Source organism: Bacillus sp. AR4-2 (genome assembly GCF_008274865.1).
In the GTDB taxonomy this organism is placed as follows: Bacteria; Bacillota; Bacilli; order Bacillales; family Bacillaceae_G; genus Bacillus_A; species Bacillus_A cereus.
The window spans coordinates 2,514,788-2,745,473 of the sequence record NZ_CP031062.1; the positions used below are offsets into that span (position 1 = coordinate 2,514,788).

Consider the following 230,686-nt stretch of genomic DNA (forward strand, 5'->3'; position numbering starts at 1 on the left):
ATGTTTGTTTTTTGAACAGATTTTAAACGCAATTGCAACTATTATAGAGAAAAACAAATGAGTTCCTAAGGTCATTAATTGCTGAGGAGCAAAAGCATTTAAAAGGTTTGTTCCCATCCCCATCATTATAGGCATGATTACAAGAGGACCCACTATCCAAATTCCAACCCCAAAAACAATTGTGAGAAGTGAGAACAAGACGATTTTTAATAACGGATGTTAACAATCCGAATGTAATGCCAAAAATAATACTTATCATCATATGAATAATCCAGCCACTAAGTAAGCTGCTGCTTCCCATTATCCCTGCAATCATGGCTATCTTACCCATCATTTGCATGATTATTCCGAAAATAATCCCACCAATGATGCCACCTATAATTCCAATTTTAATTGTTTTATTAACCGAAATTTGCACGTATATCACTCCTTTTTTGTTTGCATTGTTATCGTAACAGAGTGAAAAAAACAATTCTGTAATGCTAATTACAAAAATCAGAATTAGGCAATTTCCTATCCTCTATTGAATTCAAACTAGTTGTTAGTTAAGCTTAAAAATTAACTGGTTATTAAAAAATCATTAAAAAGAGCAAGCATACAGCTTGCTCTTTTCTTATAAATAGATTTATTTAGACTTTAGATTTTTACCTATATATTGAACAATCTTTCTAAGCTCTGTCGATGTTGGACGACCAAATGGACTGGTTTGCCTCTGCTGATATAGTAGTTGTCCATTTTCATCCACAAGAAAGTACGCAGGTTCTCCATGAGTACCGTGGTCTTCATAAGGTGCATCATCACCATGATAGAAAACATCGTAAGCTTTTAAAGCAACCAGGGATTCATCTGATAAAATTGGGAACGATAAGTTGTTCTCCAATGCCATCTTCTTTAAATTTTCTAACTTGTCAGTAGACACAGTAATAAGATGTACATTTTTCCCTTCAAAGAAACCTTTACTCTCTTCAAGATCCTTCAGATCATGGACGCAAACTGGGCACCAAGCTCCTCTAAAAAAAATAATTAATTTCCAACCCTTAGATTCTTTAAGATAGGTTTCTAAAGAAAATTCCTGTCCAGTTATTTCAGGGAGTGTAAAGTTTGGAACCTTTTTACCTAATGTAAAAATAGTCATTTTGTCTCCTCCTTTTCATAAATGAATGATTCCTAAATCTTCTAATGCTAAATTACACACATTATATTATCTTAATTAGCACTTAAAATATGTAAGCATCATTACATTGCTTGAGAATATCAAAAATCACACAAATTCCAGCTGTTCATAATAATTAATGGGGGCAATCCCCCTTCTATAAAGATAACCAGAATTTAGAAATCATATTTCTAGTAGAAAATAGCTATTCTAAGTAGGAAATTCATAATTATAAGGAGGGATTTGATTATGACAGTAATTACTAAGCTTAAGCAAACTATTTCTGGATTAAAAAGTGCTCAAGCATGTTTAGAAGGATTTGCTCTTGATACTGACAATCAGCAAGCAAAACAACTGTATCAAAATGCTGCTCAGCAAGCGCAGACAATTATTGATTCTTTAGAACCACGTGTTCAGGAGGTTCAACAAGATGAGCCTCAATATAAGCAATAAAAAGCTGTCATCTTCAGATTTTTTCCAGAAGTCTTATTATAGTTAGATTTATATATCTGATGGGGTTCGCTGTATGCCCATCAAGTTAAGAAATTTGTTGTTCCTCAAAACGAAAAAATCGATCTAACTCCTCATATATAGCTGTAAAACAATAAAATTTTCGTTTTGGGGGCATTTACTTTTTTTAAGTTGATAACGATGTGGTGCTACCCCATCGCCATCAACTTAAAAAATTGATTTTCCTCCAAAACGAAAAAATGAGTTGAATTCTCATAAATAACTGTAAAAAGGTAAATTTCTCGTAATGGAGATGTCTCAAAATCTTAGCTTGATAGGTATGTGGTGGTATCCCTATACAGTTACTCATAAATTTCGTACTGTGTAACTCAAAGGAAAAAGTTAAATGAAATTACTGATAGCAAGGGATTCAGTGATAGACTCAGTTACATACAATATAAGATATGGGTAAGTGGTGTGATATAGTAAATGAAAATATATCAATATAAAATGAGTTGCAAGTGATGTGATATAAACTTAAAGAATAGGAAGATCGTTATCAGCAGTACGGGTTTTACAAATAAACCTATTAAACGAAAAGCTTTAAATATAGAGCGCACAACTTTCATGAAGATGCCCCCTAAATCAAATAATATATCAAGTATGTATCGTTATAAGTTACTCTATCACTTTGCATGTTCTTCCATTTTCTTATCAAGTGCTTTAGCATAAGCATCTTTAGTTTCCTGATTTAATTCATAAATTGCCTTATCCCACTGTTCACCTTCTACACCTGACATATGTGGAGTGCTTTTAAGTATAGCTAATTCAATCTCTTTTCCATCTTCTTTATTAGCGTCTAGTATTATCTTTGTTCCTTTTCTTGCATTTGTTACGCCTTCTAACACAAGTTTGTTAATGTCCTTGTACTTATCAGGTACTTTTATATTCTCCATACGGTCTAAAGCTTCATCCATAGCGTCTGCTGTTTTGAATACCTCTTTATATCCTTAACATTGAATTCATTTATAAACAGTATATTAAGAAGGAATGTGTGAATCATCTAAACAAAAAAGTGCTAACAAGTTTGCAAACGAACTTGCTAACACTCATACAAAATAGACATAGATTATCGCTGATATGTCTTCCTTAATAATAGTCATAATCAATTAGAACATACTAATATGAAATGCTCATACAATCATTCTTGATATACATGATAATAGTATAAACTCTATATTTCTTTTAATAATTTAGGGTTATATCTTTTCTGCATTAGCCGCTTTTAACCACGCTTCGTAGAATTCTGTAACTGATGCATACCGTTCTGCTCGATTGTTATTTACAGCACGATACGCTACCTCATATAATTCCTTACTTGCTTCCCATTTTATAAAAGAACGATCTTTTTCGCCGCCTAAAAGTGAGAAAGCCATTGCTCCCATATTAAATACATTTGTTCTTTCATCAATTATAGCGTTTAGTTCAAATTCCTCTGGTGACATAAAACGGGAGGAACCCCATAGCCGGCCCATTTTATTTATGTAAGGTTTCTTACTGTATAAATCTATATCACAAATTTTTGTCTCGTTTGTATTAAAATTATATAAAATACTACCGTCATAAAAATCTATCGCTACATATTTTTTCTTTTCTACATAAGTATGGAAAGAAAAAATACAATGTAAGGAATGAATTCGTTCTATAGCAGATAAATGTCTAAATTTATAAAATGGAGAGTTTGGATTTTTATATTTTTCAGGAGGTGAGAAACGCCAATGCGAATGAAGACATTCACCATCAAACCAATCGAAAATTAATACATACCCAGATTGAACTGGAAAATGATCAATTAGTCTTATGAGCGAGTCATGCTTTAAATCTTCATAGATAGTAACTGAATTTTTTAGCCTTTCAATAGCATCACCCGTTGTTCCTTCATATGTAATTGTTTGTGCTCCTGCGTATTTAATAAATTTCTTATGACCATCTTTTTCTACACCAAAACTTATATTACCTGAATCTTGTTGGTCAAAAACTGCGAATACGGTCCCTAATTTAATAAGCCAATCAAAATTATGATATTCTTTTAATTGGAATGTTACGTTATTTAACTGAATTTCCACGGAATTATCTTTCATAGATTACCTCACATTTAATATAATTAAGTTGTACATTCCACTATTCGACATATTTCACGGAAATCCTATGCTAATAATATAAAATTTTATAAATATAATGATAAACACTTATAAAGAGGTGAATACAATGGATCAACAAATTGTTATTAAAGCATATCAAAAAGACTGGGTTGAAGAGTATATAAAAGAAAAAGAGAAATTCTGTTCCTTGTTAGGACAAGAAATAATTGCTGTTGAACATATAGGAAGCACAGCAGTAGAAGGATTAGGAGCTAAACCTCTTATTGATATGATGATTGGCGTAACAGACTTACAAATTACTGAAAACTGGATTGAAGTTCTATCGGAAATTGGATATGAGTATGTTCCAAAAGATGCAACGAATTGGCGTTTTTTTAGAAAGGGAAAATGGAGAGCGGGTACTCATCATTTGCATATTTATATTTATAATAGTGAAGAGTGGAGAAACAATATTTTATTTCGTGACTTTCTAATAAGCCATGAATGGGCACGTAAAGAATATAGAGAATTAAAAGAGAGGCTTGCTATTACATATGCTTTTGATCGTGTTTCATATACAAAGGCAAAAGCGCCGTTTATTCAAAACATAATAAAGTTAGCTGAAAAAAATCAATAATAGTTGCCAGTGATATTGAAATTCTCATTTTATTTTAATCTTTCTCTCATTTTATTTTCTTTTTTATTTGATAGACTGCTTGTTACAAAGCCTTTATTAGTAAGGAGATTAAATAAAATGGAGAAGATATTAAGAAATAAATATTTCCATGTGTGTGTTAAAATTATAGGTATTACTATTATTATTTGTAGTGTAGAGATGCTATTCATTAATGTTATGTACGGCAATGTTCTGAATGTAAAATGGTTAAATAAAAAATTAGGCTCTTTTGGTGAATATGGGGCTATTATGGCTGCTTCATTATGGTTTTTACGCCATATATGGGTGTTTTTAAAGAAGAAAAATATACAAGGATTTAAAAAAGTTAAAGAAGTGTATCTATTTGCAAAAAAGTTTCATGTATTAATTGGATACGCTATAATAGCTGTTGCAATTACTCATGGTGTTTACTTTTTTATAAAAGGGAGTCGTCATATTTTACTCATATACAGTGGCATATTTTCTCTATTAGCCTTAATTGTACTAGGGATTGTTGGGTTTTATTTACAACAAATAAATAAGAAAGAAAAATTTATGATGTATAGAAAAGTGCATCAAATCATTGCAATTATATTTGGAATAGGATTATTTATTCATTTAATTGTCTAGGAGGAACTACCGTTGCAACACATTTTAATTATTGAGGATGAGGAAAGTTTAGCAGATTTTCTAGAATTAGAACTAAAATATGAAGGGTATAAAGTAGATATACAACTAGATGGAAGAAAAGGGTTAAGCGCAGCACTTGAAAAGAATTACGATCTCATTTTGCTTGATTTAATGCTGCCTGGATTAAATGGACTAGAGGTATGTCGTCGACTAAGAGCGACTAAAAATACACCCATTATTATGCTGACTGCTCGTGATAGTATTATGGACCGTGTGACAGGTTTAGATAGTGGAGCGGATGATTATCTTCCGAAACCATTTGCAATTGAAGAACTGTTAGCACGTATGAGAGTGATATTTAGAAGAGAAGAACATATTGAAAACAAGCAGGTTTCATTTCTTACATTCAAAGATTTGCAGCTTCAGATTGAATCTCGAACTATAACTAAAGGAAATGAAGAAATTGAACTTACAAATAAAGAATTCGAGTTATTGCTTATGTTTATGAAAAATATTAATCGCGTACTTACTCGTGATGTTTTACTGGATCAAGTATGGGGATATGATGCAATTGTTGAGACAAATATTGTTGATGTATATGTTCGTTATTTGCGAAATAAGTTACATAGTGTAGATAAGGAGGAGTATATCCAAACAGTGCGTGGTGCGGGATATATAATGAAATGATAAAAAATATAATGTTTCGAATTCGAAATCTACCTATAAAGTGGAAACTAACACTTTGGTCCACTACACTAGTATTTATTTTATTCATCTTATATAGTGCTTTGCAGTTTATTGTAATTAATAAGTGGACTATAGATTATGAACAGAAACAAATAAATAGGCAAGTGACGGAAATAGCGGCATATTTCCAAGATAAAAATGATACCCTTTCGAGTAAAACATTTAAAAACAGTAAAGATTTTCTAAACAATATGATTGATAAGCATCAAATGATTCGTATTATTGACATGGATGGGGAGCCGATTATTACTGTTTCACGAGATTTTAATGAAACGTGGATAAAGCCGAAACAGGTTATAAAAGATGAGGCATTTATAAAAAGGCATTTAGAAGATCGAATATTAGTTAAGCGCATACCAATTAAAACGAAAGAGTTTACTGGAACTATTGAACTTACGAAAAACCTAGAGACATTTGATTATTTATTAAAAGTTATTTTAGTGGTAATGCTTATTGCTGGAATATTTGGATTGATATTTAGTTTTTTAGGTGGGATTCTTATAACGAAGAAACTATTATCAAGTGTTCAAAATATAACAGATACGATGAAACGTATTAAAAAGAATGGACTAAATGAACGGGTTCCAGTACGAGAAAATAATGATGAGCTTGCAAAATTATCATTTCTCTTTAACGAGATGATGGATGAAGTAGAAACTTCTTTTACACAACAGAAACAGTTTGTCGAAGACGCATCTCATGAACTAAGAACACCGTTAACAATTATTCATGGTCACTTAGCGATGTTAAACCGATGGGGGAAAAATGATCCAGCAGTATTAGATAAATCTCTTCAATCTAGTTTAAAGGAAGTAGATCGTTTAAATAAATTAGTTTCAGAATTGCTAGAACTATCAAGAGCTGAATCTGAACAATTGCATCCAATAGCAGCTGAGCCAGTCCATGTAAATAGCGTATTAAAACATGTTACACAAAACTTTGTAGTACTCCAAAGTGATTTTCAATTTGATATGAAATTCGGGGATGACGAGGCTTATGTGTCAATGCCATCATCTTACTTAGAACAAATTATTATTATCATAATGGATAATGCAGTTAAGTATACAAAAGAGGTTAATAAATATATTTGCATAGAATCCAGTTTACAATCAGGGAAAGTTAAAATTCGTGTAATAGATCATGGAGCGGGAATACCTGAATCCGATTTACCATTTGTTCTTAATCGGTTTTACCGAGTTGATAAAGCGAGAAGTCGAAAACAAGGTGGAAACGGACTAGGTTTGTCTATTGCAAAACGACTTGTAGAAAAATATAACGGAGCTATTAAAATAGAGAGTAAAGAAAATGAAGGAACAATCGTTACGATTACATTACCATGTATAATAAAATAAGCCTTCAAAGAAGGGGTGCTTCTTGCATTCCTTCTTTTTTTACGATCAAATCATTTTGTTTATTTCGAAATTTCTAGTACATTAAAATTATTAAGGGGGAATAATAATGAAAGCTATCGTACATCAATATAAAACTGGATTTGACGGTGTAGAATATAAAATATCACCTGAGAGAGCACTTAATGATGGGGAAGTTAAAGTGAAGTTAAAATCAGCAGGCTTAAATCATCGGGATTTATTTATTATGAATAATAGAAAAGAAATGCAATTACCTTTAATCTTAGGATCAGATGGTGCAGGTATTGTTACGGAAATTGGAAACGGTGTTTCTGATAACATATTACATACAGAAGTTATTATTAATCCTAGTATTGGATGGGAACATGCTACTGAAGTACCGGAGTTACCGGAAGTGCTAGGTGGACCGAAAGATGGAACGTTTGCTGAATATGTAATTGTACCAGCTGAAAATGTAGTAGAAAAGCCGTCATATCTTACTTGGGAAGAATCAGGTGTTTTATCTTTATCCGCATTAACTGCATATAGGGCGCTTTTTACAAAAGGGAGATTGAAGTGCGGCGAACACGTTTTAATTCCGGGAATAGGCGGTGGTGTTGCTACATTTGCCATGTTATTCGCGAAAGCAATTGGCGCAAAAGTGAGTGTTACTTCAAGGGTAGAGAATAAAAGGGAACTTGCTGCAAAATATGGTGCAGATATTTCTTTTCATAGTGCCGGAAATTGGGAAGAGAGCTTACAAGGTGAAAAAGTTGATTTAATAATAGATAGTATAGGTCCGGCAACTTTTTTGAAATATTTTGATGTATTAAAACCAAATGGAAGAATCGTGAATTTTGGTGCAAGCTCAGGAGATAAAATAGAATTACCATTACGCGCGCTATTTTACAATCAAATTGATATTATGGGAACATCCATGGGTAGCCGTGAGGAATTTAATGAGATGATAAAGTTTATAGAAAAACATCAAATTAAACCAATTATTGATAAAGTTTACTCGTTAGAAGAAGTAATTCGAGCACTAAGCCGTATGGAACATGGAGAACAATTCGGAAATATTGTTCTTCAAATGAATTAAAAAATATGATTTTGCAATTAGTATATTTAAATGAACATGTTCTGTATTCCAAACATGAAAAAAATACGAAACACCTTATTATAAAGGTTTACCGGCTTTATACATAAATAGCGTATAAAATTTGTTTTATAATTGTCACATGAGTAATAGTAAAATGAGAATTATATGAGAAAAGTTTAAGCCCATTTTCATAATGGTATTGTATACTGTGTAAATCAAGAACACTTGTAAGTAGGGAGAGAGTATTATGAATTACACAGTATTTCAGTGGTTTAATAATTTTGCTGATTCATCTAAACTATTAGATACGTTAATGGTTGCTATTACAAATAGCGCTGCATACGTAGCCATTTTATTTATGCTTATCTTATGGTTTAACAATGGCAAGAAAGAGAAGGCAATTAGAAAACAATATACAGTTTTATATACGACGCTTTCGGTTATTATTGCATTAGTAGTAAATGTTCTTATACACGCGGTATATTACCATCCGCGTCCGTTTGTATCACATGATGTACATCAATTAGTACCACACGCAGCAGATTCATCATTCGTTAGTGATCATTCTGTACTTGTATTTTCAATTGCCTTTGTATTTATTCTTAGAGGAGAAAAACTGAAATATATCGCGCTCTTATGGGCAGTGTTAGTCGGTATATCACGTATGTATGTAGGTGTTCATTATCCTTTAGATATACTTGGTGCAGCTTTCATAACACTTGTTACGAGCGGTTTAGTAATGCAAAGTACACGTATGTTTGAACCAATAGCGAAATTCGTATTCAAAATGTATGCATTAGTAGCGAATCGAATTCCTTTCTTAGCAAAATATAACCATATCGCATAATTTTCTTATAAAAAGTTCCCCTTTGGAAATCCAGAGGGGAACTTTTTATAGTAAATAAGAAAAGAGTTTAGAGTGCTATGCAATCAAGTTTTGGTGAAGTTAATATTCAGAAATTTCACGCACCGTATTTTAATGAAATAAAATAAAAACAAAAAATAACAATAGTTAGTTTCGCATTGTTTTAAAGGAATTAAAAAGAAAACTTCGAAACATATAGTATCGTAAACAAAAACTACAAATTTTAAAACGGATCTTCGTACGAATCCATTCCAAAAGAGAGGAGATAAGTATGCAAAAACTCCAAACGAATAAAGGCGCTCGATATATGATGATTGCTTTTATTGTTTTGTTTCTTATTATGATTTTGCGTATATTCTATATTCAGGCAGTAGGAGTCGTGCATAATGTGAATGTAAAGGATCTAGCGGATGAACAACATAATAAAAAAGGTATTTTAGAAGCGAATCGTGGTACTATCTATGACCAAACCGGAAAGGTGTTAGTACAAGATTCTACAACATATCGAGTTGTTGTTAATTTAAAAGGAAAAGATAAAGTGAAAAATAAAGATGAAACCGCACAACAATTAGCCGATGCGCTTGAAATTGATAAAGAAGAAGTATTAAAAAACTTTCATGAAGGGCGTACGCAAGTTGAAATTGGGAAAATTGGTCGGAACTTATCTAGGGAAAAGAAGGAAAAAATTAATGATTTAAAAATACCAGGTGTATCTTTTATGTCGGAAAAAGCAAGAGTGTATCCGAATGAAGATTTTGCATCCTATATACTGGGTTTTGCTAGACCAGATGATAAAGGGAATACGGAAGGAAAGTTTGGGCTTGAAAAGAGTTTGGATAAATATTTGCGCTCGACAAACGGGAATATAGAATATGTGGGTACACGAAGGGGGATTCCGCTTACAAATGATATAGGTAAAGTAGAACCTGCTAAAAATGGGAATAACGTGTATTTAACGCTTGATAAACAAATTAATAGCTTTTTAGAAGAAGCGATGAACAAAGCACAAGAGCATTATGATCCTTCTATGTTAATTGGCATTATTGCTGATCCAAAAACAGGAAAGGTTTTAGCGATGTCTAGTAAACCTAGTTACAATCCTAATGTAGGTGATATCGAATACTTTTTAAATGATCCGATTGCAAATGCATATGAACCAGGTTCAACAATGAAAGTTTTTACGTTAGCAGCTGCCATTAATGAAGGTGTATATAACGGAAAAGAATATTTTCAATCTGGAAAATATTCCGTTGGTTCCTCTGATATAAAAGATCATAATGGTGGATTTGGATGGGGATCAATTACATTTGATGAAGGTTTTGAAAGATCATCAAACGTAGCTTTTTCTATTTTAGAAGATCAGTTACTGAAACCAAATAAATTTAAGCAATATATGAATAAATTTGGATTCAATCAAAAAACAGGAATAGATTTACCTGGAGAAAGTAAAAATACTTTATTATTAAATACGCAAATTCAACAGGTTACAACTTCTTTCGGTCAAGGTTCTACAGTAACTCCGATTCAATTAATCCAAGCGGCTACTGCTATAGCAAATGACGGGAAAATGATGCAACCATATATCGTTGATAAAGTTGTAAATCCAACAAACAAAGAAGTTATTATGGAAAATCAACCGAAAGAAATTGGGAATCCGATAAAAAAAGAAACAGCGGACAAGGTTAGAAGCTTAATGGAGCGTGTTATAACATCTTCAAAAGGAACTGGTACAATGTATAAAGTGGATGGTTATCCAATTGGAGGTAAGACAGGAACAGCACAAATCCCGAATCCTGAAAATGGCCGATATATGGAAGGGAAAGAGAATTACATTTTCTCCTTTTTAGGAATGGCTCCAATTGACGATCCGGAGTTAATCGTATACTTAGCTATTAAGCAGCCAAAGTTAAAAGGAGATGAGTATGGAGCTCAGCCTCTTGCTGAAATATTTAAACCTGTTATAAAAAACAGCCTTGAATATTTAAAGGTGAAACCGTATACAGAAAAACAAATAGCTGATGCAGCGAAACAATCTCAATTAAAAGTACAAAATTATGTAAATCAATCGATGGATACAATAGAGAAAAGTGTAGAAAAAGAGAAGCTACAGCCGGTAATTTTAGGAGAAGGAAAAATAATAAAACAATATCCACAGTCTGGCGAGGTAATGAGTGAAGGTGATCGTATATTTTTATTAGGGAATAACGCACAAATGCCAAATGTAAAAGGGTGGTCCATGCGTGATGTTATGCATTTCTCTAAACTTTTGAAATTAGATTTGAAAACTTCTGGTACGGGTTATGTAACGAGTCAAAGTATTGAAAAAGGACAAGATTTACAAGAAGGAGATACACTAGAACTAGAATTAGAACCGCCGTTACAACCGTTAACAGAGGCGAATACGAATTAATCCAGGCATTTGGAAAGAGCTATATGCAAATAGCTCTTTCTTTAGAGTTGCGAGTAATTTCACGCACCTTAATTTTTAGAAAAAATAATAAATAAAAGAACTAACAGTGACACGTTATTAAATATCTGATTATTGTTTATTTACAGTTAAATTTATATGTGATAATATGGAAAAAATAAATGCAGTGAAGAGAAGAGTAAATAAAATGAATTTTTCACAGAGAGCTCCATGTAGCTGAAAAGGAGTAAAAATTCTTTATTGAACCAAGCCTCTGAGCAGCACATCGGAACCTATTATTAGGGGATGGTGTGACGGGAGCTCCCGTTATAGAGCTATGGTATAAGCATGAATTAGAATGCAGTACCTGATAAGGTTAGTATGGTGACATATTAACAAACTAGGGTGGCACCGCGATGATAAATCTCGTCCCTAAGATTAAAAGTCTTGGGGGTGGGATTTTTTTATTGTTGTAAAACAATTTTGAAAGCGGGGACCAAAAATGAAAAATTTACTTAAAGATTGGAAATATCCTTTATTACTATTGTCCGGAGTTGGTATTGCGAATTTAGGGGCATGGATTTACTTAATAGCATTGAATGTACTTGTCTATAATATGGGTGGCTCAGCCTTAGCTGTTGCTACTTTATATGTAATAAAACCATTAGCCACTTTATTTACAAACGCTTGGTCTGGGAGTATGATTGATCGTTTAAATAAACGGAAATTAATGATTCACCTCGATATATATCGTGCGTTATTTATCGCTATTTTACCTTTACTTCCGTCACTTTGGATTGTTTATGTATTCGTATTCTTTATAAGTATGGCCAGTGCAATTTATGAGCCAACTGCTATGACGTATATGACGAAATTAATTCCAGTAGAGCAAAGACAACGTTTCAACTCATTACGTACTTTAATAGGATCTGGTGCATCATTAATTGGACCAGCAGTAGCGGGGGGATTATTAATTGCAGGTACACCAGAGTTTGCTATATATATGAATGCTATAGCATTTCTCTTATCAGGATTCATTACATTACTTTTACCGAATCTTGATAAGAAAGAAGATTCGGATACAACTAGTAATACATTATCACTTACAGTATTAAAAAAAGATTGGAACACTGTTATAAATTTTAGTAGAAAACATGTGTATGTCGTATGTGTGTATTTCTTATTTCAAAGTATGTTCGTATTAGCAACTGCTACTGATTCACTTGAACTATCGTTTGCGAAAGAGGTATTACTACTAACAGATAGTGAATACGGTTTTCTAGTTAGTATAGCTGGTGCAGGATTTATTTTAGGTGCCATAACAAATACAATTTTATCAAAGAAATTAGCACCTTCATTTCTAATTGGAATAGGATCACTATTCATCGCAATTGGTTATTTAATTTATGCTTTTTCAAATGTATTTTTAATAGCTGCTATTGGATTCTTTATTTTATCTTTCTCTATGGCATATGCAAATACAGGATTTTATACATTTTACCAAAATAACGTTCCCGTTCATATAATGGGACGGATCGGGAGTATATATGGACTTGTTATTGCGTTAGTAACAATCTTTATTACAATATTATCTGGTGTTGCGACTCAGTTCATTTCTATACAACTTGTAGTTATTGTAGGTTCATTGATCATGTTATTTATTACTATCGTCTTGTGTGTGTTTACTTTATTCCCATCACAATCTAAGTTGTATTCTACTGAATCAATAAAGTGAAACTTTAATCAGGGGGGCATCCTCCGCTGATTATTAGCCCTCACCAATCGGGCTTTTACGGGCAGCAGGGTCCCCACCTCATTTCTTTGCTTCTACTGAATTTTGAGATGGGGGTCTTACTGCTCATAAATAGCGGGATAACTTCGAAATGAACTTTGTGTTCTCATTAACAATTTATCGTATTTAATAAGAGGGTTCTTTCCTCTTTATATGGAAAAATTAATAAGAGGAAAGAACAATACCGAAAGATAAGGGTGGTTGTCGTGATAAAAACAAAAGATGAAATTGATAAAATTGTAAAAGAAATACAAAAGAAAATAGATTTCTCTGGAGTAGTTTTAGTAAAAAAAGAAAAAGATTTAGTCTATGAAACAGCATTGGGTTACGCAAACCAAAGTGAATGTATAAACAATACGATACAAACAAGATTTGGCATTGCCTCAGGATGTAAAATCTTCACTGCAATTGGCATCTGTCAACTTGTTGAAAAAGGTGTTATTTCTTTTCATACAAAATTAAAAGATTGTCTAGAGATAAAATTTCCAAACTTCGATGAAGATATTACAATACATCAACTACTAACGCATAGTGCTGGTATACCAGATTATTTTGATGAAAGTATTATGGATAACTTCGAAGACCTTTGGAAACAAACACCTATGTATCTATTAAAGAGCGTAAAAGACTTTTTACCATTATTTCAAAACAATAATATGATGTTTGCACCTGGAAATAAGTTTCACTACAACAACGCAGGTTTTATTATACTTGGATTAATAATAGAAGAACAGACGGGACTTAAATTCACGGAGTATATAGAAACAAACATTTTTAATTCGATTGGTATGAATGATTCTGGCTATTTTTCGTTAGATAGATTACCAAGACATACAGCTCTAGGATATATAAAGGACGAAACCAACCAAAATTGGAGAACAAACGTCTACTCTATACCAATAAAAGGAGGAGCTGATGGAGGTGCATATGTTACTGCACCAGACATGTTGAAATTTTGGGCGGCACTATTTAATAATGAAATTTTAGGAAAGGAATATACAAAGTTACTTTTAACTCCCCACATTCATGTAAATGATAAACAGTCTTACGGATATGGAATATGGATTGAAACACGAGAAAACAAGGTATTCAAATATCATGTAATGGGATATGATCCAGGCGTCAGTTTTCGCTCGGCCATATATCCAGAATTAGGAATCACTTTAGTTATTCCATCGAATAAAGGGGCAGGACCCGAAAAATTAATGACAGAAATAGAAAGAGCTTTTTAATTATATGGATATAAAAGAAGAGATACGAAAATAATTTAAACGGGTTCATGCTTGTTTCTGTTTTGAAAAATATTTTAGTTAACGAGGAACCCTATATTCATTTAATAAGGGTTTTTTGTAATTCCGCACAATTATATATAAATATATGGATTTTTAAATAAAAAAACATTACTATATAGTTGTAAATTTTAATTATTACTTCATATGAAAGGATGTGTTAACAATTTGTATATGATCAACGGTAGTTTGTTTATTATTTTAGGGGTTATTTGTTATTTAATTGTACGTGGAATATTAATTGGTACCAAAAATAAAAAATATGTGATTTGGTGGAAAGAACTAGTAAGTTTTTTATTCGTGGTCTACATTTGTATGGTTGTTGCAGTAACTTTATTCCCTTTACCAATCGGTTTTCCTTCTAATATTGAAAATCTGAATCGCTCGGTCAATATAATACCATTTGCATCAATTATTAAAGACATCAATCAAATTGGTAGTGCTTATGATGGAGATGCCCTATTTATGATTGGTCTAATTGTAAGAAATGTAGGCGGGAATATTTTATTATTAATGCCTTTAGGATTTTTAGCACCTATCCTATGGGATAAATATAAGAAATTCAAAAATACAATTTTATTAGGATTTTCTATATCAGCTAGTATTGAATTGCTACAATTAATTGAGTCGTTATTTAGTGGAGTGGGACGTATTACTGATATTGATGATGTGATCTGTAATGTTCTAGGTTCTATTTTTGGATATTGTATTTATAATATCTTTTTAAAAGCCATTAATAAATTTAACATTCGAGTGTTGGGTAAAACTAATTCTAAAGGTATGGAATTAGTTGATAAATAGGAGTTTAAACGAGTTATTAAAGGCGTACGAGTAAAAAGTACGTCTTTTTATTTTTATAAATAATGCTTAAGGCTGATGAGAAGGGGAGAATATAAGCTTTAAAGATAAACAAGTTTATAGGAGGATTCTAAATGGATATTTTACTTGTTGTTCTTATTATTGTTTTGATGCAAAGTAAAGAACGAAAAGTGAAAATAAACCGTATTTGGCTCATTTCGGCTTTGTTGTGGTTTGTAACAATCCAGTCCATTATTCATATGGGACAAGTAACACCCCTTGTTTAACATTGCTAAGAACGGTAATACTAATTAACATTGAACTTTTACAACAAGGGATGATAATATGATATACATTTACACAGATTTTGGTGGAACACATACTACCTCACTAGCTGCAGCGTATCATTTAAATAAACTACCAACGGATCGTAAGTTAACGAAAGAAGAAATTTTGAATGTAGATTACTTTAATAAATTGAAAACAGAAGATATGGGAAAAATTATTTTTCATGGAATCGATGAACATGGTCATCCTGTATATACGATTGGATGTGGCGCATCAAAAGTTGTTGTACCAGCGATGAAGCATTTAGGAGAAATCTTGCAAAAACATTATCAAAGCCATGAAAAGATTATATTTTCTAATACATCACCAACAGTGCCTTTACCGATGACTTTCGGTGGGCTGTTTTCTAGAAGGTTCCATATTGATTTTATTGGCGTACCGTTACTCGTATGGGGAGCAAAAATTTGCTGTGATAATATACAAAGGCTTGTTAGTTATACAAAAGAAGCTGGACGATTAACGAATGATTATGTAGTAATTTTAGATAATGAAACTTTTAAATAGTATATGATAAGAAGAAAATCGAGCAAATTCCTTGATTTTCTTTTTTATTTGTGAAATAGACAAGAAATAGTCACATTTAATATGCATCTACTATAGCCAAAACAATAAAGTCCTGTTACTATTACAGGGATATTCTCTTTTCATAACATAAATATATAGAAAAATTAGAAAAGAGGAATTGAATTAAGGGAGGAACAACATGAATCGTGTTGCTTGGATTACTGATAGTACAACTGCGAGTTTTAAAACAGAAGGAGATAACTTTGTTATCCCAATTGAAGTTATTATTGATGGTGTGTCGTACAAAGATTGTGAAGAAGGTGTGCGTGAGCGCGTTTATAATGCTTTGAACGAAGGTAAAACTGTCACTACATCACAGCCTAACATAGGGGAAATGGTAGAGTTATTTTCGAAATGCAAAGAAGAATATGAAGAAGGATTTGCAGTTGCTATTAGCGGAAAAGTAAGTGGAACCTATCAAAATATGAAGTTAGCTGCAGAAATGGCAGGTTTTCCATTAACGGTATTAGACAGTGAAACAACAAGTTATCCAATGGATGAACTAATTAGAAAAGCGAAATCGTTATACAATGATGGTATGACTTTACAAGATATACACAAAACATTAGTAGAGGAAAAAAGAAGACCTTTCCACGTATTCCCGAAAAGTTTAAAAGGCCTTTATGCAAGTGGGCGTGTAAAGGGAGTTCAATTTTTACTTGGAAGTTTATTAAGTGTCAACTTAATATTAGAAGTAAAAGGTGGAGAGCTTTTACTTGAAAAGAAAGTTCGTAAAATCCAAAAATGTCGAGAATATATTAAAAATGAACTTGAAAAAGAATTACCAAAAGTACTTCACATGTTCCATGCTAACGATAAAGCTGGAGCTGAAGAATGGATTGCAGATATTAGACAAGCATTCCCTGAAATGGATTTCAAATTATATCCATTACCAATTTCATTTGCGGTTCATGCAGGTGAAGGTACAATTGCAATTAGTTATTAAAGTAAAACCCGTGAATAGTTCACGGGTTTTTTATTTATAAATGGTGCACGCCATCATCAAGTTGAATTTTTATAGCACTCTAGAACGAAATTTGTGTTAACTTGAAACAAAAATCTTATTTTATCGTTTTGGGGAGCAACCACAATTCCTTGACTTGATTTGAGATTAAAAATATAAACCTTTTCCTACTGGCTGAACAGTTTCTAGTACAATATCAACCATTTCTTCATTAAGTAGGGTCCTTATAATCCAGGCTGAGAGTTCTTGAGCAGCAAAACAACCCGCAGCAGTCGAGATATTTCCTTCGTTTACGAAACTTTGCTCAATAACGTCTACATCAAATTGTTTTAGCTGTTCTACTGCGGATGGATATGTTGTAGCTTTTTTACCAGTTAGTAATTTTTTAGCTCCTAATAGTAGTGAACCAGAGCACATAGATCCTATTAATTGTCTTTGAGGATCTACATGAATGCTATTAATATATTGTTGGTTTTTATATAAATCCTTTACACCTTTACCACTTGCAAATATTACAGCGTCGGCAAAAGGGATATCAGATATGCTTCCTGTCATGGGAATACGCAAGCCAGACATAGATATATGAGTTTCTTCCGTTCCTAAAAGCTGTACATCCCAATCAGAAAGACCACCGACTAAACGTACACGATTTAATAAATCCCATGGTAGAAAAACATCTATATCAGTAAAGTTATCGAAGCAGACTATTGCAATTTTCATTTTCTAACCCTCCACTTATATATATCATTTTATTTATAATATAAACATCTCCTTTTTATGTTCTATATCAAGTTATAAATCCCTGTATATTACACGTATATGAAGGGGGTGTAGTGATTTTTTAATTCCTCTAAACATAAAAAGATATAAAATCATTTTCTTGGTTTCTATCGATTTTTTGTACAAAACCAAGACCCGTAGCAACAACTCGTATGGTATTGGGGATGAGGATTTTTAAAATTCTCAGGGAAATAGGTGTAATTTATCACACATACAAATAGAAATAAAAACGTCATCCTTTCTTATAAACTCACAGATAGAAACACGTTTTTCGCTTTTAGGGGGCATTATTTCAGTAGTTTACTAATCTATATATAATATGATTTTTATAATTTCCGTAAAATAATTTTGACGTATTTATTTTTTCAATATAAAATAATATTCATCCATCCAAATTTAACCAATAGTATATAAAAGATATATCTTTAGTTTCAAGGGGAAAGGTTAATATAAAAGTAAGGAAACTAGTTACGCTTGCAGTACCATTTATGCTATTATACGTGTCAGTTCAATTAACCAGAATTCTTCAAGGCAATTTCAGCAACTGAACGAAATCAGAATGGATATTATTTTTGAAGAAAAAGTTTAAGGAACAATTGATGAGTTATACCGAAAATCGGAAATTTATAATAGAAAATAAGTTTCATATAGAGGTGAAATTATATGCCTAAAATTGACAGTATGTTAGCAATTCTTTGGATGCTTCGTTCAGGTGAAAAAATTACTGCGAAACAAATTTCAGAAAAGTTAGAGATGAATATAAGGACTGTGTATCGTTATATTGATACAATTTCAACTAGTGGAGTACCTATAATTTCAGAACCAGGACATAACGGCGGATACACTTTATTGAACAATTTTATTGAAGCCCCTCTTTTTTTTGATTTTGAGGAGCAAACTTCACTATTTCATGCTGCTGTTTTTGCAGAAGAAGCCGGGTATTATGGAGGTGAAGCATTAAATAGGGCCATTTCAAAACTAAGTAAATACTCAAATCAAGAGCAGGAAACAAAGATAAATCAACATTTAACTAGTCTTGAAGTAATAAGTCGATTAAGTCCGCTCTCTATAGAAACTTTTTTGAAGGAGTTGGAGCAGGCCGTAGCTGACGGGTACTCAGTAAAAATTCTTTACCATAAAAATGGGGAAAAGAAATTAAATTATAGATTGGTCGATCCATACAGAATTATCTATTGGAATAATAAATGGTATGTGATTGGATTTTGTCATCTTAGGAATGATATCCGTAGTTTTAGAGTAGATCGAATTGAAAGTTTAATGTTAACGGAAAATAAGTTTAACCGGCCAGAAAATTTTTCGGCACGGGACTTTTTTATAAAAAGTCTTCTTCCAACTATAGAAGATAAGAAAGATATTATTTCTTTGGTTATTAATGGGGATAAAAATGTATTAGCTGATATTTGCCAACATTGGTTTTTAGGACATTATTTACAAGAACGGACTTCAAATCAAGCTGTTTTTCTTCTTGAAAAAGATATGATACATACCTATGTACCTTATTTACTTTTACCGTACAATAAATCTATTAAAGTTATTGAGCCAATAAGTCTTAAGAAAAGACTTATTGAAGTTCTGTCGGAATTAATAAAATTTCATCAAGTATGATAACTTCCCTGACGTTAACTGTCAGGGAAGTTATATTATAATAGCTATATAAATTGTGATTGGAGTGTTATTGGATGCAAACAAAAAAAGTTTTTCTATATGTATTTAATACAATGTCGGACTGGGAATATGGATATTTAATTGCTGAACTAAACTCAGGAAGATATTTCAAAAAAGATTTAGCACCTTTAAAAGTAATTACAGTAGGAGCTAATAAAGAAATGATTACTACTATGGGAGGACTGAGCATAAAACCAGATATTTCCCTTGATGAATGTACTCTTGAGAGTAAAGATCTTTTAATTTTACCAGGAGGGACTACTTGGAGCGAAGAAATTCATCAACCTATCTTGGAAAGAATTGGCCAAGCTCTAAAGATTGGCACTATTGTTGCTGCAATTTGTGGTGCAACTGATGCCCTAGCGAATATGGGATACTTGGATACTAGAAAGCATACAAGTAATAACTTAGAATATACTAAAATGGTATGTCCTAACTATAAAGGAGAAAAGTTTTATGAGTTGGGATCTGCGGTATCTGATGCGAATTTAGTTACTGCATCAGGAATAGCTCCTCTGGAATTTTCAAGGGAGGTACTGAAAAAAATAGATGTATTTACACCAGATGCATTACATTCATGGTATAACCTAAATAAGACTCATAAACCTGAATACTTCTTCCAGTTAATGAATTCAATAAAAAAATGAAATAATTAAAAAGCGCAATTTCTCTGTTTTGATTTGCAGAGAAATTGCGCTTTTTAATTTGGAATTCCCTTATCATTGTAAATCGGCATTTTCCTGACGCTCCCCCTATGTAACCTTCTACACTAATCCTACGTGTTGAACGTAATTAAATAATATCGAAAAAGCGCAGGATTAGCATCCTGCGCTTTTCTATCGTAATTCAGCTGTTTTTCTAATAACAATCTTATCAATATCATCTTCTTCATCACCAATAAATAATCCGCGTTCTTTTAAATATGCTTCAAAATATAAATCTGCTTCAGCGCGTTCGTCATATGGCTTTACAGAGAGAACGAAACCTAATTTGTTTTGTTCTTCTAAGTGAGAAGTGGAGATGTAAGCCGGTACATTATGGCGTAAAAAGAGTTCTTTAACCGGAATAATCATATCTTTCATTAATTTCGTTAGCATACCCATTTCAAACTCGAAATTAAAGCGATCTATACTAGATAAATCAGCGAATACTACACCGATAAAACCTGTATTAAATACTTCTTGATATTCTACATCTTCGTCATGGCCGCCGTAAAAATTCTTTTCGATTAAATAATTTACAAAATAAGCAATGCCATCATTTTGTTCAAATGGTTTCGTTGAAAGAACAAAGCCAATTTTCTTTTGTTTATGTAAATATACACATGACATGTATGCTGAAATGTTATGTTCTTTAAACAAAGCGCTTGTTGCTCCAGAGAGACCATCTAATACGTGATGAACAATTTGAAGTTTTTTACGAGCGAAATAATAGGATTTCTTTTGTAACTCCAATGTATCAATAAAGACAGAGCCGATAAAGCCTGTATTTGAAATAATAGGTGCTTGCTTTTTTCTTCCTCTGCGCTTTAATGGAGCCATTGTTAAAATCATCCCTTCATGTACGTTTAAAATAGAAAAGAACGTTTGTTCGTATAATTATATTTTACTATTAAAATGCTATAAAGTAAAGGGTTTTTGATGAAAATATAACAAAAAAGACACCTTATAAAAGGTGCCTTAAACGCTGTAGGGAATAGGGTTTACCCTAACTATTTATATTATGATACAGAAACAATCTCTTCTGTATCTTCTACATCTAAATGACAGTCCATAGTACGAACATCTTGATCTTCATGACTTCCGAAATAAATAGTAATTTTCATATGTATCGCTCCTTTATTCTAGGAATACCTAAAATAATTACTAGTAATGTTAATATTTATTATATACCACTTTTTTCATTCCGACAACGTTATATCATTTTTAATTATTTTAAACTATAGAGCACAATTTAAAGAGGTACTTTTTATAAAAAAAGGTAAATTTCTAATATGTTATATTTAATATAGAGAGATTCGATTATTACTTTTTATGAAAAGGAGAACTATTGATGAATTATAAACAACTACTACTAGAAAACTTTGCATTTAAAACTTCATATGTTGCACAATTTGTGCCCGGAATGAGTATAAAAAAAACGAAAGATTATATTGCTGTTGATTGTGGATTACCTGCCGATACATTTAATATCATCACTCTACTAAACAATAATTTAACGGAAGGGATCGAGAAATTATATAAAGAGGTAGAATACTATTATCAAAGAAATTTTCCAATGAGTGTTTGGTTATGGGATGAGGAGCAAGAGCGGGATATAAAAAGTGAGTTAATTAAAATCGGTTTAAAAGAAGTGGAACAGAATATTGCGATGGTAGCAGACTTAAAAACAATTTCCCCAACAATAAACATGCCAGTAAGTTTTACTATTCAACAAGCATCTTCACCTGGACAAATAAATAAATTTGGAGAAACGTTAGCTGATCTATTCGGTACATCAGAAGAAGGTATACATGTACAAGCATTCTATAATCAAATTTCTAATCTTGATATATGTAACAGTGAGAATCTGAAATTATTTTTAGGGTTATATGAAGGTGAAGTCGTAACTGTTGGTTCATTGATATGTTCAAAAGATAGTATTGGTATTTATGACATAGCAACGAAAGAAGGAATGAGAGGACGAGGATTCGGATCTGCTATGTTCAATTTCCTGCTGCAAGAAGCACATAAATTTAAAAATACGTATTGTGTATTACAAGCTTCACCCGATGGAATCAATATTTATAAAAAATTGGGATTTCAAGATATCGGCAAAATGACTGTATTGGAAAATCGACATTTAATTGAGTAAATCATTCAAGTTAAATCGTCTTTATATAGGAGCTTATAAATCGTTATGAAAAAGATATATCTCGTTACAATAATTTGTGCATTTATAGTAATAAGTATCTTTGTTTTTCAGAAAATAAATGAACATAAGTATACTAAAGCTATTAATCAATCAAATCATATAAAAAATATCGCACATAGAGGTGCTTCTGCATATGCGCCTGAACATACAATAGCAGCATATAAATTAGGACAAAAAATGAATGGAGATTATATAGAAATTGATCTCCAAATGACAAAAGATGGGCATTTAGTGGCAATGCATGACGAAACCTTAAACCGTACAACAAATGGTACTGGGCTAGTGAAAGAGCATACATTAGAAGAAATAAAGCAACTAAATGCAGATTCTTTTTTCAACGAAAAATATCCGAACTTAGCAAAGAAAGAATTTGAAAATGCTAAAGTCCCAACATTAACAGAAATTATTGAAACGTTTGGGCATAACGCAAACTATTATATTGAAACAAAATCACCTAATGAATATCCAGGAATGGAAGAAAAATTATTAGAAATTATTAATCACTATGAAATACAGGATAAAGTTATTATTCAATCGTTTAGTGAAGAAAGTCTGCAAAAGATTCATAGCTTAAATAGTAATATATCTTTAGTACAATTATTACCTTATAAAAAAGCAGTTCAATTAACAGAATTAGAGATAGAAAAGTATAAAACGTACTGCATAGGTCTTGGTATGAATTACAAATATATTGATTCAGATTATGTAAATAAAATAAAGAAAAACGGATTAGAAGTTCATCCATTTACAGTAGATAATGAAAAAGATATGAAAAAGTTACTTTCATGGGGAGTCGACGGGATGTTTACTAATTATCCGGATCGTTTACATTCAATATTGGATTTGAAAAGTCATGAATAAGAAGTGTTATTCATAAAGGGAAAATTTACACAACCTATATATTAGGATTAATAATGCAAGGTGGCATGTTGCATATAAAAAGAAAATACCAAAAACCGCAACTAGAAGACCTGGGTTGCGGTTTTTTTATTGCTTCGATTTCAGTTTACAAAGTTTGAAGCTAGAAATGTAAATCTATTTAGATGAATTGGCTTCTTATGTATTTGTACTTCGGATCGTTCTAGGTATATGTACAACCCATGAGACGAGTTTTGCATAGGATAATAGAAAAGGAGATGTTGCATATTGAAATACCACAATAGAAATGTAAGTAATCTGAATAAATTAGCGGATAATACGAAAGCTGCAGCTTTTAAGTGGTATCAGTACTGTATCGACAATGGAATTGAAGTATTAATTTATGAAACAATCCGTACGGTCGAGCAACAACGTGAATATGTTCGTAAAGGAGCATCACAAACGATGCGCTCATATCACTTAGTAGGACAGGCATTAGATTTTGTTCCAATTCAGTCGAATGGTACAGAAGATTGGAATGGCTATAATAAAGAACCGTGGGCATCAGCAATTCGTTATGCTAAACAAATTGGCTTTGAATGGGGCGGTGACTGGAAAGGATTTGTGGATAGCCCGCATTTGCAATATAACTACAAAGGATATGGAACGGATACTTTTGGAAAAGGTGCTCAAAACGTAGTGACTCCTCCCCCGTCGAATGATAGTGTAGGGATTGCTTATATTAACGGTAGTAATGTAAATTTACGAAAAGGACCTGGTACTGGATATGGCGTTATTCGTCAATTAGGGAAAGGAGAGTCCTACAAAGTATTTGGACAATCAAATGGCTGGTTAAATCTCGGTGGCGATCAGTGGATTTATAACGATCCATCATATATTCGTTATACGGGAGGAAATGTACCAACACCTTCACAATCATCAAACGAGGGTGTAGGTGTAGTTACTATAATCGCTGATGTATTGCGTGTTCGTACCGGCCCAGGAACAAATTACGGCATTGTGAAAAACGTGTATCAAGGTGAAAAATATCAATCATTTGGATATAAAGATGGTTGGTATAATGTTGGTGGAAATCAATGGGTTTCTGGTGAATATGTTACGTTTGTAAAGTAAAAATAAGAGCCGTCCTGTTGGGCGGCATTTTATTTTAAATATTCATAGGGCGAGCACTCATGATATCATTCGTGATACATAGAGTATAATTTTTCATTCTAATAATCAGAAAGTAATCAAAATGTAATTAATTTCAACTACGCTTTTTATATTTTTTTGATACACTGGCTACGAGGGGGATACCAATTAAGGTGGGTAAAAACCAAAACCATATTGGCGGAAGTAAATTTATAATAGGAATATGGATGCCGACATTTACTAAAAGTGCGGTGACTGCCCCTATATAAGAACCTAACATACCTCTAATGTGGTGATGGAGCCAATTTTTCCAACGTTTTTTTCGTGCAAGGTATCCATAAATCGCAAATGAATAAGAGAAGATTGCTACATAAAATAAATATGCAATTTTATCCCAGTTGATAATGGATAATAGTATTGCCGTAAGGGTAATGACAACATAGGATGCATGATATATTTCGCCCCATTCGGTATGTTTTCCTTTCTTCTTTTGGGCAACCATCGCTACAATACCAGTGATTAAGCATATTGTTCCAAATAGGATGTGTACGGTTAAAAGAATGTTAAAAATGCTCATAATAATTCCTCCTTTTTTATTTTTATAGTATTGCAGTATAGGAGAAAAGTTGAAAAATATAGTTAGTTCGGCTTAATATATTGAAATAAAGGTACTCCTAGAACAAAATCCAATGATTGAACTATTTTCTCAAATTTAGTGAGCTGATTATTATGTTAAATGAAGGAGAGACTTCTATGTTTACATCTATTACATATTTACAATCGGGCAATGACAAGCAACAAAAAATATATGATGTTTTGAATAGCCTAAACATAATGGAAGATTTAGCTTTATATAATCCCGTTCTTTGCGGGACAATCCCGATAAGAATTGATACTCCTCAATCTGACTTAGATATTGTAATGGAAGTATATAACTTTGATGTTTTTGAGCAGGAAATGAGATCTTTATATGGTTCTTATGGAGGGTTCAACATTAAAAAGAAAAAAATTAAAGGTACTGAATCGATAAAGGTGAATTTTGAATTCGAAGGTTTTGAATTTGAATTATTTGCTCAACCTAAGCCAGTGCGTAATCAAAATGCATATAGACATATGATAGTGGAGCACATGTTATTAATGCAGCATCCCCATATAAGGGAAGAAGTTATTCACTTAAAGGAACAAGGTTTAAAAACAGAACCTGCTTTTGCTCAAGTATTAAATATTGACGGAGATCCTTATGAAGAACTTATTTTATTAGGGCAGGAAATGAAATTGTGGTAAATAAGATACATAAAAAAATCCTCCAAAAACAAAAGAGGATTTTTTTTATGCCGTTAACTTCCGAATTAATTCACTGAGCAATTTAATTCCGTTAGTCATTTGTTCTGGAGTAGCATATCCATATGATAAACGAATGTACTGATCTGATTCTTCTTCATAAATACGTCCCGGATTTAAAAGAATTCCTTTTGATAGTGCCTCTGAAAATAGTTTTTTCATCGGAATGTTATGTACAACCTTTAGCCATATAAAAAATCCACCACTAGGAATATCCCATGATGCAATATCTGCACAATATTTATTTAAAGCTCGTATCATTATTTGTCTTCGTTCTTTCAGGTGCATTCTTACGTTTGCTACATGTGCTTCATAAAAACCTTCATTTATCCATTCAGCAGCTACTCTTTGAGATAAAGAGCTGGATCCATAGTCTGTTTGCATTTTTATATCTGACAATCTATCAATAACAGGTTCTGGTCCGATTATCCATCCAATTCTAAGTCCTGGGCTAAGTGTTTTAGAGAGACTACCAATATATAATACATGTCCATGTTTATCCATCGACTTTAAAGGAGCTGGAGGTGATTCATCAAGCCATAACTCTCGGTAAATATCATCCTCGATGATAGGCAATTGCTCTTTTTTACATATTTTTAATATTTCTTTTCTTCGCTCTTTGGACATCAATATCCCCGTTGGATTTTGAAAACAAGGGATTGAATATAAAATATTATTCTTTTGACTATATTTAATTCGCTTTAATAAGTCGTTAGGTAAAATACCGTGATGATCCATTGATATACCGGATAAATTTATATTTGCTGATTGAAAAACATGAAGTGAATATAAGTAAGAAGGTTGTTCAAGTAAAACAGTTGATTTTCTATGTAAAAGACCAATTGATATTAATTGTAATGCTTGGAGTGCACCCGAGACTATTAATATAGAACCCGGTGATGCATGTATTCCAAATGATTTTACGTATTTACTTATTGCTTCCCGTAACGGATAAAAACCTTTTTGTTCTTCGTATCCAAAATAATCTAATTCCTCACTGACGTTTTTAATTATAGATTGCATAGTTTCGAGCGGAAAAAGATGAGGTGCAAGTTCACCTTTACTAAGATGGATAAGCGTTTTATTTGCTTCTGCTTCATTTATTTCTCGCACCATTAACTTACTTGGTTTATGAATACCGGCCTTTACATATTCACTCCAATCGGGCGGGGGATTAGTTGCTAATAATGACCATGTATTATTTGTTACAATTGTTCCTGCTCCGATTTGTCCTTGAATTAAACCATCTGCCATAAGTTCATCTAGCGCATTTATTACAGTACTTCGATTTACATGAAATAATTTTGCTAACTGCCGCTGACTAGGGATTTTACTTCCAATTGGCCATTCTCCGTTTTCAATTTTTTCTTTCATATAGTCTATTATCTGCCGATATTTGGGCACTTTTTTATCGGTTGTCATATAAAAAACTCCTTCGTTTATTTAAAAGATTCAAAGTGGTTGGTTTTTCCGATAAATAACTGGTTGAAGACATTGTATCAACTATTAAATATGATGAAAAGAAATAATTGGTAATTTAAAAATGGTTGGTTTTTTAGGGAAGGAGAGAAAATATGCATAATAAAAAATGGGATTTACGCATTATATGTGCTCACGCTTTTACAATTCTTATATGGGGAACTGCTTTTCCAGCAATTCGTATGGGGCTTGAATCTTATACGCCTGAACACCTTACTTTACTACGCTTATTAATCGCTTCATTTATACTTTTGTTATTTTCATTTATATACAAACTACGACTACCGGATTTAAAGGATATCCCAGCAATTTTTATATTTGGTGCTTTAGGGTTTACTATTTATCACATCGCATTAAATTACGGCGAAAAAACAGTAAATGCTGGATCTGCAAGTTTAATTATTTCAGTCACCCCAATAGTGACGGCAATTCTTGCTTCTGTTTTTTTGAATGACAAAATGAAATTAAATGGTTGGCTTGGTGGTGTAATTAGTTTTACAGGAATTGCCTTAATTTCATTTAGCCAGGGCGATGCTATTCAATTGAATAGCGGGGGATTATTTATATTATTAGCGGCGATTTCAGAAAGTCTATTTTTCGTTTTCCAAACATCTTACTTAAAAAAATACGGCTTCTTACCATTTACCATATATACAATTTTGTCTAGTACTGTATGTATGCTTATTTTCTTACCCGGAGTTTATCAAGAAATACTAGCAGCTCCTCTTGAAGTTAACTTGAGCGTTATATATTTAGGTGTCTTTCCAACAGTACTCCCGTATATTGCATTGGCCTATATTATATCTCGTGCTGGTGCTTCTGAAGCAACAAGTTCTCTATATTTAACGCCAATAACTGCGTGTTTCATTGCTTGGATATGGTTAGGAGAAGTGCCAACTTTAGTTTCGATAATTGGCGGAGGGATTACTATACTTGGAATTGTGATTGCTCATATACCGGTATTAAGAAAAGAAAAACATAGGAATTTAGCAAATAATCAATCCGTATAATGTAATTCAATAATAATTTTATGATACTTTTTTATATAGTTTCTTTCTTATGTTGATAAATATAATATTTTGTATTTCAGTTAAATATTGTATGTTACATTTTATGTAGTAAGCATTTTAAAAGGAGCTGACAACATAATGAATGGAAAAAGAAAAATTTTCACATGTATTTCTATTGTAGGAATCGGACTAGCTAGTTTTTCTAATTCTAGTTTCGCAGCAAGTGTAACGGACAATTCAATACAAAATTCTATTCCCGTAGTTAATCAACAAGTAGCTGCTGCAAAGGAGATGAAACCATTTCCCCAGCAAGTTAATTATGCAGGTGTTATAAAACCGAATCATGTTACACAGGAAAGTTTAAATGCTTCTGTAAGAAGTTACTACGATAATTGGAAAAAGAAATATTTGAAAAATGATTTATCTTCTTTACCTGGTGGTTATTATGTAAAAGGAGAGATTACAGGTGATGCTGATGGGTTTAAGCCACTTGGAACTTCAGAAGGTCAAGGGTATGGGATGATAATTACAGTATTAATGGCTGGTTATGATTCGAATGCTCAAAAAATCTATGACGGTTTATTTAAAACAGCAAGAACTTTTAAAAGTTCTCAAAATCCTAATTTAATGGGATGGGTTGTCGCAGATAGTAAAAAAGCACAAGGTCATTTTGATTCTGCTACTGATGGAGATTTAGATATTGCGTATTCTCTTCTTCTTGCTCATAAGCAGTGGGGATCTAATGGAACAGTTAATTATTTGAAAGAAGCACAAGACATGATTACAAAAGGTATTAAAGCTAGTAATGTTACAAATAATAACCGACTAAATTTAGGAGATTGGGATTCTAAAAGTTCACTTGATACGAGACCATCTGATTGGATGATGTCACACCTTAGAGCATTTTATGAATTTACAGGTGATAAAACTTGGCTTACTGTTATTAATAATTTGTACGATGTTTATACGCAATTTAGTAATAAGTACTCTCCAAATACAGGACTTATTTCAGATTTCGTTGTAAAAAACCCACCACAACCCGCACCTAAAGACTTCTTAGATGAGTCAGAATATACAAATGCATATTATTATAATGCTAGTCGAGTACCTTTAAGAATTGTAATGGACTATGCGATGTACGGCGAGAAGCGAAGTAAAGTCATTTCTGATAAAGTCTCTTCATGGATTCAAAATAAAACGAATGGAAATCCTTCTAAAATTGTGGATGGTTATCAATTAAATGGATCCAATATTGGTAGTTATCCAACTGCTGTATTTGTTTCACCGTTTATTGCTGCAAGTATAACGAGTAGCAATAATCAAAAGTGGGTAAATAGTGGTTGGGATTGGATGAAGAATAAGAGAGAAAGTTATTTTAGTGATAGTTATAATTTATTAACTATGTTATTTATTACAGGAAATTGGTGGAAGCCTGTACCTGATGATAAAAAAACACAAAATCTAATAAATGATGCAATTTATGAAGGATACGATAATTAATTAAATTTGAGAATGGTTACTGAAGAAAGGAATTAGCATTCGCTAGTTCCTTTTTAATGTTTTGTAAAACATTATCCATTCTAAAATTCGCATAGATATACTTGCTTTTTTCATATACATAGTTATTGATGACTCTATGTTTTTATGAAGGGAGAGTATTTCTTGGAAAAAGTATTATTTTTCGGAGACCCAGGTATTGATGACTCATTTGCCATTATGTATGGTTTACTGCATCCCGAAATTGAAATTGTCGGTATTGTAACCGGATATGGAAATGTTGAGCATATACATGCTGCACATAATGCAGCGTATATTTTACAGTTAGCAAATAGACAAGACATTCCTGTCATTAGTGGTGCAACAAAACCACTGACAGAAGAAATCACTACGTACTATCCTGAAATTCACGGAGCAGAAGGATTAGGGCCCATCCATGTTCCAGAAAGCGTATTATCTATTCCAATATACAATTTTGGTAGTATCGCTGCGATTCTTGTAAAGTACGGAAAAGATTTAACGATTGTTGATGTAGGAAGATCTACCTCGTTAGCAATTGCTTTTAATTTATGGAGTGACTTAATGCTAAATGTAAAAGGAATCTATTTCATGGGTGGCGTCTTTTTAGAAGTAGGAAATGTAACACCATTAGCGGAGGCAAACGTGTATGGAGATCCTATAGCAAGTAAAATTGTTTTCCATCAAGCAAAAAATTTATTCATATTCCCTTTAAATGTAACAAACAAAGCTGTGTTAACACCAAATGTATTTAACTATATTCAAGCTAATGCAAAGAATCCATTTCATATGATAATGAAACCAATGTATGACTACTATCTATCCGCATACCAAAAACTTAATCCATCTATGGAAGGACCTTTGCTACATGATGTGGTTGCAATAAGTGGATTAGTAAATCCAAGTTTTTTTGAATTTGTGCATCGTACAGTAAATGTAGATACATACGGAGATACGAAAGGACAAACATTTGCTGATTTTCGCCATAGCTCTATATCTGAAGGAGCCCGTATAGCACTAGAAATAGATGAACAAAAATTCATTCAAGATTTTATAAAAATCATGTTATAAGTTGTTGTCGAAAAAGGGAATTATTTCACTACGTTGAATATAAACATACATCCTCTATATAAGGGAGCTTACAATATTGAATGTCCAGTTAAAGGTTGTTACGAGAGAAAATTGGGAAGAAGCATTAAAGCTACAAGTTAAAGAAGATCAAAGAAAATTTGTCCCCGCTGTAGCAGTTTCACTTGCTAAAGTATATATAAAACCAGATGGTGACAATGTAGAGTACATACCATTCGCTATATACGATGGTGACCTTATGGTTGGTTTTGTTATGCATGCTGTTGTAATAGAGACATCGGATATGTATTGGATTAACGGATTTATTATTGATCAATCGCAACAAGGTAATGGTTATGGAAAAGCAGCATTACAAGAAAGTATTGATATAATAAAAAATACTTTTAAATCGTGTAAAGAAATAAGATTAACCGTACATAAAGATAATCTCTCTGCAAAGAAATTATATGAACGATATGGTTTCATATCATTAGGACAGGAGTATGATGGTGAGCAAGTATACCGTTTATTTGTTTAACTATTAAGAAGTAAAGGTGTGAAATGAAATATGCAATTTACTGAAGTGAAAATTGAAGTGTTCATTCCTGAAGAATATATTGAAACATTAAGGGATGAATTAAATAAAATTGGAGCATGTAAAACTGGCGAATATGACCATTGTCTTTCCTATAGTTCAGTGAAAGGATATTGGAGACCTTTAGAAGAGGCATCTCCTTTTAATGGAGAAATTGGTCAAATATGCGAAGGACAAGAATGTAAAGTTGAAATAAAGTGTAAACGAGAACTTGTAAAAGATGCTCTTGAAGTTATTAATGATATTCATCCGTATGAAACACCTATGATTTATATTATACCAATACTAAATGACTATTTTGAGAAACTATACATTAAATAACTAGGAGGAATATCAATTGAAAAGTAAATTTCATCATATTGTACGAGCAGTCATGATAAAAGATGAAAAATTATTAGTTGCTGAATATATTGGCCATCATTATTTTTTACCTGGTGGCCATATTGAAATTGGAGAATCAGCAGAGAATGCATTAATAAGAGAGTTAAGAGAAGAACTTGGAGTAAACTGTAGTATACAACAATTTTTAGGAGTCATAGAAAATCAATGGCAAGATAAAGAAGTGCTTCATCATGAAATTAACCACATTTTTGAAGTAGAGTCACAAGATTTACATACGGATTTACATACGGACTTAACACCGAAATCTAGCGAGTCTCATTTAGCATTTCACTGGATAGATTATAATAAAGAAGCCTTAAATCATTATGAAATCATGCCAATGCCTTTAGTGAAGGAATTACTAGAAAGAAAGTTAAGTGATGAACTACTAAATTGTTGGATTAGTAATTTTTAAATCACTTTATTTATAGTAAATATGTCCATCAAATGAATATAAAGAAAATAGGCTAAAAAACAAGGTACATTACCTAGTGTAAGTTCATATTTTGTTGATGTACGTATTTAGTCTATAGTCTTGTTTCTACTTTGTTTACAAGAATTTATTAACTTTAATATTTGGACGGAATTTACATTTATAAATGGAGGGTTTCATAATGAATCAGTTTCAACAAGAACTACAATCATTAAACCTTAATGATTATCAAACTGGCAATGTTGTGTATTGGGATCAACAACAAAATCAATATCCATATTATTACATTCAAGGCGATGTACGTCGTTGCGGCGGATGCGGAGGTTGTGGTGGACGCTGCGGTGGTTGCGGCGGCAGATGTGGCGGATGTGTAGGCTGCGCTGGATGTTTTGGTTGCTTTAATTGCTGGAACTGGTGGATTATTTAAGTATAGAACATCAAAGCTATTTTACTTGAAAGAAAGGTGTGAAAATTATTTTGCACTTTTCTTTCATGCTGTAATTTTGATGTGTATTAAGGGGGATTTATTTGTATACATATGATAAGTTGATTTCTTGGGTAGAGGATATAAAAGAAAAAAATCATAGTTCTGCTACAGCACTTTGTATTATAAAAGATAATAAAATCGTACTAGAGCATTATAGTGGTTATCACTCAAATACATCTACAAGCAAGAAAGTAACAGCATCTTCACAATTTAACGTTGCTTCTGCTAGAAAAAGTTATTTAGGATTAATGATAGCGTATGCGCTTTATGAGGGGAAAATAAACTCTATTGATGATGAAGCGATAAAATATTTTAAAGACTTTGATCCTGCATTGCTTAGTAAAACGACGATAAGACATTTAGTAACACATTCGCACGGATTAGAAGAAACGAATGACAGGACAATTTTTCGTGAATTTGCACCGGGACAATCATGGGCGTATAGAGATATTAATGTAAGAATGATGACACGTCTTATTTATCAGCTATATAACAAAAGTTTTCCTGAATTGTTAAAGGAGCGTGTGTTTAAACCTGCTAATTTTCAAGAAACAGGTTGGAGAGTTCAGCGAGATGAAAATTTAGTTGACGTTGTTAATAATCCAAATGAAGACGCAATTAGTGAAATTGGTACGGTAGATGACGGTACTGAAAAAAATTTGTTTGTCTCAGCTAGAGAATTTGCGCAGTGGGGCAATCTTCATTTAAATCAAGGTGGGATAGATGGTAAACAAATTGTTCCAAAAGAAGTTATAAAAATCGCTACGAGTTTGCAGAGTCCAACATATATAAACAAAGAGCTACCACAAAATGGATTGTTTTGGTTCATCCAAAATGAGCCTGCGCAATTAAGCGAACTTGGTGAACGTGTTCCAAAAGGGTCGTATCAAATATTAGGGATTACTGGACCGACCATTTTAGTAATACCTGAATATAATGTAGTTGTTGCAAAAATGTATAATAAAAGATATAACTACGGTGGTGATAATTACTTATATTATTTACGTGAATTTAGTAATTTAGTCGCAGATACATTTAGTAACGGTAATAGGGCATAATTACTCCTATAACGAAAAGGAGTGATTGAAAATGAAAGATAAAGTGAACAAAAATAAAAAGCAAAATATAAAAGATGTAAATATAGAGCAAAATGCAATTTATAGCGATCCTAAAGATGCAGCTAATATGCAAACTGTACCGCAGCCGAAAGATTTTGATGAAATCGAATATTAATTTTTCATCCGACTATATGATGAATGAAAAATACGTCTTAAGTCTCATCACATATAAGAAATTATTTGATAACATATATACATAAGCATTTGAAAATGGCTTATCTTAACAAAGCTTTCTTTAGAAACATCTGATATAACCTGCAAAAGGCACTTCTTTATGAAGTGTCTTTTTGTGTATATGAACTTAATTACCATTTTCCGTACAGTATCTTGCAATTTATGATGGATATACTAACTGTGAAAATTCATGTCAAGATAAAAGAAGGGGACAGTTAGTATGAAACAAACTTCTATAAATCCGTTACTAATTGTTCTAGGTACAATCATTGTTCAAATTGGCCTTGGAACAATTTATACATGGAGTTTATTTAATCAACCCCTTGTAAGTAAGTTTGGATGGAATCTTAATTCAGTAGCGATAACTTTCTCCATAACAAGTTTTTCTTTATCATTCTCAACTTTATTTGCAGCCAAGTTGCAGAAAAAATTAGGACTTCGAAAACTTATTGCTACTGCAGGAATTGTTTTAGGACTCGGCTTAATACTTAGTTCACAAGTTTCTTCTTTACCACTATTATATTTATTAGCTGGTGTCGTTGTTGGTTATGCGGATGGAACAGCTTATATTACATCACTATCTAATTTAATTAAATGGTTTCCAAATCGGAAAGGGCTTATTTCAGGTATATCTGTATCAGCGTATGGAATGGGCAGCTTAATCTTTAGATATATAAACGGAAATCTTATCGATAACCTTGGTGTATCACAAGCATTTTTATATTGGGGTATTATCGTGTTACTTTTAGTGTTAATCGGATCGTTCTTCTTACGTGAGGCAATTGTAAGTAATGCTGTAACTGAAACATTACACAATGACTATACTCCGCGTGAAATGATGCGAACGAAACAAGTATATCTGCTATTTTTTATGTTATTCACCTCGTGTATGGGTGGTTTGTATTTAATCAGTATGGTAAAAGATATCGGCGTACAACTTGTTGGACTTAGCGCAGCAACCGCTGCAAACGCCGTTGCTATGATTGCAATCTTTAATACAGTAGGTAGAATCATTCTTGGGACGTTATCAGATAAAATCGGGCGAATGAAAATTGTCTCTGCAACGTTTATTATTATAGGTTTGTCAGTCTTTACTTTAAGTTTTATTCCGCTAAATTACGGAATCTATTTTGCTTGTGTAGCAAGTGTCGCCTTTTGCTTCGGCGGTAATATAACTATATTCCCAGCTATTGTCGGAGATTTTTTTGGATTAAAAAACCATAGTACAAATTACGGGATTGTCTACCAAGGTTTTGGATTTGGTGCGCTTGCAGGATCATTTATTGGAGCGATACTTGGGGGATTTCAACCAACTTTCATTATAATCGGTATTTTAAGTGTTATTTCCTTCATTATTTCAATATTAATCCGTCCACCAAATGCAGAGAAGAAAAAGGAACTAAAACATTTACATCGGAAAGTGGCTTAATTTTAAAAAGAGTCCTCATGTTAGGGCTCTTTTTTATTCCATTAACTTTGCTTCTTTACGAACTTATTAAAGACAGGACAATTTCATTATAAAATTGAATAGATAAGTAAAAAGGAGCGTGACACTTAAAATGAAAATAGTACAGCAGTGGGTACAAGAAGATAGTGATTACATAAGAGAGAAAGTAATTGAATACAATCAAAAATATCTTGCAGATGAAGAAAAAACACCTTCAGAAAAGGTTAGTTTCATAGTAAGAAATGAAAAAGAAGAAATAGTAGGTGGGGTAACAGCAATAACTTTTTGGCACCATGTACACGTTGACTTTCTATGGGTTTCTGAAGAATATAGGCATGAAGGTTACGGAAGCAAGTTAATAAAGCTTATTGAAGAATTTGCAATTGAAAAAGGGTGTAGGTTAATTAATTTAGATACTTTTAGTTTCCAAGCACCTGATTTTTATAAGAAACATGGATATAAAGTAATTGGAGTAAGTGAAGATCATCCGAAAGGACATAATCATTATTATTTAGAAAAACGGTTAAAAAGTATATAGAATTTGTTAACGTTAGTATTTGAAATACAAATGCAATAAGGGCGAGGTTATTATTAATTTCAGTATTAATTGAATCAATTTTTATACTAAAACTGCAAGAACGTACTTTGGATAATCTTCCTAAGGTACGTTCTTTTTTTATATCAGTAGCCTATTCTTATTAACTCCACCAATAGTGGTAAAGGCAAGACTTAACTAACTTATATATATTAAAAGGAGTTAATGGTAGAATGAATAGAAGACAGAAAATTCCTTTTATTAAAAATAGAGGAGGTACATATGAAAAAAGTTAATGTTACATACGCGATTTTGTACGATAAAACTAATGAAAAGATTTTAATGGTAAAAAACAAAGGGGAAAATGGTTCTTATTATACATTACCAGGTGGCGCAGTTAAATTAGGAGAAACATTGGAAGAAGCAGTAATTCGAGAAGTAAAAGAAGAAACAGGGTTACATATAAACGTAAAAGGGATTTGTTCTATCAGTGAAGCCTTTTTCGAGGAAAGAGATCATCATGCAATTTTCTTTAATTTTCTAGGCGAAATAATCGGCGGGGAGACATATATATCAAGGCCAAAAGAAATCGAAGAGATTACTTGGATGGAATTACATATAGCAGCACCGTATTTACGCATACCAGAACATTTACTATATTTATTACAAAAGAAAGAAACAGTACCTTATTTTTTTAACGGAACAATCGTTCATCAATCTTCATAAAAATATTATCTCATGTAAGGCGGGGGAAACATGGAGTTTATCGTTAATCACAAACAATTCACTCAAGCACTTTCAGAAGTCAACAAAGCAATATCAACAAAATCTTTAATTCCTATATTATCTGGTATAAAAATAACTGCAGATCAATCTGGAATTACTTTAATTGCAAGTAACTCAAATATTTTTATTGAAAAATTCATTCCTGTTTCAATTGAAGACGAAAAGATTGCAACTATTTTAAAGGTAGGAACTATTGTTGTACCTGCAAAGTATTTCATTGAAATAATAAAGAAAATGCCAAGTGATATCGCAATAAAAAGTAAGAATGAGCAAACTATTAAGATACAATCAGAAGAAATCACATTAAGTTTAAATGGATTTCCTGCAGATGAGTTTCCGAATGTACCGCTTATAGACAATCATGCAGAAATCAAGGTAGAGACAGAGCAATTGATTGAAGTATTTAAACAAACAGTCTTTGCGGTAGCAAAAAATGAATCTAGACCTGTTCTTACTGGGGTGCATATAGAGTTATCTAATAATAAGTTAATTTGCGCTGCAACTGACTCACATAGACTAGCGATACGCGAAACATTACTTTCCTCAGATGTAAAAGCAAATTGTATTGTACCAAGCACAACCATTAGTGAACTTCTAAAATTAATGAACAGCAATTCGGAATTCGTATATATCTACCTTTCAGAGAGTCATATTATATTTACGCTCGGAACAACTACATTATATTCAAGACTAATTGAAGGGAAATATCCTAATATTTCTAACCTTATTCCAAATGATTTTAAAACGATTATTAACGTAGATAGAAAAAAGATATTACAAGGTGTAGACCGATCAAGTTTATTAGCAAGTGAATGGGCTAATAACAATGTTAACTTAGAAATCATAAACGAATCCACAATTAAAATTTCTTCAAACGCTTCTCAAATTGGGAAAATATCTGAAACGCAACAAATAGATGCGATTCAAGGTGAAAAACAATTAAATATATCTTTCGATGGGCGTTTTATGGTTGATGCTTTAAGAGCAATAAAAGAAGAAACGATTACTTTAAGTTTTGGAGGTTCTATGCGACCGATATTGATTGAAGCAGGAGAGCAATCTGCAGCAGTACATCTTATATCGCCAGTAAGAGCTTATTAAGGATAGAGGAAGGGATTAATAGACAAAGCAGCAATGGTAATCTGAAATACAAAGCAAAATAATAATAACCTCAATATAAAAGCCATAGATTAATTGATATGGGGTGAGTATGATGAAGAAAATAATTGTTTTACTCATTGGTATAGTTTTAATTACTTTTGCTTTTTATCAATACAATAAAAAAGACTATGCAGCTAAAAGTACTAACTTGTATGTAGAAAACTTTAAAGGGGGAAATGATTCAATAAAAATACAATCTGCTATTAATAAAGCAGAATCTAGTAAAATTAAAACGGTATTACTTGATGATAAGAAGTATAAAATTACGTCACCAATCATTGTTAAAAAAGGTGTGAAATTATTATTTGGTTATGGATCCCAATTTGTAGTTGAGGGAAACTTTAGAGTTCTAGAACTGGAGAACAACGCATCCATTGAAGGAGCGTATATAGCTATTGACGACCCTAAATTTAACTCTGAAGTTATTTATTTAGACGGTAAAAATAAATATTATAACACTTGGAACAAAACACAAATAAAAGATATAAATATTATTAATTGGACGGAAACGAATAAAGGTACCGGAATTTCTTTATACTCTGCTGGAAAAGAAAATGAAATTTCGTTTGTTAACTTCGAAAACATTAAAATTGTAGGAATGGAAACCGGACTAAAATTAGTAGCAAAAAAACCGAGCACCGGACAAGCTTGGATAAATGCCAATCGTTTTATGAACTTTTCTTTAGAAGACTGTGTAAATATGATTTATATGGATAGTCAAGTAACTACGCCAAATGAAATTAGTGGGAATCAATTTACAAATCTTCAAATACAGCCTTCAAATAAAACAAAAAGCATTATACAGGTAAGTGGTCAGCATAATGAATTTCATGGGATGGTGTGGGATTTAAATAAAATAAAACATGAAACCGAACTCATTGAACTGACTGATAAGAGTATGAATACAGTGGTTGAAATGTCCAGTGTACCAGCAAATAGAGTTTTAGATAGTGGGAAATCCAATATTGTGAAATAAGTTTAAATACAGAAAAAAGAGCGAATTCTTTATAAGAGGATTCGCTCTTTTTATATTTTAAAATTAAATTTCCTTCCACCAAGCGGATGAAGGATAATTTGTAGATTTTAACGTAATAGATTCACCAATTTGAGGCGTTGTAATTTTAACTCCTAAACGGTTAGCTTCTTTCGTAACACGTTCTATCGGGTCACTCCATTCGTGTAATGCTAATGTAAAAGCACCCCAATGAATCGGAAGAAGTAATTCTCCTTGTACATCAATATGAGCTTGTACAGTTTCTTCAGGCAACATATGAATCGCAGACCACCTCGGATCATATTGTCCGCATTCCATCAATGTAAGATCGAATGGACCATATTTATCACCAATTTCCTTAAAGTGAGGGGCATAACCGCTATCGCCACTAAAGAAAATTTTAGTCTTTTGACCAAGGATAAGCCATGAACACCATAATGAACAATCTCTATCTGTCATACTTCGTCCAGAGAAATGCCTTGCAGGAGCACAAACTAACTTAATATTATCAAATGTAATTTCGTCCCACCAATTATGTTCACTAATTTTACTAGGCGAAACACCCCATTTAATAAGATATTGTGCAACTCCAGTTGGAACATAAAAGTGCTTTGCGCGATCTTTTAACTGCATAATACTTTTGTAATTCAAATGATCATAGTGATTATGAGAAATGATAATCGCATCAATTTCTTGAAGGTCATCACGTTCTAAAGAAAAAGTACCACTATAGCGTTTACTATTAAACAAAGGAAATGGGGAAGAGGCATCTCCAAACATAGGGTCTAATAATAGTTTTTTACCTTCTATTTTCAAAAGAGAAGCAGAATGGCCAAACCATGTAACACTCTCTAACGATTCATTATTTTTATTTGATAAAACGATAGGCAAATCCTTTATAGGACGCAGCTTTGATTTTATTTTAAAGTAATCCGTCATTAAACTTATAATATCTTTCGGTTTAAAACTCATATCAGTATGAATTTGATTTGTATATTTCTTATTCATTCGTTCTCCTTTTTACGATTAACAATTTACGTATGTTGTTATTGTAGCTATTTGTAGTTTAAACTATATTATTTTACCTTTCATCTAAATTGCCTTGTATTTCATAAATTCGTCAAATTCATTATTTGTATCTATAAAGTACAAATTGCACAGTGGCAGCTAAAACAAATATTAAGTACATGTAAATTGTTTTTATTTAGTAAATTCCTTCTTATACGCAACAAAGAACATACGTTTCGTTGTATGTTATAGAAGAAAATATGTCTCTAATAAAAGAAAGGAAGGAGAGGATGTAAGTGCACATAGAGCGAAAAAAGAAATCAAAATGTAAACTATCAAAATCTGAAATCATGCATTTGTATACTGAAGGGAAGAGCACCTCAGAAATCGCCATGCTCGCTAATGTGTCTGCAAGGTATATTCGTATGGTTTTATCAGACAATAACGTACCAAGACGCGCTATAGGGAGTTGGAAGAGAAAGTATGACATAACAGAAGATTATTTTAAAACGTAGTCAAACAATATGGCTTATATTTTAGGGTTTATAGCAGCAGATGGTGTTATACAGAAAGAAAATCAATGTGTCAGTATATCTCAAAAAGAAAGTTATATTTTAGAAGATATAAAAAAAGAACTAAAAACAAACCAGCCACTTTATCAAAACAAAAAAACAGGCGTATATATGCTAAATATTAATAGCAAAACAATAAAAGACGACCTTATGAACATACACGGAATTATGCCATGTAAATCATTTAACATCGAATTTCCTTTTGTACCAGAAGAATATTTGCATCATTTTGTTCGTGGGTATTTTGATGGGGATGGTCATGTTAACTCTCACAAATACTTTGTTAGTTTTGTTGGTGGATCATATAATTTTATGAATTCTTTTAAAGATATCCTTGAGAATAATAAATTCCAATTAAGTTTTGTTGACAAAGAAAAACAATATCGTATTTACCTAAGTGGTAAAAATAATGTTAATAAATTTTCACGGTGGATTTATAAAGATAAAGGTTTACATTTAAAGCGTAAATACAATATTTTTCAAGAAAAAGAATAATTGTAATGATAATCGAATAATTCACAAATAAGTTCAATTATAAAATTAAAATTCACGATGAATTATTAATTGAGATCAAAGTAATTGCTAAAGCAAACAAATTATAAATATAGTTTAGTCAAATTCAAAGCAACTTGTTTAAATTTAATAATTAAACAAGTTGCTTTTTATTATGTTTTATTAATGATTATTTACGCTAATCCTGCATCAACGAACTATTCACTAATAAATAAAGAAAAGGGAAGTATACAAAATGAAACTAACCTATAATAAGTTTATTACTTTTTTCTAGTAGACATAATATATATTATAGGCAGTTATAGAAACAAAGTAATATCAGGTATCAAAAACCAAGTAAACTATACTTAATGAGACGAAACAGAGATTTTTAGTGAGATTCACATGAAATCTTATCTAAACAAATTTCTTCAGTTTTTATCGTTTTTATTTGTTATAAATTCATCACAGCAAATCTTAATCAATAATCGCTTAAGATTTAACGAATTAAAAACATTTTTGATTGGCAAGAAATTTTTATACAGACAAATTATTTCTATACAAAATCTAAATTAGTAATTTTATTTTATGTTTTACTTAATGAATTTATTGCTATTTGCACATGTTTTACAACTTTACATTATTTGTTGTTATTTCTGTTATTTAGACTTGACTTTCATTACACTCATTGTTTTTTATCCTAGTTAACATAACGCTTATTTTTAACATAAAAAAATCCTCCTCACCTTCAGGAAGATTTTTTGTTTGCTATTATTTTATTTATATCTTCTAGTAACAATCCCAATTGTAAATGACATTGGAAAAATCTAGATTTAACAAATCTTCCTTACGTATAAAGAAATTAGCAACCCCAGAATCGCCCCACATAATATTTAATGAATCGTCTGTATCGATTTGCAGCAATAATATGTCATGTTGCTGGTATTTTTCTTCCCATTCCCTTGGATCTGTCTGTGTGAAAAATGGATAACCACCAATTTTATGTCCTTGATCCTTACATAAATCATCATACAGTTCGCCTAATTCTGTATTATTTTCTTCATCAACAATTTCTTCCCAATCAATGTTATCACTAAAAATCATTTCAAATCGATAATCTCTTGGTGTTACTGGTTGATATGCCAACTCAAACTTTAGTTTTGCTGCTTCGGGTATGATAAAATTCTCTAAATCTAAAGTGTTTAAATAACTAAAATCAGTAATAACCTTATTTAAATCTTCTATAATTGTAGAATGATAAATAATTCGAAAGTCTTTTTGGACTGTTGGATGATCAAAATCTGCTCCAAAAAGATCTTCTTCAGCACTTATGAAAAACTGTAACATTCCATGTTGAGGCATATGTTCAATATTTGGTATTTCTTCAAGGTTTAACTGCGCAAGTAGCATCATAGGTTGTCCGTTTGAGTCTTTAGGATGCTCTTGATCTATAGGTAAATACGGATATCCACCAAACTTACTTTCAAAAAGCGTTGTCTCTGCTTGCGTTCCAGACACTTTAACATACGGTTTCACACTTTCTTCTAAAATACTACGATACTGTTCTAGTTCTTTCGGAATTTGAAGTTGATACGTATTCTTCACTACATTTGCCTCCCTTTAGTAATGAATTGAAAATGCCTAACTTAATTATATAGTAAGCGATAGCTCAATTGAAAATCGTTAAAAATCCATTTTCACCCTCATTTTTTGCGCGCTTGGTGGACAAAGTAGATTATGTTCTAATACCTTTTTATTAATAGTTCGAATTAAATCCGCTGTTTCTGCAGTATTTGTATTTTCTTTTAGCTTTTCTTTTAAATCGTCAATTTCTTTTGAAAGCTCAATTCACCTAGGTAAAACATGATTATTTGCTAAAGTTCTATAAAGTTGCTTTTCAGGATTGTACGAAAGATCTTTATCAAGATTAAGAGGTTTCCCTTTACCAGGTAAATGATCAAAAGACCCTTTCTTTTCTGCTTCTTTAACGATAGAACTAATATGATCTTCATACGTATAGGACCAAACTTTCTCATCTTTTACTAAAATCTCTTGCTTTTTTAGTTTTTTATCTAGTTCTTCTTGATTCATAGATTCTCTCTCCTTTTTATTTTCTAATGCCCTTAACCCATCGAATAGCTTTTCTCGCCACCATACGCTATCATGTCCGCCTTGAAACTCTTCGTAAGTGGTTTTGGTGTTTCATTTCTTCTAAAGCTTTATATAGCCGTCTATTAGCCGTTAAAAGAGGTTCGTTTTCAAGTTCACCTACTGCTATGTAAGTATTGAGGTGAGTTGCATTAGAATCTATTAATGAAATTTGATTTTCAATCCAAGGAATTGCATTTTCATAATCGTCCTTTTTCCAATGTACGGATCCAGACATTGACAACACATTTCCGAAAATATGTGGATTTTGAAGTGCTGCATAAAAAGCTGCTAAGCCACCAAGACTGAAACCAGCAATTGTTGTATGATTCCTTTCTTGATAAACGTGATACTTAGATTGAATCCACGGAAGTAATTCCTTTGTTAAAAATGTATTCATTTTATCGTTATAAGTTAGCTCTTCTAATCGATCAACAGGATCTATAGTAACAGCAATACACGATGGGATTTCTTTTTCGTAAATTAAATAATTAAGTGTTTTTGTGATTGAAAGGTCATTAATGAATGAATTCCCATCAAATACAATGAGAAGTTCTTGAATATGTGAAGTGTGAGAATAATCATGAGGCGTATAAATATGAATTTTGCGTGTGTTATTTAAAATCGAACTATAAAAAGAATATGTTTCAATCTTTCCGGATGGATAATCATTTGAAGGAAAACGACTGCTATATTGCACCTCCATTCCTATGTTTAACACAGACGCTTTATTGGTACCTTCTCCAAATGTATTTCGATTAAATTGGTCTATTTCGTACTGTTCACTACGCTTTATCCAATCATTTTCGAAAACATCGTTTACTGAAAAATAGTACGTTGAAATAAAACTCTTATCCGTCCTAAACGTTACATACCAAATATCTGTCTGTAACAATCGTTGTAATTGATTTACAGACAGATCCCAACCAGGAAAACTACCGAATACATAAACATTTTCAGTATTTTGATCGCCTAACCATATATACGTTATAAGTTTATACTGATTATCTGCAGGGCATTGTTCTATTAGTGGCGTGTGATTTGACTTGATTTCATGCAAAAAAGTATAAAGAGCTTTTTTGTTTCCATTCTTTAATTGATTTTTAAGCTTCTCTAACTTAGGACTGATTATTGTAGTCACCTCTCTTTCTCCTTTGTAGTATTTATTCTATATGTAGTTTTTTTCATTAGAATCCCTATATAAAAGTAGTCGTAAGTTATTTGTTTAGCGAAGTTATTTATTAGAAAAATAATCAATTGCCTGAATAGAAAGTTCTAATGATTTTATTCTTCTTTCTAAAAGCGTTCTTTGAGGACTCCCAAGCTTTGACTTAACGTAAATCTTTTCAATTGATGGAAGCAAACCAATTAGAACATTACGAGCTTCTGCTAAATCTTCCTGAGTATAATGATGAGTTTCTTGCTTCCAAACACTTTCTAACATAGCTAAGCCGATACTAGCTGCTTTGAGTCTTTTTTCACTAAAGTAGTATTTGATCCTTTTTGAGTCATCTGTGATAAGGCATTTTCAAGTTTACTAATTGTTGACTGTAAAGATTTTATTGATTCTACTTTATCTATATTTGATACGTTTTTCATGTTAATGTTATCCCTTCTATGTTGCTAACTTGTTTTGTTTAATGTTTAATGAAATCCTTAAAAGCTTGATTTCACTCGAAATATTTTAACATAAATAACTAACTGTATTCGAGTTGGACAATAACTTAAAGTAAAACAGCTATTCCTCTCTCCTCCCCTGTATCATTCTATTATATGTACTTCTTTCTTCTCATTAGAATTCCTATATAAACTAGTTGTTAATATTGAATGTTTTATGAACAAAAAAACGTACAAGTAATGTAACCTGTACGTTTTCGCTTTTATTCAGTAAGGTAATAAAGTAATAGCTTTCTGGTCTTCTCATAACTTATGAAATCTCTATACAAAATGGGATAATTCACAATTTCTGTTTCTAGAAAACGATATTGCGGAAACCACTCGAAAAACGATTTTCTTAACCACTTTATTTGTTGAAACGTAATGTTCTGTTCGTTTCCATTTAGTACAGAATTTAAAGTAGCTGCTGTATGCATCCAATAATGATTAAAATCAGCGTTTATACAGTCATCTTCGGTAAATTTACTTTTTAAATCTCGCTGCAATTTTGCTGTAGCACGATAAGGAAACGGTTTATGAAGTGGACTATGCATTTTCTGCAATTCCTTAAAAATAATTCGTTTTCCTAACTTCAACTTTCCACCCCTTTATTTCTCTATCCAATTTAATAAGTTTTCATAATGATATTGAGCATCGATATACCCAAGATTATATAGATTAACGAGCTTTTCCTTATTTCTTTCTATTCCGCTTATAGGAAGCTGTACACTTGGTTGAATTACATAAAAATTATCTTTTTGTTCTGCTCGATTCATATAAGATATCGTCTCATTATAAAAACGATAATGGTCTACTAAATTCTCTGCGATTTTCGGATATTTTCTATATAAAATTTTAGCCAGGCCTGAAAATTTATTTCGCTGCTTCTCATATCCTTCTGGCTTTGTCATAATTACAACGTTCTTTTCATAACCATCCTTTTGGGCTTTCAAAACAGGTATAGGGTCTATAATCCCTCCATCTAATAATTTTCGATTATTATATTCTACAGCAGGTGCTATAAACGGCACAGAGCTAGATGCACGAATGATTTTTAAAATATCATTTCCGTGTTCTGCTTTATTATAATAAATGGCTTGTCCTGATTCGCAATCAGTTGTCCCTATAACAAACTGTTCATTACAGTTTAAGAAAGTTTGAAAATCAAATGGTACAATTTTATTAGGTACTTCATCAAATAAAAAATCCATTCCGAATAATTCACGTTTTCGAATTAAGTTTCGATAAGATATATACCTGTAATCTGATACTAGCTCTGTATTTACTTTCTTATTTCTACCTTTTTGACGTGACAAATAGGTTGCTCCCATACAGGCTCCAGCTGATACGCCGACTACATATGGAAAGAATAAGTTCTTTTCCATGAAATATTCGAGTACACCTGCAGTATATAAACCTTTCATTCCTCCGCCCTCTAATACTAAACCAATATTCTTCATGCTATATCCCTCTGCTTCTTTTTTCTTAATTTCATATTAGCATAAGATTTTAAGATGAGGTTATATAAACTAATTACAACAATAACCAGAAACTACTAAAGTAATGTCATAATATCTTTGTGAGTAACATGTTACAATATAAGTAATTCATTCCACATATATTAAAGGAGGAATTTAATATGGGTTTATTTAGCGGTATTTTAGGAAATGCATCAAATACGAGTTCTGAAAGTGTAGAACGTGATTTAGAGAAGATTATGCTAGACGATGAAAAAGTAGAGCATGCTTATAAATTAATTCGTGATCTAATCGTATTTACAAATCGTCGTCTTATATTAGTAGATAAACAAGGAGTAACTGGCAAAAAAACAGAATACCATTCTATTCCTTATAAAAGTATTACACAATATAGCATCGAAACGGCTGGGCATTTTGATTTAGATGCAGAACTTAAAATTTGGGTGTCTAGTATGGAGGAACCAATTACGAAAGAATTTAAAGGTGACGATAGTATTTTAAGCATTCAAAAAGCGCTAGTAACCTTTACGACAAAGTAGTGGGTTTTGTATCTTTATTCATTTTCAAAATTACTAACCCGAGTATTTTGGAAGAACATACATTATTTTTGTATATTTAATCTGAAATAACATAAAAAGGTAAAGCGTATTTTAAATGCTTTACCTTTCTTTTTTGTAATAAACAAGTGTAGTTTTATCATTTAATTTCTTTATTACTTCTGTTCTTTTATACCCCATTTTCTCGTATAGAAAACAATTTCTTTCTTCTTCTAAAATCGTAGCAAGTTCAAAACTTCGTGCTTCTGGAAACATTTCTTCAATTAAAATAAGTACCTTCTGAGCAATTCCTTTCCCTTGATAGATTGGATGAATAAACATTGGACTAATCCAAAATTTATAAGGTAGTTCTTTTGCGGATATACATATTGCTCCAACAAGTTTCGAATCTATTATCACCTTATAAAAATTACTGCTGGGATTATTTATTCTAAAAATAGTTTTTTCAATAGTTTCATTTGCTGGATTTGTTTCATAGTCTTTATATTTATGTAATAAAGGGCTAAATGAGTCTATTTGCATTTGAAATAAATCTGTTGCATCACTTTCTGTCGCCTTCTCTAATGTAATCTCCATGTTACCAATTTAGTCGCCTTCTTAATGAAGTTATATGAGCTGTATGATGCCGTCCGTGCCATGCGTATAGTCCTATTGCAACAGCAAGTTCTGTTTCACCAGTTTCAGGATGGTTAAATGTCTTTTCTAAATCTTCAATTTCTAGAGAATATAAAAGGTTAACCCATCTTTTATGTAATGAATCTAGCATTACTAGTGAAACATCTACCGGTAATTTTGAATCGGGTAACTCTGCCCACTTCTCTTCTTTATACGGTTTGATAGTTGGATTCTTTTCTGTAAGTGCTAATTTGAAGCGTATGTAGCTATTCATATGGCTATCAACAACGTGATGAACAACTTGACGGACAGTCCACCCTCCAACGCGATATGGTGTATCTAACTGCTTCTGATCTAAATCTTTAATTGCCTTTGTTAGTTCATTAGGTAAATCTTCAATTTCTTGAATCCATGTATCAATCATTTCTTCAGTTATAGGACGTTTGTATGTAAATTGGCCAATTGGATAACGTAAATCATTCATGAATAAGTCCTCCTTATTATAAGCGCGAAGTATTTCTCCAAATATAGTGTACAAACTTCACATGTTCTCCATGTAATTCTACAGATGTTATATCTGATTCATTTTGATAAGAAGAAAATCCGCTTTTTTCTAGTACAATTTGTGATGCGAGATTATTAGTCGTTGTTTTAGCATGAACTTCAGTAATTTCATTATTTTTCGCTACATCTAAAATTAATTTTACGGCTGCTGTTGCAACTCCTTTTTTAGTAAATTTTTCTCCGACCCGATACCCGAGGGAACTAATTCGAGTTTCCGTATCTATATCTACTAAATTAATTCGCCCTACAATTTCTTTTTCTTCATTACGAATTAAATAAAAATAAGAATCTCCATCCGCTTGTTCTATTAATAAATCGTTTAGTAGTTTTTGGAAATATTCAAATTCAAAATATTTTGAGCCACGATTTGGTACCATTGTTTCAAAAAAAGATTTATTCGTAAGTTCAAACATAAATAAATCCTTAGCATCTTGTTCCTTTAGTTGCTCTATGTATATTTCCATCCCGTATTCTCCTTCTTGATTTACTAACTGTTATACATTCTTTTTTAATCAATTATATTCCTGCTATTTCTTTCGATTAAGTAATATAGATAGTAACACTTTCGGATGAAAAAGATGAAATGGATTACGAATTAAGTTCATCACTCGTACTAACCGAATATAAACATCAGAATTACTTGCAGATAGTCGATATATTTGTTTCGTATACCATAGCTGAAATTTTTGTTTTGTAGTTAATTCTCTCTTTAGTTGCGGGTGACGTGATATTTCTGTTGTTGTCATATCCCAAGGGGTTTCTATTATAGTAGCTGCCTTTTTATAAAATTGTTGTGTAAATGTTTTATCAAGATGTTTTCTATCTTGCAAAAGTAATTGCAATTGGTGAGCCTCCATAGCAGCAACTGATACGCCTTGGCCGAAAACGGGATCAAAACGACATTGCGCATCTCCAACAACTAATAATCCTTCTGGTACATTATTCACTAAATCAAATCGCCGGCGTACTTGATAAGGAATTTTGTATGTCTTTATATCAGTAATTCCCTCGGCCTTGTTTAAGAAATCTGTAACATTAGAAATTGATAGGTTTTCAGCAAAATCATAAAACTCATCATCTGTTTGTGGTGCTTTCTCGTTTGCGTATCCACTGAAAGTAACAAAATAACGATTATCTTCTATCGTTTGAATAAGAACGCCATAAGGGTTATCAGGGAAACTCGGAGACATTAGCACATTGCAACAGTCTAATTTCTCATTTTCTTTAAGTTTGAACATTTTCGTTGCGTAAAATAAATCAATACGAACTTTCTCTTCTTGTACTTCAATTTCGTATTCTCGTAGCCACTCTATACTTTTTGAGCCAAATCCACTCGCATCAACTACAAGATCCGCATGAACTTCTTCTTGTGTGTTTGTCTCTAGATATTTAACTTTTACTCCACACACTTTGTTAAGCTTTGCATCTACCAATAACCCTTTAACCAATGTTTCATATTTAATAGTAATATTTGAAATTTGATGTATTCGTTTTTGAATATGCCATTCTAGCAAAGGACGACTTTGTTGAATCATATGTACTTCCCCTATGAATGGCTGTTTCCATAAACCAAATTGATGCCATTTCAAATCACGCGTAAAGTTGTTTATAATACTACCCGCTTCTATTAATTCGTTCGTAATATTAGGAAACAATTCTTCAATTGCGTTTTCTCCACCTTTTAATAACACGTGAGGATGATTACTTTGTGGAACTCTTTTTCTCAAAGACTTTCCATCCCATCTTTCACCAGTTTCTATAATGATTACTTCTTTAAAAGAAGTTGATAATGCTTTTGCTGCAAACTTTCCTGCCATACTTCCACCAATAACGATAGCCTTATTAAACATATTTTCCCCCTTAATAAAAAGAGATCCTGCCTTGTATGAATGAAACAGGATCTTAAACTAATTAACTTCTTTATCATTATACTTAAAATACATCAGTAAATTGCAACATTAAAATTAAAATACCTAATCCCCATACGTAATACGCGAATACTTTTAAGGAGTGACGTTTTAAATATTGAATCATCCATGAAACAGCTATGTATCCAAAAAACGCTGCTGATAACGTTCCGATAATTAAAGATGTACTAGAAATAGATTCTGCTTTCCCTTGAAAAACGTCTATAAATTGCAAAATGATAGCTCCAACAATGGCTGGTGTCGATAGTAAAAAAGAAAAGTAAGCAGCAGTTTCACGGTCTAATTTTCTCCATAATGCAGCGACAATTGTCATTCCAGAACGGGAAATGGCTGGAAAAATAGCAGCAGCTTGAAATGAACCGATAATTAATGCGTCTTTATATGTTATGTCATCCATTTTTTTACGACCATTCTTTTGTTTATCTGCCGTGTAGAGAAAGAATCCGGTCACTAAAAACTCCCAACCGATCGTGATTCCTGTTTTTGAAATATCTTCAAAGAAATCTTTAAACAATAAACCAATTACAACTGCGGGTATTGTCCCAACGATAAGTAATAACATGAGCTTTGAAAATGGGTTTTTAATTAAATATATAAATTCTTTTTTGTAATAAATAAAAACCGCAAGTAAAGTCCCAATATGCAGCATCGTATCTAAAAATAAGCCAGCCTCATCTAATCGGAACAAATGCCTTCCTAAATAAAGATGTCCGGTACTACTGATTGGTAAAAATTCTGTTAAACCTTGAATTATACCTAGTATGAAAGCTTCTAACCAATTCATGATGGTCTCCTTTCTCTTTTGCTTGTACCAATATATGAGGGTTAAATTTTCGATATGAAAAAAACTATATTTCTCTATGAATTTACTTTTCATTTATGGATATATATGTAAAGAGGGTTAAGGAGGGTTATTATGTGGAAGCACACAAAATTCGGTAATGTATTACTTTGGGTGGGCCCTATCCTTGTATTTTTAGGACTATGTATGACAAATGTTATTTCAGATATTCCTTTCTTTGAGGGAAAACATAAAACGGTTGGTATTGTACTTATATTTATAGGTGTAATCTGTTTTGTTGCTGCTAATCATTTGAAAAAAGGAGAAAGATATGAAGAATAAATCTAAATAAAAAACAATCCTGGCATATTAGCTAGGATTGCTTTTTATTAATGTTGATTATTTGTAGAATACTTTATCAACGTTATATTTCGCTTTGTATTCATTAATGATATATGTTTCGTAAATTTCTCTTTCTGTTGGATCTTCTACGATACATGCATCAATGCGGTATACTTCATCACGGTGATTTTTAATTGGTGAAACATTATCTTCAAAATGCTTCTTAATACGTTGTCTAATTTTACGAGCTTTACCTACGAAAAGAAGTTCGTCATTAATATTGTAAAACATAAAAATGCCGCCTTTATCTCTAGGGAACAAGTGGAAATCGATAAATCCATTAATTGGAGTAATGATTGGCTCGTCTCCTTTAATAACTTGTTTACGTTCAGTAATTGAAACATCAGCTTCAGGAATATTAATTTTAATCAAGTTCATTCACGTCCTCTTTTATTATAAAGATAAATAATAGCATACATAAGTAAGAAAAGCTATGTTCAGAGGCATATTTCATTTTATAATTCAAATATTATAGGTGTATCATGTAAACTTTTCTTCCAAATCATATGATCACTGGATTCTCCCCAGTAATTTTTCAATACATAGCTAGGTTTTCCAAACTTTTTCATCCATATACTTTGCGCATTTTTATATCCACTATCTAAACAATATTCTGTTATCCCTCTGCTAAGTAATGTAAGAAACATTGTATGTAGTAATAAACTCCCTATTCCCTTTCTCTGATACTCCGGAAGTATGAATACAGTTCCTATTTCATACAAATTTTTAAGTACACCACCTGTACAACTATTAATCAATGTACTTGCTGGACCGATTTCGATTGTTCCAATGATTTTATCGTTACTTGTATCAATTGCTAATAAAAAGTAACGACTTTCTCCGTTACTATCAAAATCACTTTTCAAATACTGCTTTTTTGAGTTAATTTCATTTTCTATGTCATCTAATAATTGTGACAATCCTTCATTTTTGTATGTATTCGTAATAACTATACGGAAAAATAAATATAGTTCATCTATATCATTCAAATTCGGTCTTCTAACTGCAACGTTAGTCATGAATTCAATCTCCAATCCTCATTATGCCATTGTCAATACAACACTTTATATAATCTATTCATCATTATTCTGCAAAAACCTGCATAAATCCAACAGTATAGAAAGCTCATTATAAATATTGATAAAATAATTTTTATATCCATAGTTGTATGAACAGCAGGACCAAGTACCGGAAAACGGAAAACATCGAGAACGATCATAATACCAATAAGTAGACAAGTTGCTGAAAAGGAAACAATCCAAATTCTCCTCTTTAATTTTAAAAAAGATACTCCTAAGGCTAGACCTAATAAGCCTGTAGTAAAAGGAAAGACAATTAGTTCACTGGGCTCAATAATAAATAATAGAAAAATAGTAAGAATATAAGAAAGTATTCCCTCACGAATAGAATAGAAAATAGCAAAAAAAATCGGTAATGTCGAAAATGGACTAATGAGCAAACCTATACCAGGAACTAAGTTCCCAGCTGCTTGAAACATGGTGGCCAATGCACTCATCAAAGCTGTAAGTACTAACTTATTCGCAAGGGACAATTTTCTTTTATGAACAAAGCTCGTATCATGTTCTATCATCAGTTGATACCAATAACGTACAAACCAATTCATCAATATCTCCCCCTAAAGATGCCTCATTCATTACTTTCCATATTATTCATACACTAGTGGTTTATGAGCTGCTTTCTACTTGTTATGAATTACTATATAATAAAAGGCTTTTAGGGGGATAAATTGTGCGTTTTGAAACAAAATAAATTCCTTGGATTATTAAACTACGAGTGTATATCGTATCAGGGAATAATTTCAAAAATGGTACCTTTGTTAAAATCAGTTACTTTCATAGAACTGTAAACTCCTAAATATAATTTAGTTTGATCCGAATTTGTTCCTAAACTCATATAATAAGCTGGTTGCGTACCAAAATCATAATTGGTTTCAATAACATGAAAGTCAGCATGTTTACCGTCTGTACCTGCTCTAGTATAGGCTAAAACACCCTTAATTGGAGACTGAGATTCTCCTTTCTTGGCAAGGTCAGTAAAAACAACGCTACCTGTTAAATTTGGAATTGCATTTCCCATATATGGCTGAACTCCTGTAAGTGAAGTTCCTCCAAACTTATCTGTTCTAGAATCTTTATGAAAATAACTAAGTAGAGGCAGAATACGCTTCACTGAAGTTTGTATTGTTTCATCATAATAAACCATTGTTCTCTCATCCAAAGTCTGATTCTCAGAACAATGTCGTATAAAAGAAGTAGGTAAATCCCCTTCCCATCCTCGCCACCCAAAATTGATAACCCCATCTTGATTGGGAGTTAACCTCATAAAATGCATTTGAACAAGTTCTGTAACCGGTATAGGTTTATATTGAATAAATGAAAAAATAGACTCTACAATATCTTGTCCGACATTTCCGGCGTATTTGATATATTGATTATAAAACCTTTGAAATGAAATGCCGGTTATATTACGTACTCCTTTTGCAATTACTGTAAGTGTTTCTTGTATAGATAAAGGAAGTTCATTAAAGCGTGTAACTATAGGAAGGTTATTTATGAATGTATTTTTACTTACATCGATTTCAATAATTTTACCTGCTATTTCTAAATCATCTTGGCTTAAATTGAACGGATCATAACCCGAGCCACCATCTCCATTTGTAAAAACAAGTTTCCCCGTCTCTGGAGAAAAGTTTAAAGTATTTACTCCATTATGATTAAAAAATGGGCGTTTTATATTAAGTAATGTTCTACGTTTTTGAGGGTGCCCGTTTGATTGTAAAATCCATTCTTCAATTGTATCGATATGATCATATTGCGTATCTCTATTTAGCCATTTTAAATTTAAAGTTTTCGGGTCACAAGGATTCGGTTTAAATTGTTCAGAAAGTGCACCTGGCCCTTGAGTTCCAGCGACGGAATAATGAAGATAAAATAAACCGTTTTGGTAAAATTGTGGATGGAACGCAAGTCCAAGCAATCCTCGTTCATCATAACCGCTACTAGAAACACCTTCTTCAAATGTACCTAATTTAATAATTAGGTGACGAATATCTAAAAATGTCTTTATAACCCCGTCCCCTATGTAAAAAATCTCCCCTAATTGAGTTGCGATAAATAGTCTTTCGGTCGATTCACCTGGAAGTATCGTTGTTTTCAATACAGTTGGTAAATTTACGTTATGAACAATGGGTCGTAAACCAACTTTAACTTTTGTCAATTAACTGTACACCCCTTTTTCTTCTTTTTTATAGAAGAATATGATTAGAGTAGTTCTGTTAGTATCAAATAAGTTATATTCCTTTTTATTACAATTTTGTATATAATATGATTATAAATAATCCGGGGGACGAACTATGATAATCGTACTACAAATCATCTTACCACTAATTTTCGCAGTCTATTTATTTACCCTCTATCGTAAAGGGACGTATGGATCAGCTTCATTCATTTTAGCAGTCATGATAGGAATTTTCGGTTTAGAGAATATCTTTCAATATGCTAGTCTAACAGATCATGCTATTTATCCATATTGAGGCAGTTTGAAGGCTGTTGTTATCGTTTTATCAGTCGTATTTCTATTTAAAAAAGGTGGTTTAACAGGAAAATATTGATTTTTAATGCGTTACATATTTTCTTGTTAAATTGCTTTTATTTTATAAAAGAAGAAATATTTATGTAAAAACACGAAGAGATGTGTTACATATGTCTATAAATATTATTTCAATAGTATCTATCATAATATGGATTGTGTTAATTACAGAACTTATAAAACCTTCAAAAGAACAGAATGGACGAAAAATAGTAACTTTAGTAACTGCTGGTTCCGCATCAACACTTATTTTGACGGTTTCATTTATTCAAAATATCCCGTTTTGGAATTGATAGTGATATAACTAACAAAAATATGTATAAATAAAAAGATTAGGATTCACTCCTAATCTTTTTATTTTTTGAGGTAACACCACATGCCCAGCAAGCTAAGGTCTTGGAGTAGCCCCTAAACAAAATTTGAAATTTTTCTAAAGTTATTTATGTGAATTTAACTCGTTTTCAGGAACATATGTGATCCTTTTACAATTTGAATTTCTTTTTAAGCTTCTTATATTTTCTATACGAACGTCTAACAATGTTTAACATAAAATACGGTACTTTAATAGGGAAAGGCAATTTATATATGAAAGGAAAATAAAAGGTGAAATATGCCTTTTCTAGGTCTCTCCACTTACTATCTTCTTTTGTTTTTAAGAAATCAGATACATCGACTACATATCCCCTTCCTTTTTCCATCATCACATTTTTCCCGTGAACATCACAAGGAGTTAATCCCTGTTCCCTCGCATACTCTAAAGCCTTATTGATATCAAGTATTACCTGCTTAGGAATTTTAATCCCCTTATGAATAGCATCGTATAAGGTAATTTCTTTTAAACGTTTCAATACTATGAAATTTTCTCCTTTATATATAAGCTTTGAATAAGAAGGATGATTTCCGATTCTTCGGTATACTTCTGACTCTTTTTCAATTCCTTCTCCTTCTCGCACGTAAACTTTCACTACCCAATCTTTGTATTCTTTGTGCATGAATACTGCGGCATAATTACCTGTTCCTAAACACTTCCAAAGTCTAGGAATATCTTTAACTACTACAGGCTCGAATTCATCCTCACTTCTGATACTTACCTCTTTTAATAATTCGTTATTTATCAATCCCACAAAACTATTTATACTCATCATTCCCACTCCGGTTTTGCTAAAAGGGGGCCCACCCACATTTTAACGAAAATATACACTAAGCGAATTTTAGCATAAAACGAGTCATCTTTCTTCCTAAAATAAAAAGCTAACTCGTTTTATTTGAACTGTTGAATACTTAATATTTATTCCGTTATTCATAGCCAAAAACCGTACGATATAAAAATATTTCTAACTATTTTCATTTTTTCAGAGGCAAGTGTATAGGGCTTTTCTTAGTACAAGTTCTGTTCGTTCATTACCCATGCCAAATCTATAAAACATTGTTTAGAAGTGTAGCAAGGGTTTGTTAATGGTTCAATTCTTCTTCCACAACTATTTTTGTTAGCAAAAACTTTTATTGTTTTAATAGTCTTTTGTTTAATTCCCACAATGCTGTTTTGTTGCTATCCCATTTCAAAAGCGTTACTGCTTCCTCAAAGCATAACCATTTATAATTAAAGTGTTCTTTAGATAATGATATGTTTTTTGTAGGGACTTTAACTCCAAAAGAAAATTCTTTTATTACATAAACCTCTTCTCCCCAAAGGAATCCTCCAACTACATCCTCTACTGGTAGTGAAGACACAGAATCTAATTGTATATATGGACATTCTCTTGTAATACCAGCCTCTTCAAACGCTTCCCGTTTTGCTGATTCAATAGGAATCTCACCGTCTTCTCCGCCACCAGCTATTCCTTGCCAATAACCATAATCACTTCGGTTAAAAATGGCATATTGAATAGAATCGGCAGTTTTTATATAAGGAAATATCAATACTTGATATGACGCCCTCATTACTTAACCTCCTCTCGAAAATAAGTTTTAAATCAATATGAATAAAGAGCCGCCATCACAATTCTACATTATTAATGCAGGTTTATAATGTCGGCCCTCTATTTTTAAATAATTTTATTTTTCATAAACAGGCTTACTCTTAACAGAGGAAAAACTGATTATTTCTTGTCGAATTTATTTAACATGGTTTTTCCTAAATGTTAGCAGTACCCTATATTATTCAATTGCACCAGCAACATCATAATCATTTAAATCTAATTCAATCGTTTTTCCGAGCGCTAGTTTAGCAAGTTCCGCTCCTAGATATGGACCAGCTGTTAAACCCGAAGCCCCTAATCCATTCGCAACGAGAATTCCTTCAAAGTTAGGTAGCGGTCCGATAACAGGTAAGAATCCTGGTGTGAATGGTCTGAATCCTACTCTCGTTTCAAGCATTGTAGCATTTTCTAAGCCAGGTGCAACTGATAATGCCTTATGGAATACTTCATGTAAACCACCTGCTGTTACACGATGATCGAAACCAGTATCATTCTCATGTGTTGCACCAATTACGACATGACCATTGTCAAACGTTAAAATATATTGATCGTTTGGTGGCATAACAACTGGCATATTTTCTGTTACTGTATTTTCAATTTGTAGATGAACAATTTGTCCTTTTTGGAATGTAACTAAGAAATTAATTCCTAATGGGTTCAAGATTTCATTCGCCCATGCGCCTGCAGTTACAATAACCTTTTCTGCTAAAATTGTTTCATCGTTTACTGTAACTCCAGTAATATGATTTCCTTCACGGACTAATATGGCATCGCCTTTTATAAAAGTTGCACCATGTTTTTTCGCAGCACTTATTAATGCATTGCGTAATAATCTTCCATTTACTCGTGCAGCACCACTAATATGAACAGAACTATATTCGTCTGATAATGCTGGGAATAATTTTTTTGTTTCTTCAGCTGATAAGCGAGTTATTTCACCAATCTCTGGGGCATCTTCACGTCGTTTATAAGCTCGTTCTTCCATTTGATCTAACTTTTTCTCGTCAGTATGTAAACTAATTGCACCTACACGATTATATCCTGTGTCAGTTTCACCGTCTTCTTCTAATTGCTGAATTAACGAAGAATAGTAACGTGCACCGCCTTTAACGATTTTATACCATGCTTTATTACGACGCTGTGATAGCCATGGACATACAATACCTGCTCCTGCATCAGTTGCTTGCCCTAATTGTTGGCGATCCACGATAGTAACATTCGCACCTGTCTTAGCAAGATGATAAGCAGTAGACGCTCCTAAAATTCCAGATCCAACTACAATATACGATTTCATTTCAAACACCTTTTCTCTTTTGCTAATTATATAAATATACGAACATTCCTTAGTATAATGGAAGGAATGCTTTTTTCAATGTACTCATCACAATTAATTGTTGCAGCATTGTGACTTTCTTAATCATTATTTTTTCTTCTTACGGAATAATTCAATTGTTTTATAGCCTTGTGAAAGGATTTCTATCATTTTCTCTAGACGTTTTTCACGTGTTTTTTCTTGTTTTACAGAAAAAAGATTACGTGCCCAATCTTTCTGATATCCAGGCGTTAAACTTTGATAAAACTTAAGTTCATTCGGGTGATTTGTTAATAATGCTTCAACATCTTTAATTCGATCTGCATAATCGGCAACACATTGACTCATAGCAGATGTTTTCGTTGTTTTTTTCTTTTCACGTTTTAAACCTACAACAGTAAAGACTTCATCCATACTTACCATTCGTGCAAATTTAATATCGCTTTCTCCCACATAACCATCTTCTCCAACGTTTAATGCCGGAAACATCTCATCACGGTGAATAAACGTACTATAACGAGCATTACCTTTTTTCGGATATGCGAAGAATACGTAACCTTTTTCAATTAGTAATTCTTCATTACTAATAATAAAATTCGTTTGTTTCACCATTTCATCAAGCGTTTCTACAAATATAAAGATAGCATCGTGTTCTTTTGAGAATCCATTTTCTTTACCTGTAAAAATGTCATAATCACTTGGTTCGTTAATAACGACCATATTTGTATACTTATTAAGTTTCAATTTATCAATAACTGACATAATAATCTTCCTTTACATTCAAAATTCATTGTACATACTTTTTCGTACTGTTCTAGTGTATTATATGTATTAAGAAAATCAAACTTTAAATCGTGTTATTCTGCTGCAAAAGAACAGAATTCTTTAATAGATGGGGTGGTTTTATGCCATATGTAATCCGGGATGAAGGGCTAGTTTTACAAGGGGATGATGGAAAAGAACCAATTTTTCATACATATGAAGAAGCTGAGGAAACATTAAAAACATTAACTATATCGCAGTTTCCGAAACGTATTAGAAGAAAACCATTTACACCAAAAATAATAAAAATAGCCGCTTCTGAATAAGAACCGGCTATTTGTTTATTCATAACTTAATAGAAAATAAAGTATATAAAAACTCTCTATATTGATCTTCTGTAATTTCAAGCTTAGTTTTTTCCCCATGAATAATTTCAGTTAAACTTGTATTCGTTAATGAAATATGACCGGAGTTCGTCAACTTTACTGCAATTGGTCCTTTATTAAAAATAGACTTCTCATCTTCTATCACTCTTCTTTGAACGTCGTTTACTACTATCTCATCAATATTATGTTTATAAAAAGCATGACAAACTTTCCATTCTCCATCAGTATCTATTCTTTCTAAAACATAATTTCCTTTACTCGTATCTTTTCGTCTCACCCGGTACGAACCATTTTTTGAAGAGACAGACTTACCAGTAAAAGGTACAGGAACAAGAGGTACTAACGAAGCTATACCTACATCAATTAAATACTGTACATTATCATAAGTTAAAATAATTGTTATATGGCCATCCTCAAGTGCCCATGCATTTATATCGTTTTTATAAACCGTACCTAATGCCAGTTGTACATCATAGCCACAGTCTCTTAAGAAATAGTAAAAAAGAGTATTTAATTCGTAGCAAAGTCCACCACGGGAACTAGTTAAAATTTTCTCTCGTAAGTTTTCCAGAGAGATTTGATTCGTATTTCGTGCTATAACATCTAAATTCTCAAATGGTATAGTATGCGCAAACGAAAAGAGTATGGTAGGTAATTCTTCAAACGTTACTTCATTACGTTTTTTAAGATTTAATCTTGTGAAAAGCTGATCTTGTAAACTTGTCATATTTAGCACCCCTTAAAAATTTATAAGTTTAAATAATATATGCTGATTGTAAATTTTAAGGGGCACTGTAACAACGTACATTTCATTAAACTGTACCGGTACAAAAATTACGATTCACATAGGAGGTGTCATTACACATGTTTTTTGTAATCACTTCTTTTTGTGGCAAACCAAAAGCTACGAATATAAATTTAATAGTTTATCTATAGGCAAACTATTACTATCACTTAAATCAACAAAATATTGAAGTTGCCATGCTTGGCTCTTTTTAGCTTGATTACTAACAGTGGTATCCCAAACAGGATAAATTCTCATTGCCATTTTCCCTGTTTGACTTTGTGTTCTCAATATTTTTTCTTTAAGAAGAATCTCTTTAGGAAAAATAAATTGCCCTAGTTTATTATCAGCAATACAAGTGATTACTAATAAATCAGGAGCAGCTTCATAAGAGAAAGCTCTATTTCGCATATTTTCATCTTTCGCCCAAAAAGAAACGAATTGACCAATTTTATTAGGTGTAACTTTTGATTTTCTAAAACGAATGGTTTTGTTATTTAAGTGGAATAAACATCCGGCATATTCTGCGTTTTGCTTTTCTTCTTTTAGATTCGTAATCATTAAGTTGTTAGGTTTGTAAACTATATTATTTAAATCTTGGATTATATTATTAAAATTGTTCAAAAAAACTCCCCCTTTATTCATCTCTTAGTTTACCACAAACATCAGTTCTTCTATATCGTATATAATTATGAACTAAGTGAAATGGGGGAATTTAGCAGGATATAATTATTACTTTAATGTACTTAGTTTTTTAATTGCTTGTTGTTCAGTTGCTAAGTAAAAAATGTCATTCCCTTTATTACATTCATAAATAAAATCCTTTAAGCTTTTACTAGTATACATAGTGAAATCTCCAACAATAGCAATCTTTACCTTGTAGTTTATAAACTTTTGAAGGATATCGCCCGCAAGCCGTGTTTTTAGATCAAAGAAATCTTCACTTATTAAAGATTTATGGATAATAATATGTTTCGCATCTACCTCATATTGAACTGTTGCCATAGTATCTAATGCAGACTGAACATCCGATATTAATACCTTATCGTTTCTAATGAGCGCAATATTGATTCCATCGATTACTACTTTCTTTATTTCCATAGTCCCACCTGTACAGAGATAATAAAGTTGTTTAATTTACAATAAAGTCATTTAAAAAATAATATAGTAGTTTAAAAATCCTTCTTCTACTAACGAGGCAGGTTAGTGGAAGAAATAGCAAGTGGTTTTAACTAGGAGAAGTGTCGATGACATTAAAGAAGACACCGAGGTGTCTTCTGTTTTTTAAATTAAGGATATCGATAAATTAAGATTTATTTACTTAACATTATACTTATTTTCGGACCGAAGCACCTAATCGATGAGTATATACAAACCAAGTAATGCTTGCTGTTAATAATGTTGACGAAATTAAAGCTGTAAGAACACTATATGTTTGCCAAATAAGTATCGTTGACCAATCGAAGGCAAAAAACATTATACACTGGGCAATCGTAGCGATTAGGAAAATAATTGTTACGATTGTTCTCTTTTTTGTCATTGGCTGCTGCTCATTCATTTTCCTTTTTCTTAATCCTAAGAAAAATAACAGAACGGCTAATAGGCAAAGAATAATTGTGGTAGACGACAAAATGATGTCCAAAAGCTGTGTGCCGCTTATCTCATATGACTGAGTTAGATTGCCGTTTAATATATTATTAACTTGTAGTACCAGGTTTATATTGGTATTTGCGCCGTTGCTCAGTAAGCAGATGGCTGTTCTTTCATTTGGCAGTATGGCTACTTTGGTACTAAAATTTGGATTACGCCCAGTGTGTTCTATAAACGTTTGTTCGGCGTTTACCGACCAACCTGCCGCATAATACATATCATTGACAGCCGAAACAGACATATCACCTCTATGTGATTTTTCGATGGCCCTGTGAAATATTTCGGGTATGTCCTGCACGATACCCATCTGTATGCCCATCCAACGCACCATATCTTTTGTATTAGAAATGATATAGCCGGCAGGTTTATTCCCAGCATAATCCGGAGCGTTAAATGGAGTTGTTATAAAAAAGGAAGAACGGTAGCCCTGTGCTAACTGTCCAGTGGCTTGAGCATCTTCTTTATAAACATACGTCTGGTGAAGACCTAAGGGTAGAAATACCTGTTCCTTCATAAAGTCTTCATAGCTTTGTCGTGATACAATCTCAATAACCAAACCCAATACGTCATAATTAACGGTTCCATAGTTATATTGTTCACCGGGAGAGAACGCCAATTCTGCATCTACCAGCGTTTCCACAGTCTTTTGCAACATATCAGGCGTATTACCTTGTGGAATATTTTGAAGATGTCTAATATTTGTTAGGCCGCTGGTATGGTGAAGAAAGTTATTTAGTGTAAGGTTTTGCATATCAACAGGTTTACCTTTACCTTGATACTTTAACGTAAACCAAGGTAAATATTTTTGGATAGGGTCAGTCATTGATAGCAGCCCTTGCTCTTCCAATAGCAAAATCCCCATACCAGTAAAAGCTTTACTCACCGAGGCCAACTCATAGAGTGTATTTTCACTTGCAGACAGTCCCTTTTCAAGATCTGCATACCCAGAAGAAAAGTAGAACACTTCACCATCAGCAAGTATTGAGAGTGACATTCCAGGCACACCTGACGTACGACAGGCATCATCTAGCAATGCTTGTATTGCCACAGATTTCGAATCTGACAACGCATAACTTTGTGTTGCGAATCCTGAGAATAATATAAATATCGTTAATACAAAAACAATAGTCTTTTTCATACACTCTCCTTTCTGAAGAATTATAAGGGTATAAATAACTTATTTTTATAACTATAAACTAAATTCTGATTTATATTTCTATTTATCTATATAATATCAAATAATTGTGAAGAGTTACACTTAAAAACGGGGGCGTTAGTTTAATAAGAAGTAAACAACTTTATTATTCATTTTTTAAGCATTACATAAGCAGATGGATATAATTTGAAACAACTTTAAAGAGCCTTGCTGCATATAGAATGTAGTAAGGCTCTTATCTTTTTTAATCAAAATTCAATAACTTTATTATCACTATACACCACCCCTTTATAATTTACACAGTATGAGTAAAATTGTTTTACAAGACTTCGTATTAATCATAGATTAAATTAGCCACAGCTATTAAAATCGCCTCTATTTTTTATTGTAAGTATATATTTTTTATTACTAATACGGTCAATGAAATTAATGATAGTTTCTCTTTTTTATATTATTTAATATATATATGCGGAATTACTTTTACTTGTTATAAAAATATTGTGGAGTAACATAACTTAACAAATTATCCAAAGTGTTAATCTCGGCATATGGTTGTATTTTGGTAGTATTATTGATTTTCTGAGGGTTAAACCACACCCCTTTTATATTTACATTTTGAGGACCAGCAATATCCTTTTCTAAGTCATCCCCAACAAATAAAGTATGTTCCGGTTGTAAATTTAGCTTATTTAATGCTAGTTCGAATATACGTTTATCAGGTTTACTAAATCCTACTTCTTCAGAAATAATGATTGTTTCAAAATACCTATTTAAATTCGTGTTAAATATTTTAGCTTTTTGCCTCTGAGTTGAGCCATTTGTTATAATTCCAACTTTACAGTGCTTCTTTATTTGATTTAAGAAATGAATAGTATTTTTGTCTATTGAAAAACATCTAGGGAAATTATTATTCCAAAAATCTTGGATGTAATTGCGTGGCAATCTATACCTTGGCGTGAATTCATCAAACAATGATTCTAAAACTGTCGTTTTATTACTTATGCCATATTCTCTTTTATCGTATTCTTTGAATTTCTGTAACATGTTGCTTTTAGCCGCACCATCTACATTTTCATAACACTTTTCTAAAACAATTAAAAATAATGCCTCTACTGCTTTATCCCTATCAAGTAATGTATCATCTAAATCAAACAGCATCGCTTTATAACCCATCAAATCATTTCACAACCTTTCTAGCATTATATAAATCTCTCCAAGTTTGTACCTTTAAACTTTTGGTTTAGCAAGAACATTATTATGTAGTGATTAACGATTAAATAGAAACTAGATGAAAGAAATCCAAAGTTCTTGGCACACACTCTAGTATTACGGTAGTTTCTTCTATATTGAAATTCCTTTTCCTCTTTTGGTAAAGAAGCAAAAGTATATTTTTACAAATTTTAAGAAACTACATACAATTCACATTATTATACATTAGTTTTTCGTAAATATTAATCGTACACCAATTCATACAATAAGTTTTTTTAAGCAATTATTTCTCCATAAAAAAGTAATAAAGTTAATAATACTTTTTGGTAGTAAGCGTTCTATGAAGTTTACTACTGTATCTCCACATAAACTCCAGATTGTACGGCTATAATGACTACCAGAGGTGATATTATGAAAAACTATCATATCCTCGTGGTAGAGGACGATCAAGAAATTCAGGAATTAATTAAACAATTTTTAATGACACAGCATTATACAGTGGTAGTCGCTTCAGATGGACTAGAGGGTATGACACAATTTAATAAGCAATCCTTTGATTTAATTCTTCTAGATGTCATGATGCCCAATCTTAATGGATTTGAAGTTTCTAAAATGATTCGAAGTCAGTCAAACGTACCAATTATTATGCTAACTGCGTTGGAAGAAGAAGAAGATCAAATGAAAGGATTCGATCTTGGGATCGATGATTATATAACAAAACCCTTTTCATTTCATGTTTTGATTAGACGAGTCGAAGCTGTACTTAGAAGAAGTTATGATAAAAATGTAAATAATCATTTGATATTTAAAGAAGTTCGTATCGATGTGGATGCATATAGAGTCTATGTAAATGATGTTGAAATTATATTAACGACAAAAGAGTTTGAAATTCTACAACTACTATTTCAAAATGAGAGAAAAGTACTTACAAGAGAAAATATCGTAGAGAAAGTTTGGGGTTACGATTATTTTGGAGAAACACGAATAATTGATACACATATTAAAAACCTACGCAAAAAATTAGCTATCCCTTATATTAAAACAATAAAGGGTATTGGTTATAAAATTGATGAATAGTATTGTGAAACTCATGAAAATGAAGCAAATCACTTATAAACTCTTTATGACTACATCTCTCATTTTGTTATCCTTTGCAGTATTGATTTATTTAACTTTATACTTCTTTCTCCCTACATTTTATGAGCAATATAAAACAGATCAACTTCAAACAGGGATAAACGAAATCATTGATAAGTCTAAAAATCTTACGTTTCAAGATGCGATACCACTTTTTGATGAATACGCAAAAAAAAATAATGCGATGCTTTATCTTCAAAATAAAGAAGGAGTAATTATTTACTCTCCTTCGTTTTCTTTTATTCAAAGTGGTACGCAAAAAACAGTAGTTACTAAAGCAACACGATTCGAGAATGCAAGTACCCTTAGCAATTCATATAACGTTACGAAACCAATTCAATTCCAAGATGGTAGTTTAACGCTTATAGTCTTTGCTACATTTCAACCGATTGATGAAGCTTCACAGGTTTTAGTCCGCTTTCTCCCCTATATTAGTATCATTGTACTCGTAATTGGTATAGGGAGTGCTTATTTTTATTCCAGGTTTATTACAAAGCCACTTATTTATATTAATGAAGGTGCACAAAAGATGGCAAATTTAGATTTCTCCGAAAAAATTGAGGTTCGCTCTACAGATGAGTTAGGAGAATTGTCTAATAGTTTGAATGACATGTCTATTAACTTACAACAAGCTATGTTTGATTTAAAAAAAGCAAATGAACAATTAAAAAATGATATTGAAAAAGAAAGAGAAATAGAAACAAAACGCAGAGAGTTTTTTGCGATTGTAGCACATGAATTAAAGTCCCCTCTTACTGTAATGAAAGGCTACTTAGAAGGGATGATTTACAATATTGGCCCTTATCAAAATCGCGATCAATATTTAAAGAAAAATCATCAAATTATTGAAAGTATGGAACAATTAGTTCGTGAAATTTTAAGCGTATCGAAATTAGAACAACACACCTTCAAACTAAAAGTAGAGGAAGTTAATCCTTCAAAGTTAATAGGTACAATCACAAAAGATCTCGAATTTTTTGCTTCTCAAAAAAGCATCGAAATAATAAAAGAAATTGATTCTGACCTTTTTATTTATACAGATTGTGCTCTTTTAGAAAAAGCATGTAAAAATATTATTCACAATGCGGTTATGTATTCACCACATAATGAAAAAGTCTATATAAAGTTAAGTGAGGATTCGAAACAAGGTCAAATCGAAATGCAAATTATAAATACAGGTGTCAATATTAAAGACGAAGATTTACAACAAATTTTCAAACCATTTTATCGAATTGAAAAATCAAGAAATCGAAATACTGGAGGAAGTGGTTTGGGGTTATATATTGTTAAACAAATTCTTGAAACGCTAGATATAAAGTATTCAATAAAAAATATGGAACATAGTGTACAATTTCGCATGAGCATTCCATTATCTAAACACAAAAACAAACAAACTCTCCTTTAAATAGGACGAGTTTGTTTGTTTTTGTAGTAAATATAAACTTATTAACAGGTTTTTCACTTAATGGACAAATGCTGCTTCTTAAATGGCGATTATCATAAGTAGTGACAAACTGTATTCAATTTACATATTTATCTTCTACTATAACAGCAAAAAAACGAAATTCCGCATAGCGCAAATTAGATTCTCTTATTTGAGATGCATTTCATCTATGAAACTAAAAAGGAGGATGAAAAATGCATATTTGCCTCCATTTTTCAGATTAATTTGGAATTCTTTTATGATAAGCTATATGTAAAGATTAAACATAAAGGATGATTCGTATGCAAATAAGACCACAAGTAAGTGAATATAGCTCCTATTATGCAACGTATACCAACTTGGTATCAGACGGAAATATCATACATATTCTAGAACAACAAATGAAGGAAACGAATCTCTTATTAAAGGAAATTTCTGATAGTGAGGGACTTTTCCGGTATGCTCCTACTAAATGGAGTATAAAAGAAGTAATGGGTCATATAGCAGATACAGAACGGATTATGGCGTATCGATTGCTATCTATCGCTCGAGGCGAGACAGCAGAACTTCCAGGCTATAATGATGATATGTATGTTCTTAGAGCTGCTTTTGATAAGCAATCTATGCAAAATCTTCTTGAGAATTTAATTGTTGTTCGCCAATCTACCCTGTGTTTACTTAGAAGCTTAGATAAAGAAGCTTGGTCACAAAGAGGAAATGCGAATAATTCTGAAGTTACAGTTCGTGCATTAGCATACATCATTGCTGGTCATGAGCTTCATCATCTTCAAATTATAAAAGAACGTTACCTTGGTTCTGATGTATATCCAGCAACTTAATATTTGAAGAAAAAGATTCCTATTTATGTAGGGCTCTTTTTCAGAATTTATAACGGATTAGCGCTTAGAACCATGGCAATTAAATGTCTTTATTTATAAAATTCACCACATAATATATATGTTATCCCCTCTTATTCTGTACATAATTTTCTTTAGGCTGATATACTATAAACACAATAGTTCTGGAAAGGTGATGATATTATGTATGAACAACAAAATAATAGAGATAGAGATCAAAAAATGATGTTTTCTATGCAAGGAGTTCCCACAAATAAAATTAACATGAATCAATTACCTAAATGGATTAGAATTTTTGGCTATTGCGCGTTTGGTTGGATGATAGTATTTAGTTTAATTATGATTGTAGGTTTAATTCTGCAATAACTATACAGATACATAGGGAAACGGGACAGCATTTAGATTATATATCTAGGTATTGTCCCGTTTTTTATGTGTAATTATCCCATGATAGGTAACCAATTATAATAAAAAGAACTTGTAGAATATCCTACAAGTTCTTTTAAAAATATTATTAAAACGGGAACGACAAACTATTTTAACATTCAGTACAGGGAGACCATTTTGATTATGGCTTGATTTTATTATAAATCAAATATAAGCTTTTGAAAGGTCTAGTTTTTGAAAAATATGTGAATTAAACAGCTACGATGTTTATATTAGATTTCATTTATGACTAACTTCTTCTTACTTAAATACACTGCACGATCTGATTTTTTAGCAACCTCCTGTGAGTGAGTCACAACAATAATGCATTTATTCTCTTTATGTGCAAGTTCTTGAAACAGTTCTATTATATCCATTGCGGTTTCCTCGTCGAGGTTTCCTGTCGGCTCATCTGCAATCAGTAAATCAACATTACAAGATAGTGCTCGAGCAATTGCTACACGCTGTTGTTGCCCGCCACTTAGTTGCAGGACGTTTCGTTTCGCTTCAGCTTCTGAGAGTCCTACCCTCTCTAATAATTCTAATGCTCTTGCTGTTTTATTTTGCACTTTAACACCTGTAATTTCCATTGCTGTTAAGACATTTTGAAGAGCGGTCATATAGGTAATTAAGTTATAAGATTGGAAAATTACAGATACATTTTGATTACGGTATCGATCCAAACCAATTTTTCTAATATCTTTGCCATTATACAGTACATAACCATTTTTAGGGACATCCAGTCCACAACCTAAGCTCAGAGTTGTGGTTTTACCAGATCCAGATGGCCCTAAAATCGTGTAGAAATGTCCTTTTTGAAAAGAAAAGTTAACATTATCTAGTATCACTACATTTTTCCCATTACTTTCATAATAATAATCCAAATTTTTAAACTGTAAAATCGTCTCCATATCGAGCCTCCTCATTCATCTTTTAAAAGAATTTGTTTTGGGTTTAAACGTAGAATAGATAATGCTGGAAGAAGCGTTGCTATTATAGCAATAGCTAGTCCAATTCCACCCATTTTTCCTACATCTTCTCCTGTTACACTTACATCAATTTTATCAATTGGATCTTCTTTTTGATTTTGTAGAGTACCACCGGGTCCAGCCATCATTACAGTACCATGTTGCGAAGTATCTGTTTCTTCGCTTGCAGTAGCAATTTCATTCGAAAGTAAATTATCCCCGATATATTGAGAAACTTTAGCTCCTGTTGTTATGGATAATCCAAATGCTAAAATAGCGACACACACTACTTCTACTACGAATTGCGCCATCAGTTTCCACTTTTTCTCTCCAATAGACAATAGAATTCCCATTTCTTTACGACGCCCTTTAATTGATAGCATAATGATTAATCCTAAAATGATCGCACCTGCAATCGATACAATATAAATAATCATTTGAGAAGTCGAAGAGATATTTTCGATAGGACCAATCATTTGCTTGTACAATGAATCATGCGCATCTAATTTATAATAATTAAAATCAATGTTAGATTTTTTTGCTTCTTTTTTAAATGCATCAATATATTGTGGATCATTCAAGAAATACACGACTTGACCACTACTTATACCTTGGTCTACTTCTAATTTTTTCATAGTTGAATGCGGCATATATAGTTTATTAGCTGGATCCATAATAGGAGGAGCCTGTTGACCCATTGCTTGCTCATTTGTTTCGTAAATGCCGATAATTTCAACCTCAAGAGTTTCCTTCTTATCCCCTGATTGTACTTTAACTTTGTCTCCTACTTTCAAATTGTTTAATTCCGCTAATCGTTTTTCCATTAAAGCTACATTCTGATCTTTCATTTGCTCTGTTATTGGTTTTCCATCAATGATTTTACTTTTTCCGTTTTTAAAGCTTTCTTGTAATGCAGTCTTGCGAACTCCCTCAATCATAAAAGAAGCATTCATATCTATTTCTGTACCAGAGCTTGAACCGCCTCGCGCAGCCGTCATTCCCACTTTACCTTTTCCTTCTTCTTCTCCTTCTGAAGCTCCTACTAGTTTAAGCCCATCAGAAATACCGAAAGTGTTAGCTATGTAATTATAATCTTTTACATACTTGGACTTCGCTAATTGATCTGTTTCTTTTGCATCGAGCTGCGGCGGATTTGGCATTTCTCCAGTTTCCTTAGCTTTTTGACCTATTTTGTCGAAATCAAGACCTAAAGTAACATCTGCACCAAGTTTTTTTCTTGCAGCATCCGCTGCTTTTTTTGATGCATTTTGGATTGTGAAACCTGAAAGAACCAAATTTGTAACAATCAGAAAAACTGCCATCAAAATTAATGATGTTCCTATCCTTTTTTTCATACTGAGAATTGCTCGTTTCATAAAATTCATTTTTCTTACCTCCTTGATAACTTGTATTCTATATAGGTTATCTAGAGTTTATATGGAGCTAATCGGTAGTTTAACTAGAGATATAAGGAGTTTATGTGTAGTTATTTACCTGTTCCAGAAAAGCTAGAACACAAATTCAAAAACACAGTCGTTTTTGAATTTCGGTAAGGAGTTAGTCAATTTAAGAGACTTATAGAAAAGAGAGGTTAAGCTTGATTTAATGTATGTAACATAAAAAATATATTTATTGTATAATTTCTATACAATAAATATAGAGAACCAATTTGTGAATATCTATATGGGAATTGTAAGTTGTTCTTCATAGAAATTACAGCTTTTAATAAGAAAAGAAGCAAGTTAACATTCTTTTATAAGGATAATAATATTAACTTACTTCTTAAATTTTAGTATAAATTATTTATTGTAAGCTTTATAATATAATATGAAAATTTATCACCTATTTTTATAATTCAAGCACCTACTATTAGGAAAAGAGAATATTTCCTAATTAATTTAAAACATAAATTTTGTCTATGTTTTAAACAATATGTATTTTGGAGGAGGTTAATTTGATTTTTTCAAAACTCATTGATCGGTACGCCTTATATGATTTACACAAAAAAAGAAGTGTAGCGTTTCAGTTTACTTCCCTTTCTAACACTTCATTAAATATAAAGAACATAGAATCTTTTTATAAAGTAAAACCATCACATTTTCATTTTGACATTAAGCATTCAAAGCAGGAAAATGAATACATGGTTGGGCAATTCAACTATAAAAGTTCGATTCAATCCGGTGATTCACACAACGACTCTGTAACTGGGGAATTATTCTTACATAAAAATGAAAATGCACCTCATGTTATCTTTGTTCACGGTTGGAGAATGGATTCTAACGAACGTGTGAAAAAAATATTCCACGATCATATGACCAGCCTGAAGTGGAATATGTATTATTTCACTCTACCCTATCATTTTGAAAGAAAACCCGATCAATCCTTATTCAGTGGAGAGTATATGGTAAGTGCAAATATTGAACGAACATTACAAGCAACTAGACAAGCGGTAGCTGATTTACAAGCTTTGATTAAATGGATTAAAGCAAATAAAAAGGGGCCCCTGATTCTAATAGGAATTAGTTTAGGCGGATTTATTACTAACTTAACCTCTCTTGTTGAAGAAGAAATTGATGTGTTAGCATCCATTTTCTATGCAAATCGACTTTCTTATTCGATTTGGAATACAACTCCAGGTAAATTTATTAGAGAAGACTTGGAACATCATGGTGTTACGTATGATGATTTAATAGATTATTGGAAAATCACTGAACCGAGTCAAGCATTGCCAAAAGTAAAAAAAGAAAATATTTTATTAATTTCAGGTAAGCATGATCTATATGTGCATTCTGAGGATACAGACTACTTGTGGGAATCTTGGGAAAGACCTCCACGATATATTTATACATGCGGGCATGCCGGGATCGTTCTTAAACGTAAAAAAATTGCAACTGATACTATTGATTTTATTCAAAATCGATTAAACTCCCCACACTTATCCAATGTCATGCCTTAAATCGCGAGATTACTAAGTACAAAATCTTATACTTGTATTGTTATATTTTTTACTAGTCACCTTTGTAAATCTTAGCCCCAAGCCTTCCACGATTGAAAATGAAATAAAATAAATAACTAAGGAACTAATTTACCATATGGAAAAACATTGCTCAGCATTTTCACCAGTGGTCCCTGTATATGAAATATTACATACAAAAATCTTTATGTATTACGTTATTAATTTAAAAATAAATTATTCATCCATTAATCTATACCATCCGTATTTACAGTTATGGATACCCTAATTACATATGAAAAAGAGAGAAGAACATTGGTTAGTTCTTCTCTCTTTGTTTATTTTTAAGATAACCATCTATAAAATTTTGCTTTTCATAATTCTTCATGAGTCTAGAAAAGAAATTTTTCTAATGTACATAATTACAACGACATTAAACCTCTTTGCTCTTAAATCCACTACTTGTATTATTGATTGCATGAAACTCCTTCTTGAGAAAGGTTTTAATTTCCGAATATTCTGTTGACCGTTATAACATATCCAATTTACAATTTAATTGTGGTGTTCTTTCACAATTAAACTACTTAGAATACACTTCATTTATTTGAAAACAATTACAAATAGAGGTGCTAAAATGAAAACTAGAGTAAATCCAGAATTATTACAAGGGTTAGAGATGTTTCCGGATCTCGATTTACGCCCAGAAAATTTGCAATCAATCAGAGAAGGAATAGCTCAAATGAGACCACCTACCGTTGTTGATGACTCTCTTTCTTTAACAGATAAAATCATTGTTGGGCCTGATGATAATCCGTTACCATTACGAATTTATCGTCCAAAATCAAATCATGAATCTTTACCTGTCTTATTATGGATACATGGTGGAGGTTATATCTTAGGGTCTATAGATGATAACGATGATACTTGTATGAGGTTTGCAAAAGAAGCTAGCTGTGTGGTCGTGTCTGTAGACTACCGCTTAGCACCTGAACACCCTTACCCAGCACCAATTGAGGATTGTTATTCAGCTTTAAAATGGATTGCTGATAATGCAAAGTCATTAAACATTGATTCGAATCGAATTGGGGTTGCAGGAGTAAGCGCTGGCGGTGGACTAACAGCAGCATTATCATTATTAGCACGAGATCGAAAATATCCTTCAATTTGTTTACAAATGCCACTATATCCAATGATTGATGACAGAAATGATACACCTTCAGCGAATGAAATTAAAGAGGGATTTGTTTGGAACCAAAAGGCAAATGAAGCTGGCTGGAAAATGTATTTAGGAGAAATGTATGGAACGGATCAAATCCCTGCCTATGCAGCACCTTCTCGAGCTGAGGATTATAGTGACTTACCGTATACTTACACATTTGTTGGTCAATTAGATCCATTCCGCAGCGAAACATTAACCTATGTAAGCAAACTAGCACAAGCTGGTGTTGATGTGGAGTTTCATTTATATCCAAATGCCTATCACTGGTTTGAAGGGTTAAATCCAAATGCCGATGTATCTATTTATGCTGTGAACGAAATAGTACAAGCAATAAAGACTGGTTTCAAACGAGTATCCAAGGTTGAGGCTTAATCCCATTACAAGAGAAACACTTATAAATAGTATATATGTATTTATCATTTAAATATAATAGCCGATTCTAAATAAGAATCGGCTATTAATATGTAAAATCCGCCTAATATATCAAGGTTGAGAAACAGATATAAGATGTTTAGGCGATGTGTTTATTTCCTCTGCTAATGCTTTTATGTTCATCATGATTTGAAGTATTTCTTCTTTTGTTGTTCTTGGGTTGATAGAGCAAAGTCGAATTACTACTTTTTCTTTTAATTTAGTCGTACTTAGCATAGCAAATCCTCTTTGATTAATTTCTTCCACCAATTTTTTGTTTATTTCATGAATTGTATCTGTAGATGTTAGCTCACATGGAATATAACGAAAAGTAACAATTCCTAATTGGGCAGGTGTTACTACTTCCCAATCTTTTTCTTTCCTTAAAAACTCTTCAACTTGTTCAGCTAGCATAATGCCATGATCAATTGCCTCACGAAAAGCTGTAACTCCGAATGCTTTAAAAGAAAGCCATACCTTTAATGCTCTAAATCTACGAGAAAGTTCAATTCCACGCTCCCCAAAATTCACTTTTTCTTCTATATTAGTTTCTGTATCCTTAATATACTCTGGGATCATACGGAATGTTTCACTTAAATATTGGCTATTTCGAATAAGTACACAACCAACATCATAAGGCTGAAAAAGCCATTTATGCGGGTCTAACGTTAAAGAATCGGCACGATGAATTCCACTTAATAACTCCCTTCCTTTTTCACTGAGAATTGCTGCAGCCCCATAAGCCCCATCCACGTGTAGCCATATATCTTCATCACCACATACATCAGCCAATTCATCGAGGGAGTCCACCGCTCCGCAATTCGTTGTCCCTGCATTAGCAATAACACAGAATGGTTTTTTCCCTTTTAATCGATCTTCTTTTATTTGTTTTCTTAAAGTACTAACTGAAATTTTTAAGTCTTCATCTGTCTCAATTCGGCAAATTTGATGCTGTTTAAAACCTAATACTTTAAGTGCTCGATCTACAGAAAAATGAGTTTGGTTAGAAAAATAAACAATCGCATTTTCTATGTCATTATTCAGCTTGACCTGTCTCGCTACAGTAAGTGCAGTCAAATTAGCCATGGAACCACCACTGACAAATAATCCTTCAGCTGAATCAGGGAATCCTAGCATTGATTTTAACCAGTTAATTGTCGTTAATTCAATTTGTTCGGCACCTGCACCTACTATCCAAGCTGTAGGAAATACATTAAACCCACTTGCTAAAAAATCTGCTAATACACCAACATAATTATTAGGACCTGGCACAAAAGCCATAAAATGAGGATGATCCACATGAGTAATTTGATTAAACACATTGTTATTAAGAAAATGAAGTAATTCTTTTGGATTAGATCCGTTTTCCGGAATCGTTTCAATTAGCTTGTCTCTAAAAATATTACTATCAATCGTTTCTGAAACTGGTTTACTTTTTAAATGATTCATATGATCAACAATTAAGTCAACCGCTTGATATCCTAACTGACGCATTTCTTCGGCTGATAACTGTAATTTTTTTGTCATTTGATTTACTCCTATTCTATTTAAAAAGGCGAGTTTTTGCTCGCCTTTTCATTTTTTATAATTTGTAATCACAAATTGTTTGTATTGGATTTTGAAGAATCGTGTTGATTAACCCCTGGATGTGATTTAATATTTCCTGTATTTTCTCTGTTTCATATACCGTTTGATCATATCCAAACTTTATTGTAAGTCTTTCTTCAGGGAAGCACATAATTCCATACTTTACATGTGGCTCATCAACAACTTCGTAATCCGTGATAGCAAAATGTCTGTTTTCATTTGAAGAAAAGATTGCTGGATTAGTTGGATAGTTTTCAAAAACCCAAAGATGGTCAGTCAACTCAGTTTTTAATTCACTTTGCTTTTGTATATCAACAAATGAATAGTATGCATACTCATTACATTTCAATGTCTCTAGTTGTACCTTTTGCAGGAAGTCCACAAAAGATTGCGTTTCTGTCCATGCTAATCGGATAGGCAAAACATTTGTGAACAGACCGAACATATTTTCAATTCCTTCTACTTCGGGGGGTCTGACTGATACTAGGTTAGGCAATACTACTTCTCTCGTTCCGTTGAATTTGCCAAGCAATATTCCCCATACAGCTAGTAATGCCGTATTCATAGTTATATTATTTTTAGTTACAAATGTCTGTAACTGATCAGTCAAATCCTTGTCTAATGTTAAATCCATAAAAGTGAAGTTTAACCCTTCACTTTTAGATGGGACTTTCTTTTTAGGAATACTAATTTTCTGATTGTATCCTGATAAATAATCTCGCCAAAAATGACGTGCTTTCTCATGATCTTGTGCCAAAGTCCAATCTATAAATGTTTCAAAAGGTTTTACCATGGGTAACCCCGCCGTAGTTCCGGCATTTGTAGTTTCGTAGAGCTGGAATAATTCGTCTATCAAAATGCTGACGCTCCAACCATCACATAATAGATGATGGGAACTCCAAATTACTTTATGCTCGTTATTACCTAGTTGGAATATACAGAGACGTGTCATAAGTTCATCATTTTTAAATCCTCGACTTAAATTTTCATTCATCCACTGTTTTAGGAATTCTTGCTGTTCTTGTTTCGTCATCTCAATCAAGTTTTTTATTTCTGAATTTATTTGAACATCATATAGAACAGCTTGCCAAGGTTTTGCTTGTTCATCTTGCACAATTATTGTTCTTAAAGCATCATGACGATCAACTAATTGTTGGAAACACTGAATAAAGAGTTTAATATCCAGCTCCCCCTCAAGTGCCCAAATTGTTTGTTCAAAATATGCATTTGTATCAGGTTCATTCGTAGCATGCTCATAAATAACTTCCTGGAAAGGTGCTAACGGGTAAATACGTTCTATTTTTATATCCGGCATTTTTTCTTGTATTTTGTTAAGTGTATGTTGATTAAGTTGTTTATCTTTAACATTTAGTAATGTAGCTTTATTATCGTTCATTATGTTTACATCATTTGTTTGTGAACTTGAAAACTGGTCTAGCTTTTTAACAAATTGAACCATGTCCCTTAATATAGGAAATGAAAATATATTTTTTGGTTCAAGCTCGAATCCTTGTCGATACAGTCTGACGGACACTTGAATCGCTTTTATCGAATCTCCACCTAAGGCGAAGAAATGATCATTTACTCCAACTTGATCTATTTTGAGTACTTCTTGCCAAATACTAGTTAATATTTTTTCCATTTCAGTTTTTGGGGCAATAAATACTTCATTTTTTTGTTTCTCCGGAGTAGGGAGCGCTTTTCTATCTAATTTACCGTTTGGAGTCAGGGGTAATTGGTCCAAATAAACAAAATAAGAAGGAATCATATAATCTGGCAAGTGATCTTGCAAATGCTTTCGTAGTTCTGTTGTACTAATATTTTGCTCAGTTACCACATATGCAACTAAAAATTTTATTCCGTTCTCATCTGTTTGATCAATTACGACAGCATGTTCGACTTGTTTATAAGTTAGAAGACAATGAGAGATTTCTTCTAACTCTACTCGATATCCCTGAATTTTCACTTGGTAATCTTGGCGGCCTAAAAATTCAATATATCCCTCAGAATGCATTTTTCCACAATCCCCTGTTTTATATATAAGACCAAAATCAGGATGTGACACAAACGCTTCATTTGTTTTCTTTTCATCATTTAAATATCCTTTAGCAAGGCCCACTCCCCCGATATATAAATCTCCAATTACACCAACAGGGCACATTTTCTTTTCATAGTTCAACACATAATACGTTTGGTTTGCCAAGGGCATCCCGTATGGAATACTATTCCAATGTGATTCCACCTGTTTGACCGGATAATAAATTGACCAAATCGATGCTTCTGTTGCCCCTCCTAGTGAGACTACTTCTGCAATCGGAAAATGTCGTTTTATTTTTTCTGGTAAAGAAAGCGGAATCCAATCTCCACTATGTAAAACTAAACGTAAAGAAGGATATTCAAAATGAGAACCTACTTGCTCCAATGCCAAATCCATGATTGCAGGCACTGTATTCCAAATTGTAATCCCTCTACGTTCGACAGTGCGGATTAATTCTTGCATGTCTCTCGGATCACGAATCATTACTAACATTGCACCTGTGCTTAAAGCTCCGAAAATATCGTATACAGATAGGTCAAAACACATGGAAGAGATACCAATAATACGATCATCTTCATTCACCTCATATTTTTGATTTATGTCTTGAATAGTATTTGTAACCGCTTGGTGAGTAATAATTACTCCTTTTGGTTTTCCTGTACTTCCTGAAGTGTATATAATATAGGCAATATCTTCTGGACCAGCAATAGTGGGCATATCTTCTGTTGTATAAAATGACAAATGATTTTCTTCATAAAGACTAGGTTCTAATAAAAGCTTGCATGAGCTATTTTTTAAAATATATGTTTGGCGATCTAAAGGATGATCGGGATCAATCGGAACATAAGCGGCACCTGATTTTAAAATACCTAACATATTAACAATTGTGTCAACTCGCCTTTTTGCTAAAAGACCCACTTTGTCACCTAGACCAATACCTTGCTCTTTTAAGAAGTGGGCAATTTGATTAGAACGTTTATGAAGTTCCGAGTATGTTAACCATTCTTGTTCAAATACCACTGCTACTTCATCCGGTGTACGTTTTACTTGGTCTGTAAATAATTGATACAGAGTAGTTGAAGGTTTTTTTTCTGTTGTTTCATTGTATTGCTTAATTAAAGTTTGATCCGATTCTTTCATCTGTAAAGATGTTATATCGCTTTGTTTCACCAATTGTTCCAATAAGTCAACAAATTGGGAAAACATTGCTTCTATTACATCAACATCAAACAACTCTTCAACATAGTTCCAGCTAATTAATAACTCTCCATTTTTTTCAATTACTACATTATCCAAATACACTTGTGGAGTCCGAGCATGAATATAGCGAAGAGAACCAAGTTGTTCCCAAGAGAAAGCACCTGCACCCGCTAACATCGAGGTGAAAACGATTGGCATAACTGCTTTTGGCGTCATTTGATGATATCGAGTAAAATCTCGAATAAAGTTAACTCCATCGTAATGACGATGTTCAAGGCCATCTAATAAAGTAGCTTGCGTTTCTTTTACTCTAGTAAAGAAAGTTTGCTCTGGTTTTACATCAACATCCAATAAAATAAGTGATGTGAAATCTCCAACAATCTGTTCTACTTCATCATGAACAGGATAACGGTTAAATACAGTCAAGTTAATTGCTAATCGACGTTGATTACTCCAATATGCCAACACATCACCATATATTGTACAAAGTAGAGCGGAAGGCGTTACCTCTTTCTCTTGTGCTAACTTTCGTAGCTTTGTCCATTTTTTATTATCCAGGATTTTTGTAAGTGATTGGAATTTAGGAGTAGCAATCTCTGCTGGATCCTTTTTTAACAGCAAAGAAGGTGCAAACGGAAAGTCAGGAAGCTTACTTGTCCAATAATCTTTTGCTGTTTTATATTCTTCGCTTTGTTCCATTTCATCATAGATAAACATATAATCTTGAAAATCAAAAGATAAAGATTCTAATTTTTGATTTGGTTTATAATAATAATGCAACAAATCCTGTCCAACAATGTTCATGCTTGCTCCGTCCATTAATAAAGCATCGTATCGAAAACATAATAAATACGTGTCTTCTTTTAAAAGAAAAGCTTTCAATTCAAACAAAGGCCATTGCCCCAAAGGGAATACATGGTTAGTCATTCGAGAACGCTCTTCTTGTAAGCGAGCATGTTGATTCCTATCATCTAAATCTATGAGACTCACTATTTCAATCTCGTAATCAGGAACGCTTTGTAATATTTGCTGTTTTCCCTCTGGTAAAATTACAGCTCGCAACATTGGATGACGATGAATTACCTTTTGAAAACTTTTTGAAAGACGATTGATATCCAAAGCTGTTTCATATTCAAAATATGTTTGAGGGGAAATACCACTTAATTCAAACTGTGAATTCCGTCCTATCATATACGCTGTCTGAACTTCTGTTAAGGAAAATGGCTTAGACAAATCTTTAACATGAGTTGGTCTACTTTCAAGGTTTTCCTCTTTATGCTCTAGCTTTACACAAGAACTCAGTTGAGCGATTGTGGGGTGCTTAAAAAAATCTGTTGTACTTATTTTTAAGCCGTCTTTTCTTAATAAATTAATTACCTGAAGTGCTTTAATAGATTCTCCTTTTAATGCAAAAAAATTATCATGAATACCGATTCCCTCGATCTCCATAACTTTTTCCCATGCACGCACTAATTTTTGTTCAATTTCATTGCGCGGAGCAACGTATGGAATTGATACATAATCCGTTTGTGTTATATCCAACAATCTTTTTCTATCCACTTTTCCATTTGGATTCAATGGAATCTCTTCTACCTGAATCATTTTTTCAGGAATCATAAACTCAGGTAATTTATCACTTAAATATTTTCTGATTTCATCAAAAGACACCTTGTTATCCGATACATAGTAGGCAGCTAATAATTTCCTATTTCCATACACTTGATCAACAACGATAGCCTGGTTTATTTCTGGATATTCCCTTAATTGAGTTTCGATTTCTCTTAATTCAATCCGATACCCCCGAATTTTCACTTGATGATCCATTCTACCTAAATATTCAAGTTCTCCATTAGGCAACCAACGAACGAGATCACCTGTATGATACATCATTTCCCCTGCCGCAAAAGGACTCGGTACAAACTTTTCATCTGTCAGTTTATTTTTACCAAGATACCCTCGTGCTACCGCTACGCCAGCAATGCAGAGTTCACCGGGAATTCCAAATGGTTTTAATTGGCCATACTTATTCAATATATAGGAATGATAATTCGGGTTAGGTTTGCCAATCGTAACTTCTTTGGAAGTGCTCAAGTCTTTTACTGTTGCGCAAATGGTTGTTTCTGTGGGACCATAAATATTTAAAATTGTTGCTTCACTGATACAACGAATTTTTTCAACCAAATCAATGGAAAATGATTCTCCTGCTAATAAAATAGATTTTAAATCTTTTAGAAAAATCGCCCCTTCTGGATCACTCAAAATCACTTCCATTCGCGATGGCGTTGATTCCCATAAATCCACCTTATGTTTTTTGACCAAATGAGCCAATTCTTTTGTTGCAAACTGGTCCTCTGTAGCAATTACTACTTTTGAACCTTGCGTTAAAGGAAGACATATTTCTAACAAGGAAATATCAAAAGATACACTAGCAAGAAACAAGAATGATTGATTAGCTTTTACTTTTTCTCTCATTACATTTAAAAAATGAACTAGCGATTTTTGTTCTATCATTACCCCTTTTGGATTTCCTGTCGATCCTGATGTGTAAATAACATAAGCTAAATCATTAGGATTATGTTCTCGTACTAAATTACTTTCTTCACCTTGAAAAAGATATTCTTTATCAAGATACAGTACTTCACCTGCAAATTGTGGCAATACTTCCTCTGTTCGCTTACTAAGTAAATATTTTGCTTGACTATCTTGTAACATATATTCAATTCGTTCAGTTGGGTAGTTAGGGTCGATTGGTAAATACGCTGCTCCTGCTTTTAAAATCCCCATCATACCAATAATCATTTCTAATGACCGATCTACCATAACGCCAATAATACTTTCTTTTGAAACACCTTTACTTTGAAGAATAGAAGCCAATTGATTCGCTTTCTTATTCAATTCTCTATATGTCAAAGATTGATCATTACAAACAACAGCAATTTGATCTGGAGTTTTTAATACTTGCGCTTCAAACAAATCTTGAAATGATTGAAACAAGTCTATGCCCGTTTGAAAAGTATTCAATCCTTCTAACAACTCTTTTTCTTCTTCTGCAATAATACAAATATCTTTCAATGCCAAATTCGGATTTTGTGAAACTTGCTTTAAAACATAACAATACGAATTGGCAAACTGTTGCAAAGAAGAGAATGAACGGGACTTGCAAGAAATTTGAAATTCAAATTCATTATGTATTTCATTCCATTTTCTTCGTATCCATAGGGCTAAATTATTCTCTGCGTATTCTTCTAGCGAATTTTCATTATGTAATCCTTCCATCCCGATTACAATTTGAAAAGGAGTTAAATTGTGTTTAACTAATAATTCAGAGAGCGGATACTCCTGATTTTCATACCCGAATAAAGTCGTTTGTTCAATCTCATTTACTAATTGTTTAAAGGTGTGATGCGGCTGGATTTCACTTCCTAAAGGAATCAATTTATTAAGATTCTCACTTTGTTCAAGATTCTTTTCAATTATAGGAATACCAATAGTAATTCTTTCTTGATCTGTATAATGTGCCAAACAAACCCTTAAAGCGGCTTGAAACCAGCTAAATAATAATAAATCTTGAGACTTACTTATTTTTTGTATACTTTTACTAAATTCTACATTCACTATGACTTGAACGTATTCACAAGGTGTTTCTTTATTTAGTTGGTAATCGTTATTAAATTTAAATACAGAAAAATCGAGAATCTCGGAAGATAATTGCTCCTTCCAAAACGCTTCTACTTCTTTATTTTCATGAATCGAACTTCGATCTTTAATGTGCATTTTTATCTTTATCCCCCTAATATTCATTTCTTCTACTCGTTAATTTTCAAGCCAACTTCAAGCCCATGAAGAAACACTTGATGATTATCCAAACATAAAAATTGCTGAATCTCTTCAAATTTCATATGACCGACTGAACAAACCCCTAAATTTAATGTCTCAGCAACCATATTTAAGGTAGCAGTGATAATGCCTGACTCAATACAAGCAAATAAATATCCATCTGAACCGTATTTCGGGATGGAAGCGTTCGCATTATAAACCAAATAAACTGAGAAGGCAGATTGAGTAAATAAATCCTGATTAATTAACTCATGATCACTTTTGATTACTTGATCAATGTTGTTTACAATCACAAGACTATTTTTTGATGGGTTATAATAATAAAATCCAGCTTTCATATCCTCTATACGTTTTGGTTTTACATAAACAAAGATATCAATGGGATAGAGCCCGCCTGCACTTGCGTAATGATAGTATATTTTTTCTTCCCTAACCTGTTTTAGAGTTGATAAGAATCGGGAAAATTCCGAAAAACTAATATGTTTTTCCATATCAAATTGACGACAAGACCTACGTTCCTTGATTATAGTAGGTAGCTCATTTGTTGTTTCAAGTTGAATTTCGGTCGACCGTGCAGCAACGTGCGTGCGATTTAATTGTTTACTCATATATTTATCTAACTTTTCTTTAGAAAAGCGAATCTGGTTGCTATATGGATTTGAAAAAATCTTTTCTTGTGAAGAAAATACTTCTCTTGGGTGTAATATATTACTTACTAACACACGATTTTTTATCATGAGCTCTATGTTTTTTTTTGTCTCTTCTACATTTCCTAACGAAAAGCGCTCTACTAGTTCACTAATTTTCACACCTTTTTGAGCCATAAAATAAAAATCTGGAAACCACTCAGACAGAATACCTGTAAATCTCATTTCCCCTATCAAAACTTCATTATGCAACTTCTCCCAATGCTTAATCGGAGACCAGTAATAAATTTTCTCGCTCATATAACCCTCCATAAACATTTAACTTATTTTTGAAATGCAATTTTCTAATTTACAAAAATTTTTTCGGATTCTGCTCCTTGTCTCATAGTGATTATAAATACATGCACTTTAACGAAACTTGAAAATAATGAAATAACTTTTTCTTCATTAAAATTTTTTATTTCATCATAAAAAATGATTTCTTTTTGGATATTTCACATCCTTTCCCATAGTAATCCTATAAGGTATAAACCATTTGTAACATTGAGAATATTCATGTATTTCCAATGTGAAATTATTGTAATGGATTGGAGAGCGGTTGAATATAGTTATTAAATCAAATAATGTTGAGAAAGTTTTATTTATTATATCGATAAAATTTTATGATGTAATTTATTACAAATAGATTAAGAAAAGAGTTTTAAATTTTTCTTAATCAGTTAGTGTGAAAATATCACATACTATTACATACAATCGAGTTACTTACATTTCATATTCAAAATAGAGAAAAGACACCTTGAATGGTGTCTTTTCTCTATTTTAATTCCATATACTTTTTACGCCTTTGTTATTTTTAAACGATTTGTAGGAGTTAATACAACTCGAACATCTAGTTCGTTATATGTTCGAATATATAATAAACATTATATGAATTACGAATGTATTTCAGGTAATTTTATAAATAAACTCAAAGATATCTTCTCCTCCTACTGTCATAAAAGAAATAATCTATTGCTTATTTCTTTTATTAAATTGTAATATAATTACAGTATGTGAAATTATATTACATTAACTTTAAAAGCGAAGTGAGAATAATCTTCACTTCGCTTTTTTCATTTGCAATCCTTGTTAAATTTGCTCAATGCAGTATTTATTTCCACATTCTTCGCTTTTATTTAATCGGTTTCTCTGTTTTTAAGACAAATGAACTTAATGCAGGAACTTTAATTTTATTGTCATGGACAACATAAAGTAGTTTACTTCCCGCCTGCTTGCCATCTACTAGTACTTTCCAAGGCCCTTTCGATGGAAGTGTTATTTCAACAGCTTCTCTATTTGCATTGTGAGCCACTGTAAAGTATTCATGTTTATTCCCCTCTATTATATAAGCTACAGTATTTTTTGGAGCATCAATAAATGATACGTGTGTTTTTATTTGCTCTGCAGATGTCATTCGAAAAGCTGAGTACTTTTTGCGTAATTCTATTAAACCCTTCATATAATCTACTTCATTATTAAACGTTGCACGGCGCAGCCAATCCATCTGGTTAATTGAGTCTGGAGATTTGTAACTATTATGATCACCGTATTTCGTCCGCATAAACTCTTGCCCTGCATGTAAAAATGGAATTCCTTGTGATGTTAATAAAATCGAAGAAGACAATTTGTGCATTTGTGTTCGCACTTCATCGCTGTCACCTGGATTAGTTAACTCAAGTTTATCCCATAATGTATGATTGTCATGTGCTTCCACATAAGTTAGCACCTGCTCTGGATCTTGATAGGTAGACGAATTTGTATCGTAGTCAATACCTGCCGTAATACCTTTTTTAATACGATCTTCCATGTTTTCCTTTCCATTTATAAAACCATTTTCTTTTTCCTCAAATACACTACCTTTTAACCCATCACGTATATTATCGTTAAAATGAGCAATCCCTTTCATTTTCTCTGCATTTTTTTGATTTGCTTTCAGCTCAGCTGCAAGAGGTGTATTTAAATCCCATCCTTCTCCGTGTAGTATAATAGAAGGGTCAATTTGATTAACAGCTTTACGTATTTCATTCATCGTTTCATAATCATGAATACCCATTAAATCAAAACGGAATCCATCTAAATTGTATTCTTTTGCCCAATATGTGACGGAATCTATCATAAATTTCCTCATCATTTTTCTTTCTGAAGCAGTATCATTTCCTACTCCAGTTCCATTTGCAAATGTTCCATCTTCATTGTAACGATAATAATAACCTGGAACTAACTTATGGAAATTAGATTCAGCAGCGTTATACATATGGTTATATACTACATCCATCACCACTCGAAGATTATTATCATGTAGTGTTTGAACCATTTGCTTTAATTCAGTTATTCGCACAGTCGGCTCATAAGGATTTGTAGAATAGGAGCCTTCTGGAACATTGAAATTTTTAGGATCATATCCCCAGTTATATTGCGGTTCATTTAAAGTCTCTTCATTTACAGAAGCATAATCAAATATCGGTAAAAACTGAACGTGAGTAACACCAAGATCCTTTATATGATCAAGTCCTGTTTTTACACCTTCTGGCCCGTTTGTTCCTTTTTCTGTTACACCTAAATACTTCCCTTTCTGTTTAATACCACTTTCAGATTGAATGGAAAGATCGCGTACATGTAACTCATAAATAATAGCATCTTCCGGATTTTTAAATTTTGGCTTTTTGTTTGCTTTCCATTTTTTCGGATTTGTTTCTTCTAAATTAACGACTGCACCTTTATCCCCATTTACAGAAGCAGCACGCACATATGGATCAACCGCTTCAGTCCACTTATCACCAATTTTGACCTTATACGTATAAAAGAGCCCTTTTTGGTTCCCCTTTAGTTCTGCTGTCCAAGTTCCCTTTTCACCTTGTTGCATGTTTATTTCAGCACCTATTTTATCGTTCCAGTTTTTATATGTAACTAACTTCGCTTCGCTTGCAGTAGGAGCCCATAAACGGAACTTTGTATGTTGCGGAGTATATGTATTTCCTAAATCGTTACCACCATAATAAAATAAATTATCAAATTCTTCGCTACGAATGACTTTACCAATTTCAGTATTCGTATCAGCTAAGTTTTCTATTTTAACTTTGTATGTTTGTTTTAAATCAATTTTCTGTTCCGTAATTATTTTGACCTTATTAGTAATATCTCCACTGTTTATATCATAAGGAGTAATATTCTTAATTTTAATGCCTTCAATTTCAATTTTCTTTTCCTTAATATGAAACGGGACATTAGTCGTTACAGTAATTTCATGGAAACTATCAATAGTTGCTTTTTGAATTGAGAGATCCGATGATGGCTTAGAGTTATATACTTTTTCATCACCCGAAAGAATCCATACTTCAGCACGACCGTCCTTTATATTTTCAATCCAACGATCCCCACCATCTTTTTCCCATTCATTTGTTCGAACTATAAATCCTACACGATTATAGTCACCGTCTATTTTTATCTTAGCGTATTTTCCAAATTCATCTTCACCAGTAAATTCATAAGATGTACCATTTGCATTTTCTCCCCATAACCAAAGATTCCAGTCTTTTGTATTTCCAAGCTTTTCTTTGTAATGAATGATAATTTCAGTTGTTTTCGAATTTGAAACTGCCTTCACACTCTGAAAGGAGAAAACAGATGATAACATAACGATTAAAGTAAGTAATAAAACTGTTTTGTTAATTAATCTTTTTATAATTTGCACCACATACACCCTTTCTTCAAATATTACTAACGATTTATTATGCTTTCACTACATAACACTGCTTAAATTAATCTAGAAATCTCTTTTACTTCACCTCCATATTGGCTATTTTCACGTATGTATTTCAATGACCTTTTAATACGAAAACGTTTGCATTAGTGCATAAAAAAATAGATTTTTTTATGCCTTCATATATTTGTAAATACTAAAAGATCAGGGAAAACATTTTAAAGCAATCGTTTGTTATCGCTTTCATTTTATAGACTTTCTATCAAGAGGTCAATATATTATTAATTTTCTGTTTTTATATATTTTAAACCTTATTTATTTGTCACAACTTCTTACAGATAAAGTGCCTCATTATTGCTTAGTCAGTTTATTTTCAATAATACATTGCTACGTAAAAAACAGCTAATATCCTTAAAATGACATTAGCTGTTTTTCATAATGTATTAATATATGAATGATAACTATATTTCTAAATTACTTAATTTTTGCTGCATCAAATGCTTTTTGAACTGCTTGAACTTCAGCTGTATTCGCACCATATTTATTAGTTGCCACTCGAATACATGCTGATCTCAATTCTTTGAAATTAGAAGTCATGTTTAACTCATCTGTATTTGCATAATAGAAAATATCAAACATTTTATCTTCACCAATTCCTTTAACAGTTACTCCGTTATGAGTTCCGCCTTTTGCAATCAGATACGCAACTTTATTAATAATACTTGAATTAAAATGAACACCGCCTTGATCCCATCCATTAAAATCGTTAAATTCACTGTAATCATCTGGATAAGGCACTCCAAGTGAAGATGGAACAGAAGCTGGGTTTTCCATATCACGGAAAACAGATCCCGTTTGTTCTCCCATTGTCCAGTTAAAGTTTCCATTATTTACGTATTTCTCAATAGATGTTCCCATAATATCAGATAGCGCCTCATTAATCGCACCGGATTCCCCGTAATATTCAAGATTAGATTCGCTAGAAGTAACAGCATGTGTAAATTCATGTCCAGCTACGTCATATGCTTTAACAATAGGATCGCCATATACAAGCATACTTCCATTATTAGCACTTAATGCATTCTGCCAATTTTTCGGATCATTCGTCTCTTCAGAATCCCAAGCGTGTACAACTGAAACTACCTTTTGTCCCTTATTATCAAAGCTATTACGCTTGTATTTATCTTTATAAAAATCAAATACTTTTGTTGCTAAGTAATGAGCACTTACTGCTTTTGGATCGTTAAATGTTGCCGAAGTACTTGTCGCTAATGTACCAGGATAATAGCTTTCTTCTTTAGTAATATCTCTGTAATTCACATCATATGTTTCAATGCCTTGCCCTCTTGTATAATCAGCAAGAGCATATTTGCCATTACTTTGTTTAGAGATACCAAATGAACGATTAATACCTAAATCATCTTTTCCTGTTCCCGTTAATGATGTAAGGCTGCTTTGTTTACTTTTCTTTAAGGCTCCAACTAGTTTTTCACTTGCTTTTAAGTTAGATTCTTTTACCATATTTTTTAACATATCACCATTTTGTGCATTTACTAAATAAGTACCAGAAACATAGTTTGGTGTTGCAGCTTCGAAGGTAACTTGGTATGCATTGCTAGCTTGTCCATTATTTTCATCAACAAAAATAACCTCTTTAACTTCTGGCTCAGAAATAAATTTGATATCGTTCCCGTATTTCGTATAAATATATTGTTTTGCTTCATCTTTTGATAGATTAATAGTTTTTTTCAATTCTTCTTGTTTTAAATTTTGCGCGCTATCGCCTGAAACACTTTTAATAACACCCTTATTATCTACGTGTGCAGTTAATTGATGTCCATATACTTCTTTTCCTTCGTATGTTTGCTGCATACGCACAAGTGTAGTTCCATCATACGAACCACGTTTTTGAAGGACTTTATAATCTACTCCTGCTTCTCCATTGACTTGTTTTTGGGACAGAGCTTGTTCTGTTTTCTCCTTAAGTGCATCCTTTACTACATTTTCTGGTGCCTTTTGTGACGGCTGTGTAAGTTCACCCGAACGGAACGATTCCTCCTGAATTTGAACTTGTAGTTGATCTGTTTCCTCTGCATGACCTACCCCATATGGTGCCACAGCTGTTAAAGCTAATCCTGTTGTTAATGCTACCTTAGTTAATGTCTTTTTGTTTTTCATTATTTCACCTCGTATAATTTTTGAAATAGAAAGCTTGTACAAAGTATACTGTCTATTAATGTCTAAAAAAAGAGAAAATACACAATTTATGTAACATTATGCAAAATTACATAAATTAAGGATGATGCTACAATTAAAGAACAACTCATATAAATGCATTAATTTCAATAAAAAAGAGCTCCCTAAGACGCTCATCCAATTGGTTAGTTATTAATTATCTATATTCATTCTAATAAAAGTATACTTACATCTAAATAACAACATAAAAACCCACTCTTAACTATTTTAAGAGTGGGTTTCATGCTATTAAAATAACAATTACTATAAGAAATTTTATAATTTATATTTTTTTAGTAATCCTACTAAGTTTTTTGTAAAATTCACCTTTTGTCTTTACATGATTAAACTGATTTGGATTAATATTTGCTTTTTGTGAGAGTAATATAATCTCTTCTTTTGAAATTGAGTCTTTCGTATTTATAGATGCTATATTTGTGTATTTTCCGTCTTCTGTTTTTGGAATTTCTAAAATCCCTTTATTCACAAGATCAACTACCGCCTTATGCTCTGAAGAATGTAAATCTACACCAGTAATTTTCCAATTACGCATAACTTTTGGCGTGTATACACCGTTCTTTACCTCTTTTAAATATGTAATAGCAAGGTTACGAATGGTCCCACCTGTTTCTCCAAATGCATTCTCTTGTTTAGATGACCAAATTTGTTCAAACTTACGCCCCTCTAAAGCTCCTCCTTTTGCCTGAAGAGCCTCCATTCTATATGCATTCATTCCCAGCGTCATAGCATCGCTCATTTTGATTGGTTTGTTTGTACGAATAGAGCGTAAATTTGTAATTCTACTTCCATATGGTTTTGTTAAGTCAATTTCGTATTTTACGCCTCCAAAGAAATCGTTCGTACTGTATTTAGAGGCACGGCGGGTTTTATCAAAGCTAACGGTTACATCTCCGGCACGAGATGAGTTAAAATATCCTGCTGCCCATTCCATATAGTCTTTTAAATCTTTTCCAGAAATCTTATATACTGTAATTTCTCCCAAGGCATATTGGTAATTGTACGCAATATCTTTTTTCTTAATAGGACCTATATCTAAACGGGCATAATCATTATCAATTTGATGGGCTACTACATCTGCTTTACTGTAGTAGAGCATGACTTCATGAAAGAAATCTGATAAAGGTGTTTCTTGAATCTGAACACTTGGAATACCCTTTATTTCATTTTCAGGAACAAGATTTCTACCCTTTAATTGAGCGACTACAACATTTGCATCTCCTCTCGCATATTCGTGAAAAGGTGTTAATGTTTCTTCAAGTGTAGGATCAGATAATATTGTTGTTCCATCAGCATTTTTTACAGGTATAGCGGTAGCAGTTTTATTTTTTAAAGCCAACTTCCCATCTTGCTTTGTAAAAGTAAGGTCAATACGTGAAATATGTGTTCCATATTTATCTGGTTCTGTAATAATTACGCCATTTACAACTTCTTTTTTTACAAGTTTATGCATGTGAGCCGCAAAAATAGCGCTTAGTTCCGGACAAGCATTTGCAATATCTTGAACACCAGTACCAGGGATACCATTCTCATTTTCTAATCCCATATGCATAACTCCTACCATTACATCTACTTTACCTTCTAATTCCTTAATTGCCTTTTTCGTCTCTTCTACCGGATTTTTCACCACTAAACCATTTAAGTGATCTGTCCCTTTTTCAAAATCACTAATCATTGGTGTATTCATACCAATAATCCCAACTTTAATTCCACCTTTTTCTACAATTGTATATGCAGGAAGAAAGCGCTCTCCATTTTCCTTATAAATATTTCCTGCTAACGTTTTTCCCTTATATTGCTCACTAACTTTTTTCAATGTATCTAATCCAAAGTTGAATTCATGATTTCCAAATGCCCAGGCGTCATATCCCATTGTATTCATCGCTACCATCATTGGCGATTGTGGCTTATCGTTGAATAATTCTACTGAGTTTCCTTGAATTGTATCCCCGGCATCTACTAATATGGTATTTGGATTTTCTTGACGGACCTTCTTTATAACCGTATAAAGCTGTGTCAAACTTCCACTCATATTTGCTCCATCAAGCGCATAATCCCAAGGCATAAATCTACCATGAATATCTGCAGTACCTAACAATGTGATATTAACTTCAGATTCCTCAGCCTTAGAGATAGGTGGTTTGACTATTACTGCTGTTCCAAGCAGTAATAGAATTACAAAGTAACATACAAAGTTCTTCCATTTCATTTTTTGCATAATAATAATATTTCTCCCCTTTTTGTAATTTCATAAAGTTGCTTGAACTTTAAAAATGTAACTTATTATTCAGGAAACTTCAACTACAAAAGATAATTTTGAAGGTGGTTCTGTTGCAAAAATAAAGAGAATAAATTGCATACATCCTCTAACAGAATTGTATTTTATCATTTCCTGACAGAATACCCCTTTCTTAAGAGTGTGAAGTGTACTTTCAAAATAAGGACATATCATTTATCATCATAAAAATCATCATTTCAATTTATTAAAACGGGCATATACAATATGTTATGATGATTAATTTTTTGAATTTCGTTACTGATTTATCTCCTTCTAAATAAAAACACTTTCAAAAAAATAACCCCGCTCTTCATTTAAGACGGGGGTTACACTTATACAGAAAATCGGATAGTTTCATATTTTCTTAAGCTTATTGGTTACTTTCAACTAATTTCATTCTATTTTTGGTTTCTTCTGAATCAATAAGAATCAACCGTTTTCCCCTGTTTATAATACGTATCGATAATAAATAGGGAATAATTTTTACTTTTCAATTTCACAAAGCAATTTTATCTCTTTGATTTGTAACATATGACGCTGTTCATGCAAATAGATCAGTTCTATCCACTGATCAAGGGGCAATTCTCCAAGAGCTGGATGCATCACTGATTTTTTCGCTAATACAGACTCATCTTCTATTGTACTCAGGAAACGCATCAATTCTTTTCTTGATTTGCTTAGCATATTGAGCATTTGCTGCACTTCAAATGGTTCTATACTTGGTTCAATCATTTCTGGAGCTATAAACTTTTTCGTTCTATCTAATAAAATAGTGTGAATTTCTTTACGCTCATTTTGGGTACTATCTAACTTTTTTAATCCTGACGAAATAACTGTTATCACTCTCTCATCTAATAAAACTAAATGATGACAAACTTGTGCAATACTCCATTTATCCTTATCTGGTTTCCTATTAAATTGAGCATTACTCAACAAAGTAATTTCCTCAACTAATTGATTTCTCGTTTCATAAAACTTGTCATTTACAATTGTATCCATGTGGATTCTCCTTTCATTGCAGCCTACATACCTAAATTTCTACGCTAGAAATATTATCTTCGAAAAAAGATTTTCTTTCACTACTATTCCAATTTCATTTTAAAACCACAAATGAAGTTATTTGTTTTTTATATATTTTTAATTGGCACAAATAAATCAACCTTTAACTTTCCTTCTAGATCTTCAGCAACATTATTTAAGCAAAACTCTAAATTATCTCTATCATAATCTGCATCATACTCACTATTTGGTAGCCACTCTGCATACATGTATTGATACACTTCACTTAATTTATGAGGTTCATCATAGAACTGGCATAGACCATATGTACCTCCATCTAATCTTTTAAATTGCACAGTATGATACTTTTCTTTATCGAAGTTTTCAGGAATCGTAATACATGCATCATGCCGGCACTTATGACTTGCAACAAGTTCAGGATTATCCAATGATATTCCGATAAATGATTGCTCTGGTGGATACAGTTTATTTTCAATTGACCAATTCAGTAACTTTCCCCAGTGATCTTGCGGTTCAAAGTAGCTACCAGTTCGTCTTATATACGCTACTTCTAATGGTGGTAATTTTTTTATAACAACTTTCATTTATATCTTCTCCCCTATAAATATGTACACTGTTTAATTAGCTTTCTTTAACATTTATTCCTTCTTAAATAAAAAGAATTCTCTAATCATATAAAGTGAAACTTTAATCAGCGGGAGATGAATTTGAATTGAAATATAATTGATTACTATTACTACTAAAGTAGTATGTACTTTCATACTTTTATTTGATTTTACATTCTTTTTAAAAGGTGGAGGATTTTAATTGATTAAAGGAATATACGAAGCGCATTTACCAGTATAATGTCCTATCAATTTATCATTAAATAAATGTAAAAAATGACCCTATTTATTCATTTTTAATGCGTATGTATGTACATTTGTTAATTTATTCGATATATTATGGGTATTGAATGATTACGTGAAGTGTATAGGTCGCTTATATAACACCTTATATTTTTATATCCGTGAAAACTACAAAGTGTATGAAAATCCATTTGTCAAATGAATTTAGTGCGGAAGGAGGTTTGTGGTTACTTCATAGGGTATAATAATCAGTTTTTTACTGATAAAAATATAGGAGGCGACATAATGTTTCGTACGATTTCAAATTTCATGAGAGTAGCTGAGATAAGAAGGAAAATCCTTTTTACACTAGCGATGTTAATCGTTTTTCGAATTGGCACGTTTATTCCAGTTCCTCATACTAACGCAGAGGTATTAAAAGTACAAGATCAAGCTAACGTTCTAGGTATGTTAAACGTATTTGGCGGAGGAGCATTGCAACACTTCTCAATCTTTGCTGTAGGTATTACACCATATATTACAGCTTCCATCATAGTACAGTTACTACAAATGGATGTTATACCTAAATTTTCGGAATGGGCAAAGCAAGGAGAAATGGGCCGTAAGAAATCAGCTCAATTCACTCGATACTTTACAATCATTCTCGCATTCATACAGGCCATCGGAATGTCTTATGGCTTTAATAATATAGCAGGTGGACAATTAATAACAGATCAAAGCTGGACTACATACTTATTTATTGCGACAGTTTTAACTGCAGGTACTGCATTTTTACTTTGGTTAGGCGAACAAATTACCGCTAACGGAGTTGGTAATGGTATTTCGATGATTATCTTCGCAGGTCTTGTTGCTGCGATTCCAAATGTTGCAAATCAAATTTATTTACAACAATTCCAAAATGCTGGCGATCAGCTATTTATGCACATAATAAAAATTGTTTTAATTGGACTCGTAATTTTAGCGATAGTTGTTGGTGTTATTTACATTCAACAAGCTGTACGTAAAATACCGATCCAATATGCAAAAGCTGTTTCAGGAAACAATCAATATCAAGGAGCAAAAAACACTCATTTACCGCTTAAAGTAAATAGTGCTGGTGTTATACCAGTTATCTTTGCTTCTGCATTTTTAATGACGCCGCGTACAATTGCGCAGCTCTTCCCTGATTCAAGCGTATCAAAATGGTTAGTTGCAAATCTTGATTTCGCACATCCAATTGGAATGACACTTTATGTCGGTCTTATTGTTGCTTTCACATACTTCTACGCATTTATTCAAGTAAATCCTGAACAAATGGCTGAGAATTTGAAAAAGCAAAATGGATATGTTCCTGGTATTCGTCCTGGTAAAGCAACTGAACAATATGTAACTAAAATTCTATACCGTTTAACATTTATCGGTGCAATTTTCTTAGGTGCTATTTCTATATTACCGCTCGTATTCACGAAAATTGCTACGTTACCACCTTCTGCTCAAATTGGTGGTACAAGCTTACTTATCATTGTCGGTGTAGCACTAGAAACTATGAAGACGTTAGAAAGCCAGCTTGTAAAACGTCATTATAAAGGCTTTATTAAAAAAGTGAATTAATTATCAAAAACACAGTTGGTTATTTTTTCAACTGTGTTTTTGATTTTATCAGTCCTGTAATATACAGGGCTGTTGCTTTATTAAACTACATCTCCTTCTCTAATAACCGCCCTTTTTTGAAATAAGTCCGTAGTGTTGAACGATTGGCCAAAAATACACCAATCAATATAAGACAAGCCCCCATTCCCATTGTAGGATTTAAAGGTTCTCCTAAAATGATATATCCCACAATTATTGCAATTAATGGTGATACATATAACCACGTCGATGGAAATACTGGATTTGTTTTTGATAAGAGCCAGTAATATAATCCGTGTCCACCAATCGATCCGATAAATATGAGATATAAAATAGGCCATTGCACACTCCATGAAGTTAATACGGTTACATTTGGTTGTTCTACAATAATAGATGCGATTAGTAGTAAAATCCCTCCATAAAACATTTGAATACCGTTAATAAGAAATGGTGATACATTTGATAAATCTGACAGTATTTCTTTCGAACGAATAGAGCCTATTCCGTAAAATAACTCCCCTATAACTAAAACAATACAAGCAATACTCCATATGAAACTTACTTGTTGATGCATTCCTGGTAAAGAAACAAATATAACACCTATTAGTGCAATAACTAAAGCAACGAGTTGTTCCTTTTGTAATTTCTCCCTATTCCTCTTTGCTTGTATTAATAAAATCATCATTGGTCCCGTAGCAGAAAGAACAGCAGCTAATCCCGAAGAAATATATTGTTCTGACCAATATAAACTTGCGAATGTCATAAATGTTAAACAAAATCCAGCATACATAATGCGTTTTGAAAATATATGTGGCATAATTTCTTTTCGCTTTAATTTAAAAATAATCATAAGGATTATGCCCGCTAAAAAGAAGCGAATTCCTGCTGAAAACAACGGTGGCGCCCCTGCTTCAATTCCAATTTTTATCGTTAAAAATGTTGTCCCGAAAATAATACATACTAAAATGTAATTAAAAATGACCATTTTGCTTCCTCCTTTTTACTCTTAGAATGAGTATAGAGGCTATGGTGTATAACAGTGTATCGGTACATATAACAGTTACTTCAAGTTGTAGTTGATTCCCTATATATTTTTCGCTTTAATTAAGTTAAAAAGAAAAATAGGTGAACCTATGAAAATTGTATTGCGTAAAGAAACAAACATACCGTATTACAAGCAAATATATATGCAAATTGTTGACAGAATACAAAGTGGTATGCTTTCACATGGTGAATCTCTTCCTTCTTTACGTTGTATGGCCACAGATTTACAAATCAATGTATTAACAGTTCGTAAAGCGTATAAACAGTTAGAAACGAAAGGGTATATACGCATCGAACAAGGAAAAGGTGCTTACATATATAAACGGGTAAAGAAAGATTTCAAACCAATTCCGTATAAATGGCAACAAACGAAAACGATTAATGTTATGCGTTCTCAATATGCAATGAATAAGCACCGTAAATATTATAATTTTTCACAAGCAATTCTGTATCCTCGTCTGTTACCAAATCCATTTTTGGCAGATGAAATGCATAAATTGCTGGATAAAAATCCGATGTTGTTAGCAACTTATGGGCCAGTTCAAGGCGATTATGAATTGCGAGTTGAAATAGCAAATTACTTACATGAACACCAGAAATTAGTGACAGACCCATCTCAATTATTAATTACAAGCGGCGCACAACAAGGAATTGATTTAATTGCTCAAACATTATTAAAACCTGGAGATATTGTATTGGTAGAAAGTCCATGTTACAGTGCTGCGCTTGATATTTTCATCAATAAAGGTGTTCAAATCATTCCCGTTTCTCTTGATAATCATGGAGTTCGCTCCGACTTAATTGATGATATTTGTCAAAGTAAAAATCCCGTTTTATTGTATACGAATCCCACCTTCCAGAATCCGACAGGTACAGTAATGAGTAAAGAACGAAGAATGGAACTTATAGAACTATCGGAGCTATATCAATTTTTTATTATTGAAGATGATTCTTTCGGAGAAATATATTTTGAGGATGCTATAATCCCGCCCCCAATCAAAAGTTTTGATAAGGATGGCCACGTAATATATATAAAAGGATTTAGTAAAACGTTAGCACCAGGACTGCGTATTGCAGCACTTATTGCCGATGGTCCTATTTTTGAATGGCTATATGCAGTAAAAGGTTCAATGGATATCGGTAGTCCTTTATTAACACAAAAGGCACTTCTACCGTTTTTACGTGCAGAACGTATGAAAAACCATTTAGAAAAATTACGTACAGCTTTACAAATGAGACGTGATTTAACAATTGATATATTATCGCCATTAAAAGAACTACACTTTGAAATACCAAATGGAGGTTTTAATTTATGGGTGACACTACCTGATTCGATAGATCCCTTTACCTTATTACAAAAAGCAAATGAAGTAGATGTCTCTTTTTTACCAGGAACAGCTTGTCTATTAAACTACGAAACAAATGATAACCAATTAAGAATTAGCTATTCAATGTTAAACGAGAAAGATATGGAAATTGGATTAGAGAAATTACATGATACAATACGAAAAAGTATTTGTTAGAAGCAATATCACATTAGCCAACAATAAATAATACCCGCAAATGAAAATGTATAGTATGGGATATTATCTATTGTTGAGCTTTTTCGTTATTCTTAACAACCGGTTTTAAAACTTGTCTTTCTTTTAATTCTTCAACACTGCCATATCGATCAATAACGATTGCTTTCATTTCCTCTCCTCCTTGCTGTTTATTTTAATAACATACAATTATTTCTCAAAATTTTTTGCCTTGAATTACCATATACTTATTTTTGGGGGTAATTATGCAAAAAGCATTATAAAGTAAAACTTTAATCATTCCTCACCAATCGGGCTCTTACTGCCCGGCAAATAGCGGGATGAATTTCAAAAAGAATCTTACACACATCTTAGAATTATTCAAAACTGTATTATTAATTAAATTCAAAAGAAATGGGGCTAACTTTATGAGTGAAAAGATATTTAAAATAAACGGTATTGATATATGTACAGAAAGCTTCGGTAACTCTAATGATCCCGCTATTTTATTAATTATGGGAGCTACTTGTTCAATGATATATTGGGATGAAGAATTTTGTGAACAGTTGGCGAACACAGGAAAATTTGTTATTCGCTTTGATAATCGCGATGTTGGACGCTCTGTTACATATGAACCTGGCACTTCAAATTATTCAGTAACAGATATGGCTGAAGATGCAATCGGGGTATTAGACGCTTATCATATTGATAAAGCCCATCTTTTTGGTATGTCATTAGGTGGTATGATTGCTCAAATTGCCGCTGTAAAACATCCCGAAAGAATTTTGACGCTAACTTTACTAGCGACTAGTGTAATAGGATCTGATAATAATACTCGCGATTTACCCCCAATGGATGAAAGGATTTTAACACATCATGTAAAGAGCGCAAGTATTGATTGGACAAATAAAAATGATGTGGCAGAGTATTTAGTTTCAGGATCTCGTCTATTATGTGGATCAGAACGAATATTTGATGAAAATAGAGTTTATACACAAGTAAAACAAGAAATAGAACGCGCAAACAATTTATTAAGTATGTTTAATCACGCTTTACTTCAAGGTGATGATGCATATGAAGGTGTACTTCACTCCATACAAGCACCAACATTGGTTATTCATGGAACAGACGATACAGCACTCCCATTTGAACATGGCCTCGCACTAATTGATGAAATTCCAAGCTCAGTACTATTAACTCTTAAAGGGGCAGGTCATGAAAATCATCCAAATGATTGGGAAAGCATAATTACTGCGGTTTCTAAACATACATCTGAAATTTAGACAAACAAATAATTAACAGAAGGGGCACAAATTGTATTGTGCCCCCTTCCATTTACAAACAAAAACCCATCACTGTATTCGTATGTATAGTGATGGGACTTCTTATATTTTTCTATGTTTAAAAAAATGGACAATCTAATTGATCAACAGATTCCCATAATTTTTTTTTTGCATTTTCGGTGGATGTATTTGCTTCTAGTGTCATGTTTTTAAAAGGGTTTACTTCGACTTTTAATAAGGATGAAGGCTCCACATATAATGAGAAAACATGGCTGCTTGGTAAAGCTTTTGAAACGTCAATATCTCCTACTTGTTTAAATAATTGCTGCGCAGCAAAAAAGAAGAAATTAGTTGGATTTGATTGTTTATTCAGCCACGCAAGCATTTCAGGTGATACCGATTTATGAATATTGATTTTTACTCGATCACCACGTTTATATCGCCTAGATCGCATACTTCCACCAACTAACTTATCGTTAAGTTTGTAAATCCTAACTCTTTTTGCTTATGCTCTCTATATTTTGGCGAACAAGTATATACTAATAATCCTCGTGCATTTGTAAATAACGGATTATCTACAAAGATTACATTTTTGAGTCGTCCTTTTTGCTTTAAAATCATTTTTAAACTATTTTTAATAATTACTGCACCCCCGCCATAAATAAACACGTATGGATCGTCTTTCATATCATCAATTTTATTTATAATATCTGTTGCGACACGCGCTGCTAAACCTAATAGTGCCGGCTGTGATTCCTCAACTAATAAGGTATTTCTCGGATGCGTATCATTTAAATAAATTTGATTGAATTCTGTAATACTATCAATCGTCTTAGTTGGATACTTCCGGTTCCATCTCGTAATGATTTGTAGTAACGTCTCTTTTACACCATAAGATAAACCTTTACTTAGTTGCGGACGGAAATTTACCCCTAATGAAACAACTTCTTCTGTCGTCCCTGCACCAATATCAAAAGAGAGTAGAGTTTTATCTACAAAATCAATTTCAGAAACTTGATTTTGCTCACATTCTATTTTATGTTTCACAACATTTCCTTCTTCATCGTATACAATGCCCCACGTCCCAGAAGCACCCTCAGGCAGGCATTTACAATACTCAATTGAAACATTAATTGTCACATCGCGTCCGTTCGGATAATGGAAAATAACCTTATGATTTCCCATATAACGTTTTGCATTTTCAGCAGCTATTTCTTGTGTAATAAGCTGCATAGGAAGAGCGACAGATAAATCATAACGAATATTAATATGGCTAGAAGTTGGACTTTGACGCATAGCGCTTACCGCCAAACCTGATAGTATTGTAATAACCATTAACTCATCCGTTGACTTATTTGATTTCTTCTCTACCTCAGTACCTTTTAATTGATCTTGAATAACTTTTTCTCCAACGATGTATCGTACATTATTTAGCATTAACGATGGCGAACTTATAGTCACATCAATGTGGTTTTCTAATTCAGATAATGAAACATCTACCTCATCTAAGAGTCCTGTAGGCTCACCTATATATAAAGAATAAATACTCGGAATAAAAATAGGGTCTTGCCCTTTCACCATTAACTTCAAACCGTTGTTTCCTGCATCTGCACCAGCTTTTAAAAGTATAGACATAACTACCCCCTAAATTAATCTGACATCCCTTCCAAATATATGCGAGCCCATTCTTTTACATTCAAATGTATTGTAATTTTTTATTTATCATAAAACCAAAATATTGCATACTTACATATTTCGTGTAAAAAGTATTTGACATGATACTTTTCCAATTTTATACTTATATTTGTAAAAAGTTTTTTACAATCGAGGGGGCAATTATTTATTGAATACTAAAAAAACTATTTTTATAATCATTGTTTTAGCATTAATTGCAATACTAGTACATGGCACATATAAATACATAACTGAAGGTTCTATTTTAGGTGGTACGATTTTTGCTATTTCGTTAATACTTAGTAATTTAATTAATCACATTACTTGGGGAGATCCCCACGGTGTGTCAGAAGAAAGTCAAGATGAGATGGGACAACAAATTACATATAAAAGCTTTAAAATTGCGTATTTTGTGCTTGTAGTTGTAATGTTCCTTTTATTAATCTTCTCCGAAGGATTTTCTATGGGGGCTAATTTAGATGGAGTAAAAAACCTCCCCCTGTTCATCGCAATTTGCTCTTCATTCTTTATTTATCCTATTGTCGAACTCATAGTTGCAAAACAATATAAGTAAAAAGATGAGGTTTTCTACATGTAGAAAACCTCATCTTTTTATATTTACATACTCTCTACAATTGCTTTTAATTTATTCACAGTCCGCCAATTCCTAACTGTAGCTGGTGTATGTGACTTCTGAAACTGGTTCATTAATTTAGAATTTCGAATGCTATTTTTGAAAAATAAATAAACGACCTTCTCATCTATATAGCAATCTTCAAGTTCACTTTTAAATGTAAGCAATTGACTACTCTCTTCTTCAGAAAGTACATTAGCTAAAAAAGCAATATGAACACTTTCTCCTTCTAACAATGAATGAACTTCATATGGACATTGTTTAATAATATTTATAAATTCATCATGTGTTCTTAGCATGACTGGAACATCGAAATCAAATTCTTTTTTTATTTCAGATTGTATTCGGTCCTTTAGAAAGTTTATACCTTCCTCAGATTCGAACACAATATTACCACTTTGTATATATGTTTTCACTTGTTTTAACCCTATTGATTCAAAAACTCGTTTTAAATCAGCCATTTTGATTACTTTATGGCCACCGACATTGATTCCTCTTAGTAATGCAATATAAAGTGTCATATTATCCCCCCCCACAGTAAAATGAACTTATCGATTGAATCGGTTTTCCCACTCATATTTCTCGGATATTTGTTTTAATTCTTCTAACATATCATGAATAGATAATACCTCAAATAAAATAATAGATTCACTTGAAAAATGGTGATGATAATGATTTGGTTTATAATCTTTTAAATCATTTTTATAACTCCAAGTTGGGATGTTAAAAAAATCACAAACTAACACTGTAAGAAAAACTGCAATCCCAGTTTTAATCACTCTTCCTCCAACGATATTCCATTTTCTATCTTGATTCATTTTTTATATCCTTCATTCCTGTTTCATTTTATATACATATATTATATATTGTTAAAATAAAAAAACCTACTACTTGAATATTCAAGAGTAAGTTTTCTATTTCATTATAGGTAAATGCATTATTATTTGTTGGCCAATTGGCCCCATTCTTCTAAAACCTTTATCTTGGAAACCAACTTTTGCATATAAATTTTGTGCAGGAATATTTCTTTCATTCACAGCAAGTACAACTTCATTTTTTATTGGAAAATAACGTTTTACAAACTCTTGTAATAGTGACAGTGATTTTTTAGCATATCCCTTCCCTTGTCTATTGTGATTTATAGAAAATGAAGTTAAAAGTAAAGCATCCTCATTATCTGTGAACTCCTTTACTCTATCTCCCGTTTCCAATGCGAAAAGACCCACCGGTACCCCATTGCGATCTAAAATAACAATCACATTTTTTGTATGATCACTTTTTGCTTTCTCCAGTAATGCGCTTGGATCTGATGTAAACTGAACTTGTTCACTTGGTAAAGTAAATGTTTGTATAACTTCTTTATATTTCTCCTTATACGGAGCTAATTGAATTTCCCCTGTGTGTATGTTCATGCTAAACTCTCCCATTTTTTAGCTTATTAACTTATACCTTGCTGTGCTTTTGAATGCACTCTTCCATCTAAAAAGGTAATTTCAACAAATGAATTTGGATCGTTCCCTTTCCAAGCAAAAATTTGTTTAATTTGTGTAGAATGCTCTACCCCTTCTTCTATAAGTAAATCTCCTTCAAAACCAATTAAATCTTTTACTTCTGTATAAGTCATTCCTTCATTTATACTCGAGAAATGATTTATATTGATAGACTCTTTCTGTTGCCTTTCCATCACAGTAGAAGAAGTTGCTGTTTGGTTTTTCACTTCTTTTCTCTGTTCACACGCTGTCATACTGAAACCTAAGCATAAACTAAACAATATACATGCGCTTTTTTTCATCATAACAGTTGTCCCTCCCATCATAATTAAACCATATATTCCCTTAAAAATAAACTGAATATTTAATATTATATTTAAAAACCTCGTACAATTAAGTACGAGGCTAATTTCATTTATTCAAATGATTATTTGATTGATCATCCTGTTCTTTTCTTAACTCTTGTTCTTCATCTTTTGGTAATTGTTTATCATTATCTTTAATTGGATTCGTTTCTCTATTTTCTATCATATCATTTGGAACTTGTGGCATTACTCGGCCCACAATAGCGGCTAATTCATCTAGTATACCTTCACCTGTTTTTCCTTTTTTAATTTGCTTTCCGATTTGTTTGAGGCGTTCATACGTATCAACATCTGCTACAACGACTGCATTAGCACCGTCAGGGTCATTTTTTAAACTTTCTGCAACAGAGTATTTAATTGATTCAACTCGAGTTCGATCAAGTTTTGCTTTTACATCAATACCTACAATAGCATATTTTCCAACAACGACCGCTGTTGCATCATTCACACCTGGCACACTTGCTGCTAAAGATGCTAAATGATCTGCTGCTTTTTCATTTGGCTTATTTGATTTATTCGTATAATTAACATTTTTCATTGAAACATTTTTTTGTTCCGGCTTTTCGTTTGGATTGTCTTTTTTTCCAATACTGCATCCAGTTATAACGAAGCAAAGCATCAATATATATATTAGAGTTTTCATTATTTTCACCACTTCACTATTAAGGTTTAATCATAAATTTTTTCAACAGCTTGCATTTTCTTTACCTTTTCCTCAGCCCCGCTATTAGCATTAATGAATATTTGGTACGTATCTTTTCCTAAAGTGCCTACAAATTCATAGCAAAGTACTTCATTATGCAAATCATTGACTACTAAAGCTTTACGTTCTTCCATAACTTTTACATCCGGATTGATTTTCTTTCTTGCTTCTGCTGCAGTTAGCTTTGCCGATGGAACTGTTCGCTTTTGATGTGACGCTAAGTATTCTTTTGCGGAGAACCCAACGATAGAACCATCATCTAAAGCAATTTTCATTTGGATTGCTTCTGGATAAATTCGTACTCCATTTTCATTTACTACATACGTAAATACACCAACATTATCATATTGAGAGCTATCATAAAGCTCCATATTATTAAACTTATGGTCCTTTAAAAATTTCAAACCTTTACTACCTGCATCGTTTAAACTAACTTTCTGTTCTTTAATTTCGCGGTTATTCATAACCCAAATTGGATATCCGCCTTTTCCGGTAATATCCATATAGAACTCATTGTTCGTTGCTTCATCTTTAATTTTCACACTATAGAAGGATTCTTTCGCACCTTTTCCGCTTTTCTCAACATCTACTTTTTCATTTCCTTTTAAATTCAAAAACGATTTGGCAATTTTCGCCGCTTCATCTTTAGAAATTGCCTTTCCTTCCGCTTCAAATCCACCTTTTTTATTTTTTTGCGCACTTGTAAAGGTCGGTCCGAAGTTTGTAGAAGAATATGATGTTACGTTTTTCTCTACAGTTTTCAATCCATCAATAATTGTGTTATCTGCTGGATCGCGATTTGATGCAAGTGCCATTTCTACATCCATCCAGCGTAAATTATTTTTCAAAACAAGATGTTGTACTTTTCTTAGTTCATCTTGTATATTTCCTGCATTTGAATATAAAGTTTGTAGCGTTTTATATTCTTGCTCATTTAACGGCTCTTTTTCTAAATCACGAATGGCTGCACGGTAACTGAAATCACCGATATTCGCTAAAAATTCTTCCGTTTTATTAAATGGCATTAATGTTAAAGGTAGTTGTCCTACATCTGAGCGAGCTTCAGATGTTAAACGCCATACATCCGCTAATGCAGGTGATAAAGATGATCGTGAATTCATCGCAAGTGTTGTGCCAATTTTATCGTGTAATAAATCGACTTCGTATGCTAAATCATGGAATGCACGTTGATAGCTATTTTCCGCTCGAATTAAAACTGCATTTTTCTCTTGGTGCTCTTTATAGCCCCAATAGCCTGTTCCTACTACACCGACTGTTAATAATACAATGATAATACCTCGTAACATTGTCCCACCTCCGCTCTATTTACAGAAAATATGTTTACCGATTTTTTTAATTTGTGGACGAGTCCAAATCCATTTACTAGTCGCAGTATCTGGATTGAAATAATATAAAGCATTTCCTGTTGGATCCCATCCGTTAATCGCATCTAAAACTGCTTTTTTTGCTGTTTCATTTGGTGTTAAATATATTTGTCCATCGGCTACCGCTGTAAATGCTCTAGGTTCAAAGATTACACCTGAAACAGTATTTGGGAATGATGCACTTGTAACACGGTTCAAAATAACAGCAGCTACTGCAACTTGTCCTAAATACGGTTCACCACGTGATTCTCCGTATACTGCGTTTGCCATAAGCTGAATATCATTTTGAGAATAACCGTTCGGAACATTTGTCCCTTTATTTTGAGGTGGTTTATTCTCTTGTGCAGTTCCGCCGCTATTTCCTTTATTTGTTGTCGTCCCTTTATTAGCAGTTGACTTGTCATACTTCGTTGCCTTCACGAGCATTTGCTTCGTTTTAGCTCCAGCTAAACCATCAACGGGTAATCCGAATTTCTCTTGAAAATTCCGAAGTGCCCAATATGTACCCCATCCGAAAACACCATCCACTTTTCCCGTATAAAACCCGTTATATTTCAAACGAGATTGCAGTTCAATGACATCTTCGCCAGATGCTCCTCTTTGAATAACTTGATTAGAAAAAGCTTCTACATTCTTTAGTTGTATACTACTGACCATTAAAGACAGTCCTATGAACGCAAGTAAAACTGCTATTTTAAAAATAGCTTTTTGGCGCATAATTTTCCCTCCTTAATTACGGAAATGATTTCTTGGTTATGTTTTGTAAAAGCCTCGCTTTTATGTAAAGAAGACAAAAAAATCCAAACTAATATCGTTGAAAAAATATGTAAACAATATAAAAAAAGGATAAAAGGAGTTCATCATGAAGAAATCTTTAAAACACATCGCACTCGTCATTCTGTTCCTAACAACATGTTCAAATATATATACAGGCTCATCAATTGTTCATGCGCAGCCACCGTATGCCAAATGGGGTAAACTTGCCGTAGAAAAGACGAAAGAACAATACCCAAAAGCAGAAATTATTGACTATCTTCATATAGGTAGAAAACCAAAAACAGTTCAAATAACTGTTGAAAAATTTAAATTGTGGTTACGTGAGAACGGAAAAGAATACGGTGTTTTTGTTGATGTAGAATTTGAAACGAAGACGGAGAAATTTATAAAGCTGTCGTTTCAGAAGACGAGTAGATAAAGTGAAACTTTAATCAGTGGGGGTTTTGTTCATCTCCCACTGATTATCAGCCCTCACCAATCGGACTTTTACGGGCAGCCCGACAAATAGCTGGATAAAGTGAAACCCCCACTGTTAAAAACAGACACAGTGGGGGTTCTTGCATTTCTAAAATTCTTTTCTAAAGTTTCGATTCCCTAAAAATCTTACCAATATACAAATAGCACCAATTACAACTGCTATCCCTATACTGTATAAAAGTACTTTACCATATCCACCTATTCTCGGATCTAAAAACGGATATGGATACCAATTCACGATTGGACCACGTATTAAGCTATATACAACGTAAAAAAATGGGAATAAAAGCCAACTTGCAGCTTGTTTCCAAGTGATTTTCTTAATAGGTGGATTTAAAATCCAATCTAAAAGCATTGTAATCGGCATGATATAATGTAGCACAGTATTTACCCATGGTATTGCCGTTTGAAGTGACTCTTCTAACCCTCTTAGTAACAAAAAATAAACGAGTCCTGTCGTAAGTATATATACCGTCGCCGCACCACGAAGTATACTAAACTGTTCTGAGCGACCAAATGTAGCTGTTCCGATACTGCTTAAAAGGAGAATACATGCAACTAAAATGTTACTTTCAATGGTGAAGAAACAAAAAAAGTTAACTGGATTAAACGGCTTCACTTGTGCCCTAATTATGAATTGCGTAATAATGGCGCTACACACTAGAAGACTTAAACATAATCTAAATAAAGATAAAATTTTTTCATCCTTCATACATTCCCTCCTTTTCTTATATATAATTAGAATTTCCCTGTACATGCTCAATAAATAATTTTAACGGAACGAGCCCACGTTTTGGCATATGACTACTTATAATAGCTACTACTTCTAATTGAGGAATGATAACGATGTATTGTCCGCCGTATCCCATAGCAAAATATATACAATACGGTATGTGAAATCTTTCGTTATGTAATACCCACCAGTGATACCCATATGCGCCGACATGTTCATATGTTTCAAATAGAGCCCTACTTGACTCTTCTAACCATTTCGCTGATACAATTTCTTTTTCATTCCAATATCCATTTTGTAAACATAATTTTCCTAATTTTAACAAATCGGTAGATTTCATTTTCATACCGAAGCCACCTACATATATACCCTGCGGATCTTGTTGCCACTCGTATTCGTTAATTTTTAATGGATCAAATAAATATTTCTTTGCAAACCGCTCTGTCGACATTCCAGTAGCTTCTTGAATAATATAGCTCAGTAAATGAGAAGAACCTGAATTATAATTCATTTTTGTAGCAGGTTCTTCAATTATTGGCTTCTCTAATATGTACTGTACCCAGTTCTCTGATTCTACAAAGTCATTTGGGAATACTACTCCATTCCCAAACTCTTTCCAGCCCTCACCAGTAGTCATTGTTAATAAGTGATATAGCGTTAAATCATGTTTTTCCCCAGGTACATTTTCAATCCACTCTGTAATTGATGTATGTATATCATTTATATAGCCCTTATCAATTGCAATACCAATTAATAAAGATACGATACTTTTTGTAATCGAATTTATTTTATATAAATTATTTGCACATTCGGGTGTTTTATAATACTCAGTTGTTAATTCCCCTTTTTGATAAACAAGAAATGTATTCACTTTTTTCTTTTCGAATTTATTTTCTAGTTGCTTGAAATCCAAAAACTTTACCTCCATTTAAATAGTTACTCCATTTATTATATCTTGTTCCTTCATTTTAAACATAATTGTGCTCAAATAAAAATAAACCTGTCAGCCATAATGAACTGACAGGTTTATTTTTATAATTTTGTACGAACATTCCAAAGCTCCGGGAAGAATTGTTGATCAAGTACTCGCTTTAAATAAGAAACACCGGAGGATCCACCTGTACCCATTTTATGTCCAATAATTCTTTCTACTGTTTTCATATGACGGAAACGCCATTGTTGTAGCCAGTCTTCAATATCAATCAATTTTTCAGCAAGCTGATATAAATTCCAATATTTTTTCACATCCGCATACACTTCCAACCATGCTGCTTCTACTGTTGCATCTTCTTCATAAGGCTGCGTAATATCACGGTTTAACACATCTTTATGAATAGGGAATCCTTCTTTTACTAATGCTTGAATCGCGACATCATATAGACTTGGTGCATGTAGCGCTTTATGAAGTCGTGCATGTAATTCTGGATCCTTTTCATAAATTTTTAATGCGTGTGGCGTTTTATAGCCAAGTGCATACTCAATCATACGATATTGATACGATTGAAAACCTGAAGCTTGACCGAGTGAGTCACGAAACTCAATATATTCTGATGGTGTTAATGTCGCAAGAATATCCCAAGATTGAATAATTTGAGACTGAATTTTTGATACACGTGCTAACATTTTAAAAGCTGGTTGTAATTTATCTTGTTTAATAGATTCAATCGCCGCATTTAGCTCATGTAAAATGAGCTTCATCCAAAGCTCACTTGCTTGGTGAATAACGATAAATAACATTTCATCATGATGGTCCGATAATCTTTTTTGAGAAGATAGTAAACTATCTAATTGTAAATACTCCCCATACGTCATATTCTCTTTAAAATCCGTATGAATCCCTTTTTCCATAATTACTTTTTCATTTTCTTTCATATTAGCCAAACGCCCCTTTTATATGATTCTACTTATATTGGTCTAATAACGGCTCGAACTGGACTTCCATCTGCATCAGTTAATGCAAGTGGTAATGCAATAAGTTCATAATCACCGTCTGCTACATGATCTAGTACGACATTTTCTAAAATATGAATTCCATGTTTAAATAATTGATGATGCGCTGCTAATTCTTTATCATCTAGCGGATCAACTGATGGTACATCTACTCCGATTAAACGAATACCTTTCTCTGAAAGAAACGACGCTATGTCTGCACGTAAATGAGGGATCACCTCTGGAAATTCTTCAGCTTTTCCATGTGAAGATGTACGTAATAATAATCGTTCTACACCTTCTAAATGAAAGCTTTCTAATTCCTTTTTCCCGATGCTTTCAAGATTAGAAACGTCAATAATCCGTGCTGGGCCAACATAAACTTGAACATCTAAATCCAATACTTTCTTTCCATCATTATCAAAATGAAATGGTGCATCAATATGAGTGCCTGTATGAATACTCATCGTTAACTTTCCGACATTTACTGAGCCACTTTCTTCTTTTGACCATGAAACTTCATACGAGAACGGTGTGTCTCCTGGCCACGTTGCAATATTATTATTTAGCGGTTGTGAAATATCAATCCACTCTGATGTTTTCATATTTATGCCACAACCTCTCGCTTATTTTCAAACTGCTTATACTCTTCATTTTTCATAATTTTCTTTAATATTTGTACAGATTTCCACACTTCTTCGTATGTGTTATATAAAGCGACCGGCGCAAGTCTCACCCCATTTGGCGCTCTAAAATCTGGGATTACTCCATTTGCTTTTAGTGCTTTACATATACGTGCTGCTTCTGCATGCTCTAAATAAATGTGCCCGCCTCGTTTTTCATCCTCTAATGGATTTCCAATTGTAAATTCGAAATCTTTTAATTCATGTCCAATTAAATTCAGCATGTATCTCGTAATATGTAAAGATTTCTCACGTAAACGTTCAATACCAGCATCTTTGAAAATTTCAAGTGAACCAATTAATGGTGCTGTACTTAATACGTGCGGTGTACCAATTTGATAAGCACCTGCATGATCAGCAGCTGTTAATGTATGCTCCATATCAAACTGTTTATCTTTTCTAGAACTAAACCATCCAGACAATCCTGGCAGTCTATTAAAATGTTTACTATTTACATAAAGGCCTGCAACACTACCCGGTCCTGCATTTAAATATTTATAATTGCACCAAACAGCAAAATCGACATCCCAATCTTTGAAATGATGCGGAATAGATCCTATTGAATGGCATAAATCAAATCCAATGTGAATGCCGCGTTTATGAGCTTCCGTTGTTAAACGTTTCATATCAAGAATTTGACCACTTCTATATAAAACAGAAGGTAATAAAATTAAAGCGATATCATCTTCCATCGCATGGATAATATCTTCTTCAGAAAGTGTTCTACCATCTCGGCTTTTCACTCTTACTAAATGCTCCTCTGGATCTAATCCTTTTAAACGAATTTGACTTTGAAGTGCATAAATATCTGATGGGAAAGTTAATTCATCCGCAAGTATTTTTGTACGTATTCCTTTTGGTTCGTAAAACGTCGCAATAACTTGGTGTATATTTGTAGTTGTAGAACCGGTTACAATAGTTTCTTCCGGTAAAGCACCAATAAGAGGGGCTGTAAGTTTACCTAATTTCTCTGAAAGGAAAAACCACGGGTGCTCACCTTCTGTCCAGCCGTCAATGCCATACTCTTTCCACGAATCTAGCAACGTAAGTAATGATTTCTCTGCTCTTTTTGAAAGTAGCCCTAATGAGTTTCCATCTAAATATATAGTACCTTCTTTTTTATAGAATTCAGTTTGAAAATCTTTCAGTTCATCATGTTTATCACATTCAAGCGCATACTCATAAGTTGGTTGAAATGGTTCTTTATACATGGTGTCACCTTCTCTTAATTTTCTTTTTATTCTAACTAGTTGAAATATATCACCTTAATTGATACAACGTCAATGATATTATGTCAGTTGACTTTATATATGAACTTCTTTTACAATACAGTTATATTTTCAGATATTTCAGTATAAAGAGGTGATTCTTTGAAAAACTCTACTCTTTCATCAAGAAAACACCGCTCCTTAGAAACGAAGAAGAAACTATTACACTCTGGTTACACTATTTTTATAAATAATGGATTTCAAAAAACGACAATTACACAAATTATTAAACATGCAGAAACTGGTTACGGAACAGCATATGTATACTTCAAAAACAAAGATGATCTCCTAATTAGTTTAATGGAAGATGTTATGAATCGTTTTTATAATATCGCTGAACGCTCTTTTTCTCCACAAACAAAAGAGGAAGCACGTATAATGATCCAAAATCAAGTTAGAGCATTCCTGCAATTAGCAAATGAAGAACGCGCTATTTTGCAAGTTGTAGAGGAAGCGATAGGATTATCAAGAGAAATACGGCAAAAATGGGATGAGATTCGGGAACGTTTTATAACAAGCATTAAACAGGATATTACTTACTCTCAAGAAAGTGGATTAGCACAACCTAATTTAAATAAAGAGATTGTAGCACGCGGTTGGTTCTCGATGAATGAATCGTTTCTTTGGACTATTACGCAAAATGACAAAAAGATTAACTTAGAGGAAATTGTGTATACGTTAACGGAGATGTATACGACCGGGTTATATAAATAGCACACCTTCAATAAGTAAGGTGTGTTATTTTACATCTATAAAAATATATTATCTGGGTATGGTAGTGCTAAAATTCAGATTTTCGGTTATATCGATGGCATTCCGACTTCTATAAATGATAATGTTTTAAAACAATATTTCCAAGGTAAGAAAAGAGAACAAATCATTACATCTTCTGAACTTAATTATTGGATAACAGAAAGATTTTGTGTTGATAAAGAAATATATGAAAGAGCTATTGAGATTTTCAATGAAAAATCTTCAAACAGTAAAAGCGTTACTCATGAGATTGAGTAACGCTTTTACCTTAATATATTTTTAATATTAATCTTCTTTATGATAAGCAGCTTCTACACATTCTGCTAGACGCTCCATTTGTTCCATAGTTAAACCTCGTGATATCCAGCCTGTTAACTTATACATCATTTTATAATAAAAATTACTAGGTTCATATTCTGAAATTAATGTTAGTGCTGTACCTTCCTCATCTTCTTCTAACATATAAGTCATTGCTGAATATCCTTGCTTCATTTCACTACCAAGTGAAATAATATGCGGTGCATCGTATTCAAGGATTTCTACTTCAGCCTCGAATATTTTCTTACCGACTTTTTGAACAGTAATATATTTATCTCCTACACGTGGATTCTCTTTATCCATATTTGAAGGATAGCGATTTTCTATTATAAACGTATTCCATTCTTTTATTTTTTCATCTTCTATTATATAGTCACATACAATATCCATTGGTGCTTTTATTACTATTTCAATTGCAAAACTCATTATACTGCCCCTCTCAAATACCCTATCCATTTCTATTTAACTAAATCATTATGCCATATTTTATATAGTGAAATACAAGTGGAATTTTAACTTTTATTGCGAGAATGTTTTTCGTAATAAGAAAATCATGAATAAATAATTTAAATACTTATTCATGCAAAATGTTTTACTAACAATACAACAATTAAATATAACGCAACGAGTAGTCAAGCGATGCCCATACTTTTATTTTCTTTATTTTTAAAATTTTGCACTCCTAAACTAACTAACATAATCCCTATAAGCGTTTGTAAAATTAGCATACTCTGTTCCGAAACATCATTCCAACTATAAATGGAATACCTCATTACAATAATTGCAAGTACAATCGTTAAGATCCTATTCATATGAAAATCCTTCCTATAAAAAAAGAAGCCACTAAGTTTCCTTAGTGGTTTTATTAACAATTTATATTTAGTAAAATTACTTTTTATGAGTTTGATATAAGTCAATAGAATTTCCTGGCCAATATAACTATGTATGTTAGCACACTTTTTCTTTATTCAGTCTACTTACAATTCCAACTATAAATTTATATTCAATCCTCTTCTTCTTAATCTTTTTAAATCCTTCTTTCGTATCAAAAATTAAACACGTTTTCCGAAACCACATTCGTACATATAGTGACTCAAAATAAATAGGTTTTATAATTCCTCGTTCTTCAAATTCAGTTCCATCTTTATTTTCGGTTTCTGTTCGAACGAACCACCTATTTCCGAAGCCAATTTCAATATACTTCACATAAGTCCCCCTTCCGGGAATTATTTTCTAACAATTCTATTATTTCCCCGGTAAGCGCACATTCCGACAGAACATGAGTCCACAAAGAAAAAGTAGATTACAAAAATCTACTTTATAGCTTATATTTCTGCATTCGTTTATAAAATGTACTTCGAGGAACATTTAACAGTTTTGCGGCTAACGAAACATTTCCGTTCGTCTTTTCTAACGCTTCAATCATGCTATCACGCTGTATTTTTTCGCGAAAATTCAATGTATGTTCTGTTTTATTTTCAACTTGTAACTCAAGTTGTTGTTGATTTCCCGTCATTGTTTGTATCAAAAAAGCGACTTGCTTTTCGCATATTTCCCGTCCTTGCGACAAAATGTAAATGCGTTCTAATACATTTACTAGTTCCCGAATATTTCCGGGCCATGTATGTTGTAAAAATTGATTGTATATACTCTTTGGAAATACAACATTCCAATTCTTCCGTTCGCAAAAGTGTTGTATAAAATATGGGATATCCTCTTTTCTTTCTATTAACGATGGAACATATAACGGATAAACGTGCAAACGATAATATAAATCTTGACGGAATTTCCCTTCTTCTACTAACCTTAGTAAATCTTTATGTGTGGCAGTAATAATACGAATATTTACTGGTACCTCTTTTGAACTTCCTATTGGAGTTATTGTGCGTTCTTGTAAAACACGCAATAAGGCTACTTGCATCTCTGGTGGTACTTCGCCAATTTCATCTAAAAACAGTGTTCCTCCATTCGCTTGTTCAAATTTCCCTTTATATCCTTGACGTCGCGCACCTGTAAACGCACCTTCAGCATAACCGAACAATTCACTTTCCATTAATTCTTTAGGCAAAGAACCGCAGTTAACAGCTATAAAGGGTCCGTCTTTTCTTGGACTATTTTCATGAATCGCTCTCGCGACATATTCCTTTCCTACTCCTGTCTCACCACATACATACACACTAGCATCAGTCGGTGAAACAAGCTTAATTTCTTCTAGTGTGTGTTGAAATGCTTTACTTGTCCCGGTAACTCCTGGAAAAGTAATTCCTTTTATAAATGTGAAAGCAGAATATGTATTCATTTGTTTGTTTTCCTTTAAATACATACATTTCCCGATCATTCTTTCATTACTATATACCGGTATCTCTAATTTAGTTTCCAATCCATGGTGCACTAAATCTTCAAGTTTCATTCTTGACCAATTAGTTACTCGTTCCCGAACGCTCTTACTCGCAGAAACGATAACATCACGATGATTACAAATAACTACTTGTTCATCACTATCAATGACATCTAAAAAACGATGGATTAAGTGTAATTCATTTTGATGAACTCTTATGCTACATTCACGTTCAATCGCATGTGCAATTGAAGTTACCATACCGAGCATATATGGATGCGAAAATTCAATTGGACAGGAGAAATCTAGAATACCAATTAATTTCCCGTCATCGTTATGAATGGGAGCAGCCGCACAACTCCAGCTATGAGATACCACGGAGTAATGTTCAGTACCACTTATCATAATAGCTTCTTCAATTTCTAGCGCTGTTCCTATTGCGTTTGTCCCCACAGCTGCTTCCGTCCATTTTACACCTTCAATAAAATTAATATGTTTCGCTCGCTTTAACGTTCGTTTATTTCCACTTAAGGATAGGACATAACCATCTGGATCGATTAATAATGCCATCATTTGTAGTTCATCAATGGTTTTTCTCATATTTTGTATTTGGGGTAATGCTATATCAAGGAAAATTTCACTCTTTTTCTTTTGTTCTCGAAAAATATTAGAAGACAAAACTTTCTGACCTTTATTCATATGAGGATTAACATTAGCCTGTTTACATCGATGCCACGATTCTGAAATTCTTTGATTTATGCGATTTGAATCAAGAACACCTTCATTAACAAACTTTTTCCATGTATGTAAGTAAAACGGTGAAGCTAACATTGTATCATCTCCCTTTTAATTGTTTTGGAGATTTATAAAACATACTTTTATTATAAAACTGAATAAAAGCGTTTTCAATACAACTAGCAATACGACACAAATATGTTAATAATTTGAATATCCTAATGCACTTCTTTATTCTTTTTTAGTAGCACTATATTTTGTATAATGGACGCAAAGAAAATACATAACCAAAACCACTTTTGTGGATTACCATTTATAAAGAAAACAATCACGGCTATTGCAAATAAAATAGCGGATGCTAAACTAAAATATAATTTTGTTTTAATTTCTATTATCCCTCACCCCTCTGTTACTTTACAGTACATACTAACTCTTCATTTTTCATCTCTACTATGTACTCCTGTAAAACATATTCTTTCCCGCCATGGTTTTCATACCATTCATGCATTCTTTTAATATGCCTCTCGTCACTTCTAATTTTCAATTCTATTTCATTATACTGTTCATAACTATCATATTCCCATATGGCAAATACTTCATACGTACCATTCTTATTATCTTTCATCCAGCGTCCTATTAGCCTAGAACCATGCTTTAATTGATTAGGTAAGTTCGTATTATTGAAATGATCATTAAATACTTCTATAAATTCATTTTTCACTACATAGTACTTCCTTCTGTAAAACATACTTCTTCACCTCTTTCATGAAAAGTATTAGTAAATCTTCCCATCACTACCGTATTATAATACTTTCCATCCGATAGTCTTTTGTCATTTTTCAAAATGCCTTCTACTTCAAAACCTAATTTTTTATAAAGATGAATAGCTTTCTCGTTTGTCTCTAATACTTGTAAAGATATTTTATTCACTGCATTTTCGTCAGCCCATTTAATAGATTGTTGTAATAGGCTCTTCCCCATTCTATATCCCCAAAACTCTTTTAAAATGCAAACGCCAAACTCCACTTTATGAGATAATCTCTTAAAATTTGATCCTTCACATCTTGAAAATCCAACGATTCGATTGTGCACTTCTGCAACTAAAAAGAGATTCTTAGTCTCTTCACTATCTGTTTTTATTATTTTTTGAAATCCTAGATTATCTATAAATCCCTCTCCAGCATCTCTATCCATATTTTCAGTTTCTCCATCAATCTGAACTCTAATTTTCGATAACTGCTCAGCATCTTTCTCAGCTGCAGAACGAATTGTATAAGTTAATCCATTTATATAAAACTCTTGCTCTTTTACAATCATGTCAAACTCCTTTCAAATGAATATAATGGCACTATTACAACTTGTTTACCTTGTTTCTCAAAGTCCTGAACAGTTTCTTTACTAGCCTCTTCGTCAGTTATAATAATGTCAATTTCTTTTAGAGACTCTCCTCTTATAAAACAATCTATTCCAAGTTTATTATGCGGAACTAAACAAATATTTCTTCTAGCAATTTCACTTACTCTTTTACTAAAATAAGCAACTTCAGGTGTTGCAGTACTAATACCTTGTAATGAAATGCCTCCACCTGTAGAGAAATAAAGATCAATAGAAAATCTACTTATCAATTCAGAGGCAAGTGTATCAGTAATATTCCCTGAAGGTTTTACTTTTCCGCCAATTAAATACGTATCAATATTCTTATATTCTCGTAGATAACCAGCTATTTCTATAGAATTCGTAATAACCGTAAATGATACTTCTGGTAAATATTTCAGCATCGCATTATGAACGGAAGCCCCACCAATAAAAATTGAATCACCTTCTTGTATATAAGATACCGCAACTCTTGCAATTGTGTCCTCATATATTGAGCTATCACTATAACGTTTAGCTGGTTCCGCAGCTAAGTTTCTCACTCGCGTAAGTTCAATTGCACCTCCGTGCGTTCTTTTTAATAAACCATCCTTTTCCATAATAGACAAATCTCTTCTTATAGAATCAATAGACATATCAAATCTTTCCGCAAGATCCTTTGCGATTACTCTTCCATCTGTATTAAGTAGCTCTAAAATTTTCTCTCGACGCTCTTCAGTAAACATGTCATCACCACCGTTATTGAAGATTCAGAAACTTAAACTTTATTTTAATTATATGCATGCCTCTTCCATTTTACAATATTTTCAATTCTTATTTATTCCGTTTTATACAGTCTTCTCCCTCTTTCTATCCTGTTAACTTGACAACCGAATAAATATATATCTGTATATTACGAAAAAATACTTCCATTCACCTTCCTATTGATGTAAAATTATTCCTATGTTTTACTTTTTAATACAGAAAGGGATTACTATGAAACCATTAATCAAAACGACATGTACAGCATTATTATTTACTGGAATATTAACAGGATGTAATAGCAATACTACATCAAAACAAGAAAAGAGCGCTCTCGAAAAGAATGCAATGCACTATGGAGAAATAGTTAAAAACGAATACTATAGAGCGACAGTTGAAAATGCAAAGTTTGAAAAAATAGACAAAGAGCGGCGCCTTACTACTCGTGTTATGATTAATAATGTTCGGGACGATGGACAAACTATTGATCTTTCGGAAATGAAATATTTCATACAAGATGAAAAAACTGGTCAGAAATATGAAGGTGAAGCTCATCCGATAGATGACGAGCACTATAAAAATGTTCCACACGAATTCTCTTTAACTACTGACGTTGTGTTTGAACTGAAAACTTCACCAAAAGATTTAAATAATATGTATTTATACATAGATAGCAAAGCAGCGCCGTTAACAGATACATATTGGAAGCTTGATAATTTAGTATCTAAATAGAAAGACCAGTCTTACATGACTGGTCTTTTACATTCATACATTTAACTTTCATTAACACTTATAATAATTTTCTAATAACAACTTGAATAACATCAGCTAAACCAGTGTGCCCTTTCCCTTCAATTCGCTCTTGTTCGCCATTAAAGAAATGAATTACCTTATGTTCTTCACACCAAGTAAGGATATCAATTGGATCATACAGCATATCAACATCTTTTGGTCCACCAGTACCATAGTTTATTTGTTTTTTTGAGTAAACTTCAAACATAATTAAACCACCAGGCTTTATCGTTTGTATCATTTTACCTAATATCATTTTTTTATAATCATCATGAAAATGTCCAAATACCATAATTGCTGCATCATATTCATTTTCTGGCAAACTATCAGCTAATAAATCTACTTTTTTTGTATGCACGTTTACGTTATGCTTCTCTGCCAATTTTTTTGTCTTCTCTAATCCATCTTCCGAATAATCAATAGCTGTTACTTCGTTCCCTTGTCTTGCTAGAAATACAGCATTTCTACCTTCTCCCTCCGCAAAAGCTATTACTTTATTGTGATTTGCTAAACGAAATGCTTGTTCTTTAATAAATGTATTAGGTTCTTCCCCGTAAAAATATTCATCTGATTTATATCGATCATTCCAAAATTTAGTCATCATCTTCTCTCCTTCTTCATATCATTTTCTAACTACAATTAAAGATATCAAAGAGTCTTTTTATCCTTAATTAATTTAAAAATAAAAGCAGATTAAAAATCCACTTTTATTTTTTTCGCAAGATCTACGATTTTTTGATTTCGTAACTCTTCTTCCATTTTCTCTTCTGCTGCAAGCATTACTTCATTAATTAAACATCCAGGTTTGTCATGTAAACAACATTCAAACAATGATGTTTTACCTTCAATTGCATGTATAATATCTAAAAATGAAATATCTTCCCAATTCTTACTAAGCGAGTAACCGCCCTTTGGACCAGATGATGAATGTATCATCCCTTCCTTCGTCAACTTAGTTAGTATTTTAGACAAGTACGTTGGTGAAACATTTTGCATTTCTGCTAATTGGTGAACACTAACTAACTTATTTGGTGTAGCCTTTGCCAGAAAAAGCATTGTATGAAGAGCATAATTTGTAGCTTTAGAATATTTCATAGTACAGCCCCTATTGTAGACTTCATGTATCTACAATAACTTTATTTTTTTATTATGTCAAACGTTTGTAATGCTCCATAAAAAATTATTTCTTCACAAGTAATACATCTGTCGCACAAATCGTCACTTCTCTAAATGGACAGTCGAATAAAACACCTAGTTCAAAACCATCTTCAGTAAGAGCTATTTCATGATATAACCACCAAGCATTTTCAAAGTTTTCCGGCATAGAACACTTTGCTACTCCTATAAAGGTTACTTCAAATTTATCAAATTCACTAAAAGTACCACTGCAATCTAATACGATAGACAAAGTATCTTCTGACTTTCTCTTTACTACTTTAATTACACTGTCGTGTAATGATGTCTTGTGTAACTGAACGACATTTGACGGAAGTTTTTTCTCAATGGAATTAAAATATTCTACGTATGATTGATCTAATTGTGCCACTCTTTTCTCATAATCTGTTGACCACTTTCGCATACGTTTTTTCAGTTCACCTGATGGGTATTCTGAATTAGTTGTGATGTTTTGTATAATTGAGTATATCGATTCAGGAAGGAACTTTAATAAATCTATTTTCCTTTTCTCAATTTCCTCCTTTAAACTTTCTATATCCATTTCCGACCATTCTTTTATAGAATCTATAAAACTTACAAATTCTAAAACTTGCATTTCTTTATACCAATCTCTTGTAAAATATTTCAATGACACCTCTCCTAAAACATCTTTACATCCAGTAAAAACAATATATCCACTTATTATATCATTCCAATAACCATTCTTTCTAAAGAAAAAATGTAAAACTGTAAATATTCCGCCTATTATTTCTAAAACTTCAGAATATTTACAAAAGTATAAAATTAGAATACATTTTAGCTGTACAAGATTCACCTGTACAAAAATTCAAACAAAAAGGGATGGTTATATGTTGAAGAAATTAGTAGCAGGGACATTAGTAGCGGGTTTTGCACTAACTGGAGGACTAGGTGCGGTAAGTGCTGAAGAAAAAAGTAACACAATTAAGTCATTTGATTATTTAAAAGTGGATGAACAAAATGTTAATTCATTTGCAAAATTAAGTGAGCAGGATAAGAAAGATATCCAAATTACTATGGTATTACCAGAGCAAAATGAAAATGGAGATTGGCTAGCTTATGGTTTTACTAGCCGTGAAACATTAGATGCGTATATTGAAAAGGATAAAAAAGCAATTAAAAATAAAATTAATCCTTTAGGTAGCGGTGCTGGTAGTACTGATTTTTATGAACATAAAGATAAAGGTGGACAATATATTTACTGGAGTAGCGGCTTTAAAAACTTACCATCTAGCTGGAATGACAGAATTTCTTCTGTAAGTACAGCGTCACCTTCTGCAAGTTATTCAACTACACTTTGGGAGCACACTTCAACACAAGGATATGGAAAAGGCGTTTTATTTAAACATGCTGATTGGTACGGTAAAACTGCTAATTTAGCTGCTGATTGGAACGATATTACTTCAGCGATTGAAATTAAATAGTAATAAGATATTTAATTTCTTCTATAAAAATTCAAACCACTATTCTCTCTTTCATTTAGAGAATAGTGGTTTATCATATTTCTATTTAAGCATGTACAGCATGTCCTACTGCTTGCATTAACGCTTCATGAATCGCCTCAGATAAAGTTGGATGTGCTGCAATATAATCTCTCATTATATCAGCGGTAACTTCTGTATGAATCATTACGGTTCCTTGACCAATAAGTTCAGTTGCATAAGGACCGATAATAGAAATCCCTACAATTTCTTGGTATTTAGGTTCTACAATGACTTTTACTTTACCTACTTGTTCTCCTAAAATAAGAGCTTTTCCGTTCGCTGTAAAAGGAAATTCTCCGATGAGAATATCACCATATTGTTCTCTTGCACCTTTTTCACTTAACCCTACACTAGCTATTTCTGGAGCTGTGTATATACAACGGGGCACAGCGTGATAATTTACTTTCACGTCTTCTCCGCTTGCGTGTAATGCTGCTGTCGTTCCTTCATGGAAGGCAACGTGAGCAAGCTGAATTCCACCGATTACATCACCAGCTGCGTAAATATGCGATACGTTCGTTTGCATATGTTCATTCACAGAAATCCCTTTATTTGAAAACTGAACCCCTGCCTTTTCTAATCCTAATTGTTGCACTCGTGGTTTTCTTCCTACAGAAACAAGAACAAATTCTGGAGTTACTTCGTGAGTAATTCCCTCGTACTCAAATGAAGCTTGCTTCTTATAGTTATTTAATCCTTTTAAAACTGCTCCCGTAAAAATTTTCACACCATCTTTTTCTAATTTCTCTCTTAAAATATTCGCGATATCTTCATCTTCACCAGGTAGTAATTGCGGTGCCATTTCAACTATCGATACTTTTGTGCCAAGTCTACTATAAATACTTGCAAACTCACATCCTATTACACCACCGCCAACGATTAACAATGAAGATGGTACACTCTCAAGAGACATGGCATGGCTACTATTTAAAATCCATTTTCCATCGAACGGAGCGAATGGTAATTCTGTAGGTTCGGAACCAGATGCGATAATAAAACTCTCTCCATCAACTACTTCTTCTTTATTTCCTTGTACAACTCGCACACGATGATCCGTTTCGAATTTCGCTTTTCCTTTTACAACTTTAATTTTATTTTTCTTCATTAAATATTGTATTCCTTGGACGAGTTGCATTACGATTTGTGATTTTCTCGCCTGTATTTGATTCCAATCAATTGATATACTTCCTGTATTAAGCGTAACTCCATAATCATTCGCTTTTCTCACAATGTCATGTATTTCAGCACTTTCTAATAGTGATTTCGTAGGCATACAACCAACATTTAAACACGTTCCGCCAAGTTCAGCTTCATCAATAAGAGTGACACCTTTGCCATTTTGAGCCGCGGTAATTGCCGCTACATATCCAGCTGGTCCGCCTCCAATTACAACTAGTTTACTCATTCTCTCACCTTCTCTTTATAAAAGAATTGTTATAGGTTCTTCTAAATAATGTTTAATTGTGCGTAAAAATGCAGCTGCTGGTGCACCGTCTAGTACACGATGATCGAATGTTAAACTTAAAGGTAACATACTACCTTTTTTTAATTTTTTCCCTTTATATACAGGAACATGTTCAATTGCGCCAATACCTAAAATGCCAGTCTCAGGTGTATTTAATACAGGTGTGAAATATTCAATACCAAAGCTACCTAAATTACTAATTGTAAATGTCGTTCCGTGCATATCATCACTACTTAAGCTACCTGCTCGCGCCTTTTGTGCCACATTCTTAATCTCTTTAGACAATTCTACTAAAGATAAATTATTTGCAAAGCGAATAGCTGGAACGATTAACCCTTTTTCTAATGCGACTGCCATGCCTAAATGCACATGTTCAAATTGATGAATTGCATCATCTATATAAGCGCTGTTCATTTCTTTATGCTCTCCAAGTGCTAATACAGCAGCACGCGAGACGAAATCCGTAATGGTTAATTTATTATCATATCTTTTTTGTACAACTTTCGCTATTTCTTTATGTAAAGCAACTAAATCTGTTACATCTACTTTCATCGTTAACGTTAATTGTGCGCTATTTTGTAAGCTTGCGTGCATACGATTTGCGATCGCTTTACGCATACCAGTAACAGGAATCACGTTACTTTCTTCTTGTTCAGATATTTCCGGAACGATTCCTCTTACCTCAAGTGCTTTTAATACATCTGCCTTTGTAATCCTTCCGCCAGGACCTGTACCAACTAATACCTTGATATCCAAATTTTCAGACTTTGCAATTTTCTTCGCTACAGGTGAAATTTTAATTCTTTGCTTGGCTACTTCTTTCCCATTTGGTTCTTGATTTTGTACATTTTGTACTTCTATATTAAATGTTTTTTCTTCTACCACATGTGTGCTTTCCTGCATTTCTACTTTTTCATTCGGTTTACCGATGTAGCAAATTACAGTACCAGGCGGCACCCCTTCATCTTCACTTACAGCTATATCAAGCACCGTACCATCAGCTGGCGCTTCAATTTCCGTTTCAATTTTTTCTGAATTAATACTAGCAATTAGTTCTCCTTTTGCTACATTATCGCCTGCTTTAATATTCCAGTTCGTAATAATACCTTCTTTCATCGCCATACCTAACTTTGGCATTACAACTTCTACAGCCATACCGCTCTCTCCCTTCTCATCGTTTCATTACACATGTAATAAAGATTGGTCTCCGATCATTTCTGATATAGTTTCAATTACTTTTTCTGGCGTTGGCAAATACAACTTTTCAAGTGGTGGCGAAAACGGAACAGGTGTATGTGGTGCTGTAATTCGTTTAATAGGTGCATCTAGCAAATCAAATCCTTTATCCGCTACAATTGCCGCGATATCTGTTGCGATACTACATCTTGGGTTTGCTTCGTCAATGACGATAAGACGATTTGTTTTTTCAACAGATGCTAAAATCGTATCTTCATCAAGCGGTGATAAAGATCGTGGATCGATTACTTCTACTTCAAGCCCCTTTTTCGATAATTGCTCAGCAGCTGCAAGCGCCGTATGAACTTGTTTTCCAATTGCGACGATTGTTACATCAGAACCTTCACGTTTCATATCGGCTTTCCCTAATGGAATTGTATAGTATCCTTCTGGCACTTCACCTTTCATGTTGTAAAGTGTTTTATCTTCAAAGAAGATTACTGGGTCATCATCTTCAATTGCTGCTAATAATAAGCCTTTTGCATCATACGGCGTGGAAGGAACAACAACTTTAATACCTGGTATGCTCGTAAATAATGCGTACAAACTTTGTGAATGCTGAGCTGCTGCACTAAAACCAGCGCCATGCATCGTACGTACTGTAACAGGTACTTTTGCTTTACCTCCAAACATATAACGGAATTTCGCACCTTGGTTTAATACTTGGTCAAGACAACTACCGATAAAATCATTAAACATTAACTCAGCTATCGGACGTAACCCAGTTGCAGCAGCTGCCATCGCGGCTCCCATATAACCCGCTTCAGAAATTGGTGTATCCAATATACGATTTCGGCCAAACTCTTGTACAAGTCCTTTCGTAACACCAAGAACACCGCCCCATGCTTCATCATCTTGCAAATGATCAACTTGTGCACCACCTGCAACGTCTTCTCCTATTAAAATTACATTTTCATCACGGCGCATCGATATTTTCATCGCTTCATTGATTGCAGTTGACATACTTACTGTTCTAGTCATAATTTTTCACCCTCCTCTTATTTATAAGAAACATAAACATCTTTTAATAATTCTTCATCATCTGGATACGGACTATTTTCACTAAACTCAATTGATCTTTGTACTGCCTCATCTACTGCCTTTTCCATATCCACAAGTTCAGACTCAGTTAATAAAGCTTCATGAATTAAATGCTTACGAAAATTCACAATTGCATCTTTTTCATTTAAATGTTCTTCTTTTTCTTCTGATGTTTTATATGTTTGCGCTTCACCTTCGAAATGACCGTAATTACGATATGTCATACATTCAATAATTGTTGGACCATCCCCATTACGCGCACGTTCCACTGCTTCTGCAGCAGCTTTATATACAGCTAGAAGATCTTTTCCATCTACTTGAACACCTGGAATATTATAAGCTTTTGCACGATCAGCAATAGAATCACAACTTGAAGCATATTCAAATGTAGTTGCTTCACCGTAACCGTTATTTTCTGCGATAAAAATAACTGGTAACTTCCAAATCGCCGCTAAATTAACCCCTTCATGAAATGTCCCTTCATTATTTGCTCCGTCACCGAAGAAGCAAACACTTACATCTTTTGTTCCTTTATATTTAGCTGTTAATGCTGAACCGCAAGCAAGTGGGAAACCGCCGCCTACAATGCCATTCGCACCTAGCATTCCTTTATCTAAATCGGCAATATGCATGGAACCACCTTTTCCTTTACATAATCCTGTCGCTTTCCCGAAAAGTTCAGCCATCATACCATTTAAATCACAACCTTTTGCAATACAATGTCCATGACCTCTATGTGTACTTGTAATACTGTCACTATCCGTTAAGTGGGCACATACACCAACTGCTACTGCTTCTTCACCTGCGTATAAATGAACGAAACCTGGCAAAACGCCTTGCGCGAACAATTCATGCACCTTATCTTCAAACTTACGAATCTCTAACATTTTTTCGTACATCCAACGAGCTTGTTCTTTCGTAATTTCATTCCCTTTACTTTCAGTTGTTTTTAACATGTCCAGCCCTCCTATTTTCTTGTTCGTCTTTTATATTGCAAGTACCGTGCCAAATTCTAATCCTTGCTTTAATAGGTTTTCGCTTTTCTTTCATAATAAAAAGTGGACAAAATGAGACATTTGTCTCGTTTTGTCCACTTTTGTTCACCTAATTTGAGAACTATTATCTTATTCATTATCAAAGCTCTGCTGTAATTTTCGGATGTAAATAATTTGCCCAATATGATATGCATTATGAGTTGTTACATTCGCTAACACTTCCCACCATTTTGCAGAAACAGGAAATCCCACTACATCACTTTCAACCTTTTCTTCATTTATGAGAGTTTGCCATTGTAGCAGTTTTTCTAGTAGTTTTTCCCGTAATTCATCGAAAGTTTGATTATCTGAAAGCATAAAACTTTTATTATTATCTCCTATAGCGGGTACTGCATTAACATGTGATTCTTTATACCTAGTTTGCCACGTAGAGTTCCAATACAGTAAATGTTGTACGATTTCGGCTATACTATTACACTCTTCATTCGGTTTCCAGAAAGCTTCCCTCTCAGATAAATCCTTAACTGCATCTGAAAATGGCATATACCAACTGGGATCATTCGCATTTGCTAATAACTGATCTGCTAATACATCTTTCACATGGACCATTTTTCTTCCCTCATTTCATTATCATATTAATATACACTACTCTATATACGCTCATTCCCTATAATCCCCTTCTTTGCATACAAATTGATTTCATACTGAATGTAAGAATAATAGATTTTCTTATCATAACTCGTTATGATAAAAGAAAAAGAAAGCTGGCGAAAAATGAATAAAAAAATCGCAATAATTACAGGAGCCTCAAGTGGATTTGGACTATTAACTACACTCGAACTCGCAAAAAAAAATTATTTAGTTATCGCTACAATGCGAAACCTTGAAAAACAAGTGCGCTTAATATCTCAAGTTACTCAACTTAACTTACAGCAAAATATAAAAGTTCAACAATTAGATGTAACCGATCAAAATTCTATACATAACTTCCAATTATTTTTAAAAGAAATACAAAAAGTAGACCTTCTTGTTAATAATGCAGGATATGCAAATGGCGGCTTTGTAGAAGAAATTCCAGTAGAGGAATACCGTAAACAATTTGAAACGAACCTATTTGGAGCTATATCAATTACCCAGCTTGTCTTACCGTATATGAGAAAACAAAGAAGTGGAAAAATCATTAATATAAGCAGCATTAGCGGTCAAGTTGGATTCCCTGGTTTATCTCCTTATGTATCTTCAAAATATGCATTAGAAGGCTGGAGTGAATCGCTTCGCTTAGAAGTAAAACCTTTCGGAATAGATGTTGCTTTAATTGAACCAGGTTCTTATAACACAAACATATGGGAGGTTGGGAAACAACTAGCTGAAAACCAATCTGATACAACATCTCCTTACAAAGAGTATATGGATAAAATACAAAAACATATTAATAGCGGTAGTAATACATTTGGTAATCCGATAGATGTTGCTAATAAAATTGTTGAAATTGCTGAATCTAAGCGTACAAATTTACGATATCCAATCGGTAAAGGTGTGAAATTTATGATTTTTGCGAAGAAGATTCTTCCTTGGAAATTGTGGGAATACCTTGTTTTGAGAAGCTTTAAGAAGATGTAAATATAAAGAGTAACTATCAAGATAAATAATGGTAGCTACTCTTTTTAAATATTCATCATGAAAAACCAAAACGACATTAGTATGTAGAAAGAGGATCAAAATAAAGTAACATTGAAACCATAAAAACAAATGCAAAGAATCCAATTATAGAAAGAATATATTCCTTTGTCTCTCTGTTATACTTCCATTCCATCCATACGCGTAATAAGGAAATTGCTCCGAAATAAGTAAGTACAGCAATTCCTATATTAGCATTTTCTACTTTGAACAGATAAATAAAACTTACTATAAGATATACGATAAAAAGACCTATTTCTAATTTTACATGTAAACTATTTACATGCTTATATATCCAAGCATTGCCCTTTGGCATATTTAGTTTTTTTCTTAAAAACTTTTCTAAAAAATATCCTCCAATTATCATAATAATAACTATAATCCAAATAGTAGAGTTGCCCATTGCATTCCCTCCTATTAAATTAATTATGTTTTCGTAACAAAGTGGATTATATATTTTTTAATATGTAGATAATGTATTCATTTTCTTTATCTTCTTTAGTAGTAGTTTTATCAAAACATGTTTTATGTATTGTATAACAACAATCTATTTCCCATCCCTTTTGTTTCGGGATGTTTATCCTTTTTCTTTCTATTTTTTCAAAAACGAATATAGATAGTACCGATAAAATTAATAGAGTTATTTTTATAATTGACAGAAAACCCTATCCTTTTATTTTCTTACTTGCATTTTCTCCGGCTGATCACTCGGATACGTAGCATTCCTTTTATTTTCTACGTCCCAACTAATAATTGTCGCACTATCACGTCCCAACTGATGATGCACGTGTTCTAAAACATTGTGAATATTTTCTTTAAGTGTTTTATCATTTCTATTCATAGCATTATACAAATTTACAGGTGTTTCATATCGGCGTTCCCCGCATTCTAATACTCCATCTGTCACTATTACAATTCGGTTCTTTCCAGTACGTAATTCACGAATACCTGATGAATAACAAGGAACAGGTAAATCGAATGTGTTTACATTCCCAATCCATTGGTAAAAATGACGTTGATTTAATGCATATTGCCCTAACTTATGTAACTCTTCATGAAATACATACACTAAACAATCACCGATAGAAAGCCACCATATATAATTTTCTTTCCTTACACATAGTAAGCAAGCTGTTTCACCTTTAATTTTTTTGCACTTTTCCTTAAATGAAGATGACTGAAAAATTGTCAGTATATGATTTTCAATAGATTGAAACACTGTATTAATTGGTTCATTCAAAATTACTTTTATATTTTCATATTCTTTTTCGATTGTGTTTACTACTAAATCAACACTTTCTGCACTATTATGTCCATCTAATATAGCTGCAAATTCCCAATCACCATTTGACCAAACTAACGCACCATCTTCGTTCTTTTTTGCTCTGGCACTAATATTCCCACCATATGCACCGAGCACGATATCACCATATTGCTTTACCGAAATTTCGTCTAAACACATTTCTCTACTTCCAACCCATGAATGTTGTCTATTATTTGTTGTATGCATATTCACTCACCATATACTCTCGTATTCTTTCGCATAGTTTTTTGATTTTCGCTGCGTCACCATATGGTGCGCCAGTCCATTTCGCTATCTCGGTTGGTGACCAAAACTCTTTTGGTGTATTTGCATAACGCGGTATGATATGCATATGCATATGTGGTACACCATTCCCTGAAACAAAAGTGTAAATATGCTCTGCACCTTCGCTTTCTTTTAGCGCTTTACTTACTCTACTTGTTATAAGTCCGAACGCTTTCGCTTCTTCATCTGTTAGTTCAGCGAGGCCAGGTACATGCCTTTTTATATCTATCATTACATAACCCAAGTATGTTTCTTCACTATCCCAGTGGACATGTCCAACGTAAACGAGTTCATCTTCGTAAATAGCTCCACCTGGAACTATAATATTTCCTTTATGCTTTTCACAAATAAAACAGTTTAGTTTTACTTGATCGTTCGTTGACATATTCATCACCATCCTTTTCATATATAATATCATAAAAAAAGGAAAAACAGGATTTATATTCCGAAGATTCACTCTTTTGATACAGCAATTTTTGAAATGAATTTAAACCTCATTATTTCTTCAAAAACGCAATCCCAATTACGATCCCAATCACAATTCCGATTACTAAATTATTTGTAAAATAACCTTGGAATACACCGATTACAACTCCTATACCAATACCTATTGCCAAAGCATCATTTCTTTTTTTATTTTTAGCCAAAATTGCATCTCCTCCCATCATTTCTCGCTAAACAACATACGCTTACTTGAATGTATTAATATATTCACTATCTCACTTGAACATTTCAAAAAAATGTACTTTAACTTCACATATAATATTTTCCATTTTCTGTACATACTCCTTTTATATTGAAAAATTTTCAAGTAACTATTGATTATACATAGGCATTTACTATAAGAAAGCTTCGTAATTTATTGAAGGAGGAACAATTCAAATGTATCCTCATTGGAATCCAAATATAAATCAACAGTATGTTTATTCCCCCCATCCCGCAAGGAATACATTGCATCATGATTCACAATATATGATGCATCATATCGCAAGTCTTGAAAGTCAATTAACTAAATTAATCTCATTAATCGAGGAAAATAATCAATTCATCAAATCAATGGAACAACAACAAAACCAAGTTTGTGCACCAGCTGGAGGTTCTGTTATCGTTCATATGTAATCTAGATACAATAAAAAACACACTTTGTATTATAAAAGTGTGTTTTTTGGTCATTATTTTCTTTTCGTATGGAACCCTTGTGTAATTCGATCTAATATGATTGCGATTACTACGATAGCTAATCCAGCTTCAAATCCCATTCCGATATTAACTTGTGTTACAGAGCGATATACATCAACTCCAAGCCCTGGAGCTCCTACAAGTGATGCTGTTACAACCATCGATAACGAAAGCATAATGCTTTGGTTCACACCAGCCATAATCGTTCCGGTTGCAAGTGGTAATTGTACTTTAAATAGTTTTTGTGATGCTGTGGATCCAAACGCATTCGCTGCTTCAATTAAATCTTCTGGAACTTGTCTAATTCCTAAGTCAGTAAAACGAATTGTCGGTGGCATTGCAAAGATTACCGATGCAATAATTCCAGGTACTACACCAACTCCGAAAAATGTAATCGCTGGAATGAGGTATACGAATGCCGGCATTGTTTGCATAAAATCTAATGTTGGCTTTAAAAATTTTGAGAACCGCTCATTTTGAGATGCTAATATACCAATTGGAATTCCGACAATAATTGAAATAATAACAGACGTAAGTACGAGTGCTAATGTTTGCATCGTTTGTGCCCAGTAGTTAATATTCAAAATGAATAATAATCCAATAAGCGTAAAAATGACTAAAGATAATTTCCTCGTTGTGTACCAAATGAAGAAACACAAGATAATAATCATCAATATGGCAGGTATTATTGTTAAAAAATTAGTGAGTAAATCAACGAATCCACCAATAATATAAGAGAATCCTCGGAATAAGCCTTCAAAGTGCTCATATAAACTTGCAACAAATGAGTCGACCCATTCCCCTAATGGAATACGTGGTATACTATTCATCGTCTTTCACCTCTTCCTCAATGTTTCCTGCAAGAGCTTGAATGACACTTTCACGTTTAATAATTCCTCTTAGCCTTTTCTTCTCATCGATTACTGGTAACGGATATTTCATCTCTGCCATTTTTGCATATGTCTCTTCCAGTAAAGTATCCAAATACACATGCGGAATATCATTAAGTAATAAATCAGCAATCGGCCACTGTTTTTGTACTGCTTTACTCGCATCATCCGCAGTTAATATACCTAAAAACTCATACTTTTTGTTTACAACATATACAGTTGAGACGCCTGCATTCCTCATAATTTGAAGGGCCACACGAGGTCCACGATCAATCAATAAAGTTTCTGGTCGTTTTAAAATAGACTCAGCCGTAATTACTTTTCCTAAATTCACGTCCGCAACAAACTTTTCTACAAATTCATTTGCGGGGCTCATCATAATTTCTTCTGGCGTTCCAATTTGGACGATTTCTCCATCTTTCATTAATGCGATACGATCTCCAATTCGAAGCGCTTCATCTAAATCATGCGTAATAAATATAATCGTTTTTTCCATTTTATCTTGTAACTCTAACAATTCATCTTGCATTTCTTTTCGAATAAGTGGATCTAATGCACTAAATGACTCGTCCATTAGTAATACATCTGGATTATTCGTTAGTGCCCTTGCGATTCCAACGCGCTGCTGCATACCACCACTAAGTTGACTTGGATAATTATCTTTATGATGATCGAGTCCTACTAACTGTAGCGATTCTAACGCTTTTTTCTCTCGCTCTTCAACCGGAACTCCTTGTATTTCTAAACCATATGCAACATTTTGTATAACTGTACGATGCGGAAATAGAGCGAATTTCTGAAATACCATACTCATTTTCGTTCTTCTTACTCTCCGTAACTCTTCTTTTCCCATCGTTGCGATGTCTTCACCATCTATGTATATATGACCTGCAGTTGGTTTAATCAATTGATTTAACATACGAACTAGCGTAGATTTCCCGCTACCAGACAAACCCATAATAACGAAAATCTCTCCAGAGTAAACTTCAAACGTTGCTTTTTTCACCCCAACGTTCATTCCTGTCTCTTTTAAAATTTCCGATTTACTTTTTCCTTCTTTTAATAAGGAAAGGGCTCTTTGCGGATGTTTCCCGAATACTTTTGTTACGTTTTCAACACGCACCTTTGTATTATCCATGTCACTACTCCTTTTCTACCCATCTATTCACATAGTGTTGCGATTTTACAAAGAAATATTACATAAAAATGACATTCATAAGATTTCTTTAAAATTCTCGTTTCCGTTCATAATAAGAATGCTTACTTATACATTTATTTTATAAGGCAAACGTTACTTAGGAGGTTTTCGATGCGAAAGAAAATTTGGTTTATATGCCTTGCATTATTTATTACTATGATTTTCACTTCATGTAATGCAACAAATGCAAATTCGAAAGGAAAAATTAAACTTGGTGTAACAAGTTGGAAAGAAAATATTGCAACTGCAAACATGTGGAAAGTTTTATTAGAAGAAAAAGGCTACAAAGTTGAGCTCATGTATTTAGAAAAAGCCGCAATTTGGACTGGTGTCGCTCGTGGCGATGTTGATGCGAATTTAGAAGTATGGCTACCAGTTACAGATAAACCGCTAAACGATCGTTATAAAGATGATATTGTCTTAAAATCAAAATGGTACGAAGGTACTGGACTAGGTTTAGTCGTCCCTTCTTATATGAAAAACATAAACAGTATCGAAGATTTAAATGCTCATAAAGATGAACTAGATAATAAAATTGTCGGTATCGAACCCGGTAGTAGTCTTATGAATTTAACGAATAAAGCAATGAAAGAATATGATATAAAACTAAAACTTGTCCAATCTTCTGAAGCTGCGATGATGAGTGAACTAAAGAAAGCATATACAAAAAAGAAACCAATCGCTGTTACGCTTTGGAATCCGCATTGGGGTTTTTCAGAATTTGACTTAAAATATTTAAAAGACCCTAAGAAAGTATATGGTGAAAAAGATGACATTTATTACTCCGTTCGTAAAGGTTTCGAAAAAGATCACCCAGATGTTATAAAATACTTTGATAAATGGAAAATGAACGATGAACAGCTCGGTACGTTAATGGTCATGTTAAATAAAACAAAAGATCCTGAAGAGGCTGCGCGAAAATGGATTAAAAAAAATCAAGCATTAGTTGATGAATGGGTAAAGGATTAATAAAAAGGCTAGAGAATTAACATATCCTCTAGCCTTTTTCATCTTATTTTTTCGTAACAACGTCATCTACAATCCCATATGCCTTCGCTTCTTCTGCAGTCATAAAATAATCTCTTTCTGTATCATGTGCTACTCTTTCAATCGGTTGGCCTGTTTTTTCTGCAATCATTTTATTAATATCATGCTTTAACTTTAATATTCTTTTCGCAGTTATTTCAATTTCTGTTGCTTGCCCTTGTGCACCACCAAGCGGCTGATGAATCATAATTTCACTGTTAGGGAGCGCAAACCGTTTTCCTTTTGCTCCTGATAATAATAACAATGCACCGAATGATGCCGCAAAGCCCATGCATAGCGTTTGCACATCTGGTTTAATTAAATTCATCGTATCTAATATTGCAAAACCTGCTGTCGTTGAACCTCCTGGGCTATTGATGTATAAATATATATCTTTTTCTGCATCTTCTGCTTCTAAAAATAATAATTGCGCTACGACACTACTCGCTACTTGATCGTTAATTTCTGAGCCGATAATAATAATGCGGTCTTTTAATAACCTTGAATATATATCATAGGAACGTTCTCCTAATTTTGTTTGTTCTACTACATATGGAATTGCATTCATTTTAAATCCCTCCAATACTTGTTATGCTGCGCAAAGCATACAACTGTAGGAAGAAGGTTTTTTCACATTAAATAATAACACTGGCTGTTTAGATGGTAACTTAGTAAAATCTATTGTCGGAAGAAGTTTCGTTAACAATTCTGGTCTTTCCTCACGAATAGATGTTACAACAACTTCAATATCCTCTGTGAATTCGACTATCTCAATCCCTTCTTCACTTACAGTTTTCAGCCTATTTCTACTTCGAAATAAAGAAGCCTTTACTGCACCTTCTGATACAAAACACACTTTAGCAATATCAGCGATACTATATTGAAAAACATCTTTTAATAATAAAATTGCGGATTGCTGTACATTTAATGAAGACAATACTTTCCCTACCATTTCATGCAAATCTGCAATGTTCTCATGTGGTTCTTCAAAAGTGATTTGTTCTCTTATTTTTTCATGAACAGACTTAGACTTTATCTGATCTAACCAACGATTTCTTGCTATTTTATAGACGAGTGTCATACAAATATCTTTATTTCTATATTTTTGAAGCACTTTACACACTGTTTCTTGGGCGAGATCTTCCCCATCCCATTTGTTTTTCGTTAAAAAAGTACAGTATCTTTTTAACTCTCCATATTGTTCAATTAAAAAGTTTATATTTGAATGATTCATATCGATATGGTTCTTTAAAACATGAGTTACTTTTGTGCACAAAATAACCACTCCTTTTCAGCGCTTACTTAATAAACGATTCAACATTAAAAAAAGTTACGGGGATATAAAAAAATAATGTTTATGTTCAATAATTCGCGGTCATAAATATGTTATGTACAATTTTACGTGAGGAGGAACAAATTTGCCAAAATTAACAATTGAAGGTGCGGGAACTTTTGATGTGAAAGAAGGAACAAAGTTAGTATTAGCAATTGAAGATAGCGGTGTCAACATTCTTCATCGTTGCGGCGGGAATGCACGTTGCACAACTTGTAGAGTAGAAATACTAGCAGGTGATTTCTGTGAAGCGAGTGCGAATGAGAAACATGCAATGACGGAAAAAGGAATTGAAGATCATTTACGATTATCTTGTCAAATGCGTGTACATAAAGATATAGTCGTTCGTCCGGTACTTACAGTTGAAAATTCAGGTCTTGATGCTGGGCCACGTCCGGCGGAGTAAAGCGATGAATTTAAAACAGCTCGCTGGCGAATATGCTGCTAACTTTGTAAACGATGGCATGAAAATTGGGCTTGGTACAGGTTCTACTGTATATTGGACAATACAAAAATTAGGTGAGCGTGTAAAAGAAGGATTATCATTTCAAGCTGTACCAACATCAAAGGAAACTGAAGCATTAGCACAGCAACTAAACATCCCCCTAATTTCGTTAAACGACGTACAAAGTCTTGATCTTACAATTGATGGAGCGGATGAAATTGATTCAAATTTACAACTTATAAAAGGCGGTGGCGGTGCATTACTTCGTGAAAAAATCGTTGCCTCTTCCTCTAAAAAACTAATTATCATTGCTGATGAATCGAAACTTGTAACACATTTAGGTACTTTTCCATTACCTATTGAAATCATCCCTTTTTCATGGAAACAAACCGAAAATAAAATTCAGTCTTTAGGATGTCAAACAACATTACGTTTGAAAAACAATAAAACCTATATAACCGATAACAATAACATGATTATCGATTGTATATTCCCTAATCATATTTCTAATCCTGCCCATTTACACACTCAATTAAAAATGATTACTGGTGTAGTTGAAACAGGGTTATTTATAAGTATGACGAGTAAAGTAATTATCGGCGCTAAAAATGGGATAAAGGAATTGTAATAAAAGCTAACTTTTTAAAGTTGGCTTTTTAGTATGTTCTTCTCTTTATAGCGCTTTATTATGATATACTATGAAAACACAAGCTGATTACATTAGAAAGGACTGAACATTTTGCAATCCAAACTTATAACAGAACTTGCTGATTTAGAAACTGCCTTTCATATTCGAAAAGAAGTATTTGTAAAAGAACAAGGTGTCCCTCTTGCAGATGAATTTGATACATTCGATGAAATCGGAGAGCAATGTAAACATATTTTAGTTTATTATCATGAGCTTCCTGTAGGCACAGGGCGTATACGATTTGTTGATGGTGTCGGAAAATTAGAACGTATTTGTATTTTAAAAGATTATCGTACATACGGATTAGGTAAAGTCATCATTCAAACGTTAGAAGAACTTGCTCGTAACAAACAAGTTACAAAAGTGAAACTACACGGTCAAACACAAGCTGAAGGATTTTATACAAAACTAGGTTATCAAACTTCTTCTGATATATTTATGGAAGATGGCATTCCACATATACTTATGACGAAAGTATTATCATAATAAAAAGGTAGTGTATGAATCTTATGTATTCATACACTACCTTTTTTTATTAATAGAAAAGTGAATTCTCAAGATTCCCTTTTGCATCAAAGCCCATCATCTCTTAGTTCATACCTAAGTAAAGCTTACACTGTTTTCCATAATGATAATGCATAAATCCAGTTTGGATCACCATTTCCTTGATAACTCTGGACTGCTTCATATACTTTTCCTTCGTGCAGAACTCTATCTCCCTTTTTATATGCTTTTTTTGCATCCCACGCTTCATATGAAGCGTTTTCAGTTTTTGTAGTAATTGTGAATATATCACTCTGTACGGATTCATTTCCAGCTACATCAACAGCTTTCACTACATATTTATAAGTAGTATTAGCGAGCAGATTTTTATCCAAATAAGAAGTTGTATTGGATGTTGCAATCTTTTTCATTGCCCCTTCTGTTTCTCTATAAATATCATAATGGTCTACACCAATATTATCGTCAGATGGACTCCACATTAAATCCACACTTGACGCTGTCGTTCCCATACTATGTAATCCTTTTGGTTGTGTTGGTGCTTCTGTATCAGGAGTCTCAACTGTCGTTTTTACTGTAAGCGCTGCACTTTCTTTCGATACATTTCCAGCTGCGTCAATTGCTTTTACAGTATAAGAGTATTCTGTACTTGGTTGTAATTTCTTATCAATAAAATGAGTGCCTAGTACTGTATCAATCATCTCTCCGTTACGGAAGATTTGATATCCTTTTACCCCTACATTATCCGTAGAAGCGTTCCATGTTAGTTCTACACTATTCGCTGTTACTTTTTGCGTCTGAAGTCCATTTGGAATACTTGGCGCTTCTATGTCTGGTTTCACATCATTAATAAGATTAACATCAATTACATTATAGAATGCATTTGCTGTATCAGCTACATCCCATACTGCTAAAATCACATGATATCCACTACGATCAGTAGGTACATTGATTTTATGAGTTAAATTATTTGAAGCTGCAGAACCATCATGTTGTACTGTTCCAATTGGTTCAAAATCTGCTCTTGTTAGCGCTTTATTTGGATTCCATCCTTTTTTAGTAATATAGTAATGCCACTTACTCGTTAAGTGAGGCGCAGTATACTTCCAAGTAAATGTATTTTCCCCACCAGTGATTGTATTTTTAAACCAACGATTTGCTGTTTGTTGATCTAAAATACCACCAAATTTTCCGCCTGCTGAAGCAATTTGTCCATCTACTGGACCACCTTGTGGGAACCCTTTTGGAGCTTCTAAACTTTGTGGTTCATACATAACACTTCCACAGTTTACATTTAGCGCACCATAAGTTGGACTACATAAAGCAGATCGGCTACCAGGCTTTTCAACAAAACCGTGCGCATAAGCATTTTGAGGAATAAGTGTCGTACTAATAATTCCAGCTGTTAATGCTACAGCTCCTAAACTTTTTTTGTTCATTTTCATATTTTGTAGTTGTTTTAAAAATCGATTATTCATGTTCATGTCTCCTTCTTGTTATACTTTGTAGTGGAATGTGGGCTTTGATGTAAAAGAATAACAAGAGACAAACTTGTACCGATGTATGTGTTAATTATGCATACACCGCAGTGAAATTATATTTTTCTTGTGAAATATTTCACTTTATGAATATATCATGACATAGAAATTACCTGAGTATGTGCAGAAGTTGTGCAGAAACAGTGAAATTATTACTAACATGTAAAACTAAGTCCTAACATTTTAAAATAAAATTTGAATATATTTATCTATCATCTTTACTTCATAATTGACAATACATTTAACTAGTTAACTTTTATTCTTATACTTATATCTCTCAGTGCCTTAGTTTTAACCATACTAAATATTAAAAATAAGAATTATAAAGTTAAATAAAAAGCATCCTATTTAGATGCTTTTCTAATGTATAATTTCATTTTTTCACTGACCTACAAATATAAAAATTTCATCAACAGCTTCCTTATATCCACCTGATTTTTGGAAAGATTTCTTCAAATTCAAAGCGACTTCTTTAAATGACGGATTATTTAATACCATTTCTACACTTTCACTTAGTTGATCCGCAGTTAATCCTTGCATTTGTAATTTTATTCCTGCTCCAAGACTCTCCACTTGCTTTGCGACTACTGGCTGATCTGCACTTTGCGGTATTACAACGAGCGGAATCCCGTTATACAGTCCTTCATGCGCACTGTTCATCCCGCCGTGTGTAATAAATAGTTTCGTATATGTAAGCAGCTCAGTTTGGGGTACATAGTTTTTCACAATGAAGTTTTTAGGAATTTCGCCTAGATCACTTATTTTTGTTTTACTACCAATAGACATAACAATTGTATGCTCACTATTCTCAAAGGCCTTCATACACAGTTTATAAAAGTCAATCGCTTCATTAAAAACAGTACCTAATGAAATATAAATCGGACTTTTTTCTTCAATTGAAGTAAAATCAACGTCTCTGTTTTTCATTTGTGCAGAGATAGATGGTCCTACAAATTTATATGTTTCATCAAACGTATCACCAAAAGGCTGGAACTCCTTAATTGTATATACAATAGTAAGGGGTGCAGGATTACAGAAAACTTCATACGATGATTTTATTTCAACACCATATTTTTCAGCAATTCCCTTCGTTAAGTTTTGAAAATCATTCTGTATTTTATCATAAATTTCTACTGAGATATTTTTTGATAGATGACCTAACATTTGCTCAAAGGATTTTTCATCCTGCGCAAAAGATGTGCATGAATTTATGGCTGGAAGTTTAAGGATTTGAGCAATTAAATGGCCACAGCCAAACATAGAATCATGAATTATGTAATCAAAATGTTCACCTTCAATTTGTTCTAGAACGCTAGGTATGACAATATCCGCTGTATGTAGAAGGCCATTTATTCTCTCCTGTAAATAATTTCTGCCTCCAGATAGAAACGCTTTTATAAATTTTTGATCATCAATCGTTCGTACAGTAGCACCTGTCTTCTCAATCCGCTCCCTGAAAGCTTCTATTGAAAAATAAACGATCTCTTCACCACGAGAAATCAATTCTTCTACAACTTGTAAAGTTGGATTTATATGTCCTTCTGATCCAGCGTTAATAAATAAAACACGCGCCATAATAAACACTCCTTACGTTAAATCGTTTCTATGTTGGCAAGAGTACGGATTCTCTCCATACTCTTTTCCTAGCTGTTCGTAACATGTTCCTACTAAATTGACCTAGCAAGTCTAAAACCGAGATCATCTATATGAAATGTAGGATGGCTTCGACGACGACAAGTAGCGCCGCATCCTCTCGCTGTTTCAGCCCAACTACCACCACGAAAAATGCGGTATGATCCGTACACTGTTTCATCATACAAATCATAACACCATTCCCAAACGTTCCCTAGCATATCATAAAGCCCCCATGCATTCGGTTCTTTTTGGCCAACTTCATGAATCTCTCCATTTGAATTTTCATTATACCACGCTATATCATGGAGTTTCCCGTATGTATATCCGGTTGTACTTGCTTTACATGCATATTGCCACTCTGCCTCAGATGGTAATCGGTAGCCATTTGAATCTAAATTACATTTCACAATTTGACTATCATCACTAATAGAATAATATTCTTTTAATCCCGCTTTTTTTGAAAGTACATTACAAAACGCAATGGCATCGTTCCATGAAATATTGACAACTGGTTTATGATTTTTATCAAAATTATTTAATGTACTATTTGTAATAGCATCATATAGTTCCATTGTTACAGCATACTTTGCAAGAAAAAATGGTTGAATTTGCACTATCCATTCTTTTTTTATTCGATCATCTCTTAATACTACCTCTCCAACTGGAATATTTACCATTAATGAATCGATTGTTTGAATTAAATCATTAGTCATTTTCTATTCCTCCAAACGTTCATTTTATATGAACTTATAGTCATATACTCATTACAAAATACAATTTTCAAAAAGCGTTAAATTTTTCATAATAAAAAACGATTAGTTTAATTAAACTAATCGGTAAGATCCAAAAAGAATTGTTGTGTCACATTCTATTATTATATGTGCTCTAAAAATTTCCGAACCTCATTTGGAGATTTTAAAACAATAACCTTTTTCTCTTCGGACAATTGCTCTAACCCTTTTAAAATTGTAGGTCGTTTAGTATTAGGATATTCCCATATCCATTTAAAGAATTGCAAATCAAATCTTTCTTCACATCCCGCGCCCATATCTGGTCTTGTTTTATTCCGGTATTTTACAATTCTTTTAAAAGCACGATAAATACAAATTGTTCTATGCATATCAAGGAAGATAATTGTATCAGCTGCATTCAGTCTGATACCCATCGTCCCGCCATAATTCCCATCAATAATCCACTTCTCATCTTTAATTAAGTTATTTTGAACTGCTATTTGTTCTTCTCTCGGAACACCTTCCCAATTCGGTTTCCAAAATAATGCATCAAGATGATGCACCTTAATATTTAATTTATTTCCTAACTGCCTTGCTAATGTGGATTTTCCTGAACCGCCAGAACCAATTAATATTATTTTTTTGATACCTTTACGATACCTTCTATAATTTCTTCAATATCTTCCTTCTTAGCAAAAATCCAGAAGAACATTTCTTCATTTAACTTTAATAAATTTGGTAACTGGACAAAATAAGCAATAAAGATAATTTGAATTGAAAGCATAACATACCAAATAGCTTTTAGTTCTTCTTTCGTTAAATCATTTTGTTTATAATAACCTTCAAAGACTTTGCTAACGATATGTAACCATTTTTCTCTTAATCTTCCATCACTAAATAGCTCGCTTAATACACTTGTACAGCAATAACATAAATCAAATATTTTTACATTATTTTCTAAAATCTCGAAATCTATAAACCCTTCCAGTTTATCATCTTTAAAGATTACATTTGATAGATGCATATCACGATGAATAATTTGTCTCGGTAATGGATGGACCGTTTCCTTGAAAGCTGTGTGCATTCGCTCCATCTTTTGAATTACCTCTCGATGAGCATGCTCGTTCTTTTCTAAAATCGGTATAGCCCATTCAAATACTATCTTATATAAATCTCTTTTTATTAACTCATGGTCACTATTCACCGAATGTAATGCTTTGTGCAGATTAGCTATTTCTTCTCCAATTGTACTTGCTAGCCTTTCCAGCTTATTCGTATCTTTTATTTCTAAAACACTTCCGGCAACATACTCATATAAGCAATAATATTTTTCTTTATATAATACATATTGTTCATCATTTTCTGTCTTTACTACTTTCTGTACTTTAATTCCCTTTTCATACAGTTGCTTCAAAACATCGAATTCAACTAGAAGTTGCTTTATCGATCCCGTTCTCTTTAAAATGTACTCTTTATTCTTGCATAAAACCTTCGCTACTTTTGGTTGCATTACAGTAGCTGTGACATGTTCATTTCGAAACCAAAGCTTTGCAATTTCCATTGCTTGTTCCATTTACAAATACCCCTTTTACAATTCTTATTTCTTCCGAAAAATAACCTCACACAGTATTCCCACTCCAACACCAATTGTATAAGCCACTACATCACTCCACAAAAAAACGTATCCCAACACGAGTCCGCCCAAAGTCGTTGCACGAATGCTATCTATCCATTCCGCATGATACAATTGGCTCGCTTCAATCCCGTAGCAAAACATTAAACTAGTAAAAGCCAACTTCTTCGTCTCTGTTTTAGGAAACAAAAATCCAAAGCCAGTGAAAATCATTAATGCCCATAATGCATCACCTAAATAATCATTTAATAGATGTGGTAGTGCAAAAGCAAACTTTCTTGAGCTAAGACCTAAAATAATAACAACTATAGTAAATAGTGCATATACTACTCTATTTCGTTTCGTATTCATTTTAAAGTCTCCTAATATGTAATGTAAAACTGTAAATAGCTAGTAAAACAAAGTTATTTTACTAGCTATTTATTGATTGCTTTTATGATAAGAAAATGTGGATTCATATTTAAATAATGATATGATTTTTCGCTTACTTCTTTCATTTTTTCAATTGCCTTCGGTTCCACTATCTCTTCTAATACAAAATAATTTGTAGTTTCATTTAGTATGTCTTGTAATGATCTTCTAAAAAACTTGACTTCAATAGTAATATTCGGTTTAACCCAAGTATCTATTAATAACTGTTTTTCAAAATAATTTTCACATGGAAACTTTGTGAAATCCATAAAAGGATGATGAATAGAATAAATAAGTTCTCCACCTGGCTTCAATACACGACGAAATTCTTGAAATACTTGATTCCAATTTTCTATATAATGAAGAGTTAATGAACTTACAATCACATCATACGTATTATCTTCAAATGGCAATGTTTCTTGCAGATCATGACAAAGGAACGTCGCTTCTTCTCCTATATTTTCTTTTGCTGCTTTTACCATTTCAGGACTTACATCAATTGCTGTAACATTTGCTCCTCTTCCTATGAATTGAGAAGTATACCATCCAGCTGCACATCCAGCATCTAATATCTTTTTTCCTTCTAGTTCCTTTGGAATAAGCTCCATCATCGCCGGTCTTTCATAATAACAGTTATATGGATTTGCGAAATCTAGATTTTCTTTATATGTACTCGCTAATTTATCATACGTATCTTTAATCGAATCTTTCATTATACACACTCCTAATACATATTAATCCATTAACTCCTGCTGCTTTTTCTTTGAAAATGATTGTAGTACTAGATCATATGACCAATCAATCATTTTATTAATTTGCTCCTGCTCTATACCCTTATGAATATAAACGGTATTCCAATGTTTTTTATTCATATGATACCCTGGAATAATTGTTTCTGGATAATCTTCTCTTATTCTTAATGCGACTTCTGGATCACACTTCAATGTAATCGCAGCTTTTTCGCCTTCTTCATGATTTACTATCGCAAATATTTTATTATTAAGCCTCATACATGTTGCACTCCAGCCATCTGGAGAATCTTCTGTCGCTTTTCTTTTCGATAAACAGTACGCTCTTGTTGCATTCATTTTAATTGGCACCTCTTATTCTTTCCCTGTTTGATTACGATGCATCACAATTTGCTTCGTTGCTTGAAATTGCTGCTCACCGTAAAACTTTATTAGCTTCTCACCGCAAAATAGACTAACAATATCAATATGAGATATTTCTCGAAGTAATATTGTAAGCATTTTCTCTCCAATACCTTTATTTCTTACACTCTCATGTACGACAACATCTTCAATGTATGCTCGAAAAACACCATCAGAAACGACTCTAGCAAATCCAACTAATTCATTTTCTTCCCATACTCCAATGGCTATACTATTCTTTAACATTTTTTCAATATCGACTTCTTTTCTTTCTGGCCACCAACCGACAGAATCATAAAGCTTCTTTATTTTTTCTGCACAGATTGGTTGTTCTTGTTGCAATTTATACGTGTACATATGCTTTCTCCCATCAACCAGTATACATAATACTATTATAATCTCTTTTCAAAAAAGTGCTGACTATGACCTTTCGGATGATCTTCAACGACACCATACTCCCTGTAACCGTGCTTTTTATAAAATTCTGGCGCTTGAAAACTAAATGAATCTAGCAATATTAATCTGCACTCTTTTTCCTTCGCAATTTCTTCAATTTTATGTAAAAGTTGGCTACCATAACCGTCATGACGAACTGATTTATCAACCCATAAAAAGTCGATATGAAGATGATAAAAATACATCGTACCTGTTACACCACCAAATATTTTTCCTTCTTCATTTTTTACTACGAGGCTTACTTCTTCCATCGGCTGTTTTACTTCATCTGTTAAGATGGACATATTATATTGAATAACTTTATTTTTAATGTATTCTCCTTCAATACGTGTACCGTTCTCTATATGTTTCATATACATTGCTTCCTTTCAACTTAGTAAGCTACATTTTGTTTTTCCCCTTTAAAATACTAATCAAAACGAATCCACCATATGTAACAAAGCATGAAAAGCCAATTATCCCTGGTACAGAGACATAGCCTACCCTTATGTAACTTATAACTGCAAAACAAGCGATAGACAATAAAATAGATGGCCAAAATATAACAGCTATTTTTCTTCGTCCTCGTTTCGATGTACTTTCTTTCTCTTCAGAAACACGTGTGCCAAAAAGCAATACAATACAAATAAGGATCGCTGCAAAGTAAATTGTATCTAATGACAAATTGTGATCATATAGTGCGATTCCAACTTCAAGAACAATAATCGTTAAAATTAAAATAATGATTGTTGAAGTCTTTAAGTTTCTTTTCAATCGCTCACTCCTAGCATGCTTTCACTATATTCTTTGTATATGTACTTTAAAACTGCTGCAAAAGCTTCATCTACCTCTTTATTTTCACGTCGATTCGGTAAATCTTTTCCCCCCATCACATAAAGAAGCGGAAATTCGTTAAACATTCCTATAATACCAATATTTATTGTAGCTGTGAGTAATCCACCTGTCATATGAGCTAAATGATAATATGGGATTTCTTCATACTCTCCTTGCTGTCTTACCATGCCGCTAATAATTGGTTCCCATAATTCTGGTTCTGATTTATAACCTTGAAAGGTTTGTATGAAAAGGGCAAGAACTTCACTTAATTCTCCAACATTTTTCTCATCTCTAGCATTCTCTTGTATATAAATTTTTGAAAAGTACGTTTGTGCGTACATTTTCACAGCATCCCATCCACCACAGTGCATTACAACTGACTGTGCAACGCAACTATCATGACAAGCAATCATTACCTCTACCGCTTGACTAAGTGTTAAAGAAGTTCTTCCTTGTAAATGCGGATATAACTGCGCACTATCTTCATGCGGATTAAATTTAATGTGATGAAGTATATCATTCCAATTATGTTTATTTTCCTTCACCATTTGCGTTACCACAAATCCAATGACTAATTTTGCTGCTGATGCTAACGGAATATTTAATTCATTATTATATGAAGCAACTATCCGATTATCTTTTGTAGAATAAATTGCCATTCCCACATAATTAGATTGTACCTCTTTTATTTTATTTATAACAGTTTCCATTTCCATCCCTCTTTTTATATCGTTATATTAACTTCTAATATTTCAACATTGAATGTAAAAAACCTTTTCATTAGCTATTTAAATAAGAAAAAGGTAGCATGAGTTTTTTCTTGCTACCGAAAAATATTTATTCTTCTATAGGATTTTCAGGACCGTTAAGTTCCAGCTGATAAAAAGCTAAATCTAGCCATTTATTAAACTTATAACCAGCTTTTTTTATTGTTCCTGCATGAACAAATCCATAGTTTTGATGCAAGGCAATACTTTTCTCATTCTCTGCATCAATTCCAGCAATTAAGGTCATATACTCTCTTTCCTTTGCAATTTCGATTAATGTTTTCATTAAAGACGTCCCAATCCCATTTTTTCTATAATCCTTATCAACATACACCGAATGCTCAATTGAATATTTATAAGCAGGCCACGCTCTAAATGGTCCAAATGTCGCAAATCCTACTACTTTATTATCTAATTCGTATACGAAAATGGGATAACCGTCAGCCTTTTTTTGTTCATACCAATCTATTCTATTTTCAAGGGTTACAGGTTTATACGCATATACAGCTGTTGTATAAAGTATCGCATCGTTATAAATATCTAAAATGTATGCTAAATCTCTTTTCGTTGCTTCCCTTATCATTGTTTTCTTCCTTTCATCATGTTCATCTTATTTCACTATCTTTTTAATAGTTTTATTTTATCGAAATTTCCGATTTTTATCTACATACGAATACTAGCTTTTCGGAAACCATCAAATATATTTATTGCAGCAGATAATGTGTAGAAGAAAATTCCTCCCCCAATGAGCCACGTTTTAAATCCCTCTGGGGAAATAGTAAATGCATTTGCCAAATACGTAATAAACCCTGCGTTAAATACATGTGGATTTACTACAATTACAATGAATACTATCGTCCCAGCTATTTGAAGAATAGCATTCCCAATCGCCAATCTTTGAGTCCATTGTCCCTGCACCAATTTATAAAGGGATATACATATTTCAAAAACGATCATAATTATAACGATTGGCCAGTACTGCAATAAAACATCTTGATTAAAAGTTGGCGAAACAAACTTCAGTCCATTTGCCGTACCGTTATATACGCCAACAAGATGATTCGCATAAAAGTAAAGTGTAGCCCAAACTGCTGTCCACATTAAACCTGCAAAAACTTCAAACTTCGAGATTGCTTTTTTCTTTGGGATATACGAGATGTTTTTCAAATCATCTGGTGTCCATTTTTTTAAACTTGTCGTCAACGGCTCGATACCTTTGTCTTTATCTGTTCTTTCTAAAATAACGAACACAAGTGTCAACCAGAAAAATACATGGAGGCCCACTTCAAAAATTTCCCCAATGCCTTTACCTATCAATTGCAAAATAACATTTAATATCGCTTGATCACCACTATAGCCTATAAAATTTTCTGCAACCATTGATATGAGTGCAATGACAGCTGCGATTGGTATAATCATTTTTAACAACGTTGTATATACATCAAAATAACGTGGTCCAATTAAATGCATCGGTCTATCCAAATAACCATTAGCCAATGAAACCGGACTCCCCAATTTTTTGAGAACGCTCTTTACATCCTCCTCACTATAATCTTCAGGTAACATATCCTCTATAGTTGACCTTAGTTCAAGTGTAATATCTTCACTATTTTTTTCAGGTAATCTCTTCGCAACCTCTTGGATATAGAGATCAATTAAATTCATTCTCTTCCTCCTTTAATAAGTTATAAAGTTCTTTCGAATCCTTTATCCATTCTTTTTTTAACTGCAAAAATATTTCTAATCCATAATCACTTAAAACATAATACTTACGAGGTCTACTCTCCGTTTTATCCCAACTACTCGTCACTAATTCCTGTTTTTCTAATCGGCGAAGTAGCGGATATAAAGTACTTTGATCAATTGTAATCCCTGATTGCTCCAATAACTGGACAAGTGAATATCCGTACTGCGGCGTTCTTAATTGACTTAAAACGGCTAACGTTAATGTCCCTCTTCTTAACTCAGTAATTAACGAGTTTAATAAAGTATCCATTTACTCACCTCATTTCCATTACTATATGTCATACAGTATGTGTTTTATACTATGTATCGTACAGTATTAATGTGACAAAAACTATATTTTTTACCGAAAAACGGATAATGAAAAGCACAAATTATATGATTTGTACTTTTTTAGCTAAGTTATATATATAACACTCTAAAAGATAGCAACCTTAACTACTAATTTTGAAGTTGCAGTAATGCTATATTAAGTGACAACTATCGTATACATATGATGTGAACATAACATCTCACTATAGGAAGCTAATAAAACGGAAAATTATCATGGTTGAATGATTCCTGTTTTATTCTTTAGGCACTGTTGATTTCACACCGTTTTCAGCACCTAATCAACGTTATTTCCTTCATAAACTTCATCTTGTTCAAAATCTTTATTTTTGTTTGGTTTATTAGAGAAAAAAAACAATTAAATTAGGTTAATTGTTTTTCAAATGCAAAATCTTTATTTTTTTAAATAATCTATGATATTCGAAAAGACAAACTCTCCAAATGCAAGTGGTATATAAATAAACCATAACTTTAATATTGCCTTTGTTTCTTTGTGATCAGAATCCCCCATTAAAACCAACCCTATCCTTTTTCTTCAAATATTTTCTTTTTAATTCCAATAACAAGGAAATTATACCATTTATTAATGTTATAGTCTATTTTTTCTAAAAATTAAATAAATAAAACCCTTGTATTCCCTTAATATTCAGATAAATATAATAACTTTTTTACGTTTCATCTTCAAAGTCAATAATGAGTCCTGTTAGAACCGCTACATTACCAATCGATTGGATCCCGTGACCAATAAAATCCACCTTAAATTCTTCCCACTTTAATTTATGTAATGATATAATAACACTAAATTTTCAACACGTGCTTAATAGATTGGGGACTTATAATGGATAAACCTCTCACTGCATTACAAACTATTATTATACATATGAATACAACTGAGCATTGGCATGATTTTATTTGTTACTGTCAGCATCGCGAAGCGGGACTTCGAAAATTAGCTTATAAACATTTAGAGACATTTATTACAAATGCAAAGAAATGGGAATCAAAAGATCAAGAGGAGTTTGCCATTTCACTGTTTACTATTTTAGATGCATCAAACGAAAAAGATGAGGTGTTAACTTTCTCACTAAATAGTTTTCTAATTGACATTCTATATAGATGGACAGAAAACACCCCATTTGATTCAAGACCTTTTAGATGGATAGGAATTTATATGGACTCTAGCAATAAAGAAGACGATTTAGAAAAATCCCTTCGAAAAGCGATTGAATTAGGTGGTGATACCGAACAAGAAGCCATGATATACCTAGTTTCTAATTACATCAATACTTTAGATTTTGGTACACATGAATTACCGTCAGGTTATTGCGGGGATTTAGGCGAATGTATAGAAAAACTTCCCTATATGCTGCAATTAATTAATAGAATTCAGAATAAGAACATAAAGGAGCAAAACATTGGGCAAATACAAGAACAACTACACTTAATTCTAGATTGGTTAAAACATACACAAATTCCAGTAGATGCTGTTCGTATATGGGAAAAAGAACAAACTAAGGAATTAGAAAAAAGCATCGTATATCATTTAAACAACAGCTCAAGTCGTTAATTCATCGTGTACAGAGATAATAAAGTTGTTTAAAAAACGCCAGTCATGTTATTCAACAATCGGGCTATATAACGGAATAAATCCTTGTAAAAATTAAAAATATTTGAAATAATCGTCATTAAGTTGAAGTAGAGCGATTGCAGAAAAAGGTGATACGACTTTTTCTTACTTAATAATTGCACGATAGTTAAAAAATTCAACTAATTATATTCCGAAAGGGTGTGTGTAGTATCTTATCAACTAATGTTTTTACTTATAAATCTAAGGATGGAAAAACAATAATAATTAGAGAAGCTAAAGAACGGGATGCAGAAAGAATACTAGATTCTGCTTCAAAAGCTTTAATAAACGCTCCATACATGCTAAGTACGGTTGAGGATGTAAAAAAGGTGCGTATCGATGCTATTCAAAAAACGTTAAAAGCTTATCATGAAAATCCAAATTATGTACAGTTTATTGCTGAAGTTGATGGTAAGTTAGTCGGTACAATAGATTTTAAGAATGGAAACAAAGAAAAAATTAGTCATCAAGGGGCTTTTGCGATGACCATACTACCCGAATATCGAAATTATGGTATTGGAAGAGCTCTTCTAGAAACGTTAATCAATTGGGCTAAAAATAACAGTAAGATTGAAAAAGTTTGTCTTGAGGTAATGGAAGATAATCTAGGTGCAATCCAGTTATATAAGAATCTAGGCTTCTTTGAAGAGGGTAAAAAAGCAAAGGGTGTAAAATTGGATGGTGGCTATCAAGATTTAATATTAATGGCTTTATTCGTTTAAAATTGAACATTAATTTCAATATAAAAAGAGGATCTTCATGGTCATCTCCCTGTTAAGTAGACAGTAATAGAAATCCTCTTTTTATATTTATCCCACATTAGCTTGCAGTAAAATTCCTCACTGATTATAGTTTTACTTTATTTTAATCCTTTAATTAAAGGTGACGCTTCCCCACTATGGAAAATCCATAAGTCATGAAGTGATCTCGTACATCCGACATATAGTAACTTTGCATCATGTTTTGTGTTTTTGTAATGTTCTTCATCCACATCAATTAAAAGCACCGCATCAAATTCTAAACCTTTCGCTAAATAGACAGGTACTACTGATATACCACCTTCATATTTACTTTGGTTTGCTTCAATTACGTTTACCGTTAATCCTGCATTTGTTAATTTCACATATATATCACGGCATTCATCTTCTGTTCTTCCGATTACCGCAATTGTTTTCACATCTGCATTTTGCAAATGTTTTACCGTCTTCACAATTTCAGTAAATTGATTTTCTGCATGAATTACTTTCACATCTTCTCCACTGCGGAAGACTGGTGTTGCGAGTCCTACTGGGATTTCTGCATTTTTAATTATTTCATTTGCAAATTCAATAATTTCTTTTGTAGAACGATAACTTCTTGTCAATTCATAATAACCGGTTTCTTGGAATACTTCCTTAAAAGCATTCCAATCTTCAATTCCTTGGTAATCATAAATCGCTTGCGATAAATCACCTAATATAGTGAAAGAATTACCTAATGTAATTTCTTTTAATACATAAACTTGGAAAGGCGAAAAATCTTGCGCTTCATCAATAACAACGTGATGAAACTTCTGCCCGATTTCGATCCCTGTTATACGATGATGTATGTATATTAAAGCTGGTAAATCTTCTACACACACTTCTTTTTTACGACAACTCTTTTCTGTTTCTTTAACAAGTTCTTCAGGTAATACCTCAAGTATTTCTTTACTTTTTACTATTGAACTATACAGTGAAAGAGCACTCATTTTCGGCCAAAACTTCATATATGCGTTCAGTCTCTTAGTCGCTTCTTTTTTTAGTAATTTTTTCTCGTTTGTTTCCCCGAATTTTTTAAGTTCAATTTCAATCCAGCGCTTCATTCGTCCTACTAATCGTTCTCTTCTTTTCTGTAAAGGATAATGTTTATATTCAATTTGCATCCATTTTTTAACATCTTCTAATGGAATAATCGCTCTATCCCACGCCTCAAAATCTTTTGTCGGAACTAACTCATTTTCAAATTGGATCATTCTCTCTTCAATAAACGTCTTAAATTCCAACGTACCCTTTAATTTACCTAGCATTACCTTCTTTTCATCACGATTAATTGAAAATGCTTCTTTCAATTTTTTTTCTGTCTGCTTTAGTTTCACTGAATCATCTAACGTACGTAATGCCCAATCTGGAAACGTTGTTTGACTAATATTCCCTACACCTAATTCAGGAAGTACACTCGAAATATAGTCTAAAAACAGACTATTCGGTGCAAATACGATCATTCTTTCTGCTTCTAGTTGTTCACGATATTCATAAATTAAAAAAGCAAGGCGATGTAAAGCAATTGTTGTCTTTCCACTCCCTGCAACCCCTTGAATAAGTAATGGTAAATTTCTTTCCGCTCGAATAATATCATTTTGTTCCGATTGAATCGTTGAAACAATATCCTTTAGCTTATTATCTTTATTCTCACCTAATCGATATAGAAGAAAATCATCGGCATGTGATACATCTTCATTTCCTTTTACATATGTATCAACAACACGTTCAAGTTCTCTTTTTCGAATGGAAATGTTTCGTTTTAAATACACATCACCTTCTACTAACCCATCTGGTGATTGATAAAATGCTAATTCTTCTCCACCGGTAAATGAATAAAACATACTTGCGACAGGCGCTCGCCAATCAATAATGATTGGCTTCATCGTGTCCATATCCGAAACCCCTACTTTTCCGATATAAATCGGCATAACTTCTTCTTTTCCATCTTCCTGAAAATCTAACCTTCCAAAGTACGGCTCTTGCACACCAATACGTAAGTTTTGTCTATTAGACTCCCTCATACTTTCAAGAATTTGCTCTTTAAAATCTTCTCCATAATAAACCGGGATTTTTTCAAGCCTATCCAATTGCTCATCCATCGTATGTAAAGTATCCTTCATTTTTTGTAACTCATCTTCAAATATGTTGCTCATTTCGACGATTCCCTCCTGTCCGTTCTAATTTTTCAGTCGAAGTATCATTGTATTAAAAATCCAATCATAAAGTCAATAGTTTCCATTTAAATTTTCCGAAAAAACTTACTTTTCATCTTTCTAATTTAAAAAGAATATGCAACATCTAAATCACACACATACACATATAGTATAGTGATGCATGTAAAAGATACTTCTTTCTATTTGTCTCCTATTTAATTTATCTATTAAAAAACATTGTAAAAATTAAAGACTTTAATCAATGGGCGTTTTACTGCCCATAAATAGTAGGATAAATAAAAGTAAAGGAGGCTCTTCAAATGAATATTTTGAATCTATCTCAAGATTAAATATGCTTCTATCTGGCTGTATCCTTATGGTTTGTTGGTCAATTATGTATGTTGAAATATATAGACTTACAAAATCCGTCTGGCCATGTGTTATCATGCATGCGATCGAGGATGCTGTTCCTACTGTTTTAGTTACAATAACAGGGATTATTACTCTTACAAACAGTAGTGATTTTTGGTTAAATCCTACTAGCGGGGTCACTGCTACTGTTTTATTTCTCGGAATTGGAACCGTACTAAGAACTATAAGAATAAAAAGAGAACGACAATTATTCACACAATAAAAAGCAGATAATGAATTCGTCATTATCTGCTTTCCAATTTTTAAAACTACCTTATTATATTTTTTGATACATAAGCCAGTCACCAGAGTCTATCACTTTCTTTAACATCTTTTTATCCTGAGCGATATACACATATGCCTCAATTTCCCCATCAGCAACATATACTGTTTGCGTGATTCGATCATATAAATCAGTCTCCGCATTGCCTCTATATTCTTCTAGTTCATCTAACTTACACAATATCTCATCATTTACTACATAAACTTCTCCATACACCTGTTCTTCAATCGAATAAGTCATGGCCGGATATCCTTCGTTCGTATCAAATAATTTTCCATATGTCCAAGCTCTGTCTGCGATACATGTTGCACCTAGCATATAATGAGCATTCGTTTGTCCTCTTCTTAACGTGCCATAAACGAAAACATGATACATAAATTCTTATCCCCTTTATATGCCTCTACTTTCTTATTTGTAAATAAGCACGAATCATAAAGTAACTCACTTCATTCGGAAGCTGTTCTTTAATAGATTTCAGACCACCATCTGCATTTTGAACGGCAGTTTCAATAAGAGATTCATACTCTGCTGGAACAAAGCTGTGCCAATCTACTTCCATTCCATCCTCATAGCAGCGAATTAAATGGTTTTCGATTGTTTGTCTTGATAAGTTACGTTCTTTTGCAATCTCATTCAAATCAATACCTTGTTTATACATTTCATACGTTTCTAAATGAGAATTTGCGGACGCTTTTCCTGACTTTTTACGCTCTGAAACTACTTCTGTCTTAATCGTTTCAGCATAATTTGGATTTTCCTCAATAAAATGCTGAACTGCTTGTAAGAAGTGCGAACCATATTTCACAAGTTTGTGTTCTCCGATACCTTTTACCGTCAACAATTCGGAATCACTTTGCGGCATTTTCACACACATATCTTTTAATGTTTGGTCAGAGAAAATAACGAACGGAGGTACACCTTCTCCTTGTGCAATTTCTTTACGTACTTCACGAAGCACTTCAAATAAAGGATGGTCTTGAACAATTTGTCTTGTCTCTACTCGTTCTTTTCGTAAAACATTCTCTTTACCAAGTAATACTTCTTTCCCTTTTTCAGTTACTTTTAACGTCGGATAAGTGCCATGTTCAACTGCAATTAACTCTTCTGAAATTAAAAACTCGATAAACTCACTGACCTCTTTTACACTACGGTTCGATAAAAGCCCATACGTTGGTAAAGTATGAAAATTAAATTCAATAACTTTCTTATTCTTCGACCCAGTTAATACTTGCGCTATCATTTGCTTTCCAAAGCGTTGGTTCGTTCTAATCATGCATGATAAAACCATTTGTGATTCCCTTGTCACATCGATGCTCTCGCGATTGTCTGTACAATTACCACAGCGTCCACAATCTTCTTTCGGTTCTTCTCCAAAGTATTGCAAAATGAATGATTGTAAACATTGTTCTGTATGACAGTAATCGGTCATATTTTGCAATTTTTCAAGTTCATTTGAAAAACGTGATTCTCCAGTTGATTGATCAATTAAAAAACGCTGTACTTGTACATCTTGAGAAGAATATAACAATATACATGTACTATCTAATCCGTCACGACCAGCACGTCCTGCTTCTTGATAGTAACTTTCCATATTTTTTGGAAGCTGATAATGAATTACGTAACGAATATTCGATTTATCAATACCCATCCCGAATGCAGATGTTGCTACCATTACACTTACTTCATCTCGTAAAAAGAGTTCTTGTTGCTCATTTCGATCAATATCACTCATACCAGCGTGATATTTTGATACAGAAACTCCTGCCTTCATTAAATCTTCATATAAATGATCGACTACTTTTCTAGTAGCTGCATATATAATCCCAGATTCCTTTTGATTTTGACGAATATAATCCGCCAAATATGCATTTCGATCTTGCCCTTTAATAACAGAAAACAATAAGTTCTCACGCTCAAACGTTGTCATAATTGTATTTTCTTGATTAATTTCAAGTGTATTACAAATATCATCACGTACTTGCGGTGTTGCTGTTGCTGTTAATGCTAATACAAGCGGCTTTTCTGGAAGATAATCTAATATGCGATGTATATGTAAATAACTTGGACGGAAATCATGTCCCCACTGTGAAATACAGTGTGCTTCATCAATCGCAATCATAGGGATTTTCATATCGATAAGTTGGTCAACAAACTCCATCGAATCAAGACGCTCAGGCGCGACATAAAGTAATTTGTAATGTCCTTGTTTCGCTAATTGAATTCGCTGATTTGCTTCAGCAATAGAAATAGAACTATTAATATATGTAGCTGAAATGCCATTCTGTACCAATGTATCTACTTGATCCTTCATAAGTGATATTAAAGGTGATATAACCAACGTCGTTCCTTCAAATACTAATGCCGGAATTTGATAACAAATCGACTTACCGCCACCCGTTGGCATAATACAAACCGTATCTTTCCCATCTAATACGTTTTTAATTGTTTCATCTTGTCCTCTTCGAAACGAAGAATAACCAAAGTAGGACGCTAAAAGTTCTTGTGCTTTAGTAAACAAAAAAGAGTCACCTGCTTTTCTTTATCTTTCATCTACTTCTATTATATCAATCACTTATGCGACTTGAAAGGGATGATTAGATGCTTATTGTTTTTTCATTATTCTATGTTTCTCCACTTATTTAATACTAACTAGCATCATTATTTTATATGTTTTACAACATTTATAATATAAATCCAGTACACAAGAAGAAAGAGTTTCAATTTAAACGTTCATTTTATTTCCCTTTCTTGAATACTACTAATCGTATACATATAAATTCAGGAGGTTACTATATGAAGCATCGTAATATGAGTTCCATCACGGCGAAAACGAAAACACAAAAACTCCAATTCTCTAATAATGATGCGTGGAAATATGAATCATACTATAAGTATCAGCCATTATTCTCTTATAAAAAGCTTTTTAATTTTCTTTCTCAACTTTTTAGACGTTAATATATGCGCAAAAAATATATCATTCACAAAATTTTTCTCAATATTAAATGTATAGACTTACTACAATTCAGTTGTTACCATATATAATAATCTGTTGGATAAACCCCTTAAGTTGACCTGCTTATATTAGCAGGTCTTTTTCATGATTACATACTTCTGTGTACCTCGATCTCACTTCCAAGTCTTTTCTCCATTTTATAACCATATTTAACTCCCAACAATTCATGATTATCATGAATTGTTGGGAGTTAAATTGTTCACATATAATTATGCAATTTTTCTTTCTCAATACACAAAAGACATTTTACTTGTTACTATAAAAGTACTCCAGATGAGTTTTTTGCTCATCGACATTATCTAGTTATTGGGGCCTGCCGCGGGAAGCAGGTCCCTTTGACTGTATGAAGGTCCTAATTTCATTTGGACACATTTACCAGGTTTTTTCAAAAGAATTTTATGATAACATTACGTAGTCGAGTCCGACATCTCGGCAATACCCTTTTGAGGGTCTGCAACTTCCCTTGCAGACCCTCTTTTACTTTATATTCAATTTATTCGTATATACCACAACATCATTCACCTAATTTCTCCATTTCAAATTCCCTAAAAATAATCTAGGACACGTAACTAAAAATAAATCTTCATCATACTTTGAGTTATACATGTTCAAAGGAGTGTTACTATTTATGTATTCTTATTGGCAATCGTATTACTCCCCCTACCATAACCCTTATGTAAACTATGATTTATCCGTACGGAACTACCGAATTAGTAAAAATGAGAATTTTTTAAAAGGGTATATGCGTTCTTTATGGGAACAACACGTCGCTTGGACGAGATTGGCTATTATAAGTATAGTCTTTAATTTACCAGATGTTAACGTTACTGTTGGACGACTTCTACAAAACGCAACACATATGGGACTATCACTTGAACCATTTTACGGTGAGGATGCAGTGAAAAAATATAGTGCATTAATTAAAGATCACTTAGTAATTGCAGCGGATCTTGTTAAAGCCGCAAAAGCTGGTAATCAAAATGCAGCGGCCGCTATAGAGAAAAAATGGTACGCTAATGGTGATGAAATTATTGAATTTCTTAACAGTATCAACCCATATATAGATAAAGAAGAATTTAGAAAAATGTTTTATGAACATTTAGCACTAACGAAAGCAGAAGCACTTGCCTTCCTAAATAAAGATTATGAAGCAGGAGTAAAACTTTACGATAAAATTGAAAAAGAAGCATTGGAAATGGCCGACATGATAACAAACGCAATCGTAAAACAATTCCCGCAAGTATTTCAATAAAGTGAAACTTTAATCAGAGTAGGTATTACTACTAAGTAATACTTGATAAAAATAAGTCGATTTCCAAACATAAATCGGCTTATTTAGTTTTCTCTCTATGATATTTCACCTCTCCTCTTTACATTTAGCTTATATCGATATATTTTATTAATATCCGTTTTTTATAGGAGGAAATAGTTTGATTAACGCAATTGGTCTCGTTTTTATACTTACAAATAAACACGAGAAAAAAAAGAAAGTTTACTTAAATGAAAAATTTGCACTAATAGATATTATTGATTCTAAAGAAGTATTTGATGATGAAGGGAATCCTTTAGTAGAACTAACATGTAAATACAGTATATATTTAGATGAAAAATATTACTGTAAATCTCTCGATGATTATACCGGACAAGTATTTCCTTTCTTAAGTGCAAAAATAGGAAAAGGTCTTCTAAGAAACTTAAACTACTACTTTTCTTACGTTGATGCCTATGATAAGAAACCACCAGTTAAAGAAATAAGACCACTTATGAAACAAGTAACGAACAGATAGCCAAAAATACAAAAAAAAGAAAGCATCTAACTCTGGATGTTTTCTTTTTTATTGAAAACTCATTAACTTTCATCCTCTTCTAAAAGTATGTATCCAAGCATATTTTAAATTAAAAACATTGGAGGATTAGAGTCAATGAAATACTCAGAAACAATTATAAGCAAACGACTTCGAATACTTAAAATGACAGGTATGTTTTTCATGCTAGTGTTAATAGCATGGATTGGCTATACAAAATTACTTTATGAAAACGGCTTTCTTCAAGAAAAAAAGAATTCAGTAGAAGTAATGAACACTAGCATTACAGGAGAAATAGAGCAGCTTTTTCATATAAACTTGCAAGGTTATCGAAAAACAAGCCTTGATGCTGTTATAGAAGCAAGCAAAACCGATCCAAGTGAACTATCCCTAATTGAACTGGTCAACAAATCCTGCTCGCGAGATTGCATAGGCGAACCAGTAACATATGTAAACTCAAACAATGGATATATCTTTTATAAGGAATCTAATGGAACTAATGTAGCTATAACGGTTAAAAAGAAAGACACATGGGTAATTGTAAAGAAATCTGTTCAAGATGGAATATAATCACCCAAAAAAGAGTACGTATCGTACTCTTTTTTATTATTAATACCCTTCCTCTTCATGAATACAATGGCATTTCGGTTTTGTTTTACAATGACATTTTTCACATTCACATTTCGGTTTCTCTTTGCAACAACATTCGTGAAAATCATTGCGTTTACATCTACATCTCCCAAACATTAAATTATCCCAAAATGTATTACAATTTCGGGAATGCCCACAATGACAAGTATTTCCCATGAATCTGCTTCCTCCTTAATAGAATTCATCATATTCTATGTTTAAAAGTATACAAAGGCTTGTTTATTAGTCTATTTTCTCCATATTATAAGTAGAGTTAAAAGATTACATAAAAATAAAAAACCGTCACATGACGGCTTTTTATTTAGCAAACTACTCTTTTGTATAAAAATATTTAATTCCTTTCGTATCTAACCAAGCAGTTGCTTTGTCCAGTTCATTCCCTTGACGATAATCTGTTTCGAAATACACAAGCCCTTGGTTATCTCCACGAGATATTATTTTAGAAGTATATCCAAGCTTATCCATCATTTGAATCATGTCAGGAACTAAATTTACACCAAATTCATAAGTAACTACTTTGTTATATTTATTCACTATAATTCCAACCCCTTCTTGTTTTTTTATCGGCTCAACAATTGGATTTGTAAACCAAGCTAACGGCTTATTTCCAATCAGCTTATTTAAATCACACTTGCCGATACCAGCCACATTCCCTGTTTCTGTGTATTGCCAAATATCACATGAATACGCCGGTTTGTTACCACCATAACGAGGAATCCATACAAAATCAGAATTGATATTTGCCATTCCAAATGGAGCATACATATGATGAGCAATATATAAACCAGCCTTCTTAGCTCCTAATCTGCGTAATTCATCAATAAAAGCTTGTGCACCCGCTCTCATATCGTTCATTGTTCTTACTTCTACGTCAGCTACCCAAACTGTTGCATTTTTATCACCACGGTTCCAAAAGTCTCTTGCTTCTATCCGTGCATCCTCTACTGAAACGAAACGACAGAACGCATAATTACCAAACGGAATATTCCTTACTTTCATTGCTTGTACATAATTTTTATATAAAGGATCTACATAGTTTGAACCATCTTGCACACGTGCAATTACGAAATCCAATTGTGGTGCTGCGATATCCCAGTTAATGTCGCCATTCCATTTCGAAATATCCACAATATAACCCATTATTTAACATCTCCTTTTTCATTATTATATTCAAAGCTTGTTTTTTTGCTATTATCAACTAATAAATAGTATGAGAGGTAGTATATTATTGGGTAATAATTTAAAATTCGGCTTATGTATTGAGAAAACAAAATATTATTACAGGTTTAACAAGTAAAGATTTACAAAGCTCTAAACTATATAAAGTGAAACTATAATTAGTAGGAGGCTACGAGCAGTGAAATTCCCACTTAATTTCTTAGCTTCATCCGAATTTTGAGGTGAGAATTTTACTTCCCGCAAATAGCTTGATAAATAAAACCACCTTTCTGACAGGTGGTTTTGTGTACTAATTTACATATACATTGTCCATATTTTTATAGTTACTTAATATACTTGTTAACTAAAAATAAGACAATTTTTAGTTTTTAATCAAACCAATTTTCGTTTTATCTCACGTACTCATAGTACCATTTACGTGCATCTAACCAAGCTGTAAATTTATCGATATTCCCGGACGGATAGCCATTCGTTATAGCATAACCAATGCCATCTTTTTGAACGACAATTTGTCCATCAATACCCGCATCAACCATAGCTTGAGCCAAAGCTTGTAAATTACTAAATGCTACACCACCAGTTTTTACTTTGAGCAAATCCGCTGCACCTCCTCCAGTTTGTCCTGTAAGAGCAAATACAACAGAATTAGCGATTTTATCAACATTCCATTTTGCCATATCAGATTCATTGTCAATAAATCCTAATTCTATAAGAATAGCAGGTGCTTTCGTCCCATTTAATACCGCTAAATCTGTACGCTGTTTCGCACCTCGATCACGCCATCCAATATCTTTTGCTAGTTGAGCTGAGATTTTAGCCGCCAAATCTTTCTGATCATAATACAAAACCTCAACACCCTGTCCATTTCCATCACTTGCATTAAGATGAAAAGAAATAACTAAATCCACAGCATGGGAATTGCTATTCCGAATGATATTATTTAAATTTTGTGATTGAGTTGCCCCTACCTCGTCCGTATCGTCATAAACCGTGTGTCCTAGGGATCTTAACTTAGTCGCCACAGCATCTTTAACTTGCCTATCTAAAACGTGTTCTTTCCGATTCCCAAAATTAGCACCTTGAACAATACTATTGTGTCCTCCGTGCAAACTATATCTGGCCATTATTTATCAACATCTCCTTTCTTAATATCCTATTCAAAACTTGTCTTATTGCTATTCCCACTTACAATCTTAACTGTACCCATATGTCCTACATTTTCTAGAAGTGAAGCAATTTGTTCTCGATATAAAAAAGCTATCGCTTCATAAATCGAATGATTTATTCTCTAAATTACTTTTACATGAATGACGACACGAACAAAAAAAACATCACCCTTTCGGCGATGCCTAAAAACTCTATTTTACTTTTCAGCTCCCTAAATAAATAGAGTTTAAAATCACTGAAACTACACCTATATTTCCTCCCCTTCCTTCACAGCTTCTTTCAACCTCTGCAACATATATCCAATCCCTTTACACCCCTCTAGCGGATATGTAATCATTTCTTCTGGATATAACTTTGTCACTACTTTTTTATGCTTCTTCCCTGCTAGTAAGACGATTTCGTCAAACTGTAATAAACTTTTATCTACCATCTGTTTTTGTAATTGCTCTATATTTATTACCTCATCACTTTTTGAATCAAATGCAAGATCATAGTTTTCTAATACAATATCATTTGGTCTTAAAAATCCATGTTTCGCCGATAATATAACCCAGTTTTCGAAAAACATAGTTGCGTACGCCTGACATGCTTTTCCGAACGGACTAATATACACATCTTTTGCTTCCATCGGTCCGTAGTCTGAATGTTTATCCCAAATTTTCTTTTTTCCACATGGAATTATACATATCCTTTTCATATATATTTCTACTCCCTTTACTTTGGTAAATAAAATTCGTTATTTTGTACATTTTTCTCTCAAAATACTATATAATAATTCTGAAAAGTTTAAATTACACATTTTACCATATATGTACTATGGATCACTCTCATTGCAAATATTATAATACCATAAAAATTTTTGCATTTTTTTCTTCAAATTATTATAACTAAATTGCAATATTATAATTTATTAATTAAATTAGGAAGGAGGTCCATAAAAATGAAAAATATTATCCCTGCACTATTAGTCTATTTTATTGTTTGCGTTATTTCCGTTATCATCCCAGCATCTGAAGGCTATAATTATGTCGGCTGGAAGTTATTTGTTGGGCAAGTGTATGCGATACCTATTTTCTTCATTACTGCCATAATTACATTTTATATAAACAAGAAAAAATCTTACGAATAAACGATTATAAGGATAGCTAACGCTATCCTTATTTTAATTCGTTAATCAAATTTAGAATGACCCTTGCAGTACTTTATATCCTTTCTTCTAAAAAGTCAAACGCAACTTCTGTATTTCAGCGTTTAAACGTAGCTCCTCCGAGAGCCAGCTCTCTAATTCTGAAACCGACGTAATATTTCGTTCTAAAAGTGACTGTAATTTACTCTCCAAATCATTAAACATACACAATCCTCCCGTTTTTAATTTTCTGTTTTTTAGAGATAAAAAAGGACAAGTAGCCAATCTGACTACTTGTCCTTACTGTTCATCTGTACGCAATACGATTAAGCTTGGAATGCTTCTGTTAATACTGGTACGATTTGTTTTTTACGAGATACAACACCTTTTAAAGTAGCTGTGTTGTTTTCTAGTGATACGTTGTATGCTTTCTCAACAACGTTTGCTGCTTTACCGATCGCAAGACCGACAGAATCATTAGTTAAGATATCAGTTACAACGAATAAGAATAGGTCTAAACCTTTTTCTTCTACTACTGCAGAGATTACTTTTTCAAGTTCCGCTTGGTGTACAAGAACGTCGTTTGTATCAACAGCGTTTACTTGTGCGATTTCAACTTTCGCATTACCCATTTGGAATTCTTTAGCGTCAAGAGAGATTAATTGCTCCATTGTTTTTCCGCTTAAGTCAGCACCAGCTTTTAACATTTCTAAGCCGTAGTTATCTGCATCTACACCAGCGATTTGCGCTAATTCACGAGCAGCTGCTACGTCTTGTTCTGTGCAAGTTGGAGATTTGAATAGTAAAGAATCTGAAATGATTGCAGATAACATTAAACCTGCAACTTCTTTACGAATTGTTACGCCATTTTCTTTGTACATTTTGTTTAAGATTGTAGCTGTACAGCCAACTGGCTCACAACGATAGTATATAGGATCGCTTGTTTCAAAGTTAGCAATACGGTGATGGTCAATAACTTCTAACACACGAACTGATTCGATATCGTTAGCACTTTGTTGACGCTCGTTATGGTCAACTAAAATAACGTTGTCCACTTCGCTTGCTACTGTCTCAACAAAACGCGGTCCTTCTACTTTAAAATAGTCTAACGCAAATTGAGTTTCACCGCTGATTTCGCCTAAACGTACAGGCTCAGCATTCATTCCTAATTCTTTTTTCAATTCTGCATAAGCAATTGCAGAACAAATTGCATCTGTATCTGGGTTTTTATGCCCGAAAACTAGTACTTTTTCCATGTTTTCCACCTCTTCATGAAAAGGATATCTTAAAGAAGCAAATATGACAATATTTAAAGCATATTTTTTTATAAATAATTGCACTTTCTTCTATATTTTTCATCATTTTCATAAAAAAATCATCTAAAATGAATTAGATGATCGAAATGTATGTTTCAATTAAAATAGTGTAGGAGCTTGCACTACATTGTTAAAAGCGAAATTTGAGGATAAGCCATTATTCAAAAGGTTTACATCTATAACTTGATAAAACGCATTTCCAGTGTCTGCAATTTCCCAAACAGCTAAAATAAGATGGTATCCACTACGGTCAGTTGGTACATTTGCTTCGTGCGTTACTGTTGTCCCTGGTCTAGCTCCACCGTCATTTTTCACATAGAATGGCACTAAATCTAAATCTGATCGCGTTAAAGGTTTATTTGGATTCCAACCTTTTTTCGTAATATAATATTTCCACTCTTTTGTACTATGAGGAGCCGTTAGTTTCCACTTGAATGTATTCGTCCCGCCATTTAACGTAACTTTCTTCCACCTATCTACAGTTTGAACATCTAAAGCGGGAAAATGACCAGCCCCTGCAATTTGTCCATCAGAAGGTCCTAGTTGCGGAAATCCACCTATCCCTTCTACGCTTTGTGGTTCATATTGAATCGGTCCACAATTTACATTTACCCCTTGCTTACATAAATAAGATCGGCTCGCTGGTGATTCTACATATCCATGAGCTGAAGCCTTTTCTGAAAATCCAAATGTTAATAATCCCGTAAGTAATACTCCACCACTTAAAATAACTTTCTTCATCTTTTGTAAACTATTCTTTTTCATACTTTCATCCCCTTCCGATAATAAAGCGAAAATAACTATAGTTGGCTAGTCATCTTCTCTACATTTATTATAAGACGAGAATCATTACTAAAAGAACCCTCTAAAAACTTTCTCAAATTCATTTAGTGCGTTAATTAGATTATAATTAACTATTTTAACACCGCCAGAAAAATATAGACTGTGTTAAAAATAGTTGTTTATTATTCACTTACTAATAATTAAGCACTCCCCCCGTTTGATTATACCTTAAATGTTTTTATAATAAATAACCGTAGCATCTAACTTACCATTCGGAGAAATTGCATACCCTGGTATTGTTCCAACTTCTTGGTAGTCTAGTAATTTGTACAGTTTATTGGAAGGATCTCCTTCTCTAGTATCTAATACTAAAAGAGACCTGTTTTCTTGCTTTGCTCGTTCCTCTGCTTTTTGCATAAGCGATCGTCCAATACCGTTACGTCTAAAGTTTGGATGAGTCATTAATTTGCAAATCTCGGCTCTATGAATTCCGTTAGGCTTAGTAACTAATTGTAATTGAATACTCCCTGCTACTTCGTTGTTTATTTTAGCCACATACAATATCACTTCTGGCGCTAATACTGTTCGCCAATACTTTGTTGCGTCTTTTTGTTCCAGTGGAGGCAAAAAACCAATTGATGCCCCATCATTTACAACCATTTTTAAAAGTTTCGAAAGTTCTTCCATATCATTTTCTAGTTGCTTTATTTCTTCAATTACTAAATTTCGCATTACTTTTCCCCCTTTTGTTTCATTGTAACAATTTTTAAAGAAGGAATAATGAAATAATAAGATGAATTTATAGAAAGATATGATTTTTTGTGAAAGGATAACGATATGAAATATATATTAGATAGAACGTACGCAAAAGAATTACTCGAATGGGCATATGAACAAAACCCGGGCCCTTGGTTTGAACATTCACTACATGTTGCTCATGCAACTGAAAACATAATTATAGAACTTATAAAAAAAGGGTACAAGCTAGATGCTGACATAGCATATAATGCTGCCCTTTTGCATGATATCGGAAGATACAAAGGTTTTACCAAATCGGTTATTCATTCCTATGATGGTTATATGTATATGAATGATTTAGGGTATACAGGAAACGCTGTTATTTGTGTGACACACTCATTCCCATGCAAAAATGAACATATAAATATCGCAGCGGAGTGGAGTCTCGTTCCTGACCATATGAGAAGCCGGTTAGTTGAAATATTAAATGAACATTGTAACTACGATTTATACAATAAAGTAATTACTCTTTGTGACGCTCTTGCTGATGCGGATGGCTTTACTACGCTGGAAAGAAGATTAATTTCTGTTGGTTTGCGTCATGGTACAACATCTCATACATCTTTACATTGGAAAGGGTTTTATGCGATTAAGAAAGAATTAGAATCTTTAATCGGTAAGAGTATATACACAGTTCTTCCTGATGTAGAAAAATCTATTTATGAAGATATAGAATATTAAATTGCATACAAATTGAAAACGATAAAATTTGTATGTATGTTTCTAAAAAACTCTTTCAAAAGTGGAGGGATTTCTTATTAGTAAAATAGGATTTGACTTGATAAACCTTGAGATGAATTTTGATTTTGGATATGAAGATATAAAAGAGATTTCTATGAGATGTAAATTTTCTAACTGTTCACATACAAATGAACCAAACTGCGCGGTTAAAAGAGCTATCTCTGACGGTGCTCTTTCTGAAGAAGTAGTTAACAGTTACTATAGAGATTTTAATGAGGCACATTATGTTTCTAAACAGAAAAATAAAACAAAAGCCATTGACTATATGAAGCAATTGAAGCTTTTTACAAAACCTTAAGATTAAATAGTTGTTATTTCTCATTTCTACTAAATTTAAAATTCTCCCATTATTGTATAACCATAAATTGAACCCATCCTAGATAATTTTTATACTCAAATTTAATTTCACATAAAAAACGTTTTAAACATAAAGTTTAAAACGTTTTTTTATTCAATGCTTTTGATTTTTCAGTTCTGTTAAACACTCTTGCACTAAAGTTACCGCTTGACTCATCGCAGCTCCGCCAGCAAATGCTGCTGAAACACCACATGCTTCCAGAATCTCTTTATCCGAACATCCTTGATCAAGACAACCTTTTGTATGATAAATTGTACAATACTCATCTTGCGTTGCTAAACTAATTCCTAGTGCAATAAGTTGTTTTTCTCTTTTTGTTAAAGCACCCTCTTGAAAACAAGCTTGCGTGAACGCATTATATGTCTCAGCGATTTCAGGAATTTGATTTGTAAAACTACCTATACCTTCTTTATAATGATGTAGAATATCATTTATCGAACTATGTTGCTCATGTTCCATCTTATTCCCTCCAGTCATATTATCCATACCTATTGTAGTATGCGATGAAATGAAGGCAATATACCTTCTTTTAAATTAAGAATTTTCAGTTAATTTACGTTATAATTTTAAATTATCATCTACAATAACTTTTTCTCTAGAACTTTTTCTTTCAACCTCTTTACTTCTTTCTTCCCAAAATGTTAATCCTTCAATCCCCACATTTTTAGGATTAAATACTGGATCTTTCCCTTCTTTTTTCTGCGTTTCATAGTCTTTTAACACTTTTAATGCGATTTTACTTAATAATAGAATCGCGATTAAGTTTAACCATGCCATACTACCGATTCCTAAATCTCCGAGATTCCATAAAAGCGACGCTGATTCAACACTACCGATGTAAACCATAATTAAAAATCCAAATTTTAAAACTGGTTTTAACCAGCCATACTTCAATTGACAATCTAAATAAGTAAGTGTCGTTTCAGCAATATAGTAATAAGCGAGTAACGTTGTAAATGCAAAAAAGAAAATTGCAATTGAAATAAATATTGGACCAAACCCTGTCATCACAGTTTCAACTGCTTGTTGCGTATAAATTGGACCTGCTTCCACATTTCCTATGTTTTTTACAATAGCGCTTTTCCCTTCAGGTATAACATTATACATACCTGTAATTAATATCATAAGAGCTGTCGCTGTACATACGACAATTGTATCGATATATACGGAAAACGCTTGAACTAATCCTTGTTTTGCAGGATGCGATACTTCAGCAGCAGCCGAACTATACGTTGCTTCTCCGACACCAGCAACGTTTGAAAATACAGCGCGTTTTACACCCCATGCAATAGCTGCACCAACAATTCCACCAAACATTTCATTTACACCAAATGCGCTAGAGAAAATTAAAGCAAACATACTTGGAATCTCCGTTACATTCGCAATTAATATGATACATGTAACAATTACATAACCAATTGCCATAAATGGAACAAGCATTTGAGAAACGCCAGCAATTCTCTTTACACCACCAAAAATAATTGCTGCTAGTAACACGACTAAAAATATACCAGTTATATATTTGTTAATACCATTAGAGTTTTCGAATCCAACTGCGATACTACTAGATTGAATACCTGGTAATAACATGCCATATGAAAGTGTTACAACTACCGCTACAATGACTGCAAACCATTTCATTTTTAAACCTTTCTCAATGAAATATGGAGTACCGCCGCGATATTCATTCCCTACTTTACTTTTGTATACTTGAGATAATGTTGATTCAACAAACGCACTCGCTGCCCCTAACAAAGCCATTACCCACATCCAAAATACAGCTCCAGGCCCGCCGAAAGCAATTGCTGTCGCTACCCCTGCAATATTACCAATTCCAACTCTTCCTGATAAGGCTAAACAAAATGCCTGAAAAGATGATATCCCCGTCTCTGAACTCTTTCCTTCAAATAATAGTTTAATCATCTCTTTAAAATAACGAATTTGCAAAAAGCGTGTTGCAATCGTGAAATATACGCCTGCCCCTAATGCAAAAACAACTAAACCGATACTCCACACTTGCCCTACTAACCATTCTACTAAATTCTCCATCCAAATCCCCCTTATCATTTTTTTAAAAAGCAATTTTGTATATAAGAAAACGGACAACTATTATCAAACTTTCTAGTTGTCCGCATCTTTCATTATTTCATCCCTCAATTTTTGTCAGTAAAACGCCCTATTACTTTATATTTACCCAAACACTTTTCACTTCTGTATAATTGTCAAGCGCATATGAACCTAATTCGCGGCCAATACCAGATTGTTTGTATCCACCAAATGGTGCAGCTGCATTTTCTAAGTTATAATCATTAATCCATACTGTTCCTGCTTTTAATTTATTTGCCACTTGATGACCCGTTTTGATATTTTGCGTCCATACACCCGCAGCAAGGCCATAGGATGAGTTGTTCGCTCGTTCAATTACTTCTTCTGTCGAATCAAATGGAAGTACAACAACAACTGGTCCAAATATTTCTTCCTTAACGATTGTCATATCGTCTGTAACGTCTGTGAATACAGTTGGCTTAACGAAATAACCTTTTTCAAGCGCACGTTCACCACCAGCCGCAACTGTAGCACCTTCTTTCTTCCCTTGCTCAATGTAATGTAACACACGCTCTTGTTGTTTCTTAGATACGAGTGGACCCATTTCCGTTTCTTTATCCATACCTGCTCCAAGTTTTACGTTGTTCGCCATTTTCACAAGTGCATCTACTACAGTTTCATAATGTTTACGATGAACAAACACACGTGATCCTGCGCTACAATTTTGACCGTGATTATACATAATACCTTGGAATGCACCATTAATTGCTTCTTCCAAGTCCGCATCTTCTAAAATGATATTTGGTGATTTTCCGCCAAGCTCTAACGTTACATGCTTAATCATTTCTGCAGACTGACGCATAATATACTTTCCAGTAACAGTAGATCCTGTAAAAGCAACTTTATCAATGTCATGGTGATTTACAATTGCCGTCCCTGCTTCAGGACCAAATCCTGGTACAAAGTTTACAACACCGTTTGGAAATCCAGCCTCTTTAAAGAGTTTCGCTGTATACAGTAAAGATAAAGGCGTTTGCTCTGCTGGCTTTAATACGATCGTACAACCTGTCGCCAGTGCAGCTCCCATTTTCCAAGAAGACATAACGAGCGGAAAATTCCACGGAATAATCTGACCTACAACACCCACAGGTTCATGTCTCGTGTAATTTAAGTAATCTTTTGAAATTGGTATGGTTTGCCCAATAATTTTTGTAGCCCATCCTGCGTAATAACGATAATTTTCTACAGTCGCTGAAATATCATCATCAAGTGCTACTTGATATGGCTTTCCATTATCTAAAGCTTCTAGTTGCGCTAATTCTTCTCTATGTTCTTCAATTAAATCTGCTAATTTATAAATAAGATGCGCTCTTTCAGCAGTAGTCATTTCTGCCCACGGACCAGATTCAAATGCAGATCTTGCCGCTTTTACTGCAGCATCAATATCCTCTTCTTGCGCTTCACATACGACAGCTAGAACATCTTCTGTAGCCGGATTATACGTTTCAAACGTCTTTCCGCCAATAGCAGAAACAAATTCGCCATTAATAAACATTTTAATTTCTTCATTTAAGAACGCTTCCACTTTTGGTTTCAGCTCAATATTTGTCTTTAACATTATGTTCTCCTCCTTATTTAAACAGCTGCATGAGCTGCAATATTTGATAAAATCATTTGAAGCTTTTGATCTTCGTCAGCAGTTAACCCTAGTCTTGGATAGCGAGAAGGTCCTCCGGCTTGCCCATGTAATTCCATAGAACGTTTAACGATTTGAACATATTTCCCTGATCCTTCAAGAAACTCGCAAAGTGGTAAAATAGCATCGTTTATTTCCCACGCCTTTTCTAATTCACCATTCTGAAAATGCTCATACATTTTTGTAACGAGACCGGGAACGATATTTCCTGCTACTGAAACCCATCCCGAGGCACCAACTAAATATGATTCCATAACTAAATCTTCAGAACCACAGAAGACTTGGAAAGCCCCTTCACTTTGTCTTACTAAATCTCTTGCTTTTCGAATATCTCCGCTAGATTCTTTAATATGTGTAACATTTTCACACTCTTTTCCAATACGGAGCATTAGCTCTGTACTCATATCGACACCAGAAGTAAATGGGTTATTGTATAGCATAATTGGTATATTTACAGAGTTTGAGATTTCTTTAAAATGAAAATAAATCTCCTCTTCCTTCGGTTTACAATAGTAAGAGTTTATAATTAATGCACAATCCGCTCCGTGCGCTTCTGCATGTTTCGTATATTCAATTGTTTCTTTTGTGGTCTCTGCTGCAGTTCCAACAATGACTGGAATACGGCCATCAATTTCTTTCAACACAGTTTCTACCATTTTAAATCGTTCTTCTTTTGATAAACTTACAAACTCTCCTGTACTTCCATTAATGATAATACCTGCAACCTTTTGTTCGATAAAGTAATTTACATTTTGTTTTACCCCATCCCAATTAATTTCCTGAAATTCATCCATCGGTGTTATTAATACTGGAAATGCCCCTTTAATTTTTTGCATATTTATCTCTCCCTATCACATTTTATTTTAATAAGAATCCTGCCGGAAACGGATCCGTAGGGTCTAATAGAAACGTCTGCATCCCTGTAATAAATCCTCTACTTTCAAAACGGAAAATGTATCCTAGTTCCTCCTTCTTCACTTTTTCCACAGTTATAAAACTATTAAATATACTTTCATTTTTAAAAGGTTTATCCGCCATATAATCATTTTTAAATAATGCATGAACATAGGAAACGATAGTAGAAACAAAACCTGGCGAACGTACGATAAAGTTATCTTCATGAAATGTAATCGACTTTATATGGTTCTTTTCTTTTTGCGAAGGATCTACTAAAATAAGCCTTTTTATTAGCGACTGTTTTTGTATAGCCTGCAGTGTAGCTTCTCCCCATCTTTTCAATTCTGAAATGTTTTCAACACGAATTTCTGGCGAATACGCACCTTTTTCTACAACTGCATATACTTTATCTGCTTGTATGAGAGAATAACTTATATTACCAACCTGTAAATTTTCCTCAATCAAATAGCAAAGTTTGCTTTCAAACGAAACAGATATAACTTCATCATTCTCTACATACGCATGAACTAAAAATATTCCAGATAACGTTTCAATTTTGTATTGATTGGACTCTCTCTTTTTTAAATATCCACTTTCGAGTAACATCGTTATTACCGCAACAATGCCCCCATAATGAAGCGGAATCGAACCTTCATGATTAAAAAATAATACAGCTGCATCCACTTCATTATGGATAGATGGAACGACAATACACCCATTCAAACCGATAAAACCACGTGGTTCATTTAATAAAAGCTTCATCTCTTCTGCTAATTCACCTGAAAATTGTTCATTTAATTGCTCCAAACTGTAGTAGTATTTGCACGGTACGTCTTTCATTACACGAAATGCCTCGCCATTTACATGTACGTCTACTGCTGTATACATTTTTTGAATGTTCATTTTATATCCTCCGTTTCATGTTCCATCGGCGGAATTAGCAAAAATCCTTCTTTGAGTGGATCCATTTCATTGTAAAAAAATTTATGCATACCCATAAGCCAAGCTGATCCCGTAATTTTCGTTATGACAGCTTCAATATTTTCAACATGTGTCGTATTCACGACATATCCTTTAAATAAAGAACCAACGATACTCTCATGAATGAACTCTTCACCAATTTTGATTTCTTTCTGAGCGTATAATACAGCTAGCTTCGCAGATGTTCCTGTACCGCATGGGGATCGATCTATTCCGCCTGGTGGTACAACAACTGTATTTTTCACATGCGCACATTCATGAGTAGCATCTGTATAAAATTCAACATGTGTTAATCCTCTAATAAACGAATACTCTGGATGAATGATTTCAAACTTCTCATTAATTGTGTTTCTTATATGAATCGCCTTATCGATGATTGTAGATGCATTTTCTGGTATTAATTCTAGGCCTACTGACTTCGCATCAATAATGGCATAAAAATTCCCTCCATACGCAATATCAGCCTCTATAGTCCCAATGTCTTTCACTTGTACAGTAATATTTTTCAATAAAAAAGCTGGTATGTTACAGAAAGATACTTCTTTTGCTTTTCCATCTTGAACAGCAATATCTACTTCCACTAAGCCAGCCGGTGTATCTAGTTTTAAAGAAGTAATCGGTTCAACTACCGGAACTAAACCTGATTCAACTAACGCTGTACATACACCGATTGTATCGTGACCACACATCGGTAAATATCCACCTGTCTCTATGTATATAACACCTATATCAGCCTCAGGATGACACGGGTCTGTTAATAATGCTCCTGACATTACATCATGACCACGCGGTTCATTCATTAACAATTTTCGAATCCAATCATACTCCTTTTTCATATGTAACATCTTCTCTGCCATCGTCTCTCCAATCAACTTTGGAAGTCCACTAATTAATGTCCTCGTTGGATTCCCACCTGTGTGTGTATCAATCGTCGTAAAGACTCTTTGTGACCTCATCTGTTTAACACCCTTTCTGTAAAACGACTCAAACGAAGTGGTTCAATAGGAATAATTGTCTCTTTTTCATTTAATAACTCTTCAATTACTTTTCCAGTAACTGCTGCAAGACTAATCCCATCACCTTCATGTCCAGCGGCAATGAAATAATTCGGAATATGTTCCACTCGTGAAATAATCGGTAAATGATCTTCTGTCCACGGACGTAAACCAGCGTAAGAACGAATTACCATCATATCTGCCATTTTCGGATAAAAGCGAATTGCTCTATTTGCGATACATTTAATGACTTCATTATTTATCCTCGTATGAAATCCTACAAATTCACGACTACTACCAATTAAGAAATTTTGACTTTCAGTAGGCTCAAATACGAGCGCAACCCCGTATTTTTCAGTTAAAGCATCTACTTTTCGTTTTCCGCCAAATTTAGAAATTAAATAACCGAATTCCATTACTTTACGGCATCCTACGTGTTGTTGCCTTGAAGCTACAATAATATGCCCTTTTCTCGGTTCAATTGGTATATTTATATTTAACATCTGACCAATCTTAGGAGCCCACACACCGGCTGCATTTACAACTTGTTGTGCTGTAAAAGTTCCATTCGTAGTTTCTACAACAAATGAACCATCCGTCTCTATTTCCATACTCTTTACTTCCGTCTGCTTAAAAGCTTTTGCGCCAAACTTTTGTGCCTCTGACAGAAGCGAGAAAGCAAGGAGATATGGATTCACAGTTGAATCCGTCGCACATTCTAAACCGCCTAATAAATCCTCAGCAAAAAAAGGCGACTCTTCCCTTATATCTTGCCTATCAAGCATTCGAAACGGTAATCCAGCTTCTTTTTGCCGATTTACCCATTGCTGCGCAGCTTCCATCTCTTCGTCTGACTCACATACGAGAATACTTCCTGGTGCCCTATATTCAAATGAATGCTCTAATTCTTCACTTAAATCAGTTACTAATTTTTGACTTACTAAAGACATTTGACTATCAAATCCTGGGTCTTTATCAATGGCCAAAATATTCCCATCACACCGTGAAGACGTCCCGCTGACAAATTCCCCTTTTTCAATGATTGTTACGTCTCTTCCGTATTTTGAAGTGTAATAAGCGATAGAACACCCTATTATTCCACCACCTATAATTAAAACGTCGCAGTGCCTCACAATATACTCCTCCTTTCCCTAAACCTCTCACTTTCTTTTATGCAATTGACGTGCCAATTTTTCATATATACAATTTCCATAAACAATATTTTTATTTGTAAAAATAATTTAAATTTACAGTAAATAGGTGTATTATTTTTTTATCACTGTCAAAATTTTTATACATAACAGGAGGGCATTATGGCATTTTCATTTCCGACTATACAAGAGTTTTTGGAACGTGTTTTAATCGATCATACATGTAGCCTTAATCACATTAAGCAAGTAAACGAAAGGTTTTATTATCTCCCTTCTACTACAGATGAATATAATTGCGCCATTATTTATGTAGATGACTCATTCACTGCACTAATTGACGCTTTTTCTTATGAATTAGCTGTTATCATCCTTAACGAAAACGATGAGCCGATATGCTGTATAACTTCTCAGCAAATGATTCCATTTCTTTATAAGTCCTACAATGAACTACAGTCATTTTATGACACCGTAATACAAACAACTGACTCTTCTGTTACAGTCATTGATAGTAAAGAATGCGTTCGAACTTGGACAGATGGTGCTGAAAAAATATTTTCAGTCAACCATAATGAAATTATTGGGCAACCGATTACTCATTTTTTTGATTATAAAGACTTGGAAATTTTACAATCTTTACATGATGGAAAAAGCATAGTCGCTCAGTTCCATCAGCCTCGTCCCGATTTATTCGTATTAATTAATTCAAATCCAGTTTATTGTAATGATGAAATTATAGGAGCAGTCGTTTCAGAAACAGATGTTACAAATCAAGTCGCTTTAAATGAAAAACTATTTAATATGTCACATGAAATGCACCGTTTAGAACAAGAAGTGGCAAAGTATAAAGATGAATCCGATCCATTCCTTGCGATGAATGGGAAAAGTCCTGTTATACAAAGAACGATACAATTAGCTAGAAAAGTTTGTTCGGTAAAATCAACTGTTTTAATACTTGGGGAAAGCGGAGTTGGAAAAGAAGTATTTGCGAAAGCAATTCATGAAGCAAGTGAGGCAGCGCAGGCGCCTTTCATTTCGATTAACTGCGGGGCAATTCCAGAAGCGTTATTTGAAAGTGAATTATTCGGTTACGAGCGTGGGGCGTTTTCTGGAGCAAATAATAAAGGAAAAAAAGGTAAAATTGAACTCGCGCAAGGCGGTACTTTATTTCTTGATGAAATAGGTGAAATGCCACTTGATATGCAAGTAAAACTGTTACGTGTACTGCAAGAGCGAAAGTATTACCGAGTTGGTGGTGAAAAAGAAATTAATATTGATTTCCGTATTATCGCTGCTACAAATCGTGATTTACAAGAAGAAATGAGAAAAGGAACTTTCCGAGAAGATTTATATTACCGCTTAAATGTAGTTAGTTTGCAGATTCCACCGCTGCGCGAAAGACGCGAGGATATTATTGAATTAACCTATTCTTTCTTAAACGATTTTTCAATCAACTACAACAGACCAATTCGTGACCTACCTTCAAGCATTATGCATGAACTGCTTCATTACAATTGGCCAGGTAATATTCGCGAACTTCGAAACGTTGTTGAACGGCTTGTGGTATTCGCAACAGACGGAATTATAAAACAAGAATATTTACCATTTCATACGACTGAAACTTTAGACAACCATACAGCTCATTCCCTATTACTCAGCAACAATAATACAATCCTTTCTTTACAAGAAGAGATGGATGAGCATGAGAAAAAAGTTATTGAAAGGGCTTTACGAATTTTAAATGGGAATAAATTAGAATGCGCAAAACAACTTGGTGTAACAAGGGCTACTTTATATAACCGTTTAAAGAAACTTGGACTTCAATAAAGAATCAGTATGCACCGATCAGGCGTTTACAGGTAGCCCTCTCTCCCTCCTCTATATTGGCATGATTTTTGCATGTATAATTTGTGAAAATCGAACTAGAGGAGGAATACACATGACAAATAAAAACAACTTAATCGTTTGTCGTTGTGAAGAGGTTACATATGGGCAACTTCAATCGACAATTGCTGAATATAACTGCTCGGCAAGAGAATTAAAATTAAGAACACGTGCTGGCATGGGATTTTGCGGTGGTCGCACATGCAGAATAATGATAGATCGAATGATTGAAAATGTGAATCCTGACGTAACTCTTAATGAACTACCGTTAAAATATCAACCACCAATACGTGCAGTTACTTTTGGATCAGTAGGTGAAAGTAAATGAGTAGAATTACACATCACCCTATTTTAGGTACTTTACAAAGTAGTGAGCATATTACCTTTCAATTTAACGGTCATCAATACGAAGCATATGAACATGAAACGATAGCTGCTGCCCTGTTAGCAAATGGAATAAGGACATTAAGAGTTCATGAAGATAGCGGAACACCGCGAGGTATTTATTGTAATATCGGGCACTGTTCCGAATGCCGCGTGACAGTAAATAATCAAACAAATGTACGCGCATGCTTAACTGTTGTAGAAGAAAACATGGTTGTTGAAAGCGGGAAACAGCATCCGAATATCGTGAGAGAGATGGTGAAAAAGCGATGAGTGATGTAATTATTATAGGTGCAGGGCCAGCGGGATTATCTGCTTCTATCTCTTGTGCTCGTTTCGGACTAAAAGTGCTCGTTATTGATGAATTTATGAAGCTGGGCGGGAGATTGTTAGGACAGTTGCATCAAGAGCCTACTGGAGAATGGTGGAACGGAATAGAAGAATCGAAGCGACTTCATGAAGAAGCAGAATCACTTTCAGTACATATCAGGTGCGGTGTTTCGGTCTATAATTTAGATAGAGATGAAAACAATTGGTTTGTACATACTAATATCGGTACGTTAGAAGCTCCTTTCGTACTACTTGCTACTGGAGCTGCGGAATATTCTATTCCCCTTCCTGGCTGGACACTTCCAGGAGTGATGTCAATTGGAGCAGCTCAAGTTATGACAAATGTTCATCGCGTGCAAGTTGGAAAAAAAGGAATTATTATTGGTGCTAACATTTTGTCTTTCGCCATTTTAAGTGAATTGCAATTAGCGGGAATTAAAGTAGATCATATTGTACTCCCTGAAAAAAGCGAGTTAAGTCAAAAAGCTGGTGAACCTGAAGAAGTTTTAAACTCTCTTTTAAATGCAGCACATCTCGCTCCTTCTGCTATTTTACGAATAGGTAGCCACTTTATGAAATATGATTGGATTCGAAAAGCTGGATTAACATTCTATCCAAACAGCGGAATGAAAATAAACGGAACGCCACTTCACCTTCGGAAAGCAGCTCTTGAAATTATCGGAACAGATCAAGTTGAAGGTGTACGTATTGCTAATATTGACTCTAAAGGAAATGTTATTAATGGAACAGAGAAAATATATGAAGCAGATTTTGTATGTATTGCCGGGGGATTATACCCACTTGCCGAACTTGCAGCTGTAGCTGGTTGTCCCTTCCATTACATTTCAGAATTAGGTGGACACGTTCCTCTCCATTCTGAAGCAATGGAAACCCCTCTTCCCGGTTTATTTGTAGCTGGCAATATTACAGGCATTGAAAGCGGAAAAATTGCGATGGCGCAAGGAACAGTTGCAGGTCTATCTATTGCTAAATATGCAAGTAAAAAACCTGATATAGTCGACCAACAATTATCTCACGCCATTCAAAACGTTCACTTTGTTCGTCAGAAAGCTACAATTCAGTTTAATCCTATGCTAGATATCGGTAGACGAAAAATGAATGAAATTTGGCGTGATTATTCTTCTACATATGCACATACTAAAAAGAGCTGTTGAGATTATTCTCAACAGCTCTTTTTTCTAGTCATCTGAGTTATTAAATTTCGCTAATGCGTAAATGCCTTCTTCATCATCTAATTCAAGTTGTAATCTCGCTGCGAATGGATTGACATTATATTCTCTGTCAAGCAATAAGCGTAAAGCTTCGATTAAGTTTGCTTGAATTAAAATTTGCTGGCGACCATTTACCTCTACTTCCGCAGAGAAACCGTAGTCGTCATCATACATGAGTTCAACTAACACTTCTTCTGGACCCACTTGTCTTTTTTCAGCTATATATACGCAAAGCGCATTTATAAGCTCTTGTTCAGAAATTTTTATTGTTTCCATGCTACTTCATCTGCTTTCTTCTTACGTTGGTCTTTGAAGTATTTAAATGCACGAACTGCTAACATTACGATACCAGCCATTACTAACATATTTACCATAAACGCTAATACAGAACCAAGAGCTCCCATATTTGCAAATAAGCTACCCATTAGTAAACCACCAAGACCACCTAGTAATAAACCTTTCATAAAGCTTCCTTTATTACTTTTTGGTGCCGTGTTTGTTGCTTTCGTTTTTGAATCTGGAGTCGTTTTTTGAGAATTTACATTTGAGTCTTTTTTGTTTAAATCAACTTTTGACTTTTGACCTGAACTTGGTGTAAATGATTTTTTACCAGATTTGTAACTTTTCGCTGCTGCATGATCTACGAACATAAAGCTGCTAGCCCCAAAGATAACCATGAATGCTGTCATTACTGCTACAAGTTTTTTCAACATATTATATCCATTCTCCTTTTATATAGATATATGTGAAATCTATCTTTCTAGTAAATTCAGAATGATAGATTTGTTTTTAAGAACATTTTAAAGGTTCTTATGAACTTATTATATGAACTTTTGTCGAAATATGCAAGTATTATTTACTTTCAACAGTTTGGTCACAAAGGAAAAATTAAGCAAAACAGAATTGACTTTAAATGAAACAAAACATATTATAAGTTCATAAGAACTTTTTATTATTTTGGAGGTGAAAAGATGGAAACATTTCATCTCACACGAAACGAAATGGCTACCCTTCTTCTATCACTAAGAGGATGGAATACGAAAAAGCCTCTCGGTATTTTACAAGAAGCTTGGGCAAAGTCACATAAAAAAGATATTGAAAGCGGACAAAGCGTTACAGCTTTTATTACTACCGCACTTTCACCTATTTTTGAAAAGCTGATTAAAATTGACGATACTGATGTCGGTTTTTCTTTAAATGAAATAGTTGCGCTTGGCAATCAGATTGAAAACACAAGTTTCTCTGTAACTGCTATGCAAAACTGGGTGAAACGAGATATAAAAGAAATGATTGGCTCTCCTCAAAAAGGGAAAAAATATTCAATTGAACAAGCAGCCTTACTATTTATTGTCGAAGATTTAAAAACAGCACTTGATTTTGAATCCATTCGTAAGCTATTACGCCTTATTGTAAATGACCCAGCCGATCGAAGTGATGATTTAATCAATCCTGTTCATTTATATGTAGCATACTCTTCTCTATTTGAAGAACTCAATCAAGGGAATTGCTTACAATTAAATGCAACAGATACCGTTCATACAATTGAAAACATCGTAAAAGAAAAAGCTGATAAAATCGCAAGCAAGTTCGATCAAATTAATAACGAACAACGCGAAGCAATTCGTAACGCTATTATTATTGCGACCCTTTCTGTACATACCGCATATGTACAAATGTTAGCAAAGCGTTACGTAACAGCAACTTTATTTTTACAGAACTTAGATGTGAAGCCTTAAAAAATAGGAGCAGAAATGCTTCTATTTTTTTATGAGAAATTTTTAATAATCTTTTCATTAACCCTTCATGAAAACGCGGCTTATATCTTTTACTATAATAATTATGAGAGACATAAAAGAATTGAAATAGCAATCCCCTATGTAAATAAGGTATAATCTACATATAGTGAACCTTTTACGTCATTAAATAAAAGGTTCTTATACTCAAAAATTCATAAACTAGAAGGTGCAACAATGTTAAGTAGTTTTATTCATTCAGTATTAACGTTTTTTGAAGGATTAGGTTATTGGGGCATTATGCTTGGACTTATGATTGAAATTATCCCAAGTGAAATTGTCCTTGCTTATGCAGGATACTTAGTATTCAATGGAAGTATCTCATTTATAGGCGCTGTTGTATTCGGTACAATTGGCGGTGTTATTGCCCAAATCTTTATTTATTGGCTTGGACGATACGGCGGACGCCCTATATTAGAACGTTACGGAAAATATATTTTCATACATAAAAAACAAATAGATGCTGCAGAAGATTGGTTTAATCGTTACGGAACTGGCGTCATTTTTACAGCACGCTTCATTCCAGTAGTGCGTCATGCGATTTCAATTCCTGCTGGTATTACAAAAATGCCATTACTACGTTTCACTACATTAACAGCACTTGCGATTATCCCTTGGTCTATTATTTTCATTTATTTAGGTGAAAAACTAGGTGAAAATTGGGAGAATATAAATGATATTGCTGGTCCGTATGTGAAATCATTCGCAATTGGTGGCGTCGTACTTATACTTTTATACTTCGTTATAAAAAAATGGACAAAAAAGCGTAAAAATCTTGCTTAAGAATATAAAAAAGCCGCTATAAATTCAGAATTATAGCGGTTTTTTATTTATATTAATCTTCAGGAATTATATAACACCTTTCCATCTACATTTACATGGATAAGCAACCATTCAATCATTTCTTTCGTATATTATCTCAAAAAGGAGTGATTCCCCTATGCATTGGCAGCAAAAAATACCGTACTTAATCGGACGCCCTATCGGCATTTCCTTCATAAATGGGCAAGGAACTTCTGGTGTATTATGTTCAGCGCATGATGGTCAATTATATGTGTATGAATACCTTTATCAAGCTCAGTTTGCAATGAAACATTATGATTATAGACAGATTCAAGATATACATGCATTCCCAAATTGTCCTCACCAAAATCCTCTATACTAAAAAAATTGGAACGGCTCATAGCCATTCCGATTTCTATACTTTATTTCTCAGAATAAAATTTCTGCACTGCTTCATCAAAATAAATCCAACCTTTCCAGCCCAAATGAATCGTATCTTTTAAGAAATACTTATCATATTCATGACCAGAGAAATCAATTACTGGATATCCTGCTTTCTCAACCTGTTCTCGAACCTTTTTATAATACACTTCACGGCGTTCTTTCGGGAAGCCAGTATAATCATACCAAGGCCCATTTACAGGTACAGAAATAAAGAGTGGTTTGACATTTTTCTCTTTAAATAACTCTAAAATAATTTGTAAATCACCGTATTCTGGTGATTCATCATATGTTTCATTTGCTCTAAAGTTTTTTAAACCTTTTAGTTTTTTCTTCAAATTATTCTTATGATAATACGGATTTTCAATTCCGAATGTATTTGTAGTAGATTCAGCTTTCCCTTCTTGTTCTGCGTGTTTACGTGCGTCTTCCCAAGAAATTGAACGAAGTCCGATATTTGTTTTCTCTTTCATCGGTTCGATTTTAAATAAAGAGTTAAATAAATCTCTATGATCTAAAATATTTCGATGCATATAAGCAAGTGGTTTAACTAACCCTGCTTTTATGTTATGTTTCGAATCATTATATACAATACCTTCTAATGAATTTTTTAATATATCATCTTCTTGAACAACTTTATAATCTAATAGCCGTTTCGCGATTTGCTTCTTCATTTCTGGATTTATCTCATCATTAAAAATAAAATGATATGCTTGTTGTTTGGAGAAATTATTAGTGAAATCCCCTTGTGATACACCAGTCTTTGTAAACCATTGTGGTGAAAGAACAAAGACTACTTTTTTACCTTCTAATTCATCCATAGTAGATGTCATATTTAAAATATGAGCTAAACTTTGTGTACCACCAGTTCCAATTAAAAACGGTGTAAAACCAGCTGGGTTTACTTTGAAATAATTAGACGGATGATATGCATCCATTCGTAAAAATTCTGATGAACCGTACATCGGTAAATACTGTGAATTCTCTAACATTTTTTGCTGTAAGAAAACACTTTGTAATTTCTCTTTTTGTAAAGAAGTTGCCGCATCTTCTACCTTCTTATCACTAATAAGCGATACTAAACTTTTCGATGGGATTAGAATGATAATGAAAAAAAGCACACACGCTAAAATTATAGGACCAAAAGCATGCTTCATTTTCATCTTCTGTCCCTCTTTCTATCGTTATTAAATTGTAACCCTTGTTTTTGACACGTCATCTTTTCTCTCCTTTTTCTCTATACATGTTCCATTCTATTTATCTATTATATACATGTATGTATTTCCTTACTTGGTCTATTAAGTCCTATATAAATAGCACAAGAAAATGTTTCCATAGAAACACGTTAATTATACAAGATTCTACATAAATTTCACACTGGAATTTCATTAATAATTTTATTTTTTAACAATAAAAAAACATATGAAATGTCTAGAATTCTTCGGATGATGTATGAAGTTCAAAATATGATAATAAACGCCCGCTATGATTAACTTCATGAGTATATATAAACCCGAGCTTTCGTAAAAGTTTTTTCGAGCTCTCATTTGCTACTTTAACTCTAGCAATTATTCTTGTTACATTCAAAGTCTCTATTGCATATTTAATGGAAGCCTCTGCTGCTTCTAATGCATACCCATTCCTCCAATGTTCTGGGTCAAGGAGATACATAATTTCTATTTCACCTGTTTCCTCTACCGTTCTTAAACCACAATGTCCTAAAAGCTTTCCTGTTTTACTATTAAATAACAACCATACCCCGAAGTCATACTGTTCCCAATGTAAGATAAGTTGCCCAATATAATCATTTGTTTCTTCCTTCGACATTCCTCTTGATTTAGCCAACCATTTGCCAACAGTATCTTTTTTTAATATGTTATAAAACTGATTAATATCTTCTACAATTGGTTTCCTCATAAATAATCTTTTTGTATAAATTACTTTCTCTTCTTCAAACATAGACATCATTTCCCCTCCAAATACTGTTTACAGACTAATAAATTATACCATGAACTATTTTTCTAACTTTAAATGAGAAAAACAGACTATCACATACATGAAGTCTGTTTCTCCATCACTTTATTTTTGTACATCTGCCCATTTTAAACTTGTAGCTGGACCAAATTGATGTACATATAAATCTTTCACATAGGGTTTTTGTAAGTAAGATAATCCGCGCTGGAATACTGGAGCAATTACCGCATCATCCAGTAGCATTTTTTCAGCATCTTGCATTGCTTTCCAGCGAGCCTTTTCATCATTACCTAATTCTGTTTTAATCTTCTTAATTAACGCATCATATTCTGGGTTTGCATATTCTGTATTATTGACGCTACTTCCAGAAAGGAATACTTCTAAGTAAGTCATTGGATCTGGATAATCTGGTAACCAGCGTGATAACGACATTTCATATTCTTTCTTCTTCTCAAGTGCTAATTTTTGCGTATGTGGTTGTAATTTCACATTCACTTTTAATCCTGGTAAGTTTTTCTCAAGCTGCTCTTTAATGTACTCTCCAACTTTTTTAAAGTTTTCCAAGTCATAATTTAATAGTTCTAACGTCACTTCATTTGTACCTGTCTCTTGTTTTGCTTTCTCCCAATATTCCTTCGCCTGTTTTACATTTGTCTTATTAAACTCACCAGCCGTACTTCTAAAATCTTTCTTATCTGGGCCCTTTAAAAATCCTTTTGGTACGTAATAGTTTGCTGCAACCGATCCATCATTTAAAAATGAATCTGCGAGTCCCTTCTTATCAAAAACTGTACTTAGCGCAAGACGTGCATTTTTATTTTTAAGAATCGGTACATTTTCATTAAATCGGAAGAAGTACATAACTGGATCTGTATATTGTTTTAACTCTTTATTATTTTTATATTTATCTACGAATTCTGTAGAAATAACAGCTCTATCAACTTTATCTGTTTCATATAAATTTACCGCAGTTGAAATTTCTTTTACAATTTGATAGTTTACTTCATCTAACTTCACTTCTTTTTTATCCCAATACTTATCGTTTTTCTTCATTGTAAAGCTAGCTTCATGCTTCCACTCTGATAATGTAAACGGTCCATTATATACCGCTTTATTTGCTTCTAATCCATATTTATCACCTTGCTCTTTCGCATATTTTTCGTTAATTGGATAGAAGGATGGTAAAATTAATAATTTCGTAAAATACGGTACAGGATGTTCTAGCTCTACGACGAATGTTTTATCATCCTTCGCTTTTACTCCTAATTCATCTAGACCTAGTTGTTTTTTATTTATTTTCTCAGCATTTTTTACATCGTACGCAATGTATGCATATTGAGAAGCAGTATCTGGATTTACCAATTCCTTCCAAGCGTATACGTAATCATGAGCGGTTACTGGCTCTCCGTTAGACCATTTCGCATCACGCAATTGGAATGTATATGTTTTTCCATCTTTACTCACTTCATATTTTTGTGCGCCGGCTTCAATTACTTCATCATTTTTCGATAGACGAAATAGTCCTTCCATTACGTTATTCAAAACGTTAAACGAGACTGCATCTGTTACTTTCCCTGAATTTAACGACGGAATTTCACCTGTTTCTAGTAACTGTAATACTTTCTTCTCATCTTTCGGCTTTGTTGCAGTTTTTTCTTTTGCGCAACCAACTAAAAATGAAGAAACTAATAGAGTACTAACTAATGAGTAACGAACAACTTTTTTCATTTAAAAACCCCCTTCTATTTTTAAGGTAAGTAACGACGAGCACCAGCGTATTCTTCTATATATCCTGGTGTATTTAGCGGTATAATCTCTACCGACCTTTCAGCTCTTGGTGAGTGAATCATATTGCCATCACCAATATACATTGCAACGTGATGGACACTACCTTTCCCTTGATCATGTGCAAAGAAAATTAAATCTCCTTTTTGTAGATTTTCTTTATCAACTGCAACCCCTGCTCTTGATTGCGGTCCAGAATCTCGCGGAATTGTAATGCCGTGCGATTTATAGATCGTATGTGTGAAGCCAGAGCAATCAAATCCAAAACCACTTGTACCAGCCCATATATACGGTAAGCCTAAAAACATTTTCCCTGTGTTAATTAAATCATCGGCCGCCGGAGTTGGAATATCAGTTTGAGATCGGTAAACTGTTCCATCATTTTTTCGTAGCCATGCTTTCTGACCATTTGGCAACAATACACGGTATGAAATTGTGTCTTCACTTAATAGCGGCAGTCTTGTATTATAACTGACTTCAAGTGATTTATGTTTTTCAGAAGGATTTATATATAAAATCGCTGTTGGTTTGGTTATTAAGACAAAAGGTTCATTTGTTTTATCTGCAAATTCTTGATTATATGTTAATTGTTTTTCAGGCATCCAGCCCGGATAACCTTCTTCATTTCGTGGTGTTGGCTGTCCATGCACTAATACCTTCACCCATTCGCCTTTCTTATCAATAACAGTTACTTCTTGACCGAGTAAAGCTTGTGTTTCTAATTTATTTGCATTTGTTAACCATAGTTTCTCGTCAAGTGTCATTGATTTCGTCCATTTCCATAGATCCACTGGATTTGTTGCACTCGGTGTATCGATTGGTCTTAATGAATCAGGTGCTGTCCATAACGTTGCAGCAGATACATCTATAAATGCTTTATTATCCTTCTTTTCTTCAGCATTTGCCGATGTAAACGATGAAAATATAAATAAAGTTGTTAAAAATGCAGTTCCTACTTTTTTCATATATATCCCCCTTAAAAGATAGTTTACTTGTCTCTTCTCCTAAGATTTACTATTCACTGTCGATTGAAGGTTTACCTTTGATCCAGAATAAGTCATTCCTTCTGGCTCTTCCATTAACCAAAGCGGTGCATCAAGATCAAAATAAAGAATATTAGGATGCGCTGCCGCTAAATGCGCAACAGCACTAACGGAAAGTGAAGACTCCATCATGCTGCCCACCATACACTTCACACCAGCTGTTTCTGCGATATCAGCAATACGCCATGCTTCACGTATGCCACCACATTTCATTAATTTAATATTAATGAAGTCTGCATATCTTCCTTGAACGAGCTTTAATGCGTCACTTGCTGAAAATATACTTTCATCGGCCATAATTGGCGTTTGCACACGATCTTTGACGTACTTTAACCCATCCCAATCTTTCGCGTGTACTGGTTGTTCAATAAATTCTATATTTAAATTACGATTTTCCATCTCTTGAATGATAGAGACCGCTTCTTTTGGACTCCAACCTTGATTCGCATCTAAACGTAATGTCGTATTTCTTGGTACCACATTTCGAATTGCCTCAATACGTTCCAAATCTAAATGCGCCTCTTTACCCACTTTAATCTTTAATGTTTGAAATCCTTTTTCTATATGTTTCTTCGCTTCTTTTGCCATTAATACAGGCTCATCTACACTCACTGTAATATCGGTATGAATTTCTTTCTTCCCGCCTAACAATGCATATAACGGCACATTTTGATATTGGCAATATACATCATATAAAGCGATATCTACCGCTGCTTTTGCACTTGAATTTCCAATACAACTCATTTGAATGCGCTGTAGTAACTGCTGAAATTGAATGATATTTTGACCAATTAAACATGAACGCATCGGCCCTAAAATCGCTTCTTCCATTCCGCTGGTGAAATCCCCCGTAATAACTGGCGTTGCGGCTGCAGCCCCCTTACCAATCACTCCTTCGTCTGTATGAATATAAACATCTATACTTTCAATTTCGGTTACAGTACGAAGCGCGGTTTTAAACGGTGTATGCAGTTTTACACGTCTACGATTTACTTTTACATCTGTAATTTTCATTTTGTTCATCCTTTCGTTCTCCAATGAAGTGAAATTTTAATCCACCGGAGATTTATACCCACGGATTATTAGGTAAACCCATTGGGCATTTACTCTCCTATCTCTCTACTTTATTTTCGTTTGCTTTTGATGTAGGACGATAATGTGAAATAAAAAAATCCAGCCATAAGAATGATTCTTACGGCTGGATTTTGTCTATGATTGAGTAGACAAAGCAGCAATCTGATTATATTTTTTCTGTGCATCTTTTAGCGCTACAAGTAACGCTTTTTGAGAAGAACCGAAATATCGGTTCTTTACTTCCATTACTAACGCCGGGTCATTTATATTTTTATGTAGAAATAAATATTTAACAAATTGAGATGTTAATGCAATTGTCGCTGAGCAGTCTGCATCTACAATTTCCCCTGTATCCTTAACAAGTATAAATGCTACGAAATAGCTTTTAAACTTTTCAGTAATGGGATTATTTTGAGGTGCTTTCGCATCCCCTACGATATAAATTGTATTTGAGGCGTACACAGCTATCTTCCTTTCTTATACGAGGATAACGGGTTTCTTAATAGTCGTATGAGCGAGGAACTCAACGTTGATTAAAAAATGTATCCGCTTACCTTGTATTATAATATAATTGACAGAATTTTAACAACATTTATTTTAGTGCATATTCCATATTTATGAAAATAGCTTAAACTCTTCATTTCTACAATATGTGATTGTTCCTTGTACCATGACATTCATACATAAAAAACTGCACCCCCAATTGTTAGACGGTGTCTAACAATTGGGGGTGCAGTTCAATGGCTAACTGTTTTTATTACTTTGGCATCACAAATATAGTTTCATTTGACTTAGAAAATTGATACTCTTTTCTCGCTAACTTCAAAATTTCTTCCTCATCGTCTGTTAAATTTTCTATGTTAGTCTTTAAAGAATCTTTATCTTTCTTTAAAGATACTAATTGCTTCTTTTGATCCGTAATCGTATCTTTCTTTTTATCAATTACTTCTTGTTGTTTCGTTAAAATATATTGAACATATAGAGTAGTTGCCGCAATAAAAAGGACCATTAAAATAAGTCGCCTTAACTTCTTTTTATTTATCCTACGCTTGTCACTAGGTTGTGATAATTGCTCTGGTATATTAGGAACATTTACTCGCTCGAGTTTCCTCATTCAAATCCCCCTAACCCATATTTTTCACTACCATCGGCACGTTTTCTTACTAAACTAAATTCTATTCTTATAAAATAAACTCCTTCACAAAAATATCCCATAAATTAACCAATTAAAGATAGCATTCGACGACATTTCCATATTTACACCGATTTTTTTTATACATGCTGCTATAAAATAGTAGTTTCTGTAATTCTTTTTCTACTATTGTAGAAGAGTTTTTTCACACACAAAATTCCTTCCCCACATATCCATGTTATAACATGCTTACAAGGAGGGGGAATATGTATTACCGCACATTAGGTAAAACTGGAATAACTGTTTCTGAAATAGGTTTTGGCGCATGGGCAATCGGTGGTGATGAATGGGGACCTGTTAACGATAAACAATCTATAACCGCTATAAAAAAAGCAATTGAGTGTGGTGTGAATTTTATTGATACTGCGGATGTGTATGGTTTAGGACATAGTGAAAAGTTGGTAGCTACCGCGATTAAAGGACATCGTAATGATATTATCCTATCAACGAAAGGTGGTTTAATCGGACATCACTACGACCCTAATGGAGTTCCTGTATATGATACTCCCGAAAAAATCATCGCCGTATTCGAAACAAGTTTACAACGTCTTCAAACAGATTATATTGATCTTTATTTTTGTCATATTTGGTGGCATAATCGTAGAGAAACAGAAGCATTTCTACATGCATTTGACATATTAAAACGTGATGGCAAAGTAAGAGCAGTCGGTGTTTCGACTCATGATTTACAATACATTCATCATTTCAATAACAACAACGAAATTGATATCGTACAACTTGATTACAATATATTAAATCGAAAACCAGAAAAAGATATATTACCATTCTTACAAGAGAAAAATCTAGGAGCTGTTATTCGTGGTCCATTAAAAATGGGCATTTTAACTGGAAAATTCACAAATAAAACAATTTTTCCAGATGGAGATTTACGCAAAGATTGGCCAAATGAAACTTGGTTTCAAGAAGACTTACAAACCGTAGAGAAACTTCGGCTGCTCTCAAATAAAAATCAGACCCTAGGGCAACTTGCACTTCGCTATGTACTCTCTCATCCGGCAGTAAGTGTTGTAATTCCTGGTGCAAAAACAGGAACACAAGCACAAGAAAATGCAAATGCATCTGTTCGCCCTATTTTGAGTGATGAAGAGCTTAACTATATTCATTCAATATAAAAAGCCCAATCCGGGCTTTTTAATTTGGCAAACTAATATCATACTCCATTCGCTTCGCTGTGTCCTCCGCAACATGCACACCTAACAAGTTTTTCACAATATGAAATGCCATATTAATTCCAGCTGAAATTCCGGCAGATGTTATAATATGTCCTTCATCTACAAACTTTACATTTTCTATAACTTCAACATTTTGAAACTCATTTTTAAACTTTTCAATACTAGCCCAATGTGTTGTTGCTTTTAAACCTTCCAGTAAACCTGCTTTCGCCAGTAATAGCGCTCCTGTACAAACTGAAGTCATCAGCTTTACTTCTTTCATTTGTTGGCGAATCCATTTTATTACTATTTCATTTTTCATTTCATATTTTCTAGCACCTAGTCCACCCGGAATTATTAAAATATCCACTGGTGGTAAATTTTCAATACTATAATCTGGCTGTACCTTCAATCCATTCCTTGCTGTAATCATTTCCCCATTCTCGCTAACTGTATAAACAGTAAATGTTTTTTCTCCATTCACCTCAGTCACAGAAAAAACTTCAAATGGCCCTGCAAAGTCTAACACTTCTACTTCATTAAATAAAAATATACCAACACTCCATTTATTCATCATAAGTTCACTTCCTGTTTCAAATGATGTAAAAGGTGATTATATCCTTTTTCTAATGCAATATCATACGCTGTTTTCCCATCATTTTTCTTAATCATCTTATTAGCTCCATTTTTAAGGAGCAACATAATTATTTCTTCATTTCCTAATAATGCTGCTTCGTGGAGTCCTGTCCAGCCACCACTTTGCATAATATTTACATCTGATCCTTTTTCAATTAAGAAAGCGACAAGTTCACTTTGCTTGTTCGCAATTGCCGCTTGCAAAGGTGTATTTTCATTTTCGTTTTTCGCTCTATTATGTAAATCTGCACCGCTTTCTAAAAGACAACTCGCTATTTCTTTCTGTCCAAAATAAGCTGCTAAATGAAGTGGTGTCCAGCCATCTTCACTACATTCGTTAACAATACTTGGACTCGCCTTTATAAACTTCACTACTTTTTCCTTATTACCACTTATCACAGCTTGTGCTATTGATTGTAAATGCTCCATAATAATCTCCCATCCTTCAAAATATTTAAGCATCTCCTTCTACATGTTCTATTAATTATTATATTTTCCTTTTAAAATCTTAAGTTTACATAATAATATTATATATATTACTTTTTTGTGCTTAATGGCTGAATAGCAATAATGTTAAAAATACTGCCTTTAAACAATGAAGACCATGATTTCATTAGAGTTACTGAAAAAGCAAGCAAAAAACTATACACATAGTTTTCATCATATTTGTTCAGTTTCATGAACTAAAACAGGTAATGTTTATTCTGCTATTTATGCTTTCAACATATCAAATAATATTATTCCAATAAAAAAAACAATCCCTTTTTAAAATGGATTGTTTTTTTATTTCTTTTTTATACTGTTTATTTTATTTTTGTATTTTCAATGATGAAATAATTACATTTACAAAAATGAAACGATACTATCTTAAACCCTCTTATAGTAAATTTTTCGTTTGAAAACAAAAAACACACTTCCACCTTACGATTGAAAAAACATATGTAAAAGTCTCTAAAACAGCTGCCTTATCATACTAATCTATAGCAATTCTGTCTTCTTCCCTTACCTGTTTCCTTTAACACATACGATTTTAAAACTAGCGCCGTTAATGAATCTGTTAATGTTTTATATGATAAATTTGATAATGCCAATAGATCGTTCGTATATAGCATTCTATGCTTCTCTAATAATAATAGTACTAATCGTTCAGACGGTTTTAATGCCTCATCACTTTCTAGTATAAAGTCTATATTTTTCATTTCTCTAATTATTACTCCTTATATAAAAAAATACTTTAGACGCTTATTTAATATAAAAATAATACATAACAAAATTATAAATATATTAAAATAGCACCATCTAAAAACACTATTATACTATAACATAGAAGTAGTGTTTCCCCAAATAGGAAATGCTTTTTTATATCGCTTATAAGATTCTTGCAAACCTACATAATATTTTGTACCATTAGCCGCCAAGTTTTCTTCTAATTTCGCTGCTCATCCTGATGTATTTGTAATCAATGAAGTTCTTCTAAATTTATAAACAAATAAAAAACGGTTCGTCTATCATGCCCTAAACATGAATGACAACCGTTTTCCAGCTTCTTCTTAATTAACATGTTCTATCTTAAATATTTCTTGCAATATGCGGCTTACTGTAATGACTTGTTCCACCGCCACCAACTACTACTTTACCGCCTTTTTCGAAAATTAATAATTTACTTGAACCATCTGCAAGAAGCACTATTACTTCAGCATTATTACTTGTTGCTACATAAATTACATAACCACTCTTTGATATACAAGTTTCCCAATTCGAATCAAATTCTGATCTTACTACACGATTTGAATACACTTGATTTTCAATTCTATCTTGTTCTACGTTTTCCAAATTGATTCCTCCCACTTCACTAAAATAGCATTTATAGGAAAATAACAGCCCTATATAAAATAGTAGCCGACTTTAACATAAATAGTATATGTAATTAATAGGAAAATGCTTGGACAACGAAAACGAAATAAACTTACTAGCCTTTTTGCTTCTTTCGTACTGTAATCAAAAATTGGACTTACTAAATCAATTGTCATGTGGTTATGAAAAAGTTTTAAACCGGTTAATGTTGCTAATTCTTGCCCCACTGTCATTTTTCCAACTGCTTGTGGGCCAAATATTAATATAAGTTTCATTTATTTCCCTCCAATCTTTCTCTATAAACCATTACATAAAATAAAAAATAAGGCAGCCGATTTTAAATCGATTGCCTTATTTTTTATTCATAGTTTTAGTTCTATTCTTTTCGCACAGCTTCAAAAGTAATCATTTGATTTGCATTTGACGGTTCTTTTTCATAATCATATTCAGCAGAGCAAGTAATATTAGAGAAACCTATACTTTCTAAAAGAAGTTTAAACTCTTCTATTCCATACCAGCGCAGCGCAAAGCGTTGCAATTCTGTTTGTACTAACTGTCCTTTACTCCACTTTTCATATTTCAAATATGACACAGTAACTTGGTTCAGCCAATCTATTTCAATTGATTTATTTTCTAATGTGATTCCGTCTCCACTCGGCAAAGAGAAAGTCGATGTATGAATTTCCCCAGTCTTCCAGTCATGCGGAAGCATAATATCTACGATTAATCGTCCATCTGGATTAAGATGTTCATAAAAACATTTCAATGCATTTATAGAATCCACACGATTTTCAATTAAACAAAAAGATCCAGTAGGAATGATAATTGCGTCATATTTATGCGGAAGTGAAAATTGTTGCAAGCTTCCTTCATATAAATTAGGATGTAAGCCTCTCTCTTTACAGCGCTTACGGCAAGAATCTAGCATTTCAGGTGAATAATCTATCCCATCCACTTTAAAACCAGCCTCTAGAAGCGGAATGATGACACGTCCTGAACCTACTGCGGCTTCGAGGATTCTTCCTCTACAATCTTTTAAACGTTTTTTGTAATACTCAATATCACCATTTAAAGAATAACCGACTGGTTTTGTGTAATCATACAGTTCTGTACAAAGTGTACTATAAAAGCTAAACATTTATTTTCTCCTCCGTTTTTACGTACGGAAGATTTCAATTCAACTAATCTTCCTGCACCTCTGATTTTAATGATATTTCGAAAGAGCTGACTGTCATAATATATCACTCACTTTCCATAGAATATAATGATATTGTATTACATAACCTTCCAATTTGAAATATAAAAATTAAAAATTCAGACTACAAATTAAAGAGCTTACTTTAGTAAGCTCTTTAGAAAAAATATTTATTTCACAATCGGCAATGTCACTTCACTTAATTTCACTGTAAGTTTCGTGCCAGCTTTCGGTCTAATTGTATAATCATAATCACTTGCAATTAAAACAACTCCGATTTGATGCCCCACTTTAAATACATAATCATCTGGCTGCATGTCCCATGTAAATGTATAATCTTTGCCCGCTTGAATCGCTGTTGAATTTTCTATACTCTTTACGTTTTGTGGATCCATCCAGCCTCTCGTTACGATTTCCGGCTTCGCTCCTCCATAGTCAACAAGTAATGCTGTTAAATTTGATACAGATCGATCAATATTTCCTGTAATTGAAATCTTTGGTGTACCACTTATACGCGTATCTTTTTGCAGTACAGGCATTGTATATACTAATCGATTTGCTACTTCTAATTCTGGGTTTGCTACTAATTGGTTTGATTTCATTTGTGCATCATCTAAGAATGAGAAAACTTTATTAGCCGATCCCATACTTAATGGCAAATTGACTAATTTATTACTTAAATACATACGGATTTTTGAAGGTACAGCTGATGGATCTGGCCAATTTTTTATCTTTTGCCACGTTTTATTTTCTCTTTGCACATCAACCATTGGTTCATCCATAATTCCATTTTCAATCCCGTATAACCAATAATCTAACCATTTATTTTGTGTTTGCTGCCAGCTATTACTTGATGTCCCACCATGACCACCTTGATGTAGCCACATTTTACGCGGAACATTATTTTCTCCAAGTGCTTCCCACCATTGCGCGAACTGTTTTGTTTTAACATTCCAATCGTTTAAACCATGAACAACAAATACACTCGCTTTTACATTTTTAGCATCTTTTACATAGTTACGTTTATCCCAAAAATCATTATAATTACCTGTTTTTCGGTCTTGTCCAGCCGTTAACTCTTTTATAACTTGTCCGCAAACTTCAGGGTTTTCCCTTGTCAGTACTGCTTCTGCCATATTATCTGTATCTTCCCCTTGATATCCGCCTGGAGCAATGACTGCACCATTTGCACGATAATAATCATACCAACTACTAATTGCTGCGATTGGAATAATTGTTTTTAAACCTTCAACTCCAGTAGTCGCAACAGCATTTGGTAATGTACCATTATAAGAAACTCCAGTCATACCTACATTTCCTGTAGACCAATTTGCCTGAACTTCCTCACCCTGTTCTGTAAATGCTTTCGCGCGACCGTTTACCCAATCAATAACAGATTTTGTCCCGAGTATCTCTTGTTCATCTCCAGTTGTAGGGCATCCATCTGATTTTCCAGTACCGATACTTTCGCCTAGAATAACTGCATAACCTCTTGGCACGTAATAGTTCCCATACGAACCAAGATTAACCGCTCCATACGGTTTTCCTTCATACGCATACAATTCTTCATCTACATTATATACAGGAACATCTTTTAATCCAGATCGATATGGACTCATTTCATAAATAACAGGAACTTTCACATTCGGATCTGTTTTTGGACGCATAACTTTTATCGATACTCTGTCTTTCTTACCGTCTCGATCACTATCAACTTCTGTCTCTACATATAAATTTTCGATAATAGCTTCATCGAGAGAATAAATCGGTTTTGTCATCCCATTTTCTAATTCAATTTTCGTACTTTTAGTCTCTTCCTTCTTCTCTGCATGCACATCCATAGTAAAGCTAGGTATAATTGTTGCAGATAGCATTGCTGACAGTGTAATTGCCATTTTCTTTTTACTCAAAATATTCCCTCCCCTTATTCGTTCTCTTTTACTATATAACAAAATAACTGAAAATTCAGTTTTATTTTTATATAAAAGTTGAGAAACTCAAAGATTTCTTATTAAGTAAAATTTAATAGAGGTGTGAAATTATTTTCCCACTTCCTCCTTCTTTATAACGTGAAACTTTAATCAGCCCTCACCAATTGGGCGTTTACGATCAGCAGGGCCACTTCTTTGCTTTCGCTGAATTTTGAGGTGGGGTCTTACTGCCCGGCAAATAGCGGGATAAATAGAGAAAAAGACAACCGATATTTCTATCGCTTGCCTTACATTCCATTTATTATTTTTCTAACTCTTTAAAGGTATCTTTCAAGTCTTTATCAGATACCTTTATATCTGCATTTTTAAGCAGTTCTCTAGTAACTTGTTGATGGAATTGAGGATCTTGTATACGTTGCTGTTCTAATTCTTTACGAATATTCTCTTTCTCTTCCTCATACGGTTTAAGCTCTTTTTTATCCGTTAGCTTAATAATATGATATCCGAAAGAAGATTTAACAGGTTCACTCAATTGACCAACTTCTAACTTATACGCAGCATCCTCAAATTCTTTCACCATCATACCAGGTCCAAATTCAGATAGTTCCCCACCTTTTTCTTTAGAACCTGGATCCTCTGAATATTGTTTAGCCAATGCCGCGAAATCTTCGCCACTATTTAATTTTTCTTTAATTTCTTTTGCTGTCTTTTCATCTTTTACTAAAATATGGCTAACTTGAAGCTTTGGCTTATAATGATCTTTAATATCTTTTTCCGTTACGGTTGCTTTAATAGCTTTTTCAAAAGCAAAAGTAAGCTTTAATTTCTCTTTCAACTGATCTTCATTTTTCACACCATTGGATTCCATATATGTATTAAAATTATCGCCCATCTTGTCTTTTAATTCTTTTAGTTGTTTCGTTACCTCTTCATCCGTAACTTTATATTTATCATGTAATACTTTTTCTACTACCATTTCAGATAAATTCTGTTTACCGTAGTTTTCTTTTAATTTTTTGTTAAAATCACTTTCTGAAATGCTTCCTGATTTTGTCGTTACAATATTATCTGATGAACCACATGCAGATAAAGATAACGTCATACCCATTAAAATGCTACCAATTACTAATTTCTTTCTTTTCAAATCTGAATACCTCACTTCATTAAATTCAAATATAACTATGTAAATATAACGTTTTCCTGTGAACTTCACGTGAATTTAATGAAAGTAGAACATTTGCTAATTCTCCATTTAATACATCAATTTTGAAAATTATGGTGATTCATCCTGTATCGCTAATCTCTAAAGCTGCAAAAAGGACTAATATTTTCATTAGTCCTTTTTCACATTTATATAAAATTGAATTTCTCCATCTATAGAGGAAACTCCATATTCAAAACCATGCCTTTCTAAAATACTTTTCACTATCGCTAAACCTAATCCTGTACCTGATTTTTCTTTACTACGAGAAGATTCTAGTACATAAAAAGGCTCCCAAATTTTCTCGATATCCTTAATTTTATCCGTAGGAATGCCATTTTTTATTTGGAAATATATACTTTTATTTCTATCTTCTAATGTAATTATTATGTTTTGATTTGCTGTATATTTTATCGCATTAGAAATTAAATTTTGAAACACCATTCTCATTTTATTTAAATCTGCATAAACGATTGTATCGCCCGCATTACAATTTACTTGCAAGTTAATTTCTTTCGAATCCAGTTCAATCTGATGCTTATCTAATATACTCTGAACCAGTGGTGCAATGGGGAATTCTTCTTTTTGTAAAATATCTCTTTCTAGTTTAGAAAATCGTAATAGTTCTTCAATTAAGTTTGATATTTGATCTGTTTGTTTAATAATTGTATCTACATAAGTCCCATCATCTAATCCATCTTTAATCCCCATAGAGTATGCTTTTACTAATGCGATCGGTGTCTTTAATTCATGCGTTACATCACCCATAAATCGTTTTAAATGTTCATTACGATCAGTTAAGTCTTGATGTGCTTCATGTAGTTTTTCACTCATGATATTAATACTATTGGCCAACTCTCCTATTTCATCATTCGTTTTCACTTTCGTTCTTTTAAACTGCAAATGTGAAATATCCTGAGCCACATCACTTAACTCTTTCAGTGGTGTCGTTATTATTTTTGAAAGTATCCACACAAGTAAAATAATAAGAAGGAGCGAGAAACATAGGATATATAAGTAAAATGTATTTAACGTATTTATAATTTCATTTGAATTCGCAATGGAAGTCCCAATTAAAATTATCGTATCATCTTTCGCAATATATTTAGCAAAAAAACTCGCTTTTACCTTTCCTTGATCGTACAGTTTATTCGATTGCCCTTCCGTCTTCACTTTCATAACTTCGTCTTTCGTAATCCAAAGCTTATTTAACGTTACTTTCTTTTTCGTAAGTTGCATGCGTAACGCGTCGTTCATAGCATCTTCCGACTGATTAATTGGCGTATACGCAATTGTAACGTTATTTTCACTTTCAATTGTATGAATAACATCCTCTATATTTTCCACTGTTGTATTTTGTATTTGTGTTGTAAATTTATTTAAGTTTTCACGTGTTTTATAAATATTATAGTTCGGTAAGAGATTGTTAATGAATAATAATGAAATCATAAAGATGAGAATAACAGTTGCAGAAATACTTAAAAATAACTTTTTCCCAAGTTTATTCACTTTGTTCCTCCAAACTATAACCCAGCCCACGATGCGTCTTAATAATATTTTCTCCAATTTTTTTACGTAGCCTTCTTACATGTGTATCAACCGTTCTCTCTTCTCCAAAATAGTCAAATCCCCAGACAATATCTAGCAATTTTTTACGAGTTAAAATTGTTCCTTTATGATTTAAAAAGCATTTTATTAATTCGAGCTCTGTTTTTGTAATTTCTAACTCTATATCATTTTTATATACTTTATTTTTGGCGAAATTTATCTTTACATCTTGTACTTGAATAATATCATCATGCTGAATAAGTTTTTTCGCTCGCGTAATTAGTACTCCTGGATGAAATGGTTTTTTCACGTACTCATCTGCCCCACTTTGAAGCGCTGCTAATTCATCTTCACTTTCACTTTTCGCCGTAAGCATTAATACTTTTACGCTTGAATTCTTTTTTATTTCCTGACAGACAGTAATACCACTATGTTTTGGCATCATCCAATCCAAAATAGCTAAATCAATTTTTTCATCATAAAATATTTGAAGTGCTTCCTCCCCGTCTTTTGCTAAAAAAACTTCAAATCCTTCTTTTTCAAAATAAGCTTTTAAAATCCTTAACATATCTTGTTCGTCATCTGCAATTAAAACTTTCATATTTTTTCCTCCATTGCTTTTAAACAAAAACCAATTGTATCATACAACATCTTTGTTACATGAATGTGACAGAAAAATATTTAAAGCTTTTGAGGGGATAGTAATGGTGAGGTGTTGTACTATGATAAAAAAAATCGGGGTCATTTCTCTTCTTCTATTTCTATTATCAACAAATGCGTTCGCAAATACAAATCAACAAATTGAAGTATTTGATTGTCAAAAAGAAATGGTCATTCAAAAACAATCTTTAGATCCAGTAATCCAAAAAGAAGCAGTTCAATACGCTAAATCAATTACTGGTCCATTTAAAAACTTAAATGTCGTTCCAAAAGATGGCTATATGATAAAAATCCCTTTATCTAAGCCGGTTTCTATTACTAATCAATGGTTACACACTACAATAGACGAAATACTTATACTACTCCCACTAAAAGAAAAGCCTTATATTATGCTTTATGATGATGAAAATAATCCGCATTTTTATTATGTAAAAGGTAAACCAGGATTATTATTGAAACAAATGAAGGTTAAAATGTAATTGAATGAAAAGGAGTCACCTTATAAGCTAAATTTTAAAAGCTAAGGTGCTCTTTTTTATAATAACAATTTGGTAAATGAAATTATAAAAGTTGTTTTTAATATAAGGGTCGCACCTTCATATATATCAGGGATTTTTAAAATATATCGATTTATCAACGAAAATATCTTTCCGTAGCTATTCTTTGGATAGCAATCTCTATAATAGTTTGTAGTGACTCGATCCCTTATATAATCCCCCTTTTACAAATCCATTTGAAGTATAAAACACATCCCCTTGCTTCGTGTCAGCATGTAAAACAATCACTTCAAAATACTTTTCCGCATGACATAATAGTTGATTTAATAATAAATTCCCTAACCCTATACGCCGATAATCCTTGGAAATATAAAATCTCCTCAACCGCCCAATCTTATTGTCTTTTGTGTACGGATCTTTATTTAAACCTCCAACTCCGATTAACATATCCCCTTGGAAAATACCATATAAACATTCTCCAGTTTTATTGAATACATTTACTTTGTGTTTATATTCATTTATTAGTCTTATAAGGAAATTAAACCCTTCTTCTTCACTGTCTTGAACGAGATGACTGAATTCATATTCCATTAAATTTTCTATTTGTTGAATATGTATATCTTTCAAGTCCATTCCCCCTAAGTACGAAAATACATAAAAATGCTCGAGAATCATTTATTCTGAGCATTTTTATGGTTGTTACTTTATTTAATTCATAGTATGCATATACTTCACTTCATATGTAAATCGATAATACAGTTAATTAATTTTATTATGAAAATATAAGAGCCTTGCTACAATCTAGTGTGTGGTAAGGCTCTTTAAAGTTGTGTAATTCTTATTGAACTAAAGCACCTGTTTACTTAAATGAATACATATACATTTATAATGTCTCTCAAATATAATATCAGTTTATAAATTCACCATTCTTCTCTAACAGGTATAAGTTAAATTATAATTTGTTAATTGATATGCTTGTGTAACCACTGTTCAAATATTTTCAACTGTTCTTCAGTATGAAAGTAATGTTCACCCGTCTCCATAACTTCTAATTCACAACGATGTTTTTTTGTAAAATAGTTAATAGTTTCAAATTCGCACAGCTCATCCTTAGCTCCGTACATAATATATGTATCTGTATTCCATGTACTAATAGGATGCTCTTTTACATAGCATAAATAATCCCAATATAACTTTTGACCAATAGGTGTCTCTATAGTCATTTCTTTTTGTAAAAGCTCCGGTGTTACATTAAACCATTTCATCATATTTTCGATAATTCGTTCCATATTAACTACTGGTGATAAAAATAATGCCTTTTCTAGCACATCATTTTGATAAGCTAAAAGACTAAAATACGCTCCCATACTACATGCAAACACATTTATTTCTTTCCAATGTACTTTTGCGTAGTTCATAATTATAGATAATTCACTAACACAAAACTGTACTTTGCAAGGAGTGTTATCATTTTTTCTTTCTCCATGCTCAGGTAAATCAAAGCTTAATACTTGATAGCCTTTTTGATTGGCTTCTTCAGCTAATATTTGAATAACTATATCTTCCTTATTTGACATATTTCCATGTACTGCAATAAAAACTTTTTCACTCTTCTCTCCCCATAAAACCGCAGGAATATTACTAATTTTAAAATTATTTTTAAGCATACTCCCTCCATAAAATAAGACATATAGGACTTGGAAAAAATGCACACACTTTATTTATCTCTGTACAGCAGGCAGTATCCGCTTTAACTCTATTAAATCATCTATTACTATATCAGCCTGAGCAAGTTCCTCTTCTTGCGCAAAATCAAAATTGCACCCAACTGCAAGTAAACCGTTGTCTTTCGCTGCATTTATATCAGATAGCCGGTCACCAACTACCGCTGCCTCTTTTATATCATATTTGTTCATAATACTTTTAACTAAGTCACCTTTATTTAGCGATTGTATTTGTTCAATACTAAACGTTTCAGTCACCCACTTGTCTAAAGCATAATACGTTACGATTGCTCGTAAATATTCTTTCAAACCATTACTAGCAATGTAAATTGAACAATTATTTTCTTTTATATATGTAAATATTTCTTTTACATTTGGATATAAAGCGCCTTTTCCGCTTTTTATGTTTTCAATTAGTCTATCTAAAAAATATGCATCTGTTTGTTCTCTTATTTCAATAGAATGGTCCGGTAATAAAGCTTCCCAAACTTTCGGTAGCGGCACACCCATAATTTCACGGTATTTTTCAATCGGTGTTACCGTATCCCATAATTGAAGTGATCTTAAGTGATCAAAAGTATCATCTAACGATAATTCTAAAATTTTATCTGTTTGAAATAATGTTCCATCCATATCAAAAATTAATGCTTGTAACATTCCTATCTCTCCTTTTGGACTATAGTTTTACCAGATATATTTTTAAGCATCTCAATAATAATTTCTGAGCAATAATTCGCAGCAGTTTTCGCGAAATCATCATAAGAAACTTGAGCTTCATCATCTGCACTGTCAGAAATACATCGTATAACAAGAAACGGTATATCATTTATGTAGGCAACATGTCCAATTGCTGCACCTTCCATTTCTGTACAATGAGGTGCGTATTCATCTATTAATTTTGCCTTTAACTTTGAATCTTCAACAAAACATTCACCACTTACAATTCTTCCTTCGTGAGCTTGAATATTTGAACTATTACTGTTACATGCTTTACGTGCTAACTCTATCAATTCCTTACTTGCAATAAACTCCTCTTGAAACGGGAATAATTTTTTCATTTGATTTTTACTTACATCATGATGGGTAACATTCGTTGAAATAACTACATCACCAACTTTTACATCTGGATGTAATCCACCAGCAACGCCCGTATTGATGATAGAGTCTACATTAAATTTATGAATTAATGTTTGCGCACATGCAGCTGCATTTACTTTCCCTACACCAGAACGTGCAATAATTACTTCTGTTCCCATGAATTCTCCAATATAAAATGGCATTCCCGCTATTGTCTGTTCTTCTTGTATTACTAGCTTTTCTAAAAGTAAATCTATTTCAATTTGCATTGCTCCGATAATGCCGATTCTGTTCATGTATGTAGTCCCCTTTATTAATTAATCCCTTTAATCCTCTCTGACATAACCGACAATAAAAATTTCGGAAGTACAAGTTGTCTCTTTAATCTTTTCGGCTGTGAGAGTAACCTATACAGCCATTCAGTTCCAGTATCCCTCATTATTTTCGGTGCTCTTTTTACAGTACCAGATATTATATCAATCATTCCCCCGATACCAATAGATAGCGGAACGTTTAATGTTTGTATGTTTTCATAAATGAACTCTTCTTGTTTTGGTGAACCTAGTCCTACAAGTAATAAATGCGGCTTGAATTGCTTAATTTTCATTTTTATTTCTTCTATTTCTTCACCATTTACAAATCCATGCTGTCCTTTAAATTGTGCTCCTGGGAACTGCTCATTTAATTTTTCTAATGCCTTTTTATTACTTTCTGGCGCAGCTCCAAAAAGAAAGACACGATATTCATTGTCGTTACAATATTTTATTAAATCGTGAGTTAAATCCGCCCCAGTAACACGTTCTTTCAAAGTTCCTTTTAATATTTTCGAGCCAATTATGACACCAATCCCATCCGCTGTTATTAAATCCGCAGATAGTAACATCTTTTTAAACTCCTTTGATTTTTCCGTATTTTCCTTTGCAGACATAACAATTTCAGGATTTGCAGTTACTACAAACCTTGGTTTCTCTTGTTGTTCATGTACCCAACCTTTTAATAAACTTATAGCTTTTGCATATTCTAAAGTTGAAAAAGGTATACCTTTTATAAACTGTTGATCCACTATACTCTCCCCTTATATAAGCTGCAAATATTCATCAATGTCTTTAGAAATTTGAATAAAAGCTTTATTCCAAAATTCATAATTTCTTATATCTATTTCAAAATGTTTTTTCATAAGCTCCTCTACTGGAGCCTTTCCTGTTTCTCGTAAGAACTCTTTATATTTCGAATGAAAAGTACTTTTACCTTCTTGAGCTATTTCTAATAAACTAAAACTTACTAAATATCCAAACGTGTATGGATAATTGTAAAAAGGAACATCTGCTATATAAAATTGAATATATTTCATCCATACAAACGGCTGGTATTCACTTAAAGCTTTTCCATAAGCTTCTTTTTGTGCCATTATAGATAATTTCTCAATTTCATCAGCACTTAATGGACCCTCTTTACATTTTTCATAAAATGTTTTTTCAAACTGATACGATGCTCGTATTGCCATTACATAATTAAAACTATTTCTTATTTTCCAGCTAAGTAATGACTTTTTCATATCTTTACTATCCGTTGTTTCAATTAGATAATTTAAGAGTACCGTTTCAAAGAAAATAGATGCTGATTCAGCCGTACTCATCGGCAAATAATCATCTAAAAAAGATGTAGATTGTTCAAAACTCATATTATAAAAATGCCAAGCATGTCCTAATTCATGAGCGAGCACTCTTACACTATCTATACTCCCATCATAACGCATGGAGATTCTCGATTCTTTCTCACTGAAAAATGGAGCACAAAACCCACCTGGTGGTTTATTCTCTCTCGGTTCAGCATCTATCCATCCACTTTCTATCGCATTACGTGCAAATTCTGCTAATTCTTGATCAATATTCTTACATGCATCATAAACGTTTTGTACTGCTACTGAAAAAGGAATCATGACCTCATTACTTTCCTTTACTGTCATAAGTTCATGCCATGTAATCGAAGCTTTCCCTTTCTTATACACGTTTAAAGCACTTACTAATTTATCAAGGTTTTCTTCTGTCACATTCCACATTTGGAATAATACAGTTTCTGAAATGCCATTCGCATGAAAAGATTGTGTTAAAATCTCTCTATCTTCTATTTCATTACTCTTTGCATTACGCAATCTCCCTACTTGATTTAATACAGTAGCAAAGATTTCTTTTTCCTTATGTAAAGCACATGTTAATGAATCGAATACTTCTAATCTTTCCTTTTCATTATCACTATTCATTGCAATAGTATTTGCTTGTCCAAAGGATAATAGTTTATTATTGTGCTCTATTTCTATCCTATCCCGTAATTGTATGTACATATTTTCCCACGCATTAAGTTCATCTTTTATTAACTTAGTATTATCTGAAGTTTCCACTTCATTATGTTTTATTACTTGCTGTAATTCACTTTTTAGTTCCTTCACTTTCACGGTCAATTTAGTAAGGTCAGATGGAACACTTTCTTCAACCGATCGACAGTACAAATAGTATTCTGCTTTTTCAATAGCTTGTATAAGCTTTGAAAGAATCTCTACATCTTTTGTTACAAAATATTGCTCTTTCAACTCCAAAATCGGAAATAGAATATCCTCATTCAAATACAAGCGATTTAAATCCCATCTAGCACTTTCTTGCATTTTTATAGCCGCCTCCTATTTTTACAAATAGTTACAGATATTTCTCCACACACAATTATATATGAAATGGAAAAATTTTGATATCTTCAAATATTTAAATTCCTATAAATATATTCTTATTTATACTCTTTTCTTCTACCATTAAGTATCATTACACATATAAAAAATAATCCCTCTACAAGATTGCATTTGATATAGGGAAACTTCAAAGATTTTATCTTCATCAATACCATATCGACCGATTATCACAGATTAAAAAATAAAAAAGGATTGATCAAAAGATCAATCCTTTACTCTACTTCATTTAAGAAAAATAACGTTATAACGCCAGGTCCTGTATGTGCACCGATTGCTGCACCAATTGTATTTACGATAAATACTTCACAGCCAAATCTTTCCGTAATTAATGATTTTAATGCTTCCGCTGTTTCTAAATCGTCACCGTGAGTCATACCGATTGTTTGACCTTTAAGGTCTTTACCACGTTCTTCCATAATATCAACAATACGGCTTAATACTTTCTTTTTCCCTCGTACCTTTTCAAGTGGTACAAGTTTTCCTTCTTCCACGTTTAAGATCGGTTTAATGTTTAGTAAACCACCGATAAATCCTGCGACTTTACTTAAACGTCCACCTCTCACTAAGTACTGTAAGTCAGCTACAGTGAAGATATGTTCCATATGGCTCATTAGAAAATCAACACGCTTTAAAATATCTTCTTTTGATGCGCCGTCTTTTGCCATTTTAGCAGCTTCTAAAACGACAAGACCTTGACCAAGCGAAGCACATTTCGTATCAATAATTTCTAAATCTAAGTTAGCATATGTTTCTTTTACTTCCTCTTTAATGACAACTGATGATTGATATGTACCAGACAGTTCAGATGAAAAAGCTAAATATATACAAGGATTACCTTCTTTTGCATAAGAAACAAATTTTTCTTGGAACGTTTCAAGTGAAGGCAATGACGTTCTATAAACAGCGCCTTCTCTCATTTTTTGCAATAATGTAACTGACTCTAATGTTACTCCATCTAAATACTCTGTTTCTGCTTCATCATATACACGGAGTGGAATTAAATCAATATCATATGCTTGCAGCAATTCTACTGGTAAATCCGCCGCACTATCCGTAATGATTTTAACACCCATTTTTAAACCTCTATTCTGTTATAAATATAAAATAATAAAATAAAAATAGTACTTTTAAATTATATACGTAAAACTTAAATGAAGAAAGGAAAACACTTTATATTGTATGCACTATTCTTCAAAACTTGAACTGTTAATGAAAATGATTCTATTTTAAACACCTTTTTCTTATTATTTTTCTAAAACACGAATAATTTTATAAGTATTTTGTATCATTATATTTTAATTCTTTATCTTAATATAATCTTTTCAAATTCATACTGTTTAAAATTGAAAAGCCAAATCCAATAAAGGAAATGGCTTTTACATTTTCATAAAATAACCAAACTTTATTTTCCATCACATTGTTTGTTTACATTCATACTTTGGTGATGTTGAATATTAGTCCAGTTATGATAAATATTTATAGCCTGTACTATAATTAAAACAGTGAATATTCACCTGTAAGAATCACTAGATAAAAACAAGTTAAACATTTTATAAAATATTTAATTTTACTAGTAAAGCTAATAAAATTTGGAGAAGAATTTGAACATTTACTGCTATGTCTGTATCCGTAGTCGTAACTGTAACATTTCTAGAATTTCTAATAACAGTTTCTTGTTTATTAATTTGTTTAATAGATGATTTTTGAAACAATTCTTGTGCTACACGGTCAGCTTTTTCACTATCTGCTATAGAAATACTTATTATAACCACGATAGCTGCTTGTAATGCTGCTTGAATAGATAAAGCAGCTTTTGTATCTGTAGTAGTAACTTCTACATCTGCTGAATCTACAATTGTAATAGATTCTTCAGAAATTTGATACGTTTTACTTTCTTGCGCAGCTGCTTCTGAAACGCTAGCATTTTTAAAAGATGGATGAGGATTTGAGGAATCTAATGCACTCCACTTTTTATTTTCATCTGAATGACATGTTTTGTCCATGCGTTCACCCCCTTTCAATCTAAATAATTATTAACTTGTGATTGTATTTCAGAAACAATACTTTTAATTTGCTGCTTTTTTTCTGGTGATAAATTTTTTAATTTTTCTTCATTTATCCCATGCCTATTAAAAATATCTGAGAGTAAAAGGTCTATAATTATATTCTTTTGATCCTTATCAAACTTAAAGGAAGAAAATTTGTTTAAATCATCCATTTACAATATTCACTCCAATCAATTTTCTATAAAAATTTTAAATATCTACGAGCATTATATGTAATGAAATAAAAATTGCTTGGACAAGTAACTTAATCTTCTATTTTCACTTCTTTTTGCTAATAAAATCAAAAGCTGACTTCTAATAAGAAGACAGCTTTCCTTCACTTCACATAAATATAAGTTTCATTACTGTTAAATCATGTATTTTATCTTTATTTGTAGTTTTCCACACTTGCTTTACCATTAATCTTGAATATTAATTCAGTCATAATAAAAAGTCCAAGCTTGTACCACGTATTACAACAAAAAACATTTACTTAGAGTGAAAACTTATAGCTAAATATCAATAGGATAGACACTTTATAAAATGTTTAGTTTAACTAATAAAGCTAATAAAATTTGAAGGAGAATTTGAATATTCACTGCAATATCTGTATCAGTAGTTGTTACGGTTACGTTTCTAGAATTTTTAATAAATGTTTTTTGTCTATTAATTTGTTTAATAGCTGATTTTTGAAATAATTCTTGTGTTATTTTATCTGCCTTTTCACTATCTGCTATAGAAATACTTACTACAACTACGATAGCTGCTTGTAATGCCGCTTGGATAGATAGCGCAGCTTTTGTATCTGTAGTAGTAACTTGTACATCTGCTGAATCAACTATTTCAATATATTCCTCAGAAATTTGATCGATTTCATCTGTTTGTATAGCTGCCTCTAAAAAATTTGCATTTTTACTAAACGAATAATCATTTAATGATTCGCAATCTTCTTTTTTTGGCTCACAATCTTCTTTTTTTGGCTCACAATCCTCTTTTTTTGGCTCATGAACTCGTTTTTTCGGCTCAAACTCCCGGTTTAATGGATCCCGATTTTTCTTTCGTCTACAAACTTCACATTCACACATAAAATCACCCCTTTTAGTCTTAAAAATTAGCAATATTAAAATATTGACTAACTAATAGCATTTTATGTATTTTTTTAAAATTTGTTTGGACAAGTAACTTAATCTTCTACTTCTTTTTCTAATAAAAAAAGCTGCCTTCTAATAAGAAGACAACTTTCTTTGTGACTACTCTAGAATAGATTTCATACAATATAATTGTTCCTTCCTTATAACCTGAGTTCGTCACTTTAGTTATAAAAATGTGGGTATATCCTATAACCTTTTTTAGGGACCATCCATAATTTATTTCATAAAAAGTGCTTTGTTTTACTGAAAGGTGGTTGCGGAAACAACCGCCTTTTTATTCGGAACAAAATAAAACTTTTATATAAAAGACCCATACTTAAATACACTAAACTTCATATAATATATTGCATCCTTTCTTTTTAGAATAAGTAGTCGTTTACTGAAGGGCACTTTTCGAAGTGCTCTTATCTTTAATCCCCCTCTTTTTCAGGAAGAGTTTTTTTACTAAACCATAATATGATTTGTATCACTAAGGCTAGGGATTACGACATTTCCTTAATAACTTCAATGAATACAGTAGCTACTAATTAAAATACCCCTATGATCTTCTCTACACTTAAACCATCGTGCATTACCGAACGCATGAACTAATTTTTATTTTGACTATGTAACACTAAATTCACAAGATTATTATCCTATGTTTGGTGAAGCCATCATTTCAATGCCAACAACCCCACACTTTTAACTAATAACTTAAACAAATGGGCTACCTCAAGGTTCCTTTGATATAGTATGTTATGTTCTATATAATGAAGAAAGCGCTAGTATTTCCAAGGAGGATGTATATGAGTATTCAATTAGCCACATCTAACGATTTAGAATGGGTTAATAATCAATATGACTCAATAGGATTTGTACGAAGTGATTTAAAAAGAGATAAAGTTGCAATTATTACATATAACAACGAGTATGCAGGTGTTGGCCGATTAGTCCAAATATATGAAGATACTTTAGAAATGGGCGGGATTTTTATTCTGCCTCAATTTAGAGGGCTTCAATTAGCTGGTGAGCTTGTTTCATTTTTAGTAGAAACTGCGAAAAAATCACAAATACAAAATGTATATTGTCTTCCTTTTGAGGAATTAGAAAACTTTTATAAGAAATATGGATATACTGAAGTCGATACTACGACAGAAGCAGTCCATCCAATTATTCTAAAAAAATATAATTGGTGTTTGGAGAACTACGATAAACACGTTCTACTATTTAAATTGTAAATGTAATAAAGTGAAACTTTAATCAGTGGGAGTTTTAATCAAACCCCTCACCAATCGGGCTTTGATTAAAACTCTATGTTCCGTCAATACTATAGATAATATGATTGTATTTCTCCATTCCTCCTGAGAGAGGAGCAGTTGGCTTTTGCTAGCTGCTCTTTTATTTTTTCAAAAAGTCACATAAATATCTTTAATTCCAAACATTCAAAAGATAAAATATGATATGATTGTTATGAAGATATTTACCAACTAATAAATGCGCCCTAGACTTACGTACTAGGGCGCATTTATTTTTTAGTATGTAACTCCTTCACTCATCTATTATCCACAAAATAAGTATCATATGCCTTATCAAATTCATATCCTAACTTTTCTGCTAGTTTAGCAGATGTAGTATTCGCTGCGTCCCAGTTTGGATACTTTCCATTTTCTAAGCAATCCAATATAAGAGCTGCACTTACTACAGTTGCCAAGCCCTCTCTTCTATGATTGTGATCAGTCGCAACTTCAATTTCAATCCCATCATTATAAATACTATACGAGGATGCACCGCATACAACTTCTCCGTTATATAAAATGCTATAACCTATACCACGGTTTATATAATCTTCTACCGAATGAAATTGACTTGTGAAATCTTCAGATATCTTATGTAATGTAGGGCTATTTGCGATATGCTCGTCTATTCTTCTTAACTCATATTCTTTTGGAAGTGCTGATATAAAAGATTTTAATTTTGAACGATTAAAAACTTCTGGATTTCGTTTGAATTTATAACGTAAAAACTTATCTATTTTTCTTTCATGGAATGTTTCTAAGCGTTGTTTCCACTCTTCACTATTTACGATAACTAAAATTCTTTCTGGAATATTACGTAATAACTCTTCTGTTTCTTTCGTATTTGGGTCTCCAGCGTAAAATGTAAAAATCCCTACCGTAACTTGTGCTACTTTTGGATTTTCAAGATCATTTACCCAAGCAGTACCCATATGCCCTTGTAAATAAGAAAGTAAAACAACGTTATTGAAATTCTCAAACATAGAAACTAGTTTTTTTCTTGTATGTATATTCGCTTCATATATCATTTACATTCCCGCCTTCTTTAGAATCAACTACTCTTAACATTTTCATGAGCGCTCCATAATTCGTATTCATATACATACCCACCTGTTCATCATAAAAGCAATTGACTATTAAATTAAAACTTCGAATATTTATAAAATATCAGTAAACATAAAAAGATTATAACATCTACTAACTATGAAATGATCAACATATAAAATAAGTCAACAATAAATATATTTCTTACCCGTTAACAAACGGTTTGAAGGACCAACATAATTAATTATGTAACAACCCTCAACAATAGTTTGAGGGTGCATTTAAATACATGTGTTATAACTCATTTTTATAAATAAAAGATTCCGTCTCACCGTTCTTATATACTTTAGTCAATTTAACAACTGATTTGTACGTGTTAACGTCATCCTCTATCATTTTTTTCATCTCTTCTATTTCGGCATCACCAGTTCCGCCCTCTATTTTTAAACAGTTCGAAATGGAAAGGTATCCGCTTGATGCCAATATAAAAATAAAAATCGTATCAGGAAAATTAATAAATAATAATCCGTAGTTTAAAGGGTCTCCAGCTGGATGTGATAAAAGTAATCGAAAACCTACCAGTTCAGGTACTTGAACAAAATCTCTAGAAACTCTCGCCTCACCTACTATAGTAATTTGCTTTACTACATTCCCGAGATCATCTGTAAATTCAGTACATCTAGGTGGATTAATTGTTGTTGCTTGGAAAGACACATTTAATTCAGGATTGTTAAAATCGAAAAAGATTGTACTCCCCTCTGTTAAACAATGCGGGCAAACATTTCCTAGCAAGCTAAAGTCCTCTTCAATATATTTAACTTTTGTTTTGCAACTACATACTTTCCCTATTCGAATTGCATCAATCTTTGAACAATCGACAAATATAACCTCATTGTCTTCTTGTACGAATGATACGATACCTGTTTTCTTATTAAATGAAAGAAAATAAGATACAGCAATTTCGTTTCCTGCTATTATGATACTTTCAACTTTTGTATACGGTTCTAGACTCTGTAAAAACTCACATATACTATTTTGGCAACACCCACAATCACGTTTCGGTTCACACCCCACTTACACTCCATCCCTTCTCTATATAGAATTGCTACTACATATATATGAGAAGAAAATAAGAAAAGCTTGGACAATATAACGTTAACGTAGCAATATCGTTACCTAATCGTACATTTATATGGAAATCACACCATTTTTGAGTAAGGAAACATAATTTTTACTATAAATACATATAACAATTTCATCTTTCATGAAAAAAACGTTATAATAAGGTGTAGCCTCTACGATTACGTTATAAAGGAGATTAAAACAATGGCTAAAATTAAAGTATACCAAGCAAAAGAGGAAAATATGGAAGCAGTAAAAAACATCATTGATGTTGAGGAACAAAACCCAACTGCTGAAAATTTACAAAATCTATATGCGTGTGTATTAGATACTGAAGATATGGCATTGCCTGAATCATATATTGAAGAAGATATCTTAATTGATTCTATTGAAGTTATGGTTAACGCTTCTCAAAGCAAAGTAAGAGACTTAGGCGCATACGATGTAATCGAAGTTCAAAACAAAGGCAAGAAAACGCAAATTTTATTACTTGCAGACGAAGAATACGAAATTATCGAAGGCTAATCTAACACCGTACATACGAAAAAGCTCCTTTCCAATTAGAAAGGAGCTTTTTCATTACGCTTTTGATGTTTCACTCTTTTTATTCGTTTGTTGTTTCTTAATTACCATGCGCTCATTTCCCATAAAGAAAATGAATATGAATGCTAATCCAGCTGGTACCAATGCCCACATGAATGTTTGAACAATTGAACTAGAAAGAGCGTCAATAATCTTATCTAATATTTGCGGAGGGATTTGAGATCTTGCCGATTCTGATAGAATAGCTCTTGAATCCCCTAAAGCGTTTGTATTCATTCCCCCGCTCATCCCTTTAAATGCTTCTTCTAATTGATCTTGGAAACCTGTTCTTTGGATCATTCCGAAGATTGTAATGCCTAGTGTCATTCCTAACGAACGAATGAAGTTACTCGTTGAAGTCGCAGACCCGCGCTGTTCCATACCGAAGTTGTGAATAGCTGCCATACTTAGTACAGAGAATGAGAAACCGACTCCAAATCCGATAATAATCATATAAACTGTTAATAATGCACGACTTGTTTCTGGTGTTAACGTGCTTAATAAGAATAGTCCAATTAGCATAATAACCGCAGAAATAATCATAATGTTTCGGTAGCTAAGTTTAGTTGTTAAAAATCCGCCTAACTGCGCTGTTACGACTGATCCTAACATCATCGGTAAAAGTAATAATCCTGAGTTTGTTGCGGTACCACCGTATACACCTTGAATAAATAACGGAATGTACACAGTTGCTGACATAAATGCAGCACCGTAACATAAAGCAATAATTGTACTCATTCCGAATAAGCGCTGCTTAAACATCTCAAATGAAATAATTGGTTCTTCTACTTTTCGTTCAATAAAAATGAATGCGATGATTAAAATGGCGAATCCACCAAATAAGCTTAAAATAAAGCTAGAATCCCAATCATATTTTTGTCCACCTAGTTCTAAAGCAAACATTAAACAAATTACTGCACCAACTAAAGTAATTGCGCCAAACCAATCAATTTTTTGCTTTCTATGAACGCGTGATTCTTTATAAAAGAATGTAATAAAAATAAGTGCTAAAATGCCAAGTGGTAAGTTAATATAAAATACCCAGTGCCAGCTAATGTAATCGGTAATATATGCGCCAAGTAATGGCCCGAAAATACTAGATAATCCAAATACCGCTCCGAATAAACCACCCATTTTCCCGCGTTTTTCAGGTGGGAAAATATCAAAAACGATAGTAAACGCGATTGGCACTAATGCCCCGCCGCCAATACCTTGAATGGCACGATAAATACCTAACTGTGTAATATTTTCAGCAGTACCACAAAGTGCCGAACCAATCATAAAGACAATTAAACCGAAAATAAAGAATCTCTTTCTACCATACATATCTGATAGCTTACCGAAAATCGGCATGCCTGCCATTTCTGCGACCATATAGGCAGAAACGACCCATACAAAGTTTTCGAGGCCTCCTAAGTCACCAACGATTGTTCCCATCGCCGTTACGACAATGGTATTATCCATCGATGCCATTAAAATACCTAGCAATAAGCCCGCCACAACAAAGCCGAGCTTATTATTCTTCTCAACCATATCTCTTGCTCTCCCTCATACTACTTATATTTGTTTATGTTCTTTTACGACTGCATTACCTTTTTGATTAAAACTAGTATGATATTCTACAACACTAATTTCACATCCAGGACCAATTGTGACGTTGTTGCCTCTTACAACTTCAGCAATCGTATGTTCTAAATAGATATCATCTCCTTCAACAATCGAAGTTTGGAGGTTTCCAGCATGACTAGTAAAAGGAATAAATCTCGCTTTTTTACGAACAGTAATCTTTTTACCACCAATTTCTCTTACCTTACTGCCTTCATAACGAAGTGAGATTTGAATATTTTCAGCATTAAGTAATCCATCACTTTCAAGACCACCAGTTAATGATAAATCTTCTACTTCAATATCTCCCTTTACATTTAAAGCACCTTTTACATCTACGAAATCACCTGAAAACTTTCCTTCAATATCTATCATACCTCTAACTTTTGTTTTTTCAATATGAGCATCACCATGAATTTGTGTATTACCATATACTTTTACATATTCCGCATCTACATTTCCTTGTACTTCGTTATCTCCATACACGACATAGTTTTTCACTTTCACATTACCGTGTACATCACTCGTTCCGTACGTTTTAAACTCATTGCAACTCATATCATTGGTAATTGTTCCTTCACCGCGAATCTTCACTTTATTATAATCTCCGCCTGCTGAATTACCAGAACCATTTACTGTGAGACTATGTGGATGTTCCATACTGATTTCTCCCTTCCGTTAAACCTGCTTAATTTCTTTTACATTTGCATTTTTATCAACAGTAAGAACACCGGTATATTCAATCAGTTCAATCTCACAGTTTGCTCCTACTGTAACATTGTTTCCTCTTACCGTTCTTATATGAGCATAATCAATATCGATATTGTCACCTTCTAATAGTTCAGCTTCTAACTGCAAGCCAAACACTGTTTTAAATAACCTACTAAATGTACCTGATCTATGTCTTACTTTAATCGTTTGACCACCAATTTCTTTCGCTCGACATGTACCGTGAATATTTATATTAATTTCATCTGCGCTTAATAAACCACCGATTGTAAATTGTCCTTCTGAAGAAAAAGTATCCACTTCACAATTACCGTCAATTGTAGCTTGACCATTGACTTTAAATTCTTCACCAGTGACATTTCCACCTATCGTACCTTTTCCTGCAATTTTCAAACTGTTTGCTTTTACATTTTGCGTAATTGTTGCTTTTCCATCAATTCGCATCGTTTCAGCATGAACTGTACCATCAACTTTACCAGATCCGCTAATTCGTGCACTGCTACTTTTCAAATCACCAGTAACTGCACCGTAACCGTTACATTCAAATTGCTCACATTCAACATTTCCATTCACAGTTCCTTTTCCGTTTAATTGCACTTTATGAAACTCGCCGCCGTTCGATGAACCGTAACCATTTATAATCAAATTATCTGTACGCATACTTTCTCCTCCACTACAACAATTTAGTTTTTAATGCTTCGGTATATTTCATAATCGCTTCGCGTAAAACGATTTTGGTGCCTTTTTCAAAAATTAAATCGTCCACGTTTGAAACTAATAAACATGTAGAAATCCCTAACTTTCGGACGATGATTAAGTCACAAGTTTTATGTTTCATTGCTTCATAATTTTCACGTAAAACTTGCAAGACCATTTTTCCTTCTTCTAAACTAATCTCTCCTGATTGTAGTAATTCTTCTAACATGTACACATAAAGAATGTCTACAAATTGAAACTCTGCTGTTTTATTCGTTTGTTCTATGAAAAATTGTAAAACTGGTTCTGATGCAATTCCCTTGCATAAAATGTCTTCCTTTGTTAAAAGAATTTCTCTCACACTCGGTGAAAACATGTTAGCTAGTTCATCAAGTGATAAATCCTCTTTCATCGTTTGGATTTTATCGATACGCTCTAATATCTTTTCTTTCGGAAAAAATGTCTCTTGACCTGTAAACGTTGATTTTCGTACAAACCAATCTTCCGGAATTAAATTTTTTCTTTTCCACCTATATAACTGTCCGTATGAAATACCAGTTAGTTCTAATAAATCTTTTTTTGAAATTAAATCTGTACTCAACTGTATAACACTCCTTCCTGATAACAATGTAACATAACACTGTTACGCTGTAAATAGACTTTTATCACAAGTAGCGTAACAATGTGTAAAACAAACCTATTCTCACATACAAAAAGGCTCTTACACATCTTATGAAAATGTGCAAAAGCCCTTATATATCAAGATTTAAACCAAATATTATAAAAATCAATCCAACCTTGTGAATTAATCATTATATTTTGAACTTTTTCATGTGTACTTACCTCTTGTTTATTACGATATAAAGGAATAATATGAATTTGACGTAACAAAGTATCCTCGATATCGCGTAACAGTGTAACTCTTTTCTCTAATTCTTCTTGTCTAAAATAAGGAGACAACTTTTCATGAAAGTCCATGCTGCTTTGTCCATGAATAAAACTATTTTTTGTAAGAAACATATATAATAAACTATCTTCTATTCGTTCACTTATTGTGGCACTATCATGCATCATATCGGCCTTTTGTATCGTACTTACTTCCAATAGCTCTTCTATCTCAAGAAAATTATTTTCTACACGAATCCCGTACTTCGCACACTCTTTTTGTATCCATTGTGCATCTTCAACATGATCTCGTCCTGTAAATGTGTAGAGTTGTAGCACTTCACTATGATAAGTACTCCTTTTAATTAAACTTTCGATATCTTCGTCAATATCTACTATGCTTTCATTTGCTAATATTAGTTTCTTTGCCACTTCTCCACGTTCTCCGCCGAGTTCTTGAACGATTGTATAACCATGAATGATGTTATATAACGCTTTCCGAAATAACGCATCTTGCATTGGTCCTTCTTTCGTAAGATTACATGTTATATATGTCACGTTCGACTCAAGCCGGGACAATTCTTTATTATGTTTTTCTTTATCTTTATACTGCGCCTTTACTAAAACATCGTATGTACTTACACCTTGTTCTACATTCCACAACTCAACACGATCTAAAAAAGGTCTTTCACGAAAATATAAAGGATGTCCTTCTAAAATGAACAGATTTTCATTACTTTTATATAATTGAAAAGGCCCGGTTCCAATTAGCCCTCCTGCTTCATCTTCATTCACGATAGAACACTGTTCTGCACTTAGCATATGTAAAAACATTCGATTTTCTGTATGTAATTGAATTTCGAAAACGTAGTCATCCACTGAACGGATACTTTCAACGTGTTGTAACATCCATGCGTGTGCATTATTTTCCAGCTTCATAAATCGATTCAACGAGTATATAACATCATGTGCAGTAAGTTGTTTTCCATTATGAAAGTGAACTCCTTTTCGTAAGTAAAACGTCCATATTTTTTCAGCGTCATTATATTCCCAGTGAAATGCAAGTCTTGGCTCTATAATGTTTGTATTACCGTCTACATACACGAGTGTGTCGAATATATGTTTTACCATATGGCATTCTGAGCGCATTGTAGCGTATACAGGATCTAATGTGATATCTAAATTCATTTGTACTTGCAACCGGAGTACATCTCTTCTCCCTTCAGATGTCATTTCAACCTTATGACCAAATATTGAATCCACCCAGGAATGATATTCTCCCTTTACCGATGGAAAATGTGAGCTATAGCGTTCCACAAATATACTTCCGCTTTTCACATCCCCTTTTTTCGTTATTTCTTTTCCTCTATCTAAAATTAAAGATATCGGGTGCTTTTGAAATATTAACTTAGACCGATTTCCTCTGCCGCGACCTGGAAACCACTTAATCCAATTTAACTCATCTAATTTTTTTATAATTAATTTACTATTGCGCTCTGTACAAAATAATGTACCAGATATATTTTGCACTGTTACTTCCAATCGTTCTCCCTCTTTTTTTCCTTTTCCATAAGCAATCCATAGTTCAATGTATTGATCTAAAATAAACATCATACTCCCCCTAAAAGGTGAAAAATCCTCCCTATAGTTTCTACCCTTTTTCCAACTCTCCTTTCATCTTATCATTTCAATATAGAAAGGAGGAATTAATATTGAATTATCTCTTACTTCGTTACAATAAACCTATTTTTATTAGATTGTGTGGTGAATTATTAACCCGAACGACTGAATCTATGTTAGCTCTCATTATGATTATTTACGTCAATAAAATGTTAAACGGCAATGTAATAATAACTATGCTAATTTTCGGATTACAGCCACTTTCAGACATTTTATTTACACTTATTGCTGGAGGAATTACTGATAAATATGGCCGAAAAAAGATTATGTTACTCGGATTATTACTACAAGGTGTTGCAATCGGTAGTTTCGTTTTCGCTCAATCCGTTTTTATATTTGCACTGTTATATGTCATTAATGGTATTGGCCGTTCCTTATATATTCCAGCTCAACGTGCACAAATTGCTGATTTAACAAAACAAGAGCAGCAAGCAGAAATTTTTGCTCTCCTACAAACGATGGGAGCAATCGGATCCGTAGTCGGCCCTTTAATCGGTGCAAGTTTTTATAATACTCACCCAGAATATTTATTTATCGTGCAAAGTGTAACTCTTACGATATATGCCGTTGTTGTTTGGACCCAGCTCCCAGAAACTGTTCCACCTATAAGTAAGTCGAAACAAACAGTTGAGGCAAGTTCACCAAAGCAATTTGCTTTTAAACATTACGCCATATTCGGTCTTATGGTTTCTACACTTCCTATTAGCTTTTTTTATGCACAAACTGAGACGAATTATCGTATTTTTGCAGAACATGTATTTCCTAATCTCGTATTCATACTCGCATTTATTTCAACATGCAAAGCCATTTTGGAAATCATTCTACAAATCTTCCTCGTAAAATGGTCTGAACGATTTTCTATGGCGAAAATCATCCTTATTTCTTACGCCTGCTATACAATAGCTGCAGTTGGCTTTAGTTATTCAACGACGATATTGTCGTTATTCTTCACCTTACTCTTTTTAGTCATTGGAGAAAGTATTGCTCTAAACCATTTATTACGATTCGTTTCAGAAATTGCACCTCATGATAAACGTGGTTTATATTTTTCAATTTACGGTATACACTGGGATATATCTCGAACGTGTGGACCAATTATTGGTGCAGTTATATTAAGTAAGTTAAATGGAAGTATACTGTTTTATATTTGTGCTAGCTTCTTATTAGTTGGAGGTATTGTTCAAGCGCTATTTGTTCAAAGTTTGGAACGTAAAAAAATCGTGAACCATCCTACACATAATTTATAGGTTACTACTTTTTCAGTAGATCAATATTTCTTATTGGATGAATATTAAAAAACAAAAGTGAAGTATTTTGCATATGAAAGTATGTTTTATATGACAGGAGACGTTCCTTGTTTACAACTAAAAACACCTCACTTCAAGAAAGTGAGGTGTTTTTGAAATCACTTAATTTCTTATCCTGCCATTTTATTAATACTATCCTCTGGCGAAAATACGGAAATATGATCGACCTTACCAGTCGATTTTGGAATGACAAATTTCAATTCATACTGGTTATTTACTTTGTATACATATATTTTATCTTCACCATTCTCTTTAACTGAAGATGGTTTTCCTAATGCTTTTTCAATTTCTTGTAATGTAATCAATTTTAGTTCTGCATGATATGAGCGTACATCAAAAACTTGTGACCCTTTATTAAATCCGAAAACAACATTTTTATTTGTAAAAGTTGCGTACATTCCATTCCCTGCATATTCGGTTTTATTTGCTTTCCCCCACGCTTTTTCAATTTCTTCAATATCCCCTGTATGGGCTCCAAATGGCACATTAGGTACCTTTCCTTCTTTTGCTAGTTCAAACAAATCTTTAACGTGGTTAATTGATTTTTGATTAAGTGTTCTATCTTTCGAATCTTGCTCAGCTGATGGTTTTATTGTTTTTTCATTACTTGGTTTTGCTTCAAGATTTTTCTTTTCTTCTGAAGAATTGCTTTGTTCATTTTTATTATTTTCCGAGGCTGGATTTGCTTCCTTTTTTTCGTCTGTCCCTTTACATGCTGCTAATGCAAATGTGCATGTAAAAGTAAGAAATAACATAACTATTTTCAAATATACCTTCATCATTTTTACCCCCTATTGTATTTTATTCATTTCGATAATCAACCGGATGCGAAGTATAGTATTAATTAAGGACTTCTAATTCTAAATCGTCACTTTCCCATAATTTTAAAAAACTTGGAATTATATTGTTAATCATCGTATTCATCTCCTTCTTTAAACCTTCTCTTCTCAATGATAATATCCTCTATCTATACTGTCACAACAGCTCCTTGAAACAAAAAAACCAGTAGGAAGTGATTACTCTTTTCCTACTGGTTGAAATGAAATTAAACGGTAAATCTTAGCTTCTTAAAAAATGTAGCGATAGTGTTTTTTACTGTTTCAAAATTATAAGCAAACGTGTTATCTCCACTTAATGATGAAATACATGTTAAACCTGCAGCTTTAATAAAAGCTTTTACATCTACAAGCATAGAATTAGCCTCCAAGAATTTAATTACAATCATTATAACAGGTGTTTTAAGACGCTAACATGAAAGTAATAAATAAATTTCTATTATTAATTTATCCCGCTATTTGCCGGGCAGTAAGATCCCCACCTCAAAATTCAGCGGAAACAAAGCAGTTAGGTGGGGGCCCTGCTGCCCGTAAAAGCTAAATTGGTGAGGGCTGATAATCAGTGGGAATGAACAAAACCCCCACTGATTAAAATTTCACCTTATTTAGCTTACAGTACACCATTTCAATGTCATATAAAAAAGCTGCCCAAAAAGAGCAGCTTCAAATATGTATATTACACTTCGATTGATTTACCATCTTCAACAATATGATAAAGTAAATGCGCTAAATGATGAATTGGACCGTATTCTTCCTCTTCCTCATCTGTTTCGCCTTGGAATTCAAGATCGTTTAAGTATAGTGCTAAAAATTGATAGTATAGTTTTAAATCAAATCCGTAGCATGCAGTTGGTTCTTCATGATCCCCTTCATATTGTAACATTAAGTATTGATCATTTCCTTCTGCATCTTCTGCATCAAAGAATACGAAGAAGCCAACGTTTGTATCTAAATCAAATAAATGACGAGTACCTTTTTCAGTTGCTTTATTGAAGTCCTCTTCACTTAATTTATGTACTGTTGTCGCTTTTGCATTATCTTCTTGATGGAAATTTACTGTAAATGATTTCAATGCTGACACCTCCTGATTGTATAATACTAGCATAACATATAAAAAGGACTGCTTACAAATGTAAACAGTCCTTACATTCATTTTCGCATTGCTCGTAATAAGAAGCTTACGATGAAAATTAAAATAATCGCACCGATTAAAGCTGGAATAATTGCATATCCGCCAATGACTGGACCAAAACTACCAAGTAATTTCGAACCAACCCAAGAACCGATAATACCAGCAATAATATTACCAATTACACCACCAGGTACGTCCTTTCCAGTAATTAAGCTCGCAAGCCATCCTAATATACCACCGACGATTAAAGACCAAATCATATAATAACCTCCTTTACATTTCACCAATCAAAATATAATTAGAAACAATTGCTTACCATTAGTTATGTGACATTTTTCATAAGTTATTCATGTTGTTCAACTTTAAGATTTTTGAGAATAATACACACAGATTAAACCTTTTTTTGAACTAACGATTTATCCGACTTGTTATTACACACATTAAGAACAATCTGGCTTCAATATTGTTCGCATAAACTCTTCTTTAAAAGCTGCATAGTTAAAACCAACAGCAATTCTTTGAATCGGCCGATCATCAAACCTTGTTGGCTCAGCTATTTTTCTAAAGTCTGCTACACTTTGGCCCCTAGTCACATCATTTGTCGTACTAATCCACACTGCCGATTTTTTATATTCGAAAATACTGTCATTTATAAACGAGATAAACGGTAGTAAATCGTGTATAGGACTTCCACCAATACCCGGATATTCTTTTTTATAGAAATTCTCATAATAAAAATCAATCATTGGTTTAATGAGTTTCGCCTGTCCAGTTCCTTGTTTATCTATTATATTGGCCATTTCAGGCGTAATAAGCGCGCCCTGTGTTACATTTAACGGGTATATGCTAGCGTTTTTCGCATATTTCATAACAATATTTGCTGCAATTGGATCACCATAAAAATTCGCTTCAGATACTGGTGTAACATTACCTGGAAATAGGAAAGCGCCGCCCATTATATAATACGAACAAATACGATCCATTATATTTGGATACAATAAAAATAACGTAGCAAGCGTCGTTAGTCTCCCTGTCGCCACAATTATAATATCTTCTGGACAAGGTTCGATTAATTTGATTAATTCACAAAAATTTTCTCGTTTACAAATTCTCATCTCAGGTGGAATAATAGGACCTAAACCGTGATCCCCGTGGATTTCAGGGAAAAACAAAGGCTCTTCAGCTGTCATCGGTCTACTCGCACCTTCAATAATTTTCACTTGTGTAGCATAGTACCTTTCTAAAAAATAAACATTTTCCGTAACGATATCTCGTGATACATTCCCGTACTCAGCAACAATACCTAGAATATCTAATTTACATGTTTTATTTGCATAAATTAACGCTACGGCGTCATCAATACCAAAATCTCCAAAAAAGATAATTTTCTTATTAACTATTCTCACCCCTCTTAAGCATAATCTACTATTATTATTATGTGAAAAAGACAAGGCGGTGAAACAGCGCAAACTAAAAAAGTCGCCTATTTATTGGCGACTTCAATCTTTTTATAAGACAAATATGCAAGTACATTTTTACTTGAATCGTATTTCGGGTTATTTCCTTTTCTCGGCTCTCTCATATGTGTCTTTTCAAATCCAGGAATGTCTGGCATTTTCCCCATAAATTCAAGCATTTCTTCCTCAGAACCTTCAATGCGTACACGAATCATTATAACTATTCCTCAATTCTCAGTTTCTCTGTACTAAGTATATCGTACTTCAGAAAGACTGCAACACATTTATCTTTTTAACGTTGTACTTTTTTTACATATAAACATAGCCATTTCAGTATAGAACGATTCTACTTTATTATTTTTAAATTGAATATTAAAATATCCCTTCATTTCGTTTGGTGCTTTCATCATACATTCTGTTAATTTTTCACGCTTTTGTAAAGGGACATCCATCATATTACACCACCAGTCAAAATCAAACTTCTTATCAAAAGTAAGACATGACTGCATTTGCAAACCGTTTTTTTCTAATAAAGTAAGCCATTCTGTCTTTTTTAGAGCTCGTTCATGACTTGGGTCTCGCTTTTTTTCTATAAAATTATAAAATGTATCATATTCATTATTTTCTGGCGAAACATTATCTGTTAAGATGAATAATCCATTATCCTTCAATGTACGATTTACTTCATAAATAAATTGAGCCGGATTCGTAAAATGATGGGCTGCAATCCGGCATGTGATTGTATCAAAAAAATGGTCTGCAAATGGTAAATCCTCTGCGTTTCCTGCTACAAAAGATACATTTTCATGCCCATTCTGCTTTATAAAAACTTTTGCTTTTTCTAACATCTGTTCTGTTAAATCAAGTGCAACTACTTCTTCAAACATGGGTGCTAACATATTTGCCACATGTCCGCCACCAGTAGCAACATCAAGAAGACGATTATTATGACGAGACTCAACTTGTTGAACTACATATTGTAAATCCAGTCCTTTAGCATGTATTTTACTATTTACATATTTATCTGCATTACTGCCAAACTGTTTTTTCACAAGCTCTTCTTTACTCATATTATCATCTTCTTTCTATTGTTATTTACATATACGACTCATATAATTATTACAATTCTCTTCATGTATTTTCAAATCCTCTTTTCATCTCACTTCTCATCACGTTCCCGTATAATCAAAATAATATGATTATACGTTATTTCATTAAACAAAAAAAGGCTACGGGAACTTGCCCCCTAACCTGACTAAATATTTACTACATTTTTATTTCTTCATATATATCTATATAATATAAATCCTCTTTCAACTTCATAATAACATCTACTTCGTTATAAGTAGCCTCACGAGCATGTAAACCAAATTGATCCATACCAATCCATATCCACCCAGGTGTAAGATATAAAACATCTATATTAAAATAATCTAACTTAGTAAGCTCCGATGTAATAAATTTATCTTTATTAGCGATTTGTTTATCTATTAAACCATATTCTTTTCCATTTTCAAATAGCGATATAAATTTCCCTACAATCGGATGTTCACGAACAATAAAATGATATTCTTTTTCCTCTATATTTACCACAATCAAACGAGAAACAGATAAATCAGGCCCTGAATTCGACATATTTGTTTATTCACCTCCTTATATAGGCTTCTTAAATATGATAACAAATGAATATTCGAATTAAGTTAATATAATGTAAAAAATAAAAAAGCTGAATCCCCTTTAGAAATCAGCCTTTATAATTCGATCAACTTTATTCTTTTACAAATTATTATAATGTTTCTTTTTCCTCATCATTTCCGGAAACTAAATTTCCTATAGCATCCGCTGTTACTTCCACTACAAACTCACAAATACCTGCTACAACTTCTCCAATTACTTCATCCATCTTTTTACCCCCTTATTTTATGTAACTTATTTGTAGTATAGAAGAAATTAGCGAATGTAAACTATCGAAAAAGGTGACATAAACCTTACAGAATTGTAAGCTCTTTCATCCCTCTGCTTATCCCCTTTGAAACTTCAAGTATTTTTAGCAGACATATAGGCCATCATAAATATGAAGCAAGTAATAATCTAGTGTCAGGAGGCGTTTAATATGTATTACGTAAAATTAATTAAAGGTCAATCTTTCTACGCTTTTGATCATCGTTTCTTGGTGTCTGAAGAAGAAGAGGTTTCAGAGAAAATTTATAATTACTTACGACGTAATGAATTTTTTGAAGTACGTAAAGAAGAATACTCTGCTTAATTACAAAAAGCATTAAGAAGCATATCATCTTATTGTGATATATTCTTAATGCTTTTATGTGAATTTCTTCTTTTCAATAATTGTTGTTGACTCTATTAAATAATCTAGTATTTGTCCAAGCTAATTCTTCACTATTTTCATATTCTAGTATATGAGGAGGTGAAGAATATGACTCATATCATTGATTACCAAGCTACTCAACCTATTAGTAAAACTGGTGAAACAACTTTTGCAATCCCAGCTTCTCCAAATAAAGCAATTTTAGCAAATTTGAAATTGAGAATTTCAAGTAGAGATTCACGTAATAATCGAGTAGAATTAATCGCTACAATTGGTGTAGAAGGTATAACTGAGACTTCACAAGTTTTATTCCGAATTTTCCGTGATAACATTGAAATTTTTAATGCGCAAGTAGGTATTGAATCTACAGATTCTGAACAATTCTACGTACAAACATTTCAAGCTATAGATCAAAACGTTAGCAGTGGAACACACGAATATTCATTAACTGTAGAAAACCTTACTAGTGGTGCAAGCGCAGAAGTTGTTGGCCCACTATCTTTTAGCGCTTTAGCTATTGGACAAGAGCGTAAATGTTGCTAAGTGAATCTAATATTTAATTTTGTACTTGAGAAAAGCGAGGCGTAGTTATACGTTCTTGCTTTTTTATATGTATCCTTACTTTCTATTAGCTTTAATCATAATTTTTTTACGTTTTGATTCACTTATTTCATCAATTAACACATCAAATTTTTGACCAATCAAAAAGATTGAAATCCAATTATGAAACACGTAATATAGACTCTGACTCTAAAAAAGTTCGTATGAAAAGAATACATAAATAAGGAGGTTTTATATACGAGTTTTTCATTTTAAAAGACGGAGAGGTTTTAATGTTATGTGGCGTAATAAAAACGTTTGGATTGTTTTAATTGGGGAGTTTATTGCAGGTCTAGGATTATGGCTTGGTATTCTTGGCAACCTTGAATTTATGCAAAAATATGTCCCTTCTGATTTCATGAAATCAGTTATATTATTTATCGGACTATTAGCCGGTGTTCTAGTTGGACCTATGGCTGGCCGTGTCATCGATCAGTATGAAAAGAAAAAAGTTCTTCTTTACGCTGGGTTTGGTCGAGTTTTAAGTGTTATTTTCATGTTTTTTGCTATTCAATTTGAAAGTATCGCATTTATGATCGCATTTATGGTTGCTCTTCAAATTTCAGCAGCATTTTATTTCCCTGCATTACAATCTGTAATTCCACTCATCGTACGTGAGCATGAGTTATTACAAATGAACGGTGTACATATGAATGTTGGTACAATTGCTCGTATTGCAGGCACTTCACTAGGTGGAATTCTTTTAGTTGTGATGAGTTTACAGTACATGTATGCCTTCTCAATGGCAGCATACGCCTTATTATTCCTCTCGACTTTCTTCCTACAATTCGAAGACAAGAAATCAACAACACCAAGTAAACAAGCTGCAAAAGATAATAGCTTTATGGAAGTATTTCGTATTTTAAAAGGAATTCCTATTGCTTTTACAGCACTTATATTAAGTATCATCCCTCTATTATTTATAGCTGGGTTTAATTTAATGGTTATTAACATTAGCGAAATGCAACATGATCCTACGATTAAAGGGTTCATATATACAATTGAAGGTGTCGCATTTATGTTAGGTGCCTTCGTAATTAAACGTCTATCTGATCATTTCAAACCTGAAAAATTACTATATTTCTTCGCAGTTTGTACTGCTTTTGCACATCTGTCATTGTTCTTTAGCGATATAAAATGGATGGCTCTTACATCATTTGGTTTGTTTGGGTTTAGTGTTGGCTGCTTCTTCCCTATTATGTCGACGATTTTCCAAACGAAAGTGGAAAAAAGTTATCACGGTCGCCTCTTCTCATTCCGTAATATGTTTGAGAGGGTTATGTTCCAAATCGTCTTACTTGGCACAGGCTTCTTCTTAGATACAATTGGGTTACAATATATGGTTCTCATCTTTGGAGTCGTTTCATTATTGATTATTTCTATTTCCCTTTCTAAGCAGAAACATTATGAAAAACAGCATTCGCAATCTGCAAATTTATAAAATAAACAAAGAAGTATGGGTCTAATATTGAATCCATACTTCTTTGTTTTATAATACGCCTATTTATTACGTTTATTGAAATTACCTAAAGGAGTATCCCCCTTTTATTTCGAATAGATTATAAAAAGTACTCTTTATAAAAGGAGTGGTAAAATGTCTGATGGCATCGAAGTATTTATTGTCCTGCTCTTTGCAATTGCTCTGTTTAGCATCCTAAACTTTTTAGCCATTTCCTTATCTGGACATAGTTTTAAAAAAAGAATCGTGGCAGGTTTCATATTTTTACTACTGACTCCCATTATTTTTTTGACTATCGCAACATTTGCTTCTATATTCGATAAAGCAGGATTTGGCGCAGGTACGTTAGCCTTTATGATCGCAAGCGTATATATATTAAATGGAATAGTGATTCTGCTTTCCTCTTTATTTATCCTCAAAAAAGACATAACATAGGCTATAGTACTAGCATGAATCTGACTTTACACTAGATTCATGCTTATTTAATTTCTCTTAAATTTTTATATGAAATTAAATAATTCTTTAAAAAAATTTAAACTTTATTTATTATAATATCCCTATCGTATTCGCACGTTTATTCAAATTTAAAAGAAAGGAGCACAAAATGAAAAAGGTTCTACTTACAATTCCTATACTAATCATCCTACTTAGTGGATGCAGCAATAACGATATATACGGTTCTTGGGAAGTCGTTGACAATAAAAAAGGTGAATGCCCTGTATATTATAAATTTGAAACAGTTGTCAAAAAAGAAAATAAAGAGGAAATTGTGCAAAATTTAGTAGAAATGCAGACAACAAAGAATAAAGACGATTTATATAAAGGCTCATTTGTCAAAAATTCTAATGTATATCACATTGATTATGGTAATTCATTTACATCGGACCAAACTTTAAAAGTTGCCGACGGTACATTAAATGTATACTTTTTGACAGCCGAAAAATTATGCACATATAAAAAGAAATGATTACATTTCAGAGGAGACGCAGAAAATATTTTCTGCGTTATTTCACTTTAGAAATCGGCCACAAAAATAGCCCTTGTTTTCGTATTCTTTTTCATTCAAAACATGAGAAATATACTTAATAAAAACTAGAAAATACCTTAAGTTATATAAAATGAATCCTATAATAGACATTTCAATTAACACATCTACGCTATTTACATCGATACTTTTCAAAATAGGCTAATCCTTCCTCTAAATTTGTCAATCGTTTTAATTTTCATAAAAAAATGATAAAATATAAACATGTGTTTTCAGAATAATTAAAAACGCAGAATGAAAGCACTGTTTTAGGAGGGGTTTTGATGACTTACACGTTAGCAACTAGAATGAAAGCATTCCAATCTTCTATATTTAGTGAATTAGGAGCCTATAAAAAAGAAAAAATTGCAGCAGGTCATAACATGATTGATTTGAGCATCGGAAATCCTGATATGCCGCCCGCTGATTTTGTAAGAGAAACAATGGTACATACAGCGAGTGAGAAAGAGAGCTACGGGTATACATTATCAGGTATTCAAGAATTTCACGAAGCTGTAACTGAATATTACAACAACACTCATAACGTTTTATTAAATGCGGATAAAGAAGTTTTATTATTAATGGGTTCACAAGACGGGCTCGTTCATTTACCTATGGTTTATGCAAATCCAGGTGATATTATATTAGTTCCTGATCCAGGATATACAGCTTATGAAACAGGTATTCAAATGGCTGGTGCAACATCTTACTACATGCCTTTAAAGAAAGAGAATGATTTCTTACCAGACTTAGAAGTCATCCCTAAAGAAATTGCCGATCAAGCAAAGATGATGATTTTAAACTTCCCAGGGAATCCCGTTCCAGCAATGGCTCATGAAGATTTCTTTAAAGAAGTAATCGCATTCGCGAAAAAGCATAATATTATCGTTGTCCATGATTTTGCTTATGCTGAATTTTATTTCGATGGTAATAAGCCAATTAGCTTCCTCTCTGTACCTGGTGCTAAAGAAGTTGGTGTAGAAATCAATTCTTTGTCAAAAAGTTATAGTTTAGCGGGTAGCCGTATTGGATATATGATTGGAAACGAAGAAATTGTTCGTGCACTTACTCAATTTAAATCTAATACCGATTACGGTGTATTTTTACCAATTCAAAAAGCGGCATCTGCAGCACTAAGAAATGGCGCTGCATTTTGTGAGAAAAACCGCAATATTTATCAAGAACGGAGAGATACTTTAGTCGATGGATTCCGAACATTTGGCTGGAATGTCGATAAGCCAGCTGGTAGTATGTTTGTCTGGGCAGAAATTCCACAAGGGTGGACTTCTCTAGACTTCGCTTATGCATTAATGGATCGTGCGAATGTCGTTGTTACACCTGGTCATGCATTTGGACCTCACGGAGAAGGCTTCGTACGTATTGCACTCGTTCAAGATAAAGAAGTGTTGCAACAAGTTGTTGAAAACATTAGAAATAGCGGCATTTTCGTTCTTGAAAAAGTAAATGAATTAGTTAAAAATTAATTCCGACTCCCCTGCTTAACTTTAGCAGGGGTATTATTAATTGGAGGTACTTTCATATGCATATTAAAGACACACTTCCCCATCGTTATCCATTTTTAATGATTGATAAAGTAACAAATGTAAAACAAGATGAATTCGTTACAGGATATAAACTCATTACAAATAACGAATGGTTTATAAATGATAGTCACAAACATATGCCTCATATGTTAATTGTAGAAGCACTTGCTCAGCTTAGTGCATTTGTACATACAAGTGATTCTGAAGGACTAGGATTCCTCTCCTCTTTAGATGGAATTGAATTCCACGGAAAAGCATATTCCGGTGATAAACTTGATTTACATTATGAGCTAACGCGCAATCGCCGAGGTTTTGTTCTTGGTAAAGGTATTGCAACTGTAAACGACCAGCCTATTGTAACTATAGAAAAACTATTAATATATCAAGCAGATTAAAATGTTCCTTATATCAGTTGGAAATATCTATTCTCAACCAATTAAGTAAATAGGAAAATATATTACGTAGTTAGGAGCAGGAAAATGGAACGTACTATCGGTATCGATGCTGGAGGCACATTAACGAAAATAGCTTATTTTAACAAAAAAAAGCTATTAACTTTTGAAAAATTTTATTCGCATGAACAACATAAAATAATAGATTGGATTAAAAACAACAATGGCATAAAACAAATATGTATTACGGGTGGTAAATCGAAACTATTACAGCAACTGCTTACAGGTTCATATAAAATAATAGAGCTAAGCGAATTTGAAGCTACTCTTGCAGGTGTCCAATTCATATTAAAAGAAGAACAACATACTATAAACAATTTTATTTTAACCAATATCGGTACAGGTACTTCTATCCATTATGTTTATAATGAACAATATATTCGCGCTGGTGGAACCGGAGTTGGCGGTGGGACTATTATGGGACTCTCAAAATTGTTAACAAATATAGATCATTTTGAAGATATAATACCTCTAACAAAAGTAGGATCTAGAAAAGAACTAGATATTACGGTTGGAGATATTTATGGTGGTATTCTTTCCCCTATCGATAATAACTTAACTGCTAGTAACTTCGGAAAAGCAGCCATTACAGAATCAAATAATAGTAGCTCCGATATACTAGCTACTGTACAAGGACTTGTCGGTGAAGTCGTTACTGCATTAAGCCTTCAATTCGCTGAAACAAAAAACATTGAACATATTATTTATATTGGTTCGACTTTATGTAATAACGTACAACTTCAACATATTATTAGTAGCTACACCGAATATCAAAATAAAACACCAATCTTTTTACAAGATGGTGGTAATAGCGGTGCAATTGGTGCATTACTTCATGCTACGAAATAAAAAGCTGACTTTTGTCAGCTTTTTAGAAATGGCACTTCAAATTCAATAATTGATTCCCCGTTCTCTCCAATTCGCTCCACGCTTATTCTATCAATCAAACAATTTAACTTCCCATGAAAACTAGGAATCTCCTTCACTACTTCAGCAGCTAATTCGGCACTTTCTTTTCTTCCGACTGTTACATGCGGGATGTACGGAATGTCTTCTTTCAAAAATTGTAATAAAGGTCCTGTATATAGAATATTATGTAGTTCCTCTATTTGTTCTTTCCCCTTTTCAACTCGTAAAAACAAATATTCTCTTTCACTTGTAATTTGATTCGTAAATTCAATTTCTATATTCTGTATCGGTTTTGATACATTTATAATATGTAATTTCAGCTCATCATTTGAAATCGAACTTTCAAATGGGAATACGATTGTTATATGCGGTGGAATTAATCCAACTAAAGGATCATGTTTATGTCTAATGTTCTCTATTTTATCGATGGACATGTTGTTTAGAAAAAATAAAATTGTACGCATTTTTATCCCCTCAACTTTTCCTCATTATAATATGTATCATATTCTATGATAGCCTGCCCTTCAACAACTTGTTTTGCTTACCTATAAAAATAAAAAAACTTCTCAAATGAGAAGTTTTCATATAGCATGATTATTATTTTCCCGCCAAACTTTTCTAAACTTATACTTTGAACTGTTCCACCACCGGGTAAATGATTAACAATTGCAACCACATCTGAATTATTACCAACGTATGTCCCAGTATATTTCTTAAAATCATCTGACCTAACATCATATATATCTTTTATTCTTTCTCCGTTAGAACAAGCCGCAATGAATAAAAAAATTGTTAGCATAACGATCATGTTATGATGCATATATTTCATTTAGCATCCCCCATTTTTATCGATATTTCGTTAATTACAATATTTACTTTCAAATCCCTTTTTTAATATACGCATTTTAATCAAAATTAAAAATTTTCATTTTTTATGTTTACAATTATCCATTAATTGTATATACTTACTAACGTAAGAAAAAAATTCTAAAAGGAGGTCGAAGGAAATGATGAAATTACAATTACATGCATTAACTTTAGCGTTAACTGCACCTGTGTTTTCTGGACAATTAAATATGAATTCGACCACCCTAATGGAGAATTGAAAATCGTACTTTATTTCATTTAATTCATAAATTCGCCACAGGAGGTCGTATACTTTCCTGTGGCTTTTTCACGCCCAGCCATAGGAGAACTGTATCTTCCTGTGGTTTTTTTGCGCGATTTTTTAGTCTCTTACATTATTTTTCTAAGAAAGGAGCAACATTCAATGACTATTAGCGTATTGTTTTTAAGTATTACGATTCAAAGAAATACAATTTCCAAAGATGAAATTCTTCATAATGAGCAAATTGAAAAAGCTATGAATGATGTTAAGGAGCGCCAAGCACTTTACTGTGATCACCTGTAATTCCTTTTCGAAAGGAGGAATTCATTTATGACTTTTCATATTTTCTTTTTTACGACTGCACTTCAAAAAAATACTTTATCTGAAACTGAAATCAATCGTAAACAACAGTTAAAACAACTGACTGATAAAATAACTGACATTAAAAGTTCATACTACACTCAAATGTATTAAAAATATATTTTAAAGGGGTAATATATTCATGAAATTTAAAGCATTCTTTTTAACAATCACTATTCAAAAACGTAAGCTCTCACAGAAAGAGATTTTACGTGAACAACACATTCAAAATATTATGGACGAAGTAAAAGAGCGTCAATCTTCTTATTACACTCGTCTTTTCTAAATCACTTATAAAGGGGTAATTATTTTATGAAATTTAAAGTATTCTTTTTAACCATTACCATTCAAAAAAATAAATTTTCCGAGTCTGAAATGCTTCATGAGCGACAAATTAATCAGGCTATGGATTCTGTAAAAGAAAGACA

Annotated in this window: 245 protein-coding genes, 10 pseudogenes and 1 other annotated feature (1 of these 256 only partly in view); of the genes and pseudogenes, 95 read left to right on the forward strand and 160 right to left on the reverse strand. The window is 33.0% G+C overall.

What is annotated here, in order from left to right; all coding sequences use genetic code 11:
- Positions 1 to 22 precede the first annotated feature (22 nt).
- Together DN399_RS12970 and DN399_RS12975 are read right to left on the reverse strand one after the other, a co-directional pair.
- Positions 23 to 418, reverse strand: a complete 396-nt coding sequence (locus tag DN399_RS12970) for a hypothetical protein (RefSeq protein WP_255478125.1) — start codon at positions 416 to 418, stop codon at positions 23 to 25.
- 207 nt (positions 419 to 625) lie between these two features.
- Complete coding sequence (locus DN399_RS12975) at positions 626 to 1,135, reverse strand: peroxiredoxin family protein (protein WP_006919912.1); 510 nt, start codon at positions 1,133 to 1,135, stop codon at positions 626 to 628.
- Between the two features lie 267 nt (positions 1,136 to 1,402).
- Here DN399_RS12975 and DN399_RS12980 point away from each other — a divergent pair, with 267 nt between their 5' ends.
- Positions 1,403 to 1,606: a DUF1657 domain-containing protein gene (locus DN399_RS12980; RefSeq protein WP_006919911.1), complete on the forward strand. Its 204-nt coding sequence runs from the start codon at positions 1,403 to 1,405 to the stop codon at positions 1,604 to 1,606.
- 683 nt (positions 1,607 to 2,289) lie between these two features.
- Here DN399_RS12980 and DN399_RS12985 read toward each other — a convergent pair.
- Positions 2,290 to 2,610, reverse strand: a pseudogene (locus DN399_RS12985) (hypothetical protein); the annotation flags it as partial.
- Between the two features lie 252 nt (positions 2,611 to 2,862).
- Positions 2,863 to 3,744: a protein kinase domain-containing protein gene (locus DN399_RS12990; protein WP_078993695.1), complete on the reverse strand. Its 882-nt coding sequence runs from the start codon at positions 3,742 to 3,744 to the stop codon at positions 2,863 to 2,865.
- A gap of 127 nt (positions 3,745 to 3,871) precedes the next feature.
- Here DN399_RS12990 and DN399_RS12995 point away from each other — a divergent pair, with 127 nt between their 5' ends.
- From DN399_RS12995 to DN399_RS13050, 13 genes are all read left to right on the forward strand, one after another.
- On the forward strand, positions 3,872 to 4,381 hold the full coding sequence (locus tag DN399_RS12995; protein ID WP_006916279.1) for a GrpB family protein: 510 nt from the start codon (positions 3,872 to 3,874) through the stop codon (positions 4,379 to 4,381).
- Between the two features lie 117 nt (positions 4,382 to 4,498).
- Positions 4,499 to 5,029, forward strand: coding sequence for a hypothetical protein (locus DN399_RS13000; protein WP_006916278.1), 531 nt, complete (start codon positions 4,499 to 4,501; stop codon positions 5,027 to 5,029).
- A 12-nt stretch (positions 5,030 to 5,041) separates the two neighbouring features.
- A complete protein-coding gene (locus DN399_RS13005; RefSeq protein WP_001163828.1) occupies positions 5,042 to 5,716 on the forward strand; it encodes a response regulator transcription factor in 675 nt (224 codons plus the stop codon).
- Positions 5,713 to 7,128: a HAMP domain-containing sensor histidine kinase gene (locus DN399_RS13010; RefSeq protein ID WP_006916271.1), complete on the forward strand. Its 1,416-nt coding sequence runs from the start codon at positions 5,713 to 5,715 to the stop codon at positions 7,126 to 7,128. The genes DN399_RS13005 and DN399_RS13010 overlap by 4 nt, the downstream gene beginning before the upstream one ends.
- Positions 7,129 to 7,234: 106 nt before the next feature.
- Positions 7,235 to 8,224 (forward strand): zinc-binding dehydrogenase, encoded by a 990-nt coding sequence (locus tag DN399_RS13015; protein ID WP_149149673.1) that lies wholly within the window; start codon positions 7,235 to 7,237, stop codon positions 8,222 to 8,224.
- 247 nt (positions 8,225 to 8,471) lie between these two features.
- On the forward strand, positions 8,472 to 9,071 hold the full coding sequence (locus DN399_RS13020) for an undecaprenyl-diphosphatase (RefSeq protein WP_049108000.1): 600 nt from the start codon (positions 8,472 to 8,474) through the stop codon (positions 9,069 to 9,071).
- Between the two features lie 289 nt (positions 9,072 to 9,360).
- Positions 9,361 to 11,499 carry a penicillin-binding protein gene (locus DN399_RS13025; RefSeq protein WP_149149674.1) on the forward strand — a complete coding sequence of 713 codons (2,139 nt, stop codon included), beginning with the start codon at positions 9,361 to 9,363 and terminating at the stop codon, positions 11,497 to 11,499.
- Positions 11,500 to 11,674: 175 nt separating this feature from the next.
- Positions 11,675 to 11,933 (forward strand) — a binding site (T-box leader).
- A gap of 65 nt (positions 11,934 to 11,998) precedes the next feature.
- Complete coding sequence (locus DN399_RS13030) at positions 11,999 to 13,231, forward strand: MFS transporter (protein WP_000793348.1); 1,233 nt, start codon at positions 11,999 to 12,001, stop codon at positions 13,229 to 13,231.
- Positions 13,232 to 13,494: 263 nt separating this feature from the next.
- On the forward strand, positions 13,495 to 14,520 hold the full coding sequence (locus tag DN399_RS13035) for a serine hydrolase domain-containing protein (protein ID WP_006929662.1): 1,026 nt from the start codon (positions 13,495 to 13,497) through the stop codon (positions 14,518 to 14,520).
- Positions 14,521 to 14,745: 225 nt separating this feature from the next.
- Positions 14,746 to 15,378, forward strand: coding sequence for a VanZ family protein (locus DN399_RS13040; RefSeq protein ID WP_000281844.1), 633 nt, complete (start codon positions 14,746 to 14,748; stop codon positions 15,376 to 15,378).
- A 131-nt stretch (positions 15,379 to 15,509) separates the two neighbouring features.
- Entirely contained in the window at positions 15,510 to 15,662 is a 153-nt protein-coding gene (locus DN399_RS28100) for a hypothetical protein (protein WP_176327992.1), read from the forward strand.
- Between the two features lie 58 nt (positions 15,663 to 15,720).
- Complete coding sequence (locus DN399_RS13045) at positions 15,721 to 16,227, forward strand: DUF3189 family protein (protein ID WP_000639421.1); 507 nt, start codon at positions 15,721 to 15,723, stop codon at positions 16,225 to 16,227.
- 199 nt (positions 16,228 to 16,426) lie between these two features.
- Complete coding sequence (locus tag DN399_RS13050; protein ID WP_001082413.1) at positions 16,427 to 17,233, forward strand: DegV family protein; 807 nt, start codon at positions 16,427 to 16,429, stop codon at positions 17,231 to 17,233.
- A 165-nt stretch (positions 17,234 to 17,398) separates the two neighbouring features.
- Here DN399_RS13050 and DN399_RS13055 read toward each other — a convergent pair whose 3' ends face one another.
- Positions 17,399 to 17,971 (reverse strand): DJ-1/PfpI family protein, encoded by a 573-nt coding sequence (locus DN399_RS13055; protein WP_000684456.1) that lies wholly within the window; start codon positions 17,969 to 17,971, stop codon positions 17,399 to 17,401.
- A 723-nt stretch (positions 17,972 to 18,694) separates the two neighbouring features.
- Between DN399_RS13055 and DN399_RS13060 the strand changes: the two genes are divergently transcribed.
- Together DN399_RS13060 and DN399_RS13065 are read left to right on the forward strand one after the other, a co-directional pair.
- Positions 18,695 to 19,657 carry a helix-turn-helix transcriptional regulator gene (locus tag DN399_RS13060; RefSeq protein WP_149149675.1) on the forward strand — a complete coding sequence of 321 codons (963 nt, stop codon included), beginning with the start codon at positions 18,695 to 18,697 and terminating at the stop codon, positions 19,655 to 19,657.
- Between the two features lie 74 nt (positions 19,658 to 19,731).
- A complete protein-coding gene (locus DN399_RS13065) occupies positions 19,732 to 20,364 on the forward strand; it encodes a type 1 glutamine amidotransferase family protein (RefSeq protein WP_149149676.1) in 633 nt (210 codons plus the stop codon).
- 189 nt (positions 20,365 to 20,553) lie between these two features.
- On the opposite strand, the gene DN399_RS13070 is transcribed toward DN399_RS13065, so the two are convergent.
- A complete protein-coding gene (locus DN399_RS13070) occupies positions 20,554 to 21,258 on the reverse strand; it encodes a hypothetical protein (protein WP_006929668.1) in 705 nt (234 codons plus the stop codon).
- 511 nt (positions 21,259 to 21,769) lie between these two features.
- Here DN399_RS13070 and DN399_RS13075 point away from each other — a divergent pair.
- The 3 genes from DN399_RS13075 (at position 21,770) to DN399_RS13085 (ending at position 24,622) form a co-directional block, all read left to right on the forward strand.
- Positions 21,770 to 22,570 (forward strand): GNAT family N-acetyltransferase, encoded by an 801-nt coding sequence (locus tag DN399_RS13075; protein ID WP_001107096.1) that lies wholly within the window; start codon positions 21,770 to 21,772, stop codon positions 22,568 to 22,570.
- A 45-nt stretch (positions 22,571 to 22,615) separates the two neighbouring features.
- Entirely contained in the window at positions 22,616 to 23,491 is an 876-nt protein-coding gene (locus tag DN399_RS13080; RefSeq protein WP_000725653.1) for a glycerophosphodiester phosphodiesterase, read from the forward strand.
- 285 nt (positions 23,492 to 23,776) lie between these two features.
- Positions 23,777 to 24,622, forward strand: coding sequence for an SH3 domain-containing protein (locus DN399_RS13085; protein ID WP_000873736.1), 846 nt, complete (start codon positions 23,777 to 23,779; stop codon positions 24,620 to 24,622).
- A gap of 133 nt (positions 24,623 to 24,755) precedes the next feature.
- Here DN399_RS13085 and DN399_RS13090 read toward each other — a convergent pair whose 3' ends face one another.
- On the reverse strand, positions 24,756 to 25,217 hold the full coding sequence (locus DN399_RS13090; protein WP_006929674.1) for a hypothetical protein: 462 nt from the start codon (positions 25,215 to 25,217) through the stop codon (positions 24,756 to 24,758).
- A gap of 176 nt (positions 25,218 to 25,393) precedes the next feature.
- Between DN399_RS13090 and DN399_RS13095 the strand changes: the two genes are divergently transcribed.
- Positions 25,394 to 25,924: a DUF4269 domain-containing protein gene (locus DN399_RS13095; RefSeq protein ID WP_000495168.1), complete on the forward strand. Its 531-nt coding sequence runs from the start codon at positions 25,394 to 25,396 to the stop codon at positions 25,922 to 25,924.
- Positions 25,925 to 25,969: 45 nt separating this feature from the next.
- Here the strand turns inward: DN399_RS13095 and norG are convergent, their stop codons facing one another.
- Positions 25,970 to 27,403 carry an efflux pump transcription regulator NorG gene (gene norG, locus DN399_RS13100; RefSeq protein WP_149149677.1) on the reverse strand — a complete coding sequence of 478 codons (1,434 nt, stop codon included), beginning with the start codon at positions 27,401 to 27,403 and terminating at the stop codon, positions 25,970 to 25,972.
- A gap of 152 nt (positions 27,404 to 27,555) precedes the next feature.
- Between norG and DN399_RS13105 the strand changes: the two genes are divergently transcribed.
- The 14 genes from DN399_RS13105 (at position 27,556) to DN399_RS13165 (ending at position 39,146) form a co-directional block, all read left to right on the forward strand.
- Positions 27,556 to 28,470: a DMT family transporter gene (locus DN399_RS13105; protein ID WP_025709387.1), complete on the forward strand. Its 915-nt coding sequence runs from the start codon at positions 27,556 to 27,558 to the stop codon at positions 28,468 to 28,470.
- Positions 28,471 to 28,608: 138 nt separating this feature from the next.
- Positions 28,609 to 29,970, forward strand: coding sequence for a family 8 glycosyl hydrolase (locus DN399_RS13110; protein ID WP_016122599.1), 1,362 nt, complete (start codon positions 28,609 to 28,611; stop codon positions 29,968 to 29,970).
- A 162-nt stretch (positions 29,971 to 30,132) separates the two neighbouring features.
- Entirely contained in the window at positions 30,133 to 31,056 is a 924-nt protein-coding gene (locus tag DN399_RS13115; protein WP_049108011.1) for a nucleoside hydrolase, read from the forward strand.
- Between the two features lie 76 nt (positions 31,057 to 31,132).
- Positions 31,133 to 31,591 carry a GNAT family N-acetyltransferase gene (locus tag DN399_RS13120; protein ID WP_016122601.1) on the forward strand — a complete coding sequence of 153 codons (459 nt, stop codon included), beginning with the start codon at positions 31,133 to 31,135 and terminating at the stop codon, positions 31,589 to 31,591.
- Positions 31,592 to 31,621: 30 nt separating this feature from the next.
- Positions 31,622 to 31,969, forward strand: a complete 348-nt coding sequence (gene cutA / locus DN399_RS13125) for a divalent cation tolerance protein CutA (RefSeq protein ID WP_001160791.1) — start codon at positions 31,622 to 31,624, stop codon at positions 31,967 to 31,969.
- A gap of 16 nt (positions 31,970 to 31,985) precedes the next feature.
- Positions 31,986 to 32,444 (forward strand): NUDIX domain-containing protein, encoded by a 459-nt coding sequence (locus DN399_RS13130; RefSeq protein ID WP_049108012.1) that lies wholly within the window; start codon positions 31,986 to 31,988, stop codon positions 32,442 to 32,444.
- Between the two features lie 199 nt (positions 32,445 to 32,643).
- On the forward strand, positions 32,644 to 32,889 hold the full coding sequence (locus tag DN399_RS13135; RefSeq protein ID WP_001071385.1) for a heterocycloanthracin/sonorensin family bacteriocin: 246 nt from the start codon (positions 32,644 to 32,646) through the stop codon (positions 32,887 to 32,889).
- 101 nt (positions 32,890 to 32,990) lie between these two features.
- On the forward strand, positions 32,991 to 34,007 hold the full coding sequence (locus DN399_RS13140; RefSeq protein WP_006929688.1) for a serine hydrolase domain-containing protein: 1,017 nt from the start codon (positions 32,991 to 32,993) through the stop codon (positions 34,005 to 34,007).
- A 31-nt stretch (positions 34,008 to 34,038) separates the two neighbouring features.
- The gene (locus DN399_RS28105) at positions 34,039 to 34,182 is read left to right on the forward strand and encodes a hypothetical protein (RefSeq protein WP_016122603.1); all 144 of its coding nucleotides are present in this window, start codon (positions 34,039 to 34,041) and stop codon (positions 34,180 to 34,182) included.
- Positions 34,183 to 34,461: 279 nt separating this feature from the next.
- The gene (locus DN399_RS13145) at positions 34,462 to 35,670 is read left to right on the forward strand and encodes an L-lactate MFS transporter (protein ID WP_149149678.1); all 1,209 of its coding nucleotides are present in this window, start codon (positions 34,462 to 34,464) and stop codon (positions 35,668 to 35,670) included.
- Positions 35,671 to 35,800: 130 nt separating this feature from the next.
- Positions 35,801 to 36,226 (forward strand): GNAT family N-acetyltransferase, encoded by a 426-nt coding sequence (locus DN399_RS13150; RefSeq protein WP_000706906.1) that lies wholly within the window; start codon positions 35,801 to 35,803, stop codon positions 36,224 to 36,226.
- Between the two features lie 279 nt (positions 36,227 to 36,505).
- Positions 36,506 to 36,949 carry an NUDIX hydrolase gene (locus DN399_RS13155; protein WP_098376229.1) on the forward strand — a complete coding sequence of 148 codons (444 nt, stop codon included), beginning with the start codon at positions 36,506 to 36,508 and terminating at the stop codon, positions 36,947 to 36,949.
- Positions 36,950 to 36,979: 30 nt separating this feature from the next.
- On the forward strand, positions 36,980 to 38,110 hold the full coding sequence (gene dnaN, locus DN399_RS13160) for a DNA polymerase III subunit beta (RefSeq protein ID WP_149149679.1): 1,131 nt from the start codon (positions 36,980 to 36,982) through the stop codon (positions 38,108 to 38,110).
- Positions 38,111 to 38,222: 112 nt separating this feature from the next.
- Positions 38,223 to 39,146 carry a hypothetical protein gene (locus DN399_RS13165; protein WP_141402966.1) on the forward strand — a complete coding sequence of 308 codons (924 nt, stop codon included), beginning with the start codon at positions 38,223 to 38,225 and terminating at the stop codon, positions 39,144 to 39,146.
- Positions 39,147 to 39,209: 63 nt separating this feature from the next.
- Here DN399_RS13165 and DN399_RS13170 read toward each other — a convergent pair whose 3' ends face one another.
- Positions 39,210 to 40,172, reverse strand: coding sequence for an MBL fold metallo-hydrolase (locus tag DN399_RS13170; protein ID WP_149149680.1), 963 nt, complete (start codon positions 40,170 to 40,172; stop codon positions 39,210 to 39,212).
- A 296-nt stretch (positions 40,173 to 40,468) separates the two neighbouring features.
- Here DN399_RS13170 and DN399_RS13175 point away from each other — a divergent pair.
- Positions 40,469 to 41,239, forward strand: a pseudogene (locus DN399_RS13175) (LAGLIDADG family homing endonuclease).
- Between the two features lie 786 nt (positions 41,240 to 42,025).
- Here DN399_RS13175 and DN399_RS13180 read toward each other — a convergent pair.
- The 6 genes and pseudogenes from DN399_RS13180 to DN399_RS13205 all read right to left on the reverse strand — a co-directional run bounded on the left by DN399_RS13180 (position 42,026) and on the right by DN399_RS13205 (position 46,500).
- Complete coding sequence (locus DN399_RS13180) at positions 42,026 to 42,841, reverse strand: YwqG family protein (protein WP_006929708.1); 816 nt, start codon at positions 42,839 to 42,841, stop codon at positions 42,026 to 42,028.
- A 243-nt stretch (positions 42,842 to 43,084) separates the two neighbouring features.
- Positions 43,085 to 43,327, reverse strand: coding sequence for a DnaJ family domain-containing protein (locus DN399_RS28415; protein WP_255478127.1), 243 nt, complete (start codon positions 43,325 to 43,327; stop codon positions 43,085 to 43,087).
- A 70-nt stretch (positions 43,328 to 43,397) separates the two neighbouring features.
- Positions 43,398 to 44,525 (reverse strand): alpha/beta hydrolase-fold protein, encoded by a 1,128-nt coding sequence (locus DN399_RS13190; RefSeq protein WP_006929712.1) that lies wholly within the window; start codon positions 44,523 to 44,525, stop codon positions 43,398 to 43,400.
- A gap of 93 nt (positions 44,526 to 44,618) precedes the next feature.
- Positions 44,619 to 44,983 (reverse strand): annotated as a pseudogene (locus DN399_RS13195) (hypothetical protein).
- Positions 44,984 to 45,264: 281 nt separating this feature from the next.
- Positions 45,265 to 45,636 carry a YxiJ-like family protein gene (locus DN399_RS13200; RefSeq protein WP_000765936.1) on the reverse strand — a complete coding sequence of 124 codons (372 nt, stop codon included), beginning with the start codon at positions 45,634 to 45,636 and terminating at the stop codon, positions 45,265 to 45,267.
- A 12-nt stretch (positions 45,637 to 45,648) separates the two neighbouring features.
- Positions 45,649 to 46,500: a patatin-like phospholipase family protein gene (locus DN399_RS13205; RefSeq protein WP_086388191.1), complete on the reverse strand. Its 852-nt coding sequence runs from the start codon at positions 46,498 to 46,500 to the stop codon at positions 45,649 to 45,651.
- Positions 46,501 to 46,679: 179 nt separating this feature from the next.
- Here DN399_RS13205 and DN399_RS13210 point away from each other — a divergent pair, with 179 nt between their 5' ends.
- Positions 46,680 to 47,057: a PH domain-containing protein gene (locus tag DN399_RS13210; RefSeq protein ID WP_000522476.1), complete on the forward strand. Its 378-nt coding sequence runs from the start codon at positions 46,680 to 46,682 to the stop codon at positions 47,055 to 47,057.
- A 120-nt stretch (positions 47,058 to 47,177) separates the two neighbouring features.
- Here DN399_RS13210 and DN399_RS13215 read toward each other — a convergent pair whose 3' ends face one another.
- The 5 genes from DN399_RS13215 to DN399_RS13235 all read right to left on the reverse strand — a co-directional run bounded on the left by DN399_RS13215 (position 47,178) and on the right by DN399_RS13235 (position 50,966).
- Positions 47,178 to 47,651: a GNAT family N-acetyltransferase gene (locus DN399_RS13215; RefSeq protein WP_000406651.1), complete on the reverse strand. Its 474-nt coding sequence runs from the start codon at positions 47,649 to 47,651 to the stop codon at positions 47,178 to 47,180.
- 1 nt (position 47,652) lies between these two features.
- Complete coding sequence (locus DN399_RS13220) at positions 47,653 to 48,174, reverse strand: YfiT family bacillithiol transferase (RefSeq protein WP_086388193.1); 522 nt, start codon at positions 48,172 to 48,174, stop codon at positions 47,653 to 47,655.
- Positions 48,175 to 48,190: 16 nt separating this feature from the next.
- The gene (locus DN399_RS13225) at positions 48,191 to 48,718 is read right to left on the reverse strand and encodes a GNAT family N-acetyltransferase (protein WP_149149681.1); all 528 of its coding nucleotides are present in this window, start codon (positions 48,716 to 48,718) and stop codon (positions 48,191 to 48,193) included.
- 63 nt (positions 48,719 to 48,781) lie between these two features.
- A complete protein-coding gene (locus tag DN399_RS13230; protein ID WP_149149682.1) occupies positions 48,782 to 50,104 on the reverse strand; it encodes an FAD-dependent oxidoreductase in 1,323 nt (440 codons plus the stop codon).
- A gap of 82 nt (positions 50,105 to 50,186) precedes the next feature.
- Positions 50,187 to 50,966, reverse strand: a complete 780-nt coding sequence (locus tag DN399_RS13235) for an undecaprenyl-diphosphate phosphatase (RefSeq protein ID WP_049108018.1) — start codon at positions 50,964 to 50,966, stop codon at positions 50,187 to 50,189.
- A 132-nt stretch (positions 50,967 to 51,098) separates the two neighbouring features.
- Here DN399_RS13235 and DN399_RS13240 point away from each other — a divergent pair, with 132 nt between their 5' ends.
- Positions 51,099 to 51,305, forward strand: coding sequence for a hypothetical protein (locus DN399_RS13240; RefSeq protein ID WP_000265477.1), 207 nt, complete (start codon positions 51,099 to 51,101; stop codon positions 51,303 to 51,305).
- A 57-nt stretch (positions 51,306 to 51,362) separates the two neighbouring features.
- Here the strand turns inward: DN399_RS13240 and DN399_RS13245 are convergent, their stop codons facing one another.
- From DN399_RS13245 to DN399_RS13260, 4 genes are all read right to left on the reverse strand, one after another.
- On the reverse strand, positions 51,363 to 51,743 hold the full coding sequence (locus tag DN399_RS13245) for a nucleotide excision repair endonuclease (RefSeq protein ID WP_001048941.1): 381 nt from the start codon (positions 51,741 to 51,743) through the stop codon (positions 51,363 to 51,365).
- Positions 51,744 to 51,820: 77 nt separating this feature from the next.
- On the reverse strand, positions 51,821 to 52,384 hold the full coding sequence (locus tag DN399_RS13250; RefSeq protein ID WP_086388195.1) for a GNAT family N-acetyltransferase: 564 nt from the start codon (positions 52,382 to 52,384) through the stop codon (positions 51,821 to 51,823).
- 32 nt (positions 52,385 to 52,416) lie between these two features.
- Entirely contained in the window at positions 52,417 to 52,989 is a 573-nt protein-coding gene (locus tag DN399_RS13255) for a YybS family protein (RefSeq protein ID WP_078384551.1), read from the reverse strand.
- Positions 52,990 to 53,171: 182 nt separating this feature from the next.
- The gene (locus DN399_RS13260; RefSeq protein WP_086388196.1) at positions 53,172 to 54,602 is read right to left on the reverse strand and encodes a PQQ-dependent sugar dehydrogenase; all 1,431 of its coding nucleotides are present in this window, start codon (positions 54,600 to 54,602) and stop codon (positions 53,172 to 53,174) included.
- 136 nt (positions 54,603 to 54,738) lie between these two features.
- Here DN399_RS13260 and DN399_RS13265 point away from each other — a divergent pair.
- Together DN399_RS13265 and DN399_RS13270 are read left to right on the forward strand one after the other, a co-directional pair.
- Positions 54,739 to 54,996 (forward strand): annotated as a pseudogene (locus DN399_RS13265) (hypothetical protein).
- Between the two features lie 91 nt (positions 54,997 to 55,087).
- Positions 55,088 to 55,267: a hypothetical protein gene (locus DN399_RS13270; RefSeq protein WP_000026325.1), complete on the forward strand. Its 180-nt coding sequence runs from the start codon at positions 55,088 to 55,090 to the stop codon at positions 55,265 to 55,267.
- Between the two features lie 189 nt (positions 55,268 to 55,456).
- Here the strand turns inward: DN399_RS13270 and DN399_RS13275 are convergent, their stop codons facing one another.
- From DN399_RS13275 to DN399_RS13290, 4 genes are all read right to left on the reverse strand, one after another.
- Positions 55,457 to 56,119 (reverse strand): protein kinase family protein, encoded by a 663-nt coding sequence (locus DN399_RS13275; RefSeq protein WP_006929730.1) that lies wholly within the window; start codon positions 56,117 to 56,119, stop codon positions 55,457 to 55,459.
- 355 nt (positions 56,120 to 56,474) lie between these two features.
- Entirely contained in the window at positions 56,475 to 56,915 is a 441-nt protein-coding gene (locus tag DN399_RS13280; RefSeq protein WP_016122617.1) for an NUDIX hydrolase, read from the reverse strand.
- A 216-nt stretch (positions 56,916 to 57,131) separates the two neighbouring features.
- Positions 57,132 to 58,247: an NAD(P)/FAD-dependent oxidoreductase gene (locus DN399_RS13285; protein WP_149149683.1), complete on the reverse strand. Its 1,116-nt coding sequence runs from the start codon at positions 58,245 to 58,247 to the stop codon at positions 57,132 to 57,134.
- Positions 58,248 to 58,373: 126 nt separating this feature from the next.
- On the reverse strand, positions 58,374 to 59,027 hold the full coding sequence (locus tag DN399_RS13290) for a YdeI/OmpD-associated family protein (protein ID WP_106824908.1): 654 nt from the start codon (positions 59,025 to 59,027) through the stop codon (positions 58,374 to 58,376).
- 143 nt (positions 59,028 to 59,170) lie between these two features.
- On the opposite strand from DN399_RS13290, the gene DN399_RS13295 reads away from it, so the two are divergent.
- Positions 59,171 to 59,353, forward strand: a complete 183-nt coding sequence (locus tag DN399_RS13295; RefSeq protein ID WP_149149684.1) for a hypothetical protein — start codon at positions 59,171 to 59,173, stop codon at positions 59,351 to 59,353.
- 19 nt (positions 59,354 to 59,372) lie between these two features.
- On the opposite strand, the gene DN399_RS13300 is transcribed toward DN399_RS13295, so the two are convergent.
- The 5 genes from DN399_RS13300 to DN399_RS13320 all read right to left on the reverse strand — a co-directional run bounded on the left by DN399_RS13300 (position 59,373) and on the right by DN399_RS13320 (position 64,176).
- Positions 59,373 to 60,140 (reverse strand): arylamine N-acetyltransferase family protein, encoded by a 768-nt coding sequence (locus DN399_RS13300; protein ID WP_000202756.1) that lies wholly within the window; start codon positions 60,138 to 60,140, stop codon positions 59,373 to 59,375.
- Between the two features lie 177 nt (positions 60,141 to 60,317).
- Positions 60,318 to 60,842 (reverse strand): MepB family protein, encoded by a 525-nt coding sequence (locus tag DN399_RS13305; protein ID WP_080353311.1) that lies wholly within the window; start codon positions 60,840 to 60,842, stop codon positions 60,318 to 60,320.
- 87 nt (positions 60,843 to 60,929) lie between these two features.
- The gene (locus DN399_RS13310; protein ID WP_149149685.1) at positions 60,930 to 61,298 is read right to left on the reverse strand and encodes a DUF4180 domain-containing protein; all 369 of its coding nucleotides are present in this window, start codon (positions 61,296 to 61,298) and stop codon (positions 60,930 to 60,932) included.
- A 232-nt stretch (positions 61,299 to 61,530) separates the two neighbouring features.
- The gene (locus DN399_RS13315) at positions 61,531 to 62,985 is read right to left on the reverse strand and encodes a serine hydrolase domain-containing protein (protein ID WP_149149686.1); all 1,455 of its coding nucleotides are present in this window, start codon (positions 62,983 to 62,985) and stop codon (positions 61,531 to 61,533) included.
- Positions 62,986 to 63,483: 498 nt separating this feature from the next.
- Positions 63,484 to 64,176, reverse strand: a complete 693-nt coding sequence (locus DN399_RS13320; protein WP_000540710.1) for an HAD family hydrolase — start codon at positions 64,174 to 64,176, stop codon at positions 63,484 to 63,486.
- 447 nt (positions 64,177 to 64,623) lie between these two features.
- Between DN399_RS13320 and DN399_RS13325 the strand changes: the two genes are divergently transcribed.
- From DN399_RS13325 to DN399_RS13340, 4 genes are all read left to right on the forward strand, one after another.
- On the forward strand, positions 64,624 to 65,289 hold the full coding sequence (locus DN399_RS13325; protein ID WP_000800727.1) for a response regulator transcription factor: 666 nt from the start codon (positions 64,624 to 64,626) through the stop codon (positions 65,287 to 65,289).
- Complete coding sequence (locus tag DN399_RS13330; protein ID WP_255478129.1) at positions 65,282 to 66,754, forward strand: sensor histidine kinase; 1,473 nt, start codon at positions 65,282 to 65,284, stop codon at positions 66,752 to 66,754. The genes DN399_RS13325 and DN399_RS13330 overlap by 8 nt, the downstream gene beginning before the upstream one ends.
- A gap of 320 nt (positions 66,755 to 67,074) precedes the next feature.
- Positions 67,075 to 67,611 (forward strand): DinB family protein, encoded by a 537-nt coding sequence (locus DN399_RS13335; RefSeq protein ID WP_046392780.1) that lies wholly within the window; start codon positions 67,075 to 67,077, stop codon positions 67,609 to 67,611.
- A 201-nt stretch (positions 67,612 to 67,812) separates the two neighbouring features.
- A complete protein-coding gene (locus DN399_RS13340; RefSeq protein WP_000273238.1) occupies positions 67,813 to 67,995 on the forward strand; it encodes a hypothetical protein in 183 nt (60 codons plus the stop codon).
- Between the two features lie 293 nt (positions 67,996 to 68,288).
- Here DN399_RS13340 and DN399_RS13345 read toward each other — a convergent pair whose 3' ends face one another.
- A complete protein-coding gene (locus DN399_RS13345; RefSeq protein ID WP_149149687.1) occupies positions 68,289 to 68,966 on the reverse strand; it encodes an ABC transporter ATP-binding protein in 678 nt (225 codons plus the stop codon).
- A gap of 11 nt (positions 68,967 to 68,977) precedes the next feature.
- Complete coding sequence (locus DN399_RS13350) at positions 68,978 to 70,408, reverse strand: ABC transporter permease (protein ID WP_049108024.1); 1,431 nt, start codon at positions 70,406 to 70,408, stop codon at positions 68,978 to 68,980.
- Between the two features lie 569 nt (positions 70,409 to 70,977).
- On the opposite strand from DN399_RS13350, the gene DN399_RS13355 reads away from it, so the two are divergent.
- Positions 70,978 to 71,979 (forward strand): alpha/beta hydrolase, encoded by a 1,002-nt coding sequence (locus DN399_RS13355; RefSeq protein WP_149149688.1) that lies wholly within the window; start codon positions 70,978 to 70,980, stop codon positions 71,977 to 71,979.
- A gap of 631 nt (positions 71,980 to 72,610) precedes the next feature.
- The gene (locus tag DN399_RS13360) at positions 72,611 to 73,567 is read left to right on the forward strand and encodes an alpha/beta hydrolase (RefSeq protein WP_149149689.1); all 957 of its coding nucleotides are present in this window, start codon (positions 72,611 to 72,613) and stop codon (positions 73,565 to 73,567) included.
- Positions 73,568 to 73,678: 111 nt separating this feature from the next.
- Here DN399_RS13360 and DN399_RS13365 read toward each other — a convergent pair whose 3' ends face one another.
- From DN399_RS13365 to DN399_RS13400, 8 genes are all read right to left on the reverse strand, one after another.
- On the reverse strand, positions 73,679 to 75,133 hold the full coding sequence (locus DN399_RS13365) for a pyridoxal phosphate-dependent decarboxylase family protein (RefSeq protein ID WP_000162820.1): 1,455 nt from the start codon (positions 75,131 to 75,133) through the stop codon (positions 73,679 to 73,681).
- A 55-nt stretch (positions 75,134 to 75,188) separates the two neighbouring features.
- Positions 75,189 to 82,205 carry a non-ribosomal peptide synthetase gene (locus DN399_RS13370; protein WP_149149690.1) on the reverse strand — a complete coding sequence of 2,339 codons (7,017 nt, stop codon included), beginning with the start codon at positions 82,203 to 82,205 and terminating at the stop codon, positions 75,189 to 75,191.
- Between the two features lie 32 nt (positions 82,206 to 82,237).
- On the reverse strand, positions 82,238 to 83,215 hold the full coding sequence (locus DN399_RS13375; RefSeq protein ID WP_006922689.1) for a SagB/ThcOx family dehydrogenase: 978 nt from the start codon (positions 83,213 to 83,215) through the stop codon (positions 82,238 to 82,240).
- Positions 83,216 to 84,086: 871 nt separating this feature from the next.
- Positions 84,087 to 86,645 carry a type I pullulanase gene (pulA, locus tag DN399_RS13380; protein ID WP_149149691.1) on the reverse strand — a complete coding sequence of 853 codons (2,559 nt, stop codon included), beginning with the start codon at positions 86,643 to 86,645 and terminating at the stop codon, positions 84,087 to 84,089.
- Positions 86,646 to 87,128: 483 nt separating this feature from the next.
- Complete coding sequence (locus tag DN399_RS13385; protein WP_000791448.1) at positions 87,129 to 88,832, reverse strand: M4 family metallopeptidase; 1,704 nt, start codon at positions 88,830 to 88,832, stop codon at positions 87,129 to 87,131.
- Between the two features lie 340 nt (positions 88,833 to 89,172).
- Positions 89,173 to 91,125, reverse strand: a complete 1,953-nt coding sequence (locus DN399_RS13390) for a bifunctional metallophosphatase/5'-nucleotidase (protein WP_001171052.1) — start codon at positions 91,123 to 91,125, stop codon at positions 89,173 to 89,175.
- Positions 91,126 to 91,668: 543 nt separating this feature from the next.
- Complete coding sequence (locus DN399_RS13395) at positions 91,669 to 92,184, reverse strand: DinB family protein (RefSeq protein WP_025709449.1); 516 nt, start codon at positions 92,182 to 92,184, stop codon at positions 91,669 to 91,671.
- 128 nt (positions 92,185 to 92,312) lie between these two features.
- Entirely contained in the window at positions 92,313 to 92,789 is a 477-nt protein-coding gene (locus DN399_RS13400; RefSeq protein ID WP_149149692.1) for an AraC family transcriptional regulator, read from the reverse strand.
- A 549-nt stretch (positions 92,790 to 93,338) separates the two neighbouring features.
- On the opposite strand from DN399_RS13400, the gene secY reads away from it, so the two are divergent.
- Positions 93,339 to 94,643: a preprotein translocase subunit SecY gene (gene secY, locus DN399_RS13410; RefSeq protein WP_000490135.1), complete on the forward strand. Its 1,305-nt coding sequence runs from the start codon at positions 93,339 to 93,341 to the stop codon at positions 94,641 to 94,643.
- Between the two features lie 85 nt (positions 94,644 to 94,728).
- Here secY and DN399_RS13415 read toward each other — a convergent pair whose 3' ends face one another.
- Positions 94,729 to 95,646 (reverse strand): DMT family transporter, encoded by a 918-nt coding sequence (locus tag DN399_RS13415; protein ID WP_000234337.1) that lies wholly within the window; start codon positions 95,644 to 95,646, stop codon positions 94,729 to 94,731.
- Between the two features lie 148 nt (positions 95,647 to 95,794).
- On the opposite strand from DN399_RS13415, the gene pdxR reads away from it, so the two are divergent.
- Both pdxR and mleBCA read left to right on the forward strand, forming a co-directional pair.
- A complete protein-coding gene (gene pdxR / locus DN399_RS13420) occupies positions 95,795 to 97,228 on the forward strand; it encodes a MocR-like pyridoxine biosynthesis transcription factor PdxR (RefSeq protein WP_006922681.1) in 1,434 nt (477 codons plus the stop codon).
- 425 nt (positions 97,229 to 97,653) lie between these two features.
- Positions 97,654 to 98,508 carry a BCA family alpha/beta fold macrolide esterase gene (gene mleBCA, locus DN399_RS13425; protein WP_001290786.1) on the forward strand — a complete coding sequence of 285 codons (855 nt, stop codon included), beginning with the start codon at positions 97,654 to 97,656 and terminating at the stop codon, positions 98,506 to 98,508.
- 118 nt (positions 98,509 to 98,626) lie between these two features.
- Here mleBCA and DN399_RS13430 read toward each other — a convergent pair whose 3' ends face one another.
- Positions 98,627 to 98,962, reverse strand: coding sequence for a hypothetical protein (locus DN399_RS13430; RefSeq protein WP_001257761.1), 336 nt, complete (start codon positions 98,960 to 98,962; stop codon positions 98,627 to 98,629).
- Positions 98,963 to 98,973: 11 nt separating this feature from the next.
- Positions 98,974 to 100,143, reverse strand: coding sequence for a ParM/StbA family protein (locus DN399_RS13435; RefSeq protein ID WP_000025623.1), 1,170 nt, complete (start codon positions 100,141 to 100,143; stop codon positions 98,974 to 98,976).
- A gap of 208 nt (positions 100,144 to 100,351) precedes the next feature.
- Here DN399_RS13435 and DN399_RS13440 point away from each other — a divergent pair, with 208 nt between their 5' ends.
- Positions 100,352 to 100,756, forward strand: a complete 405-nt coding sequence (locus DN399_RS13440; RefSeq protein ID WP_001093141.1) for a hypothetical protein — start codon at positions 100,352 to 100,354, stop codon at positions 100,754 to 100,756.
- A gap of 44 nt (positions 100,757 to 100,800) precedes the next feature.
- Here DN399_RS13440 and DN399_RS13445 read toward each other — a convergent pair whose 3' ends face one another.
- The 7 genes and pseudogenes from DN399_RS13445 to sleB all read right to left on the reverse strand — a co-directional run bounded on the left by DN399_RS13445 (position 100,801) and on the right by sleB (position 105,476).
- Positions 100,801 to 101,337 (reverse strand): DUF1697 domain-containing protein, encoded by a 537-nt coding sequence (locus DN399_RS13445; protein ID WP_016122631.1) that lies wholly within the window; start codon positions 101,335 to 101,337, stop codon positions 100,801 to 100,803.
- A 225-nt stretch (positions 101,338 to 101,562) separates the two neighbouring features.
- Positions 101,563 to 101,634, reverse strand: a pseudogene (locus DN399_RS28655) (hypothetical protein); the annotation flags it as partial.
- Positions 101,635 to 101,730: 96 nt separating this feature from the next.
- Positions 101,731 to 102,243: a GNAT family N-acetyltransferase gene (locus DN399_RS13455; RefSeq protein WP_116269174.1), complete on the reverse strand. Its 513-nt coding sequence runs from the start codon at positions 102,241 to 102,243 to the stop codon at positions 101,731 to 101,733.
- 11 nt (positions 102,244 to 102,254) lie between these two features.
- Positions 102,255 to 102,611: a hypothetical protein gene (locus DN399_RS13460; RefSeq protein ID WP_000976446.1), complete on the reverse strand. Its 357-nt coding sequence runs from the start codon at positions 102,609 to 102,611 to the stop codon at positions 102,255 to 102,257.
- Between the two features lie 106 nt (positions 102,612 to 102,717).
- Positions 102,718 to 103,314, reverse strand: a complete 597-nt coding sequence (locus DN399_RS13465) for a YhcN/YlaJ family sporulation lipoprotein (RefSeq protein ID WP_000854053.1) — start codon at positions 103,312 to 103,314, stop codon at positions 102,718 to 102,720.
- Positions 103,315 to 103,340: 26 nt separating this feature from the next.
- Positions 103,341 to 104,681, reverse strand: a complete 1,341-nt coding sequence (ypeB, locus tag DN399_RS13470) for a germination protein YpeB (RefSeq protein ID WP_000943727.1) — start codon at positions 104,679 to 104,681, stop codon at positions 103,341 to 103,343.
- Positions 104,682 to 104,696: 15 nt separating this feature from the next.
- Positions 104,697 to 105,476, reverse strand: a complete 780-nt coding sequence (gene sleB, locus DN399_RS13475; RefSeq protein WP_001249053.1) for a spore cortex-lytic enzyme — start codon at positions 105,474 to 105,476, stop codon at positions 104,697 to 104,699.
- A 145-nt stretch (positions 105,477 to 105,621) separates the two neighbouring features.
- Between sleB and DN399_RS13485 the strand changes: the two genes are divergently transcribed.
- The gene (locus tag DN399_RS13485) at positions 105,622 to 105,954 is read left to right on the forward strand and encodes a DUF3889 domain-containing protein (RefSeq protein WP_000749105.1); all 333 of its coding nucleotides are present in this window, start codon (positions 105,622 to 105,624) and stop codon (positions 105,952 to 105,954) included.
- A 147-nt stretch (positions 105,955 to 106,101) separates the two neighbouring features.
- Here DN399_RS13485 and DN399_RS13490 read toward each other — a convergent pair whose 3' ends face one another.
- From DN399_RS13490 to kynU, 5 genes are all read right to left on the reverse strand, one after another.
- Entirely contained in the window at positions 106,102 to 106,725 is a 624-nt protein-coding gene (locus tag DN399_RS13490; RefSeq protein ID WP_149149693.1) for a Pr6Pr family membrane protein, read from the reverse strand.
- Positions 106,726 to 106,741: 16 nt separating this feature from the next.
- Positions 106,742 to 107,659, reverse strand: coding sequence for a serine hydrolase domain-containing protein (locus DN399_RS13495; protein ID WP_000346254.1), 918 nt, complete (start codon positions 107,657 to 107,659; stop codon positions 106,742 to 106,744).
- A gap of 119 nt (positions 107,660 to 107,778) precedes the next feature.
- Entirely contained in the window at positions 107,779 to 108,618 is an 840-nt protein-coding gene (gene kynA, locus DN399_RS13500; RefSeq protein WP_000661957.1) for a tryptophan 2,3-dioxygenase, read from the reverse strand.
- A 32-nt stretch (positions 108,619 to 108,650) separates the two neighbouring features.
- The gene (gene kynB / locus DN399_RS13505) at positions 108,651 to 109,280 is read right to left on the reverse strand and encodes an arylformamidase (RefSeq protein ID WP_000858074.1); all 630 of its coding nucleotides are present in this window, start codon (positions 109,278 to 109,280) and stop codon (positions 108,651 to 108,653) included.
- A gap of 2 nt (positions 109,281 to 109,282) precedes the next feature.
- Positions 109,283 to 110,569 carry a kynureninase gene (gene kynU, locus DN399_RS13510; protein ID WP_000276298.1) on the reverse strand — a complete coding sequence of 429 codons (1,287 nt, stop codon included), beginning with the start codon at positions 110,567 to 110,569 and terminating at the stop codon, positions 109,283 to 109,285.
- A gap of 159 nt (positions 110,570 to 110,728) precedes the next feature.
- Here kynU and DN399_RS13515 point away from each other — a divergent pair, with 159 nt between their 5' ends.
- Positions 110,729 to 111,340, forward strand: a complete 612-nt coding sequence (locus DN399_RS13515) for a TetR/AcrR family transcriptional regulator (RefSeq protein ID WP_000798542.1) — start codon at positions 110,729 to 110,731, stop codon at positions 111,338 to 111,340.
- 69 nt (positions 111,341 to 111,409) lie between these two features.
- A pseudogene (locus DN399_RS13520) lies at positions 111,410 to 111,637 on the forward strand (hypothetical protein); the annotation flags it as partial.
- Between the two features lie 27 nt (positions 111,638 to 111,664).
- Here the strand turns inward: DN399_RS13520 and DN399_RS13525 are convergent.
- The 7 genes from DN399_RS13525 to DN399_RS13555 all read right to left on the reverse strand — a co-directional run bounded on the left by DN399_RS13525 (position 111,665) and on the right by DN399_RS13555 (position 116,869).
- Positions 111,665 to 112,123 (reverse strand): SRPBCC family protein, encoded by a 459-nt coding sequence (locus DN399_RS13525; protein ID WP_000006415.1) that lies wholly within the window; start codon positions 112,121 to 112,123, stop codon positions 111,665 to 111,667.
- Between the two features lie 206 nt (positions 112,124 to 112,329).
- The gene (locus DN399_RS13530) at positions 112,330 to 112,509 is read right to left on the reverse strand and encodes a DUF3953 domain-containing protein (protein WP_001079917.1); all 180 of its coding nucleotides are present in this window, start codon (positions 112,507 to 112,509) and stop codon (positions 112,330 to 112,332) included.
- Between the two features lie 136 nt (positions 112,510 to 112,645).
- A complete protein-coding gene (locus DN399_RS13535) occupies positions 112,646 to 112,903 on the reverse strand; it encodes a DUF3977 family protein (protein WP_000873828.1) in 258 nt (85 codons plus the stop codon).
- A gap of 112 nt (positions 112,904 to 113,015) precedes the next feature.
- Positions 113,016 to 114,866 (reverse strand): sigma-54-dependent Fis family transcriptional regulator, encoded by a 1,851-nt coding sequence (locus DN399_RS13540; protein WP_149149694.1) that lies wholly within the window; start codon positions 114,864 to 114,866, stop codon positions 113,016 to 113,018.
- A 313-nt stretch (positions 114,867 to 115,179) separates the two neighbouring features.
- Positions 115,180 to 115,518 carry an NIPSNAP family protein gene (locus DN399_RS13545; RefSeq protein ID WP_149149695.1) on the reverse strand — a complete coding sequence of 113 codons (339 nt, stop codon included), beginning with the start codon at positions 115,516 to 115,518 and terminating at the stop codon, positions 115,180 to 115,182.
- Complete coding sequence (locus DN399_RS13550; protein ID WP_000635684.1) at positions 115,491 to 116,087, reverse strand: GNAT family N-acetyltransferase; 597 nt, start codon at positions 116,085 to 116,087, stop codon at positions 115,491 to 115,493. Before DN399_RS13550 ends, DN399_RS13545 begins: the two co-directional genes overlap by 28 nt.
- Positions 116,084 to 116,869: a DeoR/GlpR family DNA-binding transcription regulator gene (locus DN399_RS13555; RefSeq protein WP_049108039.1), complete on the reverse strand. Its 786-nt coding sequence runs from the start codon at positions 116,867 to 116,869 to the stop codon at positions 116,084 to 116,086. The genes DN399_RS13550 and DN399_RS13555 overlap by 4 nt, the downstream gene beginning before the upstream one ends.
- A 250-nt stretch (positions 116,870 to 117,119) precedes the next feature.
- Here DN399_RS13555 and DN399_RS13560 point away from each other — a divergent pair, with 250 nt between their 5' ends.
- Positions 117,120 to 117,617, forward strand: a complete 498-nt coding sequence (locus tag DN399_RS13560) for a hypothetical protein (protein WP_016122642.1) — start codon at positions 117,120 to 117,122, stop codon at positions 117,615 to 117,617.
- 58 nt (positions 117,618 to 117,675) lie between these two features.
- On the opposite strand, the gene DN399_RS13565 is transcribed toward DN399_RS13560, so the two are convergent.
- From DN399_RS13565 to DN399_RS13575, 3 genes are all read right to left on the reverse strand, one after another.
- Positions 117,676 to 118,281, reverse strand: coding sequence for a class I SAM-dependent methyltransferase (locus DN399_RS13565; RefSeq protein ID WP_049108040.1), 606 nt, complete (start codon positions 118,279 to 118,281; stop codon positions 117,676 to 117,678).
- Positions 118,282 to 118,370: 89 nt separating this feature from the next.
- Positions 118,371 to 118,772, reverse strand: coding sequence for an Rrf2 family transcriptional regulator (locus DN399_RS13570; RefSeq protein WP_000877650.1), 402 nt, complete (start codon positions 118,770 to 118,772; stop codon positions 118,371 to 118,373).
- 85 nt (positions 118,773 to 118,857) lie between these two features.
- The gene (locus DN399_RS13575) at positions 118,858 to 119,481 is read right to left on the reverse strand and encodes a DUF4085 domain-containing protein (RefSeq protein ID WP_048558523.1); all 624 of its coding nucleotides are present in this window, start codon (positions 119,479 to 119,481) and stop codon (positions 118,858 to 118,860) included.
- A gap of 220 nt (positions 119,482 to 119,701) precedes the next feature.
- Between DN399_RS13575 and DN399_RS13580 the strand changes: the two genes are divergently transcribed.
- Positions 119,702 to 120,295 (forward strand): hypothetical protein, encoded by a 594-nt coding sequence (locus tag DN399_RS13580; protein WP_000914443.1) that lies wholly within the window; start codon positions 119,702 to 119,704, stop codon positions 120,293 to 120,295.
- Positions 120,296 to 120,380: 85 nt separating this feature from the next.
- On the opposite strand, the gene lpdA is transcribed toward DN399_RS13580, so the two are convergent.
- The 5 genes from lpdA to DN399_RS13605 form a co-directional block, all read right to left on the reverse strand.
- Positions 120,381 to 121,760: a dihydrolipoyl dehydrogenase gene (gene lpdA / locus DN399_RS13585; RefSeq protein WP_000041217.1), complete on the reverse strand. Its 1,380-nt coding sequence runs from the start codon at positions 121,758 to 121,760 to the stop codon at positions 120,381 to 120,383.
- Between the two features lie 15 nt (positions 121,761 to 121,775).
- Positions 121,776 to 122,975 (reverse strand): dihydrolipoamide acetyltransferase family protein, encoded by a 1,200-nt coding sequence (locus tag DN399_RS13590; RefSeq protein WP_061113254.1) that lies wholly within the window; start codon positions 122,973 to 122,975, stop codon positions 121,776 to 121,778.
- Positions 122,976 to 123,002: 27 nt separating this feature from the next.
- A complete protein-coding gene (acoB, locus tag DN399_RS13595; RefSeq protein ID WP_006924310.1) occupies positions 123,003 to 124,037 on the reverse strand; it encodes an acetoin:2,6-dichlorophenolindophenol oxidoreductase subunit beta in 1,035 nt (344 codons plus the stop codon).
- 17 nt (positions 124,038 to 124,054) lie between these two features.
- Positions 124,055 to 125,053, reverse strand: a complete 999-nt coding sequence (acoA, locus tag DN399_RS13600) for an acetoin:2,6-dichlorophenolindophenol oxidoreductase subunit alpha (protein WP_000921272.1) — start codon at positions 125,051 to 125,053, stop codon at positions 124,055 to 124,057.
- Between the two features lie 168 nt (positions 125,054 to 125,221).
- Positions 125,222 to 125,701 (reverse strand): DinB family protein, encoded by a 480-nt coding sequence (locus tag DN399_RS13605; RefSeq protein ID WP_006924308.1) that lies wholly within the window; start codon positions 125,699 to 125,701, stop codon positions 125,222 to 125,224.
- A gap of 165 nt (positions 125,702 to 125,866) precedes the next feature.
- Here DN399_RS13605 and DN399_RS13610 point away from each other — a divergent pair, with 165 nt between their 5' ends.
- Complete coding sequence (locus DN399_RS13610) at positions 125,867 to 126,712, forward strand: oxidoreductase (protein ID WP_025709460.1); 846 nt, start codon at positions 125,867 to 125,869, stop codon at positions 126,710 to 126,712.
- A gap of 76 nt (positions 126,713 to 126,788) precedes the next feature.
- On the opposite strand, the gene DN399_RS13615 is transcribed toward DN399_RS13610, so the two are convergent.
- From DN399_RS13615 to DN399_RS13630, 4 genes are all read right to left on the reverse strand, one after another.
- Positions 126,789 to 127,172 carry a DUF4181 domain-containing protein gene (locus tag DN399_RS13615; RefSeq protein WP_000528447.1) on the reverse strand — a complete coding sequence of 128 codons (384 nt, stop codon included), beginning with the start codon at positions 127,170 to 127,172 and terminating at the stop codon, positions 126,789 to 126,791.
- Positions 127,173 to 127,442: 270 nt separating this feature from the next.
- On the reverse strand, positions 127,443 to 128,279 hold the full coding sequence (locus DN399_RS13620; RefSeq protein WP_149149696.1) for a PP2C family serine/threonine-protein phosphatase: 837 nt from the start codon (positions 128,277 to 128,279) through the stop codon (positions 127,443 to 127,445).
- On the reverse strand, positions 128,263 to 128,754 hold the full coding sequence (locus DN399_RS13625; protein WP_025709464.1) for an HIT family protein: 492 nt from the start codon (positions 128,752 to 128,754) through the stop codon (positions 128,263 to 128,265). Before DN399_RS13625 ends, DN399_RS13620 begins: the two co-directional genes overlap by 17 nt.
- 100 nt (positions 128,755 to 128,854) lie before the next feature.
- Positions 128,855 to 129,022 (reverse strand): glycine zipper domain-containing protein, encoded by a 168-nt coding sequence (locus DN399_RS13630; RefSeq protein WP_000508397.1) that lies wholly within the window; start codon positions 129,020 to 129,022, stop codon positions 128,855 to 128,857.
- Between the two features lie 217 nt (positions 129,023 to 129,239).
- Here DN399_RS13630 and DN399_RS13635 point away from each other — a divergent pair, with 217 nt between their 5' ends.
- Positions 129,240 to 129,476, forward strand: coding sequence for a hypothetical protein (locus DN399_RS13635; RefSeq protein ID WP_000283219.1), 237 nt, complete (start codon positions 129,240 to 129,242; stop codon positions 129,474 to 129,476).
- A gap of 53 nt (positions 129,477 to 129,529) precedes the next feature.
- On the opposite strand, the gene DN399_RS13640 is transcribed toward DN399_RS13635, so the two are convergent.
- A complete protein-coding gene (locus DN399_RS13640) occupies positions 129,530 to 130,366 on the reverse strand; it encodes an ABC transporter permease (RefSeq protein ID WP_001084759.1) in 837 nt (278 codons plus the stop codon).
- On the reverse strand, positions 130,359 to 131,564 hold the full coding sequence (locus tag DN399_RS13645) for a quaternary amine ABC transporter ATP-binding protein (RefSeq protein WP_000370606.1): 1,206 nt from the start codon (positions 131,562 to 131,564) through the stop codon (positions 130,359 to 130,361). Before DN399_RS13645 ends, DN399_RS13640 begins: the two co-directional genes overlap by 8 nt.
- A 171-nt stretch (positions 131,565 to 131,735) precedes the next feature.
- Between DN399_RS13645 and DN399_RS13650 the strand changes: the two genes are divergently transcribed.
- A complete protein-coding gene (locus DN399_RS13650; protein WP_001227615.1) occupies positions 131,736 to 132,593 on the forward strand; it encodes a glycine betaine ABC transporter substrate-binding protein in 858 nt (285 codons plus the stop codon).
- 43 nt (positions 132,594 to 132,636) lie between these two features.
- Here the strand turns inward: DN399_RS13650 and clpP are convergent, their stop codons facing one another.
- Positions 132,637 to 133,218 (reverse strand): ATP-dependent Clp endopeptidase proteolytic subunit ClpP, encoded by a 582-nt coding sequence (clpP, locus tag DN399_RS13655; protein ID WP_006924303.1) that lies wholly within the window; start codon positions 133,216 to 133,218, stop codon positions 132,637 to 132,639.
- A 21-nt stretch (positions 133,219 to 133,239) separates the two neighbouring features.
- Positions 133,240 to 133,926, reverse strand: coding sequence for an RNA polymerase subunit sigma-70 (locus DN399_RS13660; protein WP_149149697.1), 687 nt, complete (start codon positions 133,924 to 133,926; stop codon positions 133,240 to 133,242).
- A 142-nt stretch (positions 133,927 to 134,068) separates the two neighbouring features.
- Here DN399_RS13660 and DN399_RS13665 point away from each other — a divergent pair, with 142 nt between their 5' ends.
- The 3 genes from DN399_RS13665 to DN399_RS13675 all read left to right on the forward strand — a co-directional run bounded on the left by DN399_RS13665 (position 134,069) and on the right by DN399_RS13675 (position 135,602).
- Complete coding sequence (locus DN399_RS13665; RefSeq protein ID WP_001125388.1) at positions 134,069 to 134,389, forward strand: 2Fe-2S iron-sulfur cluster-binding protein; 321 nt, start codon at positions 134,069 to 134,071, stop codon at positions 134,387 to 134,389.
- A gap of 4 nt (positions 134,390 to 134,393) precedes the next feature.
- A complete protein-coding gene (rpiA, locus tag DN399_RS13670; protein WP_149149698.1) occupies positions 134,394 to 135,056 on the forward strand; it encodes a ribose 5-phosphate isomerase A in 663 nt (220 codons plus the stop codon).
- Between the two features lie 111 nt (positions 135,057 to 135,167).
- A complete protein-coding gene (locus DN399_RS13675; RefSeq protein WP_001190865.1) occupies positions 135,168 to 135,602 on the forward strand; it encodes a GNAT family N-acetyltransferase in 435 nt (144 codons plus the stop codon).
- Positions 135,603 to 135,727: 125 nt separating this feature from the next.
- Here DN399_RS13675 and DN399_RS13680 read toward each other — a convergent pair whose 3' ends face one another.
- The 16 genes and pseudogenes from DN399_RS13680 to DN399_RS28750 form a co-directional block, all read right to left on the reverse strand.
- Entirely contained in the window at positions 135,728 to 137,095 is a 1,368-nt protein-coding gene (locus DN399_RS13680) for a lytic polysaccharide monooxygenase (protein WP_001065145.1), read from the reverse strand.
- Positions 137,096 to 137,536: 441 nt separating this feature from the next.
- Positions 137,537 to 138,730: a macrolide family glycosyltransferase gene (locus DN399_RS13685; protein WP_149149699.1), complete on the reverse strand. Its 1,194-nt coding sequence runs from the start codon at positions 138,728 to 138,730 to the stop codon at positions 137,537 to 137,539.
- Positions 138,731 to 138,822: 92 nt separating this feature from the next.
- On the reverse strand, positions 138,823 to 139,503 hold the full coding sequence (locus DN399_RS13690; RefSeq protein WP_149149700.1) for a formylglycine-generating enzyme family protein: 681 nt from the start codon (positions 139,501 to 139,503) through the stop codon (positions 138,823 to 138,825).
- Between the two features lie 161 nt (positions 139,504 to 139,664).
- Entirely contained in the window at positions 139,665 to 140,168 is a 504-nt protein-coding gene (locus tag DN399_RS13695) for a DNA topology modulation protein (RefSeq protein WP_016122657.1), read from the reverse strand.
- On the reverse strand, positions 140,156 to 141,094 hold the full coding sequence (locus tag DN399_RS13700) for a phosphotransferase enzyme family protein (RefSeq protein ID WP_149149701.1): 939 nt from the start codon (positions 141,092 to 141,094) through the stop codon (positions 140,156 to 140,158). Before DN399_RS13700 ends, DN399_RS13695 begins: the two co-directional genes overlap by 13 nt.
- Before the next feature lie 24 nt (positions 141,095 to 141,118).
- A complete protein-coding gene (locus DN399_RS13705) occupies positions 141,119 to 141,505 on the reverse strand; it encodes a ribosomal maturation YjgA family protein (RefSeq protein ID WP_097797497.1) in 387 nt (128 codons plus the stop codon).
- 65 nt (positions 141,506 to 141,570) lie between these two features.
- On the reverse strand, positions 141,571 to 142,278 hold the full coding sequence (locus DN399_RS13710; RefSeq protein ID WP_149149702.1) for a class I SAM-dependent methyltransferase: 708 nt from the start codon (positions 142,276 to 142,278) through the stop codon (positions 141,571 to 141,573).
- A gap of 21 nt (positions 142,279 to 142,299) precedes the next feature.
- Positions 142,300 to 142,653 carry an MmcQ/YjbR family DNA-binding protein gene (locus DN399_RS13715; RefSeq protein WP_000994622.1) on the reverse strand — a complete coding sequence of 118 codons (354 nt, stop codon included), beginning with the start codon at positions 142,651 to 142,653 and terminating at the stop codon, positions 142,300 to 142,302.
- Positions 142,654 to 142,668: 15 nt separating this feature from the next.
- A complete protein-coding gene (locus tag DN399_RS13720) occupies positions 142,669 to 143,073 on the reverse strand; it encodes a GNAT family N-acetyltransferase (protein ID WP_017656469.1) in 405 nt (134 codons plus the stop codon).
- Positions 143,074 to 143,108: 35 nt separating this feature from the next.
- A complete protein-coding gene (locus tag DN399_RS13725) occupies positions 143,109 to 143,525 on the reverse strand; it encodes a GNAT family N-acetyltransferase (protein WP_000680416.1) in 417 nt (138 codons plus the stop codon).
- A 28-nt stretch (positions 143,526 to 143,553) separates the two neighbouring features.
- Positions 143,554 to 143,925: a hypothetical protein gene (locus DN399_RS13730; protein ID WP_025709477.1), complete on the reverse strand. Its 372-nt coding sequence runs from the start codon at positions 143,923 to 143,925 to the stop codon at positions 143,554 to 143,556.
- Positions 143,922 to 144,698 (reverse strand): serine hydrolase, encoded by a 777-nt coding sequence (locus DN399_RS13735; RefSeq protein WP_060852056.1) that lies wholly within the window; start codon positions 144,696 to 144,698, stop codon positions 143,922 to 143,924. The genes DN399_RS13730 and DN399_RS13735 overlap by 4 nt, the downstream gene beginning before the upstream one ends.
- A 127-nt stretch (positions 144,699 to 144,825) precedes the next feature.
- Positions 144,826 to 145,338, reverse strand: coding sequence for a GNAT family N-acetyltransferase (locus tag DN399_RS13740; protein ID WP_025709479.1), 513 nt, complete (start codon positions 145,336 to 145,338; stop codon positions 144,826 to 144,828).
- Positions 145,339 to 145,418: 80 nt separating this feature from the next.
- Positions 145,419 to 146,420, reverse strand: a complete 1,002-nt coding sequence (locus DN399_RS13745; protein WP_025709481.1) for an HAAS signaling domain-containing protein — start codon at positions 146,418 to 146,420, stop codon at positions 145,419 to 145,421.
- On the reverse strand, positions 146,407 to 146,751 hold the full coding sequence (locus tag DN399_RS13750; RefSeq protein WP_000380294.1) for a PadR family transcriptional regulator: 345 nt from the start codon (positions 146,749 to 146,751) through the stop codon (positions 146,407 to 146,409). The genes DN399_RS13745 and DN399_RS13750 overlap by 14 nt, the downstream gene beginning before the upstream one ends.
- A 748-nt stretch (positions 146,752 to 147,499) precedes the next feature.
- A pseudogene (locus DN399_RS28750) lies at positions 147,500 to 147,574 on the reverse strand (DUF6944 family repetitive protein); the annotation flags it as partial.
- A gap of 92 nt (positions 147,575 to 147,666) precedes the next feature.
- Between DN399_RS28750 and DN399_RS13755 the strand changes: the two are divergent.
- Both DN399_RS13755 and DN399_RS13760 read left to right on the forward strand, forming a co-directional pair.
- Positions 147,667 to 148,395: a hypothetical protein gene (locus DN399_RS13755; protein WP_061113069.1), complete on the forward strand. Its 729-nt coding sequence runs from the start codon at positions 147,667 to 147,669 to the stop codon at positions 148,393 to 148,395.
- Positions 148,396 to 148,616: 221 nt separating this feature from the next.
- Complete coding sequence (locus DN399_RS13760) at positions 148,617 to 149,177, forward strand: GNAT family N-acetyltransferase (protein WP_174402547.1); 561 nt, start codon at positions 148,617 to 148,619, stop codon at positions 149,175 to 149,177.
- Positions 149,178 to 149,314: 137 nt separating this feature from the next.
- Here the strand turns inward: DN399_RS13760 and DN399_RS13765 are convergent, their stop codons facing one another.
- A complete protein-coding gene (locus DN399_RS13765; protein WP_149149703.1) occupies positions 149,315 to 151,390 on the reverse strand; it encodes a HelD family protein in 2,076 nt (691 codons plus the stop codon).
- Between the two features lie 319 nt (positions 151,391 to 151,709).
- On the opposite strand from DN399_RS13765, the pseudogene DN399_RS13770 reads away from it, so the two are divergent.
- A pseudogene (locus tag DN399_RS13770) lies at positions 151,710 to 152,024 on the forward strand (CPBP family intramembrane glutamate endopeptidase); the annotation flags it as partial.
- Positions 152,025 to 152,078: 54 nt separating this feature from the next.
- On the opposite strand, the gene DN399_RS13775 reads toward DN399_RS13770, so the two are convergent.
- Together DN399_RS13775 and recQ are read right to left on the reverse strand one after the other, a co-directional pair.
- Entirely contained in the window at positions 152,079 to 152,459 is a 381-nt protein-coding gene (locus tag DN399_RS13775; protein ID WP_000274907.1) for a gamma-glutamylcyclotransferase family protein, read from the reverse strand.
- Between the two features lie 25 nt (positions 152,460 to 152,484).
- Entirely contained in the window at positions 152,485 to 154,602 is a 2,118-nt protein-coding gene (gene recQ / locus DN399_RS13780) for a DNA helicase RecQ (RefSeq protein ID WP_149149704.1), read from the reverse strand.
- A gap of 275 nt (positions 154,603 to 154,877) precedes the next feature.
- Here recQ and DN399_RS28110 point away from each other — a divergent pair, with 275 nt between their 5' ends.
- The 4 genes from DN399_RS28110 to DN399_RS13795 all read left to right on the forward strand — a co-directional run bounded on the left by DN399_RS28110 (position 154,878) and on the right by DN399_RS13795 (position 157,472).
- Positions 154,878 to 155,039 carry a hypothetical protein gene (locus DN399_RS28110; RefSeq protein ID WP_000682743.1) on the forward strand — a complete coding sequence of 54 codons (162 nt, stop codon included), beginning with the start codon at positions 154,878 to 154,880 and terminating at the stop codon, positions 155,037 to 155,039.
- A 686-nt stretch (positions 155,040 to 155,725) separates the two neighbouring features.
- A complete protein-coding gene (locus DN399_RS13785; RefSeq protein WP_000287728.1) occupies positions 155,726 to 156,349 on the forward strand; it encodes a hypothetical protein in 624 nt (207 codons plus the stop codon).
- A 178-nt stretch (positions 156,350 to 156,527) separates the two neighbouring features.
- Positions 156,528 to 156,884: a hypothetical protein gene (locus DN399_RS13790; RefSeq protein ID WP_000606231.1), complete on the forward strand. Its 357-nt coding sequence runs from the start codon at positions 156,528 to 156,530 to the stop codon at positions 156,882 to 156,884.
- Positions 156,885 to 157,019: 135 nt separating this feature from the next.
- Positions 157,020 to 157,472: a hypothetical protein gene (locus DN399_RS13795; RefSeq protein ID WP_000877572.1), complete on the forward strand. Its 453-nt coding sequence runs from the start codon at positions 157,020 to 157,022 to the stop codon at positions 157,470 to 157,472.
- On the opposite strand, the gene DN399_RS13800 is transcribed toward DN399_RS13795, so the two are convergent.
- From DN399_RS13800 to DN399_RS13815, 4 genes are all read right to left on the reverse strand, one after another.
- Positions 157,457 to 157,645 (reverse strand): hypothetical protein, encoded by a 189-nt coding sequence (locus DN399_RS13800; protein WP_006920628.1) that lies wholly within the window; start codon positions 157,643 to 157,645, stop codon positions 157,457 to 157,459. The two genes, DN399_RS13795 and DN399_RS13800, sit on opposite strands and share 16 nt — an antisense overlap.
- 217 nt (positions 157,646 to 157,862) lie before the next feature.
- Positions 157,863 to 158,693 (reverse strand): GH25 family lysozyme, encoded by an 831-nt coding sequence (locus DN399_RS13805; protein ID WP_006920627.1) that lies wholly within the window; start codon positions 158,691 to 158,693, stop codon positions 157,863 to 157,865.
- A gap of 428 nt (positions 158,694 to 159,121) precedes the next feature.
- Positions 159,122 to 159,856, reverse strand: a complete 735-nt coding sequence (locus tag DN399_RS13810; protein WP_006920619.1) for an N-acetylmuramoyl-L-alanine amidase — start codon at positions 159,854 to 159,856, stop codon at positions 159,122 to 159,124.
- A gap of 290 nt (positions 159,857 to 160,146) precedes the next feature.
- A complete protein-coding gene (locus DN399_RS13815; protein WP_000820903.1) occupies positions 160,147 to 160,596 on the reverse strand; it encodes a DUF6884 domain-containing protein in 450 nt (149 codons plus the stop codon).
- Between the two features lie 243 nt (positions 160,597 to 160,839).
- Here DN399_RS13815 and DN399_RS13820 point away from each other — a divergent pair, with 243 nt between their 5' ends.
- Positions 160,840 to 161,028 carry a DUF4017 family protein gene (locus tag DN399_RS13820; protein WP_000789485.1) on the forward strand — a complete coding sequence of 63 codons (189 nt, stop codon included), beginning with the start codon at positions 160,840 to 160,842 and terminating at the stop codon, positions 161,026 to 161,028.
- A gap of 323 nt (positions 161,029 to 161,351) precedes the next feature.
- Here the strand turns inward: DN399_RS13820 and ppaC are convergent, their stop codons facing one another.
- The 3 genes from ppaC to DN399_RS13840 all read right to left on the reverse strand — a co-directional run bounded on the left by ppaC (position 161,352) and on the right by DN399_RS13840 (position 163,856).
- Positions 161,352 to 162,281 carry a manganese-dependent inorganic pyrophosphatase gene (gene ppaC, locus DN399_RS13830; RefSeq protein ID WP_000416873.1) on the reverse strand — a complete coding sequence of 310 codons (930 nt, stop codon included), beginning with the start codon at positions 162,279 to 162,281 and terminating at the stop codon, positions 161,352 to 161,354.
- A 159-nt stretch (positions 162,282 to 162,440) separates the two neighbouring features.
- Positions 162,441 to 163,106: a lytic polysaccharide monooxygenase gene (locus tag DN399_RS13835; RefSeq protein WP_000742279.1), complete on the reverse strand. Its 666-nt coding sequence runs from the start codon at positions 163,104 to 163,106 to the stop codon at positions 162,441 to 162,443.
- A 246-nt stretch (positions 163,107 to 163,352) separates the two neighbouring features.
- Positions 163,353 to 163,856, reverse strand: a complete 504-nt coding sequence (locus DN399_RS13840; RefSeq protein ID WP_006920617.1) for a GNAT family N-acetyltransferase — start codon at positions 163,854 to 163,856, stop codon at positions 163,353 to 163,355.
- A gap of 105 nt (positions 163,857 to 163,961) precedes the next feature.
- Here DN399_RS13840 and DN399_RS13845 point away from each other — a divergent pair, with 105 nt between their 5' ends.
- Together DN399_RS13845 and DN399_RS13850 are read left to right on the forward strand one after the other, a co-directional pair.
- A complete protein-coding gene (locus DN399_RS13845; RefSeq protein ID WP_006920616.1) occupies positions 163,962 to 164,603 on the forward strand; it encodes an HD domain-containing protein in 642 nt (213 codons plus the stop codon).
- Positions 164,604 to 164,664: 61 nt separating this feature from the next.
- Complete coding sequence (locus tag DN399_RS13850; protein WP_080120270.1) at positions 164,665 to 164,961, forward strand: P-loop NTPase family protein; 297 nt, start codon at positions 164,665 to 164,667, stop codon at positions 164,959 to 164,961.
- A 153-nt stretch (positions 164,962 to 165,114) separates the two neighbouring features.
- Here the strand turns inward: DN399_RS13850 and DN399_RS13855 are convergent, their stop codons facing one another.
- The 7 genes from DN399_RS13855 to DN399_RS13885 form a co-directional block, all read right to left on the reverse strand.
- The gene (locus DN399_RS13855) at positions 165,115 to 165,507 is read right to left on the reverse strand and encodes a carboxymuconolactone decarboxylase family protein (protein ID WP_001999958.1); all 393 of its coding nucleotides are present in this window, start codon (positions 165,505 to 165,507) and stop codon (positions 165,115 to 165,117) included.
- A gap of 72 nt (positions 165,508 to 165,579) precedes the next feature.
- Positions 165,580 to 167,070 (reverse strand): alanine/glycine:cation symporter family protein, encoded by a 1,491-nt coding sequence (locus DN399_RS13860; RefSeq protein ID WP_149149705.1) that lies wholly within the window; start codon positions 167,068 to 167,070, stop codon positions 165,580 to 165,582.
- Between the two features lie 130 nt (positions 167,071 to 167,200).
- Entirely contained in the window at positions 167,201 to 168,685 is a 1,485-nt protein-coding gene (locus DN399_RS13865) for an aldehyde dehydrogenase family protein (RefSeq protein ID WP_000920975.1), read from the reverse strand.
- A 17-nt stretch (positions 168,686 to 168,702) separates the two neighbouring features.
- A complete protein-coding gene (dapA, locus tag DN399_RS13870) occupies positions 168,703 to 169,599 on the reverse strand; it encodes a 4-hydroxy-tetrahydrodipicolinate synthase (RefSeq protein ID WP_001169448.1) in 897 nt (298 codons plus the stop codon).
- Between the two features lie 22 nt (positions 169,600 to 169,621).
- Positions 169,622 to 170,563 (reverse strand): proline racemase family protein, encoded by a 942-nt coding sequence (locus tag DN399_RS13875; protein ID WP_149149706.1) that lies wholly within the window; start codon positions 170,561 to 170,563, stop codon positions 169,622 to 169,624.
- Positions 170,560 to 171,597: a proline racemase family protein gene (locus tag DN399_RS13880; protein ID WP_149149707.1), complete on the reverse strand. Its 1,038-nt coding sequence runs from the start codon at positions 171,595 to 171,597 to the stop codon at positions 170,560 to 170,562. The genes DN399_RS13875 and DN399_RS13880 overlap by 4 nt, the downstream gene beginning before the upstream one ends.
- On the reverse strand, positions 171,594 to 172,769 hold the full coding sequence (locus DN399_RS13885; RefSeq protein WP_001215265.1) for an NAD(P)/FAD-dependent oxidoreductase: 1,176 nt from the start codon (positions 172,767 to 172,769) through the stop codon (positions 171,594 to 171,596). The genes DN399_RS13880 and DN399_RS13885 overlap by 4 nt, the downstream gene beginning before the upstream one ends.
- A 180-nt stretch (positions 172,770 to 172,949) precedes the next feature.
- On the opposite strand from DN399_RS13885, the gene DN399_RS13890 reads away from it, so the two are divergent.
- The 4 genes from DN399_RS13890 (at position 172,950) to DN399_RS13905 (ending at position 176,557) form a co-directional block, all read left to right on the forward strand.
- Positions 172,950 to 174,611, forward strand: coding sequence for a sigma-54 interaction domain-containing protein (locus DN399_RS13890; RefSeq protein WP_149149708.1), 1,662 nt, complete (start codon positions 172,950 to 172,952; stop codon positions 174,609 to 174,611).
- Positions 174,612 to 174,723: 112 nt separating this feature from the next.
- A complete protein-coding gene (locus DN399_RS13895) occupies positions 174,724 to 174,996 on the forward strand; it encodes a (2Fe-2S)-binding protein (RefSeq protein WP_000182620.1) in 273 nt (90 codons plus the stop codon).
- Positions 174,993 to 175,325 (forward strand): (2Fe-2S)-binding protein, encoded by a 333-nt coding sequence (locus DN399_RS13900; protein ID WP_149149709.1) that lies wholly within the window; start codon positions 174,993 to 174,995, stop codon positions 175,323 to 175,325. The genes DN399_RS13895 and DN399_RS13900 overlap by 4 nt, the downstream gene beginning before the upstream one ends.
- Complete coding sequence (locus DN399_RS13905) at positions 175,322 to 176,557, forward strand: NAD(P)/FAD-dependent oxidoreductase (RefSeq protein WP_149149710.1); 1,236 nt, start codon at positions 175,322 to 175,324, stop codon at positions 176,555 to 176,557. The genes DN399_RS13900 and DN399_RS13905 overlap by 4 nt, the downstream gene beginning before the upstream one ends.
- Positions 176,558 to 176,581: 24 nt before the next feature.
- Here DN399_RS13905 and DN399_RS13910 read toward each other — a convergent pair whose 3' ends face one another.
- Together DN399_RS13910 and DN399_RS13915 are read right to left on the reverse strand one after the other, a co-directional pair.
- Positions 176,582 to 176,890: a YxcD family protein gene (locus DN399_RS13910; protein WP_000447758.1), complete on the reverse strand. Its 309-nt coding sequence runs from the start codon at positions 176,888 to 176,890 to the stop codon at positions 176,582 to 176,584.
- Positions 176,878 to 177,327 carry a hypothetical protein gene (locus DN399_RS13915; RefSeq protein WP_000914478.1) on the reverse strand — a complete coding sequence of 150 codons (450 nt, stop codon included), beginning with the start codon at positions 177,325 to 177,327 and terminating at the stop codon, positions 176,878 to 176,880. The genes DN399_RS13910 and DN399_RS13915 overlap by 13 nt, the downstream gene beginning before the upstream one ends.
- A gap of 258 nt (positions 177,328 to 177,585) precedes the next feature.
- Here DN399_RS13915 and DN399_RS13920 point away from each other — a divergent pair, with 258 nt between their 5' ends.
- From DN399_RS13920 to DN399_RS13930, 3 genes are all read left to right on the forward strand, one after another.
- Positions 177,586 to 178,350: a DUF1836 domain-containing protein gene (locus tag DN399_RS13920; protein ID WP_000447231.1), complete on the forward strand. Its 765-nt coding sequence runs from the start codon at positions 177,586 to 177,588 to the stop codon at positions 178,348 to 178,350.
- A gap of 234 nt (positions 178,351 to 178,584) precedes the next feature.
- Positions 178,585 to 179,190, forward strand: coding sequence for an undecaprenyl phosphate transporter UptA (gene uptA, locus DN399_RS13925; RefSeq protein ID WP_000952913.1), 606 nt, complete (start codon positions 178,585 to 178,587; stop codon positions 179,188 to 179,190).
- Positions 179,191 to 179,347: 157 nt separating this feature from the next.
- Entirely contained in the window at positions 179,348 to 179,572 is a 225-nt protein-coding gene (locus DN399_RS13930) for a hypothetical protein (protein WP_000558689.1), read from the forward strand.
- Between the two features lie 40 nt (positions 179,573 to 179,612).
- On the opposite strand, the gene dltD is transcribed toward DN399_RS13930, so the two are convergent.
- The 7 genes from dltD to DN399_RS13965 form a co-directional block, all read right to left on the reverse strand.
- The gene (dltD, locus tag DN399_RS13935) at positions 179,613 to 180,794 is read right to left on the reverse strand and encodes a D-alanyl-lipoteichoic acid biosynthesis protein DltD (protein WP_000782297.1); all 1,182 of its coding nucleotides are present in this window, start codon (positions 180,792 to 180,794) and stop codon (positions 179,613 to 179,615) included.
- 268 nt (positions 180,795 to 181,062) lie between these two features.
- Positions 181,063 to 181,596: a GNAT family N-acetyltransferase gene (locus DN399_RS13940; RefSeq protein ID WP_000061618.1), complete on the reverse strand. Its 534-nt coding sequence runs from the start codon at positions 181,594 to 181,596 to the stop codon at positions 181,063 to 181,065.
- Positions 181,597 to 181,710: 114 nt separating this feature from the next.
- On the reverse strand, positions 181,711 to 183,333 hold the full coding sequence (locus tag DN399_RS13945) for a peptide ABC transporter substrate-binding protein (RefSeq protein WP_149149711.1): 1,623 nt from the start codon (positions 183,331 to 183,333) through the stop codon (positions 181,711 to 181,713).
- 20 nt (positions 183,334 to 183,353) lie between these two features.
- A complete protein-coding gene (locus DN399_RS13950; protein ID WP_006921880.1) occupies positions 183,354 to 184,355 on the reverse strand; it encodes a C40 family peptidase in 1,002 nt (333 codons plus the stop codon).
- A 39-nt stretch (positions 184,356 to 184,394) separates the two neighbouring features.
- Positions 184,395 to 185,456, reverse strand: coding sequence for a dipeptide epimerase (locus tag DN399_RS13955; protein WP_149149712.1), 1,062 nt, complete (start codon positions 185,454 to 185,456; stop codon positions 184,395 to 184,397).
- Positions 185,457 to 185,642: 186 nt separating this feature from the next.
- Positions 185,643 to 185,969, reverse strand: coding sequence for a DUF3870 domain-containing protein (locus DN399_RS13960; RefSeq protein ID WP_000271312.1), 327 nt, complete (start codon positions 185,967 to 185,969; stop codon positions 185,643 to 185,645).
- A gap of 295 nt (positions 185,970 to 186,264) precedes the next feature.
- Positions 186,265 to 186,621 (reverse strand): FtsB family cell division protein, encoded by a 357-nt coding sequence (locus tag DN399_RS13965; RefSeq protein ID WP_001228371.1) that lies wholly within the window; start codon positions 186,619 to 186,621, stop codon positions 186,265 to 186,267.
- 284 nt (positions 186,622 to 186,905) lie between these two features.
- Here DN399_RS13965 and DN399_RS13970 point away from each other — a divergent pair, with 284 nt between their 5' ends.
- Entirely contained in the window at positions 186,906 to 187,832 is a 927-nt protein-coding gene (locus tag DN399_RS13970; protein ID WP_006921876.1) for an aldo/keto reductase, read from the forward strand.
- A 19-nt stretch (positions 187,833 to 187,851) separates the two neighbouring features.
- On the opposite strand, the gene DN399_RS13975 is transcribed toward DN399_RS13970, so the two are convergent.
- From DN399_RS13975 to DN399_RS14020, 10 genes and pseudogenes are all read right to left on the reverse strand, one after another.
- The gene (locus DN399_RS13975) at positions 187,852 to 188,448 is read right to left on the reverse strand and encodes a DJ-1/PfpI family protein (RefSeq protein WP_006921875.1); all 597 of its coding nucleotides are present in this window, start codon (positions 188,446 to 188,448) and stop codon (positions 187,852 to 187,854) included.
- A complete protein-coding gene (locus DN399_RS13980) occupies positions 188,445 to 188,936 on the reverse strand; it encodes an ankyrin repeat domain-containing protein (protein ID WP_149149713.1) in 492 nt (163 codons plus the stop codon). The genes DN399_RS13975 and DN399_RS13980 overlap by 4 nt, the downstream gene beginning before the upstream one ends.
- A gap of 539 nt (positions 188,937 to 189,475) precedes the next feature.
- Positions 189,476 to 189,706: a hypothetical protein gene (locus tag DN399_RS13985; RefSeq protein WP_000789031.1), complete on the reverse strand. Its 231-nt coding sequence runs from the start codon at positions 189,704 to 189,706 to the stop codon at positions 189,476 to 189,478.
- A gap of 370 nt (positions 189,707 to 190,076) precedes the next feature.
- Positions 190,077 to 190,340 (reverse strand): hypothetical protein, encoded by a 264-nt coding sequence (locus tag DN399_RS13990; protein ID WP_000432429.1) that lies wholly within the window; start codon positions 190,338 to 190,340, stop codon positions 190,077 to 190,079.
- Between the two features lie 122 nt (positions 190,341 to 190,462).
- Positions 190,463 to 190,636, reverse strand: a pseudogene (locus tag DN399_RS13995) (DEAD/DEAH box helicase family protein); the annotation flags it as partial.
- A gap of 101 nt (positions 190,637 to 190,737) precedes the next feature.
- Positions 190,738 to 191,499 carry a class I SAM-dependent methyltransferase gene (locus DN399_RS14000; protein WP_000490927.1) on the reverse strand — a complete coding sequence of 254 codons (762 nt, stop codon included), beginning with the start codon at positions 191,497 to 191,499 and terminating at the stop codon, positions 190,738 to 190,740.
- A 227-nt stretch (positions 191,500 to 191,726) separates the two neighbouring features.
- A complete protein-coding gene (locus DN399_RS14005) occupies positions 191,727 to 193,466 on the reverse strand; it encodes a Xaa-Pro dipeptidyl-peptidase (RefSeq protein ID WP_025709514.1) in 1,740 nt (579 codons plus the stop codon).
- A gap of 322 nt (positions 193,467 to 193,788) precedes the next feature.
- Positions 193,789 to 194,631 (reverse strand): peptidylprolyl isomerase PrsA, encoded by an 843-nt coding sequence (locus DN399_RS14010; protein WP_002204764.1) that lies wholly within the window; start codon positions 194,629 to 194,631, stop codon positions 193,789 to 193,791.
- A gap of 189 nt (positions 194,632 to 194,820) precedes the next feature.
- On the reverse strand, positions 194,821 to 196,197 hold the full coding sequence (locus DN399_RS14015; protein WP_149149714.1) for a sensor histidine kinase: 1,377 nt from the start codon (positions 196,195 to 196,197) through the stop codon (positions 194,821 to 194,823).
- Positions 196,190 to 196,837 carry a response regulator transcription factor gene (locus DN399_RS14020; protein ID WP_000865970.1) on the reverse strand — a complete coding sequence of 216 codons (648 nt, stop codon included), beginning with the start codon at positions 196,835 to 196,837 and terminating at the stop codon, positions 196,190 to 196,192. Before DN399_RS14020 ends, DN399_RS14015 begins: the two co-directional genes overlap by 8 nt.
- Positions 196,838 to 196,958: 121 nt before the next feature.
- Here DN399_RS14020 and DN399_RS14025 point away from each other — a divergent pair, with 121 nt between their 5' ends.
- The gene (locus DN399_RS14025) at positions 196,959 to 197,375 is read left to right on the forward strand and encodes a hypothetical protein (RefSeq protein WP_006922097.1); all 417 of its coding nucleotides are present in this window, start codon (positions 196,959 to 196,961) and stop codon (positions 197,373 to 197,375) included.
- A gap of 198 nt (positions 197,376 to 197,573) precedes the next feature.
- Here the strand turns inward: DN399_RS14025 and DN399_RS14030 are convergent, their stop codons facing one another.
- The 10 genes from DN399_RS14030 to DN399_RS14075 form a co-directional block, all read right to left on the reverse strand.
- A complete protein-coding gene (locus DN399_RS14030; protein ID WP_116344779.1) occupies positions 197,574 to 198,068 on the reverse strand; it encodes a GNAT family N-acetyltransferase in 495 nt (164 codons plus the stop codon).
- 287 nt (positions 198,069 to 198,355) lie between these two features.
- A complete protein-coding gene (locus tag DN399_RS14035) occupies positions 198,356 to 199,060 on the reverse strand; it encodes an alpha/beta hydrolase (RefSeq protein WP_000916870.1) in 705 nt (234 codons plus the stop codon).
- A gap of 54 nt (positions 199,061 to 199,114) precedes the next feature.
- Positions 199,115 to 199,774 (reverse strand): HAD hydrolase-like protein, encoded by a 660-nt coding sequence (locus tag DN399_RS14040; RefSeq protein ID WP_006922102.1) that lies wholly within the window; start codon positions 199,772 to 199,774, stop codon positions 199,115 to 199,117.
- A gap of 2 nt (positions 199,775 to 199,776) precedes the next feature.
- Complete coding sequence (locus DN399_RS14045; protein WP_001079720.1) at positions 199,777 to 200,490, reverse strand: 5'-methylthioadenosine/adenosylhomocysteine nucleosidase; 714 nt, start codon at positions 200,488 to 200,490, stop codon at positions 199,777 to 199,779.
- A 17-nt stretch (positions 200,491 to 200,507) separates the two neighbouring features.
- Complete coding sequence (locus DN399_RS14050) at positions 200,508 to 201,257, reverse strand: WecB/TagA/CpsF family glycosyltransferase (protein ID WP_006922103.1); 750 nt, start codon at positions 201,255 to 201,257, stop codon at positions 200,508 to 200,510.
- Between the two features lie 12 nt (positions 201,258 to 201,269).
- The gene (locus DN399_RS14055) at positions 201,270 to 202,853 is read right to left on the reverse strand and encodes a M3 family metallopeptidase (RefSeq protein ID WP_001158169.1); all 1,584 of its coding nucleotides are present in this window, start codon (positions 202,851 to 202,853) and stop codon (positions 201,270 to 201,272) included.
- Between the two features lie 290 nt (positions 202,854 to 203,143).
- Positions 203,144 to 204,004, reverse strand: coding sequence for a DegV family protein (locus tag DN399_RS14060; RefSeq protein WP_000538278.1), 861 nt, complete (start codon positions 204,002 to 204,004; stop codon positions 203,144 to 203,146).
- A 477-nt stretch (positions 204,005 to 204,481) separates the two neighbouring features.
- Complete coding sequence (locus DN399_RS14065) at positions 204,482 to 204,934, reverse strand: spore coat protein (RefSeq protein WP_000361676.1); 453 nt, start codon at positions 204,932 to 204,934, stop codon at positions 204,482 to 204,484.
- A gap of 14 nt (positions 204,935 to 204,948) precedes the next feature.
- Positions 204,949 to 205,149: a spore coat protein W gene (locus DN399_RS14070; protein ID WP_000342253.1), complete on the reverse strand. Its 201-nt coding sequence runs from the start codon at positions 205,147 to 205,149 to the stop codon at positions 204,949 to 204,951.
- Positions 205,150 to 205,512: 363 nt separating this feature from the next.
- Positions 205,513 to 206,061, reverse strand: a complete 549-nt coding sequence (locus DN399_RS14075; protein WP_016122685.1) for a spore coat protein — start codon at positions 206,059 to 206,061, stop codon at positions 205,513 to 205,515.
- An 851-nt stretch (positions 206,062 to 206,912) separates the two neighbouring features.
- Here DN399_RS14075 and DN399_RS14080 point away from each other — a divergent pair.
- On the forward strand, positions 206,913 to 207,344 hold the full coding sequence (locus DN399_RS14080; RefSeq protein WP_149149715.1) for a GNAT family N-acetyltransferase: 432 nt from the start codon (positions 206,913 to 206,915) through the stop codon (positions 207,342 to 207,344).
- Positions 207,345 to 207,658: 314 nt separating this feature from the next.
- Here the strand turns inward: DN399_RS14080 and DN399_RS14085 are convergent, their stop codons facing one another.
- Both DN399_RS14085 and DN399_RS14090 read right to left on the reverse strand, forming a co-directional pair.
- Complete coding sequence (locus tag DN399_RS14085) at positions 207,659 to 208,429, reverse strand: GNAT family N-acetyltransferase (RefSeq protein ID WP_149149716.1); 771 nt, start codon at positions 208,427 to 208,429, stop codon at positions 207,659 to 207,661.
- A 310-nt stretch (positions 208,430 to 208,739) separates the two neighbouring features.
- Entirely contained in the window at positions 208,740 to 209,519 is a 780-nt protein-coding gene (locus tag DN399_RS14090) for a BC_2878 family exosporium-associated protein (protein WP_000501710.1), read from the reverse strand.
- Positions 209,520 to 209,771: 252 nt separating this feature from the next.
- Here DN399_RS14090 and DN399_RS14095 point away from each other — a divergent pair, with 252 nt between their 5' ends.
- Entirely contained in the window at positions 209,772 to 210,092 is a 321-nt protein-coding gene (locus DN399_RS14095) for a hypothetical protein (protein ID WP_001062733.1), read from the forward strand.
- A gap of 54 nt (positions 210,093 to 210,146) precedes the next feature.
- Here DN399_RS14095 and DN399_RS14100 read toward each other — a convergent pair whose 3' ends face one another.
- The 5 genes from DN399_RS14100 to DN399_RS14120 all read right to left on the reverse strand — a co-directional run bounded on the left by DN399_RS14100 (position 210,147) and on the right by DN399_RS14120 (position 215,675).
- Positions 210,147 to 211,682, reverse strand: coding sequence for an MDR family MFS transporter (locus tag DN399_RS14100; RefSeq protein ID WP_000229612.1), 1,536 nt, complete (start codon positions 211,680 to 211,682; stop codon positions 210,147 to 210,149).
- A 24-nt stretch (positions 211,683 to 211,706) separates the two neighbouring features.
- Positions 211,707 to 212,414 carry a polymer-forming cytoskeletal protein gene (locus DN399_RS14105; protein WP_000400903.1) on the reverse strand — a complete coding sequence of 236 codons (708 nt, stop codon included), beginning with the start codon at positions 212,412 to 212,414 and terminating at the stop codon, positions 211,707 to 211,709.
- 18 nt (positions 212,415 to 212,432) lie between these two features.
- A complete protein-coding gene (locus DN399_RS14110) occupies positions 212,433 to 213,143 on the reverse strand; it encodes a bactofilin family protein (protein ID WP_001258384.1) in 711 nt (236 codons plus the stop codon).
- 13 nt (positions 213,144 to 213,156) lie between these two features.
- Positions 213,157 to 213,780: a YhbD family protein gene (locus DN399_RS14115; RefSeq protein ID WP_000102241.1), complete on the reverse strand. Its 624-nt coding sequence runs from the start codon at positions 213,778 to 213,780 to the stop codon at positions 213,157 to 213,159.
- Positions 213,781 to 213,938: 158 nt separating this feature from the next.
- A complete protein-coding gene (locus DN399_RS14120) occupies positions 213,939 to 215,675 on the reverse strand; it encodes an ABC transporter substrate-binding protein (RefSeq protein ID WP_006920268.1) in 1,737 nt (578 codons plus the stop codon).
- Between the two features lie 101 nt (positions 215,676 to 215,776).
- Between DN399_RS14120 and DN399_RS14125 the strand changes: the two genes are divergently transcribed.
- The gene (locus DN399_RS14125) at positions 215,777 to 216,991 is read left to right on the forward strand and encodes an MDR family MFS transporter (RefSeq protein WP_001108463.1); all 1,215 of its coding nucleotides are present in this window, start codon (positions 215,777 to 215,779) and stop codon (positions 216,989 to 216,991) included.
- Between the two features lie 170 nt (positions 216,992 to 217,161).
- Here the strand turns inward: DN399_RS14125 and DN399_RS14130 are convergent, their stop codons facing one another.
- From DN399_RS14130 to DN399_RS14165, 8 genes are all read right to left on the reverse strand, one after another.
- The gene (locus DN399_RS14130; protein WP_002204763.1) at positions 217,162 to 217,833 is read right to left on the reverse strand and encodes a YjgB family protein; all 672 of its coding nucleotides are present in this window, start codon (positions 217,831 to 217,833) and stop codon (positions 217,162 to 217,164) included.
- A 263-nt stretch (positions 217,834 to 218,096) separates the two neighbouring features.
- Entirely contained in the window at positions 218,097 to 218,243 is a 147-nt protein-coding gene (locus DN399_RS14135; protein WP_000959548.1) for a hypothetical protein, read from the reverse strand.
- 320 nt (positions 218,244 to 218,563) lie between these two features.
- Positions 218,564 to 218,959, reverse strand: a complete 396-nt coding sequence (locus DN399_RS14140) for a hypothetical protein (protein ID WP_000834883.1) — start codon at positions 218,957 to 218,959, stop codon at positions 218,564 to 218,566.
- Positions 218,960 to 219,036: 77 nt separating this feature from the next.
- Positions 219,037 to 219,279 (reverse strand): GlsB/YeaQ/YmgE family stress response membrane protein, encoded by a 243-nt coding sequence (locus DN399_RS14145; protein ID WP_000638306.1) that lies wholly within the window; start codon positions 219,277 to 219,279, stop codon positions 219,037 to 219,039.
- Positions 219,280 to 219,459: 180 nt separating this feature from the next.
- Positions 219,460 to 220,425, reverse strand: a complete 966-nt coding sequence (locus tag DN399_RS14150) for a nucleoside hydrolase (protein WP_001223682.1) — start codon at positions 220,423 to 220,425, stop codon at positions 219,460 to 219,462.
- A 77-nt stretch (positions 220,426 to 220,502) separates the two neighbouring features.
- Positions 220,503 to 220,691: a DUF3970 family protein gene (locus DN399_RS14155; protein ID WP_000621873.1), complete on the reverse strand. Its 189-nt coding sequence runs from the start codon at positions 220,689 to 220,691 to the stop codon at positions 220,503 to 220,505.
- Between the two features lie 69 nt (positions 220,692 to 220,760).
- Entirely contained in the window at positions 220,761 to 221,546 is a 786-nt protein-coding gene (locus tag DN399_RS14160; protein WP_000031301.1) for a class I SAM-dependent methyltransferase, read from the reverse strand.
- Between the two features lie 196 nt (positions 221,547 to 221,742).
- Complete coding sequence (locus DN399_RS14165; protein ID WP_000071478.1) at positions 221,743 to 222,111, reverse strand: hypothetical protein; 369 nt, start codon at positions 222,109 to 222,111, stop codon at positions 221,743 to 221,745.
- 478 nt (positions 222,112 to 222,589) lie between these two features.
- Between DN399_RS14165 and DN399_RS14170 the strand changes: the two genes are divergently transcribed.
- The 8 genes from DN399_RS14170 to coaW all read left to right on the forward strand — a co-directional run bounded on the left by DN399_RS14170 (position 222,590) and on the right by coaW (position 228,730).
- The gene (locus tag DN399_RS14170) at positions 222,590 to 222,742 is read left to right on the forward strand and encodes a YqbF domain-containing protein (protein ID WP_000291905.1); all 153 of its coding nucleotides are present in this window, start codon (positions 222,590 to 222,592) and stop codon (positions 222,740 to 222,742) included.
- Positions 222,743 to 222,910: 168 nt separating this feature from the next.
- The gene (gene exsC / locus DN399_RS14175; protein ID WP_000148797.1) at positions 222,911 to 223,345 is read left to right on the forward strand and encodes an exosporium protein ExsC; all 435 of its coding nucleotides are present in this window, start codon (positions 222,911 to 222,913) and stop codon (positions 223,343 to 223,345) included.
- Between the two features lie 295 nt (positions 223,346 to 223,640).
- Positions 223,641 to 224,843 carry an MFS transporter gene (locus DN399_RS14180; RefSeq protein ID WP_000269261.1) on the forward strand — a complete coding sequence of 401 codons (1,203 nt, stop codon included), beginning with the start codon at positions 223,641 to 223,643 and terminating at the stop codon, positions 224,841 to 224,843.
- A 153-nt stretch (positions 224,844 to 224,996) separates the two neighbouring features.
- Positions 224,997 to 225,296, forward strand: a complete 300-nt coding sequence (locus tag DN399_RS14185) for a hypothetical protein (RefSeq protein WP_001279462.1) — start codon at positions 224,997 to 224,999, stop codon at positions 225,294 to 225,296.
- 169 nt (positions 225,297 to 225,465) lie between these two features.
- Complete coding sequence (locus tag DN399_RS14190) at positions 225,466 to 225,828, forward strand: hypothetical protein (protein WP_000757017.1); 363 nt, start codon at positions 225,466 to 225,468, stop codon at positions 225,826 to 225,828.
- 341 nt (positions 225,829 to 226,169) lie between these two features.
- Entirely contained in the window at positions 226,170 to 227,369 is a 1,200-nt protein-coding gene (locus tag DN399_RS14195) for an LL-diaminopimelate aminotransferase (RefSeq protein WP_000222701.1), read from the forward strand.
- A 56-nt stretch (positions 227,370 to 227,425) separates the two neighbouring features.
- The gene (locus DN399_RS14200) at positions 227,426 to 227,824 is read left to right on the forward strand and encodes a 3-hydroxyacyl-ACP dehydratase FabZ family protein (protein ID WP_000547648.1); all 399 of its coding nucleotides are present in this window, start codon (positions 227,426 to 227,428) and stop codon (positions 227,822 to 227,824) included.
- Between the two features lie 84 nt (positions 227,825 to 227,908).
- Complete coding sequence (gene coaW / locus DN399_RS14205; protein WP_000442501.1) at positions 227,909 to 228,730, forward strand: type II pantothenate kinase; 822 nt, start codon at positions 227,909 to 227,911, stop codon at positions 228,728 to 228,730.
- Positions 228,731 to 228,744: 14 nt separating this feature from the next.
- Here coaW and DN399_RS14210 read toward each other — a convergent pair whose 3' ends face one another.
- Together DN399_RS14210 and DN399_RS14215 are read right to left on the reverse strand one after the other, a co-directional pair.
- Entirely contained in the window at positions 228,745 to 229,254 is a 510-nt protein-coding gene (locus tag DN399_RS14210) for a 2'-5' RNA ligase family protein (protein WP_006920226.1), read from the reverse strand.
- A 134-nt stretch (positions 229,255 to 229,388) separates the two neighbouring features.
- A pseudogene (locus DN399_RS14215) lies at positions 229,389 to 229,619 on the reverse strand (DUF4825 domain-containing protein); the annotation flags it as partial.
- A gap of 441 nt (positions 229,620 to 230,060) precedes the next feature.
- Here DN399_RS14215 and DN399_RS14220 point away from each other — a divergent pair.
- The 4 genes in view from DN399_RS14220 to DN399_RS14235 are tightly spaced (at most 28 nt apart) and all read left to right on the forward strand, a layout consistent with a single transcriptional unit that may run on beyond the window.
- On the forward strand, positions 230,061 to 230,201 hold the full coding sequence (locus tag DN399_RS14220; protein WP_000156193.1) for a YrzI family small protein: 141 nt from the start codon (positions 230,061 to 230,063) through the stop codon (positions 230,199 to 230,201).
- 27 nt (positions 230,202 to 230,228) lie between these two features.
- On the forward strand, positions 230,229 to 230,372 hold the full coding sequence (locus tag DN399_RS14225; RefSeq protein ID WP_000142708.1) for a YrzI family small protein: 144 nt from the start codon (positions 230,229 to 230,231) through the stop codon (positions 230,370 to 230,372).
- Positions 230,373 to 230,400: 28 nt separating this feature from the next.
- Positions 230,401 to 230,544 (forward strand): YrzI family small protein, encoded by a 144-nt coding sequence (locus tag DN399_RS14230; protein ID WP_000668963.1) that lies wholly within the window; start codon positions 230,401 to 230,403, stop codon positions 230,542 to 230,544.
- Positions 230,545 to 230,570: 26 nt separating this feature from the next.
- Positions 230,571 to 230,686, forward strand: partial view of a YrzI family small protein gene (locus DN399_RS14235; protein WP_000669805.1) — the 5' portion only. 25 nt of this gene lie beyond the right edge of the window; only the first 116 of its 141 coding nucleotides appear in the window; the start codon lies at positions 230,571 to 230,573; the stop codon falls past the right edge of the window.

Coding starts and splice junctions, on each gene's coding strand:
- DN399_RS12975 (WP_006919912.1), bottom strand. CDS start 1,135: ATGACTATTTTTACATTAGGTAAAAAGGTTCCAAACTTTACACTCCCT.
- DN399_RS12980 (WP_006919911.1), top strand. CDS start 1,403: ATGACAGTAATTACTAAGCTTAAGCAAACTATTTCTGGATTAAAAAGT.
- DN399_RS12990 (WP_078993695.1), bottom strand. CDS start 3,744: ATGAAAGATAATTCCGTGGAAATTCAGTTAAATAACGTAACATTCCAA.
- DN399_RS12995 (WP_006916279.1), top strand. CDS start 3,872: ATGGATCAACAAATTGTTATTAAAGCATATCAAAAAGACTGGGTTGAA.
- DN399_RS13000 (WP_006916278.1), top strand. CDS start 4,499: ATGGAGAAGATATTAAGAAATAAATATTTCCATGTGTGTGTTAAAATT.
- DN399_RS13010 (WP_006916271.1), top strand. CDS start 5,713: ATGATAAAAAATATAATGTTTCGAATTCGAAATCTACCTATAAAGTGG.
- DN399_RS13015 (WP_149149673.1), top strand. CDS start 7,235: ATGAAAGCTATCGTACATCAATATAAAACTGGATTTGACGGTGTAGAA.
- DN399_RS13020 (WP_049108000.1), top strand. CDS start 8,472: ATGAATTACACAGTATTTCAGTGGTTTAATAATTTTGCTGATTCATCT.
- DN399_RS13025 (WP_149149674.1), top strand. CDS start 9,361: ATGCAAAAACTCCAAACGAATAAAGGCGCTCGATATATGATGATTGCT.
- DN399_RS13030 (WP_000793348.1), top strand. CDS start 11,999: ATGAAAAATTTACTTAAAGATTGGAAATATCCTTTATTACTATTGTCC.
- DN399_RS28100 (WP_176327992.1), top strand. CDS start 15,510: ATGGATATTTTACTTGTTGTTCTTATTATTGTTTTGATGCAAAGTAAA.
- DN399_RS13045 (WP_000639421.1), top strand. CDS start 15,721: ATGATATACATTTACACAGATTTTGGTGGAACACATACTACCTCACTA.
- DN399_RS13050 (WP_001082413.1), top strand. CDS start 16,427: ATGAATCGTGTTGCTTGGATTACTGATAGTACAACTGCGAGTTTTAAA.
- DN399_RS13055 (WP_000684456.1), bottom strand. CDS start 17,971: ATGAAAATTGCAATAGTCTGCTTCGATAACTTTACTGATATAGATGTT.
- DN399_RS13060 (WP_149149675.1), top strand. CDS start 18,695: ATGCCTAAAATTGACAGTATGTTAGCAATTCTTTGGATGCTTCGTTCA.
- DN399_RS13065 (WP_149149676.1), top strand. CDS start 19,732: ATGCAAACAAAAAAAGTTTTTCTATATGTATTTAATACAATGTCGGAC.
- DN399_RS13070 (WP_006929668.1), bottom strand. CDS start 21,258: ATGGCTCCATTAAAGCGCAGAGGAAGAAAAAAGCAAGCACCTATTATT.
- DN399_RS13075 (WP_001107096.1), top strand. CDS start 21,770: ATGAATTATAAACAACTACTACTAGAAAACTTTGCATTTAAAACTTCA.
- DN399_RS13080 (WP_000725653.1), top strand. CDS start 22,616: ATGAAAAAGATATATCTCGTTACAATAATTTGTGCATTTATAGTAATA.
- DN399_RS13090 (WP_006929674.1), bottom strand. CDS start 25,217: ATGAGCATTTTTAACATTCTTTTAACCGTACACATCCTATTTGGAACA.
- DN399_RS13095 (WP_000495168.1), top strand. CDS start 25,394: ATGTTTACATCTATTACATATTTACAATCGGGCAATGACAAGCAACAA.
- norG (WP_149149677.1), bottom strand. CDS start 27,403: ATGACAACCGATAAAAAAGTGCCCAAATATCGGCAGATAATAGACTAT.
- DN399_RS13105 (WP_025709387.1), top strand. CDS start 27,556: ATGCATAATAAAAAATGGGATTTACGCATTATATGTGCTCACGCTTTT.
- DN399_RS13110 (WP_016122599.1), top strand. CDS start 28,609: ATGAATGGAAAAAGAAAAATTTTCACATGTATTTCTATTGTAGGAATC.
- cutA (WP_001160791.1), top strand. CDS start 31,622: ATGCAATTTACTGAAGTGAAAATTGAAGTGTTCATTCCTGAAGAATAT.
- DN399_RS13135 (WP_001071385.1), top strand. CDS start 32,644: ATGAATCAGTTTCAACAAGAACTACAATCATTAAACCTTAATGATTAT.
- DN399_RS28105 (WP_016122603.1), top strand. CDS start 34,039: ATGAAAGATAAAGTGAACAAAAATAAAAAGCAAAATATAAAAGATGTA.
- DN399_RS13145 (WP_149149678.1), top strand. CDS start 34,462: ATGAAACAAACTTCTATAAATCCGTTACTAATTGTTCTAGGTACAATC.
- DN399_RS13150 (WP_000706906.1), top strand. CDS start 35,801: ATGAAAATAGTACAGCAGTGGGTACAAGAAGATAGTGATTACATAAGA.
- DN399_RS13155 (WP_098376229.1), top strand. CDS start 36,506: ATGAAAAAAGTTAATGTTACATACGCGATTTTGTACGATAAAACTAAT.
- dnaN (WP_149149679.1), top strand. CDS start 36,980: ATGGAGTTTATCGTTAATCACAAACAATTCACTCAAGCACTTTCAGAA.
- DN399_RS13165 (WP_141402966.1), top strand. CDS start 38,223: ATGAAGAAAATAATTGTTTTACTCATTGGTATAGTTTTAATTACTTTT.
- DN399_RS13170 (WP_149149680.1), bottom strand. CDS start 40,172: ATGAATAAGAAATATACAAATCAAATTCATACTGATATGAGTTTTAAA.
- DN399_RS28415 (WP_255478127.1), bottom strand. CDS start 43,327: ATGAATCAAGAAGAACTAGATAAAAAACTAAAAAAGCAAGAGATTTTA.
- DN399_RS13205 (WP_086388191.1), bottom strand. CDS start 46,500: ATGAAGAATATTGGTTTAGTATTAGAGGGCGGAGGAATGAAAGGTTTA.
- DN399_RS13210 (WP_000522476.1), top strand. CDS start 46,680: ATGGGTTTATTTAGCGGTATTTTAGGAAATGCATCAAATACGAGTTCT.
- DN399_RS13215 (WP_000406651.1), bottom strand. CDS start 47,651: ATGGAGATTACATTAGAGAAGGCGACAGAAAGTGATGCAACAGATTTA.
- DN399_RS13220 (WP_086388193.1), bottom strand. CDS start 48,174: ATGAATGATTTACGTTATCCAATTGGCCAATTTACATACAAACGTCCT.
- DN399_RS13225 (WP_149149681.1), bottom strand. CDS start 48,718: ATGGAAATATACATAGAGCAACTAAAGGAACAAGATGCTAAGGATTTA.
- DN399_RS13230 (WP_149149682.1), bottom strand. CDS start 50,104: ATGTTTAATAAGGCTATCGTTATTGGTGGAAGTATGGCAGGAAAGTTT.
- DN399_RS13235 (WP_049108018.1), bottom strand. CDS start 50,966: ATGAATTGGTTAGAAGCTTTCATACTAGGTATAATTCAAGGTTTAACA.
- DN399_RS13240 (WP_000265477.1), top strand. CDS start 51,099: ATGTGGAAGCACACAAAATTCGGTAATGTATTACTTTGGGTGGGCCCT.
- DN399_RS13245 (WP_001048941.1), bottom strand. CDS start 51,743: ATGAACTTGATTAAAATTAATATTCCTGAAGCTGATGTTTCAATTACT.
- DN399_RS13250 (WP_086388195.1), bottom strand. CDS start 52,384: ATGACTAACGTTGCAGTTAGAAGACCGAATTTGAATGATATAGATGAA.
- DN399_RS13255 (WP_078384551.1), bottom strand. CDS start 52,989: ATGAATTGGTTTGTACGTTATTGGTATCAACTGATGATAGAACATGAT.
- DN399_RS13270 (WP_000026325.1), top strand. CDS start 55,088: ATGTCTATAAATATTATTTCAATAGTATCTATCATAATATGGATTGTG.
- DN399_RS13275 (WP_006929730.1), bottom strand. CDS start 56,119: ATGATGAGTATAAATAGTTTTGTGGGATTGATAAATAACGAATTATTA.
- DN399_RS13280 (WP_016122617.1), bottom strand. CDS start 56,915: ATGAGGGCGTCATATCAAGTATTGATATTTCCTTATATAAAAACTGCC.
- DN399_RS13285 (WP_149149683.1), bottom strand. CDS start 58,247: ATGAAATCGTATATTGTAGTTGGATCTGGAATTTTAGGAGCGTCTACT.
- DN399_RS13290 (WP_106824908.1), bottom strand. CDS start 59,027: ATGTCAGTTATTGATAAATTGAAACTTAATAAGTATACAAATATGGTC.
- DN399_RS13295 (WP_149149684.1), top strand. CDS start 59,171: ATGCCATATGTAATCCGGGATGAAGGGCTAGTTTTACAAGGGGATGAT.
- DN399_RS13300 (WP_000202756.1), bottom strand. CDS start 60,140: ATGACAAGTTTACAAGATCAGCTTTTCACAAGATTAAATCTTAAAAAA.
- DN399_RS13305 (WP_080353311.1), bottom strand. CDS start 60,842: ATGAATAAAGGGGGAGTTTTTTTGAACAATTTTAATAATATAATCCAA.
- DN399_RS13310 (WP_149149685.1), bottom strand. CDS start 61,298: ATGGAAATAAAGAAAGTAGTAATCGATGGAATCAATATTGCGCTCATT.
- DN399_RS13315 (WP_149149686.1), bottom strand. CDS start 62,985: ATGAAAAAGACTATTGTTTTTGTATTAACGATATTTATATTATTCTCA.
- DN399_RS13320 (WP_000540710.1), bottom strand. CDS start 64,176: ATGGGTTATAAAGCGATGCTGTTTGATTTAGATGATACATTACTTGAT.
- DN399_RS13325 (WP_000800727.1), top strand. CDS start 64,624: ATGAAAAACTATCATATCCTCGTGGTAGAGGACGATCAAGAAATTCAG.
- DN399_RS13330 (WP_255478129.1), top strand. CDS start 65,282: ATGAATAGTATTGTGAAACTCATGAAAATGAAGCAAATCACTTATAAA.
- DN399_RS13335 (WP_046392780.1), top strand. CDS start 67,075: ATGCAAATAAGACCACAAGTAAGTGAATATAGCTCCTATTATGCAACG.
- DN399_RS13340 (WP_000273238.1), top strand. CDS start 67,813: ATGTATGAACAACAAAATAATAGAGATAGAGATCAAAAAATGATGTTT.
- DN399_RS13345 (WP_149149687.1), bottom strand. CDS start 68,966: ATGGAGACGATTTTACAGTTTAAAAATTTGGATTATTATTATGAAAGT.
- DN399_RS13350 (WP_049108024.1), bottom strand. CDS start 70,408: ATGAATTTTATGAAACGAGCAATTCTCAGTATGAAAAAAAGGATAGGA.
- DN399_RS13360 (WP_149149689.1), top strand. CDS start 72,611: ATGAAAACTAGAGTAAATCCAGAATTATTACAAGGGTTAGAGATGTTT.
- DN399_RS13365 (WP_000162820.1), bottom strand. CDS start 75,133: ATGACAAAAAAATTACAGTTATCAGCCGAAGAAATGCGTCAGTTAGGA.
- DN399_RS13370 (WP_149149690.1), bottom strand. CDS start 82,205: ATGCACATTAAAGATCGAAGTTCGATTCATGAAAATAAAGAAGTAGAA.
- DN399_RS13375 (WP_006922689.1), bottom strand. CDS start 83,215: ATGAGCGAGAAAATTTATTACTGGTCTCCGATTAAGCATTGGGAGAAG.
- DN399_RS13385 (WP_000791448.1), bottom strand. CDS start 88,832: ATGAAAAACAAAAAGACATTAACTAAGGTAGCATTAACAACAGGATTA.
- DN399_RS13390 (WP_001171052.1), bottom strand. CDS start 91,125: ATGCAAAAAATGAAATGGAAGAACTTTGTATGTTACTTTGTAATTCTA.
- DN399_RS13395 (WP_025709449.1), bottom strand. CDS start 92,184: ATGGATACAATTGTAAATGACAAGTTTTATGAAACGAGAAATCAATTA.
- DN399_RS13400 (WP_149149692.1), bottom strand. CDS start 92,789: ATGAAAGTTGTTATAAAAAAATTACCACCATTAGAAGTAGCGTATATA.
- secY (WP_000490135.1), top strand. CDS start 93,339: ATGTTTCGTACGATTTCAAATTTCATGAGAGTAGCTGAGATAAGAAGG.
- DN399_RS13415 (WP_000234337.1), bottom strand. CDS start 95,646: ATGGTCATTTTTAATTACATTTTAGTATGTATTATTTTCGGGACAACA.
- pdxR (WP_006922681.1), top strand. CDS start 95,795: ATGAAAATTGTATTGCGTAAAGAAACAAACATACCGTATTACAAGCAA.
- mleBCA (WP_001290786.1), top strand. CDS start 97,654: ATGAGTGAAAAGATATTTAAAATAAACGGTATTGATATATGTACAGAA.
- DN399_RS13430 (WP_001257761.1), bottom strand. CDS start 98,962: ATGCGATCTAGGCGATATAAACGTGGTGATCGAGTAAAAATCAATATT.
- DN399_RS13435 (WP_000025623.1), bottom strand. CDS start 100,143: ATGTCTATACTTTTAAAAGCTGGTGCAGATGCAGGAAACAACGGTTTG.
- DN399_RS13445 (WP_016122631.1), bottom strand. CDS start 101,337: ATGACACTTTATATTGCATTACTAAGAGGAATCAATGTCGGTGGCCAT.
- DN399_RS13455 (WP_116269174.1), bottom strand. CDS start 102,243: ATGGGAGAGTTTAGCATGAACATACACACAGGGGAAATTCAATTAGCT.
- DN399_RS13460 (WP_000976446.1), bottom strand. CDS start 102,611: ATGATGAAAAAAAGCGCATGTATATTGTTTAGTTTATGCTTAGGTTTC.
- DN399_RS13465 (WP_000854053.1), bottom strand. CDS start 103,314: ATGAAAACTCTAATATATATATTGATGCTTTGCTTCGTTATAACTGGA.
- ypeB (WP_000943727.1), bottom strand. CDS start 104,681: ATGTTACGAGGTATTATCATTGTATTATTAACAGTCGGTGTAGTAGGA.
- sleB (WP_001249053.1), bottom strand. CDS start 105,476: ATGCGCCAAAAAGCTATTTTTAAAATAGCAGTTTTACTTGCGTTCATA.
- DN399_RS13485 (WP_000749105.1), top strand. CDS start 105,622: ATGAAGAAATCTTTAAAACACATCGCACTCGTCATTCTGTTCCTAACA.
- DN399_RS13490 (WP_149149693.1), bottom strand. CDS start 106,725: ATGAAGGATGAAAAAATTTTATCTTTATTTAGATTATGTTTAAGTCTT.
- kynA (WP_000661957.1), bottom strand. CDS start 108,618: ATGAAAGAAAATGAAAAAGTAATTATGGAAAAAGGGATTCATACGGAT.
- kynB (WP_000858074.1), bottom strand. CDS start 109,280: ATGAAAACATCAGAGTGGATTGATATTTCACAACCGCTAAATAATAAT.
- kynU (WP_000276298.1), bottom strand. CDS start 110,569: ATGTATAAAGAACCATTTCAACCAACTTATGAGTATGCGCTTGAATGT.
- DN399_RS13525 (WP_000006415.1), bottom strand. CDS start 112,123: ATGAGTTTTGCAATTGAAATAGTAATAAAAGCACCAATGGATATTGTA.
- DN399_RS13530 (WP_001079917.1), bottom strand. CDS start 112,509: ATGAATAGGATCTTAACGATTGTACTTGCAATTATTGTAATGAGGTAT.
- DN399_RS13540 (WP_149149694.1), bottom strand. CDS start 114,866: ATGTTAGCTTCACCGTTTTACTTACATACATGGAAAAAGTTTGTTAAT.
- DN399_RS13545 (WP_149149695.1), bottom strand. CDS start 115,518: ATGTTTTACAGAAGGAAGTACTATGTAGTGAAAAATGAATTTATAGAA.
- DN399_RS13550 (WP_000635684.1), bottom strand. CDS start 116,087: ATGATTGTAAAAGAGCAAGAGTTTTATATAAATGGATTAACTTATACA.
- DN399_RS13555 (WP_049108039.1), bottom strand. CDS start 116,869: ATGTTTACTGAAGAGCGTCGAGAGAAAATTTTAGAGCTACTTAATACA.
- DN399_RS13560 (WP_016122642.1), top strand. CDS start 117,120: ATGAAACCATTAATCAAAACGACATGTACAGCATTATTATTTACTGGA.
- DN399_RS13565 (WP_049108040.1), bottom strand. CDS start 118,281: ATGATGACTAAATTTTGGAATGATCGATATAAATCAGATGAATATTTT.
- DN399_RS13570 (WP_000877650.1), bottom strand. CDS start 118,772: ATGAAATATTCTAAAGCTACAAATTATGCTCTTCATACAATGCTTTTT.
- DN399_RS13580 (WP_000914443.1), top strand. CDS start 119,702: ATGTTGAAGAAATTAGTAGCAGGGACATTAGTAGCGGGTTTTGCACTA.
- lpdA (WP_000041217.1), bottom strand. CDS start 121,760: ATGAGTAAACTAGTTGTAATTGGAGGCGGACCAGCTGGATATGTAGCG.
- DN399_RS13590 (WP_061113254.1), bottom strand. CDS start 122,975: ATGGCTGTAGAAGTTGTAATGCCAAAGTTAGGTATGGCGATGAAAGAA.
- acoB (WP_006924310.1), bottom strand. CDS start 124,037: ATGACTAGAACAGTAAGTATGTCAACTGCAATCAATGAAGCGATGAAA.
- acoA (WP_000921272.1), bottom strand. CDS start 125,053: ATGTTAAAAACAACTGAAAGTAAAGGGAATGAAATTACGAAAGAACAA.
- DN399_RS13605 (WP_006924308.1), bottom strand. CDS start 125,701: ATGGTCCATGTGAAAGATGTATTAGCAGATCAGTTATTAGCAAATGCG.
- DN399_RS13610 (WP_025709460.1), top strand. CDS start 125,867: ATGAATAAAAAAATCGCAATAATTACAGGAGCCTCAAGTGGATTTGGA.
- DN399_RS13615 (WP_000528447.1), bottom strand. CDS start 127,172: ATGGGCAACTCTACTATTTGGATTATAGTTATTATTATGATAATTGGA.
- DN399_RS13620 (WP_149149696.1), bottom strand. CDS start 128,279: ATGCATACAACAAATAATAGACAACATTCATGGGTTGGAAGTAGAGAA.
- DN399_RS13625 (WP_025709464.1), bottom strand. CDS start 128,754: ATGGTGATGAATATGTCAACGAACGATCAAGTAAAACTAAACTGTTTT.
- DN399_RS13630 (WP_000508397.1), bottom strand. CDS start 129,022: ATGGGAGGAGATGCAATTTTGGCTAAAAATAAAAAAAGAAATGATGCT.
- DN399_RS13635 (WP_000283219.1), top strand. CDS start 129,240: ATGTATCCTCATTGGAATCCAAATATAAATCAACAGTATGTTTATTCC.
- DN399_RS13640 (WP_001084759.1), bottom strand. CDS start 130,366: ATGAATAGTATACCACGTATTCCATTAGGGGAATGGGTCGACTCATTT.
- DN399_RS13645 (WP_000370606.1), bottom strand. CDS start 131,564: ATGGATAATACAAAGGTGCGTGTTGAAAACGTAACAAAAGTATTCGGG.
- DN399_RS13650 (WP_001227615.1), top strand. CDS start 131,736: ATGCGAAAGAAAATTTGGTTTATATGCCTTGCATTATTTATTACTATG.
- clpP (WP_006924303.1), bottom strand. CDS start 133,218: ATGAATGCAATTCCATATGTAGTAGAACAAACAAAATTAGGAGAACGT.
- rpiA (WP_149149698.1), top strand. CDS start 134,394: ATGAATTTAAAACAGCTCGCTGGCGAATATGCTGCTAACTTTGTAAAC.
- DN399_RS13680 (WP_001065145.1), bottom strand. CDS start 137,095: ATGAATAATCGATTTTTAAAACAACTACAAAATATGAAAATGAACAAA.
- DN399_RS13685 (WP_149149699.1), bottom strand. CDS start 138,730: ATGGCGCGTGTTTTATTTATTAACGCTGGATCAGAAGGACATATAAAT.
- DN399_RS13690 (WP_149149700.1), bottom strand. CDS start 139,503: ATGACTAATGATTTAATTCAAACAATCGATTCATTAATGGTAAATATT.
- DN399_RS13700 (WP_149149701.1), bottom strand. CDS start 141,094: ATGGAACAAGCAATGGAAATTGCAAAGCTTTGGTTTCGAAATGAACAT.
- DN399_RS13705 (WP_097797497.1), bottom strand. CDS start 141,505: ATGAATACGAAACGAAATAGAGTAGTATATGCACTATTTACTATAGTT.
- DN399_RS13710 (WP_149149702.1), bottom strand. CDS start 142,278: ATGAAAGATTCGATTAAAGATACGTATGATAAATTAGCGAGTACATAT.
- DN399_RS13715 (WP_000994622.1), bottom strand. CDS start 142,653: ATGAATGCAACAAGAGCGTACTGTTTATCGAAAAGAAAAGCGACAGAA.
- DN399_RS13720 (WP_017656469.1), bottom strand. CDS start 143,073: ATGTACACGTATAAATTGCAACAAGAACAACCAATCTGTGCAGAAAAA.
- DN399_RS13725 (WP_000680416.1), bottom strand. CDS start 143,525: ATGAAACATATAGAGAACGGTACACGTATTGAAGGAGAATACATTAAA.
- DN399_RS13735 (WP_060852056.1), bottom strand. CDS start 144,698: ATGGAAACTGTTATAAATAAAATAAAAGAGGTACAATCTAATTATGTG.
- DN399_RS13740 (WP_025709479.1), bottom strand. CDS start 145,338: ATGATAAGGGAAGCAACGAAAAGAGATTTAGCATACATTTTAGATATT.
- DN399_RS13745 (WP_025709481.1), bottom strand. CDS start 146,420: ATGAATTTAATTGATCTCTATATCCAAGAGGTTGCGAAGAGATTACCT.
- DN399_RS13750 (WP_000380294.1), bottom strand. CDS start 146,751: ATGGATACTTTATTAAACTCGTTAATTACTGAGTTAAGAAGAGGGACA.
- DN399_RS13755 (WP_061113069.1), top strand. CDS start 147,667: ATGGATAAACCTCTCACTGCATTACAAACTATTATTATACATATGAAT.
- DN399_RS13765 (WP_149149703.1), bottom strand. CDS start 151,390: ATGAGCAACATATTTGAAGATGAGTTACAAAAAATGAAGGATACTTTA.
- DN399_RS13775 (WP_000274907.1), bottom strand. CDS start 152,459: ATGTATCATGTTTTCGTTTATGGCACGTTAAGAAGAGGACAAACGAAT.
- DN399_RS28110 (WP_000682743.1), top strand. CDS start 154,878: ATGAAGCATCGTAATATGAGTTCCATCACGGCGAAAACGAAAACACAA.
- DN399_RS13785 (WP_000287728.1), top strand. CDS start 155,726: ATGTATTCTTATTGGCAATCGTATTACTCCCCCTACCATAACCCTTAT.
- DN399_RS13795 (WP_000877572.1), top strand. CDS start 157,020: ATGAAATACTCAGAAACAATTATAAGCAAACGACTTCGAATACTTAAA.
- DN399_RS13805 (WP_006920627.1), bottom strand. CDS start 158,693: ATGGGTTATATTGTGGATATTTCGAAATGGAATGGCGACATTAACTGG.
- DN399_RS13810 (WP_006920619.1), bottom strand. CDS start 159,856: ATGGCCAGATATAGTTTGCACGGAGGACACAATAGTATTGTTCAAGGT.
- DN399_RS13815 (WP_000820903.1), bottom strand. CDS start 160,596: ATGAAAAGGATATGTATAATTCCATGTGGAAAAAAGAAAATTTGGGAT.
- DN399_RS13820 (WP_000789485.1), top strand. CDS start 160,840: ATGAAAAATATTATCCCTGCACTATTAGTCTATTTTATTGTTTGCGTT.
- ppaC (WP_000416873.1), bottom strand. CDS start 162,281: ATGGAAAAAGTACTAGTTTTCGGGCATAAAAACCCAGATACAGATGCA.
- DN399_RS13835 (WP_000742279.1), bottom strand. CDS start 163,106: ATGAAAAAGAATAGTTTACAAAAGATGAAGAAAGTTATTTTAAGTGGT.
- DN399_RS13840 (WP_006920617.1), bottom strand. CDS start 163,856: ATGCGAAATTTAGTAATTGAAGAAATAAAGCAACTAGAAAATGATATG.
- DN399_RS13845 (WP_006920616.1), top strand. CDS start 163,962: ATGAAATATATATTAGATAGAACGTACGCAAAAGAATTACTCGAATGG.
- DN399_RS13855 (WP_001999958.1), bottom strand. CDS start 165,507: ATGGATAATATGACTGGAGGGAATAAGATGGAACATGAGCAACATAGT.
- DN399_RS13860 (WP_149149705.1), bottom strand. CDS start 167,070: ATGGAGAATTTAGTAGAATGGTTAGTAGGGCAAGTGTGGAGTATCGGT.
- DN399_RS13865 (WP_000920975.1), bottom strand. CDS start 168,685: ATGTTAAAGACAAATATTGAGCTGAAACCAAAAGTGGAAGCGTTCTTA.
- dapA (WP_001169448.1), bottom strand. CDS start 169,599: ATGCAAAAAATTAAAGGGGCATTTCCAGTATTAATAACACCGATGGAT.
- DN399_RS13875 (WP_149149706.1), bottom strand. CDS start 170,563: ATGAACATTCAAAAAATGTATACAGCAGTAGACGTACATGTAAATGGC.
- DN399_RS13880 (WP_149149707.1), bottom strand. CDS start 171,597: ATGAGGTCACAAAGAGTCTTTACGACGATTGATACACACACAGGTGGG.
- DN399_RS13890 (WP_149149708.1), top strand. CDS start 172,950: ATGGCATTTTCATTTCCGACTATACAAGAGTTTTTGGAACGTGTTTTA.
- DN399_RS13895 (WP_000182620.1), top strand. CDS start 174,724: ATGACAAATAAAAACAACTTAATCGTTTGTCGTTGTGAAGAGGTTACA.
- DN399_RS13900 (WP_149149709.1), top strand. CDS start 174,993: ATGAGTAGAATTACACATCACCCTATTTTAGGTACTTTACAAAGTAGT.
- DN399_RS13905 (WP_149149710.1), top strand. CDS start 175,322: ATGAGTGATGTAATTATTATAGGTGCAGGGCCAGCGGGATTATCTGCT.
- DN399_RS13910 (WP_000447758.1), bottom strand. CDS start 176,890: ATGGAAACAATAAAAATTTCTGAACAAGAGCTTATAAATGCGCTTTGC.
- DN399_RS13915 (WP_000914478.1), bottom strand. CDS start 177,327: ATGTTGAAAAAACTTGTAGCAGTAATGACAGCATTCATGGTTATCTTT.
- DN399_RS13920 (WP_000447231.1), top strand. CDS start 177,586: ATGGAAACATTTCATCTCACACGAAACGAAATGGCTACCCTTCTTCTA.
- uptA (WP_000952913.1), top strand. CDS start 178,585: ATGTTAAGTAGTTTTATTCATTCAGTATTAACGTTTTTTGAAGGATTA.
- DN399_RS13930 (WP_000558689.1), top strand. CDS start 179,348: ATGCATTGGCAGCAAAAAATACCGTACTTAATCGGACGCCCTATCGGC.
- dltD (WP_000782297.1), bottom strand. CDS start 180,794: ATGAAAATGAAGCATGCTTTTGGTCCTATAATTTTAGCGTGTGTGCTT.
- DN399_RS13940 (WP_000061618.1), bottom strand. CDS start 181,596: ATGTCTATGTTTGAAGAAGAGAAAGTAATTTATACAAAAAGATTATTT.
- DN399_RS13945 (WP_149149711.1), bottom strand. CDS start 183,333: ATGAAAAAAGTTGTTCGTTACTCATTAGTTAGTACTCTATTAGTTTCT.
- DN399_RS13950 (WP_006921880.1), bottom strand. CDS start 184,355: ATGAAAAAAGTAGGAACTGCATTTTTAACAACTTTATTTATATTTTCA.
- DN399_RS13955 (WP_149149712.1), bottom strand. CDS start 185,456: ATGAACAAAATGAAAATTACAGATGTAAAAGTAAATCGTAGACGTGTA.
- DN399_RS13965 (WP_001228371.1), bottom strand. CDS start 186,621: ATGAGGAAACTCGAGCGAGTAAATGTTCCTAATATACCAGAGCAATTA.
- DN399_RS13970 (WP_006921876.1), top strand. CDS start 186,906: ATGTATTACCGCACATTAGGTAAAACTGGAATAACTGTTTCTGAAATA.
- DN399_RS13975 (WP_006921875.1), bottom strand. CDS start 188,448: ATGATGAATAAATGGAGTGTTGGTATATTTTTATTTAATGAAGTAGAA.
- DN399_RS13980 (WP_149149713.1), bottom strand. CDS start 188,936: ATGGAGCATTTACAATCAATAGCACAAGCTGTGATAAGTGGTAATAAG.
- DN399_RS13985 (WP_000789031.1), bottom strand. CDS start 189,706: ATGAAAAATATAGACTTTATACTAGAAAGTGATGAGGCATTAAAACCG.
- DN399_RS14000 (WP_000490927.1), bottom strand. CDS start 191,499: ATGTTTAGCTTTTATAGTACACTTTGTACAGAACTGTATGATTACACA.
- DN399_RS14020 (WP_000865970.1), bottom strand. CDS start 196,837: ATGAAAGTTTTAATTGCAGATGACGAACAAGATATGTTAAGGATTTTA.
- DN399_RS14025 (WP_006922097.1), top strand. CDS start 196,959: ATGATAAAAAAAATCGGGGTCATTTCTCTTCTTCTATTTCTATTATCA.
- DN399_RS14030 (WP_116344779.1), bottom strand. CDS start 198,068: ATGATTCTCGAGCATTTTTATGTATTTTCGTACTTAGGGGGAATGGAC.
- DN399_RS14035 (WP_000916870.1), bottom strand. CDS start 199,060: ATGCTTAAAAATAATTTTAAAATTAGTAATATTCCTGCGGTTTTATGG.
- DN399_RS14040 (WP_006922102.1), bottom strand. CDS start 199,774: ATGTTACAAGCATTAATTTTTGATATGGATGGAACATTATTTCAAACA.
- DN399_RS14045 (WP_001079720.1), bottom strand. CDS start 200,490: ATGAACAGAATCGGCATTATCGGAGCAATGCAAATTGAAATAGATTTA.
- DN399_RS14055 (WP_001158169.1), bottom strand. CDS start 202,853: ATGCAAGAAAGTGCTAGATGGGATTTAAATCGCTTGTATTTGAATGAG.
- DN399_RS14060 (WP_000538278.1), bottom strand. CDS start 204,004: ATGGGTGTTAAAATCATTACGGATAGTGCGGCGGATTTACCAGTAGAA.
- DN399_RS14065 (WP_000361676.1), bottom strand. CDS start 204,934: ATGGACAAAACATGTCATTCAGATGAAAATAAAAAGTGGAGTGCATTA.
- DN399_RS14070 (WP_000342253.1), bottom strand. CDS start 205,149: ATGGATGATTTAAACAAATTTTCTTCCTTTAAGTTTGATAAGGATCAA.
- DN399_RS14075 (WP_016122685.1), bottom strand. CDS start 206,061: ATGTGTGAATGTGAAGTTTGTAGACGAAAGAAAAATCGGGATCCATTA.
- DN399_RS14080 (WP_149149715.1), top strand. CDS start 206,913: ATGAGTATTCAATTAGCCACATCTAACGATTTAGAATGGGTTAATAAT.
- DN399_RS14085 (WP_149149716.1), bottom strand. CDS start 208,429: ATGATATATGAAGCGAATATACATACAAGAAAAAAACTAGTTTCTATG.
- DN399_RS14095 (WP_001062733.1), top strand. CDS start 209,772: ATGGCTAAAATTAAAGTATACCAAGCAAAAGAGGAAAATATGGAAGCA.
- DN399_RS14100 (WP_000229612.1), bottom strand. CDS start 211,682: ATGGTTGAGAAGAATAATAAGCTCGGCTTTGTTGTGGCGGGCTTATTG.
- DN399_RS14105 (WP_000400903.1), bottom strand. CDS start 212,414: ATGGAACATCCACATAGTCTCACAGTAAATGGTTCTGGTAATTCAGCA.
- DN399_RS14110 (WP_001258384.1), bottom strand. CDS start 213,143: ATGCGTACAGATAATTTGATTATAAATGGTTACGGTTCATCGAACGGC.
- DN399_RS14120 (WP_006920268.1), bottom strand. CDS start 215,675: ATGTTTATTTTAGATCAATACATTGAACTATGGATTGCTTATGGAAAA.
- DN399_RS14130 (WP_002204763.1), bottom strand. CDS start 217,833: ATGATGAAGGTATATTTGAAAATAGTTATGTTATTTCTTACTTTTACA.
- DN399_RS14135 (WP_000959548.1), bottom strand. CDS start 218,243: ATGCTTGTAGATGTAAAAGCTTTTATTAAAGCTGCAGGTTTAACATGT.
- DN399_RS14145 (WP_000638306.1), bottom strand. CDS start 219,279: ATGATTTGGTCTTTAATCGTCGGTGGTATATTAGGATGGCTTGCGAGC.
- DN399_RS14155 (WP_000621873.1), bottom strand. CDS start 220,691: ATGATTCGTGTACGCATTGAAGGTTCTGAGGAAGAAATGCTTGAATTT.
- DN399_RS14160 (WP_000031301.1), bottom strand. CDS start 221,546: ATGAGTAAAGAAGAGCTTGTGAAAAAACAGTTTGGCAGTAATGCAGAT.
- DN399_RS14165 (WP_000071478.1), bottom strand. CDS start 222,111: ATGTCGAATTCAGGGCCTGATTTATCTGTTTCTCGTTTGATTGTGGTA.
- DN399_RS14170 (WP_000291905.1), top strand. CDS start 222,590: ATGTATTACGTAAAATTAATTAAAGGTCAATCTTTCTACGCTTTTGAT.
- exsC (WP_000148797.1), top strand. CDS start 222,911: ATGACTCATATCATTGATTACCAAGCTACTCAACCTATTAGTAAAACT.
- DN399_RS14180 (WP_000269261.1), top strand. CDS start 223,641: ATGTGGCGTAATAAAAACGTTTGGATTGTTTTAATTGGGGAGTTTATT.
- DN399_RS14185 (WP_001279462.1), top strand. CDS start 224,997: ATGTCTGATGGCATCGAAGTATTTATTGTCCTGCTCTTTGCAATTGCT.
- DN399_RS14190 (WP_000757017.1), top strand. CDS start 225,466: ATGAAAAAGGTTCTACTTACAATTCCTATACTAATCATCCTACTTAGT.
- DN399_RS14195 (WP_000222701.1), top strand. CDS start 226,170: ATGACTTACACGTTAGCAACTAGAATGAAAGCATTCCAATCTTCTATA.
- DN399_RS14200 (WP_000547648.1), top strand. CDS start 227,426: ATGCATATTAAAGACACACTTCCCCATCGTTATCCATTTTTAATGATT.
- coaW (WP_000442501.1), top strand. CDS start 227,909: ATGGAACGTACTATCGGTATCGATGCTGGAGGCACATTAACGAAAATA.
- DN399_RS14210 (WP_006920226.1), bottom strand. CDS start 229,254: ATGCGTACAATTTTATTTTTTCTAAACAACATGTCCATCGATAAAATA.
- DN399_RS14220 (WP_000156193.1), top strand. CDS start 230,061: ATGACTATTAGCGTATTGTTTTTAAGTATTACGATTCAAAGAAATACA.
- DN399_RS14225 (WP_000142708.1), top strand. CDS start 230,229: ATGACTTTTCATATTTTCTTTTTTACGACTGCACTTCAAAAAAATACT.
- DN399_RS14230 (WP_000668963.1), top strand. CDS start 230,401: ATGAAATTTAAAGCATTCTTTTTAACAATCACTATTCAAAAACGTAAG.